Origin of the sequence: Sorangium sp. So ce327, assembly GCF_051530205.1 — a bacterium.
Classification (GTDB): domain Bacteria; phylum Myxococcota_A; class Polyangia; order Polyangiales; family Polyangiaceae; genus Sorangium; species Sorangium cellulosum_B.
Genome location: NZ_CP150330.1, coordinates 13256333 through 13487018, shown reverse-complemented (window position 1 = coordinate 13487018; position 230686 = coordinate 13256333). Strand labels below are relative to the sequence as shown.

Annotated in this window: 177 protein-coding genes and 1 pseudogene (2 of these 178 cut by a window edge); 88 read left to right on the top strand and 90 right to left on the bottom strand. The window is 71.2% G+C overall.

The window, feature by feature from the left end:
- The 5 genes from WME95_RS50705 to WME95_RS50685 all read left to right on the top strand — a co-directional run.
- On the top strand, positions 1-90 hold the 3' portion of the coding sequence (locus WME95_RS50705; protein ID WP_437906340.1) for a hypothetical protein. It extends 750 nt beyond the left edge of the window; only the last 90 of its 840 coding nucleotides appear in the window; the start codon falls outside the window, past its left edge; it ends in the stop codon at positions 88-90.
- A gap of 70 nt (positions 91-160) precedes the next feature.
- Positions 161-2245: a serine/threonine-protein kinase gene (locus tag WME95_RS50700; protein WP_437906339.1), complete on the top strand. Its 2085-nt coding sequence runs from the start codon at positions 161-163 to the stop codon at positions 2243-2245.
- A 103-nt stretch (positions 2246-2348) separates the two neighbouring features.
- Complete coding sequence (locus tag WME95_RS50695; RefSeq protein WP_437906338.1) at positions 2349-3452, top strand: serine/threonine-protein kinase; 1104 nt, start codon at positions 2349-2351, stop codon at positions 3450-3452.
- A 7-nt stretch (positions 3453-3459) separates the two neighbouring features.
- Positions 3460-4125, top strand: a complete 666-nt coding sequence (locus WME95_RS50690) for a hypothetical protein (RefSeq protein WP_437906337.1) — start codon at positions 3460-3462, stop codon at positions 4123-4125.
- Positions 4126-4133: 8 nt separating this feature from the next.
- On the top strand, positions 4134-5135 hold the full coding sequence (locus WME95_RS50685) for an MBL fold metallo-hydrolase (RefSeq protein ID WP_437906336.1): 1002 nt from the start codon (positions 4134-4136) through the stop codon (positions 5133-5135).
- Here the strand turns inward: WME95_RS50685 and mobA are convergent.
- From mobA to WME95_RS50665, 4 genes are all read right to left on the bottom strand, one after another.
- Positions 5132-5800, bottom strand: coding sequence for a molybdenum cofactor guanylyltransferase (gene mobA, locus WME95_RS50680; protein WP_437906335.1), 669 nt, complete (start codon positions 5798-5800; stop codon positions 5132-5134). The genes WME95_RS50685 and mobA overlap by 4 nt on opposite strands.
- 92 nt (positions 5801-5892) lie before the next feature.
- Positions 5893-6612 (bottom strand): acetolactate decarboxylase, encoded by a 720-nt coding sequence (locus WME95_RS50675; RefSeq protein ID WP_437906334.1) that lies wholly within the window; start codon positions 6610-6612, stop codon positions 5893-5895.
- A 31-nt stretch (positions 6613-6643) separates the two neighbouring features.
- Positions 6644-7132 carry a MarR family winged helix-turn-helix transcriptional regulator gene (locus WME95_RS50670; RefSeq protein ID WP_437906333.1) on the bottom strand — a complete coding sequence of 163 codons (489 nt, stop codon included), beginning with the start codon at positions 7130-7132 and terminating at the stop codon, positions 6644-6646.
- Positions 7133-7354: 222 nt separating this feature from the next.
- Positions 7355-9253: an FAD-binding oxidoreductase gene (locus WME95_RS50665; protein WP_437906332.1), complete on the bottom strand. Its 1899-nt coding sequence runs from the start codon at positions 9251-9253 to the stop codon at positions 7355-7357.
- Positions 9254-9485: 232 nt separating this feature from the next.
- Between WME95_RS50665 and WME95_RS50660 the strand changes: the two genes are divergently transcribed.
- A complete protein-coding gene (locus tag WME95_RS50660) occupies positions 9486-10754 on the top strand; it encodes a CapA family protein (RefSeq protein ID WP_437906331.1) in 1269 nt (422 codons plus the stop codon).
- A gap of 208 nt (positions 10755-10962) precedes the next feature.
- On the opposite strand, the gene WME95_RS50655 is transcribed toward WME95_RS50660, so the two are convergent.
- On the bottom strand, positions 10963-12090 hold the full coding sequence (locus WME95_RS50655; RefSeq protein WP_437906330.1) for a glycoside hydrolase family 11 protein: 1128 nt from the start codon (positions 12088-12090) through the stop codon (positions 10963-10965).
- A 25-nt stretch (positions 12091-12115) separates the two neighbouring features.
- Here WME95_RS50655 and WME95_RS50650 point away from each other — a divergent pair, with 25 nt between their 5' ends.
- Positions 12116-12370, top strand: a complete 255-nt coding sequence (locus WME95_RS50650) for a hypothetical protein (RefSeq protein WP_437548351.1) — start codon at positions 12116-12118, stop codon at positions 12368-12370.
- A 287-nt stretch (positions 12371-12657) separates the two neighbouring features.
- Here WME95_RS50650 and WME95_RS50645 read toward each other — a convergent pair whose 3' ends face one another.
- From WME95_RS50645 to WME95_RS50625, 5 genes are all read right to left on the bottom strand, one after another.
- Positions 12658-12900: a hypothetical protein gene (locus tag WME95_RS50645; RefSeq protein ID WP_437906329.1), complete on the bottom strand. Its 243-nt coding sequence runs from the start codon at positions 12898-12900 to the stop codon at positions 12658-12660.
- Between the two features lie 71 nt (positions 12901-12971).
- The gene (locus tag WME95_RS50640; protein WP_437906328.1) at positions 12972-13814 is read right to left on the bottom strand and encodes a hypothetical protein; all 843 of its coding nucleotides are present in this window, start codon (positions 13812-13814) and stop codon (positions 12972-12974) included.
- Positions 13815-13874: 60 nt separating this feature from the next.
- Positions 13875-15713 carry a vWA domain-containing protein gene (locus WME95_RS50635; RefSeq protein ID WP_437906327.1) on the bottom strand — a complete coding sequence of 613 codons (1839 nt, stop codon included), beginning with the start codon at positions 15711-15713 and terminating at the stop codon, positions 13875-13877.
- 164 nt (positions 15714-15877) lie between these two features.
- Entirely contained in the window at positions 15878-16846 is a 969-nt protein-coding gene (gene gspC / locus WME95_RS50630; protein WP_437906326.1) for a type II secretion system protein GspC, read from the bottom strand.
- Positions 16847-17249: 403 nt separating this feature from the next.
- On the bottom strand, positions 17250-18809 hold the full coding sequence (locus WME95_RS50625; RefSeq protein WP_437906325.1) for a BNR repeat-containing protein: 1560 nt from the start codon (positions 18807-18809) through the stop codon (positions 17250-17252).
- Positions 18810-19147: 338 nt separating this feature from the next.
- Here WME95_RS50625 and WME95_RS50620 point away from each other — a divergent pair, with 338 nt between their 5' ends.
- On the top strand, positions 19148-21640 hold the full coding sequence (locus tag WME95_RS50620; protein WP_437906324.1) for a TonB-dependent receptor plug domain-containing protein: 2493 nt from the start codon (positions 19148-19150) through the stop codon (positions 21638-21640).
- A 144-nt stretch (positions 21641-21784) separates the two neighbouring features.
- Here WME95_RS50620 and WME95_RS50615 read toward each other — a convergent pair whose 3' ends face one another.
- The 9 genes from WME95_RS50615 to WME95_RS50575 all read right to left on the bottom strand — a co-directional run bounded on the left by WME95_RS50615 (position 21785) and on the right by WME95_RS50575 (position 31668).
- Entirely contained in the window at positions 21785-22807 is a 1023-nt protein-coding gene (locus WME95_RS50615) for a sialate O-acetylesterase (protein ID WP_437906323.1), read from the bottom strand.
- A 385-nt stretch (positions 22808-23192) separates the two neighbouring features.
- On the bottom strand, positions 23193-23570 hold the full coding sequence (locus WME95_RS50610; protein WP_437906322.1) for a DUF1304 domain-containing protein: 378 nt from the start codon (positions 23568-23570) through the stop codon (positions 23193-23195).
- A gap of 80 nt (positions 23571-23650) precedes the next feature.
- Positions 23651-24895 (bottom strand): molybdopterin molybdotransferase MoeA, encoded by a 1245-nt coding sequence (locus WME95_RS50605; RefSeq protein ID WP_437906321.1) that lies wholly within the window; start codon positions 24893-24895, stop codon positions 23651-23653.
- A 25-nt stretch (positions 24896-24920) separates the two neighbouring features.
- Entirely contained in the window at positions 24921-25505 is a 585-nt protein-coding gene (locus WME95_RS50600) for a Uma2 family endonuclease (RefSeq protein WP_437906320.1), read from the bottom strand.
- A 78-nt stretch (positions 25506-25583) separates the two neighbouring features.
- Entirely contained in the window at positions 25584-27446 is a 1863-nt protein-coding gene (locus WME95_RS50595) for a DUF2330 domain-containing protein (protein ID WP_437906319.1), read from the bottom strand.
- Between the two features lie 137 nt (positions 27447-27583).
- Positions 27584-28669, bottom strand: coding sequence for an ABC transporter ATP-binding protein (locus WME95_RS50590; RefSeq protein ID WP_437548329.1), 1086 nt, complete (start codon positions 28667-28669; stop codon positions 27584-27586).
- 100 nt (positions 28670-28769) lie between these two features.
- Positions 28770-29648 (bottom strand): ABC transporter permease, encoded by an 879-nt coding sequence (locus WME95_RS50585; RefSeq protein WP_437548327.1) that lies wholly within the window; start codon positions 29646-29648, stop codon positions 28770-28772.
- A 13-nt stretch (positions 29649-29661) separates the two neighbouring features.
- Positions 29662-30756: a polyamine ABC transporter substrate-binding protein gene (locus WME95_RS50580; protein WP_437906318.1), complete on the bottom strand. Its 1095-nt coding sequence runs from the start codon at positions 30754-30756 to the stop codon at positions 29662-29664.
- 66 nt (positions 30757-30822) lie between these two features.
- Complete coding sequence (locus tag WME95_RS50575; protein ID WP_437548323.1) at positions 30823-31668, bottom strand: ABC transporter permease; 846 nt, start codon at positions 31666-31668, stop codon at positions 30823-30825.
- A 345-nt stretch (positions 31669-32013) separates the two neighbouring features.
- On the opposite strand from WME95_RS50575, the gene WME95_RS50570 reads away from it, so the two are divergent.
- From WME95_RS50570 to xylB, 7 genes are all read left to right on the top strand, one after another.
- Complete coding sequence (locus WME95_RS50570) at positions 32014-32463, top strand: DUF2203 domain-containing protein (RefSeq protein WP_437906317.1); 450 nt, start codon at positions 32014-32016, stop codon at positions 32461-32463.
- A 10-nt stretch (positions 32464-32473) separates the two neighbouring features.
- Positions 32474-33049 carry a GTP cyclohydrolase I gene (folE, locus tag WME95_RS50565; RefSeq protein ID WP_437714828.1) on the top strand — a complete coding sequence of 192 codons (576 nt, stop codon included), beginning with the start codon at positions 32474-32476 and terminating at the stop codon, positions 33047-33049.
- Complete coding sequence (locus tag WME95_RS50560) at positions 33046-33732, top strand: SDR family NAD(P)-dependent oxidoreductase (RefSeq protein ID WP_437548318.1); 687 nt, start codon at positions 33046-33048, stop codon at positions 33730-33732. Before folE ends, WME95_RS50560 begins: the two co-directional genes overlap by 4 nt.
- A 127-nt stretch (positions 33733-33859) precedes the next feature.
- Entirely contained in the window at positions 33860-34525 is a 666-nt protein-coding gene (locus WME95_RS50555) for an LON peptidase substrate-binding domain-containing protein (protein WP_437548317.1), read from the top strand.
- A gap of 113 nt (positions 34526-34638) precedes the next feature.
- Entirely contained in the window at positions 34639-35637 is a 999-nt protein-coding gene (locus WME95_RS50550) for a hypothetical protein (protein WP_437906316.1), read from the top strand.
- Positions 35638-35790: 153 nt separating this feature from the next.
- Positions 35791-36801, top strand: coding sequence for a zinc-dependent alcohol dehydrogenase family protein (locus WME95_RS50545; protein ID WP_437548313.1), 1011 nt, complete (start codon positions 35791-35793; stop codon positions 36799-36801).
- 102 nt (positions 36802-36903) lie between these two features.
- Complete coding sequence (gene xylB, locus WME95_RS50540; protein WP_437906315.1) at positions 36904-38460, top strand: xylulokinase; 1557 nt, start codon at positions 36904-36906, stop codon at positions 38458-38460.
- A gap of 327 nt (positions 38461-38787) precedes the next feature.
- On the opposite strand, the gene WME95_RS50535 is transcribed toward xylB, so the two are convergent.
- The 6 genes from WME95_RS50535 to WME95_RS50510 form a co-directional block, all read right to left on the bottom strand.
- A complete protein-coding gene (locus WME95_RS50535) occupies positions 38788-40107 on the bottom strand; it encodes a DNRLRE domain-containing protein (RefSeq protein WP_437906314.1) in 1320 nt (439 codons plus the stop codon).
- A 373-nt stretch (positions 40108-40480) separates the two neighbouring features.
- The gene (locus WME95_RS50530; protein ID WP_437906313.1) at positions 40481-41740 is read right to left on the bottom strand and encodes an alpha/beta hydrolase; all 1260 of its coding nucleotides are present in this window, start codon (positions 41738-41740) and stop codon (positions 40481-40483) included.
- 150 nt (positions 41741-41890) lie between these two features.
- On the bottom strand, positions 41891-42700 hold the full coding sequence (locus WME95_RS50525) for a metallophosphoesterase family protein (RefSeq protein ID WP_437906312.1): 810 nt from the start codon (positions 42698-42700) through the stop codon (positions 41891-41893).
- A 6-nt stretch (positions 42701-42706) separates the two neighbouring features.
- Complete coding sequence (locus WME95_RS50520) at positions 42707-43657, bottom strand: diacylglycerol/lipid kinase family protein (protein ID WP_437906311.1); 951 nt, start codon at positions 43655-43657, stop codon at positions 42707-42709.
- Positions 43658-43846: 189 nt separating this feature from the next.
- Positions 43847-45604, bottom strand: coding sequence for a sensor histidine kinase (locus tag WME95_RS50515; RefSeq protein ID WP_437906310.1), 1758 nt, complete (start codon positions 45602-45604; stop codon positions 43847-43849).
- A 203-nt stretch (positions 45605-45807) separates the two neighbouring features.
- On the bottom strand, positions 45808-48477 hold the full coding sequence (locus WME95_RS50510) for a protein kinase domain-containing protein (protein WP_437906309.1): 2670 nt from the start codon (positions 48475-48477) through the stop codon (positions 45808-45810).
- 58 nt (positions 48478-48535) lie between these two features.
- Here WME95_RS50510 and WME95_RS50505 point away from each other — a divergent pair, with 58 nt between their 5' ends.
- Positions 48536-49465 (top strand): FHA domain-containing protein, encoded by a 930-nt coding sequence (locus tag WME95_RS50505; protein ID WP_437548301.1) that lies wholly within the window; start codon positions 48536-48538, stop codon positions 49463-49465.
- A gap of 229 nt (positions 49466-49694) precedes the next feature.
- The gene (locus tag WME95_RS50500; RefSeq protein ID WP_437906308.1) at positions 49695-50351 is read left to right on the top strand and encodes a hypothetical protein; all 657 of its coding nucleotides are present in this window, start codon (positions 49695-49697) and stop codon (positions 50349-50351) included.
- 65 nt (positions 50352-50416) lie between these two features.
- On the opposite strand, the gene WME95_RS50495 is transcribed toward WME95_RS50500, so the two are convergent.
- The 12 genes and pseudogenes from WME95_RS50495 to WME95_RS50440 all read right to left on the bottom strand — a co-directional run bounded on the left by WME95_RS50495 (position 50417) and on the right by WME95_RS50440 (position 63676).
- Positions 50417-51265, bottom strand: a complete 849-nt coding sequence (locus tag WME95_RS50495; RefSeq protein WP_437548297.1) for a mechanosensitive ion channel family protein — start codon at positions 51263-51265, stop codon at positions 50417-50419.
- 75 nt (positions 51266-51340) lie between these two features.
- Positions 51341-51997, bottom strand: a complete 657-nt coding sequence (locus WME95_RS50490) for a hypothetical protein (RefSeq protein ID WP_437906307.1) — start codon at positions 51995-51997, stop codon at positions 51341-51343.
- Positions 51998-52298: 301 nt separating this feature from the next.
- Positions 52299-52601: pseudogene (locus WME95_RS50485) on the bottom strand (hypothetical protein); the annotation flags it as partial.
- Positions 52602-53022: 421 nt separating this feature from the next.
- Positions 53023-54732, bottom strand: coding sequence for a cytochrome-c peroxidase (locus WME95_RS50480; protein ID WP_437906306.1), 1710 nt, complete (start codon positions 54730-54732; stop codon positions 53023-53025).
- 369 nt (positions 54733-55101) lie between these two features.
- Positions 55102-55377, bottom strand: a complete 276-nt coding sequence (locus WME95_RS50475) for a hypothetical protein (protein ID WP_437906305.1) — start codon at positions 55375-55377, stop codon at positions 55102-55104.
- A gap of 323 nt (positions 55378-55700) precedes the next feature.
- A complete protein-coding gene (locus tag WME95_RS50470) occupies positions 55701-56567 on the bottom strand; it encodes a carbohydrate ABC transporter permease (RefSeq protein ID WP_437906304.1) in 867 nt (288 codons plus the stop codon).
- Entirely contained in the window at positions 56564-57445 is an 882-nt protein-coding gene (locus tag WME95_RS50465) for a carbohydrate ABC transporter permease (protein WP_437906303.1), read from the bottom strand. Before WME95_RS50465 ends, WME95_RS50470 begins: the two co-directional genes overlap by 4 nt.
- Positions 57442-58770, bottom strand: a complete 1329-nt coding sequence (locus tag WME95_RS50460) for an ABC transporter substrate-binding protein (RefSeq protein ID WP_437906302.1) — start codon at positions 58768-58770, stop codon at positions 57442-57444. The genes WME95_RS50465 and WME95_RS50460 overlap by 4 nt, the downstream gene beginning before the upstream one ends.
- On the bottom strand, positions 58767-59876 hold the full coding sequence (locus tag WME95_RS50455) for an ABC transporter ATP-binding protein (protein WP_437906301.1): 1110 nt from the start codon (positions 59874-59876) through the stop codon (positions 58767-58769). Before WME95_RS50455 ends, WME95_RS50460 begins: the two co-directional genes overlap by 4 nt.
- A 9-nt stretch (positions 59877-59885) precedes the next feature.
- Positions 59886-60689, bottom strand: coding sequence for an HAD family hydrolase (locus WME95_RS50450; protein WP_437906300.1), 804 nt, complete (start codon positions 60687-60689; stop codon positions 59886-59888).
- A gap of 251 nt (positions 60690-60940) precedes the next feature.
- Complete coding sequence (locus WME95_RS50445; RefSeq protein ID WP_437906299.1) at positions 60941-62272, bottom strand: aspartate kinase; 1332 nt, start codon at positions 62270-62272, stop codon at positions 60941-60943.
- 138 nt (positions 62273-62410) lie between these two features.
- Positions 62411-63676 (bottom strand): YkgJ family cysteine cluster protein, encoded by a 1266-nt coding sequence (locus WME95_RS50440; RefSeq protein WP_437906298.1) that lies wholly within the window; start codon positions 63674-63676, stop codon positions 62411-62413.
- A gap of 467 nt (positions 63677-64143) precedes the next feature.
- On the opposite strand from WME95_RS50440, the gene WME95_RS50435 reads away from it, so the two are divergent.
- On the top strand, positions 64144-65586 hold the full coding sequence (locus tag WME95_RS50435) for a hypothetical protein (RefSeq protein ID WP_437906297.1): 1443 nt from the start codon (positions 64144-64146) through the stop codon (positions 65584-65586).
- A gap of 74 nt (positions 65587-65660) precedes the next feature.
- On the opposite strand, the gene WME95_RS50430 is transcribed toward WME95_RS50435, so the two are convergent.
- The 10 genes from WME95_RS50430 to WME95_RS50385 all read right to left on the bottom strand — a co-directional run bounded on the left by WME95_RS50430 (position 65661) and on the right by WME95_RS50385 (position 78717).
- The gene (locus WME95_RS50430) at positions 65661-67250 is read right to left on the bottom strand and encodes an MSCRAMM family protein (RefSeq protein ID WP_437906296.1); all 1590 of its coding nucleotides are present in this window, start codon (positions 67248-67250) and stop codon (positions 65661-65663) included.
- Positions 67251-67497: 247 nt separating this feature from the next.
- Positions 67498-68001: a hypothetical protein gene (locus WME95_RS50425; protein WP_437906295.1), complete on the bottom strand. Its 504-nt coding sequence runs from the start codon at positions 67999-68001 to the stop codon at positions 67498-67500.
- Between the two features lie 794 nt (positions 68002-68795).
- Positions 68796-72269 carry a DVUA0089 family protein gene (locus WME95_RS50420; protein WP_437906294.1) on the bottom strand — a complete coding sequence of 1158 codons (3474 nt, stop codon included), beginning with the start codon at positions 72267-72269 and terminating at the stop codon, positions 68796-68798.
- 201 nt (positions 72270-72470) lie between these two features.
- On the bottom strand, positions 72471-73112 hold the full coding sequence (locus tag WME95_RS50415; protein ID WP_437548267.1) for an NAD(P)-dependent oxidoreductase: 642 nt from the start codon (positions 73110-73112) through the stop codon (positions 72471-72473).
- Between the two features lie 102 nt (positions 73113-73214).
- Positions 73215-73988, bottom strand: coding sequence for an endonuclease/exonuclease/phosphatase family protein (locus WME95_RS50410; RefSeq protein ID WP_437906293.1), 774 nt, complete (start codon positions 73986-73988; stop codon positions 73215-73217).
- Between the two features lie 18 nt (positions 73989-74006).
- A complete protein-coding gene (locus WME95_RS50405) occupies positions 74007-75239 on the bottom strand; it encodes a phospholipase D-like domain-containing protein (RefSeq protein ID WP_437906292.1) in 1233 nt (410 codons plus the stop codon).
- 85 nt (positions 75240-75324) lie between these two features.
- Positions 75325-75891 carry a cytochrome c maturation protein CcmE gene (locus WME95_RS50400; RefSeq protein WP_437906291.1) on the bottom strand — a complete coding sequence of 189 codons (567 nt, stop codon included), beginning with the start codon at positions 75889-75891 and terminating at the stop codon, positions 75325-75327.
- Between the two features lie 196 nt (positions 75892-76087).
- Entirely contained in the window at positions 76088-76423 is a 336-nt protein-coding gene (locus tag WME95_RS50395) for a hypothetical protein (protein WP_437906290.1), read from the bottom strand.
- Positions 76424-76505: 82 nt separating this feature from the next.
- Entirely contained in the window at positions 76506-77924 is a 1419-nt protein-coding gene (locus WME95_RS50390; RefSeq protein ID WP_437906289.1) for an RNA polymerase sigma factor, read from the bottom strand.
- A gap of 256 nt (positions 77925-78180) precedes the next feature.
- Complete coding sequence (locus WME95_RS50385; RefSeq protein WP_437906288.1) at positions 78181-78717, bottom strand: sigma-70 family RNA polymerase sigma factor; 537 nt, start codon at positions 78715-78717, stop codon at positions 78181-78183.
- Positions 78718-79179: 462 nt separating this feature from the next.
- Between WME95_RS50385 and WME95_RS50380 the strand changes: the two genes are divergently transcribed.
- The gene (locus WME95_RS50380; protein ID WP_437906287.1) at positions 79180-80376 is read left to right on the top strand and encodes a hypothetical protein; all 1197 of its coding nucleotides are present in this window, start codon (positions 79180-79182) and stop codon (positions 80374-80376) included.
- A 156-nt stretch (positions 80377-80532) separates the two neighbouring features.
- Here the strand turns inward: WME95_RS50380 and WME95_RS50375 are convergent, their stop codons facing one another.
- From WME95_RS50375 to WME95_RS50365, 3 genes are all read right to left on the bottom strand, one after another.
- On the bottom strand, positions 80533-81603 hold the full coding sequence (locus WME95_RS50375; RefSeq protein ID WP_437906286.1) for a hypothetical protein: 1071 nt from the start codon (positions 81601-81603) through the stop codon (positions 80533-80535).
- Positions 81604-82225: 622 nt separating this feature from the next.
- Positions 82226-83140: a DUF2726 domain-containing protein gene (locus WME95_RS50370; protein WP_437906285.1), complete on the bottom strand. Its 915-nt coding sequence runs from the start codon at positions 83138-83140 to the stop codon at positions 82226-82228.
- Positions 83141-83285: 145 nt separating this feature from the next.
- On the bottom strand, positions 83286-83888 hold the full coding sequence (locus WME95_RS50365; RefSeq protein WP_437906284.1) for an alanyl-tRNA editing protein: 603 nt from the start codon (positions 83886-83888) through the stop codon (positions 83286-83288).
- Between the two features lie 234 nt (positions 83889-84122).
- Here WME95_RS50365 and WME95_RS50360 point away from each other — a divergent pair, with 234 nt between their 5' ends.
- Complete coding sequence (locus WME95_RS50360; RefSeq protein ID WP_437906283.1) at positions 84123-87530, top strand: hypothetical protein; 3408 nt, start codon at positions 84123-84125, stop codon at positions 87528-87530.
- Here the strand turns inward: WME95_RS50360 and WME95_RS50355 are convergent.
- Positions 87498-87677 (bottom strand): hypothetical protein, encoded by a 180-nt coding sequence (locus tag WME95_RS50355; RefSeq protein WP_437906282.1) that lies wholly within the window; start codon positions 87675-87677, stop codon positions 87498-87500. The two genes, WME95_RS50360 and WME95_RS50355, sit on opposite strands and share 33 nt — an antisense overlap.
- Positions 87678-87793: 116 nt before the next feature.
- On the opposite strand from WME95_RS50355, the gene WME95_RS50350 reads away from it, so the two are divergent.
- Positions 87794-88936, top strand: coding sequence for an acyl-CoA dehydrogenase family protein (locus WME95_RS50350; RefSeq protein ID WP_437548239.1), 1143 nt, complete (start codon positions 87794-87796; stop codon positions 88934-88936).
- A gap of 204 nt (positions 88937-89140) precedes the next feature.
- Positions 89141-90331, top strand: coding sequence for a glycosyltransferase (locus WME95_RS50345; RefSeq protein ID WP_437906281.1), 1191 nt, complete (start codon positions 89141-89143; stop codon positions 90329-90331).
- Positions 90332-90407: 76 nt separating this feature from the next.
- On the opposite strand, the gene chrA is transcribed toward WME95_RS50345, so the two are convergent.
- The 3 genes from chrA to WME95_RS50330 all read right to left on the bottom strand — a co-directional run bounded on the left by chrA (position 90408) and on the right by WME95_RS50330 (position 94285).
- On the bottom strand, positions 90408-91610 hold the full coding sequence (gene chrA, locus WME95_RS50340; RefSeq protein WP_437906280.1) for a chromate efflux transporter: 1203 nt from the start codon (positions 91608-91610) through the stop codon (positions 90408-90410).
- Positions 91611-91676: 66 nt separating this feature from the next.
- Entirely contained in the window at positions 91677-93839 is a 2163-nt protein-coding gene (locus WME95_RS50335; protein WP_437906279.1) for a VWA domain-containing protein, read from the bottom strand.
- 251 nt (positions 93840-94090) lie between these two features.
- A complete protein-coding gene (locus WME95_RS50330) occupies positions 94091-94285 on the bottom strand; it encodes a DUF5522 domain-containing protein (protein ID WP_437548232.1) in 195 nt (64 codons plus the stop codon).
- 151 nt (positions 94286-94436) lie between these two features.
- Between WME95_RS50330 and WME95_RS50325 the strand changes: the two genes are divergently transcribed.
- Positions 94437-96401: a hypothetical protein gene (locus WME95_RS50325; protein WP_437906278.1), complete on the top strand. Its 1965-nt coding sequence runs from the start codon at positions 94437-94439 to the stop codon at positions 96399-96401.
- A gap of 38 nt (positions 96402-96439) precedes the next feature.
- On the opposite strand, the gene efp is transcribed toward WME95_RS50325, so the two are convergent.
- Positions 96440-97000: an elongation factor P gene (efp, locus tag WME95_RS50320; protein WP_437548228.1), complete on the bottom strand. Its 561-nt coding sequence runs from the start codon at positions 96998-97000 to the stop codon at positions 96440-96442.
- A gap of 186 nt (positions 97001-97186) precedes the next feature.
- Here efp and WME95_RS50315 point away from each other — a divergent pair, with 186 nt between their 5' ends.
- A complete protein-coding gene (locus WME95_RS50315) occupies positions 97187-98047 on the top strand; it encodes a tetratricopeptide repeat protein (protein WP_012241841.1) in 861 nt (286 codons plus the stop codon).
- Positions 98048-98112: 65 nt separating this feature from the next.
- Here WME95_RS50315 and WME95_RS50310 read toward each other — a convergent pair whose 3' ends face one another.
- Positions 98113-99135: a hypothetical protein gene (locus WME95_RS50310; RefSeq protein ID WP_437906277.1), complete on the bottom strand. Its 1023-nt coding sequence runs from the start codon at positions 99133-99135 to the stop codon at positions 98113-98115.
- 62 nt (positions 99136-99197) lie between these two features.
- Entirely contained in the window at positions 99198-101186 is a 1989-nt protein-coding gene (gene htpG, locus WME95_RS50305) for a molecular chaperone HtpG (protein ID WP_437906276.1), read from the bottom strand.
- Between the two features lie 397 nt (positions 101187-101583).
- Between htpG and WME95_RS50300 the strand changes: the two genes are divergently transcribed.
- From WME95_RS50300 to hisN, 3 genes are all read left to right on the top strand, one after another.
- Complete coding sequence (locus WME95_RS50300; RefSeq protein WP_437906275.1) at positions 101584-102669, top strand: hypothetical protein; 1086 nt, start codon at positions 101584-101586, stop codon at positions 102667-102669.
- Between the two features lie 124 nt (positions 102670-102793).
- On the top strand, positions 102794-103792 hold the full coding sequence (locus WME95_RS50295; protein ID WP_437906274.1) for an alpha/beta hydrolase: 999 nt from the start codon (positions 102794-102796) through the stop codon (positions 103790-103792).
- Between the two features lie 118 nt (positions 103793-103910).
- Complete coding sequence (gene hisN, locus WME95_RS50290) at positions 103911-104708, top strand: histidinol-phosphatase (RefSeq protein ID WP_437906273.1); 798 nt, start codon at positions 103911-103913, stop codon at positions 104706-104708.
- A gap of 28 nt (positions 104709-104736) precedes the next feature.
- Here the strand turns inward: hisN and WME95_RS50285 are convergent, their stop codons facing one another.
- Entirely contained in the window at positions 104737-105432 is a 696-nt protein-coding gene (locus WME95_RS50285; RefSeq protein WP_437906272.1) for a TetR/AcrR family transcriptional regulator, read from the bottom strand.
- Positions 105433-105548: 116 nt separating this feature from the next.
- On the opposite strand from WME95_RS50285, the gene WME95_RS50280 reads away from it, so the two are divergent.
- The 20 genes from WME95_RS50280 (at position 105549) to WME95_RS50185 (ending at position 126718) form a co-directional block, all read left to right on the top strand.
- The gene (locus WME95_RS50280; RefSeq protein ID WP_437906271.1) at positions 105549-106181 is read left to right on the top strand and encodes a hypothetical protein; all 633 of its coding nucleotides are present in this window, start codon (positions 105549-105551) and stop codon (positions 106179-106181) included.
- Positions 106182-106799: 618 nt separating this feature from the next.
- The gene (locus WME95_RS50275; RefSeq protein ID WP_437548215.1) at positions 106800-107183 is read left to right on the top strand and encodes a (2Fe-2S) ferredoxin domain-containing protein; all 384 of its coding nucleotides are present in this window, start codon (positions 106800-106802) and stop codon (positions 107181-107183) included.
- Between the two features lie 14 nt (positions 107184-107197).
- Positions 107198-107641, top strand: a complete 444-nt coding sequence (locus tag WME95_RS50270) for a hypothetical protein (RefSeq protein WP_012241832.1) — start codon at positions 107198-107200, stop codon at positions 107639-107641.
- Between the two features lie 5 nt (positions 107642-107646).
- Positions 107647-108213: an isochorismatase family protein gene (locus tag WME95_RS50265; protein WP_437906270.1), complete on the top strand. Its 567-nt coding sequence runs from the start codon at positions 107647-107649 to the stop codon at positions 108211-108213.
- 130 nt (positions 108214-108343) lie between these two features.
- Complete coding sequence (locus WME95_RS50260) at positions 108344-109750, top strand: sigma-54-dependent transcriptional regulator (protein WP_437548210.1); 1407 nt, start codon at positions 108344-108346, stop codon at positions 109748-109750.
- Between the two features lie 205 nt (positions 109751-109955).
- The gene (gene gspC / locus WME95_RS50255; RefSeq protein WP_437906269.1) at positions 109956-110939 is read left to right on the top strand and encodes a type II secretion system protein GspC; all 984 of its coding nucleotides are present in this window, start codon (positions 109956-109958) and stop codon (positions 110937-110939) included.
- Between the two features lie 41 nt (positions 110940-110980).
- Positions 110981-111289: a hypothetical protein gene (locus WME95_RS50250; protein ID WP_437906268.1), complete on the top strand. Its 309-nt coding sequence runs from the start codon at positions 110981-110983 to the stop codon at positions 111287-111289.
- A gap of 50 nt (positions 111290-111339) precedes the next feature.
- Positions 111340-113934, top strand: coding sequence for a type II secretion system secretin GspD (gspD, locus tag WME95_RS50245; RefSeq protein WP_437906267.1), 2595 nt, complete (start codon positions 111340-111342; stop codon positions 113932-113934).
- On the top strand, positions 113931-115709 hold the full coding sequence (gene gspE / locus WME95_RS50240; protein ID WP_437906266.1) for a type II secretion system ATPase GspE: 1779 nt from the start codon (positions 113931-113933) through the stop codon (positions 115707-115709). The genes gspD and gspE overlap by 4 nt, the downstream gene beginning before the upstream one ends.
- Before the next feature lie 8 nt (positions 115710-115717).
- A complete protein-coding gene (gspF, locus tag WME95_RS50235; protein ID WP_437906265.1) occupies positions 115718-116944 on the top strand; it encodes a type II secretion system inner membrane protein GspF in 1227 nt (408 codons plus the stop codon).
- A 6-nt stretch (positions 116945-116950) separates the two neighbouring features.
- On the top strand, positions 116951-117364 hold the full coding sequence (locus WME95_RS50230; protein WP_437548200.1) for a type II secretion system protein GspG: 414 nt from the start codon (positions 116951-116953) through the stop codon (positions 117362-117364).
- 3 nt (positions 117365-117367) lie between these two features.
- Positions 117368-117817, top strand: coding sequence for a type II secretion system protein (locus WME95_RS50225; RefSeq protein WP_437530284.1), 450 nt, complete (start codon positions 117368-117370; stop codon positions 117815-117817).
- Between the two features lie 24 nt (positions 117818-117841).
- A complete protein-coding gene (locus tag WME95_RS50220) occupies positions 117842-118540 on the top strand; it encodes a pilus assembly FimT family protein (protein WP_012241822.1) in 699 nt (232 codons plus the stop codon).
- On the top strand, positions 118540-119199 hold the full coding sequence (locus WME95_RS50215; RefSeq protein ID WP_437906264.1) for a type IV pilus modification PilV family protein: 660 nt from the start codon (positions 118540-118542) through the stop codon (positions 119197-119199). The genes WME95_RS50220 and WME95_RS50215 overlap by 1 nt, the downstream gene beginning before the upstream one ends.
- A 56-nt stretch (positions 119200-119255) precedes the next feature.
- The gene (locus tag WME95_RS50210; protein WP_437906263.1) at positions 119256-119915 is read left to right on the top strand and encodes a type II secretion system protein GspJ; all 660 of its coding nucleotides are present in this window, start codon (positions 119256-119258) and stop codon (positions 119913-119915) included.
- A 3-nt stretch (positions 119916-119918) separates the two neighbouring features.
- A complete protein-coding gene (locus tag WME95_RS50205) occupies positions 119919-121391 on the top strand; it encodes a general secretion pathway protein GspK (protein ID WP_437906262.1) in 1473 nt (490 codons plus the stop codon).
- 27 nt (positions 121392-121418) lie between these two features.
- Positions 121419-122933, top strand: coding sequence for a type IV pilus biogenesis protein PilM (gene pilM, locus WME95_RS50200; protein ID WP_437906261.1), 1515 nt, complete (start codon positions 121419-121421; stop codon positions 122931-122933).
- A complete protein-coding gene (locus tag WME95_RS50195) occupies positions 122930-123529 on the top strand; it encodes a hypothetical protein (RefSeq protein ID WP_437906260.1) in 600 nt (199 codons plus the stop codon). The genes pilM and WME95_RS50195 overlap by 4 nt, the downstream gene beginning before the upstream one ends.
- A complete protein-coding gene (gspN, locus tag WME95_RS50190) occupies positions 123526-124803 on the top strand; it encodes a type II secretion system protein GspN (RefSeq protein WP_437906259.1) in 1278 nt (425 codons plus the stop codon). The genes WME95_RS50195 and gspN overlap by 4 nt, the downstream gene beginning before the upstream one ends.
- Before the next feature lie 235 nt (positions 124804-125038).
- Positions 125039-126718: an STAS domain-containing protein gene (locus WME95_RS50185; RefSeq protein ID WP_437906258.1), complete on the top strand. Its 1680-nt coding sequence runs from the start codon at positions 125039-125041 to the stop codon at positions 126716-126718.
- A 28-nt stretch (positions 126719-126746) separates the two neighbouring features.
- Here WME95_RS50185 and thrC read toward each other — a convergent pair whose 3' ends face one another.
- From thrC to WME95_RS50170, 3 genes are all read right to left on the bottom strand, one after another.
- The gene (gene thrC, locus WME95_RS50180; RefSeq protein WP_437714651.1) at positions 126747-128087 is read right to left on the bottom strand and encodes a threonine synthase; all 1341 of its coding nucleotides are present in this window, start codon (positions 128085-128087) and stop codon (positions 126747-126749) included.
- Between the two features lie 53 nt (positions 128088-128140).
- The gene (locus tag WME95_RS50175; protein ID WP_437714649.1) at positions 128141-129226 is read right to left on the bottom strand and encodes a serine/threonine-protein kinase; all 1086 of its coding nucleotides are present in this window, start codon (positions 129224-129226) and stop codon (positions 128141-128143) included.
- Positions 129227-129299: 73 nt separating this feature from the next.
- Positions 129300-130664 carry an NAD(P)/FAD-dependent oxidoreductase gene (locus tag WME95_RS50170; RefSeq protein WP_437911121.1) on the bottom strand — a complete coding sequence of 455 codons (1365 nt, stop codon included), beginning with the start codon at positions 130662-130664 and terminating at the stop codon, positions 129300-129302.
- Positions 130665-130720: 56 nt separating this feature from the next.
- Here WME95_RS50170 and WME95_RS50165 point away from each other — a divergent pair, with 56 nt between their 5' ends.
- Positions 130721-131956: a hypothetical protein gene (locus WME95_RS50165; RefSeq protein ID WP_437906257.1), complete on the top strand. Its 1236-nt coding sequence runs from the start codon at positions 130721-130723 to the stop codon at positions 131954-131956.
- Between the two features lie 18 nt (positions 131957-131974).
- On the opposite strand, the gene WME95_RS50160 is transcribed toward WME95_RS50165, so the two are convergent.
- The 5 genes from WME95_RS50160 to WME95_RS50140 are packed head-to-tail and all read right to left on the bottom strand — an operon-like array spanning position 131975 to position 138692.
- The gene (locus tag WME95_RS50160; RefSeq protein ID WP_437906256.1) at positions 131975-133045 is read right to left on the bottom strand and encodes a GAF domain-containing protein; all 1071 of its coding nucleotides are present in this window, start codon (positions 133043-133045) and stop codon (positions 131975-131977) included.
- Positions 133046-133095: 50 nt separating this feature from the next.
- Complete coding sequence (locus WME95_RS50155; protein WP_437906255.1) at positions 133096-134064, bottom strand: histone deacetylase family protein; 969 nt, start codon at positions 134062-134064, stop codon at positions 133096-133098.
- On the bottom strand, positions 134061-135467 hold the full coding sequence (locus WME95_RS50150) for an aminotransferase class III-fold pyridoxal phosphate-dependent enzyme (protein WP_437906254.1): 1407 nt from the start codon (positions 135465-135467) through the stop codon (positions 134061-134063). The genes WME95_RS50155 and WME95_RS50150 overlap by 4 nt, the downstream gene beginning before the upstream one ends.
- Before the next feature lie 34 nt (positions 135468-135501).
- A complete protein-coding gene (locus WME95_RS50145; RefSeq protein WP_437906253.1) occupies positions 135502-137826 on the bottom strand; it encodes an FdhF/YdeP family oxidoreductase in 2325 nt (774 codons plus the stop codon).
- A complete protein-coding gene (locus WME95_RS50140) occupies positions 137823-138692 on the bottom strand; it encodes a formate dehydrogenase accessory sulfurtransferase FdhD (RefSeq protein ID WP_437906252.1) in 870 nt (289 codons plus the stop codon). The genes WME95_RS50145 and WME95_RS50140 overlap by 4 nt, the downstream gene beginning before the upstream one ends.
- A gap of 168 nt (positions 138693-138860) precedes the next feature.
- Between WME95_RS50140 and WME95_RS50135 the strand changes: the two genes are divergently transcribed.
- Together WME95_RS50135 and WME95_RS50130 are read left to right on the top strand one after the other, a co-directional pair.
- Positions 138861-139091 carry a DUF433 domain-containing protein gene (locus tag WME95_RS50135; RefSeq protein ID WP_437906251.1) on the top strand — a complete coding sequence of 77 codons (231 nt, stop codon included), beginning with the start codon at positions 138861-138863 and terminating at the stop codon, positions 139089-139091.
- A complete protein-coding gene (locus WME95_RS50130) occupies positions 139088-139480 on the top strand; it encodes a DUF5615 family PIN-like protein (RefSeq protein ID WP_437906250.1) in 393 nt (130 codons plus the stop codon). The genes WME95_RS50135 and WME95_RS50130 overlap by 4 nt, the downstream gene beginning before the upstream one ends.
- A gap of 80 nt (positions 139481-139560) precedes the next feature.
- Here WME95_RS50130 and WME95_RS50125 read toward each other — a convergent pair whose 3' ends face one another.
- Both WME95_RS50125 and WME95_RS50120 read right to left on the bottom strand, forming a co-directional pair.
- Positions 139561-140547, bottom strand: coding sequence for a hypothetical protein (locus WME95_RS50125; protein WP_437906249.1), 987 nt, complete (start codon positions 140545-140547; stop codon positions 139561-139563).
- Positions 140544-141965, bottom strand: coding sequence for an aminotransferase class III-fold pyridoxal phosphate-dependent enzyme (locus tag WME95_RS50120; RefSeq protein WP_437906248.1), 1422 nt, complete (start codon positions 141963-141965; stop codon positions 140544-140546). The genes WME95_RS50125 and WME95_RS50120 overlap by 4 nt, the downstream gene beginning before the upstream one ends.
- 81 nt (positions 141966-142046) lie before the next feature.
- Between WME95_RS50120 and WME95_RS50115 the strand changes: the two genes are divergently transcribed.
- Entirely contained in the window at positions 142047-143489 is a 1443-nt protein-coding gene (locus WME95_RS50115; RefSeq protein ID WP_437906247.1) for an aldehyde dehydrogenase family protein, read from the top strand.
- A 68-nt stretch (positions 143490-143557) separates the two neighbouring features.
- Here WME95_RS50115 and WME95_RS50110 read toward each other — a convergent pair whose 3' ends face one another.
- Both WME95_RS50110 and WME95_RS50105 read right to left on the bottom strand, forming a co-directional pair.
- The gene (locus WME95_RS50110; protein ID WP_437906246.1) at positions 143558-144337 is read right to left on the bottom strand and encodes a DUF4142 domain-containing protein; all 780 of its coding nucleotides are present in this window, start codon (positions 144335-144337) and stop codon (positions 143558-143560) included.
- A gap of 157 nt (positions 144338-144494) precedes the next feature.
- Positions 144495-145988, bottom strand: coding sequence for a ferritin-like domain-containing protein (locus WME95_RS50105; RefSeq protein WP_437906245.1), 1494 nt, complete (start codon positions 145986-145988; stop codon positions 144495-144497).
- Positions 145989-146291: 303 nt separating this feature from the next.
- Between WME95_RS50105 and WME95_RS50100 the strand changes: the two genes are divergently transcribed.
- Positions 146292-147518, top strand: coding sequence for an IS701 family transposase (locus WME95_RS50100; protein WP_437906244.1), 1227 nt, complete (start codon positions 146292-146294; stop codon positions 147516-147518).
- Between the two features lie 148 nt (positions 147519-147666).
- Positions 147667-148407 carry a hypothetical protein gene (locus WME95_RS50095; RefSeq protein WP_437906243.1) on the top strand — a complete coding sequence of 247 codons (741 nt, stop codon included), beginning with the start codon at positions 147667-147669 and terminating at the stop codon, positions 148405-148407.
- 251 nt (positions 148408-148658) lie between these two features.
- Here WME95_RS50095 and WME95_RS50090 read toward each other — a convergent pair whose 3' ends face one another.
- Positions 148659-149171, bottom strand: coding sequence for a hypothetical protein (locus WME95_RS50090; protein WP_437906242.1), 513 nt, complete (start codon positions 149169-149171; stop codon positions 148659-148661).
- A 245-nt stretch (positions 149172-149416) separates the two neighbouring features.
- Between WME95_RS50090 and WME95_RS50085 the strand changes: the two genes are divergently transcribed.
- Positions 149417-149980, top strand: coding sequence for a GNAT family N-acetyltransferase (locus WME95_RS50085; protein WP_437906241.1), 564 nt, complete (start codon positions 149417-149419; stop codon positions 149978-149980).
- Positions 149981-150021: 41 nt separating this feature from the next.
- On the opposite strand, the gene WME95_RS50080 is transcribed toward WME95_RS50085, so the two are convergent.
- A complete protein-coding gene (locus WME95_RS50080) occupies positions 150022-151506 on the bottom strand; it encodes a serine/threonine-protein kinase (RefSeq protein WP_437906240.1) in 1485 nt (494 codons plus the stop codon).
- A 291-nt stretch (positions 151507-151797) separates the two neighbouring features.
- On the opposite strand from WME95_RS50080, the gene hemL reads away from it, so the two are divergent.
- Entirely contained in the window at positions 151798-153111 is a 1314-nt protein-coding gene (gene hemL / locus WME95_RS50075; RefSeq protein WP_437911120.1) for a glutamate-1-semialdehyde 2,1-aminomutase, read from the top strand.
- Positions 153112-153231: 120 nt separating this feature from the next.
- On the opposite strand, the gene WME95_RS50070 is transcribed toward hemL, so the two are convergent.
- Positions 153232-154983, bottom strand: coding sequence for an FG-GAP repeat domain-containing protein (locus tag WME95_RS50070; protein WP_437906239.1), 1752 nt, complete (start codon positions 154981-154983; stop codon positions 153232-153234).
- A 392-nt stretch (positions 154984-155375) separates the two neighbouring features.
- On the opposite strand from WME95_RS50070, the gene WME95_RS50065 reads away from it, so the two are divergent.
- From WME95_RS50065 to WME95_RS50055, 3 genes are all read left to right on the top strand, one after another.
- Positions 155376-155873 (top strand): hypothetical protein, encoded by a 498-nt coding sequence (locus WME95_RS50065; protein WP_437906238.1) that lies wholly within the window; start codon positions 155376-155378, stop codon positions 155871-155873.
- A gap of 14 nt (positions 155874-155887) precedes the next feature.
- Positions 155888-157381, top strand: a complete 1494-nt coding sequence (gcvPB, locus tag WME95_RS50060) for an aminomethyl-transferring glycine dehydrogenase subunit GcvPB (protein ID WP_437548153.1) — start codon at positions 155888-155890, stop codon at positions 157379-157381.
- 147 nt (positions 157382-157528) lie between these two features.
- Entirely contained in the window at positions 157529-157837 is a 309-nt protein-coding gene (locus WME95_RS50055) for a hypothetical protein (RefSeq protein ID WP_437548151.1), read from the top strand.
- 51 nt (positions 157838-157888) lie between these two features.
- On the opposite strand, the gene WME95_RS50050 is transcribed toward WME95_RS50055, so the two are convergent.
- Positions 157889-161725, bottom strand: coding sequence for a serine/threonine-protein kinase (locus WME95_RS50050; RefSeq protein WP_437906237.1), 3837 nt, complete (start codon positions 161723-161725; stop codon positions 157889-157891).
- Between the two features lie 442 nt (positions 161726-162167).
- Between WME95_RS50050 and WME95_RS50045 the strand changes: the two genes are divergently transcribed.
- The 6 genes from WME95_RS50045 (at position 162168) to WME95_RS50020 (ending at position 171902) form a co-directional block, all read left to right on the top strand.
- Complete coding sequence (locus WME95_RS50045) at positions 162168-163283, top strand: ABC transporter ATP-binding protein (protein ID WP_437548147.1); 1116 nt, start codon at positions 162168-162170, stop codon at positions 163281-163283.
- Positions 163276-164169, top strand: coding sequence for an ABC transporter permease (locus tag WME95_RS50040; protein ID WP_437714594.1), 894 nt, complete (start codon positions 163276-163278; stop codon positions 164167-164169). Before WME95_RS50045 ends, WME95_RS50040 begins: the two co-directional genes overlap by 8 nt.
- Positions 164166-164996, top strand: coding sequence for an ABC transporter permease (locus tag WME95_RS50035; protein ID WP_437906236.1), 831 nt, complete (start codon positions 164166-164168; stop codon positions 164994-164996). The genes WME95_RS50040 and WME95_RS50035 overlap by 4 nt, the downstream gene beginning before the upstream one ends.
- A gap of 668 nt (positions 164997-165664) precedes the next feature.
- The gene (locus WME95_RS50030) at positions 165665-168631 is read left to right on the top strand and encodes a TonB-dependent receptor domain-containing protein (RefSeq protein ID WP_437906235.1); all 2967 of its coding nucleotides are present in this window, start codon (positions 165665-165667) and stop codon (positions 168629-168631) included.
- Between the two features lie 823 nt (positions 168632-169454).
- Positions 169455-170966 (top strand): flavin monoamine oxidase family protein, encoded by a 1512-nt coding sequence (locus WME95_RS50025; protein ID WP_437906234.1) that lies wholly within the window; start codon positions 169455-169457, stop codon positions 170964-170966.
- 84 nt (positions 170967-171050) lie between these two features.
- Positions 171051-171902 (top strand): carbon-nitrogen hydrolase family protein, encoded by an 852-nt coding sequence (locus tag WME95_RS50020; protein ID WP_437906233.1) that lies wholly within the window; start codon positions 171051-171053, stop codon positions 171900-171902.
- 134 nt (positions 171903-172036) lie between these two features.
- Here WME95_RS50020 and speB read toward each other — a convergent pair whose 3' ends face one another.
- From speB to WME95_RS49995, 5 genes are all read right to left on the bottom strand, one after another.
- Positions 172037-173044 (bottom strand): agmatinase, encoded by a 1008-nt coding sequence (speB, locus tag WME95_RS50015; RefSeq protein ID WP_437906232.1) that lies wholly within the window; start codon positions 173042-173044, stop codon positions 172037-172039.
- Positions 173045-173357: 313 nt separating this feature from the next.
- On the bottom strand, positions 173358-174449 hold the full coding sequence (locus WME95_RS50010) for a polyamine ABC transporter substrate-binding protein (RefSeq protein ID WP_437906231.1): 1092 nt from the start codon (positions 174447-174449) through the stop codon (positions 173358-173360).
- 721 nt (positions 174450-175170) lie between these two features.
- The gene (locus WME95_RS50005; protein ID WP_437906230.1) at positions 175171-177387 is read right to left on the bottom strand and encodes a SulP family inorganic anion transporter; all 2217 of its coding nucleotides are present in this window, start codon (positions 177385-177387) and stop codon (positions 175171-175173) included.
- Positions 177388-177603: 216 nt separating this feature from the next.
- A complete protein-coding gene (locus WME95_RS50000; protein ID WP_437906229.1) occupies positions 177604-180690 on the bottom strand; it encodes an AAA family ATPase in 3087 nt (1028 codons plus the stop codon).
- 424 nt (positions 180691-181114) lie between these two features.
- A complete protein-coding gene (locus WME95_RS49995) occupies positions 181115-182788 on the bottom strand; it encodes a protein kinase domain-containing protein (protein WP_437548134.1) in 1674 nt (557 codons plus the stop codon).
- A gap of 536 nt (positions 182789-183324) precedes the next feature.
- On the opposite strand from WME95_RS49995, the gene WME95_RS49990 reads away from it, so the two are divergent.
- Together WME95_RS49990 and WME95_RS49985 are read left to right on the top strand one after the other, a co-directional pair.
- Positions 183325-184485: a serine/threonine-protein kinase gene (locus tag WME95_RS49990; protein ID WP_437906228.1), complete on the top strand. Its 1161-nt coding sequence runs from the start codon at positions 183325-183327 to the stop codon at positions 184483-184485.
- A gap of 23 nt (positions 184486-184508) precedes the next feature.
- Complete coding sequence (locus WME95_RS49985) at positions 184509-185495, top strand: NAD(P)H-quinone oxidoreductase (protein WP_437911119.1); 987 nt, start codon at positions 184509-184511, stop codon at positions 185493-185495.
- Between the two features lie 15 nt (positions 185496-185510).
- On the opposite strand, the gene WME95_RS49980 is transcribed toward WME95_RS49985, so the two are convergent.
- Positions 185511-186062, bottom strand: coding sequence for a DUF2452 domain-containing protein (locus tag WME95_RS49980; RefSeq protein WP_437548131.1), 552 nt, complete (start codon positions 186060-186062; stop codon positions 185511-185513).
- A complete protein-coding gene (locus WME95_RS49975; RefSeq protein ID WP_437906227.1) occupies positions 186037-187221 on the bottom strand; it encodes a hypothetical protein in 1185 nt (394 codons plus the stop codon). The genes WME95_RS49980 and WME95_RS49975 overlap by 26 nt, the downstream gene beginning before the upstream one ends.
- A gap of 198 nt (positions 187222-187419) precedes the next feature.
- Between WME95_RS49975 and murA the strand changes: the two genes are divergently transcribed.
- The 5 genes from murA to sucD all read left to right on the top strand — a co-directional run bounded on the left by murA (position 187420) and on the right by sucD (position 192771).
- Positions 187420-188688, top strand: coding sequence for a UDP-N-acetylglucosamine 1-carboxyvinyltransferase (murA, locus tag WME95_RS49970; RefSeq protein WP_012241754.1), 1269 nt, complete (start codon positions 187420-187422; stop codon positions 188686-188688).
- Positions 188685-189320: an ATP phosphoribosyltransferase gene (gene hisG / locus WME95_RS49965; RefSeq protein ID WP_437548128.1), complete on the top strand. Its 636-nt coding sequence runs from the start codon at positions 188685-188687 to the stop codon at positions 189318-189320. The genes murA and hisG overlap by 4 nt, the downstream gene beginning before the upstream one ends.
- Before the next feature lie 121 nt (positions 189321-189441).
- The gene (locus WME95_RS49960; RefSeq protein ID WP_437548126.1) at positions 189442-190392 is read left to right on the top strand and encodes a hypothetical protein; all 951 of its coding nucleotides are present in this window, start codon (positions 189442-189444) and stop codon (positions 190390-190392) included.
- A 205-nt stretch (positions 190393-190597) separates the two neighbouring features.
- Positions 190598-191794, top strand: coding sequence for an ADP-forming succinate--CoA ligase subunit beta (gene sucC, locus WME95_RS49955; protein WP_437548124.1), 1197 nt, complete (start codon positions 190598-190600; stop codon positions 191792-191794).
- A 95-nt stretch (positions 191795-191889) separates the two neighbouring features.
- The gene (gene sucD, locus WME95_RS49950) at positions 191890-192771 is read left to right on the top strand and encodes a succinate--CoA ligase subunit alpha (RefSeq protein ID WP_437548122.1); all 882 of its coding nucleotides are present in this window, start codon (positions 191890-191892) and stop codon (positions 192769-192771) included.
- A gap of 366 nt (positions 192772-193137) precedes the next feature.
- Here the strand turns inward: sucD and WME95_RS49945 are convergent, their stop codons facing one another.
- Positions 193138-194178 carry an oxidoreductase gene (locus tag WME95_RS49945; RefSeq protein ID WP_437906226.1) on the bottom strand — a complete coding sequence of 347 codons (1041 nt, stop codon included), beginning with the start codon at positions 194176-194178 and terminating at the stop codon, positions 193138-193140.
- Between the two features lie 518 nt (positions 194179-194696).
- Between WME95_RS49945 and WME95_RS49940 the strand changes: the two genes are divergently transcribed.
- The 3 genes from WME95_RS49940 to WME95_RS49930 all read left to right on the top strand — a co-directional run bounded on the left by WME95_RS49940 (position 194697) and on the right by WME95_RS49930 (position 202480).
- Positions 194697-195707: a hypothetical protein gene (locus WME95_RS49940; RefSeq protein ID WP_437906225.1), complete on the top strand. Its 1011-nt coding sequence runs from the start codon at positions 194697-194699 to the stop codon at positions 195705-195707.
- Positions 195607-197070, top strand: a complete 1464-nt coding sequence (locus WME95_RS49935; RefSeq protein WP_437906224.1) for an HTTM domain-containing protein — start codon at positions 195607-195609, stop codon at positions 197068-197070. The genes WME95_RS49940 and WME95_RS49935 overlap by 101 nt, the downstream gene beginning before the upstream one ends.
- A 283-nt stretch (positions 197071-197353) precedes the next feature.
- Positions 197354-202480 carry an AAA family ATPase gene (locus WME95_RS49930; protein WP_437906223.1) on the top strand — a complete coding sequence of 1709 codons (5127 nt, stop codon included), beginning with the start codon at positions 197354-197356 and terminating at the stop codon, positions 202478-202480.
- A gap of 74 nt (positions 202481-202554) precedes the next feature.
- On the opposite strand, the gene WME95_RS49925 is transcribed toward WME95_RS49930, so the two are convergent.
- On the bottom strand, positions 202555-206118 hold the full coding sequence (locus WME95_RS49925) for a PHP domain-containing protein (protein ID WP_437906222.1): 3564 nt from the start codon (positions 206116-206118) through the stop codon (positions 202555-202557).
- 9 nt (positions 206119-206127) lie between these two features.
- Positions 206128-207144 (bottom strand): porin, encoded by a 1017-nt coding sequence (locus WME95_RS49920; protein ID WP_437906221.1) that lies wholly within the window; start codon positions 207142-207144, stop codon positions 206128-206130.
- Positions 207145-208065: 921 nt separating this feature from the next.
- Between WME95_RS49920 and WME95_RS49915 the strand changes: the two genes are divergently transcribed.
- The 3 genes from WME95_RS49915 to WME95_RS49905 all read left to right on the top strand — a co-directional run bounded on the left by WME95_RS49915 (position 208066) and on the right by WME95_RS49905 (position 210942).
- Positions 208066-208521, top strand: coding sequence for a hypothetical protein (locus tag WME95_RS49915; protein WP_437906220.1), 456 nt, complete (start codon positions 208066-208068; stop codon positions 208519-208521).
- Positions 208522-208984: 463 nt separating this feature from the next.
- Entirely contained in the window at positions 208985-210262 is a 1278-nt protein-coding gene (locus WME95_RS49910; RefSeq protein WP_437906219.1) for an AAA family ATPase, read from the top strand.
- Positions 210259-210942, top strand: a complete 684-nt coding sequence (locus tag WME95_RS49905; protein WP_437906218.1) for a hypothetical protein — start codon at positions 210259-210261, stop codon at positions 210940-210942. Before WME95_RS49910 ends, WME95_RS49905 begins: the two co-directional genes overlap by 4 nt.
- Positions 210943-210979: 37 nt before the next feature.
- Here the strand turns inward: WME95_RS49905 and fumC are convergent, their stop codons facing one another.
- Positions 210980-212377 (bottom strand): class II fumarate hydratase, encoded by a 1398-nt coding sequence (gene fumC, locus WME95_RS49900; protein WP_437906217.1) that lies wholly within the window; start codon positions 212375-212377, stop codon positions 210980-210982.
- Between the two features lie 189 nt (positions 212378-212566).
- On the opposite strand from fumC, the gene WME95_RS49895 reads away from it, so the two are divergent.
- Positions 212567-213559: a fatty acid desaturase family protein gene (locus tag WME95_RS49895; protein ID WP_437906216.1), complete on the top strand. Its 993-nt coding sequence runs from the start codon at positions 212567-212569 to the stop codon at positions 213557-213559.
- Between the two features lie 13 nt (positions 213560-213572).
- Here WME95_RS49895 and WME95_RS49890 read toward each other — a convergent pair whose 3' ends face one another.
- Complete coding sequence (locus WME95_RS49890; protein WP_437906215.1) at positions 213573-214433, bottom strand: hypothetical protein; 861 nt, start codon at positions 214431-214433, stop codon at positions 213573-213575.
- A 250-nt stretch (positions 214434-214683) separates the two neighbouring features.
- Here WME95_RS49890 and WME95_RS49885 point away from each other — a divergent pair, with 250 nt between their 5' ends.
- From WME95_RS49885 to WME95_RS49875, 3 genes are read left to right on the top strand one after another with little or no spacing between them, the layout of a single operon-like run.
- Positions 214684-214854: a hypothetical protein gene (locus WME95_RS49885; protein WP_437906214.1), complete on the top strand. Its 171-nt coding sequence runs from the start codon at positions 214684-214686 to the stop codon at positions 214852-214854.
- Positions 214851-216443 (top strand): hypothetical protein, encoded by a 1593-nt coding sequence (locus WME95_RS49880; RefSeq protein WP_437906213.1) that lies wholly within the window; start codon positions 214851-214853, stop codon positions 216441-216443. Before WME95_RS49885 ends, WME95_RS49880 begins: the two co-directional genes overlap by 4 nt.
- On the top strand, positions 216440-217810 hold the full coding sequence (locus WME95_RS49875) for a hypothetical protein (RefSeq protein WP_437906212.1): 1371 nt from the start codon (positions 216440-216442) through the stop codon (positions 217808-217810). The genes WME95_RS49880 and WME95_RS49875 overlap by 4 nt, the downstream gene beginning before the upstream one ends.
- 104 nt (positions 217811-217914) lie before the next feature.
- Here the strand turns inward: WME95_RS49875 and WME95_RS49870 are convergent, their stop codons facing one another.
- A complete protein-coding gene (locus tag WME95_RS49870) occupies positions 217915-218490 on the bottom strand; it encodes a TetR family transcriptional regulator (RefSeq protein ID WP_437906211.1) in 576 nt (191 codons plus the stop codon).
- Between the two features lie 333 nt (positions 218491-218823).
- Here WME95_RS49870 and WME95_RS49865 point away from each other — a divergent pair, with 333 nt between their 5' ends.
- Entirely contained in the window at positions 218824-219918 is a 1095-nt protein-coding gene (locus tag WME95_RS49865) for an NADH:flavin oxidoreductase (protein ID WP_437906210.1), read from the top strand.
- Positions 219919-219966: 48 nt separating this feature from the next.
- On the top strand, positions 219967-220818 hold the full coding sequence (locus tag WME95_RS49860; RefSeq protein ID WP_437906209.1) for a ketopantoate reductase family protein: 852 nt from the start codon (positions 219967-219969) through the stop codon (positions 220816-220818).
- Positions 220819-220914: 96 nt separating this feature from the next.
- Here WME95_RS49860 and WME95_RS49855 read toward each other — a convergent pair whose 3' ends face one another.
- Positions 220915-222354 carry a sigma 54-interacting transcriptional regulator gene (locus WME95_RS49855; protein ID WP_437906208.1) on the bottom strand — a complete coding sequence of 480 codons (1440 nt, stop codon included), beginning with the start codon at positions 222352-222354 and terminating at the stop codon, positions 220915-220917.
- Positions 222355-222727: 373 nt separating this feature from the next.
- On the opposite strand from WME95_RS49855, the gene WME95_RS49850 reads away from it, so the two are divergent.
- Both WME95_RS49850 and WME95_RS49845 read left to right on the top strand, forming a co-directional pair.
- Positions 222728-225091: a hypothetical protein gene (locus WME95_RS49850; RefSeq protein WP_437906207.1), complete on the top strand. Its 2364-nt coding sequence runs from the start codon at positions 222728-222730 to the stop codon at positions 225089-225091.
- Between the two features lie 155 nt (positions 225092-225246).
- Positions 225247-226605, top strand: a complete 1359-nt coding sequence (locus WME95_RS49845) for an ADYC domain-containing protein (protein WP_437906206.1) — start codon at positions 225247-225249, stop codon at positions 226603-226605.
- Between the two features lie 179 nt (positions 226606-226784).
- Here WME95_RS49845 and WME95_RS49840 read toward each other — a convergent pair whose 3' ends face one another.
- Positions 226785-228086, bottom strand: coding sequence for a trypsin-like serine protease (locus tag WME95_RS49840; protein WP_437906205.1), 1302 nt, complete (start codon positions 228084-228086; stop codon positions 226785-226787).
- A 406-nt stretch (positions 228087-228492) separates the two neighbouring features.
- The gene (locus WME95_RS49835; RefSeq protein WP_437857145.1) at positions 228493-228975 is read right to left on the bottom strand and encodes a hypothetical protein; all 483 of its coding nucleotides are present in this window, start codon (positions 228973-228975) and stop codon (positions 228493-228495) included.
- Positions 228976-229203: 228 nt separating this feature from the next.
- Between WME95_RS49835 and WME95_RS49830 the strand changes: the two genes are divergently transcribed.
- The 3 genes from WME95_RS49830 to WME95_RS49820 form a co-directional block, all read left to right on the top strand.
- Positions 229204-229701: a hypothetical protein gene (locus WME95_RS49830; RefSeq protein WP_437906204.1), complete on the top strand. Its 498-nt coding sequence runs from the start codon at positions 229204-229206 to the stop codon at positions 229699-229701.
- 129 nt (positions 229702-229830) lie between these two features.
- On the top strand, positions 229831-230403 hold the full coding sequence (locus tag WME95_RS49825) for a hypothetical protein (RefSeq protein WP_437906203.1): 573 nt from the start codon (positions 229831-229833) through the stop codon (positions 230401-230403).
- 100 nt (positions 230404-230503) lie between these two features.
- Positions 230504-230686 carry the start of a RecQ family ATP-dependent DNA helicase gene (locus tag WME95_RS49820; RefSeq protein WP_437906202.1) on the top strand. The gene runs 1785 nt beyond the window's last position, so 183 of the gene's 1968 nt are visible here — the first part of the coding sequence; the start codon lies at positions 230504-230506; its stop codon lies beyond the right edge, outside the window.

Below are 230686 nucleotides of genomic sequence, written 5' to 3'. Positions count from 1 at the left end.
CCGAAGACATCCGAGCAGCCGGGCAAAACGAGTTGGTGGTGTCAGCAATGCGGGCGAGGAGGAACGCGGCCCGAGCGGTGCTGCAAATAACTACATCGCGCCCCCGAATGCTTGACCGCGGCTTGAGGCCGCCCTGCTCAACGTCGTACAATCGACCAGAATGAAGTTTTTCCAGGCCATCGCTCGGATGGGGCTGAAGTCGGGCGACGATCCGAAGGTGCGCCAGCACAAGAAGATCCTCACGCTCACCGCGGCGCTCAAGGCGTGCGCGTGCCCCGTCTGGGTGATCGCCTATGGGGCAGCCGGGGACCACCGCTCGGCGGCGATCCCGCTCGGCTACATGGTGTGTACCGGCCTGAGCCTGGCCCACTTCGCCAGGACGAAGGAGTTTGCCGGGTTCCGCTTCCGTCAGGCGCTGCTCATCTTCGCCCTGCCGTTTCTCATGCACGCGAGCCGGGGAGGGTTCGTCGGGTCGAGCGGCGTCGTCCTGTGGGCGCTCCTCGCGCCGCTGACGTTGCTGCTGTTCCACGGATCGCGGGCGTCCGTCCCCTGGTTCATCGCGTACACGCTGCTCGTGATGGCCGCCGGCGTTGCCGACCCGCTCCTCTCCGGCGTCGCGCCGGAGGCGCCTCCGCGCCTCCTCGCCGGCTTCTTCGCGATGAACCTCCTCACGGTGTCGGCCATCGCGTACGCAGCGGTGCAGTATTTCGCGCGCCAGCTCGCGGAGGAGCAGGAGAAGCTCGCGGAGCTCGTCGTCTCCTCGGCGCAGGCGCTCGACGACATCGCGAGGTGGTCGTCCGCCGCGGCGGCGCAGATCGCGGAGGCGATCGGCGCCCGCGAGGTCGCGGTGTGGAAGGCCGAGGAGCAGGCGATGATCAGCCTCACCGCCACCGCCACCGAGGCGCCGCACGTCGACGCTCTGCGCCACGCTGCGCTCACCCAACACCCCTTTTCGAGATCCGCGGATGTCGTCGTCCCCGTCCTCGGCATGTCGGGCGACGTCCACGGCGCGCTGGTCATCGTCGGCGGCGGCGTCGTATGGAACGATACGGCCAGACGGCTCGTCCGCACGTTCGCGCACCACCTCGGCAGCGCGCTCGAGCTCTCACGGCTGCGCAAGGATCTCGCGAGCGCGGCGGAGCGGCGGGAAGCGACGCTCGAAGACATGGTGCGCCGCGGTATCGATATCCTGCAGATATGCCCCAGCTGCCAGCGCTGTTACGACCAGCACGCGGAGCGATGCCTCGATGACGGCGCCGCGCTGAAGAGGCCGCGGCCGTCCCCCTATCGCGTGGCGGGGCGGTATCGCCTGACCCGGGCCGTCGCGGAGGGCGGCATGGGCAGGGTGTTCAAGGCCCACGACGAGCGGCTCGGGCGCGAGGTCGCGATCAAGACCATCAGGGCAGAGCACTTCAACAACGAGGATGTGCGCGCGCGGTTCGCGAGAGAGGCGCGCCTCGTCGCGCGAATCCATCATGCGTCGGTCGTCGAGGTGTACGACTCGGGCGAGATCGAGGACGGAACGCTCTTCATCGTGATGGAATGGCTGGACGGCTTCACCCTCGCTCACGCCATGAAGTCGCACGGGCCCGGGACGCCGGCCCAGGTGGCGGTGCTGCTGCGCGAGGGCGCCTCGGCGCTCGGCGCTGCGCACGCGGCGGGGCTCGTGCACCGCGACGTCAAGCCGGAGAACATCTTCCTGATCCCGTCGACGGGGCCGGGCGACTTTCACGTCAAGATCCTCGACTTCGGTATCGCCAAGGAGCTCTCCGCCGACGTGAGCGCGACCTCGACGGGCATCTTCCTGGGGACTCCGCTCTACATGGCCCCGGAACAGGCGCGCGGCAGGTCGGTGGACGCGCGCAGCGATCTCTACTCCTTCGCGGCCGTCGCTTACCAGGCGCTCACCGGACGGCGCATCGCCGCCGGAGAGGACCTCGCCACCATCCTGTCGAGCCTCTCGCGCGCCCCTCCGGCGCCCGTCTCGTCGCTGCTCCCGGGAACGCCGCCGGACGTCGACCGCGCCTTCGCGCGGGCGCTCGCGCTGTCGCCCGACGAGCGGCCTCAGGACGTCGAGGAGTGGGTGAGCTCGTTCGCCGGCCTGCTCGACAGCCTGCCCAAGCGGAGCCCGGGCTGGCGCATGTCAGGCGACGCGCCCGACATGGAGGAGCTCTCCAGCGCCGAGACGGTCCTGATCCACGAGCCCAGGGCGCGGATGCCGTCGGACATGTCCCGCGCGTCGTGACCGCGCCGCGCGCGCGCCTCCGCGAGGCGAGGCGCGATCACGACGCGCACGTCGGGTCTTGCAAAAAGGGCGGCGGAAGGGCTATCCCCGAGGACGGGACCTCATGCTGTGCCCTCGTTGTCACCGGCGGTACGCGGATGACCACCGCTTCTGCCCGCACGACGGAGAGAAGCTGGTCGCGAGCCACGACATCCGGCGGATCCGGTCCCAGCCCACCGAGCACGTGGGCGCGATCGTCGCCGAGCGGTACCGGGTGCGGGGCCTGATCGGCAGCGGCGCCATGGCGCAGGTGTTCCTGGCGGAGGACACGAAGAGCGGCGCGCCCGTCGCGCTGAAGCTCCTGGAGGCGAGGTTCCGCCGCGAGCCCAAGGTGAAGGCGCGGTTCCTCCTGGAGGCCAAGGCCGCGGCCACAGTCGTTCACCCGAACATCGTCGAGGTCCTCGACATCGGCCTCCACGATGGGTCGCCTTACCTGGTGCTGGAGTTCCTCTTCGGCGAGTCGCTGAGCTCGCTGCTCCTGCGCGAGAAGCGGCTGTCCCCGGAGGCCGGCGTGCCCTTCCTCCTGCAGGCCGCGGCCGGGCTCGGCGCGGCCCACCGCGCGGGGATCGTCCACCGCGACGTGAAGCCCGCCAACGTGTTCCTCGTGGGGGAGAAGGGCGACGCCTGGGCGGCCAAGGTCGTCGATTTCGGGTTCGCGAAGCTGTACGAGCACTCGGGGCTCACGCAGGCCGGGGTGACCGTCGGCACCCTGGAGTACATGGCGCCGGAGCAGACCGTCAGCGACCCTCCCGACGGGCGCACGGACGTCTACGGCTTCGGCATGCTCATGTACCGGATGTTCACCGGCCGTCTCCCCTTCAGCGTCGCGCGGAGCTCCTCCCCTGCCCTGGCGCCCGCCATGGACGAGGCGGTGGTGCTGGCCAACCAGCTCGTCACGCCGCCCCCGCCGCCCAACCTGGGTGAGAGCCCCGCGTCGCGGGCGCTCGAGGCGGTGATCGCGAAGTGCCTGCGCAAGCGGCCGGAGAACCGGTATCCCTCGATGGAGGCGCTCAGCGAGGATCTCGCCCGGCTCGGGCGGCCAGGCGCGCTGGCGGCGCACGCGCCGATCGCCTCGCCCGACGTGTACGCGGCGCAGACGCCCTATGGAGAGCACGCGGCGCGGTTCCTCTACAAGCAGCTCGGCAGGGTGTACGGCGACGCGCCGTAGCCGCGGCATGCCCGGAGCGCGCTCCCTCGCGCGACGCCGCGCTCCTGCGCTGGCCGCTTGCGCCGCCGCGCTCGGCTGGCCGCTCGCCGCGGGCGCATCGCCGCTCGCCGCGGGCGCGTCGCCGCTCGCCGTGGGCGCGTCGCCGCTCGCCGCGGGCGAGCCGCGGCAGGCGGCGCCGGCGGCCGCCGCCACGGAGCCCGACATCCGCCCCACGCTGGCGTGGCTCCTCGTCCAGCTCGTGCCGAACTCCGAGCTGTGGCTCGAACCGGGCGAGGCGCGCTTCGGGTTCCGCTGGCAGGTGACGCCGCTGCTCTACTCGTTCGGGATCAACCGCAAGCTCTCGCCGTGGCGCGCCTTCATCGCGGAGCCGCTCACGCGCCACGCCGGCTCGATCGAGCTCTTCGGCTCGCCCGGGTACGTCGCCCGTCCGGGCGCGCTCGCCGATCGCTGGGTGATCCGGAGCGGCGTCCGCGCTTATTTCCCGCTCCTCGACGGCGGCGACTACCTGTCCTGCTCGCTCGGCGGATCCGCGCTCGTCGCTCGAGGACACGTGGCGGCCTCGTACGAGGCGGGGGTCTATACCCTGTTCGGCGCCCTGGGCGCGCAGGTGGCGACCACGCCGACGGCCGCCTTGCGATCGACCACGATCACGCTCAGCATCCGCTACTTCTGACGCCGCGCATGGCCACGCGCCCCTCCTCGTCGCCAGCTCGCCTGTCCGCCGCGGCGCTCCTCGCGCTCGCGGGCCTGTCGTGCGGCGTGCCCGCGCGCATCCTGGAGAGCAACGTGGCGAGGCTGTTCGCGAGCCCGCTGCCCGTGCCGGACAAGGTGCGCGCGCCGTACCGCCCCGAGGCGCGGCTCGCCGCGCTCTGGGTCGGGCACGCGACCGTGCTCGTGCAGATCGACGACCGATGGATCCTGACCGACCCCGTCTTCACGTCGACGGTGGGCCTCATGGTGAAGCGGCTCGTCGAGCCGGGGCTCGCCCCGGAGGACCTGCCGCCCATCGACGCCGTGCTGATCTCGCACATGCACTTCGACCACCTCTCGCTCGGCTCGCTGTCCCTGATCGAGCCGAAGGTCCGCGCGCTGCTCGTGCCTCGGGGCGGGCTCGTCTACGTGCCCAACCATCGCTTCGCGTCGTTCGAGGTCCCGACCTGGACGACGTGGCGGCAGGGCGATCTCAAGATCACGGCCGTCCCGGTGCGGCACTCCGGCTATCGCTACGGGCTGGACCGGGACTGGATGGCGGAGAGCTTCACGGGGTATGTCGTCGAGTACCATGGAATCACGGTCTACTTCGGCGGCGATACAGCCTACGACCGCGACGATTTCGTGAAGACGCGCGCGCGATTCCCCTCGATCGATCTGGCCCTCTTGCCGATCGCGCCGGTGGGGCCGCGCGAGTTCATGGAGAGCAAGCACGTCGATCCGGCGGAGGCGGTGCAGGCCTTCCTCGACCTCGGGGCGCGGCGGATGATGGCTATCCATTTCGACACCTTCATCAACAGCACCGATACGTTCGGAGAGGCGCCCCGCGAGCTCCGGCGCGTCATGGCCGCGCGCGGGCTGGGGCCGGATCGGGTGGTCTTGCCCAGGCACGGAGAGCAGCGGATCCTCATCACGAGGGGCGAGCCCGGGGGCGCGGCGGCAGCGAGCGCGCCGGCGCCGCGCGGCGACTAGCCGGATCGGTCGAGCTCGCGGAGCGCCGCCGCGTAGTCCTCGGGCGTGTTCAGGTTGCGCAGCGATCGCAGCGCCGGATCCACAGCGCGGAGCCGCGGATCCGCGAGCAGGAGCTCCGGCTCCGCGACCAGGGTGCGCGCCCGCTCGAACAGGGTGGAGAGCCGCAGCCTGCCCTCGGCGAGCAAGGCAGCCACCTCGCCGCGCACCGAGCACGCGTACACCGCGGCGAGCGGGTGATGGTGCCCCTCCGCCCGCGGCACCGCGATGGCGTGGCCGCCCGCCTGGAGATCCGCGACGCGCCGCACGAAGGCAGGGTGCAGGAAGGGCGCGTCGGTCGAGGTGACGTAAGCCCGCTCGGCGAGCGGCGCGATCGCATCGAGCCCGGCCGCGATGCCCTGCAGCGGCCCGCGGCCCTCCACCGGATCGCGCACGAGCAGCACCCCCTCCGGCAGCGACGGCAGCTCTTGCCCAGGCGCCGCGACCACCACGATCGGCCACGCCGCCTCGCCGAGGCGCCGCACCACCCGCTGGAGCAGCGGCTCGCCCCCGAACGGCAGCCACGCCTTGGGGCGCCCCATCCGGCGGCTCTGCCCGCCGCACAGCACGACGCCCGCGAGGCCGGCCACGCGGCCTGCCCCGTCGCCGTCCTCCGAGGTCGCCGTCATGAGCTGCACCGCTGTCCTGCATACCACCGCCGCCCGGAACATGCGCCCGCGGCGCGCGCCGAGCGCCGCCGCCGGTGCGATCGTGCCAAGCCTCAAGGCGCCGGCAAGAGGACCCGCGCGCCGCGGGCGAGCGTCACGCCGTCCACGTGGCCCATCAGCGGTCGCTCCGGCAGGACGACGTGAAAGTGCGTGTTCGACCCCATGTGCGTGAAGACGCCGTGGTGGCGCTTCGAGAAGAAGCCCACCAGCACCCCCTCCGCGGCGGGGAGCGCTCCGTTCACCGACGCCCGGACATGGTCCGCGTGACCGGCGCCGGGGGCGAGCTTTCTCCCGTCGACGACGTGCCAGCGGAGATCGCGGAAGCCGCCGCGCACCTGGACCGGGACGGCGCCCTCCGCGTCGAGCCCGCGCTCCCGCAGCAAGGCCTCGATGCGCGCGTCGATCTGCCCGTCGGGCACGTCGGCGTCGAGGGTCGCCTCCTGCCAGCGCGCGACGTTCGCCACCACGAAGAGCGTCGCCTCCTCCTCCGCCCCGGCGGGGCGCACGTCGAGGGTCCCGTCGTCGCGCGCATAGGAGGTCCAGATCGCGTCGTCGACGACCGTCACCTCCCCGCGCAGCGCGCTGAGCGCCCCGATCCCGAACGCGCGCGGGCCCGGCACCACATCGCCGATGCGCACGGCGGGCCCCGTCTGCCCCTCGTGCATGATCGCGCGCAGCGCGCCGAACGAGCGGACCTGCACCGCCGCCGGCGCGCCCGGCGCGGGTCCCGCAGCGGCCTCGCTGGAAGGCGTGCAGGAGGCGATCGGGGACATCAGGAGAGCTCCGAGGAGCCCGGGAAGAACGCTAGGGAGAGTCGCTCGCATCGCTCGCATGGGGTTGCTCCTCTGTCGCGCGGGTCACGCGCGAGAGCGCGCCATTCAGGACGTGCAGCGCGCGCACGACGGCGGCGCGCTCCTCGCAAGGGATGGCGTCCACGATCGATTGAAACCGCACCAGGCTTTGCCCCTCGAGTCGCCCCGCCATGCGGCGCCCCGCCGAGGTGAGCCGCAGGCGGCGGACCCGCCCGTCTTCCTCGCTGACGTCCTGCTCCACCCGGCCCTCCTCCCGAAGGCGCTGTATCAGCCGGGTGACATTGCTCTTGTCGATGCCGAGCGCCCGCCGCAGGTCGCTCTGGGAGAGCTGCTCGCCCGCCCGCTCGGCGTCCGCCAGGACTGTCAGGGCGTGGGCCTCGCGCGGCGCCACCTGGACGCCGCACGGCGTGCGCTCCTCGTCCAGGAGACCGAAGCCGCGCACGAACGCGCGGACCTCCGAGCGGAGCTCTCTCGTGGTCACCCTTCGAGGAGAACACAGATGGTTGCGATACGCAACCAATTGGGGACGGGCGTTCCGCGCCGCGGCTACCTCCGGCACACGGCCGGCGACCGCCCCGTGAGCCGTGGGGCCGGCTGGGTCTGCGCGAGCTCGTCCGTGCGGCGCCGCCCCGATCTCTGAGCTAGCCGCTGGCGCAGCGCTTCCAGCAACGCCGCGCCCCGCCGGCGGCCGCGCCGCCCAGGATCAAGGCGAGGGCGCTCGCCCCTGCTCCTCGGCGCTCGAGAGCGCGACCTCGCCGAGCACGCCGTGGTTCGCCGCGCCGAACAGGTTGTCCGGATCGACGGCCTGCTTCACCTGCTGCATGAAGGCGCGCGCGCCGTCCGAGTAGATGTCCTTCACGAAATCCTGCCGGATCTTGCCGATCCCGTGGTGGTGAGACAGCGACCCTCCGGCGGCGAGGATCTCCTCTCGCGCGGCGTGCTCCATCTCGGCGTAATGGCGCACGGGATCGTCGACGCCCTTCGCGTAGAAGCCGAGATAGAAATAGATGCAGACGCCCGTGGGGTAGACCTGGGTGATGCGGCCGGTGAAGAACGGCTTGCCAGGCAGGCGCCGCTGCTCGTGCTCGCGCAGGATGCGCTGGCGCACCCGGTCGTAGAGCTCGAGCGCCCGGCTCCACGGGACGCTCGTCTCGAAGCTCTCCGCGATCGCCCAGTGCTCGAACGTGAGATCGCGGATGTACGCGATGCCGAAGGTGAGCTGATAGCCGCGCTCGCCGTTCGCCGCGCCCGCCTTCATCCCGCCGTGCTGCGCCGCGATGCGGTAGAGCGTCTTCTCCTGGAAGTCGACCTCCTCCTTCGTCCCCTCGAACACGAGGGTGGCGACGGCGAGCTGGTGCGGATCGAAGCCCTTGATCCGGGTCACCACGAGCTTCTCCGCCTGGCTCTTCACCCGGGCGAGCAGCCCGGACTTCTTCGGCTTGAGCGCCTGACCGAAATGGAACTGCGTGTTGTCCATGACGCGCACGCTCGCGGGCAGCGCGCCGGCGACCTGCAGGTCGTAGAGGAACGCGAGCCCGCGCGCGAGGTCGGGGAAGATGACGCTGCCGTAGCGCTGGAGCTCGGGCAGGGGGAATAGCTTGACGACAGCGCTGGTGACGATTCCATAGTTGCCCTCGCTGCCGAACATGCAGTTCTTCGGGTTGGCGCCGACGCTCTCGCGCGGGGCAACCTGCGGCCGCTCGACCACGCCGCGCGCGGTCACGACCTGCATGTCGAGGACGAGATCCTCGATGTTGCCATAACGGTTCTTCTTCATCCCGCTCGCGTTCGTCGCGATCCACCCCCCGAGGGTCGAGAACTCGAGGCTGTCGGGCTCGTGCCCCATGGTGAGCCCGTGCTTCTCGAGCTCCGCGACGATGTGCCGCCCGGTCGCGCCCGCCTCGATGCAGGCCATGCGGTTCACGGGATCGAGCCAGAGGATCCTGTTCATGCGCCGCATGTCGACAGCGATCACGGTCCGCTCCTCGTGGATCGACAGGCGCAGGGCGTCCGTGACGTTGGTGCCGCCGCCGAACGGGACGAGGCAGGCGCCGTGTTGCTTGGCGACCTCGGTGAGGCGCACGACGTCGTCGTGCGCCGCGGGGAACACGACGAGATCCGGGACGCGCTCGAGGCGCTCGTAGCGGATCGCCCAGATCTCGGCGCCGGTGTGGCCGTGGCCGCGCCGGAGGCGCACGAGCGGGTCCTGCGAGATCTGATCGTCCGAAAGGAAGCCGCGGAGCGCGGCGACGAGCTCGCTCGCGACCTTGGCGTCGGGGATCATGGGCGGGTAGTGCGGCTCGTTGCGGTTCTCGTAGGAGAGCGGCGCGGCGAGCGTGGCCGACATCCACGGGAGCAGCGACGGCAGCTCGACGTTGCTGATGCTGTACCGCGTGCCGGTCAGCACGACGCTGCCGCTCGGCTTGACGACGAACCGGGTGTCGGCGAAGCCCCAGCCGTCCTTGCGCTCCTCGTCGCGCGCCTCGTCGCGCGCCTCGTCGCGCGCCGCGGGGCCCGGCACGATGCGCGTGCTCGACGGCGTCGCGCCGCGCGAAGAGAGCAGCGTCGAGCCCGAGGGAGTCTCACGTCTTCGATTCACCATGGAGATAAGGCCTTCCAAGCAACCCGCGCACGAGCGCGCGTCCAATCCGCAGTAGATCGCGCTGGAGCGGGCCGGACGTCCATCGAGAGCGCGCGGCCGCCGATCGACGCCGCGGCTCCTCTGGGCCCGCTCAACGCGCGGCGATGGTGGCACGGACGTCGGCGGGCGTACCACCGGATACTTGGGCGCGGCCGCGGGCCCGTGGATAATGCGCGCCGAGACGCCGCTCGCGATGCGCCCTGCCCCTTTCTTCCTCGCGATGTGCGCAGCGACCGCGCAGATCGGCTGCGAGCGGCCCGCCAACGTGGGCGCCGGGCTCGCGCCTCCGCCCGTCGTCGCGCCGGCCGCGCCCCGCGACGTCGCGGAAGCGACCCGGGAGGCCCGCGCCGCGCCGGCTGCCGCCACCGCCGCGCCGGCCGCCACCGCCGCGCCGGCAGACGCCACCGCCACGCCGGCCGACGCGATCACGCTCCTCGCCGGCGGCGATGTCTGCCTCGGCAAGGCGCTCGGCCAGGAGCTGCTCCGCGATCCGGCGTACGATCCGTTCGCCTCCGTCGCGGCGCTGTTCGCGTCCGCCGACGTGCGCTTCGTCAACCTCGAGAACCAGCTCAGCGACCAGGGCGGAGAGACCCAGCACGCGCGCCAGCCGCTCGTGTTCACGGGCCCTCCGGCCGGCGCGGACGCGCTCGCGCGCGCCGGCATCGGCGTGGTGTCGCTCGCGAACAACCACATGTGGGACTACGGCAAGGGCGCGTTCCTCGAGACGCTCGGCCACCTGGAGCGCGCGGGCATCGCCTACGTGGGCGCCGGCCGGACGCGGCTCGAAGCGTACGCGCCGGCCGTCATCGAGCACCGCGGCTTCCGCGTGGCGCTGCTCGCCGTGACCGGCATCTGGAACCAGGGCTCGCTCTGGCAGCACCCGGCGCGGGAGTTCGTCGCGGGCGCGGAGCGGGACGGGCTCGCCGCCGCGGTGCGCGCCGCGCGCAAGCAGCCCGGCGTCGACGCGGTCGTCGTGAGCTACCACGGCGGCACCGAGTACCTGGACACCCCGCTCCCCCAGGCGCGCGCGCTCGCCGGCGCCGCGATCGACGCGGGCGCCGACGCCTTCCTCGGCCACCACCCGCATGTGCTCCAGGGCATCGAGCTCCGCCGCGGCCGGCCCATCTTCTACAGCCTGGGCAACTTCCTCATGAAGGTGAAGAGGACCGGCCCCGCGGTCGAGCTCGCGATGCTCGCGCGCCTGCGCCTGCGGCGGGGCGCGCCGCCCCTCGCCGAGATCTGCCCGGTGCGCAGCGAGGGCCTCGGGACCGTCCCGCTCGCGGCCGACCCGCGGCGGGCCGCGACCGAGGCGGCGTTCGCCGAGCGGATGCGCCGCGTCTCGGTGTTCGTCAAGGGCGAGCCGGCGATCGGCCCCTTCGCCGCCGACGGCTGCGCGCCGCTCGAGCCCGCCGCGCAGGCGGCCCCCGCCTCGCCGCCGAAGGTCGCCGGGCCGATCCGCTGAGCGACGCTTCGCGGCCTCGCGGCGGGCACGCGCGCGGATCGCTCGGCACCGTCGATCGGCGTTGGCTGTTGGGCGGAGGCCGCCCGCGAAGCGGGTCGGAGCGAAGCGGAGAGCCTCGATGGCGTCGAGCACGGCGCCATCGAGGCATTCGACGGGCGTTCGCTCCGTACGCCCACGAAACGTTCAGGCGCGCCCCATTTTCTTGGGATCAGGGCGTCGCGTTCCAGACGCGACCAGCTGCAGTTCCATTGCTACCGGGGTTGAACACCTCGACGGCCAGGACCTGATAGGTGGGATCGTCGCTCGCATCCAGGTTGTTCATGTTCGGGACAATCCAGCCATTGTCGGCCCATGCCTTCACGTGATCGGCGAAGATGATCTTGTTATCCTGTCCGAGGGCCCGCGGCTGAGCAGGCTTGCTCCAGTATTGGTAGAAGGTGGAGCGACCATTGATAGAGGGCTGCTGGTTCCGCGTCGAGCGGTACGTGGAATACTGAACCCCATCGCTCGTGAAGGTCTTGCCAGCGGTGGCACCCTGGCTGGGGTCATAACTCCATCGCTGCAGGATGTAATACTCCACCAGGTGTGCCGCGTTCGACGTGGGCATGCTCTTGTCGTACCCCCAGCCGTACAAAGCGATATAGCTCGCGCCGCTGTCGCTATTGAGGCGGTAGCCGATCACCCGTTTCTCATCTCCGTAATGCCACCCTGGACCACCGACATAGTTATAGCCGCCGCCCTGCCAGGTCACGCTGAACTCGCCATTCGGGTCCACAGTCAACGATGTCGAGCCGCCATCCTTCCAGTGGGTGAAGAAGAAATCACCGACGTGGCCCGTCGCGTGATTCGAATTGATCACAGTCTTCTCAGTGTATTGCTGAGTGTAGGCTGAGTACTTGGAGAAATCGGGGAGGGGCGTGACCGGTGTTGTATCCAACTCTCCATCGTTGGAGAAAATAGCGAACCCCGCGATGGTGGGGTTATCTACACCCTTCATCAGCTCAATCGTGACGCTGCCGTCATTTACCGCAATATCCGCGAAGGTCTCCGTGTGGCCCACGTCAGCGCCGACTTCGGCATAAATATCCAGATCACTGACAACCGTGTTGCCTTCGATCGCAACGTCAAAGCTGCGTGAACCAGCGCTGGTCTTATCAATCTCCGCAAAATGCAACTTCACGGTGTAGTTGCCATTGGCGGTAACCGGGATTTCATATTTGAATGAGCCATACCGCTCTGTTTGATAGAGCTGCCCACCAACGACAGCGTCTTGCGTGCTGTTGGCCGTACCACCGCTAGCGTATTTGTCCGCCTGGTACTCCACGCCGTCAACCATTGAGCTCGAGTTGCTACCGGAGTCGATGGCGACCACCAACGCGAGATCGCCACCAGACGAGCTGGAGCTGCTCGAAGACGAGCTGGAGCTGCTCGAAGACGAGCTGGCGCTGCTCGAAGACGAGCTGGAGCTGCTCGAAGATGAGCTGGAGCTGGAGCTGGAGGACGAAGAGCTGCTGGAAGACGATGAGCTGCTCGAGGGCCCTGTGGTATCGTCATCACCGCCACAGGCTGCCAGCGCGACTGACGCGAACGCCAGTATGAACCAACGAGAGGACTGATTCTGCTTTGAATTTTTCATAGGTGTTTCCAATGTTTCCCGAAGATGCACACGAAGCGACTCGCCTGTCAGGGACTCTCTGTCGCGCATTCGCAGAGCCCGAAACCTGATCCGGACACCCATGCTCTCTCTGGAAGATCATGTGGTCCTTCGACTGGATTTATACGCCATGGAGCGACCGCGACACAACGCCATTTTGCGCGGTTTCATTGCTCGTGTTTCTCACCTAACGTTGGCACAGAGGGGGCGGAAAATGCCAACAGGACTGAGACAGGCCGGACGAGAATCCTATGCGTGGCTCGCGCAGAGAGGCGCGTTCAGGCTCCAGCCGACGGTCATGCGACTCAACAGGTCGAGGACGACGTACAGGCAGTAGAAGACCCCAGGCAGCGGCCCGCGCGGCCTGGTGATGTCCCACGTCCAGATCGGGTTGGGGGCCGTGGCGGTGAGCGCCGGCTTGGCGTGCTTCATCGGCGCACGCTGGGCGCGCCGCTCGCCGCGCTCGCCGGAGGCGGCGAGCAGCCGGACCATCGCGCGGATGGAGGCGAGATGGACGCCGCCCGACAGCGGCGTCGCGCAGACCTCCGGCGGGCTGGCCGACCTCAGGCCCGCCCGCGCCGCGCGCCGTCCACCTCGTCGACCGCCTCGAGCGCGCTCTCGATCTCGCGGACGAGCTCGTCCGCCGCCTGCTGCTCCCTGTCGGCGCGCGCCTCCACGGCCGACGCGTCGAGGCGTAGCTCCACCCGCCGCAGCACCTCCGCGACCCGCTTGCCCTCCGTCGAGGCGGCGTCCACACGCCGCCGCTTCAGCGCGCCCAGCGCGGCCTCCACGGCCGGCACGAGCGGCGCGGCCACGACCGGGTCGGCGGCCCTCAGCTTGGCCCGGGTGCGCTTCGCGAGATCGAGCAGGCGGCCGAACGGCGATCGGGCGCGCCGGCGCTGCACGACCCACCCGATCGCCACGACCACGGAGGCGCCGAGCAGCACGGCCGCGCCCTGCACGTAAGGAACGGCCGCGGGCGCGACGGGCGGGAGCACGGCGTCCGGCACCTCGACCGTGATGCCCCCGTGAAGGCAGCTGCCCAGCTCCTGCGCCGTCTGGAGCCGCGAGCGCGCGAGCGGCAGGAGCCGGAGCGGGAGGCACGGGGCTTCCACGCCCGCGAGCGCGCACGCGGGGGCCGGATCCCCGGTCGCGATGGCGTGGACCTCGTGGGTCGCGGGGTCGCGGCTCGTCATGTGAAAGCCGCCCTGCTCGAGGTCGACGAGCCCGCCGCTGTCGACCGACGCGCCGCCCGGCGCGCCCGCGGGCCAGGTCGTCGTCGCCGCGTCGATGACCGAGGCGTCGGTCGAGCAGACCAGCTTGCCGCGGAGGACGATCTCGCCGCCCGGCGCGACGTCGACGTGCTGCGCCGCCACATCGCGCCGGAGTGTGAATGTCTGGGTCATGTCCGCCCCTCGGCTCCGCCGGTGCATCGCCCCTGCGCCATCGTGCCCCGAGCCCCGCCCTCAGTGAAGGTGCGTCCGCGAGGCCGTCTCGAGGAGCATCGCCAGGACGAGCGGATCCCCCAGGCCGCCCGCGGCCCCGGCGTGGCCGCGGAGGCGCGCGAGGCGGGCCGCGTCCTTCAGGAAGAGCGGCTCCCCGAGCGCCTCGGCCGCGGCATGCAGGATCCCCTCCCGCTCGGAGAGCAGCGCGGCGGCGCGGGCGCGATCGCCGAGCGCGATCTGGCGGGCGGCCTCGGCCAGCGTCTCGCCGGCGGCGAAGCCCTGGATCGTGCGAGCGACCGACGGGTCGGCGCTCGCCGCGCTGTCCGCGTCGCCGGTCGCGTACGCGACCCGGAGCGGCGCCTCGTCCACGACGTTCTTCTTGGCGACGCGGTCCTTGTACTTGAGCTCGATCGCCGCGATGGCCCGCGCGTCCGCGCCCGCCGGCAGGCCCAGCTTGAAGAGCATCGCGTGGCTGTCGTCGCGCGAGAACGCCGGGATGAAGAACCGCATCCCGCCCTCGGCGTCGTCCTGCCGGTCCCGCTCGATGCCGTCGCGCCGCGCGGACTGCGCGTCCGCCGCGACCTCGATCGTCCGCACGCGCGCCGCCTCCACGTCGTTCAGCCGGCGCGACCCGTAGACCTGGAGCAGCTTCACGTCCGGCTTCAGCCGCACCCGCAGCTCGACCGCGGTCGCGACCGGATCGAGCCGCCTGTCGAGCTCCGTCGCGAGGGCCGGGGCGATCTGATCCGGATCGCGCAGGTAGTAGTACCCGCCCGCGCCGTCGCTCGCGATGGAGCTCATCAGCGCGCCGTCGTAGTCGGCTCCGAGCCCGAACGTGCTCGTCTGGACGCCGCCCTGGAAGGCGTCGAGCGCGAGCCGCGAGAGCCGCTCCGAGCTCGTGATCCCGGAGTTCGCGCGGCCGTCGGAGAGCAGCAGCACGACCTTCACCGCGCCCTCCGGGATGCCCGGCCGGGCGGCCTGCGCGTAGCCGAGCGCCAGGCCCTGGCCGATGTTGGTGCCGCCGCCCTCGCGGATGCCGTCGATCGTCGCCTTGATCGCCGCCCGCCGCGGCCCGACGGGCCCATCGTCGATCCTGACGTCGGCGCCGCTCGAGAAGGTGACGAGGGAGAAGTCGTCGTTCGCGTCGAGCTTGTCGACGAGCGCCCGGGCCGCGTCGCGCGCCCGCGCCATGGGCTCGCCCTGCATGGAGCCGCTCACGTCGAGCACGAGGTGCACCGACAGGTGCGGCCGCGCCGCGGGCGCCTGCCCGGTCGAGCGGAGCGCGACGCGCACGTGCACCGGGCCGCCGCCGGGCGGGACCCGCGTGCGCTCGAGGTCCGTGCGCAGGGCGAGCGCCGAGCCCTTCGGGACGTCGATCGACGGGGCGTAGCGGGCGCCGACGTCGCTGACGAGCTCGCGCCCGTCGGGCGGGACGATGCCGCGCGCGACCGCGGACTCGAACGCGGCGAGGTGGCCGCCGCCGGGGCGGTACGTGGTGGCGAAGCGGCCGTTCGGGTCGAGGCCCGCGGCCTCGGGCGCCGCGGCGCGGGCCGCGCCCTCGCCCGGCGCCGGGGCGGGGGCCACCATGCCGCCAGCGCCTGCGCGCCCCTTCCCGCCTGCCATGTCGAGCGTGGGGGCGGCGAGCTCACGCGCCCTCAGGGGTTCGGCGGCCGACGCCACGGCCTCGCGCTTCGCCTCGGCGGCGTTCCCCAGCGGCATCGACGCCGGGGACGCCTCCGGAGGCGCCGACGCTTCGGAGGCTCTCTGGGCATTGCACGCGACCCCCGCCCCCGAGAGCCCCAGCGCGAGCGCGCCGCCGAGGAGCGCTCGCTTCACCCACACGATTCCGAGTTCGTTCATGGTCTTCCCCTCCCGCGGACAGAGCGGGTGCTCGGTCTGACGGGTGAGCGCCGCATCTGTTCTGTCGCTCCGCGCCGGAGCGCCCGCGGGTGCGACAAGGCCAGGGGGCGCCCGGCCCCGCTCCTGCGCGGGGCCCGGCGACCGGCCGGGCCTGCCTCCTCGCCTCAGCGGATGTTGACCCTGAGCCGCGTCGGGCGGCCGTCGCGCTCGACGACGACGGAAAGGCTCTTGTCGGAGCGCATGCGCGAGTAGGCCAGCATGGCCTTCTGTGGGTCGGTCAGGTCGATGCCGTTGATCGACTTCACGATATCGCCGCTCTGCACCCCGAACGACTCGAGCACCGAGCCGGGCTTGACCATCATCTTCAGCCCGACCACCTTGTTGTCCCGCATCTCCGGTATCGCCGCCGAGGTCTGCGTCACGAGCTCGGGCTGCGCGAAGATCTTCTCGGCCGCCGAGCGATCGATGTCGATCTCCGTGTCGCTCACCCGCTGCATCCGCGAGGCGATCTCGGGCGGGACATCGCTCCTGCTGCTCGGGCGGTACGTCGCGCGGGACGGAGCCGGCGCTGCCGCCTGCGGCTCGGGCTCCTTCTTGCCGCCCTCTCCGCCCTTCTTGCCGAGCTGCATCTGGCAGCGCGCGCCCCCCGAGGTCGAGGTCATCCACACCCGATCCCAGGCGATGTCCTCGACCTTGCGGCCGGCGATCTCTCCGCCTCGCCGCCCGAGCGCCGTGTGTCCGCCGTCGCTCTCGACGGCGGCGAACGACCATTCGGGGTCCTCGGACATGGCGATCAGCACGACGCGGCCCGTATCGCAGGGTGGAGCGAGGTAGGGGTCGAGCTGCGAGAGGTCCGCCGGGCCGGCGGGCGCGGCGCTCGGCGGGGGTACGAGCGGCCCTGTCGTCGAGTCGAATGGATTGCGCTCCAGGATCGGCGCCGCGCTCGGCGGGGGATCGTCGGAGGGCGGCACGTCGACCGGATCCATGACGAGGGGGGCGGAGGCCTCGCCGTCCCGCGTGATCTGGTGAGCGACGAGCTGAGATACCCCGGAGGCCTGAAAATACGCGGAGACCGCGACCATTCCCCCGAGGATGAATGCGAATCGGCGCTTGACGAACGCGTCCGGGTTCATGAGTAACGCTCCTCCTGGCCGGAGCGCGCCGGGGCTCGCTGCGCGAGTGTCCCTTGCCGCCGCGGCGTTCGCGGCAGTGCACGCCCTCGCCACCGGCAAGACCGCGCCTCAGGGCGAGCACCGAGCGTGCCTGCGCGAGAGCGAGCGCGACGCGCGTCCCCATGGAGCAGGGACTGCCGCTCTGACTGGACCGCTCAGCGCCGGTCGCGGCTCGTCCGATACGGACGCGGAGCGCGCCCCGCGAGCATCACGCGCGTCGCCCGGTGGAACAACCGGAAGATCCGTCGATCAGAGGAGAGCTGCCGGGCAACGGGGACGGCGCGGCGAGCGAGCCCGCGCGCTCGCCCTGGGGAACGGGGCCGTGAAGCGCGCGCTCGGGCCCGAGGAGCGCCCTTCGCCCGGCTCAGCGGAGCGTGTACTCCAGGCCCCAGATGTCCACGGAGCTCCGCGCTGGGTAGTACACGGTGAGCTCGTCCGAGGTCTCGAGCCGGGCGGCGTCGATCAGAGGATCGGAGAAGAACCGGCCCGAGTCGGCGGCGTCGAGGAGCGTCCAGGTCGCGTAACCGTCGCTCGGGGAGGCGCCGGCGATGCGGAGATCGGGGAGGATCGCATAGACGTTCTCGGTGGAGGAGATCGCGAGCTTGCCCCGGAAGTTCTGGACCACCCTCAGGCCGATGCCGTGGCGCGCCCAGGCCCCGTCGGTGTCGCGGAGATAATGGAAGAACTCGCTGCGTGTCCGGGCGCTTGTGAAGTTCGAATTGTCGGCCTCGGCGTCGGGGAGGTGCGAGAGCAGCACATGGACGCGGCCGCTCGCGTCGACCGTCATGTGTTCCTGGTTGATGAGCCCTCGGTTCTGGCCGATGGGCCACACGGACAGGCCCTCGGTGCGCAGCGAGACGAAGGAGGCGCCGGTCGTCGCGACCGTGGCGCCAGCGTTGTTCTTCCAGGTGCGACCGTGATCGTCGCTGTAGACGTACAGGAGATCGTGGTTGGTCGTCGCGTCGGGCGTGTCCCGCCAGCACCACGCCGCGTGCAGGCGCGCGCCGCCGCGCGTGTACGACAGGCCGTGCAGGTAGGCGTTCATGCTGGCGTCGGTGCCCTCGATGTACTCGCCGAGCGCTGTCCAGGCGTGCGTCGTGGCGTCGTACTCCCACAGGTGCTCGTCGCCGCTGCCGCTCTCGCCGATCCGGGCGCTCAGGAGCATCCTGTCCCCGCCGGGCTCGGTGACGAACCGCGGGTACGTCACGAGGGACACGCGGGTCGATCCGACGAGCGCGCTCGAGACGGCGCCGAAGCTCGAGGCGGCCCAGGCCGCGCCTTCCGGGTCCGTCAGGAGACCCGTGACCGAGCGGCGGTAGTGCAGGTTGCTGCCGTGGTGATCGAACGCGAGGTGCAGCGTGCCGTCGCCTGGCGCGATCCCGAGAGAGATCGTGTTGTGGGCGTCGTCGGCGCTCAGCCGATAATCCTTGAAGTCGAACTTCTCCCAGGCGCCTGCCGCTCCGCCGGCGCTCGCCGGCAGCCGGCGTCGCGCGAGGACGACGTTGCGGTTGGTGTTCCAGAAGGCGGTGTACTGGAAGCCGCCGAACGACACGATCGCGTCCTGCTGGAACGACTCGCCGTTCAGGTAGCCGCCGTAGGACACCACGGTGAGCCCCGACTCCGCGAGCTTTCCCTCGCCGAGCTTGACGATCCCGGGCGCGACGGGCTCCGCCCCGCCGCCGCCGGTGGTCGTGCTGCTGACGGTCGTGCTGCCGATCGTCGCGCCGCCGGTCGTCGCGCCGCCCCCCGCGCCGGTGGCCTCGGAGGTCGTCGCCACCGCGCCGCCGCCGCCCGGGTTCGCGCCGCCTGAGCCTGAGGACGTCGACGATTCGGGCGTCGAGGGGCGCTCGCCGTCGCTGCAGCCCGTCAGCCAGGCGACCGGCGCAAGGACGGGCAGGAGGGAGAAGATAAGTCGGACGGTCATGCGTTTGCCCGAGGATACTGCCGTACGAGTGCGGTACCAAGCGAGGCAAGGGGTGGTCGTTGAAGGATTCGCGGCAAACAGGGCTCCAGCAATCGCATTGCGCTGTCATCGCCCACCGACCAGAGCGGTCCGAAGTGGACGCTCCACAGGAAGACCTGGTAGCGCAACGTGCTGTTCGAGCCGGTGAGGGGGAAGTGAGCGGTCGTTCGGCGTAGATCATGGCAGAAGCTGGCGGTCGTCCTCCGGAACACCCCGATCCGACGAGAGCGATCCGATCGACCGGTTCCCCGGGAAGCCCATCAGGACGTCGGCGCGAGCGCCGTTTACATAAAAATCACATGATTTCGATCACTTGGCCGCAACGCTCTGCGGCGCATCGCCCCGCGCTGGTCCTCGCTGAGCGGCCCCTCCGCGGCGCGGCGATGCGCTTCCTCCGGCGATCCACGGCAGCCGCAGCGCTGCTCGCGAGCGCGCTCGCGCCGTGCCTCGCCGCCGCCGCGCCCGACACGCCGCGGCCCCATGCAAAGCCGCCTGCGGAGCCGTCCGGTGATGCGCCGCCCCCCGATGCGCCGCCGGCAGCGCCGCCCCCCGATGCGCCGCCGGCAGCGCTCGTCCCGCCCACGCCGCTCACGCCGCTCGGCGCCGACTACCCTGCTGGGGCGCATGGTGACGCGACGGTCCGCCTCGTTCTCACGATCAACGCGGACGGGACCGTCCGCTCCGCGGTCGCCGAGGATGGCGTGGAGCCGTTCGCATCGGCCGCCGTGGCCGCCGCAACGGCGTTCCGCTTCGCGCCGGCCACCAGGAGCGGCGCGCCGGTCGCCGCCAGGATCCGCGTCGAGGTCCGCTTCACCGAAGCCGCATCACCCGCGCCGCCCGGCGCCTCCGCAGCCGCGCCGCCCGGCGCCTCCGCGCCCGCGCCGGAGCGCCCGGCCACGGCAGCCGGGCCGGCGCCGAGCGCGCCGCGCGCGATCGAGGTCACCGTGCGCGGCGAGCAACCGGCGCCCGGCGTCTCCAGCCTGAGCCGCGGCGAGGTCAGGATCGTCCCTGGCGCGTTCGGCGACCCCTTCCGCGCCCTCGAGGTGCTCCCCGGGGTGACCCCCATCGTCTCGGGGCTGCCGTTCTTCTACGTTCGCGGCTCACCGCCGGGCAACGTCGGCTATTTCCTCGATGGAATCCGCGTCCCCTACCTCTATCACCTCGGGCTCGGGCCCTCCGTGGTCCATCCCGGCATCGTCGATCGCGTCGACCTCTACCCTGGCGGCTACCCCGCGCGTCACGGTCGGTACGCCGGCGGCATCGTCGCGGGCGAGACGACGCCGCCGCTCCCGTACTGGCACGGTGAGGGCATGCTGCGGCTCGTCGACGTGGGCGGGCTCGTCGAGGGCCCCTTCGCCGGAAACCGAGGGGTCGCGCTCGTGGGCGGCCGCTACTCGTACACGGCGTTGCTCCTCTCGCTCGCCGCCCCCGAGGTCGCGCTCGATTACTGGGATTACCAGGCCCGGCTGTCCTACGAGGTCGTCCCGGAAGGCCGGGTGAGCCTCTTCGCGTTCGGCGCCCACGACTTCCTCGCGAGCGACGAAGACGGCGAGAGGACGACCCTCTTCGACACGACATTTCACCGGCTCGATCTCCGGTACGACCACACCTATGGCCAGGGCAGCGCGCTGCGCGGCGCGCTGACGCTCGGCCACGACGAGACGGGGATCGGGGACGGCCAGAAAGCCCTGACGCGGAGCCTCGGCGCGCGCCTCTCGCTCGCTCACCGGCTGCGCGACGAGACCACGATCCGCGCCGGCATCGACGCCGTGATCGACGACAACGAGCTCGATCTCGGGACCGACGCCGACGACCCTCCGGGCGATGAGGACGACGTCCCCGTCGACGATCTCCTCCTGAGCCGCGTCGACGTCACGGTGGGCGGCTACATCGAGTCCGACATCGCGATCACCCCGCGCCTGCGCATCACCCCCGGGCTCCGGCTCGATCTCTACCACTCGGACGACACGGTCGCGCTCGCCGTCGATCCGCGGCTCTCGGCGCGGCTCTCGCTCGGGCGCGGCGTGACGTTCGTGCAGGCGCACGGCATCGCCTCCCAGCTGCCGAGCTTCGTCGTCCCGATCCCCGGCTTTCGCCCCGCCCTCAAGGACGGCCTCCAGCGGAGCTTCCAGTCGAGCGCCGGCGTCGAGCTCGCGCTGCCGGAGGACATCACGGCCACGGTCTCGGTGTTCCACAACGCGTTCTTCAACATGACCGACGCGCTCGGCTCGCTGGGCCTCGAGTCGGTCGAGGACGCCTTCACGCTCCGCGCGCTCGGCGCCGCGACCGGCGTGGAGCTGTCGGCCCACCGGCGGCTCACACGGCGCGTCGGCGGGTTCGCGTCGTACACGCTGTCGCGCTCCACGCGGAGCATCGGCCGAAGCCGGCAAGTGAGCTCGTTCGAGCGGACCCACGTGGCCAATGTCGCGCTGACCTACGACCTCGGTCGCGGGTACAGGGCTGGCGGGCGCTTCGTGTTCTACTCCGGGCTCCCCCAGAGGGTCGGCGGCGCGACGCTCCCGCCGATCGACGGCGTCCCCGGAGGCTCCGGATCCCTCGCCGGCGGAGCGCCGCGGTGGGAGCGGCTGCCGCCGTTCTTCCGCCTCGATGTCCGCCTGGAGAAGCGCTGGTCGATCGGGAAGTCGGGCTGGCTGGCGGTCGTCCTCGACGTGCTCAACACGACGTTATCGAAGGAGACCCTGCCGGGGATGTGCGATGCGTTCTCGCCGTGCGAGCCGACGACGTTCGGGCCTGTCACCGTCCCGAACTTCGGCCTGGAGGGCGGGTTCTGACGCCCCGGAGGCGCGGCGCCCCAGGCTGGCGGCGGCCCGCGCCCGCTCCGGGGTGAGAAGAGGATGTTTCAGGGTCGACCGACCACGGCAGGCGCAGTCACCGCAGCTCTCCTCGGCGAGGTCAACATGCGGGGATGCCTCAGGTCACCACTTCAGGGCTTCGATCATCTTCTCGCCATAACGCGTGCCCATGAGGACGACGGACGCATGATCGAAGTGGTACTGATCCATGACCTTGGTCCCCTGCTGACTGACCCAGTGTCCATCAGGCAGCATGTCGGCCGCCTGGTGCACGAGGTTGTTGTGCCCGCTGCAGCACCCGCCCGCGGGGAGCTCCCCGAGGATGAAGGGAACGTCGTAGTCGACACCCCAGGCCTCTTTCACCTCGTTATAGAGCTGAACGACCTTGCCGGGCCATGAGGCCTGGCCGTTGTCGGACTCACCCTGGTGGAAGATGATGCCCGCGAAGCGCGCATTCGGGGCCGTCTTCGCCTTGGCGATCTTGTTCAAGATCATCTGGTGATGCGTGCCACCAGAGATGAACGTGTTGATCGACTCACCGCTCTCAGCGGTACCGACCAGCCCGATCGTATCCCCCTCGGGCAGCTTTCCGAGCAGGGTCTTGCCGAACCAGATGCCGGGGTCGACCGACGTCGACAGGTTCCACCCCTTCTCACCAGGGCAATCGCTGAGCGGCGGATTCGCCACGTTCCACTGTCCGGCCGGCTGGTTGCATCCGCCGAGGACCTTGAGCCGCTGGTCGGAGTTCTGGTCGCTGGCCTGCTTGTCCGCGACGCCAGCCATGTTCGACTGACCCATGAGCATGAAGACGTGGAACGTCGGGCTCGAGCTCGGCGCGCCGCCGGCGCCTTCCCCGCCGCTGCCCGATCCGGTCGCGCCCGCCCCGGCGCCTCCGGTCCCCGCGCTCGAGCTGCTCGTCGCGGCGCCTCCGGTCCCCGCGCTCGAGCTGCTCGTCGCGGCGCCTCCTCCGGTTCCCGCGCTCGTGCTGCCCGCCGCGGCGCCTCCGGTTCCCGGATCGGCCCCCCCGGTGTTGTCGACATCACCGGTCCCGCCGGGCGAAGAGGACTCGCCACATCCGGACGCGGCGAGGATGGCGAGGAATGGGAGGAGTAGGAATCTGGCAGTGCCTCGGAGTGTGCGGTTCATCTGGGTCATGGTCGTTACCTCGTCGCGCCGAGGCGCGATCAGAACGGAAGGGCGGAATCGGTGGGCCGCCGGTGCGATGTCGGCAGGACGAACCTCGCCCGCGAAGAGCTCAGCGCCGAGGCCCAATCTGTCGCGCCCAATCTATCGCAACTCGGGAGCCTGGCATCCAGGATTCGGCTTGGAACGACGCGAGGAGAAGGCCATCATCGATGGATTCTTCCATCACCGGCGGAGTTCGTCTTTACGTGCGCCTCGAGCGCCGACCGGTCCTCTCGAAGCGAAGCGGCTTCACGGTCCGGGACCGCGGAAATTTGAAACGGGCGCGCCGCGTCCCAGGTTGGGTGCCGCGGCGCGCCGCCGCGCGGACACCGCCGGCCGAGCCGCTTCAGCCACCCGCCTGATTGGCGAGCAGGACCAGGGCGAGGCCGATGGCCGACGGGACGGTCTGCACGAACAGGATGGATCGCTTTGCCGTCGCGGCGCCGTAGACACCGGCGACGGCCACGCAGAGGAGGAAGAAGGCCTGGATTTGCCATGCAAAGGCCCTGTTCGGATGGATGACGCCCCAGAGCAGGCCCGCGGCGAGGAATCCGTTGTAGAGCCCCTGGTTGGCCGCCAGCGGCGCGGTGATCGCGGCGACCTCGGGGGTCGTACCGAACGCTTTGTACGCTCGTTCCGTGCGCCACAAGAACATCTCCAGGATGAGGATGTAGATGTGAAGGACTCCGATCAACGTGACGACGATCCGAGAAGCGAGCAGCATACGGCGCACCTTAACACGCGTGCCGCGGCGCCACCGGAGGTCCCCGAAGCGCGCTCCGAGCGCGGCGCCCCTCCCCCGCCTCACGCGTCGTAGAGCAGCACCTCGACCTCGGCGCCCTCGCCGATCACCGCCTCCTCGGCCTGCACGATGACCACGCCGTCCGCGCGCGTCGTCGACGACAGGATGGACGCGCCGCTCGTCGCGATCGGAAACACCCGATCTCCCTCGACACGCACCCTCACGTAATCGACCCGCCCCGGCTGGGAGACGATCTCGCTCGCCACCACGCACCGCCGCCGCCGGTGGGGCCACGCGCGCGGCAGGCCGCCGAGGGCGCGGATCGACGGGCCGGCGAAGAACTCGTAGGCGCAGAGGCACGACACCGGGTTGCCCGGCAGCAGGAACACCGCCCGCCCCCCGGGCAAGAAGCCGAACCCGGCGGGCTTCGCGGGGCGCATCGCGACGCCGTGGACCACCACCTCACCCAGCTCCGCGAGCACGAGCGGCGCATGGTCCTCCGAGCCGACCGACGACCCGCCGGAGACCAGCACCACGTCCCCGCCCGCCGCCTCGAGGGCGCCCCGCACCGCCTCGCGCCGGTCGGGGACGTACGCGACGGCGATGTCCTCCGCGCCGTCACGACGCGCGAGCGCCGAGAGCACCAGGCTGTTCGTGTCGACGATGCACGCCCCGCTCGGCGCGCTCCCCGGCGGCAGGAGCTCGTCGCCCGTGATCAGGATCCGCACCGACGGCCTGCGCGCCACGCGCACCTCGGCGACCCCGGTCGAGGCGAGCACGCCCACGTCCTGCGGGCGCAGCCGGCGCCCCGCCGGCACGACCTCCGCGCCCTCCAGCACGTCCTCGCCGATCGCCGCGACGTGCTTGCCGGACGGCACCGGCTCGCGCGCCCGCACGACCGCCGCCCCGTCGCGGCCCGCGCCCTCCTCGGCGCGCTCCGCCACCAGCACCGCGTCCGCGCCCTCCGGCACCGGCGCGCCGGTCGTGATCCGCACCGCCTCGCCCCGGCGAATCGCGCCCGCGTGCGGGCGCCCGGGGAACGACGCGCCCACGAGCGCGAGCTCCACCGGCGCGGACGCAGCCGCGCCGGCGGTCGCCTCGCCGAGCAGCGCATACCCGTCCATGGCCGCGCGGACGAAGTGGGGGACGCTGATCCGCGCGCGCACGGGCTCCGCCGCCACCCGCCCGACCGCCTCGGCGATCGGGACCAGCTCGTCGCCGAGCCGCTGGATCCGCCGCTCCAGGACCTCGAGCGCGCGCTCGACCGCCGTGTGCTCGCGAAAACCCCGCATCCGGACGTCGCGCATCGGCTCTCCGTGGAACGACGGCCGCTCAGACCGCCGCGGAGGCCTCGAGCGCGCCCCGGTACACCTCGTCCACATCGAGCAGGGCGTCGATCGACGCGAGCCGCGCGCGCTCGCCGGGCCCGGCCTCGTGGAGCGTCCACGTGCCGTCCTCGTTGCGCCGGAAGACCTCGATCCTCCGGTGCGCCTGGGAGACCAGGACGTACTCCCGCAGCGAGGGGATCCGGCGGTAATGCGCGAATTTCTCTCCCCGATCGTAGGCCTCCGAGGAGTCCGACAGCACCTCGACGAGCACCAGCGGGTTGACCACCGCGTCCTTGTCCTCGGGATCGCGCGCGATCGGGCCGCAGACGACGCTCACGTCCGGGTAGGTGGCGAGGCCCGTCGCGCGCACGCGCACGCGGAGGTCGGACGAGAACACCTCGCAGGGGCGCCGGCCGAGCTGCGCGCCGAGCGCCACGGTCACCCGCGCCGCGAGCCGCGCGTGCTCCGGCGTGCCGCCGGCCATGTCGAAGATCTCGCCGCCGAGGAACTCGTGCTTCGTCGGGCTCGCCCGCTCCTGCTCGAGGTACTCGGCGTAGGTGAAGGAGAGCCGGCGGGCGGGCGCGTTCACGTCATGACCTCGCCAGGGAGTATGCCACGGGAACCGCCCCTCCGGTGCGCCCCCCCTCCCGGAGCGCCGCCGCGCGGCCTACCGCCCGCCGCGCGAGCCGCTCCTCCGGGGCCGGCTCGCGCGCCGGAGGGGCGCGATCAGCGCAAACATCCCGAGCGCCATCACCGACAGCTTCGGCCCCCGCTTCTTCCGGGCGCTCGACTGCCGCTCGCCCGCGATCGAGCAGTCCTCCGACTCGGCGGAGTCGTCGGTGTCCCCGCTGCAGCCGTCGTCCTCCGCATAGTACTCGTCCTCGGACTCGCTCGTGTCCCCGCTGCAGCCGTCGTCCTCCGCATAGTACTCGTCCTCGGACTCGCTCGTGTCCCCGCTGCAGCCGTCGTCCTCCGCGTAGTACTCGTCCTCGGGCGCCGGCTCGCTCGTGTCCCCGCTGCAGCCGTCGTCCTCCGCGTAGTACTCGTCGTCGTCGACGTCCTGCGTGTCGAGGTCGTCCACGACCACCGTATCGGCGGTGCCGGAGCAGCCGCAGCCCACGTCGGGGGCCGGCTCGTCGTAGTAGTCGTCATCGTCCGGCGGCGGTTTCCCGGCGCCGGACGAGCCGCTGGCCGGGCCAAATCCGCCGCTGCCCGGCCCGCCGCCCAGGCCGTCGGGCCCGCCCACGCCCGACGAGCCGCCCGCGCCGCCCTCGCCGGAGCACTCGTCCACGAGGACGCGCCCGGCCCTCACGACCGGCGAGATCGCGGAGCCCTCCCCGAAGGTCAGCGGCCAGTCCGCGCCCGGCTGCCCGGCCGCGAGCCGGAGCGAGACGCGGGTCAGCCACACGGACGACGGCGCGAGCCCGGAGAGCCCCACCGCGAGATCGTCGGCGGCCGGACCGCAGCGCAGGAGGTCGGGATCGACCTCGTCCCTCCGGGGCGACTCCGCGCAGTCCAGCGCGCCGTCGACCACGCCGTGCGCGGCGCGCGGGCAGCTCGCGGCGACCTTGAGGCTCGACTCCAGCGCGGCCGCGGCGACCGCGGCGCACGTGCCCGGCGCATCGCCGATGTCGCCGTACGCGCTCGCGCGCGCGAAATAAGCCTCGATCACGCTGTCCACGCTGTCGCTGCCGAGGGAGATGCGGCGGCTCAGCGCCTCGTGGCCCGCGCCCTCGACGAGCGCCCCGTGGAGCCCCGCCTGGCCGAGGGCTCCGGCGCGGAGCTCCGCGTAATCGCTGCGCTGCGCGCTCGCGTCCCAGCTCAGCGAGGCCGGCGGGAGCGTCACCGGCGCCGCGCCCGAGAGCGCGCCCCGGCCGTCGCCGAGCAGCCACGCCGTCACCTGCACGTCGCCTGCGCCCGCCCCGGCCAGCGACAGCGGCAGGATCGGCTCGCCGCCGCCCATGGCGATGCGCAGCGTCCTCGTGACCGCCGCGCCACCGGGAGCGTCGAAGCGGGCCGCCGCGAACCGCATCCCTTGCAGACCCCCGAGCTGCGCGGCCGTCTCGGAGGACAGCGCGAGCCCGGCCGACGCCGCCCAGCGCGCGACCGCGTCGGCGTCCTCGAGCACCGTCACCTCGACCGGCTCGAGCGTGGCCTCGTGGGCGAGCCGCCCGACCGCCTCGAAGGGGTTCGGCGCGCCCGCCTCCCCCGGGCAGTACGGGTCGACGCCCTGGGGCGGGAGCACCCGGGGCGCCGTCGCCGCCTCGAGCGCCTCGAACCACGCATCCGAGCTCGTGTCGAGCGCGGCGAGCGGCGGCACCGGAACGACGAGGGCCACCGGCCCGCTCGCGCCCTGGAACCGCAGGCTCGTCCAGAGCGTCGTGCGCTCCGGCCCGGCCGCGACGGCGACGCGTTGCTCGACCGACGCCTGTCCGGCGCCGGGCAGCCAGGCCCCCGTGGCGAGGGCGTCGCCGGAGAACGAGAGAAGGACCGAGGAAGAAAGAGCGACCGCAAGCGACCGTCGGGGCATGCGAGGCCGATTGGCAAGCAGCATGCCCTGCAGAGTACGCCTTGTTCGAGCCCAACTTCCACGCGGCCGCGTCCGGCTGAGAACGGCGGTTCACGACGCCCCGGCGCCACACGGGCGCGACGGCCGACCGGCGAGGATCACCCCTCGTGGACGATCACGATGTCGTCGGGGTGGAGGTGGCAGAACACCCGGTCTCCGACGTGAAGCGCCGCCTGGCCGGAGCTCTCGTTGGCGACAACCGCCGTGAGCGCGAGGCCGGCGTCGGTCCGGAGGCGCAGCTGGTCGGTGGCGCCCTTGAACAGCTCGTCCTCGACGCGCGCCTCGAAGCGGTTCTCCGGCGCGCCCTGCGGCTCCCTGCGGAGCGCGATCTTCTCCGGCCGGATGGAGACAAGGGTGCTCCCGGCCCCGCCCGCCAGGTGCTCGGCGTTGACGAGGAGCTCAAGCCCCCCGTCGAGCTGGACCCGCGCCCGCTCGCCGCTCCGCGAGAGGACGGTCGCGCGGAGGATGTTGGCCTGGCCGATGAAGCTCGCGACGAACGTCGTCTTGGGGCGGTGGTAGATCTGCGACGCGTCGCCGAGCTGCTCGATCCGGCCCTTGTTGATCACGGCGATGCGGTCGCTCATGGTGAGCGCCTCTTCCTGGTCGTGGGTCACGAACACGAAGGTGATCCCGAGCTTCTTTTGCAGCGCCTTGAGCTCCACCTGCATGGCGTGCCGGAGCTTCGCGTCCAGCGCCGAGAGGGGCTCGTCGAGCAGCAGGACCTTCGGGCGGCACACGATGGCCCGCGCGAGCGCGACCCGCTGCCGCTGCCCGCCGGACAGCTGCGACGGCTTGCGCTCCTCCATGCCCCCGAGCGACACCATCGCGACCGCGGCCCGGACCCGCTCGTCGATCTCCGCCCGGGGCACCTTCTTCATCCGCAGCCCGAAGCCGATGTTCTCCTGCACGGTCATGTGAGGGAACAGCGCGTAGCTCTGGAACACCTGGTTCACGTCCCGGCGGTACGGCGGCTCGTGCGTGACGTCCTTCCCCTCCAGCAAGACGGCGCCGCTCGACGGCGTCTCGAAGCCCGAGATCATCCGGAGCAGCGTCGTCTTGCCGCACCCCGAGGGGCCGAGGAGGGTGATGAACTCGCCCGCCCTGATCTGGAGGTCGACCTCGCTCACGGCGTGGAAGGCGCCGAATCGCTTGGTGACCGCGCGGAGCTCGACCATCACATCCATCGATTCACCTCGGAGGGCCGGCAAAGCGCGCGGGGGTGGCGGGAGAGGCGGAAGAGGCGAAGACGAGCGGCGCTGGGCCACCCCGCGCGACGGCGCCGCATCAGGCCTCCGGCTCCTTGCGCAGGCCGAGCAGGAAGAAGAGCGAGAACAGGAGCAGGAGCGCCATGCCGAGCGCGGCGCCGAAGGGCCAGTCGCGCGCCTGACCGAACTGGTTCTGGATGACGTTGCCGATCATCGGCACGCGCGATCCCCCCATGAGATCCGTGATCGCGAACATCCCGAGCGCCGGGATGAACACGAGCAGGACGCCCGCGAGGATGCCCGGGCGGGTGAGCGGGACGATGACGTGCGAGAACGCGGACACGGGCCCCGCGCCGAGATCGAACGCCGCCTCGATCAGGGCGTTGTCGAGCTTCTCGACGCTCCCGTAGATGGGCAGGATCATGAACGGCAGATACGAGTAGACGAGGCCGATGACCACCGCCGTCGGCGTGTACATGATGTCGAGGGGGGTCGAGATGATCCGCAGGTAGAGGAGGAGCCCGTTGAGGAGCCCCTCCGACTTGAGGATCGACATCCACGCATAGGTCCGGATGAGGAAGCTCGTCCAGAAGGGCACCATCACCAGCATGAGCAGCCGGTTCCGGACGCCCTCCCTCGCCCGCCCGATGAAGTACGCCACCGGATAGCCCGCGACGAGGCAGATCGCCGTGGTGATGGCGGCGTACTTGATCGAGCTCAGCAGGATCTTGAGGTAGGTCGGGTCGAAGACCCGGGCGTAGCTCGACAGCGAGAGCTCGAAGACCACCTGCCCGAGCTCGTCCCGCTCGCAGAAGCTGTAGACGAACATGATCGCGGTGGGCGCCACGACGAAGGCGAAGAGCCAGAGCAGGAGCGGGGCGAGCAGCAGCCACCCGCGGACGCCCGGCCTCCGCCGGGCGCCCTGGAGCTCGACGACCTGCCCGGTGGCCGTGTTCATGACGCCCCGCCGCTCACTGCGACGCCTTGAGGTCGGTCACCAGCTTGTCCACGTCCGCGGCCACCTTGCCGATGTCGTGGAACGTCTCCATCCCCGCGAGCGGCGGGTAGCTCGCCGGGTTCGCGAGCTGCTCCGGCGTGAGCAGCTTGCGCGCCTCCGCGTTGGGGTTCGTGTAAGGGAACTTGTCCGAGATGAGCTTGCTGACCTCGGGGCGGAGGATGTAGTTCATGAACATCTCCGCGCCGATCTTGTTCTGGGCGCTGTCGGGGATCACCAGGCTGTCGATCGCCTTGTGTGTCCCCTCCTGCGGCAGGACGAACTGGAACTTGTCCTTGTCCTCCTGGTAGAGCAGGGCCGCCTCCCCGCTCCAGACGACGCCGATGTCGACGTCGCCGTTGAGCAGCGCCGTCTTCGGGCTGTCGGAGTCGAACACCTTCACGAGCTTGATCCACTCCGCCAGGGTCGGCTTGATCTTCGCGAGGTTCTCCGGCGTCACGTCGTTGGCGTTCATCCCCATCGTCACCATGACCCAGGAGACCATCTCCCGGTTGTCGTTCAGGGCCACGATGCGCCCCTTGTACTTCGGCTGGAACACGTCCTTGAAGCCCTTCACGGGCTCCTTCACCTTCTGGGTGTTGACGACGATGCCCACGACCGTGGCCATCCACGGGACCGAGTACTTGAGCTCCGGATCGTGCGGCTGGTTCCTGAACGCGGGCGCGATGTTCTTCAGGTTCGGGATGCGCGATGGATCGAGCAGCTGCAGCTTCTTCTGCCGGATGAGCGCCTCGACCGCGTACTCCGACGGCTGGATGAGGTCGTACCGGGTGCCCCCCGCGAGGAGCTTCGACAGCATCTCCTCGTTCGAGGCGAAGGTCTCGTAGTTGACCTTGATCCCCGTCTCCTTCGTGAAGCCGTCCAGGACCTCCTGCGGGACGTACTCGGACCACCCGAAGAGGTTGAGCTCGTTACCCGGCTTCGGCTCGGGCGCCGGGGCGCTCCCCGAGGCGGCCGCCTGCTGCGGCGCCGGGCTCTCCTTCTTCCCGCAGCCGAGGAGGCAGAGGAGCGGGACGAACATCAGTATCAAGAGCGCTGAGATGCGTTTCATTGGCCTTTTCCTTGTCTCGCCTGCGCCGTCGCAGGCCCCCGCGTTCGCGCCGCGCGCCGCTCCCCTTCAGCCCTCGTCGGGGAGCCGCCTCGCGGTGCCCTTCAGCGACTCGGCGATCACGACGAGCATCGCAGTCGCCACGATGAACACCGTCGAGATCGTGTTCAGCATCGGGTTCAGACCGACCTTCGCCATGCCGAACACCTTGATCGGCAAGGTCTCGGACTTGGGCCCGCGGGTGAAGTAGGTGACGATGAGCTCGTCCATCGACAGCGTGAACGACATCAGCGCACCGGAGATGATCGCGGGCAGAAGGTAAGGCACCAGGATCAGGAAGAACGCCTTGAGCGGCGTCGCCCCGAGGTCCAGGGCGGCCTCCTCGAGCGACGGATCGAGCCCCGCGAGCCGCGCCTGGACGGCGATCAGCACGAACGGGAAACAGAAGGTGACGTGCGAGATGATGACCGTCGTGAAGCCGAGATCGAGCTGCACCGTCTTGAAGAAGATGAGCAGGCTGATCCCCATGATGATCTCCGGGATGATCATGGGAATGAAGATCAGCGTCGTGATCGACCGGAGCGCGGGGAACCTGTAGCGGTAGAGCAGGAAGGCGCCCGCCGTGCCGAGGGCGACCGAGAACGCCGTCGTGATCGCGGCGATGATCACGCTGTTGCTCAGCGACTCGATGAGCGGCGACCGCCGCTCGTCGCCCAGGTGGGCGACGAGCTCATCGAAGAGCTGCCGATACCATTTGAAGGTGAACCCCTCCCACACCACGCTCATCCGCGAGTCGTTGAACGAGTAGGCGACGAGGAGCAGGATCGGCAGATACAGGTAGAGGAGGACGAGCCCGCTCCAGCCGCCAAGGAGCCAATTCGACAGCTTGATGCCCGACATCGTCCGGAGTCGCATGCGGCGGCCTCGCGATCCGACAGGATCGCCGCGCGAGCTTATCGCTTGCAGAACGCCGCGCGCAACACATTGCCGAGTGGAGAGGAAGGGCGCGACGCGGGTGATCGCGGCCACGCTGGCTGTCGTTCGCGAGGGCGCGCCTGCACCGGCCGCACGCCCGCACGCCCGACCGAGCGCGCCCTCGCCGCGCGCGCTGCTCGCGCGCAGCATGCGGCGGGCGCGCGCTGCTCGCGGCATGCAAGCGCGCGCGGCGGCTCCTTCCGTAGAAGCCCTTGACACCGCACTCTCCTCCGCTTACCGGCCCTGCATGACCGGGTCGTCGCGCCGCCCTTCAGGTGAGGTCCCGTGAGCACCTCCCGCATCTGGACGATCGAAGAAGCGAACGCGCTCGTCCCGCGGCTCTCGGAGAGGATCGGCCGGCAGCTCGCCCTGGCGAGCGATATCGAGCGCTGCTGGCAGGAGCTCGTGCAGGCCGTGCAGAGCCCGGCCGCGACGCCCGATCAGCTCATCGAGATGGCGCGCAACGGCAGCGAGCAGGCGCGGGCCCGCGAGCGCGAGCTCTCGGAGAAGATCGCCGCGTACGAGTCCGGGTGGCAGGAGATCGAGGAGCTCGGGGTCGTCGTGAAGGACCAGCGGATCGGCCTCTGCGACTTCTACGGGCGCCTCGACGGCGCCCTCGTCTGGCTCTGCTGGCGCTACGGCGAGCCGGCCGTAGAGCACTTCCACGGGCTCGAGGCCGGCTACGCCGGGCGCAAGCCGATCACCGCCGAGAGGCGCCGGCAGCTGCTCAACTGACGAGGTCCCAGTGATCGATCGGAAGAGAGCGGCGTGGGCGATCGAGGAGTTCCTCCGCGCCCTCGGGCGCGACGTCGAGGGGGACCTCGCGGGCACGGGCGAGCGGGTCGCCGACGCGTGGGCCGACGACCTGATCGAAGGCGAGGCCATCGACGCGGCCGCGGTGCTCCGCGAGGGCGCCATGGAGACAGGCCCCTTCGAGCGCGGCCTCGTCATCGCCCGCGACCTCGCCGTGACCACGATGTGCCCGCACCACCTGCTGCCGGGGCACGGCACCGGCATCATCGTCTACCTGCCGGGCGCGCGGGTCGCCGGCATCGGGACGCTCGCGCACGTCCTCGACGCGCTCGCGCGGCGGCTGACCTTGCAGGAGCGCATCGGCGGGCAGCTCGTCGAGCTCCTGGTCCGCGAGCTCGGCGCGCGCGGCGCGCTGTGCAAGCTCACGCTGACGCACACGTGCCTCATCGCCCGCGGCGAGCGCAAGGCGGGCGCCCTCATCGAGACCGTCGCCGCCGCCGGCGAGCTCGCCGAGCCAGGCCCCGAGCGCGATCTCGCCCTCGCCGCGCTCTCCGGGGGGAGGGCGTGACCGACGTCGCGGTCGTCACCGGGCCGAGCCGCGGGATCGGCCGGGCGACGGCGCTCGCGCTCGCGCGGCGCGGCCTCTCCATCGCGCTGCTCGGCCCGCCGAGCCCGCGCCTCGACGAGGTCACCGACGAGGTCCGCCGCCTCGACGTCGCCGCGCTCCCGGTCCCCTGCGACGTCGCCTCCGAGGAGCAGGTGGCGCGCGCCTCCGCCGAGGTGGTGGCGTGGCTCGGCGCGCCCCGCGTCGTCGTGAACAACGCCGGCATCGTGAGCCGCGGCGCGAAGGTCCACGAGACCGCGCCCGCCGCCTGGGACGAGGTGATCGCGGTCAACCTCCGCGGCCCCTTCCTCATCTCGCGCGCGTTCCTCCCGGCCATGCTGAAGCAGGGGCGCGGCCGCCTCGTCCACGTCGGCAGCATCTCCTCGACCCTCGCGTGCCCCGGCAACGCCTCGTACGCCGCGTCCAAGTGGGGCCTCATCGGCCTCTCGAAGAGCCTGGCCGAGGAGCTGCGCGGGACGGGGCTCCAGTCCATCGCCGTGCTCCCCGGCTCGGTCGACACCGACATGCTCGTCGGGAGCGGGTTTCCCCCGCAGATGAGCGCCGACGAGGTGGCGCGGCTCCTCGTGTACGCCGCGCTCGACGCCCCCGACGCCGTCACCGGCTCGGCCATCGAGATGTTCGGCTGACGGCGCGCCGCGCTCGCCTCCGCGGAACGCGCGCCAGAACGCGGGCCGGCGACGGCGGACCGCCGAGCCCGGTGTGCATGTACGTGGCGCCGCCACACCCGACCCCCCGCGTGCTACCCTGCGGCCCGTGGACACGACGCCTCCGCGCCCGGGCGACCTCAGTGGGGCATTGCCCGAGCTGCCGCTGTTCCCGCTGCCGCAGACGGTGCTCTTCCCCGGCGCCCTGCTGCCGCTCCACATCTTCGAGCCGCGCTACCGGGCGCTCGTGCGCGACGCCCTCGGGACGCACCGCATCCTCTCCGTCGTCCTCATCACGGACCCCCGCGCGGTCGACGCGCACGGCCACCCGGCCATCGCGCAGGTGGCCGGCGCCGGCGAGATCATCGATCACGCCGAGCTGCCCGGGGGCCGCTACAACATCATGCTGCGGGGCCGCGCCCGGGTCCGCCTGGCGGAGCGCCCGTTCGTGCCGCCGTACCGCACGGCCGCGGCGACGGTCCTCGAGGACGAGCCGGGGGAGGTCTCGGCCCAGGATCACGCCGCGCTCATCTCCACCGCGGCCTCGTTCGCGGCGCTCGTCCGGGATCGGGACAGCAATTTCGAGTTCCGGCTGCCGCGCGACGCGGCCACGTCGCTCGTCGCGGATCTCTGCGCCCACCACCTCATCCTCGACGCGCGGGAGCGGCAGGCGGTGCTGGAGACCCTCGACGTCGTCGCGCGGGTGCGCCGCGTGACCGAGGCGCTCGCGCTCCAGCAGCTCGCGCTCGCCTCGGCGGCGCGCGACGTCAACTGAGACCCGAAGCGCCGGCCTGCCCGCATGGGCCGGCGCGGCGCACCTGAACACGGGTCCAGAAGGGGCTCCGGGGCGGATGCGGTCGTCCCAAGATCGAGTAGGCTGCGCCGCCTATGGCGACCTCTCGTTCAACGGAACCCTCGGCCCCGATCATCGTCAAGCACCCGGGGTGTCCCCAATGGGGACTCGGATACCTCGTCGAGGAGCGCGACGAAAAGCGCTTCTACGATTTCGAGGATGGCCTCAATCACTCCATCGCCAAGGCTTTCTGGTCGAAGCTCGAGCCGGTGCAGCTCGGCGACGACGAGGCGAGCGCGCTCGAGGCCAGGATCCGCGGTCTCCGTGACCGGCCGTCGGCCGCCGCCAAGAAGCAGCGCGCCCGCGTCGTCGCGCCGCCGGTCACGAGCTTCGACGAGCAGGTCGCGAGCTTCGAGTCGCAGTTCGAGGGTGGGTTCGGGGGTCCGCAGTTCATCGCCGAGGAACGAGGCGCCGCCGGGGGCGAGGGGGCCGAGGGTCCGGCGAGCGTGGGGAAGAAGAAGAGCAAGGCCTTCAAGCAAGGCGCCATCGAGACCGCGCGCGCGCTCCTCGCCAAGGGCGAGCTCGAGGCGCTGCTCGCGGCGGGCAACCTGAACGATTTCATGGAGCGCATCACCAAGGTCCACAAGGCCGCGACCGGCCTCCTGCACCCCCTCGGCGATCTCATCCCCTTCAACAAGATGCCGGCCGAGCACCACCGCGCCTACGCCGAGGCGGTCGTGGATCTCCTCTATGGCGCGGGCGATTACGCCGCGCGCTTCGACCGGCTGGCCGGCGTGCTCGCCGCGGCCAAGGTCGTCACGTGGCCGCTCGTCACGATCCTCGGCGCGCTCGTCTACCCGGGCGAGCACGTCTTCGTGAAGCCCTCCTTCTACGAGAAGCAGGCCGCCGTGCTCGGCTTCAATCTCGCCTACGATCGCGCGCCGAGCGCCGAGGGGTATGCCCGGATGCAATCGCTGGCGCGCGAGCTCGAGCGGCGCCTGCGCGAGCGCGGCCTCGCCCCGCGCGATCTGATGGACGTCTACGCGTTCCTCTGGCGCACGATCTCCCCGTCCAAGCCGGCCACGAAGTCCTGACGTCCCGCGTCAGGCCGCCCTGCGCGACGTCGTGCGACGCTGCGCGGGGCGGTCCCCGGCGCTGCGCGAGGCGGCGCGGGCGCGGCCGGCGGCCCTCGACCCTCGACGCGCGGCGCTGGCCCGCTTATGCGACCTTCCCAAGGAGGGTCTCGCATGAAGGCTGCCGTGCTCGAAGCCGTGAAGAAGATCGCCGTTCGCCATGACGTCGCCCCGCCGCAGATCGGCCCGCGCGACGTCCTCGTCCGCGCGAAGGCGTGCGGCATCTGCGGCACCGACGTGCACATCTGGGAGGGCGATTTCTTCCCGACCTTCCCGCTGATCCCCGGGCACGAGCTCGCCGGCGAGGTGGCGGCGGTGGGCGACGAGGTCGAGGGCCTCCGGCCCGGCGATCGGGTGATGGTCGACCCGACGGTGACCTGCGAAGAGTGCCACTTCTGCATGATCAACCGGCAGAACCACTGCCTGAAGTGGAACGCGGTCGGCGTGACGCGCGACGGCGGCTTCGCCGAGCTCGTCCGGGTCCCCGCGAAGAACTGTTATCGCTTCGAGCGCGTCTCGTTCAGCGAGGCCGCCTTCTGCGAGCCGCTCGCGTGCGTCGTCTTCGGGCAGGATCGCGCGCGCATCGAGATCGGCTCGGAGGTCCTCGTCCTCGGCGCCGGCCCGATCGGCCAGCTCCACCTCCAGGCGAGCCTCGCGAACGGCGCCGCCGCGGTCACCGTCGTCGACGTCGTCGAGTCGAAGCTCGACCTCGCCCGCCAGCACGGCGCCACCGAGGTGGTGCTCGCCGACAACGCGCTCCAGGCGAAGCTCAAGAAGATCGCGCCCTACGGCTTCGACGTCGTGATCGACGCGACGGGCATCGCCCGGGTGCTCGGCGACTCGGTCCAGTACGTCAAGAACGGCGGCCGGTACCTCGTGTTCGGCGTGTGTGGGCCGCAGGACAAGGTGGAGATCTCGCCGTTCGAGATCTACCGGCGCGATCTCGAGATCATCGGCAGCTTCGCGATCCGGCGGACGTACGACCGGGCATTCAAGCTGATGGAGCGCGGCGCGGTCGACGTAAGGAAGCTCCTCTCCGAGGCGATGCCGGTCGAGGAGCTCCCGCGCGGCCTCGAGATGATGAAGAAGGGCACCGCGCCCATGAAGCTCCAGGTCGTGTTCTAGCCGCGCGGCTCGCGCGCTCACAAAGCTTACGATTTTCTCGATTAGTTAAGAGTCGTTACGAAGATCACCGAAGTAGACGAAACTGCAAAAAGGACGCTTTCCATGGCCATCGTGATCGGAATCGACGTCGGGACCAGCGGCCTCAAGGCCATCGCAGTCGAAACGGAGCGCGGCGCGGCGGTCGCGTCGGCGCACCGCGAATACCCGCTCTCCACGCCGCACGCCGGGTGGGCCGAGCAGGATCCCGAGGACTTCGCCGCGGCGGCGCTGAGCGCCCTCGGCGAGCTCGCCCGCGCCCTCGGCCCGCGCCGCGACGACGTGCGCGCGATCGGGCTGACGGGGCAGATGCACTCGGCGGTCTTGCTGGACGAGGCGCAGGCGGTCATCCGGCCTGCGATCCTGTGGTGCGACACGCGCACCACGGCCGAGTGTGAGGCCATCCGCGCGAACCCGAAGGTCGGCGACGCGGGGCTCGCGCGCCTCGTCGGCAACCGCGCGCTCGAGGGGTTCACGCTGCCGAAGCTGCTCTGGCTGCGGGCGAACGAGCCCGAGGCGTTCGCCCGCGTCCGCGCGGTGCTCATGCCGAAGGATTTCGTGGGCCTGCGGCTGACGGGCGAGCTCGGGACGGACGACAGCGACGCGAGCGGCACGCTGGCGTTCTCGCCCGGGGATCGCTCCTTCAACGCCGAGCTCCTCTCGGCGGTCGGCGTCCCGCGCGCGGTGTTCCCGCGGTCGGCGCCCTCGAACGCGCCGCTCGGCCAGCTGAAGGCCGAGGTCGCGGCCGCGACGGGGCTGCCAGCGGGCATCCCCGTCGTGCGGGGCGCCGCGGACAACGCGGCGGGCGCTGTGGGGCTCGGCATCGTGCGCCCCGGCCGGGCGATGGCGTCGGTCGGCACGAGCGGCGTGATCCTGGCGCACACCGACTCGTGGATCGTGGAGCCCGAGATGCGGCTCCACAGCTTCTGCCACGCGGTCCCGGGCCGCTTCTACCTGATGGGGGTGATGCTCGCCGCCGGCGGCGCGCTCCGCTGGTACCGCGACGTCCTCGGCGACGGGGAGCGCATGGCGGCCGAGCTCCGCAAGGTCGATCCGTACGAGATCATCTCGGACACGGCGTCGACGGCGCGCCCGGGCGCGGGCGGCGTCGTCTTCCTGCCGTACCTGATGGGCGAGCGCACGCCGCACAACGACGCGGCGGCGCGCGGCGCGTTCGTGGGGCTGAGCGCCCGCACGACGAAGGCCGATCTCTCGCGCGCGGTGCTGGAGGGCATCACGTTCGGGCTTGCGGACTCGCTGGATCTGATGCGCGGCGTGGGCCAGACGAACGGCGCGGCGGCGGTCTCGATCGACGAGATCCGCCTGACCGGCGGCGGGGCGCGGAGCCCGTTCTGGCGCCAGCTGATGGCCGACGTCTTCGAGGCGCCGGTGGCGATCACGACGTCGACCGAGGGTCCGGCCTACGGCGCGGCGCTGCTCGGCGCGGCGGGCGCGGGGCTGTTCCCGTCGGTCGAGGAGGCGGCGGACGCGTTCGTCCATGTCGTGTCCCGGGTCGCGCCGGACGCGGCGCGCTCGGCGCGGTACCGGGAGATCCACGCGGTGTACCGGGGGCTCTACAACGACCTGCGCGGGCGGTTCCGGGAGCTCGGCAGGCTGGCGTGATGGGGTGACAGGATCCGGGCGGCTATTGTCCCGGCGGACGTGAGGTCTTGCCGGGTCGCCCGGCGCCCGGAGAGGGGGTTCTCCGCGCGGGGTGGGGGCCCCGCCGAACTCGCCTGGGTCATCCCTCCTCCGGCTCCGCCGGAGGAGGGATGACCCAGGCTCAAACATCGGCCCATCCCCCACCCCGCGCGGAGAACCCCCTCTCCGGGCGCCTACCGCTCACTCGACTGATCCAACAGACATTGGCCAATCCCCCCGCGCGGAGAACCCCCTCTCTGGGTGCCTACCGCGGGCGCGGAGCCTGGAACGAGCTCAGACGACGCGGGTTCAAGGCGCCTTCGGCAGATAGCAGAGGCGCATCCACGGTCGCAGACTCGAGGGGAGATCGCTGGCGAAGAGCTGAATCTGCTCGCGGTCGTCCGAGCGGAGCAGGATGCCGTAATTCTCCGTCTTGCCGCGAAGCCAATCCAGGACGAGCCTGGTCACGTCAAACGAGAGGAGGCCACCCTCCTTTACAATGGCCTTCACGTTGCCGGTGACCGCGACGGGAATGGGATCAAACGAATCCTCTGCGAAGGAAGCCCAGGATTCGCTCTCGTCCCAGTCCCTCACCACGCGGTGCACGGAGATCGCTCCCGGCCCGCTCGTGCTCGCCACCCCCAGCCCGACGCGAGCCGTGAGGAGCGTCGCCCGCCGGGGGACCGAGGAGAGATCGAAGCGGAGCAGGGCGCGGCGGACCGCATCGGTGCCAGGCGGCGTCCCCACGAGGAGATCGACGCGCTCGCCGAAGCTCTGATCGGGCTGGTCGCTCGCGATGTACGTGTCGCGGACCTGACCGGGAGTAACACCGCCGCGCATGATCAGGCGGTGCTCGAGCGTGGATTCCTCGCCCGCGAGCACCTTCTCCAGGAACTCGTTGCGGACGCCAGCGAAGGCCACGCGCGCGAGCGCACCCGAGGCGTCGCAAAAATTGGATCTGGCGACGAATGAGCTCACGCCCGCGACGACCTCGACGCCATTCTGCAGGATCAGCGCTGGACCGCCGCTGTCGCCGTAGCACACGCCGCCTTGTGCGTTCGTCTGATCGACAACGATCGTGAGCGGCTCGACCTCGCTGACGCGCGCTTCGACCCTCCGGCGAATAGAGTTCTGCGCCGGGGTGCCGCCGTACCCCACGACGGTCAATGCGCTTCCGACCGTCACATCGTCCGGCGCCGACGCAAGCGGGATCGGCGTGACATCGAGATCGTCCGCGCCTCTGGCAGTCACGACACAGACATCATAGTCGTGGTTGAACAGGTTGTGACAGGGGTGAAGCCTGACCGAATCATCATCGACATCAAGCGTCATCGACGGCTCCAAGAAGTCGGGGCCGATCAGGACCTTCTTGGGAGGGGAAAAGCAGCAGTGCGCGGCGGTGAGCACGTAGACCTTGTCGCCATCGGCGCTCCGGCGAACGATGGTGCCGCTGCAGCCTCCGTCGAGGGACACCACCGCCGTGTGCGTGTTGTCCGCCCGGGCGTCGGCGCCGACGATCGCTGACCGCTCCTCCCCGCTCTCCTCGCGCGAGCCGCTCTCGGTCGGTTGCGCGCAGGCCGCCGGCAAGAGCGCGGAGATGACCAGCCGGGCCCCCGTGAGCGTTCTCATGATTTGACCTCCCCCCAGACCACCCAACACTCGGCCGGCGCGCGCGACGCCATCACGCGTTCTCGACCTTCCCGATGCTCATCCGTCCGAAAGGAATCTTGCTGGCGGTCCGGGCGCTGTCAATCGATCGTGCAGCGCTCCCGCGCTCACGCTGCAACCCGCGCCCAGCACGAACGGCGGCCCCGATCAGCTTGGAAAGCTCATTTCCACCCATCTCGCGAAGAACGAGACGGCGCGCATTCTCCAGAGATCGCCCATTTCGCATCGCGAGCGCACGGATCGATTCGGCACCACGCATAACGTGTCTGTCGTATCGCAGCGCGCGTCGTTCTCGTGCGCGACCGCGAACGGGACGCGCCTTCCGGGTCGCGGGCTACCGGGGCCTCGGGCCCGTGCCGAGGATGTAGCGAATCCAGATCGGGAGCGCGGTGTCGAAGTCCGGCGGGAAGGAGTGTTGTTGCTGCTCCGCGTAGGGCTTGTGGAAGACCTCGGCGCCGAGCGCGCGCAGCCGCGTGGCGTCGCGCTCGGCGAGCCGGACGTTGCCAGGTGACTCGCCGGCGCCGACCACCACGACGCAGCGGCGCTGGGCGAGCTCGGGCGAGCGCGGCACGCCGTCGAGCGAGAGCTCGGTGACAGACCCGGGAGACATGACGACGGCACCGGCGTAGTGGCGCGGATCCCGGGCCGCGATCTCGGCGGCCATCTGGCCGCCCTGCGAGAAGCCGATCAGGATCACCTGGCCGGGGGCAACGGTCACCCGGTCGCGCACCTCGGCGAGCGCCTCGTCCAGCCGCGCGCGGTCGCGCGCGGGCGACTCGGACCATACGAACTTGCGTGGTCCGCGCGGCAGGGTGCCGCTCACGGAGACGAAAGCGACCGAGAGCGCGTCGGCGGCGCGCTGGACGCTCTCGTCCACAAAATCCTCCGGCTGCGACCCCAGGCCGTGCATGCCCATCACGACCGGGATCGGCTTGCCAGTGCGATAGCCCTTCGGGAGCACCAGGAGCGTCTTCTTGATCCCGGACTGTCCCCAGTAGCGCCCGGCCCGCGCCAGGTAGGGATAGACCATCGCCCATCGCGCATCGCTGCGCAGCACCTCCAGATCGGAGTCCCGGGCTGCCCAGTCCGGGTCGACGCCCTCCTCGACCGCAGCGCGCTCCAGCCAGTGGAAGGAGGCGTCGAGCTGCCCGGCGCGGGCGTAATAACACGCCAGGTCGTATTTCCCGTCCACCCCGCCAGCCACGGCCCAGTGCTGGATCTGCGCCGCTGCCTGGTAATCGCCGTGCGCGGCAGCCCTCCGCGCTTCCATGAAGAGCCGCACGGGCTCGATCTTGCGGAGATCGTGGCCATCGCGCTGCGCGGGCGGCTCGGGCGGAGCCGGGAGCGCGAGGGGGCGCTCGGGGAGCGCGCGCTGGGGAGGCTCGGGCGGCGGCGGCTCGAAGGAGCGAAGCATGGCCTCGATGTCCGGACGCACCTTGGCCATCGCCTCCGCGGTCGGGCCGGGCCGCGAGCCCTCGGGGCCGCCCGCAGGCCGCGCGATCCACCAGGACGTCAGGCCGACTGCTCCCGCGACGACGAGGGCGATCAGCGCGATCCTGGCATTCCCTGGGCGCGGCAGCGCTCCGGACGGCATGCCAGAGCGTTCACGGGGCGAGCTCTTCATGCGGGGCGGGGCCAACGTGACCCCATGCTACACCGCGGCGCGCAGTGCGCGAGATTCAAGCGAGCGGCGTGGCCGCCGCGCGCAAAGGCGCAAAGGCGCAAGGAGAAGACTCTCTTTTGCCTACGCCGCCCGCACCCAGCCGCGCGACGTCTCCTCGAAATGCTCGGTGCTCGCGATCCCGAAGAGGCCGCCTTCCGGCTGCCAGAAATACCGCTCGATATGGATCTTCCTCCCATCGACGCGGATCACATTGAAGGCGTTCCGCTCCCCGCGCCCGCGCGTGGAGGTCGCGGTCCCGGCCTGGACGATCAGCGAGGAGTGGCCGCCGACCTCGAAGCGCTCCGCGGAGTGCCCCGTGTGGCTGAGGTGCAGGTGCCCCGACAAGATGACGTCGACACCGCAGCCCGCGACCGCCGCCATCGCCTGCCGCGCGCGCCCGACGATCGCATGCGGCGAGTTCTCCGGCAGATCGAACGGGTGGTGCGTCACCACGATCTTCGTGATCCCGGGCCCTAGATCGCACATCCTCGCCTTGATCTCCCGAATCTGCCGCGCGTTGATGCGCCCATCCTTGATGGTCAGCGAGCGCGCGGTGTTGATGCCCAGGACGGCGATCTCCGCGTCGAGGTGGAACGGCGAGAGGTCGTCCGTGATGTGGCTCCGGTACCTGTCGAGCGGGCGAAAGAACCGGTCGAACAGGTTGTAGAGCGGGACATCGTGGTTGCCAGGCACGACGATCTGCGGCGAGGGCAGCGCGTCGAGGAAGGCGCGCGCCTCGGCGAACTCGGCGTCGCGCGCCCGCTGGGTCAGATCGCCGGAGATCACGACCACGTGCGGTTCGAGCTCCCCTATCCTGTCGATCAGCGGGCGGAGGATGGCCTTGTCGACGCGGCCGAAGTGCAGATCCGACAGGTGCACGAGCGTGCGCACGGCGCCTCATCCCCCCAGCGCGGCGATACGGCCCGATCGATCCTCCTGCCGCCGCGAGCCCGCGCGGAGCTCGGACGACAGCGGCACGATGACCCGCAGCGCTGCAGGCCGCACGCGATAGCAGAGCGGCGGCGTCATCCTGAGGACCTCGCCGTCCGCGGCCACGTGGAGGCTGCGATGGGGCGCCTCCACCCGGAGCTCCGTCGTTCGTAGGATGCTGAAATCGCTCGATTGATGGATCCGCCCGACAGCCGCGCTGGCGATGAGCTTGAGCGTGGAGAGGCGGCTCTCCGCGTGCGCCACGCAGACGCCGAGCTCACCCGAACACGGCGGGCGCTGGCGGCCGATGTCCACGTCGCCAAGCTTGAAGTCGTTGTTCGCGACGAACACGAACGGCGTCTCCAGCTCGACCTCCTGCCCATCCAGGACGAGCCGGAGACGGACACGCTCGTGCCGCCGGATCCCCGAGACGGTCGACAGCGCCAGGGCTATCCACTTGTTGAGCCCACGCCGCTTCCGGAGCGCCTCGCGGGCGCGCACGATGCCCGGGTAAATGCCCAGCGTCGAGTTGTTCACGAAGACCCGGCCGTTGACCTCGCCGACATCGACCCGGACGCGCCGCCCCGCGACGAGCGTGCGCACGGCGCCCTCGAGGGTGAGCGGAACGCCGAGGTGCTTGGCAAAATGGTTCACCGTGCCGAGCGGAAGGACACCCATCGTCTTGTCCGTGCCGGCGAGCGCGGCAGCGACAGTGTTCACCGTCCCGTCGCCGCCGCCGGCCACGACGAGGTCGCAAGGCCCCCGCGCCACACGGCGGGCGAGCTCCCCGAGCTGCTGCCCCTTCTCGGCGCACAGCACCTCCGCGGCGAGGCCGCTCTCTTTCAGGAGCTCCCCGAGCCGCGCGCGCTGCGCCGCCGCGCGGTTCGACCGGGAAGAGCAGTTCAGGAGGACCGCCATGGATCGATGCTTCACCGTCGCGCTCCCGGCATGGGGCAAGGGCCCATGCCCACCGACAGCGAGAAAGCAGATCGCGCGCCACCGCCCCACGACGAGCGGCCGCGACGCTCCGGCTCCGTCAGGCGGCGCGGGGCGTGGCGGATTGCCACGCTCGCCTCGCGCCGCGCGCCATGCCAGAGCCGGCGCGCCTCAGCGCATGCCGAGCCCGCCGTCCGTCTCCATCCGAGGCCAGGTGAAGAAGAACGTGGCGCCGGCGCCCTGCTCGGACTCGACCCACACACGCCCCCCCTTGCTGAGCACGATCTTCTGGACGATCGCGAGCCCGATGCCCGTCCCCTCGATGTTGTCGCGCGCGTTCAGGGTCTGGAAGATCTCCCATACCTTCCCGTGGTATCGCGGATCGATCCCGGGTCCGTTGTCCTTCACCGAGAACTCCCAGAGATCGCCCAGCGCCCGCCCCCGCACATCGACGCGCGCGTCGGGGCGTTCGGCATACTTCAACGCATTGCCGATCAGGTTCAGGAACACCTGCTCCAGCGGGATCCGCTCGGCGAGCAGCGTCGGCATGCCCATCGCGACCTCGATCGACGCGCCCGCAGGGACCGTGAGCAGGGCGACGACGTCCTCGAGGAGCTTCTGGACATCCACGATCTCGGGCTTGTCGCGGAGGCGTCCAGCGCGCGAGTAGCGCAAGATCCCGTCGATGAGCGCCTCCAGCCGGACCACGCGCGAGCGGAGGAGCTCCATGTACTGGCGCGTCTCCGGCGTCGCCTTGTCGACGAGATCGTCCTCGATCCACTGCGAGAGGTTCGCGATGGCGCGGAGCGGCGCCTTCAGGTCGTGGCTCGCCACGTAGGCGAAGCGGTCGAGCTCGTTGTTGCTCCGCTCGAGCGCCTGGATGAGCTGCTGCGCCTTCCGGAACAGGTGCGCGTTATCCATCGCGATGGCGGCCTGAGCCGCGAGGCCGACCACCAGCTTCTCCGCCCGCTCGGTGAAGACACCCCGCTCGGAGTGCCCGAAGAACAGCCCGCCGATGACATGCCCCGAACGGGAGACCACCGGCACGGCAAGGTAGCTGACGACAGGCAAGTGGCCCTTCGGCATCCCATGGTAAGGGGGGTTGTTCCCGTAGCGCGGGTCCTTCGTGACATCGTCGAGCCGCACCACGCCCTCGCCGTTGAAGGTCGGCGCGAACACGGCCGTGTTGCGCGGCATCGGGAACCCGGAGAAGTGCTCTCGGGGCACGCCGGAGATGGTGTAGAGCATGTAGCTCTTCCCCTCGGCGTTCGTGACATTGTAAAAGAACGCGCCGAACTGGGCGCCGCTCAGGCGGGTGGCCGCGTCGGTCACCGCCTGCACGAGCTTCTCCAGATCCAGCTCGGCGGCGAGCTGCTTGCCGGCGCGATTGAGCAGCTCGAGCGTCTCCCCTTCTTCCTGGAGCCTGTCCTCCGTCTGCTTGCGCTCGGTGATGTCGAGGACGATCGCCCCCACACCCATGACGGGCCCGTCCTTCGCCCGCACGGGCGCGTAATTGACCAGCCAGGAGCGCGGCCGCTCCGATGCCCGCGTCGTCCCCGTCACCTCGGCGGTGAACGCCTCGCCCGTCTCCAGGACGCGCCGGAGATTGGCGACGATCACGTCGCTCATCTCCGGGAGCAGCTCGGGGATCGTCCTGCCGAGGTGCGCATCGAGGGGGATCCCGTTGATGTCCGCCAGCGCCTGGTTGAGCCGCACCACGCGGAGATCGCGGTCGATCACCGCCAGCCCCGCGGTCGTGGCCTGGAAGAAGGCGTCGACCAGCGCGCGGTCCGCGGGGGACTCGTCCAGCGCAGGGCGCTCCTGATCGAGCCGCGCAGCCCCCGCCTCGCCGCACTGCAGGGGCGCCGCAGCGGGCGAGGCCGCTTCGGAGAGCTCCGCCGTTTCTTGACGCGAATCCGTGTTCTCCATGGACCTCGTGGACACAGGCTGTCCCCACGACCTTAGCGCTCGAGTGCAAACGCGACATCCGCCGTCTGTCGCCGTCTGTCGCCGTTTTTCGCCGTCTGATACCAGGCCGTTCCCCGGCGCCAGCGCTGCGATGCGGGCTCAGCAGCCAAACACGGCCGGTCGCCGGGTCCGACCACGTCCCCCTGCGCGCCGGCGACCGCCGGCTACCCGCCGGCGACGGCTGGCCGGGCGAGACGGAAGCCCACGGCGCTGAAGCGATCCTCCGGGCGCGCAGCGAAGCGGCCTGCCGCGCGGCACACCGCGGGGGGCCCGGAGCTCCACGCGCCCCCGCGGATCGAGCGGAGCCCCGGAGCCGCCGCGTCCGCTGGCTGGAGGCGCGCGATGCGGTCGACCACCGTGGGGCCGTCGGGCATCCACAGCTCGGCGCACCAGTCGCGGATGTTGCCCGCGAGGCCCCGGGCGCCGTGGGGGCCCTCGTCCGTCGGATGGTCGTCCACCGGCGCCGGGCTCGCGGGGCCGGGCCGGCCGCCCACCATGCAAGCCCACGTCGGCTCGGGCTCGTCTCCCCAGGGGAAGAAGCGCCCGTCGACGCCGCGCGCGGCCTTCTCGCGCTCGAGCTCGCCGACGAGGCGCCACGGGGCGCCGGTGCGCGCCTCCAGCCAGGACGCGTAGGCGACGGCGCTGCGCCAGTCCACCGAGGCGACCGGGTGCCGCGCCTGCTCCGCGCGCGCCTCTGGGCCGAGCACGAAGCGCCCGTCCCCGTCGCGCGCGAACAGCGGGATGTCCACGTTGCCGGCGATCGCGCGGGCCGCGCGCGGGCACGCCGCCGCGGCCTCCGCCTCGCGCCCGCGCGCGAGCAGATCGTTCAGGAAGGCGAGGTACTCGGCCTGCGTCACCGGATGCCGCCGCACCACGAAGCCGTCGACCCAGATCCGGCACGCCGGCAGGCCGTCGCCGGCCTGCGGGTCTCCGCCGGCCGAGAAGAAGCCCGCCGGCACGTAGACGTCCTCTTCGCCGAGCGTCTCCGAGGGCAGGAGGGGCACCACGAACGGCTCCGCGCCGCCCGGACGCACGCCGTCCCAGTGCTCGCCGCGGCCGATCTTCACGGGGTACGACGCCTCGCGGTACCCGGGCGCGCGGATCGAGAGCAGGTAGCTGCCGCGCGCCAGCGGGACCTCGCAGAGCGGCGTGTGACCGAGGAAGCCCTGGGGCTCGGCGCGAAGCCGGCGCCCCTGCTCGACATAGCGGAGCAGCCAGACCTGCGCCCCCTCGGGGTCGGTCCGCAGCGAGAGGGCCCCGGTGCCGCGGAGCAAGACGGCGTGCCGCTCGCGCGCGTGCGCCCTGAGGAACGCCTCGGCGCGCGCCGCGGCCTCGGCGTCGCGGGCCTCCTCGGCGGCCCGCAGATCGGCCAGGTGGGCGTCGGCGAGCGCCGCGTGCGCTTCGTCGAAGTCCGGGGCCTCGTTGAGCGCGGCGCGGAGCTTCTGGTGCCAGGTCGCCTCGTCCAGGGCGGCGGCGCGGTCGAGCGCGCGCGCCTCGTCCTGGAGCGCCCATCCCTGCGCCTTCTCGGCGGCGGGCGCGAACGAGTCGAGGCGCCCGAGCACCGCCTTCGCCTCGGCCCGGAGGGCCCGGGCGCGCGCGCGCAGGCCCTCGATCTGCGGCGCCAGCGCGCGCGACTCCTCGACCAGGGCGCGCGCCCGCTCGCGACGGCGGGCGCCGTCGAGGAAGCCGCGGATCTCCGCGGCGAGCACCTCGGCGCTCGCGTAACGCGAAGGCGGGTCGCGCGCCATCGCCCGCTCGCAGATCGCGATGAGATCCCGAGGGATCTGGTCAGGGCACCGGACGGCGAGCCGCTCGGGCGGCCGCTGGGCCACCTGCGCAAGGACGGCCAGCGCCGGCCCCCGGAACGGCGGCTCGCCGCAGAGGAGCTCGTACAGGACGGCCCCGAGGGCGTACACGTCGCTGGGGGGCCCGAGCTGCTCGGCCTCGCCGCGCGCCTGCTCCGGGGGCATGTAGACCGGCGTCCCCAGGACCAGGCCCACGTGCGTGTGGTGGCCGCTGTCCGGGAGCGCGTTCGCCAGCGCCCCGCGCGCGGTCGCGCGGGCAATGCCCCAGTCCATCACGAGGACCTCGCCGAACTCGCCGATCATGACGTTGTCCGGCTTGAGATCGCGGTGGAGGACGCCCTGGCCGTGCGCGTACGCGACCGCCTCGCAGACGCGGACGAAGACGTCGAGCCCGCGGCGCAGCGCCTCGGGCGAGGGGCCCGCCTCGCCCGAGGCGTGGAGCGCGCGGATCAGCGCGCTCAGCGTGCGGCCGCGGACCTCCTTCATCGTGAACCAGAGCTGGCCGGTCGGGAGCATCCCGCAGTCGTGGACGGGGACGATCCCTGGGTGCTGAAGGCACGCCGTGAGGCGCGCCTCGTCGAGGAAGCGCGCCCGGCCGTCCGCGTCGTCTTGCCCCTCGACGCGCAGCAGCTTCATGGCGAGCACGCGGCCCATCACGCGATCGCGCACGCGCCGCACCTCGCCCATGCCCCCGCGGCCGATGAGCCCGAGATCGTCGTAACGGTCCCAGGGCCACGCCGCGACCGGCGCGTGGACCGCCGGAGGCGCGGCGCTCGGGCGGCGCTCGGCCGCCGCCGACGCGTCCCCGGTCAGCCCGGGCGCGTCCCCGGCCGCCGCAGGCGCCTCCCCGCTCGGCCCCGGCGCGCCTCTCGGCGCCGCCGGCGCGTCCCGGACCACGGTCGCCGGCAGCTCTTCCGTGAGGCTGCGCGCGGCGTGCTCGGCGAGCGCCCGCTGGATCTCCGCGCATGCCGAGGGAGACAGGTGAAGCTCACCCGCCAGCTTCCTGAGGAGTGCCGCGGGATCGCTCATGGGGGCCTCGCCTTCGACGCCGTTGATGTGGTCGGCGGCAGCATCTTACGCTGCATCCATGGCGGTCTTGAAGCATGAAGCCCACGGCGTTCGCGTCACGCTCCCGGCGCGCGCGCGGGTCGGCCGGGCGCGCGACTGCGCCGTGCGCCTCCGGGACCGCTGCGCCTCCGGCGAGCACGCCGTCCTGTTCTGGGACGGGGCCCGCTGGTGGATCCGCGACCTCGGCAGCACGAACGGCACGCACGTCAGCGGCCGGCGGCTCACGTCCGCCGAGCGGGTCGCGCTCGACGCGGGGACCGAGCTCGTGTTCGGCGGCGACGCCGAGCGCTGGACCGTGGAGGAGGCCGGCGCGCCCGTCACGAGCGCGCGGGCCGAGCTCACCGGCGAGGTGCGCCCGGCGGAGGAGGGCCTGCTCGCGCTGCCGGACGCCGCCGACCCCCGGGTGACGCTCTTCGAGGATCAACACGGCGTCTGGCAGATCGAGATCGACGGGAGCACGCGCCCGGCCGTGGATCAGGAGCGCATCGAGGCCGGCGGCGCCTGGGTCCTGCGCGTCCCGCCGCAGGCGCTCGACGCCGTCGTGCCGACGACCGCGTCGAGCGCGGCGAGCCCCAAGCTCCTCGGCCTCACCGTCCTGCGCTTCGAGGTGAGCCACGACGAGGAGCACATCGCCGTCGCCCTGGTGCAGGGGGAAAAGGTCATCCAGCTCGCCGCGCGCGCCCACCACGAGCTGCTCCTCATGCTGGCGCGCTCCCGGCTGCGCGACCGGGAGGCGGGGCTGCCCCCGGCCGAGCGCGGGTGGCGCTACGTCGATGACCTGCTCGGCAAGCTGCGGCTCGACCTCCATCACCTCAACGTCAACGTCTTCCGCGCCCGCCAGCAGCTCGCGCGCGCGGGCGTGCTCGACGCCGGCTCGCTCGTCGAGCGCCGGACGACGTCGCGGCAGATCCGGCTCGGCACCGAGGCGGTCGAGGTGGTCCGGTACTGAACATCGGGCCGCGGCCGGAGCGCGCCAGCCCTCGCGCGTGACCGCCTGTCATCGACGCCGCGGCCGGGAGGATCCAGGTTTCCTCTCGTCGACGCCGGGTGAGGCCGCGCGGGTCGCGCGTCGTGAACACACACACGCGCGCTGCGCCGCCGCCGGAGCGCGGGCTGGGCAGGGCCTGCGCGCTGCGATCGACGCTGTCGTGATCGTCATCCCAGGAGAGAGCGCAACCATGAGCAACGATGCAGACTCAACGTTCGGTGCGCCCGCCGCCGGCGCTTCCATCTCGACGCGCAGCCCTGCGAAGGCCAAACCGGGCTCCGGTGTGACCGACCAGATCCCGCCGGACGTGAGGCTCAGGATCTTCTCGAACGCGGATCTCGTCCGGATCGTGGCCCTCGGGAGCAACGGTGTTTCCAATGGCCAGCTCACCTTCCAGGCGCAGACGGAGTACTGGCGGTGGGCGAGCACGCTCACCTTCTCGAACACATTGACCTTCACGTCCGAGGTGATCCCGAGCTTCACGGCGCCGGCGCTCGACGCGTTCCTGGACGTCGTGAGCCCGAGCAACCAGTTCACGGCCCCCCGGAACCCGACCCAGGGCGACTGGACGCAGGGGACGCGCTCCGTCCCGGGGACCCGCACCGGGTACCTTTACCGGTTGCCGAGCCCCGACGACAGCCAGGTGAAGATGGGAGTCCTGTTCGAGAAGGACAACCAGACATCGGCCCTGATGGCGGCCGCCTGGTATGTGAAGACGCAGGCGCCGAGCAACGGCCTTGCGTTCAACAAGAAGATCTTCACGCGCACGCTGACCCGGGTGAGCGGGACGCACCCGAACGCCATCGAGGTGGGCACCTGGTATTATCTTCTGATGGGCACGCCCTGACCTAGCCCAGGGGCGAGAGGCGGCGCGGCGGGGTCGCCCCCGGGCCCTCTCGAACGCGCGCCGCCTCAGAGGAGCGGGGTAGAGCGCCGCTCCGGCTCGCGAAGGGGGATATGGAGCTCGCGCTGGGGAAGCGGGACGACGATCCCCTCCGCGTCCAGCCGCTCCTTGAAGTGGCGCGTGAGCTCGAGCCGCGCCGGGAAGAAGTCGGCGGGCAGGGTCCAGGCGCGGACGAGCAGGTTGACCTTCTCGTCCGCGAGCTCGACAACGTCGACCGACGGCGCCGGCTCCGGCAGCACGCGCGGCTCGTTCGAGAGGACGTCCCGCAGCGTGGCGATGGCGTGAGCGATGTCGGCGGTGGCGTTGACGCCGATCGTGAGGTCCATGCGCCGGCGCTGCGCCCGGGTGAAGTTCTGGATCTTGGCGGACCGGACCTTGGAGTTCGGCAGCGTGATCGGGACGCCATCGAAGCTCGTCAGCTTGGTCTGGAACACGTCGATGGCGTCGACGACGCCGGAGGTCCCGTCGACCTCGATCGCGTCGCCGACATCGAACGGACGGAGCACGAGCAAGACCAGCCCGGCGGCCACGTCGGACAGCGTGTCCTTGAGGGCGAGGCCGATGGTCAGACCCGCGGCGCCGAGCACGGCGAACAGGCTCTTCGTGTCCACGCCGAAGCGCTCGAGCACGGCCATGGCGGTGACCGTCAAGATGGTGAGTCGACTCACGCTGGCCAGCAGGGGGATGAGGGTCGCGTCGACCTGAGCCCATTTCTTGCCAAACGACCGCACGCTCCGCGCGGCCCAGGCCGCGGCCATCCACCCCACGATCGCGATGAACAGCGCGCTCGAGACGCCGGGCCCGTGGCTCTTCAGGAGCTCGATCGGCGTGCCCCACGTCGGAATCCCCTGCTCCACTGCGCATCCTCCTCGGCGTCGCGCGCCGCGCGCGGCGTTCGACGCCGGGGTGTCTCCGCGCGCGGCCGGCGGGAGTCAACCCGCGAACGTGACGAGGCGGCGGAGCCGCTGCGCCGCGAGCTCCACGCCGTTCACGAGCCCCCGGAGGAGGTGGGCGACGACGTCGTCCTTCGCCGCCCGCGTGGCGCGCATCGGGCGCGCCGCGAACCACGCGAGCTCGTCGGCGACCGCCTCGACAAGAGGCCTGCGCATCGAGAGCCAGCGCGCGCACCACGCGGCGAGGGGCGTGTCGCCCTCGACGGTCGCGACGTACTGGAGCAGCTCGACGAGGTCGACGCCGTGCCTCATCCCGAGGAGCGTGCCCCGGTAGGACCTCTCGGTGCTGAGCAGGTGATCGGCGAGGTGATCGCGCAAGGCCGAGAAGGCCTCGCCCACCATGCGGCCGCCCGCGCTGATGGGCAGCCCGCGCTCGCGGAGGAGCGGGCGGATCTCCGACAGCGCGGCCTCCGCGTGTGTCGAGACCGCCCGCATGGCGTGCGCCGGCGGCACATCGCCGAGGCGCTCCGCCTCGATCCGCGGATGGATCATCGCCGAGCGCTCCGTCTGAAACAGCTCCCGGACAAGGGTCGTGAGGAACTCGCGCCCTCTCCGGCTCTCTACCTGCGGCCCGGACTCGTCGCCCAGCAGGCCGCCTTCCCCATTCGTCGCTCCGTTGCTCTGAAGTTCCTGCATGGTCGCCCCCTCTCCTCTTCTCGCCGGGGCGTCAGGACCCGCTCGCGGCGCGCCGCGCTCCGGTCTTTGCCCCCGAGGTCGTCTTGCGTGAGGCCCCGCTCGCGGCGCGCCGCGCTCCGGTCTTCGCCCCCGAGGTCGTCTTGCGTGAGGCCCCCGCACCGCCGCGGCGGGCCGTGCCCTGCGCGGCGCGGGAGCGGCCGCTCGTCGACGTGGCCGAGGAGCTGCGCGAGCGAGCGCTGGACGCGGCGCTCTTCTTCGCCCTCGCCGGCGCCTTCTTCGCGGCCGTGGTCCGTCCGGCGCTCGCCGCCGCGTTCCGCTTGCGGGTCGCCGCCGCCTTCTTCGCCGCCGCGCTCCTCGCGGCGGCCGGCCGCGCCTTGGACGCGGCGCCTCCCTTGCGGCCCCCCTTTTTCGCCGGCTCCTTGTTCACTGGCTTGCCCACCCCCGATCCCGACTTCTTCCCCCCGCCGGTCATCTTGTTGACCGTCGCCCAGGCCCGCCGCTCGGCCTCTTCCTCGGAGACCCCGCGCTTCTCGTACCCCTCCTCGATGTGCTCGGCCTGCCGCTTCTGCTTGGTCGTGTAGCTCGATTTGTCGCCTCTAGGCATGGTGCCCTCCTTGCGCCTGCTCCACCTCGCGGGTCGGCAGCTTCGTCGGAAACGCCGGCTCGCCCCGTCGTGAGAGCGTGAGAATCGCGAGATCGTGCGAACGTACGAACGTGCGGGAACGTGCGAAAACATGCGGGAAGACAGACCGTGCGTGTGGCCCGGGTCCATCGAGCCGCGATGTCCGTTGCGTCGGTTGCATCGGTTGCATCGGTTGCGCCTGTCTCGATGGACGAGCAACGGCTGTGCCGCCGGAGAGCGCGGCGCCGGCCGCTGGCGGCGCGTCCGGGCCGGGCGCCCCGTCACACGCGGTTTCCCCGCTCCGCTGGTTGCCGGGTGATGGGGGCTCGCAGCGTGGCAATCGGCCCCGGATGTCGAGGAACGCCTCGGTCATATCGCGCGAGGAGCGCGGCGCGCCGAAGGCTCAGAGGGACTCGAGGTAGGCGACCAGATCGTCCAGCTGCGCGGAGCTCAGGCCAGAGATGTCGCCGTGATCGTCGCCTCCGCACAGCGGATCGAAGCGATCGTGGAGCGTCGCCGCGCAGCCGTCGTGCATGAACGGGGCGCGCCCGGAGATGCCGAGGAGCGAGGGCACCTGCAACCACTCGCCCTTGCCCACGTCCTCGTTCCGGTTGTTGGTGAGCATCGGGCCACCGTGGCACTCCGCGCAGCCCACCTGCTTGTCATGGAAGAGCACCTCGCCCCGCGCCACGGCGGCGTCGTCCTCGGGCGGCGACGCCGGGAAGGCCGGCAGGCTGTCGATGTAACGGGCCATCAGGTCGAGCCGCCTGGCGCCGGGCTGCTGGCCGCCCATGCGGGAGACGAACACCTCCCCCATCAGGCCCGCGAGATCCTCCAGATCACCGCTCCAGTGGAGGGGCGCTGTCTTCAGGATGCCGCCGCCCAGCGCCTGCGTCCGCCGCAGGCCCACGGGATCGAAATCCCACGTCCGCCCGTCCTCGTGCCCTTCGGGGTGGCACGACGCGCACGCCACGGCGCTCACACCGTTCGGCGGGCGGTGGAACATCTCGTGGCCGGTGTCTCTCACGCTCTCGCCCGGAAGCGCGATGATGCGCCCGCCGAGCACCTCCAGGGCCGCCGGCTCCCGCAGCTGCACGACGATCTTGTCCTGGCCGTCGAAGGCCACGGCGACCGGCTGCCCGCTCAGCGCGTTCGCGGTGACCTCCGGGCTGCAGCCGTTCATCTCGGCGTCGCGCTCCAGATTGTCGACGGTCGCGCTCACGACGCTGCGTCTGCCGGCCGCCACGATGGCCATCCGCGCGCCGTCGGGCGTGACCGCGATGTCGACAGGCAGCGAGACATTCGGGATCGCGGCCGCGGGCAGCGAGGGGATCGATGTGTCAGGAACGTCCGCCGGGTCGATCCTGCTGACCGCGGCGTGCACGATGTTCCCGTCGCAGTCGGCAGACTGGTAATAGCCACCCGGGCTGAGGGTGACCTTCGACGACATCGCGCGCTGGTGCACCATCAGCGCACCTCCGCCGGCGAGCGGCGCCATGCGCCAGGCCACGGACGGCGCATACTCCGAGTTGGCGAACCCGTTCGAGTAAAAGACGGGGAGCGTGCGGCGCGAGAGCACCGCGCCGTCGGGGCCCACGACCAGCGTCTCCGCGGACCTGAAGCGGCTGACCAGGAGCCGGTCGCCCTCGACCACGACGTCGCGCAGGTCGGGGGCGAGGCGGAGCTTCCGGACGGCGGGGCCGCCGGAGGCCGGGAGCGTCACGAGCTCGCCGCCGGCGCAGGCGACGTGGATCGCGTCGCTCGAGGCGTCGTAGGCGACGCCGCGCGGCGCGCGGCAGACGTCTCTGCGCGCGATGACCGACCGCGCCTCGACATCGAGGGTCACCACCGCGCCGGCGCGCCGGAGCGCCACGTGGACCCGGCCGCTCGCGTCCTCGACGAGGCGCCCGGGCTCGTCGCCCGGCTCCAGCAGGACCGCCGCCGGCTCGCCGCCCTCGAGATCGACGATCCAGACGCGATCGCGGTCGGCGTCCGCCGCCACCGCCGTGCGACCGTCGCCGGCGACGATCAGCGTTCCGCCGCTGATGGCCGGCGGTGGCACCTCCGTCACCGTGATCTCCTGATCAGGGTCCTCGATATGGGCCCCGGGCACCGGGGATGGATCCCCCGGGCCGCACGCCGTGAGAGCTGACGTGAAAACGCCCGTGGACAAGAGCCCTGCCACGACAAGAGAACGAGAAAGGCGCAGACGCATGGGTTCCTCCGTTCGCCGCGCGCGCGAGCTTAGCAAGGAGGATTCCAGCCAGATGTCGAGATTTGGACGGCGGCGATCCCCGCAGGCGGCGCGCCGTCCGCCGGTGGGAACGGGAACGCGTGTTCTCGGGCGAGCGCGAAGGGCGTCACGCGCCGCGCACGCTGGGGCGGGCGCTCGACCCTGGGGTCGCGACGACGCCACGAGGGCGCCGAGCAGCCGGCTGGATGGAGGCCCGAGCTCGCAGGCCGGAGCCCGGGAGGGAGGCTGTCAGCGGTAGCCGCCGTATCCCAGCTCGTGCTCGATCTTGACCAGCTTGTTGTACAGGCCGATCACGAGCAGAGATGGCACCCACTGACCGATGAAGTTGGCGATCTGCTTCTTGCCGGCCAGCATGAAGCTGGCCGACAGCGCCATCGAGCCGATCGCCAACCCGAGATAAGCGCCGGACGGAATCCTGCCGGTCCTCTCCTCGATCTTCGTCGTGATCTTGCCCTCTTCCTTCTGGACCATCTGCTTCTGCATCATTGGCTCGGTGGTGGTCATCGTGGCTCTCCTTCCGCAGCGCCTGGCCGGCGCTGCCGTGGCCGGCGCTGCCGTGGCCGGCGCGAGCCAGTGCGATGACCGGGCCAGAAAAGAGGGCGTCCGGACGAGAACAAACCGCGCAGCGCTCTCTTCTGCCGAAGGCGCTGCGGCGCGCTGTGCCCTCCAGTCGACCGCCGCCGGAGCGAAGCGCAGGGGGCGGCGACAGCGACGATGGCAGGGCTCGATCGCGCCCGACGCTCACTGCCACGTCGATGCACACGCCGGCTGGTCGGCCGCTCGATCGCCGGCCTCCGGCGCCGGGCCTGCCCGGGCGCCCGCGCCGCTCAGATCCGCGCCGTCACCGCGCGCAGGATCTGCCGCTGCGCCGCCGCGAACACGAGGAGCACAGGCAGGCTCAGGATCACGTTGCCGGCCATCACGAGGTGCCAGCGGACCCCTGTCCCCTGCTCCCGGAGGAGGGCGATGGCGAGCGGCAGCGTGCGTACCTCGTCGTCGGTCGTCATGACGAGCGGCCAGAAGTAATCGTTGTAGTGAAAGACGAAGCTGAACAGGAACAGCGCCGAGAGCGTCGGCCGCAGCATCGGGCCGAGGATCAGGTAGACGATCCTGAGCTCGCCGGCCCCATCCATCCTCGCCGCCTCGATGATCTCGTCAGGGACCGAGAGCAGCGCCTGGCGCACGAGGAACGTGCCGAGCGCGCTCACCCCGAAGGGCAGGATCAGCGCCCCGAACGTGTTCACGAGGCCGACCGAGCCGAGCATCGTGAAGACCGGCACGAAGGTCACCTGCGCCGGGATCAGAAGGCACGAGAGCACGATGACGAACGCGGCGCTCCGCCCCACGAACCTGAGCTTCGCGAGCGCATAACCGGCCGGGAGCGCGAGGGCGATCTGCAACAGCGCGATGGCCGTCGCCATGAACACGGTGTTGACGAAATACCGCATCACCGGCACCGCCTGGAGCACCTCGCGGTACGCGCCGAGCTGGAAGGCCTGCGGCAAGGGGTAAGCCGGAGCGCGGGTGATCTCGGGCAGCGTCTTCAGCGAGGTGATCGTCATCCACGCATACGGCCCGAGCCACACGATGGCCACCACGACGAGCACGGCGTCCGAGACGAGGCGGCGCGAGCGCGAGTACGAGTGCGCGTTGAAGCGCCCCGCGCCGGCGCCGCCGCTCTTCCCCGCCGTCACGACGGCCGCCTCCCCTGGCGCGGCGCGCCCGCGCGGAGCGCCCAGAGCTGCAGCACCGTCAACAGGAGCAAAAAGACGAAGAAGATCACGATCATAGCGCTGGCCCGGCCGACCCGCAGGTTCACGAAGACGTGCTCGTAGATCGCGTAGACGAAGAGGGTCGTCGCCTTGACCGGCCCTCCCTGCGTCATCACGCGGATCACGTCGAACGCCTGAAAGGAGAGGATGAGGCTCGTCGTCGCCACGAAGGCGGCGCTCGGGCGGAGCAGCGGCCATGTCACGTGGCGGAACCGCCGCCACGGGCCGGCGCCGTCGAGCGCGGCCGCCTCGTGGAGCGCGCGGGGGATGTCCTGGAGGCCGGCCAGGAAGATGACCATGGCATAGCCGGTGATCTTCCAGACGCTCACCGCGGCCAGCGCGAGCAGCGCCGAGCGGGGATCGCCGAGCCAGCTCATCGTCGGCAGGCCGAGCCAGCGGAGCGCGACGGTGAAGAGCCCCTCGGCGTCGAGGATCCACATCCAGAGGAGCGCCACCGCGACCCACGACACGACATAGGCGCTGAACACCGCGCCCCGCACGAAAGCATAGACCGGCCCAGGGCGATCGAGCGCCACCGCCAGCGCGAGCCCCAGGGCGCCGGAGAGCGCCACCACGACGGCGCTGTAGCCGAGCGTGCGGAGCAGCGTGCCGGCCAGCTCGCCGCTCTCGACGAGGACCTCGTAGTTCCGGAGCCCGACGTACCGCGGGGGCGTGAGCAGGTCCCACGCGAAGAAGCTGTTCTTGGCCGCGAGCAGCAGCGGGATCAGGAAGAACACCGCCAGGAAGGCCGCGGTGGGCAGGAGGAGCAGGTAGGGCGAGAGGGGGTGTTTGGGCTTCATCGCTCGCGCGCCGCGCGGACGGCCTCGGAGAGGGTCTCGGCGGCGTCGCGCGGGGCGAGCACCGCCTCTTCGAGCCGGGGCTGCACCGCCTCGCGCTGGACGCGGAACAGGTCCGGAGACCAGGGCCAGGGCGCGGCGTGCGCGAGCTGGTCCACCGCGACGCGGTCGTTCGGGTGCGCGGCGTAGTAGCCGCCCTGCCTGAGCACCTCGAGGCCGCGGCGCGAGACGGGGATGTAGCCCGTCCGCGTCGCGAACGAGTTCGCCTGCTCCGGCTGCATCATCCAGCGCAGGAACGCGAACGCCGCCTCCTGCGCCGCCGGCGCGGCGCCCCGCGGCATCACGAACATCGTCCCGCCCGTGGGCACCGAGGCGCGCACGTCGCGCGGCAGCGGGGCGGCGCCGACCTCGAACTTCCCCGCGCCCGCCTGGCTCGCGTTGTCCTCCAGGTACCGGAGGAACGCGGTCGAGGTCCAGATCATCGCGACACGGCCTGCCAGGAAGTCGGTGTTCGTCACCTGCCACGCGTTGTAATCGCGCCCAGGCGGCGGCTTCATCGTGCGGTCCTCGTGCACGAGGGTCTGCCAGAACCGGAGGGCGCGCACGCCCGCCTCCCCGCCGAGCGTGGGCGTGCCGTCCGGGGCCACGACGTCGCCGCCCGCTTGCCCGACGAGCGCCGCCCAGAACCACCAGTCGACAGGGCACTCGAAGCCCCACCGCCGCGTGCTCTCGCCGTCGCGCACGACGAGCCGCGCGGCCGTCGCGCGGAGCTCGTCCCAGGTCGTCGGCGGCGACAGCCCGAGCTCGCGAAACAGATTCCGGTTGTAGTAGGCGATCGGCGTCGATCGGTTGAACGGCAGGCACACGAGCGGGCGCTCGCCGCCGCCCACGAACGTCCCCGACTGGCCGAGCGCCTCGACCACGTCGAGGTCGCCGCCCGGGGCGTCGGCGAGGAAGCGATCGAGCGGCTCGAGCACGCCCGCCTCGGCCAGGTAGGGCACCACCTCGCCGACCACGTGCGTCAGGGCGGGCGCCGCGCCCGCCGCGAGCGCGGTCCGCAGCTTGGCGAGCGCCTCGAAGTAGTCGCCCTGGTACACGGCGTCGATGCGGTAGCGGTCCTGCTCGCGGTGGAACTGGTCGACGAGCGACAGGAGCACCTCGCGGTTCTTGCCGCCGTAGGCGAACCACAGCGAGCCCTCGATTCGCGCGCCGTCGACGCGCGCGCGCCGCGCGCAGCCGATCGATCCCGTCGCGGCCGCGGCGAGCGACGCGGCGAGCGCCCGGAGCGCGTCGCGCCGCGAGCGCACGGCGCGGCCTTCCCCGCTCATGACGCGGCCCGCGGCGGGGCGATCCGCGCGCCGGAGCCCGCGTCGAACCAGAGCACGTCGCGCGGATCGAGCCGCGCGCGCACCGCCTCGCCCGGCGCGGGCGTCGCGAAGCCGTGCGCCCGCGCCCGCAGCCGCGTCCCGCCCGCGTCGAGGTACAGGAACGTCTCGGCGCCGAGCGGCTCGGCCACGACGACGCGCGCCTCGACCTCCACCTCGCCCTGCGCCCCCGCGTCGCCGTGGGATCCGCGCCCCGGCGCGACGCGCAGGTGCTCGGGCCGCACGCCGGCGATGGCCCGGTCGGGGAGCGCCACCCCCGGCGGGGCGGGCAGCGAGAGCGCCGGGCCCTCGTACCGCTCGCCGGAGCGCTCGAGCGGGAGGAGGTTGATCGCCGGCGTGCCCAGGAACCCGGCCACGAAGGTGTTCGCCGGCGCCTCGTAGATGGCGCGCGGCGGGCCGACCTGCTGGAGCTCGCCGGCGCGGAGCACGGCGATGCGGTCGCCCATGGTCATGGCCTCGACCTGATCGTGGGTCACGTAGACCGACGTCGTGCCGAGGCGGCGCACGAGCGCCGCGAGCTCGACCCGGAGCTCGGCGCGCAGCGCGGCGTCGAGGTTCGAGAGCGGCTCGTCGAAGAGGAACGCCGCGGGGGCGCGCACGATCGCGCGCCCCATGGCGACGCGCTGGCGCTCGCCTCCCGAGAGCTCGCCGGGGCGCCGCTCCAACAAGTGGCCGATGGCGAGCAGCGCCGCCGCCTCCTCGACGCGGCGCGCCCGCTCCTCCCGCGCGACCCCGCGCATCCTGAGCGGGAAGCCCATGATGTCGCGCGCGGTCATGTGCGGGTAGAGCGCGTAGCCCTGGAAGACCATGGCCACGTCGCGGTCCTCCGGCGCGACGCGGCTCACGTCGCGCCCGCCGATCGACACCGTGCCGCCGTCGGGGCTGTCGAGGCCCGCGATCAGCCGGAGCGCCGTCGATTTGCCGCAGCCCGAGGGGCCGACGAGGACGAGCAGCTCGCCGTCGTCGACGTCGAGATCCAGGCCGGCAAGCGCAGCGCGCTCGGCGCTCGGGAACCTTCGGGTCAGGCCTCGGAGCGAGAGGGTGGCCATGGCAAGAGCTCAGGTGGCGAGCAGGACGAGCCCGGGGATCGTCTCGGCGACCGCGAGCAGCTTGGGGCTCGGGGAGACCGCGACGGGCACCCGGGCCGTCCGGAGCAGGGCGGCGTCGTAGGCGCTGTCGCCGAAGGCCGCGAGCACCGCGAGATCGGGGAAGATGCGCTCGAGGGCGCGGGTCTTCCCCTCGCCGTAGGTCGCGGGCGCGCCGAGCTCGGGGGCGAGCCGGCCCTCGCGGAAGGCCGGGGTCATCGCGGCGATGCGCTCGGGCGCGACGCCGAGGCGCGCGACGGCGCGCACGATCACGGCGCGCGGCGACGCCGAGACGACGTACACCGGGACGCCGCGCGAGCGCGCCCAGTCGAGGATCGGCAGCAGCGCGGGCCGGATCCGCCCGGCGTGGCCCTTCTCCTCGAGCACGCGGTCGACGAGCGCCGCGAGCTCGTCCTCGCGCCACCCCGCGAAGGCCCAGGCCATCATCGCGAAGGCCCTGTCCTCCGGGTAGCGCTCGGCGTTGAACGCCGCGTAGAGCGCGCTCGCGATCTCGTGCGCGCCGCCCTCCGCGGCGACGCCGAACGCCTCGGCCTCGCGGCGCAGCGCCGCCTCCGCCTCGGGCCGCGCGCAGCGCCCCGCGAGGAACGCCTCGAAGAGATCGACGCCCACGTCCCCTTCCCAGAGGGTGCCGTCCGCGTCGAACGCGAGCGCGGGGCGCGTGGCGTACGTACCGTGCGCGGCCTCGATCCGCCGCAGGATGTCCGTCGTGCTCTCGCGCGGGATCGTCGCGCTGCCGTCGAGGTGTGCCGCCGTCATGGTCTCCCCGGGGCCGGACGCCTGGTCCGACCGAGGCCTACGCCTACTGCGGCGCCCGCGTCGCGTCACGCCTGTCCACGTCGCGTCACCCGGCAGGAACGCCGATCACACCGAGGATCCGGGAGAAAACAACAGGGAGACGGGGAGGCGAGGAGGAAGAGAAAGGAAAATAAAATCTCCCCGTCTCCTCGCCTCCCTGAGAAATCTCTCCTGTTTCTCGAGGTTCAGTCGGTCCGGCGCGCCACGAGGCGTCACCGCGCCTTCTCGAAGAGGGAGTGGTGCAGGACGCCGACCGCGGAGGCGACGTGCGCGTCCTCGATGACCATCGACAGGTTCACGCTGCCCGTGGCGTAGCTGAGCATCTCGACGTTGACGCCGGCCTGGGCCATCGCGTCGAGCACCTGCGCGCCGACGCCCTTCTGCCTGGGCATGCCCTGGCCGACGATCACGAGGGTCGTCCGGTTGGGCAGGACCTCGCAGGCGCCGAACTGCTCGAGCTCGGGGAGCGCGCGGCTGAGCTTCCCGAGGTCGTCGGTGGTCATCGAGACCGAGACCTCGGACGTGGTGATCACGTCGATCACGACCTCGTGCCGGGCCAGCACCGCGAGCACCTGCGCGAGGAAGCCGACCTCGCCGAACATCCGGGTCGAGCTGATCTTGAGCACGACCTGCCGCTCGCGGTAGGCGATGCAGGTCACGGGCGGGGACGCGGCGTCGGTGTCGAAGTCGATGACCGTGCCGGGGTGATCCGGCCGGTTCGTGTTCAGCACCCGCACCGGGATGCCCTTCTCCATGGCGGGCAGGAGCGTGGAGGGGTGCAGGACGCGGGAGCCGAAGAACGCGAGCTCCGCGGCCTCTTCGAAGCGCATCGTGGGGATGTTCCGGGCCGTCTTCACGACGCTCGGGTCGGCGGTCATCACGCCGTCGGTGTCGCTCCAGATCTGCGCCTCCTCGGCGCCGAGCCCCGCCGCGACCAGCGTGGCCGTGAGGTCGCTCCCGTTGCGGCCGACGGTCGTGATCTCGCCCGCCTCGTTGCGGCCGACGAAGCCGGTGACGATCGGCACGATCCCCTCGGGGACGCGCTCGGCGAACATGGCCTTGATCCGGGCGTCGAACCCGGGCAGCGGGCGCGCGCGGCCGAAGTTCGCGTCGGTGATGAAGCCGAGGTCCCAGACGTCGTAGGCGCGGGCCGGCACGCCGCTCCTCGCGAAGAAGTCCGCGATGCAGCGCACGGCCATGCGCTCCCCGAAGCTCGCGATGTAGTCGAGGCTCCTCGGGCTGAGCTCCTTGACGAGGCTGATGCCGCGCAGGAGATCGGCGATCTCCTCGTAGAAGGGCGCGAGGAGGTCGGGCGCGCAGCCGAGCGACTCGGCGACCGCGCGCTGCTTGTTCACCGGGACGGAGGGATCGAACCGCCCCGTGGCGGCGGCCTTGGCGGCGTTGATCAGCGCGTCGGTCATGCCCTTGTGCGCGGAGCTCACCACGACGGGGCGGCGGGCCAGGCGGGCTCTGACGATGTGAAGAACCTTCTCGATCTGCGCGCGGCTCTCGACCGAGCTGCCGCCGAACTTCATGACGATCATGCGCGTGCCTCCATGGGCCAGCTGGCCCGGTGGGCGCGAGAATAGTCGCGGTCGGCGGTTAGGCGAGCCCGGCCTGACGTTGACGCGGGGTGCTAAGAGCCTGTCGCGGCAGCCGACCCGACCAGGCGGGCGAGGGGCCTATGCCTCGGTCGCCAGGAGGGCCCGGAAGCTCTCGCGCTTCGTGAGCAGGAGCCAGCGCAGGTTCTTCATGAGCGTGCCTTGCTCCGAGAGGGCCGCGTGGCTCAGGAGGACGAGCTCGGCGACGCTGATCCCTTCCCGCACGTCCTCCAGGGAGACCTTGACCCTGCCATCCGCCGCGGCGCGGCAGCGGGCGAAGCGGGAGATCACGACGGTGGCCAGCGAGAGGTCGAGCACGGCCGCCAGGAGGTGCCTCGGCGCCGAGAAGATGTGCCGGCGCTGGAGCACGAGGCGCAGGTAGTCCTTCACGGCGGCCCCCTCGTCGCCGGCGAGGAAGCGATCGACCGTGCTCACCCGCTGGAGCTTGAACGGCCTGGGGACGAACATCATATCGACGGTGCCTCTCCCGAGCATCCAGGCGGCCTTGTTCCCGAAGCTGCGCAGCGCCTGGAGCTCCGTCCACGAGGCCTTCTCGACCCGGTGGGGCTCGCGGACCCGCGACGGATAGCAGAGGTTGCCGAGGAGATAGGCGAACAGCACCCGCGCATAGAAAGAGGGCTTCTTGCGGGGCGCGAGCGGCTCAAGCTCCTCCTTGCCGGCCTGCCCGAGGGCGGCGTCGACCGAGGCGTCCGTCGCGCGCCCCTGGCCCTGGGGGAGAGCGCGCTCGAAGGCCGCCGTCCAGTCGTAGAGCCGGGCCAGCGTCGACGCCGGCGACGCGCCGGTCGCGATCTGCTCTTCCCAGTGCCTCGCGGCGCGCAGATAAAGCGGCTGGGTGAGGATCACGCCGCTCAGCGTCGCCAGCGCCGTCGACATCCGCTCCGTGTCGCCTCGCTGCTGGAGCTTCGCCTTGAGCTGGCGGTCGACGGGCTTGCCGTAGTTGTCGCGGATGGACGGGCACAGCTGGGAGAGCTGCGCGACGACGGCATCCTTCTCGTCGCGGACGAACCCGAACGGGAACGCCTGGCACGACTTCGGGATGTACTCGTGGCCGAACCGCTTCTGCATGCTGCAGAGCATGTCGTCGTCGAGGAAGACGCACTGGAGCTGGCGATCCCGCTCCCGCACGGGCAGCACGCCGCGCCCGATGACGAGGGCCCCCTCTTCCCCGACGCGCTCCCGCACCCAGGGCTCGGCGAGGTACCGCCTGGCCTCGTCGCCGCTGAAGCGGATGTTCCACGGCATCCGGCAGCACCGAGCTGGGCAGTCGCGGCACTCGAACTTCTGATTCGGGGGGTGGCTCGAGGGAGCGATGAGCTTCGTCGCCATGGGGCGGCGGGACCATACAACGCCACGGAGATCGGCGCTCGATCCGGCGTCGATCCCCGCGTGCCCATCGCGCCCGGCGTGGGGCAGCGAGCCAGTGGGCTCAGGCGTGGCGACGGCGATCGGCGAGACGACGCGAAACGAGGACCGACAAAAAGACAGCGCCGCCGGGGCCTCAGGGGGGCGAAGGCCACGCCGGCGGCGCTGCCTCCCATGAAGCACTGACCGTGCCATCCGGACGACCCCTAGGAAGCACCCCGAATTGCGGCCATGCGTCAGGGACATCCCCTACACGTTTCGTTTTTGAAACGTCACGGTCGCAGCATTGAACGATTGTAAGGGTTCTTTTCTTACCACCGCATTTCGCCCCGGACGTAACAATTCCAGTCAGTCCAGGCTCTTTTCGCTGTTGTCGCAAGTTTTGCTGCGTTCCCTGGTCGAGCGCTGTACCTCTCTTTCAGGAGAACACCATGCGACTTGCTCTTCCCCTGTCGGCGGTCACAGCGATGTCTCTCGCGCTCGCCGCCTGCGGCGACGACGACCAGATCTCACCGCTGGGAGCGGCGTCCAGCGCAGGCGGCCAGGGCGGTGACGACGGCGAGGGCATCGCGCCGGACGGGAAGGCGGACGGCGAGGCCTGCACGGTCAACGAGGACTGCCTCGGCGGGCTCTGCTTGACCGAAGAGGAGTTCGGCTGGGCGGGCGGCTACTGCACGAGGCTCTGCGACACGGCGCTCTTGCCGTGCGGGGAGGGCTCCGAGTGCCTGCCGCAGGGCAGCTTCTCGCTCTGCCTCAAGTCCTGTGAAGAGACGTCCGACTGCGGGAGGGCGGAGAATACGTGCGTCGACGTGACCGACGACGGGTGGACGATGTGCTTTGGCGGCTGCGACGACGACGCGCAGTGCAAGGGCGCCTGCGACGAGGACTCCGCGTTCTGCGTCTCGTCGGGTGAGATCTGCGACAGCGGCGAGGACGAGGACAAGGACGGCCTGCAGGACTGCGAGGAGCGCGACTGCTCGACGAAGGCAGCGTGCGTCGAGGGCGTCGCCGCGGCGTGCGCGGAGGCCACCGACGTCTCGGAGGGCGGGAGGTTCACCGGCACGACCGAGGCCGGCACCAACCTGTTCGCGGCGCTCTGCCCTGGACTCACCACGTCCGTCACGGGCACGGGCATGCGAGAGCGGGTGTTCCGGTTCGCCGCGCCGGCGAAGGGCGCGGTCCAGATCGCCGCGACGGCGACGGCGCCGGAGGCCGACTTCGACTGGTACATCCGGGAGAGCTGCGACGACGAGGCGACGCTGCTCGGCTGCGTCACCGCGTTCACACCGGAAGAGGCCCCGCTGGAGCTGCTCACCGAGCCCGGTCAGACCTATTTCATCTTCATCGAGGGCAAGAACGGGATGGACGCGTCGTATACGCTCGACGTGTCCTTCGCGGAGGAGATCTGCGGGGACGGAGCGCGCGTCGGCGCGGAGGAGTGCGACGACGGAGACGCCGTGGATGACAACGCGTGCAGCGGCGAGTGCAAGGTGAACCTGGAGCCGCTGTGCGCGGCCGCGGCGACGCTCACGGAGGCAACGACGGTGGGCGACACCTCCGAGGGCACGCAGGGCGTCACGGGGTTGTGCGGCGGCGAAGGCGGGGAGCTCGTGTACCGGTATACCCCGGAGGAGAGCGGCAAACTGGCGATCACCGCGACGCCGGAGGGCCACGCCGATGTCGTCCTCTACGCGCGCAGCGACTGCGCAGACCAGGGCAGCGAGCTCGCCTGCGTGGATGATCCCGACGACTCCGGGTGGCCCGAGTCGATCACGGTGACGGCGACGGCGGGCCAGCCGATCGACATCTTCGTCGACAGCTACAACGCCGCCTCCTCGGGGCCGTTCACGCTGACCATCGCCCCGGCGGAGTGACCTGAAAACGCGGACCGGCCGTCCAGGAGGCTCCGCCTCCGGACAGCCGGGAGATCGCGCTGGCGCTGCGCTCGTTACCGGAGCGGGAGCGCGGCCTCCTGGCCCTTCATGCTGGGCAGGTCGATCACCTGGAGATCCGCCGTCACGACCTCGCCCGCCTTCACCTGCACGCCCGTCCCGATGCTCGTCGACTCGACGTTGACGATGTAGCCGCCGGTCGGGAGCCCGGACGCGCGGAACGAGCCGTCCTCCGCGGTGACGGGGTAGAACATGCCGATCGCGCCGTCCTCCCCGATCTGGGTGGCCATCATGAGGCGAGCACCCGGGAGCGGCTTGCCGGCCACGGTGACGCGGCCGCGGATCTCCCCGGTGCCCCGGGGCGCAAAGGCGATGTCGTGCTGCGTGGTCTTCCCGTCCTCGATGCCGACCGCCGCGAGCATCACCTCCTCGCCTCGCCGCATCATGACGCGGAGCTCGCCGGGCGGGACCTGGTCGAAGTGGAAGGCGCCGTCCTCGTCGCTCACCGTGTTCACGAAGCCGATCGGGCGGTGCATGAGCGTGAGCCGGGCGCCGGCGATGGGCTTGCCCTCGGCGTCTCGCGCCACGCCGGAGAGGCTGCCGCCGGGCGACATCACGAGCTTCACCGGCTTCAGGCCGTCGCAGTTCGCGACCTCGATCTCGGTCGAGCTCACGGCGTTGCTGCCGTCATAGCCGCGGACGACGATCGTGCCCTTCGGCACGTGCGGCAGGCTGAAGGAGCCGTCGTCCTCGGTCTGCGCCTGCGCGGCGGCCTCCATGGACAGGCTGCTCAGCTCGCCGACGGCGAAGAGCGACTCGGCGTCCACGTACACCCCGGGCAGCGGAGCGCCGGACGAGTCCACCGCCTGCCCGCTCAAGGTACATCCCTTCGAGAGGGTCAGATCCATCTTCTCTACGTCTCCGACGCGCACGTTGACGTTCGTGGAGAACGCGGGCGCGAACTCCGCCGCCGTCGCCCTGACCACGACGTCCCACGAGGGCAGCTGATCGACGCGGAACGAGCCGTCCGGGCTCTCGAACGTGCGAGAGAACAGGGGCGGCGTCGCCGGCGTCTCCGCCGTCACGGCCGAGAGGATGTCGATCGAGAAGCGGCGCACGGGCTCGCCCCGCTCGTCCAGCACGCGCCCCTCGATGACGCCGCTCTTCGGCAGCACGAGGCTCACCGCCTCGCCGGGGCGCGCCGTGGTCGACGTGGTCCCGTATCCATCGACGCTCGCGCTCAGCTGGTAGGTGCCGTCCGGGAGCGTGAGCTCGAACCGCCCTCCGTCGTCGCTCTTCACGGAGCCCGCGGTCGAGAGCACGTTGCCGGCGACCTCGAAGGTCATGGCGACGACGGTCGCTCCGGCGAGGGTGTTCCCGTCCGTGCCATAGACGAGGCCGCTGATCGCGGGCCGCGCCTCCTCCTTCGCCGCCGCCGGCGCCGGGCCGCGCACGAGCGCCCTGTTGCGGTAGCGGACGTGCTTCTCGGCCCCGGCGGCCGGGGCACTCGCCCCGGCGGTCTGCTCGTCCCCGGAGCGGAAGGCGAGGAAGAGGGCGACGCCGGCGAGGGCGGCCAGGAGCAATCCGGCGGCGATCCACAGGGGCCGGCGCGAGGGGTTCCGTTGCGACGAACTCGGTTGCATCATTGTTCCTCCAGACAAGTTGACCTGGCTAGAGCCCTCGAGCCGGGAGCTCGGCAGAGGCGGAGAAGAGAGGGGGCCGCCGGCGTTCCGCCGGCGCCCCCTCCTCAATCCGCACGACGCGATCGACGAGCGCCTCCCCGACCTGCCCGGGGCCGTTACTATGGGCTTTCTGCAGGGAGGCTCTCGCCGATCGGTCGGACGCCGGGCGCCGTCTCAGAGCCCAGTGAAGACCGGTCTCAAAGGCACGCCGTCAGTAGCAGTGCGGGGCGAACATGACCGGCGTGGGCATCGACAGCGCGGAATAGAACTGAATCGTGGCATTGATGTAGCCGTTGAAGTCGTTCTCCATCCCCACGAAGTTGCAGATGGGCGCCTTCTGGAGCCGTGAGGTGATGCCGGTGCTGGGCGGGAACGCCACGGTGCTGGGCGGGATCGGCACGGAAGGCAGGAGCGAGATGCTCCCGTCCGTGAAGTAGAAGGAGTTCCAGTCGCAGTCGTTGTTCCCGATCGTCGTCGCCTGGCGAAGGAACATGTTGGAGGCAACGGCGGCGCCCGGGGCCGCCACGACGCCCCACTTGCACACGTAGCCGCACTCATCGTTGAACGGGGTGCCCGCCTGCTCGGCCAGCTGGCAGACGGTCGTACCGACGGGCACCTTCCTCAGCCCGGTCTTCATCGAGACGTTGTAGATACAGTCGTTCCGGATGGCCAAGGCGCTGCCCGAGATCGACGTGATGGTTGCGAAAGCGAGCACCCAACGAGCGAAATTCTTCATGAGAAATACCTCCGAGGAATCGAATCTGTGGTGAAGTTTGATGCAGATACCTATCCAGATCGTCACCCAAGGGATGCAATCCCCCGGGGCCTGCGCCAGGAGAGCGGTGCCCCGACGGGAGCGACGCACGTCGTCGTCGTCCCGTCACGGTCACGCTCCCGGAGGAACCCGCCCCGAGGTCATGACGCGAACAACAGGAGACTATTCTCCCCGCGGTCTCACGCAAGCACTTTTGACTGGCATCTTTCCGGTCAAAAACAGGACGGAGTTAGAACCATGGAGAATACCGGCACTCCTCGACTATGAACTCGTGCCCTCTGCCGTGAACGCACCCCGCGGGCGCCTACATCCGGCCGAAGTATCACGCACCCGCGCCGAGAGGCGGTGTACGGCGGCGCCGCGAGGCGCGGCCGAGGGCGCGAATCGCCGGGGAACGCCGAGGCGGGCGCGCGGCCGAGGCACAAGGCAGCTCCGTCCCGCCCCCGGCGCTCGATCTACCTACCTACCTACCGAAGACGCCCCGCGAAGGCGCTTGTGGGTATGGCCCCCCCATGCGGCTCCGATGAGCACCGCGGAGCCACACCGCGCGGCGGCGCGACGGAGCGCGGGAGTCTCGCGATGATGGGATATCGAGACATCGAGTCGCCGCGCGGCGGCGGGTGCGTCCCGGCCTCCCGGCGACGCGCGCCACCGGACGCGCGGCGGCGGACGCGCGCCGTCCGGGCCGGACGGGGTCACCGGTGATCCCGGACGTCCGGCGGCGTCCGCGCTCGTCAGCGGAGCGTGACGGCCAGCCGGTACGCGAAGAGGGCCGCGGTGCCCGAGGCGCCAGACGCGGCGCGGACGCGGAGGAAGTACCGCCCCGCCGGTAGCGCGTGAGCCCCGGGGTGGCGCGGGGCGTCCCCGGTGCCGTCGAGGATCGAGCAGTTGCCCCGGCCGCCGTCGTCATCGTCCGCGATGAGCGAGCCCGCGGCGTCGAGCAGCGACAGCCGGCTGTCGATCTCGAGCGACTCGCACGCTTCCTCGCCGCCCTCGATGATTTCCGCGCGGATCGACCGGTTCTCCGGGACATCCACGGCGTAGAAGTCGAAATCGTCGGTCGCCCGCGCGCCGGCGATGAACCCGTCGGATCCGACGGATTTGCTCGCGGTGGCGATGCTGCCATTCGGCTCCTCCTCGGCGCCCGCGGGCGCGAGGATCTTGGCCTGGAGGAGGTAGAGCGGAAATTCCGCGCCGCCCTCGCGCGCCGCGACCTCGACGTCGTGGTCGCCGGAAGGCAACGCCACGACGAGCGCCGAGCATCCGCCGATGCCGCCCGCGTACGCGGTGTCGGAGAGCCCCTCGTCCGTCGCGACCGTCCCGCCCGCCGCGTCGAGCACGCGGAGCGTCGTGACGAGGCCTCCCTCGCAGCCCGCCGCGGTGCCGTCGAAGATCTCGAGGCGCACGACCGAGGCGACAGGCAAGCTCAGGCGGAACACGTCCCTGTCGCCGCCCGCCGCGAGGCTCGCCGCGAGGAGCGCGTCGCCCGAGATCACGAGATCGCTCGCCCCGGCCTGCGCGGGGGTGTCGTTCGGCTCGATCTCGGCGGTCACCGCCTCGAGCTGGCAGGCGGGGCTGCACCCGTCGCCGCCCGCGACATTGCCGTCGTCGCACCCCTCCGGCGCGTCGAGCAGGCCGTCGCCGCAGACCGGGAGCCTCTCGCAACGGGCGCTGCACCCCGCGCCGCCGTCGCACTCCTCCGCGCCCTGCCGCACGCCGTCGCCGCACGAGGCGTCGAGCGAGATCCGCAGCGTGTAGCGGGCCCCCGGCTGCTCCGGGAAGCCGCTGACCCGGACATGGTATGTCCCGGGATCCAGGCGGCGCGCCGCGGCCCCGGCGGGGCTCCTCGAGTCGATGAGCGAGCAGGCGCCGATCCCGCCGTCGTCGTCGGAGGCGAGCACGGTCGCCCCGTCCGGCGAGAGGAGGGAGAGGACCGTGTCGACGCCCTCGGCGCACCGCGCGGGGCCGCTCGAGTCGAAGGTCTCGAGCCGGAGATCGGAGACGGTCGTGACCTGCAGGGCGAAGAGGTCGACATCGCTGTCCGGCTCGATCGCGCCGGACACGAGCGCTCCTGGCGCGACAGGGCCGTTCGCCTCGGCCTCGGCAGGGGTCGAGTTGGGCTCGATCTCGGCGATCGCGCCCTCGATCCGACATGCGGCGTCGCAGCCATCCCCGCCTCCGGTGTTGCCGTCATCGCAGACCTCGGGCTCGTCGATGAAGCCGTCTCCGCACACCGGGATGCGCTGGCACGTCGCCCCGCACGCGGCGCCGCCGTCGCACTCCTCCAGGCCCTCGACCACGCCGTCGCCGCAGAGGGCCGTCGTCCGCGCGCGCACTGTATATCCAGCGATGGAGTCTCCTCCATCATAGCCCTGGACGCGCACGTAGTAGACGCCCGGCGCGGCGACGGCGGCGCGGAGTCGGGAGCACCTGGCTTCGCCGCCGTCGTTGTCCTCTGCGATCACGGCGCCGTCGGGCCCGAGGAGCCGCACCACGGTGTCGATGCCGCGGCACGAGGTCGGGCCGGTCGCGTCGAAGGTCTCCACCTCCAGCTCGGCCACGCCGGGGACGTCGACGGCGAAGAAGTCGAGCTCTCCCGGCGGAGAGATCGACGCGGTGAACAGCGCCCCCGCCGCGGTCGCCCGCCCCGCGGTCGCCTGGCCTCTCGCGTCGTTCGGCTCGATCTCCGGGAGGGTCCCCTCGAGCTGGCACGCGGCGCTGCAGCCATCTCCGCCCTCGGTCCCGCCGTCGTCGCACGCCTCGCCGCCGTCGATGGCTCCGTCGCCGCACACCGGGATCCGCGCGCACTCCGAGGAACACCGCTCTCCGCCGTCGCACGCCTCGCCTTCCTCGATCACCCCGTTGCCGCAGAGCGAGGTGAAGGCGATGAGGAGGTCGTACCCGGGGATGGACGCGTCGTTGTTGAACTCCTCGACGGTCACATAATACGTGCCCGGCTGGAGCCGTGTCGCCCTGTCGTCGACGCTCGAGTCGATGAGAGAGCAAGCCTCGGGGCCGCTGTCGTCGTCGCTCGCCAGCGCCGTCGCGCCGTCCACGTCGAGCAGCTGGAGGAAGGTATCGACTCCCTCGGCGCACTCGTTCAGCCGCCCGGGGCTGAACGTCGCGAGCTGGACGTCCGCGAGGCCCGGCACCTCGAAGGCGAAGACGTCGATATCACCGAGGGGCTCGATCGCCGCCGAGACGAGCACGTTCGGCCGGAGCGCGGCGCGCCCCTCCGCCTCCGCCGCGGTGCCGTTCGGCTCGACCTCGGGAGAGCGGAGCTCCAGCTCGCACGCCGCGCTGCAACCGTCACCGCCGGTCGTGTCGCCGTCGTCGCAGAGCTCCGGATCCTCCAGCACGCCGTCGCCGCACACCGACGTATCCAGCGTGAGGGAGAGCGTGTAGTCGAACGTCGCGGGCTCCGCTCCAGGGGAGATCTGCACGCGGACGAAATACTCGCCAGGGCTCAGCTTGCGCAGCGCCAGGTAAGAACAGGTATCGTCGTCGGCGACATCGTCGTTGTCCTCGATGCTCGCCAGGCTCGCGTCAAAGATGGTCACATGGGTATCGACGCCGAGCGAGCTGCAGGTCGTGCCCAGCGGGCCATCGAGCGTCTCTGCCTTGATGCGCCCGACCGACCCCTCGGGGACGGTCACCGAGAACACGTCCACGTCGGATGCGGGGTCGATGAACGCGCGGATAAGGCCGCCCGGCGCGATGGCGAAGGCGTCGTTGGCCGACGCGAATCCGTCGTTCGGCTCGACCTCGCAGCCGGACTCGACCCGACACGCGCGCGAGCAGCAATCGCCGTCCTCGTCGCCGCCGTCATCGCAGGTCTCCGCGCCGCCCAGCGCGCCGTCGCCGCACCCGCTCGTACAAACGCTCGGCGCCCCGGCGCACGCGAACCCAGGCTCGATCGCGCAACCCGGATCGCACCCGTCGCCGGCCGTCCGATTCCCATCGTCGCACACCTCGGCAGGAGCGCTGATCGCCCCATCGCCGCACACCGCGCCGGGCGCGCCGCCCTGCCCACCGCTGCCACCTTCTCCGCCGTTACCGCTTTCTACATCGCTGCCGCCCTGTCCACCGCTGCCGCCCTGTCCATGACTGCCGCCCTCTCCTCCGTTGCCCCCGACTGCGGACACCTCGATCTTGCTGCGGTCCGGTGAGACGAGCAGATCGCACCCGCTCAGGGCAATCAGCGCCATACCGAGGAACCATGGAAGAGCGGTCCTGGGGGAGAAAATCATGGGTTATGAGGCCTCTGCTCGGCAGCATCGCGAGAATCACGGCGATCGCGGCATTCACCGCGATCACCGCAGGCGCGCCGCAGGCTGGCCACGACGGCGGGGGCGGCAGCAGACCGATGCTCCGCGGCTGCGTCAAGAGAGGACGAGCGCGCCGCGCCCTCAGTACGTCACGACGATCGCCTTGCGGAGGTACTCTTCGCTCTCCAGCTGGGAGAGCATGAAATACGCCAGATCCTCGCGCGAGATCGTGGGACCGCCAAAGAGGTAGCCCTCCGGCGGCGAGGGGTCGACTTCGGCGCGGCACTCCTTGGTGAGCCGCCCGTCGGTGAGCTTGGGGACGCGCACGACGGTCCAGGCCACATCGCTCCGGCGGAGGGCCTCTTCCATGCGCAGCATGTCGGAATACCTGTTGCGGAGCATCGGCTTGACCAGGAGCCGGAACCAGAGCGCAGGCTGCTGCTCCTCGCCGATGCCCGCGGCGGTGACGGCGATCAGGCGGCGGACGCCATGCTCCTTCATCGCGCGCAGGACGTGGACGATGCCGTCCGAGTAGACGCGCGTCGGGCCCAGGCCGCGCGACCCCAGGGCCGAGAGGACGGCGTCGTGGCCGGACACGGCGCGCGACACCTGCTCGGCATCCATGATGTCGCCGCGGAGCGCGCGCAGCCGCTCATGGTGCGGGACAGGGATGGTGGCGGGCGTGCGCGCGAATGCCGAGACCTCGTGTCCAGCCTCCAGCGCCTGACGGATCAACGCGGCGCCCGTGCCCCCGGTCGCCCCCAAGATCAGCAGCCTGCTCATGTGCCGCCAGCCTACCCGGTCCGCCGCAGCGGGTACAGTTTGCGCCCGAATGCCTCATCCCTCGAGATCTGCTGGAGATCCGGGCGAGCGGGGCCCCGCCCTTCAGGCCCCGAGCCGCAGCCAGGCGGCCACGCCGAGGTGATCCGAGCCGGAGAACGGCGCCCGCTCGCAGCGCGTGATCGCCCACCCCTCGCCCGGTTGAACGAAGACATAATCGATGCGACGCAGCGGCAGGCCCGCGGGCCAGGTGCCGCCCGCCGTGCCGGGGTGCGCCTGCGTCCAGGCGTCGAGCCAGGAGCCGTTTCCGGCGCTCGCCTGGAGATAACAGACCGCCTCTTCGCTGGGGAGCGCGTTGAAGTCGCCCATCAGCACGGCGCCGTGGCTCCCCGACTTCTGGCGCTCGCGCGCGGCGAAGCTCACGAGCTCGCGCACGGTGCGCGCCCGCGCGCGCTTCGACAGCGAGAGGTGCGTGACGAGCACGTCGACCACCGCGCCGGCGTGCCGGATCGCGGCGCGCAGGACGACGCGCTGGCTGTCGCGCTCGAACGGGTCGTCGCGATCGAGCGTGAGCGCCTCCACGGAGTGATCGAGCACCTCGATGTCCTCCCGGCAGAGCAGCGCGACCCCCTCGCACTCGCCGCTCGCGGCGACCCTGCCCGGCGCGAACCAGGCCCGGTATCCGCCGGCGAGCCGCGAGAGCTCCCCGGCCTGGCCGAGGTCGCCGCTCGCCGCCGGCGCGTGCACCTCCTGGAGCCCGAGGAGGCCAGGGCGCAGATCGCCGATGAGCCTGGCAAGCATCGTCCGGCGCCGCTCCCAGAGGGCGACTCCCCCCCAGATGTTCTGCGTCAGGACGACGAGATCGCGATCGTGGCTCAAATGCCTCCTCCTCGGGCGTCAGTCCGGGGATGTCTTAACCAGCTTGTCGAGGAGGCTCAAGGCCCCGTGAGCGAGCCAGTCCGCGGCCTTGCCCCGGAGCGACCGCGCCGCGAGCGTGCCCCGGGTCACCGGCCGCGAGTCCGCCCTGTCCCGCGAGAACAGATCCGCCACCTGCGCGACGAACGCCGGATCGAACACGAAGAGATTCACCTCGTTGACGGCGCTCAGGCTGCTCGGGTTCGCGTTGAACGTGCCTATCGTGCACCAGTCGCCGTCGACCAGCGCGAACTTCGAGTGCAGGACATCCCGCTGGTACTCGAAGATCGTGAAGCCGCGATCGAGCCACGCGGCGTGCTCGGCGCGCGCGGCGCGCTTGATGATCGGCAGATCGGTCTCGCCGGGGAGGATGATCTGGACGTCGACGCCGCGCGCGGCCGCGTCGACGAGATCCTTGAGCATCCCGGCGGGCGGGAAGAAATAGGCGTTCTCGATCCAGATGCGCTCCCGCGATCGCCGGATCGCCTCGCGGTAGCGGGCATAGACGCGCGCGTTGTCGTCCGGCGTGTCCGCGACGAGCTCGAGATCCGGGTACCTGCGCCCCGTCGCGTAGTCGCGCACCCCTTCGGATCCGCCGTCGGCCTCGCGCCAGCGCTGCTCGAAGAGGAAGGCGAAATCTTCGACGCAGGGGCCCTCGAGGCGCATACAGACGTCGTGCCACCCCTTGCCCCCGCGCCGCTCCGGGAGCCACTCGTCTCCCCACGCGGCGCCGCCGGTGTAGGCGTGCTCGTCGATCACGATGACGCGCGAGTGATCCCGCGGCAGGAGCCCGCCGCGGCCGAGCCCGGGCGCCATGGGACGGTAGGCGCGGACCTCGATGTCGCGGCGCCGGAGCTCGTCGAAGAACGGGGCGTCGGTCTCGTGCGACCCGAGCGGATCGTAGAGGAGCCGCGCGCGCACGCCGCGCGCCGCGGCCCGCCCCATGACGTCGGCGAACGCGCTCCCGAGCAGGTCGTCGCGGTAGATGTACGTCTCGATGTCGACGCGCCGCGCTGCGCGCTCGACGTCGCGGAAGATCGAGCCCAGCACCGCCTCCATGCCGGGCAGGAGGGTGAGCGCGTGCTGCGCCGTCAGGATGGGGCCGATCGGCTTCGACGCGCCGCCGCCGGAGCGGCCCGAGGGCGGATCGCCCGGCACGGGCGAGCTGCGTCCGTCGCCGACGGGGCTCAGCAACCGGCGGTCACGGGAGATCATCGCCGCAGTGTGGAGGGATGCGCGGGGGAAGACGAGCGCTACCCGGCCCGCCGGCGCTGCGCCGCGCGCGGGCGGGCGCGTTCGCTCACTTGAGGGAGAGCGGGCCCTCGCCGGGCTGGGCGCCGCCCTTCATCTCGTGCGAGTTGGGATCGTACTTCGAGGTGCACTTGGCCATCACGAGGCTCGCCTCGAAGTCGCCGCCCTGCGAGAGCGTGCCCTCGACGGTCACCTGCACGCCGCCGCTCGGGACGTCGCGGAAGGTGTCGGGGATGACGCACTGGGCGTAGCGCACGGGCAGCGGCGCCTGCGTGCCGTGGATCTGGAAGCGGTACTCGCAGGGCGAATCGCGCTTGACCAGCGTGCCGGGCACGAGCTCGCCCTCGACCCGGACCTTGCGGCCGGCGAGCTTGTCCTTCGACGCGAGCAGCTGGTCGACCGGCGTCGCGTAGACGGCCGCTTCCTTGAAGCCGACGAGGAACAGGGCGACGAGCGCGCCCACCATGACGAGCAGCGTCGCCAGCAGGCCGAGGCTGCGCGACGGGCGCGCCTTGGGCGCCGGGCTCGCCGCGGCCGGCTTCACCACCGCGGGCGTATCCTGCTGCTCTGCGAGAGACAGCGCCTGGGCCAACTCGTCGTCCAGCTTCTTGCTCATCGTGGATAGGTACAGGCTAGCCCGCGCCCCGCGGACGGTCGAGCACCACCTGCACGGCCTCGGGTCCGGCCGGCGGCGCCCTCCCGTTTGGGCGCCGCGGCGGACAGCCCGACCGGAGTTCTCCCTCGCGAGCGGACCCGACGAAGCCGTGCGCCCGCTCGCGGAGGGTCGGAGCTCACCGGCCCCTCTCGGCTGCTCAGCGGCGCGATCTCCGCGCGCCGACGAGGCTGACCAGCGCACCGACGCCCCCGATCGGGAGCGCGAAGAGCCCCGCCGCCCCGCAGTTCATCAACCGTGCGACGGTTTCCGCCAGGAGCCGGGCCTTGGCCGCAGGATCCGCGCTGCTCGACGCGATGCCCGACGCGAGCACGAAGGGCAACACGCCGCACCCGATGCCTCCCGCCACAGCGATGAGGCAGAGCGTCCTCCCGCGATCCCACCGGCGCTGCAGCAGGGCACGAACGCCAAGCAGGGCCACGCCGAGGATGGACAGCCCGAGAAGGAGCATCAGCACCTCCAGCGCCTGCGTCATGATATCGTCCTACTCCGCTGGATGGCGCTCATCGCGGTGTCAGAGCTCCTCCTGGCGCTGGCGCGGCTCCGTGCCTGGGCCCTCACGGGCTGTTTATAGCCGCCTCGATGGCGGGGAGAAACACCGCGTGAGGGAACGCCGCGCGAAACCGCCCAGCTCGCGCGCGGGCGTCGGCGCGCCGCCCGGCTTGGACGAGGGCCTGGATAGCCAGCGCCTCGCGCAGCTGGACTCTCGGGCTGCGCGGGTAACTCCGCTCGTGCAGGGCCAGCACGTCGAGCGCCTCTGTCGCCTTCCCTTCGCTGAGCGCAATTCCGGCGCTGCTAAGCAACGCGCTCTCCTCGCTCGTGTCGCGCTCGCTGGGCGGAGCCGCCTTGCGGGAGGGGGCGCGCGACGGCCCTGCTGCCGCGATGTCGACAGCCGCCGGGGATCCAGCGTTCCCGACGGTCGCGGCCACGGCGCGCCCGTCCGCGGCGCCCCCGCCGCGCCCGGCCCCGGCGCGCTCTGCTCGCTCGGGCGCGGCGCCGTCGGCCTCGGCGCGGACGGACATCACCGACGCCGCAGCCGGCGGCGGGAGCATGGCATAGACCAGGCCGGCGCCCGCCCCGGCGCCCCCGAGGAACAGCGTCGCCCCCGCCTTGATGAGCCTGGATCGCGCAATCGTGACGATCGGCGGCGTGCGCTTCTCCCCGGTGGCACCGGCGGCCTCCACCGCGTTCCCGGGGCGGCGCCGGTGGGACGACGTGGCGCCTGCATCGGGCTGTGCTGCAGGGGCGCCGGCGAGGCAGTCCGCGCCGCGGGCCAGCCCTCCTGTCGAAGCGAGCGACAGCTGGAGCCGCGCCCAGAGCGGCCCGGCGAGGTCCTGCGAGAGGCCGAGCCGGACCCCGCCTGCGTCGAGCAGCAGGGGTCTGTCGGCCAGGGCGAACGGCATCAAAGCGAAGCGCAGGCGGTGAATACCGAGCGCATCCGGGTCCCGCGCGGAGAGCCGTTTGACCGCGGCCGTGAACTCGCTGCGGGCGCGCCTCAGCCGATCCCATGCGGTGTTCACGGGGATCTGGAGGGCCTGCGCGATGTCGCGCATGTCGCTCCCCTCGAGGTCGTACAGCACGAACACCGCTCGTCGCTCCCGCTCGATGCGCTGGATGAGCTCGCGGACGATACGCTGGGTCTCGGCCTGTGCGACCCGGCGCTCCGCGTCGAGCCCGGGGTCCGCGAGCTCGATGGGCTCGGAATCGTCGAGCGCGAGCAGCTCCCGCTGGTTCCGGGCGAGCGCCCGGTGGCGAAGGGCGACATGCGCGCTGATGCCCGCGACCCACGGTTTGAGCGACAGGCGAGGATCGTGGTCCTCGAGGCGCCGGTGAACGACGAGAAACACCTCATGAGCGACATCGTGAAGATCTCGAGACGCAACACCGAGCCGCCAGAGCACCACGAGGACGTAGGGGAGCAAGGTCTGATAGACCTCCTCGAACGAGGGCCGCGGCGGCGAGCCGATGGCGGGCACAGGATCCCTATTGGGTCCGGCAGCGGGCTCTGGGTCGGGTACAGGCGTCGTCGCCAGGGCGGGCGCAGGCGCCGCGTCCGGGGCAGGTGCAGGCGGAGGCGCCGGGTCGGGCGAAGGAAGGGACGCTGGGCGCGCTCGAGGCTCTTTCATGGACAGGTAATCCGGCGAGACCGCCCGGATCGTTGCGAAATCGTACACGGGCTCGACGCGACCGACCGAGCGGGCACCGAACGGCGCCGGCACCCCGGCGCTGGCGTCACCGAACAGCGCCGGCACCGAACGGCAGCCTCGGCGAGGCGAGCTTCTCGGCCAGCGCCCTCCTGGCGCGACGCAGCCGGCTGGCAGCGGAATTCGGGTTCATGTGGCGCGCTCGTGCCCAGGCGACGAGGCTCAGGCGCCCGGCAGCAGCGAGGAGGACCTCGCGATGACCCACGGGGAGCGCGGCGACCTCGCGGAGCGCGGCGCGGGCAAGGAGCTCTCTCTCGATCTCGACAGGCGGCTGGCCGGCGGGCGAGAGGGGCGCGCTGCACAGGATCTCGCAGCGGACATAGGCACTCTCCCGGTAATGGGACACCTGGCGCCAGATGACGCCGTGCAACCATGCGCGCAGCGCCGCGCGCGGGTGCCGCCGCGGGTCCGGGCGGTACCTCCGCGCCCGGATGGCTTCCCAGGCGCCGAGGAGCACCGTCTGGAGGAGATCCTCTCGGTCGCGGGCGGGAACGTGGAGGGCGCGGAGCAGGAGGGCGACGAACGGCCGCTCGGCCCAGAGGGCCTCGATCGAGGGCGAGACCACCGGGTGGAGCGCCTCGTTCGGCGCGCTACGTGCGCGGCGGCGCGCCCGGGATCCCGGCGCATCGGAGGACAGGCGGCGGCCCTCCCGCCGGGGAGGGGTCGGCAATGGGGTCTTCATCGGAGCGGTTTCCGGGACTGCCCCGCTTCTCGCTGCACAATCGACGGGCCCGCGTGACCGTCGGCGCCGGAACGTTCGTTCTCGCGGCTGGCGGGGACGGGCGCACGACGGGTAAGGTCGAGCCCTCGTGAAGGGCAACGTGGGCTGTCGCCTGGCGAGAGATGAGAAAAGTACCTTGCTCTTCGTAATGCGATCGAACGGGGGTGGTCTGCCCCGGGATTGATCTGGCGACGCCCTGGGGTCCCCTGGTAACGTGGCCGCGCTTACTGCGGCGCGCTGTCGACGGCGCCGCAATCAAGAGGAGAGGCGATGGCGGCGCGGGCGCGACGTTGGCAGCGTGAAATCGTGGCGATTTGCTGTGCGAGCACGCTCGGGCTCGGGCTCGCCTCCGGCGGATGCGGGAACCCGACCTCGTACGTGTGCCCGTGGGATGAGGACCAAGGCCCCAAGGGAACGCCTTGTGAGGTGCTCGATCCCCCCGACGCCGGCGGAGTTGGCGGGTGCGGCGATGGCGGCGATGACTGCCCGGCCGAGGACGACACAGACGTCGCCATCGCGTCCGATTTCGGCGACCTGATCCCGCCGGCAGATGTCTGCGTAGGACAGTGCGTGCCGAAGGAGCCGCTCGGGTGGTCCGAGCCCGCGCTGCTCTGGATCGGCTCCCCCGACGGCGTGCCGAGCTGCCCTGCGACCGCGCCGATCGTCGGCTACGAGGGCTACGCGGATTTCGCGGCACCGGCCCCACACCAGTGCCCCGCCTGCGCGTGCGACCCGCCCGAGGCGACGTGCGAGGTGCCGACGGAATGGAGGGCCTATGCCAGCTTCCCGTGTGGCGGCCCCGAGACTCCCACGACCTCGTTTGCTGCCCCGGATGGGTGGGATGGAACCTGCACCTCAGTGAATGCCGTCGAGGCCGGACGCACCTGCGATGGCGTCCCGTGCGTGCAGTCGCTCGCTATCCAGGCGCCTCATGTCGTCTCCGCAGGTTGCGCGCCGAGGGTCGCGGAGGCGCCGGAGAACCCCGACGAGCCCGCGACGGAGGGGAGCTTCGCGATCGTTGCCCGCGCGTGTACCGGAAACGCTTCGCCCCCGTGCGCGGATCCGGGCACGACCTGCACGCCGGCACCGCCGATCGGCGACGCCGCACCGCCGGAGGGGTTTCTCACGTGCATCCACCACGAGGGAGAGCAGGACTGCCCCGCCACGTACCCGGACCGGCACGTCTTCTACGCCGGCGCTGAGGACACACGCGGCTGCGCGCCTTGCGGCTGCACGGAGCCCACCGGAGCGACCTGCAGCGTCCTGGCCTCCGCGTTCAGCGACGAAGGGTGCTCGCAGTTCGTCGCGGGCCAGGTGATCACCTCCGAGGCCTCCGGCTGCGGGACCGTCGCTTCCGGGACAGCGCTCGGAAGCAAGTCAGTGAGCGTCGTCGGCCTCGATCCCGGACGATGCGAACCATTCGGCGGCGAGCCGGTCGGCAGCATCGCGCCGACTGCGGCGGCAACGTTCTGTTGTTATCGCACCAGCGCCGTACCGGCCTGAGTCAGCGGCTCGTTCCGAGCGAAATAGCGGCCTCGCCAGGAGGTTGCAGGCCGCGGCGAGCGCGCCTGCAACCCCTCGCGCGCCGCGCGCGCTCGCGGCCGCCTCGTGGGAATCGCTCCGCGGGCGCGTCCGATGCTTCGCATACCGTATGGCGGTTTAGAAGAAAGCGATCAGACGGAGTGCTACCGCCTCCGAGATGGGCGCCGCCTTCCACCCTTCTCCATGAGGCAAACGATAGGAGGGCCGGATTGTGTTGATCGAGAGGTCGCCGGTGAGCTGCACTGCGAGACGTGCCGAAAGCGGCACCTGCAACCCTGCACGAAGCCCGAGCGCTGCGTAGGGCAGCGCTCGCTCCCTGCCGGTGCTCTCCCGGACGTGCCACACCCGGCCTGCAGTGGCGAGAGCGCAGCCGAAGAACCAGTCCGCGTGACCGCAGGGAACGAGCGAGCCGCTCAGCGCCGCGATGGTCCAGCCGCGGTAGGGCTCGCCGTCGATCGGAAGATCCCCGCGGGCCTCCAGCGAGAGCGAGAACCTCTCCCAGCGGGCGCCGGCGAACCCCGAGAACCCGACCGCCACCGACGGCGCCACGCCGGCGCCGAGCAGCACCCCGGCGCCCAGCTGGAGGCGCGGGCGATCCGGCGGCGGCCTCGGGCGCGGAACGGGTCGGGCTGGCACCGCGACCGGGTTGGGCGGCTTCGAGGCCGGCGCCTCCGGCGGCGCGTCCGACGAGACCGGCGGAGCGGCGTCCCTCGGCGCCGACCGGGGCGGCGGCCCAGGCGGCGGCGAGGTGGGAGCGCTCCCCGGTGCAGGCCGTGGTGGCAGCAACGGACGCATGATCGCGCTGAGGGAGAGGCCGATGTCCTCCACGAGCACGCCACAGATCGCGCTCGAGTGCTCCTGGCGGCCGAGCGCCCGGCCGTCGCGGTCGTGAAGCGCGATCTCTCCGTGGAACGCCGGCCCCTTGCGCCGGATGATCACCTCGATGTGCCACGCGCCGTCGCCCACGAACGGGTCGATCCCGCCGAGCTGGCTCGCGACGATCTGCCGGAGGCTCGGCTCCTCGGGGCACCCCTCCGTGCCAGGCCCCCGCGTGTAGGACAGACGCGCGCCGCGCGGCGGGACCTGCGCGAACGCCATCGGCGCCGCCAGGACATGCGCTGCGGCGAGCGACAGCGCGACGCGGATCATCCTCCGGATCCGGCCGCGGGCGAGGAGCGAGCCGGACATGAGCGGAGCCCCCTCGTCCGTCATCCGTCGTCGTCCGTCGTCATCCGTATGATTTCCGGAAAGGCCTCCCGGATTGTTGCGAAATCGTGCGCCGGCGCCGAAAAAGAATGCACGAGGTCTACCGGCGACATTTCCCCCGAACCTGAGGGAGATGTCACCTGGGATCGGGACTGGAGCGGCGTTGCGAGGTGACCGGCGAACGGCGCCGTCCTCGCGCGATGGGTGGGATGACCGGTCGCCTGCCGGCGGGCATGCGAGGAGTAGCGCTATGCGATCGCCCCGCAGCGTGCCGGCCGGCGTCCCCCCACGCCCCGCTGCATGCCGGCGGGCGTCCCCCCACGCCCCGCCGCACCCCGCACCCCGCCGGGCGTTCTCCCACGCGCCGCCGGGTGGAGTCCGGCGTCGCTGGCCTTCCGAACCCCCGAGGCGCGGCCCCAATCGCGCTGCATGCCTACCGAGGATTCTCGGGCGGCTCGGTCGGGAAGACTGGGATTCTGGCTGCTGCCGTGTGGCCGCCGCTGGAGGCGGATCTCGGATCAGCAAGCACGGCATTGCCCGCGGCTTCGACGGCTCCGAGATCGCCAAGAGGTCGGCAGGGCCAGTCGACAAGGGGCCAGACGGTTCAGGAACGCGAGGAGCACGCTCTGCCGACGCCATGCGAGCTCCGAAGCTCGTACGTCGTCCTGAACGTTCGGATCATCAGATCCACTCGCCGCATGTCGATGAGCCGAGCATCCCCGGAAAGCACGCGCTGAAGCTCGTGGTAGATGTCGAAGATCACGATCTGTTCCAGCGCATCGCCGAGCAATACGGGAAACCTTTGGTTGCGCATGCCTGTTGTAACGCAAACCGCTCGACCGTGAGTGACCTCCAGAAAGCAGATGGCATGGTAGTTGTTCTTAGAGTCGGCTCCGATGATGAAACTCGGAGCCGGGTCAAGACACTTGCCGGCCTCCGACAACGCTCGTATTTCCTGCTGAATGTCGACCGTCAGCCATAAGGGGAATCGTCGCTTGTGATCCGACCATGTGACGAAAAAAGCTGGTTCAAACGGCTCGTCCCATGGAACGAGCCCGTTCTCTTGAGCATCCTCAAACGCTTGGGCAGCAAACCAGACGTCCACGAACCAGCTCAGCAGGTCCATGCCGCGGTACTTCTTGGTCAGGTGCCGGGAGTTGATACGTAGGAGGGGAAACTGGAACCGCTCGCAGAGCGCGTTCTTCTTCACGTCCCGCCGCTTCTGTTCCTCGTACCGGTGAGAGGCGCCATCGAACTCAACCGCGAAGAGAGGGATGCTGGCGCGGTCAACAACCACGAAGTCGAAGTGGGCCTGGAGGGCATAACGGAAGAGCTCGAATGGCAGGCCGCTACCCTCGATAGGCAGCACCTCCTTCAGTCCGACCTTGGGGCACACGCGGGCGCCGAGCCTGCTGCACGCCTCTTGAAGCCTGGCGTCGGTGACCTTCTCGTAGTCGTCGACCAGGAGCCGCTTGAACGTCGGGGGCTTCGACGCATCCTTGGGGAAGGGGTCGGACATCCGGGGCAAGCCTACCACGGGTACGGCCGGGCAGCCTGGACCTGCGGACGAAGCCAGAGGGACGTCTACGACCCGGGCCGGTGGTCGACAGATTCACGACCCCACGCCACAAGCTTCGGTCCGTCGAGCGGCTCATGTTCAGGGATCAGGGAGGTAGCGCGTCATAAGCGACGCGGACGCGGCTCCCTTTCCTCTTGATGCTCAGGACTCGTACAACGGAGATCTCGGACAGAGCTCGCACGTGGGTTCCACCGCAAGGTATCGGAGGGAAGTCCCCGATCTGGATCGCTCGCGAGCTGTACGGATCACCCGTCACCTTGACCTCGACGGGTTTCGAGAGGAGCTCTCCCAGGCGTCTCGAGAGCTCTGTGGCAAGCCCATCAAAGCTGGAAGCTTCCGCCTGACCCTCGAACTCGACGCGCGCTTCTCCTGGCCACTGATGACCGGCCACGGCGGTCAATCCATGCTGAAGACTTTCCACCAACCCGGCGATCAGGTGCCCGGACGAATGGTAGACCGAATTCAGCCTCCGCCAGGCGGAGTCGACTGCGAAGCCGTAGGTTCCGCCGACGGACAGGCCCGCGAGCGAGTCGACGAAGTGGTCCACCATGCCGCCATTGTGAGCCACGCGCAGCACGCGCGCCGGACCGATGGTGCCTCGATCGGATTTTTGACCACCCCCCTGAGGGTGGAACCAGGTCTCGGCCACTCGGACGACGGGGCTCTCACCTGCGATGAGCTCGGTCACGACAACATTCCCTGTCGCATCGGCCCGCTCCAGATAGACCCTTTTTGTACTAGACCCCATCTCCCCTGCACCTCGCCCCTCTTGGCGTCCTCTCTGCCATTTCCGAACCAACCGCGAGCGTGCGGACGGTGCCCGCGCTAGGCTCGGCCGCCTCCTCGAGCGGCCACGCGGACAAGGAGACCCGAGCGCGAGCGAAGGATGCGTCGTCCCCGATCCCCCCTCTCCCCCCGATCTGTGCTCTCTGTCCTGCTCGTACCGCTCGCCTGCGGCGCGGGCGCGTGCTCCGGCGGCTCCCTGCGGGACGCGCCCGCACAGACCGGCACCGCGGCGCACGCGCCCGACACAAGCCTGGCCCCGGCCCCCGCGTCGGAGGGCGCGCCCTCGATCAGCGCCGCCACGACCGCCCTCGCGAGCGTGGCTCCCCCCGGCCGCACGCCGCTCGGCACCGCGACGGTGCAGCCGCTCCCGTTCACGATCGAGCCGTCGCTCGACCGCCGCTCGGTGCTGCTCCTCTCCAAGCTGTCGTCGGATCGCGCCGGCTGGGTCAGGCGGCTCGACGCTGCCACCGGAGAGCTCGGACCGCCGCACCTGCTCCTCGACGAGGACCTCGCCGGCGCCCACGCCTCCCCGGATGGGACCACCACCCTGCTCACCTCGCAGGGCGGCGAGCTCTGCGTGACGGCCATCCTCCCCGGCGAGGCCTCGGCTGCATCGCGCACGTGCGCCCCGGTCCGAGCGCACGCGATGGCCGCCGTGGGCGAGCGCGTCGCGCTGCTCGAGCTCGCCGAGACCGCGCCGCGCGCGAGCGCCGCGACGCCGGCCCAGCGCGCCGCGCGCGAGCGCTCCGCCGCGGCGAAGCCCGCGCGCAAGGCCCCCGGCCGCAAGGCGACGGTGGCGAAGCCGAAGCAGCCGGCAAAGACCTCCGGCGCGAGCGGCAAGGCCACGCGGAAAAAGCGCGGCGAGCACCGCGGGCGCGACGGTCGGCCCACGAAGACCGCGCGCCCCGCGACCCGGCCGAAGCGGCCGGACCCGCTGCCCGAGGTCGAGGTGCGGCTCCGCTGGGTCTCGCCGTCCGAAGGGATCGCGGCCACGTCGTCCCCCACCGGGCTGCGCTTCCGGCCGCCGCTCGACGGCATGGGGCTGATCGACGCAGGCGGGCGACCAGGCGCGATCGATCTCTTATTTTACGCGGCGAGCTCGAAGAAGACGAGCACGTCGTGGCTCGGGAGCGCGCAGATCGCCTTCGCCTCGCTCGGCGAGGACGGCAAGCTCGATCCGGGCCGGCGCGCCGTCGTGGTCGAGGGCGACCTCGAGTACGGCGCGCTGCGTGGCCACCAGGATCCGCGCCTCGTGACGGCGAGCGCAGGCGCCGTGGTCGTCGACGTCACCGGCCGCAACGGGGCCTGCCAGGCGACGCGCGTCGCGCCCTCGCTCCAGCGGCTTGTTGCCGGCGCCGCGCCCAGGGCGGTCTGCTCCGTGGATCCGGCGCGCCTCGCGGACGCGACCCCGGTCACGCCGGCCGAGATCGGCGCCCTCGAGCGCATCGCCGCGAGCGGCGCCCGGCGCGCCCCGGGGCAGCCGGGGTACGATCCGGGGCTCGCCGCGTGGGCGGGAGATCGCGCGTACTTCCAGACGATCTCCGGCGGGCTCTTCTCGGCCTCGCGCGCCGACGGGCAGCCGCGCCGCGAGCCGGACCCGTTCCCGGCGCGGCGCGCGCGCATCGCGTGGGGCGCGCTCGCGACGGACGGCGAGGGGCTCGCCTTCGCCGCGGGGCAGCTCCACCGGCTCGACGCGCGCGCCCTGGTCACCGCGGCGGCGGCGCCGGAGAGCCTCGGCGCAGCGCCGGCAGGCGCCGTCGACGGCGCGCCGGCGACGCCGATCGGCGAGCCGGAGCGCCCCACCGACAGGCGGCGCGCCGCGCGCATCGGGTCGTCCTGGTGGCTCGCGAGGACGGACGTGGCGCGGCTCCTGCCCGGACCGCTCGTGGTGCCCGCGCTGCGGGGGCGCGCGCACGAGGACAGCACGGCGCTCGTCGGCGGGCACGAGCGCGGGCTCTTCCTCGAGGTGCGCGGCGACAGGCTCCAGATCACCGGGATCGACGCCTCGGGCGCGCTCACCGGGCTCGGCGCTCAGGGCGGGCTCGCGCCCGTCGCGCCCGGCGCGCCCGATCCCGACGCCGGAGGCCGCGCGCCGCCCGCCCTCGCCATCCCGTCGCCGGTGCGCGCGGGGTTCGATGCATGCGAGCGCCGCGGCGGCGGGGCCATCGTCGCCGGCGTGAGCGCCGCGGATCCGCGCGTGGTCGTGGCGCTCTCGATCGACGCGCTCGGCCGGCCCGGCGCGGCGCGCGCGACCTCGCTGCCGATCGCCGAGGGCGACCTCGCGGTGCGGCTCGTCGCCCTGCCCGAGGGCGGCGCGCTGCTCAGCGACGCGGCCCGGCGCCACGTGGTGTGGCTCGACGACGAAGGCGCCGAGCTCGCGTCGCAGCCCTGGCCGGCCGACGACACCGGCGCGCTCTGCGTCGACGGGCAGCCCGCGCGGCGCGCGGTCCCGGCCCCGTCGCCCGGCGCCTTCGTGACCGTCCCGGAGCTCGTGGCGCCCGGCGCCTGCGTGGTGGGTGATGCGGTCTGGGCCTCCGACGGCAGCCTGCGGTGGTTCGGGAGCGCCGTGAGCGGCCTCGACGCGCAGGCCGAAGCCGGCGTCGCGCGCGTCGCTCGCCCCGCGCCGCCCGCGAGCGCCGGCGCGGCGCGGTCGGCCGCACGAGAGCCCGCGGAGGCGCCCGCCGCCGCGCTGCCGGGCGCGCCCGCGTGTCCGGCGGACATGGTGGCCATCGACGGCGGCCGCTTCTGCGTCGATCGCTTCGAGGCGATGCTCGTCGACGGCGCCACCGGACAGGCGCTCTCGCCCGACTACCCGTCGACCCCGAACCTGCTCGAGCTCACCCTCGCCGACTGGTCGACCGGACTGCGGCGGATCGGCGACGTCCACGCGCGCGCCTTCCCCCTGCCGCTGCTCGCCTCCTGGCAGCGCGGCCGCGCGATCGCCGCCCTTGCCCGCTCGCGGTCCGGGGTGCGGCCGAGCGGCTACGTGACCGGCCTCGTCGCCGAGAGCGCCTGCGCCGCGGCCGGCAAGCGGCTCTGCTCGGTCGAGGAGTTCGTCACGGCGTGCCGCGGCGAGGACGACACGCTGTACCCGTACGGCGACACGTTCGAGGAGGGCGCGTGCAATGTCTACCGGCCGGCGCACCCCGCCGCGCTGCTCCACGGCAATGCGTCGATTGGCCACCTGGATCCCCGGCTGAACCGCGTGCGCAGCGCCCGGGAGCCGCTGCTCCGGGAGACGGGCGGGAGCCCGCGGTGCAGGAGCCGCTGGGGCAGCGACGCGGTCTACGATCTCGTGGGCAACCTCGATGAGTGGGTGAACGAGCCGGGCGGAGCGTTCGCCGGCGGCTTCTACGCGCGCTCGACCCGCGCAGGCTGCGAGGCCCTCATCACGGCCCACCCGAGGAGCTACCTCGATTACTCGACCGGCGTCCGGTGCTGCCAGGACGGGCCCTCGCCCCCGGCGACCGCGACGGAGGCGCCGCCGGGCGCCCCGGCCGCTCCCGCCGGCTCAGAGCCGCGGCCGCCCGGGCACCTGCCGTAGCATCCCGGTCAGGGCGAAGGCGGCGGAGATCACGAGGAGCGCGGGGGTCCACGGGTGCACGGTCAGCACACCGACCACGGCGAGCAGCCAGGTCAGCAGCGAGACCAGCACCACGCTCCAGAGCACCACATCGGTCCAGCTTCTCATTCGTGCCCCTTTCGATGAGGGTCCGTCCAGGGGCGAGGCGAACGGCGTGCCACTCCATCGCTGACGCGCGGCCCCGCGTGCTACGTTGGGCCGCGATGAGCGCGTCATCCCCCGCAATGGCAAGCGATCTGGAAAACCCGACGGAAGAGCACCGGATGCTGCGGCAGATGGTGCGGGATTTCGCCCGTGAGGTCGTCGAGCCGCAGGCCGACGAGCACGACCGGAGCGCCACCCTGAACGTTCCCCTGATGCGGCGGCTCGGCGAGCTCGGCTTGCTCGGCGTGACCGTGCCCTCGGAGTACGGGGGCGCGGGCATGGACGCGGTCGCCGCGGTGATCGTCCACCACGAGCTCGCGAAGAGCGACCCCGGGTTCACGCTCGCGTACCTCGCCCACGCGATGTTGTTCGTGAACAACCTCTTCCACGCCGGCAATGACGAGCAGCGCGCGCGGTACCTGCCGAAGGTGCTCTCCGGCGAGTGGATCGGCGCGATGGGCATGACCGAGCCGACGAGCGGGACTGACGTCCTCGGGATGAAGACGTTCGCCCGGCGCGACGGGGACCGGTACATCCTGAAAGGGCGCAAAGCGCTCATCACGAACGCCCCGGAGGCCCAGATTTTCCTGGTCTATGCGACCATCGAGGGCCGGGTCACGACCTTCGTCGTGGAGCGGGGGTTCCCCGGGTTCTCGACCGACGAGAAGACCCCGAAGATGGGAATGCGGGGGAGCACGATGAGCGAGCTCCTCTTCGACGACTGCGTCGTGCCCGCCTGGAACGTCCTGGGCCAGGAGGGGGGCGGCATCCGCAACATGATGAGGAACCTGGAGCTGGAGCGCCTCACGCTCGCGGCCATGAGCCTGGGAATCGCGGACCGCTGTCTGGAGATCATGATCCAGTACGCCGGAGAGCGGAAGAGCTTCGGCAAGCCCATCGCCGAGCACGGGCAGATCCAGCGCTACATCGCGGAGAGCTACGCCAAGACCGAGGCCGCCCGCGCCCTCATCTACGCGGTGGCGCGCAACGTCAGCCCCGAGCGGAGAAACCGGCTCGGGACCGACGCCGCGAAGCTCTTCGCCGCGCCGGTGGGCAAGGAGGTGGCCGACAACGCCATGCAGGTGCTCGGCGGCTGGGGCTACTGCACCGAGTACAAGGTGGAGCGGTTCTTCCGTGACGCCAAGCTGCTCGAGATCGGCGGCGGCACGCTCGAGTCGCACCAGAAGAACATCACGCGCGAGCTGATCGGCCGCATCAGCTGACGCTGCCCGGCCGCGCCGATAGGCTCGCGTGGCCTCGGCGCGCGTGTGCCGGCGACGGATCCTGCGCAACACCCCGAGTTCGTGCCGGCCATCACGGTGTGTCGCGGGCGATGAGGGGCTGTCACGCCTCGGTTGCGAAAAGTCAGCGCTGGGTTTGCGGTCCGGCCATCGAGACGCCACGCGATTCGATCAGCATGGCCATCCATGGATTGGGGAGATCTGGCGACGGTCGCGCCGACGGCGCTGTCATCCATCATCTACGCGACGATTCAAACCTTTTTCCTCTGGAGGATCGCGCGGCACCGGCTCGTGGCGCCGGTCCAAGCGTCGCGCCCCTGCGGGGCGACCCCGTTCGTCAGCATCCTCAAGCCCGTCGCGGGCGTCGACGACGGGCTCGCCGACAACCTCGAGTCCTTCGCCCGGCTCGATTACCCCTGTTACGAGATCGTCTTCGGCGTCGCCTCGCGAGAAGACCGGGCGGTGCCGGTGATCCAGGCCTTCATCGCGGCGCACCCCGAGGTGAAGGCGCGGCTCTGCCTGACGGATCCGAGCGAGGCGTTGAACCCGAAGGTGGCGCAGCTCCTCGAGCTCGAGCGCAGGGCCGAGGGCAGCGTCCTCGTCATCTCGGACGCGAACGTGTGTGTCCGCCCAGACTACCTCCGCTCGCTGCTGTCGATCCTGATGCGGCCTGGCGTGGGGCTCGTCTCGAGCGTCGTCGTGGGCACGGGGGAGCGGACGCTCGGCGCGGTGGTCGAGAACGCGCAGCTCGGGGCGTTCATCGCGCCCGGGGTCGTCGCCGCCGCCGAGCTCGCGGGGCGATCGATCAGCGTGGGCAAATCGATGGCGATGCGGCGGGTCGACCTCGCACGGGTGGGAGGGTTCGAGAGCGTGGCCCACGTGCTGGCGGAGGACGACATGCTCGGACAGCGCTTCAGCGCGTGCGGGTTCGTCGTCGATCTCTGCCTGGATCCGATCGAGAACCGCAACACGAGCTGCTCGCTCACGCGCATGCTGGATCGACACACCCGCTGGGCGAAGATGCGGCGCACGCTCGCCCCGCGCTGCTTCGCGGCGGAGCCGTTCAACTCGCCGCTGCTCATCGCGTGGCTCACGTTGCTGCTCAACCCGACGGGCCTCGTGCTGGAGATGTGGCTGTTCGCCTGGACGCTCCAGAGCCTTGGGACCTTTTTGGCCCTGAAGATGCTGCGCCCGGCGCGCTCCAACCTGGCGCTGGTGGCGGTGGAGCCGCTCCGGACGCTGTGCTGGTTCTTCTGCTGGCTGAACGCGTATTCGAGCCGCCGGGTCGCCTGGCGGGGCAACGCGTTCCACATCGGGCCCGGGACGGCGCTGGTGGCCGCGGACGAGCCGTCTTCCCTGCGATCGCCCGCCAGGTAGCGGGGGCGAGGGATCCCGGGCTGCTCCCCGGGCGCGGGCGCGGCGAGGAGGGGCCGGAACAGCGAGGAGCGCCGGCTCAGACGTGAACCGACGCGACGCCGATGACGGCGCCGGCCAGGATGAGCCAGAGCGAGCTCACGCGGTACCGGATGAGCAGGAGCGCTGCCGCGATGGCCAGAGCGCCCGTGAGCCAATCGACCACCGCCGCGCGGGCGAGGCGAAACGAGACGACCGCCATCAGGGCGAGCGACGCCGCGTTCACGCCGTCGAGGAAGGCCGAGGCCACGGGGGAACGGCGGACGCGGGGGATCAGCGGTCCGCTCAGCGCGACGAAGAAGAACGCAGGAAGGAAGATGCCCGCCGTGGCGACCAGCGCGCCCGGGACGCGGCCCAGGAGATAACCGATGAAGGTGGCCGCCGTGAAGACGGGGCCGGGCGTCACCTGGCCGACCGCCACCGCGTCGAGCAGCTGGGCCTCCGTCATCCACCGGTATCGCTCGACGAGATCCGCGCGGAGGAACGCGAGGAGCACATACCCGCTCCCGAAGAGGACCGAGCCCACCTTGGCGAAGAACAGGAACAGCGGCAGGAGCCCGAACGGCACGCTCACCGCCGCGGCCGTCGCGGCGGCGCCGCTGGCGAGCGGGACGGCGAGCGGGACGGCGACGGCCGCCGCGCCGGGAGGCGGACCCGCGGGGCGCCCTGCCGCGAGCCGGTGCGACACGGCGAGCGCGCCCGCGCCGGCCAGGACCGCGAGCTCGTGGATCCCGAAGAGGCTCGCGCCCGCGCAGAGCGCCGCGAGGCCGAGCGAGCGCCGCGAGCGCAGCCCGGCGCGGCCGAGACCCCAGAGCGCCTGGGCCACGACCGCGATGATCACCGGCTTCACCCCGTAGAGGAGCGCCGACATCTCCGGCACCGCGCCGAACCGGACATAGGCCCACGCGAACCCGAGCGTGATGAGCGCCGCCGGCACGATGAAGCACCCTCCGGCCACGAGCAGGCCCGCCCAGCCGGCCCGGCGATGCCCGATGTGGATCGCGAGCTCGGTCGAGCTGGGTCCCGGGATGAGGTTCGTCGCACCGTAGAGATCGAGGAAGTCCTCGCGCGTCATCCAGCCGCGCCGGCGGACCACCTCGTCCTCCATCATGGCGACGTGGGCCGCGGGGCCGCCGAAGGCCGTGGCGCCCAGCCGGAAGAAGAGCCGCGCGAGCTCCCAGAGCGCCGCGCCGCGGGCCTCCCCGGACGTCGGCGCGCCCTCGATGCCAGAGTCTTTGCTCATGATATGTGGTGCCGCGTGGAACAGGCCTTGCCGGGCCTCCAGGGAGCCGCGAGCGCCGGAGGCTCATCAGTCGATGGGGGGCTCCGGGATCTCCGGCGGGACGAGGAAGAAGACCTTGCGGGTGCTGAGCGTGGTCACGCTGTCGCCGGTGACGACGATGTTCGTCGTGAACACCTGCGGCTCCGTCGTCGGAGGCACCGAGACGTTGGTCTTCGGGATCACGTCGAAGCAGATCGTGGGCCCGGGGAACACGTTGGTATAGGTATCCGCGACGCCATCGACGTTCTTGTCGATGACCCGGAAGCCGGTGGCGCAGGGCTCGGGAGCGCTGTTGTTCGCGATGATCCTGTCGATGAACGCGCTCGCGGCGTCGACCGCGTCGGTCTCGTCCGCCACCGCCGCCGAGATGTCGAGCGTGACATAGGTCGTGAGCACCTTGATCGCCTGCACGACGGCCAGGTTCAGCCCGTCGCCGCTGCTGGCGACCCGGAACACGAGCGGGCATTTGCCGCTCTCGATCGTCACGCCGCTCCCGTTCTCGCCGACGCAGCACTGTCCCACCGCGCACCGCGGCGGGCGCATGCCCTCCGGTCCCCACGCCGCCGGCGGGACCACCGAGCCCGTCGCCACCGCGCCGGCCGTCAGGTCGGCTTGCGCCTCGACCGAGCTGGAGGCGACCATGCCGATGAGCCGGCCTCCCACGCCCGTCACCGCCTGCAGCGCCTCCGAAGAGGTCGGCGACTCCACCCTGGACGTGGCGTAGTTGTGCTGTGCGAACGTCCCGTTGTGGCTCGGCGTGTCGGTGATCATCACCACGATGGGCAGCGAGCCGAAGCGGAAGCCCACGCCGCCGATGGTCCCGACCGTCTCGCCCGCCGGGGTCCTGCCCGGCGGAGCGCTCAGCGGATTGAACACGGGCACGTTGGCGCCGCCCTCGTTCGTGCCCGCCCCGGTGGCGATCTGATAAAGAGCCTCCCAGCCGCTCTCCGGGAGATCGCCGCCGGCCTCGGCCTTGAGGTAGTTCACCGCGTCCTGCACCGACTCACGCCCTGCCGGCGTGAGGACGCTCATCACCCGGTGCTCCAGGTAGAACGGCTGGTCTTTGGGGCCCCCGTAGGCGTCGATCGGGAAGTCCTTGTACTGAGTCACCCCGATGCCGATGTTCGGGATCTCCTTGGCGAGCTGATCGATCATCTCCTGGAGCGCGCCCTTCAGATGATTGATCTGGCCGCCCATGGTCGCGGTGGTATCCATCGCGAACACCACGTCGGCCTGCGAGATGGTGGTCGAGAAATCCAGCGTGTCCTGCGCGGGATCCGGTTGGCCCTGATAGGGCATGATGAACACGAAATCCCCGCTGGCCCGCGGGTTGTCCAGGTCGTCGTTCGGGTCCGTGCCGGCGGCCTGCTCGATGAGATCGTTCACGCCGTCCTCGTCCGTGTCCTCGCTCGCGATGCTGGACTCGCCCGGGTCGAGCACGCCGTCGCAATTGAGGTCCTCGAGCTCGTCGAGCAGGCTGTCGTTGTCGCTGTCCAGGTCGAGGAAATCGCCCCCGCCGTCCCTGTCGCTGTCGATGGGCGGCTGCTCGGGGTCACCGTCGCCGCGCTCGATCGAATCGGGCCGGCAGTCACCATCCGAGTCGAGATCTCGAAACGCCGGGATCCCGTCGCCGTCGGCGTCGAACTCTCTCTCGTACCGATCCAGGAGTTCGTCGTCGTCGGAGTCCCTGTCACGGAAATCAGGCCACTTGTCGCCGTCGGTGTTCACCGGATCGAGCGGGTCCGACCCGAGCTCGACAACATCCAGGAGGCCGTCGCCGTCATCGTCGGGATCCACGTAATCGGCGGTTCCATCGCGGTCGCGGTCGCCGTCGCCGTCGTCCTCGTCGGGTAGCCCGTTGTTGTCGGAGTCCTCGTCGCGGTAATCCGGCACCCCGTCGCCGTCGCTGTCACGCGGCTTCGCTTCCCCTGGGAAGGGAGCGCCCTCGAGCTTGTCGGACAGCCCGTCGCCGTCGGAGTCGGTGTCCTCGAAATCCGGCTGACCGTCGCGATCCGTGTCGACCGCATCGCCGCGCCCCTCCTCCGCATCGCTGATCCCATCGCCATCCGCGTCCGCGCTCGGCACCTTCCCCGGCGTCTCGTCGGGCGGCCTGTTCGCGGACGTGGCGTCGCAGCCGATCGGCGCGGAGAGCAACAGGCAGCAGAGCAGAGGGTGAAGGCCGCGACGCATAGGAGCTCCCGCGCGAATGTGAGCGCGAAATCCTAGACGCTCCACGCAATCCGGATCAACCGACATTCCGTGGTGCGCCGGGGCTCTCCGCCCGTCATCAACCGCAGACGGATTGCCTCCCGCGGCCGCCGCGGAGCGCCGGCGCGCGCGTGCGCAGCGGCTCCTGCGAACCGGTCACGGCGGCTCGTTGCATGGCGCCGCTCGCCGCGATCCGCCGCGGAGGCTCGACCGCTGCACCGGCGTCACCGGCGTCAGGGGAGCTTCAGCCGAGGCAGCGCGACGGTCATCGACTCTGCCGGCGCCCTCTCCCGGTAAGGGCAGTGGCGGCACTTGGAGTTACAGCAGTATCCCCGTTTCAGGTGATACGCCTCTGTGAAAACCACCCGGCCTCCCTCGAGGTAATAGTCTTCGCCTTCGACGGCCCTGGGAGGCTTCGGCCCGCTCATCTACCCTCGATCAAGCTACTCCGAAAGGCGCACCGGCGCCATCCGGCGCGCGGGCGGCTGGACGGCGCGCCGGCTCCACGACGCCCGCCCGCCGCCCGTGCTACGCCTGCGCCGCCCGCCGCACACCGGTGCGCCGCCGGGTCCGCCCGCGATGCCCGATCGATCCTGCTCGAAGCTCCTCCGCGCCCTGCTCCCGCTCCTCGCCGCCGCCGGCTGCGATGGCTGCCCGAGCTCCAGGCCCTACACGCCTTACACGCTCGGCTCGGTGGCGCCCTCCGGCGCCCCGCCCCCGCTGAGCGGCGTCGTCCCTGGCGCGGCGACCGCCGGCCCCGAGGCCGACGCCGGCGCCCCGGACGCCGCCGCGCCTCGGTTCACGGTCGTGCCAAGCGTCCCGGCGCCGGAAGGCGGCAAGCAATGGCCCCTCGAGGGCGGCCCCGTGGCCGCGGCGCCGACCGGGCGCACGTTCGAGACCGGGCTCCTCCTCGACGTCGACGGGGACGGCGCGCGCGATCTCGTCGCGTGGGCGCGGTCGCCCGACGGCCTGCGCGGCGAGCTCCTGCTCGCGCCCGCCGCGCGGCCGCAGGCGCTGCGCACGCTCGCCGCGCTCCCCGGCGATCTCGACGCGCAGGGGTGCACCCCGCGCGTCGGCCTCAGCCAGATCGGCCCCTCCGCGCTCGCCTTCGATTTCGCCCCGCAGTGCGGCGGCGCTCACCGCGGCGCCGCGGGTACGGGCCCGACGCGCTGGATCGCCGTGATCCGCCTCCCCGGGCCCGCCGCGGGCGCGGGCGCGCCCCCGGAGCTCGCCCTGGAGCTCCGCCTCCGCGCGCCGCCCGCGGAGGAAGCGCTCTCCGCCTCCCTGGAGGTCGCCGATCGCGACGCGGACGGCCGCGACGACCTCATCGTCTCGGTCGGCCTCTCGGGCGCCCTGCGCCCGTTCCCTGCCCCGGCGGGCGCCGCGTCCGAGGTCCGCGCCCCGCTCGTCTTCCTGGATCGCCCCGCCGGCCTCTCGCGCGACGCGGCCCAGCCCGGCGAGGCGCTGCGCGCCCTGGCCGCCTCCCTGCTCCGGGACGCGCGCGGCAAGTCGACGGCGCCGGCCGTGGCCGCCTCCGCCCAGCGGCTGCGCCGGTTCCACGCCGCCCTCTGCGCCGACGCCGAACGCGGCGCCGGAGCGACCGCCGGCCGCGACGCCGCGCGCGCCGGCGAGGCCCTCGTCTGGACGGGCCCTGGTCCGGTGCGCTGCGGCGAGCCGGGGCTCGCGGCCGCCATCGACCACGCGGAGGCGGTCGCGGCGTCCACGCGGGGCGCGCCGCTCGCGGCCATCGCGGCGCTCGACCGCGGCGGCGCCGAGGCGCGCACCAAGGAGGACGGCAAGCTCCTCGCGAAGCTCGCGCCGCCGGCGACCGCCGCCGCCGTGTACCGCACCGCCGCGGCCCCGCAGCCGACCAGGACCGGCGCCTTCGGCCCGCTCGCGTTCGAGGCGAGCGGGGCCCTGCTCGTCAGGACCGCGCAGGGCGTCGTCCGCGTCGACCCGGCCACGTCGCCAGCCACGTCGACCGAGTCCGCGACGGACATCCCTCCCTGGCCCGCCGCCGTCCACGCCGGGCCCGCGGAGCTCGTCGCCGTCGAGCGCCGCTGCGACGCGCCCACCTTGCTCGCGCTCTTCCGCAGCTCGCCCGATGCCGTCGGCGAGATGGAGGTCCCGCTCCCGCTGCTCCGCGGCCAGGGGCCTCGCGCCCGGCCCGGCGCGGCCGCGCCCGAGCGCTGCGCCGGGACGGAGCGCCTGCCCTTCGTCCCGCTCGCCGCGTCCGAGCGCGGCTTCGACATCGCCCTCGGCGCCGCGCTGATCTCGATCGACCTGCGCGCGGCCGCGCCGGCCTCGTCCGCGCTGTCGTTCCCGCTCACCACGCCCGCGCCTCAGGGCGCGGCGCGGTCGCCGGACGGCGCCACGCTGGCGATCCCCGCCGCCGGCGGGCTCCTCGTGGCGACCGCGGGCGGCGCCGCGCGCCTCTGGACGGGCGGCGACCTCGCGCAGGCGACGGCGTGCGCGCCGGCCAACGGAGGCGCCCGCGTCGCGTGCGTCGCCGGCGCGGCCGCCGTGATCTTCGAGGCGAAGTGACCTCCGTCGGCCCTCGGACCCCGGAGGTCAGCCGGGGATCACTTGTTGACGCGCTCCAGGTACTTGCCGTCGGCCGTGTCGATCTTGATCCACTCGCCCTCCTTCACGAAGAGCGGGACGTTGACGGTCGCGCCGGTCGACACCGTGGCGGGCTTGGTGGCGCCGCTCGCCGTGTCGCCCTTGACGCCCGGCTCGCTGCTCACGATCTGGAGCACGACGTGCGGGGGCATGCTGACGCCGATCGGCAGCCCGTTGAACAGGGTCACGTCGATCGACATCCCGTCGCTCAGCCACTTGGAGTCATCGCCGATCTTGTCGCCGGGGACCGTGAGCTGCTCGCCGGTCGCCGCGTCCATGAACACGAAGTCGGTGCCCTCCGGATAGATGTACTGGAGGCTGCGCTCCTCCACGTCCGCCGGCTCCAGCTTCTCGCCCGATTTGTACGTGCGCTCGAGCACCGCGCCCGTCGCCATGTTCCGGATCTTGACGCGGGTGAACGCCTGCCCCTTTCCCGGCTTGACGAACTGGAAGTCGATGACCGAGTAGGGCTGGCCGTCGACCATAAACTTGAGGCCTTTTCGGATGTCGCTTGTGTCCATGGGGAGAGCTTCCTGGTAGCGTAAGGGCGGCCTGTCGGCGAGGCCGGGGATCCGCGTCCGCGGCACCCTGGCGCGGCTCGGGGGTCCGCGTTCGCGGCCCCCCTTCCACAGGTCGGGGGTCCGCGAACGCGGCCCCCTTAGCACGAGCACAGCCTCCTGCACAGGCCACGGTTTCAGGACCTGAAAATGCACGACTTCGACGACGAGCTCAGGGAGATCAAGCGTGAGATCGTGGAATCCCGTGGGCTCATCATCAAGACGAACAACCTCACGAACGCCCTCGCCGCGGATCTGAAGAGCATCTCCAAGCGCCAGATGGCGTACGAGCGGCGCGCCTTCTGGAACAGCGCGAGCGCGAACCTGCTCTTCGTGATCGTGGTGATCGGCGTGGTCAAGCTCGCCTGGGACGCACGCGTGGACGCCGTCCAGGCCGAGACCAAGGGCGCGCGCGACCGCATCGCGAAGCACGAGGCCGATCTCAAGGAGATGCAGCAGCGGAGCGACGCGCGCGCCAAGGCCGAGAGCGACGCCGCGGCGTTCTACGAGCTCATCCGTGCCGAGCGGCGACAGGAGGTGATCGAGGGCTTCGAGGCGCTGCGCAAGGCGCCGCTCACCCGGGCCGAGCTCGCGTTCTTCTCGGACTCGGTCGACAAGTCGCGCTCGGAGCTCTCGATCAAATCGTACCAGACGGGCCTCGATCACATGCGGACGGGCCGCTGGCACGAGGCCGCTGTCGCCTTCGAGGACGCCATCCGGCAGAAGGAGACGGCGTCGCACACCCCGTCGGCCCGCCTCAACCTGGCGCGCGCCTACCGCAGGCTGAACCGGCAGCGCGACGCGATTCCGCTGCTCATGACGCTCTCCGAGGCGTCGCCCGATCGGGAGGTCATGGATGACGCGACCTTCCTCCTCGCCGAGTGCCTCCTCGACATCCAGGCCTGGAACGACGCGAAGACGACGCTGCGATCGTTCATCCGCCGCTTCCCGGACAGCGCGTACATCAACGACGCGCGCCTCGCGCTGGCCGACGTCTCGCTCCGGCACTGACGAGCGCCGCCGCGACCGGCCGGCGCCCTCCCCCACGGCGCCGGCGCCGCGGCGGCGGGACGACGTCAGGACCCGCGCCGCACGTCGATCCGGCGCGGCTCGTCCTTCTTCTTGAACCAGCTGGATCGGAGCTGCCGGCGGAGGCCTGACGCGAACAGGCAGTCGCGGAACGCGTTCTGCTCGAAGGTCACCGCGCTGTGCGCGAGCGGGACCTGGATGAAGATGGCGCGGCCGTCGAGGAGCTGCTTGCGCGTGAGCTCGCCCGGGCGGCGCTCGTGCAGGCAGGCGACGCCTTGCGCCTCGAGCGCGCGCGCGAGCTCGAGGTTGAGCCGCCGCACGTCGCCCGCGACGAAATGGCTGATGAGCTTGTGCCGTTCCCGCCCCGAGCGGCCCTTCCGCTCGAGCACCCAGTCGCGGAACGCGTCGACCTCGCCGTACAGCGCGTCGAACAGGTACACCTCGTTCACCTCGCAGCCGCCGTGGCGCAGGCACGCGGCCGCGACGCGGTATCCGCCCGAGTGCGCCGACAGGCAGAGCGTCCCGAGCTTCGCCTTCCGCGGGATGGCGCGATCGCCGAGCGCCCGCCGCGCCGAGGGGCTCGCGAGCACCGACGCGAGCTCGCCGCACAGCCGCCGGAGGCCGCCCTTCTGCCCCAGCTTGCCCGGGGGCGACTCCGCCGCGTTCACCGCGCACTGCGGCACCACGAGCACCGCGTTCTGCTTGCTCTCGTGGAGCTGCTCGCGGAGCTTGTGCGCCGCGATGGCCCGCTCCGCGGTCGTGACGTGGCCGTGGAAGTGGATCACGAGGTCGAGCTCATCGCTCTCCGGCGCGCGGTAATGGGCCGGCACGAAGACCATCGCCGTGGCGTCCTGGTAGGGAGCCCCGTCGCAGGGAAACGGCGCGTTCGACAGCTCGATCTTCAGCGTCACGCCGATGTCCGACGCCTCGACGGCCCTCACCCTGGAGGCCGCCCTGGCGAGCGCCGGCGCCGGCGCCCAGAGCCCCGGCGCGGCCAGGGCGCCGCCCGCCGCGCCGAGCGCACGAAGAAAGGCCCGGCGGCCGAGCGCCGGTGTTGCGATGCGGGACATCCTGGCGACCTCGCCCCGCGCCTATCACCGACGTTCGACCCCGGCCAAGAAACCGCGGCTCGTCAGGGCTGACTGACGGCGGCGGAGCTGACCTGCGCGAGCAGGTCCTGGATGCGCCGGACGAGCTTCGCCGGCTCCTGCACCACGCCCTCGACGAGGAGGGCCTGGTCGAGGAGGAGCTCGGACCACTGCTTCACCCGCTCCGAGCCGGGCTCGCGCCCCGCCAGGATGTTGAGGTTCTTCACCACCGGGTGGCCCGGGTTGAGCTCCAGGATCCGCTTGGATTCCCCGGTATTCTGGTCGATGAGCTTCATGATCCGCTCGAAGTTCGCCCCTGGGTCCCCCTCGGCGGCGACGAGGCAGCTCGCGCTGTCGGTCAGGCGCCGCGAGACGCGCACGTCCTTCACCCGCTCGCCCAGCGCCGCCTTGACCGCCGCCACGGCCGCGTCCACCGACGCCTCCGGCTCGTCCTTCTTCTCCGGCTCGGCGCCGAGGTCGACATCGCCGTGCATCACGCTCTTGAGGCGGCGCTTGTCGAACTCGTTCAGCGACTGCACGAACCACTCGTCGACCGGATCCACGAGGAACAGCACGTCGTAGCCGCGCTTCCGGAACGCCTCGAGGTGCGGGCTCTGCTCGACCGCGTGGCGGCCGAGCCCCGTGACGTAATAGATCTCCTTCTGCGCCTCCGGCATCTTCGCCACGTAGTCGCGGAGCGAGATGACCTTGCCGGCCTCCGTGTTCATCGACTCGAACCGGCAGAGCTCGGCGATCGCGTCCTTGTTCTTCCAGTCGTTGGTGACCCCCTCCTTGATGACCCGGCCGAACTCCTTCCAGAAGGCCGCGTAGCGCTCGGGCTCCGACTCGGAGAGGTCCTTGAGCGACTTGAGCACCTGCTTGACGATCTGCTGCTCGATCTGGGAGAGCGTGCGGTTCTCCTGGAGCATCTCGCGAGAGACGTTCAGCGAGAGGTCCTCGGAGTCGACGACGCCGCGCAGGAAGCGCAGGTACATCGGCGTCAGCTTGTCGCAGTCCTCGACGATGAGGACGCGCTTCGCGTAGAGGCGCACGCCCCTGCGGTCCTTGTGGAACATGTCCGCCGGCGCCTTCTCGGGCACGTAGAGCAGGGCGTGGAACTGCACGGGCGCGTCGATCGACAGGTGCACGGTGAGCAGCGGCTTCTCCCCCTCGTGGCCGCCGGTCACGTGCCGGAAGAACTCCGCGTGCTGCTCCTCGGTGATCTGCGACTTGGGCAGCGTCCAGAGCGCGGCCGAGCGGTTCGCGACCTCGTCGTTCACCTTGATGGGGAAATGAACGAAATCCGAGTACTTACGGATGATCTCCTTGATCCGCCACACCTTCGTGTACTCGCGCGCGTCGTCCTTGAGGTGGAGGACGATCTTCGTGCCCGGGTGCTCGCGATCGCCGGGGGCGACGGTGAAGGAGCCCGCGCCGGACGAGCGCCACAGGACGGGCTCCGCGCCCGGCAGCATCGAGCGGGTCTGCACGTCGACGCGCGAGGCGACCATGAACGCGGCGTAGAAGCCGACGCCGAACTGGCCGATGAGCTGGAGCTTGCCGCCCTCCTTCTTCTGCTTGGCGGCCTCGGCGTTGGCCTTCAGGAACTCCAGCGACCCCGAGCGGGCGATGGTGCCGAGGTTCTGCACCACCTCGTCCCGGGTCATCCCGATGCCGTTGTCCTCGATGGTGAGGGTCCGGGCCTCGTCGTCGAGCGTGATGAGGATCGCGGGCTCGCCGGATTGTTCAGCGACGCCCTCGCGCGTGAGGGCCAGGAAGCGGGCCTTGTCGAGCGCGTCCGACGCGTTCGAGATGAGCTCGCGGAGGAAGACCTCCTGGTTCGCGTAGAGCGAGTTGATGACCAGCGCGAGGACCTGCTGCACCTCGGCCTGGAAGGGGAGCTCGACCGCGCCGGCGGCCTTGGCCTCCTCGGACGGGGTCGACGCGGGCGTCTCCGGGCCCGGGGCCGCACCCGAAGGGTCGGCAGAGGGCGTGGAACCGCTGGTTTCGGGGTTCGGGCTTTCCGTGTTCATGTCGGCGACCAAATGCATCCGATTTTCGAAAGGGCAATCCCCCGGCGCGCGCGGAGCGCCGCGGGGCGTCCCCGGAGCGCGCCGCGGTGTGTCGCCTCGCTCCGAGCGCGCTCCGCGGCCAGCTCGGGGCCCCGCCGCCGCGGCGCCCCCGGCCCAGGTGAGGGGCTCACCAGGCCGTGGGCCGGCGCCTGCGTCGAGGTCGGGATCTGCGCGCCGGGTCGTCACGTTCAGGTCGCTGTGCGCGATCCCCGCATGCTTGCCCGGCTTTTCCGGTGGGTAAGGGTTTCTTCATCAGGTCGCCGGAGCTAGATTCACCGGCGTTGCACCCTCGCCGTCGTGGAGATCTGTTGTGGTAGCACTTCTCCGTGCAGTACTCCGTGTTCTCCCGGCAACCGGCGTGCTGGCCGGGGTGCTGGCGCTCGCGGGGTGCGGCGATCGGGGCAAGACGGCCGAGCAGGACGTGAAGCGTCCGCCCGCCGTGCTCCAGTTCGACGGCTATGTCTACGTCCCGACCGGGACGAGCGATTTCAAGATCCTCGAGCGCGTGCGGACGCAGACGCGATCGGTGTTCACGGGGCTGCGGAAGTCCCGGGTGATGGTGAGCCGGCGCGAGGTCCAGGGCGCGACCACGGACAGCTTCGCCAAGGAGGCCGTGACCGTCGTCGACGCCGCGGGGCACCGCACCCTCGCGCTCCGCGTGCGCTACCGCTTCGTGGCCCGGCCGGAGGTCGCGAACGGCATCGACGATCGCAAGGAGCTCCCGCTCGCGCTCCTGCACCGGGAGGACGACGAAGTCGCGGGGCGCATCCACGAGGAGTGCACGCCGCCCCAGGAGCGGAGGAAGGGGGGCGCCAGCGCCGTCGGCCTCGACTTCGATCCGTCCCTTCCGAGCTGCAAGGCCGCGATGGCCGCGGAGCAGGCGGCGATCGACGCGGCGCGCGCGAAGGTGCCCGAGCTCGCGGGCGGGCCGCCGGCCTCCGCCAAGGACACCGTGGTCCCGCTCGAGGAGGTGCAGCGCGTGTACGTCCCGACCCAGGTGACCGTCGAGCTCCGCGATCGCAAGCCGGGCGAGGTCGCGCCGCGCTACGTCCCGGTGGATCGACCGGAGAAAGAGGACGCGCAGATCGCGACCGCGGAGCCGTCCGGCGCCGAGCACCCCGAGGGGCTCGAGCCGGCGGTGGTGCTCATCGACCCGGATCTCAGGACGGGGCGGACGCCCGAGGAGAAGGCGATCGCCGAGGGGACCCTGCTGCCGAAGATGCCCGCGGCCGGCGGCACGGGCGCCGTGAGCGGTGGGAGGCGGATCGAGGTCGTGAGCCCCGCGGTGGCGCAGGCGCAGCAGCGCAAGGTGGAGGCCGCGACAGCGAACGAGCGCTTCGAGATCCCGTTCGAGACGCTGACCGACCCGAAGTTCCTGGTGGTCTGGCTGAGCCTGCTGATGGCGTATCCCATCCTCCGGGGTGATCCGCGGAAGAAGCGCTGACGCGCGCCGCGAGCGCTGGCGCGCGCCGCGGCGCACCTCGCCGAGAGGGGCGACGGCGCGGCGCTCGGACCGGCGCGGGCACAGGCCGCCGCGGTCGCGGGAGGCGTCCGCTACCATGTCCGCCATGATGCTTCGCCTGATGAAGAGGTTCGGCCTCGCGTTCGTGGAGACCACGACCGAACGCGCCCGCCGGGGGCCCGCGCGCCCGAGCTGGGGCTTCGGCTTCGAGTGCGTGGTCCGCTTTCTCCGCCGCGATTTCATCCAGCTCCTCGACCGGCCCTATTCAGAGGTCAGGGCCGAGCTCGACGCGCGCCCGTACTCCCAGAAGGCCGTCCGGCGCGTGAAGCGCACGGGCGACACGTTGAAGGGCGTCCCCGCGGTCTGGTTCGAGCCTCCGGGCGCGGCGTCGCGGGGCGTCGTCCTCTACCTCCACGGCGGCTCGTACCTGTACGGCTCCACGAGGACGCACGCGGACCTGATGGCGCGGCTCGCGCTGGCGAGCGGCGCCCGCGTCGTGGGCATCGACTACCGGCTCGCGCCGGAGCACCGCTACCCCGCGCAGATCGAGGACGCGCTCGCGGCCGTGGATGCGCTGGTCGAGCGCGGCCATGCGCCGGGGGAGATCGCGCTCGCCGGCGACTCCGCGGGCGGCAACCTCGCGCTCGTCACGCAGCTGGCGCTCCGCGACCGCGGCGCGCAGGCGCGCTGCGCCGCGCTCATCTCCCCCTGGCTCGACCTCACCTCGAGCAGCGCCTCGGCGCGCGCGAACGACGCGACCGATTACGGTACCCGGGAGGGTCTCCTGCGCCAGGCGCGCGATTTCGCGGGCGCGATCCCGCTGGACGATCCCCGGCTGTCGCCGCTCCACGCGCGTCTGGAGGGGCTGGCCTCGCTGTTCATCCAGGTCGGCGACGCCGAGCGCCTCCACGACGAGGGCCAGGAGCTCGCGCGGCGCGCCCGCGAGGCGGGCGTCGACGTCACGCTCGACGTGCTGCGGGACATGCCCCACAACGGGCCGGTGCTGGCCGACTTCCACCCGGAGGGCGCGCGGGGCACGGACACGCTGGGCTCCTATCTCCGAGCGAGCCTGTCATCGGGCGCCCCCGCGGGCGACGCGGCCTGATGCGGCAGAATGCGGAGCTCGCTCCGGGGCGCCGCGAGGCGAGGTGGTTGCCGTGAGCGGGCGGCGCGCGTAGGGGATCGCGCGGTGAGGCTCGCCTCGAGGGCCCACGGAGGAGACGATGACCCCTTCCCAGGACCTGGTCGAGCTGGCAGAGCGGCTCGCGGACGCCAGCGGCGCCGTGATCCGGCGCTATTTTCGCAAGGGCATCGAGGCCGACGACAAGGCGGACGCGAGCCCTGTCACGATCGCCGACCGCGAGGCCGAGGCGGCGATACGCGAGCTCCTTGCCGCGCGCGCGCCGGGCCACGGGATCGTGGGAGAGGAGTTTGGCCGCCAGAACGAGGGGGCGGAGCTCGTGTGGGTGCTCGATCCCATCGACGGGACGAAGGCGTTCATCACGGGCAAGCCGCTCTTCGGCACGCTCATCGCGCTGCTGCACCGGGGCCGGCCGGTGCTCGGCGTCATCGATCAGCCCGTCCTCGGCGATCGCTGGCTCGGCGTCCTGGGCCGCCCGACGCTCTGGAACGGCGCGCCGGCGCGCGTCCGCGCGTGCGCGGGGCTGCCGCTCGCGCGCCTCTCCACCACGGGCCCGCAGTACTTCCCGCCGGCGAAGGCCCGCGCCTTCGGGGAGGTCGCGTCCCGGGCCAAGCTCGTGAGCTACGGCGGCGATTGTTACCAGTATGGCCTCGTGGCGAGCGGCAGCATCGACGTGGTCGTCGAGTACGGCCTCAAGCTCCACGATTTCGCGGCGCTCGTCCCGGTGATCACCGGCGCCGGAGGGGTCATGACGGACTGGGAGGGGCGCCCACTCGACGCCGCGAGCGCCGGTGACGTGGTGGCCGCCGGCGACCCGCGCACCCACGCCGAGGTGCTCGCCGCGCTCCGCGCCGGCGATCCCCGGCACGGCGCGCGCTGACGCGCGCCGACGTTGGAGCGGCGGCGCCTCACGCCCGGAGCCCTCGAAACTGGAGGGTGAGGGAGCTCCTTAGCACGGGATCGAGCGCCGCGGTGAGCGTCACGAAGCCGCTGAGCCAGGACAGGAGCGCCGCGAAGTAGAGGGCGAAGATGTTGTGCGCCGCGGCGAGCGGGTCGATGTCGCCCGCGACCTCGCCGCGCGCCTGCGCGTCGCGCACGAGGCCCGCGACGCGGTGCAGGAACGCGAACGTGAGCGCGTTCAGCCGCTCTCCGTTCGGACCCGACGCACCGGGGAACGCCTTCACGAACGCCTGCGACACGAGCGGCTGCTCGCCGTACATCGCGAACAGCCGCTGGAAGACGTGGAGCAGCTGAGCGAGCAGGGGCTCTTTGCGCGGCAGCGCCTCGAACGCCGCGTCGACAGCGGCCGCGAGCCGGTCGTGCATCACCATCATGAGCAGGTCGGGCTTGTCGCGCGCGTGCACGAACACCGTCCCCGTCGCGACCTCCGCGCGCTCCGCCACCGCCTTGGTCGTCGTGTCGTCGTACCCGAGCTCGGTGAAGAGCGCCCACGCGGCGTCCCGGATCCGCCGCCGGGTGTCGAGCTTCTGCTGGGCGCGCCCGCCGCGCTCGGGCGCCGGCGCGCTCGGCGCCGGCGTGACCGGAGCTCGCGGCGCCGCGGCTCGCTTCCGGCGTTTCGTCGCGCCTGGAATGACCTTGCTCATCGACGGAAAACTCTGTTGCCGCGGACGCCTCCGCGTCAAGCGGCGATCTCCTTGACAGAACGAGCATGAAGAATGACCATGGTCAGTGACTGAAGTCATCGAACGAGGGTGGTGCCATGGCTCTGGTGCATTACGACGAAGGCCTCACGATGCGGGAGGCGCGGGCGCTCTACTTCGAGGTGAACCGCTTCGGCGCGGACGGCGGCTACGGCGACGCGTGGGTCGACTTCAAGCTCGGTCCGCTCCCCGTCCCGTTCCCGAACACGCGGGCGCGCGTGCGCGCCGTGCGTTACCACGACCTGCACCACGTGCTGACGGGCTACGACACGAACGCGATCGGCGAGTTCGAGATCGCGGCCTGGGAGCTCGGCGCCGGCTGCAAGGGCTTCGTGGCGGCCTGGCAGCTCAACCTGGGCGGCCTCTTCGCGGGGCTGCTCTCGGCCCCGCGCCGGACGGTCCGCGCGTTCTTCCGCGGCCGCCGCAGCGAGAGCCTCTATGGCCGGCCGTTCGAGGAGCTGCTCGATCGAGAGGTCGGCGAGCTGCGCAGGGAGATGCGCGTCGATGAGCGTTCTTCGTCCGGTTCCAGCCCGGCGGCGCTCGACGTGCTCTGGCTCGCGCTCGCGAGCCTCGCGGGCCTCGGGGTCGGCGTCCTCGGGTTCGCGACGGTGCTCGTCGTGGCGCCGATCGGGATCGTGAACCTCGCGCTGCGCCGGCACCGCGCGCGCAGCGCCGCGGAAGCGGGGACCTGAGCGCGAGGAGCCTGCCGGCGTTCACCCCCCGAGCAGGTCACGAGGGCTCAACGAACCCCCAACACCTTCTCGCATACTCCACGATCACCTTCGCGAGACCATGCTCAATCGATGACACATCCGCGCGAACAAAATCGCCCTTGAGACGCCCACCGGAGGCGAGGACAGTATACGGGCCGTCATCGGACGGACCTCTGCCACCATCAAGCTTTATGATGACGATCGCCCCGTCGCTGCGCATGCGCTCCAGGATCGGGAGCACCGCATCGATTCCTCTCCACTGCGCTGAAACTGGGCTCAAACCAAGGTAGCTTGCTACCACTGGAACGAGTCTATGATCACCTGTAGCCATGAAAACCCCTGGGGTGCGACACAGTAGCCTCCTGTCAAAACGCAGTCTCGATAACCCGTACAAATGGGGTTCCGAAGAAGTCTGAACCGCCAAGCTCGCCGACAACCTTCGAGTACGGTACGCCACCGGGCCCAGGAATGCCTCGCGCACAGCATCTGTGCGCCCGTCCGGCCGCCGGCCCGCCCCCTGGCGAAGCTCGACGCGCCCCCCCCGCATCCCACCGCCCCAGCTTGACCTGGCCCCCGCGACGCACGAGGATCCGCCTCGTGCCCCAGCGAAAGCGCTACCTCTTCGTCTGCGTCAACCGTCGCCCGGACGGCGTTCCCAAGGGCTCCTGCGCTCAGCGCGGCGCCGAGGGCATCCACGTGCAGCTCAAGGCCGCGCTCGCCGAGCGGGGCCTCGCGAAGGTCGAGGCGCGCGCCTGCTCCGCGAGCTGCCTCGACGTCTGCTGGGCGGGCCCCGTCATCGCCGTGGAGCCGGACGGCTACTTCTACGGCCGCGTGACCCCCGCCGACGTCCCGGAGATCGTCGACGCCCTCGCCTCGGGCCGCCGGGTCGAGCGGCTCGTGCTCCCGCCCGAGGACTTCACGGAGGCGACGGCCGCCCCGCCGCTGCCGTCGCCACCCCGGGGCGCGCCCCCGCAGGCGTGATGGGCGGAGGCGTGATGCGCGGCTTCGAGTTCTGCGAGACCATGGCCGGGAGCTTCCACCTGGTCGACTCGCCGTCCGACGAGCGGCCCATGTCGTTCACGATCCGCGCGCGCTCGCGCGGCCTCCTCGACTTCCTGCGCAAGCCCGAGGTCGAGATCGAGGGCGAGATCGACGCCGAGGGCTTCGCTGACCACCGCTACCTCTCCGGGCGGCTCGGCCTCGACGTCGTGCGCACCGGCACCCTGCCCTACTCCTTCGAGTTCACCGCCAACGACGGCCGCCGCTGCGCGTTCGCCGGCCGGAAGACCGTGCGCCCCGGCGACCTCATGACGTCGATGACCGTCCTGCCCGGCGTCCTCGTCGGAGACGGCGGCGCCCTGATCGGCGAGGCGCTCCTCCGCTTCGACCTGCGGAGCGACCTGCTCCGGTTCCTGCGGAGCTTCCGGGCCACGAGGTAGCCACCATGCAAAGGATCGAGCCCGCAGACAGCGCGGTCATCGTCATCGACGTCCAGGAGAAGCTCGCCGCCGCGATGCCGGCGCCCCAGCTGGACGCGCTCACCCGCGCGGCCACGGTGCTGATCGAGGCGGCGCGGCGCCTCGGCGCGGCGGTCATCGCGACCGAGCAGTACCCCGCGGGCCTCGGCCCGACCGTCGCGCCCATCGCCGAGCGGCTCGCCCAGGCGGGCGCGCCCGTCCTCCCCAAGATGGAGTTCTCCGCCTGCGGCTCCGCCGAGTTCGAGCGCGCCTTGCGCACGTCGACCGGGCGCGCGCCCCGCGCCGCCATCGTCGTCGGCGTGGAGGCGCACGTCTGCGTCTTCCAGACCGTGCGCGACCTGGCCGCGCGCGGCGTCCTCGTCCAGGTGCCGCTCGACGGCGTCGCCTCCCGCCGCGACGACCACCGGCTCGCCGGCCTCGATCTCTGCCGCGCCGCAGGCGCCACCATCACCACCGCGGAGACCGTCGTCTTCGACTGGCTCAAGATCGCCGGGACGGACGACTTCAAGCAGCTGTCGAAGCTCATCCGCTGACCGATCCCGCGATCTTCGCGGGCGGCGCGCGGGGACCAGGTCGGCATGTCAGTTTGTCAGGCGCCGGATCGGACTTTGTCAGACCCGTGCTCTCCTGGACATGCCGCTGACGTCTGTGACACAGTGGCGCATGGCTGACGATCTGGCACAAGTCCCCTCGAGCGCGCCGCCTGCTGGCCCCGCTGCGCCGCCGCCCGGCGCGCCGACGGTCCTCGTGGTCGACGACGAGCCGTCGAACGTCGCCTCCATCGAGAAGATCTTCCAGCGCGACGGCATGCGCGTCATCACGGCCGACAGCGCGAAGGCGGCGCTGGAGATCGTGCGCAGCCGCCGCGTCGAGGTCGTCCTGACCGACCTGATGATGCCGGGGGTCAGCGGCCTCGAGCTGCTCCGCGCGCTGAAGCAGCTCGCGCCCGACACCGAGGTCGTGATGATGACCGCCTACGGGACCGTCGAGACCGCGGTCCAGGCCATGCGCGAGGGCGCGTACGACTTCGTGGAGAAGCCGCTCAAGCGGATGACGATCATCAAGAGCGTGCGCAAGGCGGCCGAGCGTCAGTCGCTCGTCGCCGAGAACCGCTCGCTCCGGCAGGAGATCAAGCTGCTCACGAAGCGCGAGATCGTCGGATCGAGCCCGACGCTCCGCCGCGTGCTCGACATCGCGACCCAGGCGGCGCCCTCGAGCGCCACGGTGCTCGTGCTCGGCGAGAGCGGCACCGGCAAGGAGCTGCTCGCGCGCTTCATCCACGAGCGCAGCGCGCGATCGCGCGGGCCGTTCGTCGCGGTCAACTGCGCGGCCATCCCGGAGACCATCCTCGAGGCCGAGCTCTTCGGCCACGAGCGCGGCGCGTTCACCGGCGCCCTCGCGAAGCGCGACGGCCGCTTCGCCAAGGCGGCCGGCGGCACGCTGTTCCTCGACGAGATCGGCGAGCTCTCGCCCGCCGTGCAGGTGAAGCTCCTCCGCGTGCTGCAGGAGGGCGAGTACGAGCCCGTCGGCGGAGACACGGTGCGCGCCGACGTGCGCCTGGTCGCGGCCACCAACAAGGACCTCCGCGCCGAGGTCGCCGCGGGTCGCTTCCGCGAGGACCTGTTCTACCGGCTCAACGTGATCGCGATCACGGCGCCCCCGCTCCGGACCCGCCGCGAGGACATCCCGCTCCTCGTCGACCACTTCCTCGGCGTCTACTGCACGAAGAACAACCGCCCCCGCCTGGAGGCGCCGCGCGACGTGCTCGCGCGCCTGACCGACTACACGTGGCCGGGCAACGTCCGCGAGCTCGAGAACGTGATCGAGCGCGCCGTGGTCCTCTGCCGCGGCGACCAGCTCTCCGTCGACGACCTGCCCGACTTCATCCGCGAGGCCGCCCCCGCCGAGCCGAGCTCGCTCACCTTCTCGGTCGGAACGCCCCTCGACGAGGTCGAGCGCAGGCTCATCCGCGAGACGCTCCGCCACGCCCGCGGGGACAAATCCGTGGCCGCGCAGTTGCTCGGCATCTCCACGCGCACCATCTACCGAAAGCTCGGCGAGCTGGAGTGACGCCGCGCGCGCCGTCCCGCGGACACGGCGCGCGCCCGTGCGCCGGCGCCCCGCGAAGATCCATTTGTCACTTTGGCAACGAAGGCCGTCCGACGCGGCTGGGGTGCGTCACCTTGGCGGGACAGCTTCCGAAATTTCGTGAACACGCGGGAAACCACCGGCGATTGACCGCTGGCATGAAACTCGCCTAGAGGAGGATGGGCGCATGGGCATCGACGCGATCCTGAAGCGGTATTTTCCCTGGGTGCTGGGCGCGCTGATCGCGCTCGCCGCCTACTTCCAGGCGTCGGGCATGGGCCAGCTGGTGGTCTCCAGCGTCGCCATCGACGCCCCGCCGGCGCCGCCGAGCCCTCCGACGCGCCCGGCGTCGTTCGGGTCGGCCGCGAGCAACACGGACCACGCGACGAGCGCCGCGGCGATCCTCTCGCGCAACCCGTTCGACTCGGTGACGGGGCCGCTCGACGGCAAGCCGGTCGAGATCCCGAGCGTCCCGCACGAGCTGCCCAACAAGGACCCGTACGCGGACCCCTCCTGCGACGGCGCCCGCGTCCTGCTCATCACCCAGGCCGAGGATCCCGCGTGGTCGTTCGCGGCCATGGCCGGCTCGGACGGCAAGGCGATCTTGCGCCGGCAAGGGGATGAGATCAGCGGGCAGACCGTTTACTACGTGGGGTGGGATCGGGTCTGGCTGACGTCCGGCAGCGCGCGTTGCCAGGCCGTCGTGGGCAGCAACCACGCCGTCGCCCGCGCCAGCGCCACGCCGGCGCCGGCGCCCCCGACGACGTCGACGGCCGCGGCGGGGAAGGCCCCACCCCGCGGCGGCAAGAAGATCCCGCCGGAGATCGCCTCGAAGATCCAGCGCGTGAGCGAGAACGAGTTCAACGTGGAGCGCAGCGCCGTCGACCACATCCTGGAGAACCAGGGCGAGCTGATGCGCTCCGCGCGTATCGTCCCCGAGAAGGAGGGAGACAAGGTGGTGGGCATCCGTCTCTTCGGGATTCGCCCTGACTCTCTGCTGGGGACGCTCGGGCTGGAGAACGGAGATCGGCTGTCCAGCATCAACGGGTTTGAGATGAGCGATCCGCAGAAGGCCCTCGAGGCCTACGCGCGGCTCCGGACGGCGGACCGGCTCACGGTGAGCATCAACCGCAAGGGCAAGCCGATGAACATCGACTTCAACATCAAGTGAGCGCTCCGGACTGAATCCAGGGACGAAAGCAGGGTAGCGGCATGGCGCGATGGATAGGGACGCTGAACGAGGGGAGCCTGCTCCGGCGGACGCTGATGGTGATCGGCACGTTCGTCCTCGGCTCGCTCACGTTCGTCGGGGTCATGAGCCTCATCCTCGTGTCGGTCGCCAAGGCCGTCCTGCCGCCCCACGACAAAGAGTCCGCGACGGACGCGACCGAGGAGGCCGACAGCGAGGCCTCCGCCGGCGCGAGCAAGACCGCCCTGGGCAAGACCTCTCGCTCGAAGCGGCCGCGGCCCCCCTCGCCGGCCGCGCGCGAAAGCGCGCAGAACGCGCCGAACGCCGACTGAGCGGCGCCGCCTCCCCCCACCAACCAACGCAGAGAATATCGAGTCGACTGATGGTGATGACGACCCTCGAGCGATCCTGCTGCCTCCGGAGGAGGCTCCTCGCCGCGCCGGTGGCGGCGCTCGTGCTCGCCGCCGCGGCGCCGCCCGCCGCAGCGCAGCCCGCGAACCGCGGCGCCCCCGTGCTGCGGACCCCCGGCCAGGTCCAGCCGCCGCCCGCCCGCCCCGCGCCGGCCGCCCCGGCCGCGGGCGCTCCGCCAGCAGCTGGCGCGCCGGGCGCAGCCGCGCCAGGCGCCCCGGGCGACGCCGGGGACGACCCGCTCGCCGCGGTCAAGCAAGGGGTCCAGGAGATCGAGTTCAAGCCGAAGCCCGGCGGCTACAAGGTCAGCTTCAACCTCGACGAGGCCGACCTCCCCGAGCTCGTGAAGGCCATCAGCAACATCACCGGGCGCCGCTTCATCTACGGCGGCAAGCTCCGGCAGATCAAGGCCACGGTGTACGCGCCGGAGAAGGTGACCGTCGCCGAGGCGTACAGCGCGTTCCTGTCGATCCTCGCCTCGAACGATCTCACCGTCATCCCCCACGGCCGCTTCCTCAAGATCGTGGAGACGCCGGGCGCGGTGTCCGAGACGACCCCCGTGTTCGGCGCCGCCGCGCCCGTGCCCGCGGAGGACCGGTTCGTCACCCGCATGTACCGGCTGTCCCATATCGACGCCAACGACGCGGGCGGCGTCCTGAGCAAGTTCAAATCGAAGGACGGCGACGTCACCGTCTACCCGCCCGGCAACCTGCTCATCATCACGGACACCGGGTCGAACATCCAGCGCATGCTCCGGATCGTCGAGGAGATCGACGTCGGCGGCGCCGGCGATCAGCTCTGGGTGCAGCCCGTTCATTACGGCTCCGCGGCGGAGGTCGCGACCAAGCTGAACGAGATCGTCGACCCGAGCAGGGGCGCGGCGGGCGGCGGCAGGCCCGGCAGGGGCGGCGCCGGCGGCACCGGCGCCCGCATCATCGCGGACGACAGGACCAACTCCCTCATCATCACCGCCACCGAGCCGGACTACCTGCGCGTCCTCGGCATCCTGAAGCGCCTCGACGTGGCGCAGACGGGCGAGGGGCAGGTCCACGTGCTCTCGCTGCAGCACGCCGGATGCAAGGAGCTGTCGGCGACGCTGAACCAGGTCCTCGGCGGCGGGAGCGGCGGCGGCGCGCCCGTGGGCGGCAGGCCGGGCGCGCGCGCCGCCCAGGCGGTGCCGGGCTCGACGGACGACATCTTCGAGGGGCAGGTCAAGGTCACCTGCGACGAGGCGAGCAACAAGCTCCTCATCACGTCGTCGCCCCACGACTACGCCCAGCTGCGCGCCGTGATCGACCAGCTCGACGAGCCCCGACGGCAGGTGTTCATCGAGGCGGTGATCATGGACGTGAACGTCAGCCGCTCGCTCGATTTCGGCATCGGCTACCACGCCGGCGCGCCGTTCGACGGCCTCAACGCGGACGACAGCGTCGTCTACGGCGGCAACAACATCCGCCAGTCCGTCATCGGCCTGCCGGCGCAGCTCGGCGCGCTCGCGCTGGGCATCAAGGGCCCCGCGATCACGGGCTCGAACAACATCCTCGGGACGGGCATCTCGATCCCCGCGTTCGGCGTCGTCCTCCACGCGCTGGCCCAGGACGGCGACTCCAACGTCCTCGCGACGCCGCACATCCTCGCGACCGACAACGTGGCGGCCGAGATCTCGATCGGCCAGAACATCCCGCTCCAGACCAACGTGGGCGGCGGCGGGCTCAACCAGCTCGCGAGCCTGGCCGGCGGCGCGGGCGCCGCGGCGGGCGGGCTCGCCGGCCTCGGCGGCCTGCTCGGCGGCCTCGGCGGCCTCGGCGGCGGCACCGCCGCGCGCCAGGACGTCGGCACGAAGATCAAGGTCGTCCCCCACGTCAACGACTCGGACCAGGTGCGGCTGGAGCTCTCCGAGGAGATCTCCGACGCCGGCGCCCCCCTCGAGGGCGCGCTCGGCGCGATCCCCATCAACAAGCGCACCGCGAGCACCACGCTCGTCGTCCGGGACCAGCAGACGGTCGTGATCGGCGGCCTCATGCGCGACGGCATGACCACCTCGGAGACGAAGATCCCCGTGCTGGGCGACATCCCGGTGCTCGGGTTCCTCTTCCGGCAGCGGGTCAAGACCAAGACGAAGACGAACCTCCTCCTCGTGCTGACGCCCTACGTGATCCGGGACCAGGACGATCTCCGGACCATCTTCGAGCGCAAGATGCAGGAGCGGCAGGAGTTCATCGACCGTTACTTCGTCTTCAGCGAGAGCGCCGCGTGGGAGCCGCCGCGCGACTTCGGCCGCGCGAACGGGCTCCTCGAGGACATCCGCCAGTCGATGCTGGCCGAGGAGGAGCGGGCGCGCCTCGAGGAGGAGGCGCGCCCGAAGGGGCCGCGCGAGCACGTGCCGGTGGACCCGGTCGGCCTGCCGACGTTCGGCGGCAAGGCCACCGGCGCCGTGCACATGCAGCCCGGCATGGCCGACATGGAGGGCGAGCCGGCCCAGCTGCCGCCGCCGCCGAACGGCGCCCCGCCGCCGCGGCCCACGCGGCGGCCGCCGGGCGGCGGACGGCAGATGGAGCGCGTGGAATGAGCCTGCAGCAGCAGCAGTACCTCGGCGAGATCCTGATCCGGCGGGGCGTCGTCCCCGCGGAGCGGCTCGCGCCGCTCTACGACACCGTCCGCGAGCGCGGTCAGCCGCTCGTGGATCTCATCGTCTCGTCCAACATCGCCGACGAGGCGAGCATCGCCAAGGCGCTCGCCGAGGAGTGCGAGGTCGGCCTCCTCCCGCGCATCGACATCGACGCGGTGCCGCTCGAGCTCGCGAGCCGGGTGCCGATCACCTACGCCAAGCAGCACAAGATCCTGCCGCTCGCCGAGCACGACGGGGTCGTCTACTGCGCCGTCGCCGACCCGCTCGACACGACGGCGATCGACGACGTGCGGGCGCTGTTCGGCAAGCCCGTCGAGATCGCGGTCGCCACGAGCGACGCGGTGCTGAACGCGATCAACCGCATCTGGGAGCGCAAGGAGGACGGCGGCGCGAAGCTCGAGGGCGACACGGCGCTCGAGGAGGACAACCTCGTCGACATCATCGACTCGGACGACGACGCCCCGATCATCGCCTGGGTCAACGGCCTCTTCGCGCAGGCGGTCCGCGAGCGGGCGAGCGACATCCACATCGAGCCCGAGGAGCGCGACGTCGTCGTCCGCTACCGGATCGACGGCGAGCTCTACGTCGCGAAGCGCGCCTCGAAGCAGTTCATGGCGCCGATCATCGCCCGCGTGAAGATCATGGCGGCGCTCAACATCGCCGAGAAGCGGCTCCCGCAGGACGGCCGCATCACGCTGAAGATCGCGGGCAAGAGCGTCGACATCCGCGTCTCGACCGTGCCGACGAGCCGCGGCTTCGAGCGGATCGTGATGCGCATCCTGCACAAGGCGTCGGTCCTGCTCGGGCTCGACGACCTCGGCTTCGCGCCGCGCGAGTACGCCATCATGGACGCGCTCATCCAGCGGCCGGACGGCATCATCCTCGTCACCGGCCCGACCGGCAGCGGCAAGACGACGACGCTCTACGCCTGCCTCAACCGGATCAACGAGCCCAGCCGGAACATCCTCACGGCCGAGGACCCGGTCGAGTACGAGATCGGCGGCATCCACCAGATCCACGTCCACCCCGGGATCGGGCTCACCTTCGCCTCGGCGCTCCGCGCGTTCCTCCGTCAGGATCCGGACGTGATCATGGTCGGCGAGATCCGCGACAAGGAGACCGCCGAGATCGCCATCCACGCGTCGCTGACCGGCCACCTGGTGCTCTCGACCCTCCACACGAACGACGCGGCCGCCGCCGTGACCCGCCTCGTCGAGATGGAGATCGAGCCGTTCCTCGTGCGGAGCAGCGTGATCGGCATCCTCGCCCAGCGCCTCGTGCGCCTGCTGTGCCCGGCGTGCAAGGTCCCCTACCGGCCCTCCGATTACGAGCTGCAGCAGCTCGGCCTCGACGAGGACCGGCTCGCCTGGAAGGCGCGGCGAAAGCTCTCGAACCGCTACAGCGTGCACGGACAGAAATACGACTACATCGGGCAGGACCTCGATCGGGCCGTGTTCTACAAGCCCGGGGGCTGCGATTCTTGCAACCAGAAGGGCTTCGTCGGCCGGCGGGGCATCTATGAGCTGATGGTCGTCGACGACGCCGTGGGCCCGCACATCCTGAAGAGCGCGGACGCGCAGACCATCAAGCGGGTCGCCATCTCCCAGGGGATGGATACGCTCCGGGATGACGGGGCGCGCAAGGTGCTCAAGGGCATCACCACCGTCGAGGAGGTCCTCGCGGCGACGCAGGAAGACGTCATCGTCGACGAGTAGGGAAGGCCGTGGCGGTATTCGAATACAAAGGCATCCTCGTCGGCACCGGCAAGCCGGTCAAAGGGGTCCGCGACGCGGAGAACGCGAAGGCCCTCCGTGCCGCCCTGCGCAAGGACGGCATCATGCTCACCGGCGCGACCGAGGAGCAGGCCGCGAAGGCGAAGGCGAAGCGCGATCTCAAGATCTTCGCCTTCGCGGGCCGCCCCTCGACGTCGGACGTCGCCGTGATGACCCGCCAGCTCGCGACGCTCATCGGCGCCGGCATCCCGCTCTTCGAGTCGCTCAACGCGCTCATCGAGCAGGTCGAGAAGGAGTCGCTGAAGAAGGTGCTCACGCAGGTGCGCGAGCAGGTGCGCGAAGGCACGAGCTTCGCCAAGGCCCTCGAGGCGCACCCCTCGGTCTTCCCGCCGCTCTACGTGAGCATGGTGCGCGCCGGCGAGGCGTCCGGCACGCTCGAGGGCGTGCTGACCCGCCTGACCGTCTTCATGGAGAACCAGGCGAAGCTCGTGGGCAAGGTGACCGCCGCCCTCGCCTACCCCGCGCTGATGGCGCTCATCGGCATCGGGCTCATCTCGGTCCTCATGATCGCGGTCGTGCCGAACGTGACCGGCATCTTCGCGTCCATGGACCAGGCGCTGCCCTGGTACACGGCGGCGCTCATCGGCACGTCGGCGTTCGCCTCGAGCTACTGGTGGCTCGTCCTCCTCGCGCTCGTGGGCGCGGTGTACGGGTTCCGCCGCTGGGTGCGGACGCCGAAGGGCCGCCTCTCGTGGGATACGTTCGTGCTGCGGGCGCCCATCTTCGGCAAGCTCATCCAGATGCTGTCCATCGCGCGCTTCTCGCGGACCCTCGCGACCCTGCTGTCGTCGGGCGTCGCGCTCCTCAGCGCGATGGATATCGTGCGGAGCGTGCTCGGCAACGCGGCCCTGGAGAAGGTCATCGTCGACGCCATCGCGTCGATCCGCGAGGGCCAGAGCATCGCCGAGCCGCTGAAGCGGAGCGGCCGGTTCCCGCCGATCGTCACCCACATGATCGCCATCGGCGAGAAGAGCGGGCAGCTGGAGGCGATGCTGGAGAACGTCGCCAATGCCTACGACTCCGCCGTGGAGACCCGCGTCCAGGTGCTCACGAGCCTGCTCGAGCCGCTGATGATCGTCATCATGGGCGGCGCGGTCGCGTTCATCGCGATATCCATCCTCATGCCGCTCATCCAGATGTCGAGCTTCGTCGGGTAGGTGGCTATGGGGCGGCGCAGGCAGCGAGAGAGCACGATCTTCTTCCCCTGGGAGCGCGGCGGCGGGCTCTTCCGGCGGACCGGCATGGCGCGGGCGAGGCCCTTCGCCGCGGGCCTCGCGATGGCGGTCCTCCTGCTGCTCCTCGGCGCGCGCGAGCGCCGGCTCGTGGGAATTCGATCGACCCGCGCCACGTTGTCCGTCGTCCACGGGGCGATCACCCTGTACCGCGCCGATCACGAGCGGCGGTGCCCGGGTTCCCTGGAAGAGCTGAAGCGCGAGGGATACCTCGCGATCGACCCGGTCGACGCGTGGGGCAGGCCGCTCCGGCTCACCTGTCCCGGAAGGAAGGATCCGGACGGATACGATCTCCTGAGCGACGGACCGGACGGCGAAATAGGCGGCCTTGACAGGGTGGAGTGAGAGATGGAGACGAACAGAGCAAGCAGCGCAAGAAGGATTCGACGGCTGAGCCGGAAGCTCTCGCGGGGCGTGACCCTGGTCGAGGTGCTCATCGTCGTGACGATCATGGCGATCATCGCCGGCGGCGCCACGCTCGTGGTGTGGCCGAAGCTCAAGCAGTCGCGCGTCAAGAGCGCCTATACCGGGGCGACGATCATCAAGAGCGCCGCCGAGCAGTACCAGCAGCTCGGGGCGGGCAGCGAAGGGTGCCCGACGATCCAGGCGCTGGTCAGCGCGAAGCAGATCGACGGCAACAAGACGGACGATCCCTGGGGCCAGCCCTACAAGATCAAGTGTGACGAGAACAACGACGTCCATGTCGTCTCGTCCGGCGACGACAAGAAAGAGAACACCCCGGACGACATCCGGGATGACATGAAGCAGTCGGATCTCAACAAGATCGCGGAGATGTAGCGCCGCGCGGGAGCAGGAGCGCCCATGGCACGCCGTCGCACGAGGGGACTCACGCTGGTCGAGGTGCTGATCACCGTCACGGTGATCGCGCTCATCAGCGGCTCGGTCATGCTCGGCATGGGCGCTGTCACGAGCGCGCGGCTGAAGCGCAGCGCGGCGCTGCTCGCGGGCGCCGTCCGGGTCGCGTACGCCCACGCGAACGCGAAGTCGAAGCCGGTGCGGCTCGTCTTCGATTTCGAGGAGCGGATGATCGTGCTCGAGGAATCCGCGGGTGAGCTGCTCGTCGAGCGGAACGACCGGGCCGGCGGCGCCGCCGCGGCGACGGAGGCCGAGAAGGCGGCCACGGCGGAGGCCGAGGCGATCCTGAAGGGGCCGCGCGCGCCGCGGCCCTCGTTCGAGCCGGCGAAGGCGTACGGCTTCAACCCCGAGAAGGACAGGCCGGGCAAGGAGCTGTCGAGCGGCGTGCGCTTCCTCCAGGTGGAGACCGGACACCAGGACGAGCCCGTGACCGAGGGGCGGGCCTATCTCTACTTCTGGCCCGGAGGCCAGACCGAGCACGCCGCGATCCAGCTCAGCCTGGGCGGCGGGGAGACCGAGGACGCGGTGATGACGGTGCTCGTCTCGCCGCTGACCGGCAAGACGGAGCTCAGGAAGGGCAAGGCGAGCATGCCCAGGCCGCGCGACGACGCCGAGGCGTCGGAGCGCGAGGACACGGGGCTCTGATGCGCGCCCGCGGCTTCACCCTGCTCGAGGTGATGGTGGCGGTCGCCATCCTCGGCCTCGGGCTGACGGCGATCCTCTCCGCGCAGGCGGGCGCCTTCTCGGCCGCGGCGCACGCGCGGAACCTCAGCCTCGCGAACGGGCTCGCGCGCTGCAAGATGACCGAGCTCGAGGAGCGGCTCGCCAAGGACGGCCTGCCGGCGCTCGACGAGGCCGACAGCGGGCCGTGCTGCGAGGGCGACGAGTCGCCGAACATCAAGTGCAGCTGGCGCATCGAGAAGCCCGAGATGCCCGAGCCCAAGTACGGCGATCTGGACCTCGACACCAACCTCGAGGGGCTCGGGGCGCTCGGCAAGCCGGGCGAGTCGAGCGGCACCGCGGCCCCGAGCGGCGACATCAACGATCTCGCGCAATCGTTGGTCGGCGGCGGCGCGGGGGGCGGCGAGTCGGGCGGCGGGATCTCGGGGCTCCTGCAGCCGTTCGTCGACATGCTCGCGCCGACGCTCCAGCCCATCTTCGAGGCGAGCGCGCGGCGGGTGACGGTCAAGCTGACCTGGCAGCAAGGCTCTCGGGAGCACGCGTTCGAGCTCGTGCAGTGGGTGACGATCCCCCAGATGGGCCAGCCCGAAGAGGGTGCGGGCGGCCAGGGAGGAGGGAGTTGACCGTGGCGACGCGAAGGCCAAGCTCTCCCCGCAGGCGCCGCGGCCGCTCGCGCGCGGTGACCCTCCTCGAGGTCCTCGTCTCGGTCGGCATCCTGGCGCTCATCGGGACGCTCATCTACGGCGCGTTCGACGGCATGAGCCGCGCGCGCTCGGGCCTCTCCCGGATGGGCGACCGCTACCACCAGGGCCGCGCGGCGATCGCCCGCATCTCGCGCGAGCTCCAGACGGCCTTCCTGTCCAGGCACCAGCCGGCCGACAAGAACATCGTCGTGCGGCTCACCGCCTTCGCGGGGGACGACTCGTCCCCTGCGGACCGCGTCGATTTCACCGCGTTCGCGCACCGGAGGCTCCTCCGGAACGCGCACGAGTCCGATCAGTGCGAGATCGGCTTTTTCGGCGCGCGCGACCCGGAGCGCGACAGGCTCGATCTCGTGCGGCGAGAGGCGAGGACCATCGATACCGAGCCGACGAGGGGCGGAGTCGTCAACGTGCTCGCCGAGGACATCGAGAGCTTCAATCTCCAGTACCTCGACCCGATCACCGGGGAGTGGGTCGACTCGTGGGACTCGACGCAGCCGGCGGCGCAGCTCGACCGGCTCCCCTCGCAGGTGTGGGTGACGCTGGTCCTGAACGGCGGGCCCGGCGGGGAGCCGATCAAGTTCGAGTCGAAGGTGCCACTCCCGATGCAGGTCCCCATCGCCTTCGGGGCCAACTGAGCCATGAGCCGCCCCAGGAGCCCCCTCGCCGAGGATCGCGCCGCAGAGAGGCCGCGCGCCGGGCGCGCGCGCCGCCGCCTCCGGAGGCGGCGCGACCGGCGCGGCGTGGCGCTTGTCATGGTGCTCGGCGCGATCACGGTGCTCACCGTGTTCCTGACCGAGCTCCAAGAGGAGACGTCGACCGAGCTCTCCGCGGCGCTCGCCGATCGCGACGCGCTGCGGGCCGAGTACTACGCGAAGAGCGCCGTGAACCTGTCGCGGATGCTCATCGCCTCCGAGCCGAGCGTCAGCACGGCGATCGGGCCGATGCTCGCGATCGTCGGGATCAGGGGGAAGTTCCAGGTGCCGGTCTGGAAGTTCACCGACATGTTCCTCGGCCCCTTCAACGCGCAGCTCGCCGCGAGCGAGGGCAGCGCGGCGCCGCCCCCCGAGGCGGCGGGCGAGGGCAGCGCGACGGGCAAGAACCTGGGGCTCACCGGCGGCGGCCGCTTCGAGCTCAAGATCGTCGACGAGGACTCGAAGATCAACGTCAACCGCGCCGCCGACGACGTGGGCGGCATCTCCGATCAGATCGCCGTGGGGAACCAGCTGCTCAGCCTGATGAGCGACGCGCAGTACAACACGCTCTTCGAGGAGCGCGACGGCGACGGCCAGTTCTCGGACCGCGCGACCATCTGCAGCGCGCTCATCGACTGGGCCGACCCCGGCGACCAGACGTTCGCCTGCGACGCGACGTCGAACGCCCCGAGCTCCACCGGCGCCGAGGACAGCTTCTACCAGACGGTCGGCCTCCCCTATCAGCGCAAGAACGCCCCGTTCGATTCGGTCGACGAGCTGCGGCTGATCCGGGGCATGAACGACGACTTCTGGGCGACGTTCGTCGACCCGGATCCGAGCAACCCGGACAAGAGGGTCCTAACCGTCTGGGGCAGCCGGAAGCAGAAGGTGAACGTCGCGTCGGCGAACGCGCTGACGCTGCTCAGGCTCACGTGCACCCCCGATTTCGTGGATATCGCGACGACGACGCTCTGCTCCGACCTGAACCAGCAGACGGCGTTCCTCACCGTGGCGTCGCTCGTGCAGGGCATGACCGGAGGGCTGCTCTTCCCCACCCCGAAAGATTATGTCGACGCGATGACCCAGAAGCCGGGCAGCTCGCTCGGGGGGATGCTCGGGCAGCAGTTCAAGGCGATGGGCGTGGAAGCGGTGAAGTTCAAGCCGAACGTCACGAAGTCCCTCGGCAACAGGACCAACTTCCTGAGCATCTACGCCGATGGCATCGTCCCGGGGAACAAGCGTGAGACGCGCGTGCGCGTCCATGCGGTGGTCGATCTCACGGGGGCGACGAAGCTCGACGATCCGGCCAAGGATCCCAAGGACCCCGCTCAGCCCAGCACCCCTCCGACGCCGGAAACGTACGAACAACAGGTGCGATCGAACCCTGCCGGGACGATCATCTACTATCGCATCGACTAGGACACCCCTCCGGGAAGAAGCGCGCAAATGCACAGGCTGCTCGGGATAGATGCTGGAAAATCCGTGGTGCGGGCGGCGCTCATCCGCACCACGTACAGGAGGGTCTTCGTCGAGGCCCTCGGCGAGGCGGCCGTCACGGACGCCGTCTCCGAGGCCGAGGCCATCCGCGCCGCCGTGGGGCTCCACCGCCCCGACGCCGCGGCGATCGCGCTCTCCGGGGAGAAATCGTTCTACCGCCGCCTCGACCTGCCGGCGGCCGCGCAGAAGGAGGTCGAGAACATCCTCGGCTTCGAGCTCGAGGCCACGGTGCCGTTCGAGATGGAAGACGCGGTCTTCGACCACCGCCTGCTGAAGCGGCCGCCCGGCGTGGAGACGCTGCCGGTCTTCGCCGCCGTCGCGCGCGCGGACGACGTGCGCGAGCGCATCGCCGTCGTGAAGGAGGCGCTCGGCTTCGAGCCGGAGCGGGTCGCGCTGGGCGCGGTGGCGCTCGCCAACCTCGAGGCGGTGATGCCGGAGCTCGCCGCGCCGTCGCCCGCCAGCGCGCCGATCGCCCTGCTCGACCTCGACTACCTCACGTCCGAGATCGTGATCGTCTCCGGCGGCGAGCCGGTCTTCGCCCGGACGCTGTCGCGCGGGACGGCCGGCCTCCCCGGCACCGCGCCGGCGCTCGCGCGCGAGCTCCGCCAGACGCTCGCGGCGTGGCGCAACCTCGGCGGCGAGCCGCTCGCGGGGCTCTACCTGGTCGGCGGCGGCGCCACCGCGCAGGGCGCGGAGATGTTCCTGTCGACGCAGCTCGGCCTCACGATCCTGCCGCTGCCGACCCCTCGCATCGAGGGGCTCACGCCCGAGCAGGCCGCGGCGCTGCCCCGCTTCGCCAAGGCGCTCGGGCTCGCGCTCGGGCTGACGCCGAAGACCAAGGGGTTCAACCTCCGGAAGGGCGCGCTCGAGGCCGAGCGCAGCTACCCGTTCCTGCGCGAGAAGATCCCGATCCTCGCCGGCCTCGGCACCGTCATCGCGCTGAGCTTCGGGTTCTCCATCGTCGCGGAGCTGCGCACCCTCGACGCGGAGCGGGAGCTGCTCGCCGCCTCGCTCGCGACCGCCTCCCACGACGTGCTCGGCGAGGAGACGAGCGACCCGCAGAAGGCCCGCGAGCTGCTCGAGCAGGGCCCCGGCGCGGCCGACGAGGACCCGATGCCCCGCGTCGACGCCTTCGACGTCATGGTGCAGCTCTCGAAGGCCGTGCCGAAGGAGATCACGCACGACGTGCTCGAGCTCGACGTGAACCGCGGCCACGTGACCCTCCAGGGCGTCGTCCCGTCGGTGTCGGACGCGCAGATCATCGCGGATCACATGAAGGAGCACCGCTGCTTCCGCGACGTGAAGGTCGGCCGCACGAGCCAGTTCACGGAGGGCAAGCACAAGTACGTCCTCGAGCTGGATCTCAGGTGCGAGGACAAGACGAAGAAGAAGAAGACCGGCGCCGCCGACGCGGCCGAGAGCGCCTCGGCCGGCGCGCCGGAGAAGCCGGAGGGATCGCGATGACGCTCCGCGAGCGACTCGACAAGCTGGAGCCGCGCGAGCGCAGGCTCCTCACCATCCTCCTCGGATTCCTGGCGGTGCTCGTCCTCCTGCTCGTGCCGATCGGGCTCGCGAGCGTCGCGTCCAGCAAGCGCGCCGAGAACCAGGAGATCCGCGACCTGCTCCAGTCGATCTACGAGGCCTCGGGGAAGGTCAGCGAGCGCAAGGCGCTGAAGGACGCGCTGCTCGCGCGCTACGCGCGGCCGGCGCCCGCGCTCGCCGGCTTCATCGAGGACGCGGCGAAGCAGCAGCAGCTCACCGCCGCCGAGTCGCAGGATCGCCCCGACGTCCCGCACGGCAAGAAGTACAACGAGCGGATCACGGTGGTGAAGATGCACAGGATCGGGATGCTCGGGCTCGCCAAGATGCTCGAGCACATCGAGGGCTCGGGCCACCCGGTCGCGGTGACGAAGCTGAACCTCAAGCCGCGCGCCGGGGAGCCGGACTCCTACGAGGTCGAGCTCGGCATCTCCGCGTTCGACCGGAAGGGCGAGCCCCAGCCGGCGGCGACGCCCGCGCCGTCCGCGCCCCCCGCCGCCGAAGAGGAGCAGGAGCCATGAAGGCGCGGCTCATCAAGATCGCGAGATGGGCGGTCTACCCGCTCTTTTACCTCTTCTGTCTGGGGCTCTTCGGCTACCTGACGTTCCCCTACGAGCGGCTCAAGGACCGGCTGATCGCCGAGTTCGACCGCACGCAGCAGAAGAAGGGCCCGAGCCAGGCGCAGCGCCTCGAGATCGACGAGCTCGACTCGTACTGGTTCACGGGGGTCGAGATGAAGGGCGTGCGGCTCATCCTGCCGCCGGGCGAGCTCGGCACGAGCAGCAGGCCGAGCGGCGCCGCGGCGTTCGCCTCGGGCGACGCCGCCAAGGACAGCGCGCCGAAGCCGAGCGTCATCGAGATCGACGAGGCGCACGCGCGGGTGAAGATCCTGCCCCTCCTGATCGGGCGGATGCGGGTCTCGTTCTGGGCCAGCGTGTTCGGCGGCGAGATCGAGGGCGTCGTCCCGATGGGCCGATCGGGCGGCGACGTCCACGTCGAGGTCTCGGACGTGGAGCTCGCCAAGGTGGGTCCGCTCGGGGACATCCTTGGCCTGCCGATCGCCGGCACGCTGAGCGCGAACCTCGATCTCAGCGCGCCCGACGGCAAGTTCAACAAAGCGAACGGCGCGCTCGAGGTCTCGGCCAAGGAGGTCTCGGTCGGCGACGGCAAGACGAAGATCCAGGGGCTCATCGCGCTCCCGGAGGCGAAGCTGGGGGAGCTGCTCCTGTCGGCGGAGGCGAAGGACGGGGTCCTCAAGGTCACGAAGATGAGCGCGAACGGCCAGGATCTCGAGCTCGACGGCGACGGCAAGGTCACCATGCGCGAGCCGTGGAACAACTCGACGGCGGATCTCTACGTGCGCTTCAAGTTCACCGACGCGTACCGATCGAAGAGCGATCTCACGAAATCGCTGCTCGGCGCGCCGGGGTCGAGCGTGCCCGGGCTGATCGAGATGCAGCAGCCCAAGATGAAGCGGTCGAAGCGGGCGGACGGCTTCTACGGCTGGCACGTCCACGGCCCGCTGAAGAGGCCCCGGTTCGACCCGCACGCGGCCGAGTCGCCCGCCGCGCGGGGCCGCGGCACGCCGGGCGCGAGCCCGGCCACGACCACGAGGAAGCCCGGCGGCGTGAACATGCCCCTCGGCGCCTCCGAGGCCGCCCCGAGGGACGGCGAGGAGCACGAGCCCCCTGGGATGCCCCCGCCTCCGCCCCCGCCCTCCACCGAGGACGAGTCCCCCACACGCCCGCCGTCGCCTCCGCCCGTAGACGGCGAGGGCACGCCTCCCGTTGAATAGAGCGGGGCGCAGCTTCGTGCGACGAAGACGCGCCTCGCTCTAGGACCCGGACCCACGCTCCAAGGACTCGTTGATGGGGGATCCCAGCTGGCAGCAGAACCGGCGCGTTTTACTGATCGACGACGATCAGGCCATCCACGAGGATTTCCGCAGGATCCTCCGATCCGAGGCGGAGGGCTCGACCATCGCGGGCCTCCAGCCGACGCTGTTCCGCGAGCCGCCGGCCCGGCGACCGGTGAGGTTCGAGCTCACGTCCGCGACCCGCGGGGAGGAGGGGCTGGCGAAGGTCCGCGAGGCGCTGCAGAGCGGCGCGCCGTACGCGCTCGTGTTCGTGGACGCGCGCATGCCGGGGTGGGACGGCGTCGAGACGCTCTCGCGCATCTGGAAGGAGGACGGCGCCATCCAGGCGGTCCTCTGCGCGGCGGACGCGGATGACTCGTGGGAGGAGATCGCCGCCCGGTTCGGGCAGACCGACAACCTCCTCATCCTCGCCAAGCCGTTCGACCCGAGCGAGGTCCGCCAGATGGCCTTCGCGCTCACCGAGAAGTGGAACCAGCGCCGCGCCCTCGCCGAGGCGAACTACAAGGTGTCGACGCAGTACACCGTGACCAGGATCCTCGTCGAGTCGACGACGCTCTCCGAGGGCGTCCCGGCGCTGCTCGGCGCGCTCGGGGAGACGCTCGGCTTCCGGTTCGCCGCCCTGTGGCTCGGCGACGACGAGAGCGACGGGCTGCGCTGCGAGCACACCTGGAGCGCCGCGCCCGACGACGCGATCGCGCTCGAGGCGGCGACCCGGGGCGCGCGGTTCGCCCGCTACGCCGGGCTGCCCGGCCGCGCGCTCGCCCAGGGGGAGCCGACCTGGTTCAGCGACCTCGACGCCGAGGCGGACGACCCGCGCGCGCAGGCGGCGCGCGGCGCCGGCCTCCGCTTCGCGGTCGAGCTCCCCATCGCGGTCCGCGCCGACGCGCAGGTCGCGGCCGTGCTGGAGCTCATGGACGCCGAGCCGCGCGCGCCCGATCCGGGGCTGCTCGACGTCCTGCTCGCCGTCGCCGCCAAGGCCGGCCACTTCATCGGCAGCAAGCGCGTGGAGGCGGCCCTGCGCCGGAGCGAGGCGAACAACCGCGCGCTCCTCTACGCCATCCCCGACACGATCCTCCGGATCAGCAGCGACGGCATCTGCCTGGACTTCAAGGCCTCCCGGGACCCGAGGCCGTCGCTCCGCGCCGAGGATCTCCTGCACAGGCACGTCGCCAACGTGTTCCCCGCCCACGTCGCCGAGCAGATCACCGGCCTCGTGGCGCGAGCGCTCGCCGACGAGGCGACGCACGTCTTCGAGTACCAGGAGCAGCAGGCGGGCAGCGCGCGCGACTACGAGGTCCGGATCGCCGGCAGCGATCGGGCCGAGGCGGTCGTCATCGTGCGGGACATCACGGAGCGAAAGCGCGCCGAGGCGGAGACGGAGGCGCGGCGCGCCCGGGAGGAGGCCCTCCGGGCGCAGAACGAGATCCTCGCGGCGCTGTCGACCCCGCTCATCCCGATCAGCGACGACATCGTCGTGATGCCGCTCGTCGGCGCCCTCGACAGCCAGCGGACGCGCCGCGTGCAGGAGACGCTGGTCCGCGGCGTCGCCTCCCGCCGCGCGCACGTCGCGATCCTCGACATCACCGGGGTGCCGCGGATCGACGGCCCGTGCGCCGACGCGCTCCTCGGCGCCGCGACGGCGGTGCGCCTGCTCGGCTCGGAGGTGATCATCACGGGCCTCAGCCCCGACGTGGCCAGGACGCTCGTCGAGATCGGCGTCGACATGAGCGGCATCGCCACGCACAACACCCTGCAAAGCGGCATCGCCTCCGCGATGACCTCCGCGGGCGCGCGCGGACGGCGCCGGCGGCGCCGCGCGAGGTCGCGCGGGTAGCGGCCGGCGGCCCGATCTTGCCGGAGCGTCAGCGCTTGCTGTTCTGCGCGGCGTGCTTGTCGAGGGCGGCGAGGACGCGGTCGTAGTCGGGCGGCAGCGCGACCGGCGGGTTGGCGAGCCGGCTCGTGACGTCCGCGAGCGCGCGCTCGTGGTATTTCACCTTGAACTCCGTGAACTTGAGGCCGTTCGCTGTCGAGACCACGACGACCCGCTGGCGCTTCTCGACGAGGCCCTTCTTCACGAGCTTCTCCAGCGCGGCGAGGGCGACCGCCGTGTGCGGGCAGGTGTACATGCCGGTGCGATCGGCGCGGGCCGCCGCGTCGCAGAGCTCGTCCTCGGTGACCTCCTCCGCGACGCCGTCCATCGCCTTGAGGGCCAGCATCGCCCTCGGCGCGCTCACCGGGTTGCCGATCTGGATCGCGCTCGCCAGGGTCTCCCCCGCCTTCATCGGCACGACCTCGCTCCGCCCCTCGGACCACGCCTTGAAGAGCGGGTTGGCCCGCGCCGCCTGCGCCACGCAGAGGCGCGGGAACCGCGTCGTCAGGCCGAGGTCCTTCAGCATCTTGAAGCCCGCGTAGAGGGCGTAGGCGTTGCCGAGGTTGCCGCTCGGGAGGATGACCCAGTCGGGCAGCGTCCAGTCGAACTGCTGCACGATCTCGATGGCCACGGTCTTCTGGCCCTCGAGCCGCAGGGCGTTCATCGAGTTCGCCAGGTAGACGACGCCCTCGGCCGAGAGGCGCTGCACGATGGCCATGCAGCCGTCGAAGTCGGTGTCCAGCGAGAGGACCAGCGCCCCCGACGCGATCGGCTGGACGAGCTGCGCCGTCGACACCTTGCCCCGCGGCAGCAGCACGACCACGGGCAAGCCGGCCGCCGCCCCGTACGCCGCGAGCGACGCCGAGGTGTCCCCCGTCGACGCGCACGCGATCGCGCGCACCTCGAGGCCCTCGCGGATCGCCTTGTTCACCACCGAGACGAGCACCGTCATGCCGAGGTCCTTGAACGACCCCGTGTGGCTGTTGCCGCAGAGCTTCACCCAGACGTCATCGAGCCCGAGCGTCTTGCCGTAGCGGTCCGCCCAGAACAGGTTCGAGCCGCCCTCGTCCATCGACACGATGGCCTCGTCCGGGACCTCGGGCGCGACCCACTCCCGCTTGCCCCAGACCCCGGAGCCGTAGGGCCACACCGTGCGCTTGTAGCGCTCGTCGAAGAGCTTCATCCACGTCGCCGGGCTCCGGTCACGGAGCGCGTCGATGTTGTGGGCGACGTCGAGCAGGCCGCCGCAGGTGGGGCAACGGTAGAGGGGCTGCGTCAGCGGGTAGCTGCCGGGGCAACCGGCGAGGCATCGGAATGCAGCAGAGTAGGCCATGGCAATACGGATCTCCTGGGTGGCGGGAAGCGCCCGCGGGAGGTGGTGTCGGTTCAGTCGAAGCGTGGGGCTTCCATGCCGAGCCGCCTATAGAAGTAGATCGCCGCGTTCCTGGCAAACGATCCCTGCGGGAGATAGACGTCGCCGGGCTCCCGCAGCGGCTCGTCGGCCGAGAGCGGCCCGTCCCGGTCGCCGGCCAGCCGCTCGAGATCCTCGAGGAACGCTTCCATCGAGGGATAGCGGTTGTTCGGGCTCTTCCGGATCGCCTTCAGGATCACGGACTCGAGCAGCGGATCGAGGCTCCGGCGCTTCTCCGAGGGGCGGGGCGGCGGGGTCACGAGCTGCCGGGCGAGGAGCTCCGACTGCTCCGAGCGCGGGAACGGGAGCTCCCCGGTGAAGGCCCGGAACATGACGACGCCGAGCCCGTAGACGTCGGTGCGGGCGTCGGGCAGGTCGCTCACGACCTGCTCGGGCGCCATGTACTCGAGGGTGCCCACGGCGGTGCCGGTCGCCGTGATGAGGTCGGCGGCCTGGATCTTCGCCAAACCGAAATCGAGCACCTTGACCGCGTACGGGTCGCCCTGCGGGCCCACGAGGTAGATGTTGTCCGGCTTCACGTCGCGGTGGATGATCCCGGCCCGGTGCGCGGCGGCGAGCCCGGACGCGGCCTGGGAGAGCACCGGGATGGCGAGGTCCGCGTCCATGCGGCGCTCGCGCCGGAGCCAGTCGCCGAGCGACTCGCCGAAGAGGTACTCCATCACGAGGTAGGGCGCGCCGTCTTCCGAGCGCGTGCCGGCGTCGAGCACCCGGACGATGTTCGGGTGCCCGATCGTCGCGGCGCTCTGCGCCTCGCGCACGAACCGCTCGCGCGTCCGCTCCGCCCGGGCGGCGAACTCCTCGAGGACCTTGATCGCGACCGGCTGGCCCGTCGCGATCTCGACCGCGAGGTAGACGCGCGCCATCGCCCCTTTGCCGAGGTAGCCGCGCACCTCGTAGCGCTCGCCAAGGAGGGTCCCGCGCAGCCGGGTCGGCTTGTACCGGAACAGGTCGACGCGCCGGCCCTCGGTGAGCTCCGCGCCGTCGTAGGGGCAGAACCGATGGCCCGCGTCGTACTCCCGGTGGCAGCGCGCGCAGAACATGGCCCCGCATCGAATAGCGCCCCGCGCTCCGGCCACGCAAGCCCGCTCGGCGGGCCCCACCGCGCTAGCCGCTCTAGCCCGCCTTGCGCGGCGAGCGCCCCGTCAGCTTGGTGTACGCGTGATAGCCGAGCCAGCGGAGCGGCTCGGGCGGGACGCCCCGGAGGGGGGCCATGTAGAACGGCAGATCCCGCCACCGCGCGTCGTCGCCCGCGTAGATGTCGCAGAGCACGCGGCCCGCGAGGTTGGCGAGCGTCACGCCGTGGCCGCTGTAACCGAGGGCGTAGTACACGTTCCGGTGCTCGCCGCGCACCCCCATGCTGCAGAGCCGGCTCATCGTGATGCCGAGGGTGCCCGTCCAGCGGTGCGCGATCCGCAGCCGCTCGGCCGCTGGGAAATAGCCGGTGAGCCGGCGCCGGATGGCCTCGAACGCGGGTCCGGCCGACTCGGGTGTGCCCGGGTAGGAGGTCTTGTTCCCATAGAGGTAGGCATACGCCGCGTTGCTGCCCCCGCCGAACACGAGCTCACCGGCGGGCGTCATGCTGGCGTACGCGATGCGGTCGCGGTCGTCGCTGAAGCCGGCGACCTGCCCCCAGCCGAGCGCGGCGCGCGCCTCGGCGTCGAGCGGCTCGGTCGCGATGACGTGCGAGTGCAGCGGGAAGATGCCGGTCTTGAAGTAGCCGAGGCGCGGCGTGTAGCCGTTGGTGGCGAGCACGATGGCCGCGGCCCGGACGACGCCGCCCGGCGTTGTCAGCTCGATCGTGCGCCCCTCCCGGATCCCGAGCACCGGCGTGTCCTCGTGGACGGCGACCCCCCACGCGAGCAGCAACGGGCGCAGGCAGCGCAGCAGATCGACCCCGTTCAGCTGCCCCTCGGTCGCGTCCAGCACGGCCCCGGCCCCGCCCTGGATCCCGAGCCGCCTCGAGAGCGCCGCGCTGTCCAGGTACTGTAGCGAAATGCCCCAGCTGGCCAGCTGCTCCACCCGCGCGTGCGCCGCCTCGGCCCGGCGCGCATCGGTGAGCACCTCCATGCATCCGTCGCGGCGGTGGCGCACAGGGAGGTCGTGCTCCTGGATCATCCCGACGATGCCGTCGATCCCCGCGCGTGTCGTCTCGTACACGCGGCGCGTGAGCTCCGGATCGCGAGCGCCCACCCCGTTGATCCAGTTCAGCATCATCCCCCCGTTGCGCCCGCTCGCGCCGTTCGCGAGGTGGCGCGCCTCGAGGATCATGACGCGGAGGCTCGGAAACCGGCGGATTAGATGGTATGCGGTGGAGATCCCGGTGAAACCTCCTCCGATGATGGCCACGTCGGCCGTCGCGTCCGCGCGCAGCGGAGGGACGGGCTCATAGACGGGGCCTGCCTCGTTCCACACGGAGCGCGCGGAATCGATGTGTGTGTGCGTGTGCGTGTACGTGTCAACGAGCGCTGCACGAGCCACGATGATCACCTATCAGAGGGATGCGCCTCTGGCACCATGAACCCCGGGAGCCCTGCTTGAAGCGACGTGTCCGGCTCTGCATGAAGGATCTCTTCCACCAGGACGTGGTGGAGATGATCGAGCGCGAAACCCGCAAATACCAGATCTGGTCCATCGAGGATCCTTCCGACCCGGACTTCGACGCGGCGTATCAGATCCTCTGGGACTGCTTCGGTCCTCATGGAGAGATGGAGCGCAAGGAGGCGATCGAGGCGTTCCTCCGCGACGACCCGTTCACGCCCGAGCCGTCGGGCACGTACATGCGCTACTTCCTGCTCGTGGCGCGAGACGCGGACGGAAAGGTGCGCGGCGTCCGCGACGGCACCGTGCTCATCAATCCGGCGTACGCCCCGGACCTCTGCGTCATCTACCTCGCTCATATCTTCATGATCCCCGAGGCGCGCGGGACGGTGCTGTCGTACTGGCTGCGCATCTCGCCGGTCGAGCTCGCCATGCAGTACCTCACCGACCTGCACGCGATGGGGAAGATCACGCTCCCCGCGCCGTCGGCCCCGGGCAAGTACTTCGGGATGAACGTCGATCTCGCGGCCGAGGTCGAGTACTTCACGCCGGAAGAGCGCCTGTCGTGGCAGCGCATCCTGTTCTACGGCCGAGGCGGGTTCGACGCGATCAACCCGCGCCACTTCCCCTACCGCCAGCCCGACTTCCGCGATCCCGAGGTGATCCGCGCGACCGGCAACCAGCCGTCTCCCTTCATGGTCCTCGTGCGGCGCATGGGCCGCGAGCGGCAGGCGCAGCTGCCGATCGACGAGGCGAGGGCGCTCATGCGGCTCCTGTACGACGACTTCGCGGATCACTGCGCGCCGCACCTGCTCGAGAACAGCCTCCAGCTCGTCCTCGACCGGCTGGAGGAGCGGGCGAAGCGGAAGAGCTTCGTCGAGCTCTTGCCGCTCCCGACCGGGCCCAGGGATCTGCACCGGCTGAAGCCGCTCTTCCGGTACAACGTGTTCACGAAGTACTATCCGGACAGCCCCGACATCCGCGGTTACCTGAAGAACAGCGGCATCCGCGAGAGGCTGCTCGCGAACCCGCGCCACCTCGACGAGGAGCTCGCCCGCATCGCCCGGGAGCTGGAGACCCGTCCGCCGTTCGTCTACGGGAGCCGGGACAGGACCGCGACCTGGGAGGGCAACCCGCTCTCGCCGGGCTCGGAGCCGATCCCGGACGGGGCCGACGCGGGCGAGATCACCCGCGATGTGCCGGCGCCGGCGTCGACCCTGCCGCCGCGGTGATCCCCCGCGGCGCCGGGATCACCGCGCCTCAGGCGGGCGGGCGGCGTCGCCGCTGCCGGGGCCGGCCGTCGCGGCCCGCGCGCGCAGGGCGCCCGCGCGGAGCCTTTGCACGGCGGCGGAGGCGGCCTCGTGGGCGTCGAGCGCGCCGCGCAGCACGAGCGCCCGCCCCTTGGCCGCGGCGGCTTCTCCCAGCGTCCCGTCGAGCACGCCCTCGGCGAGCCGGACGAGCGGGCCGATCTCGGCGAGGTTCCGCGCGAGCGCCCGGGCGTCGGTGGCGAGCCCGGACGCCGCCTCGCAGGGCGAGGCGCTCGCGATGGCCGCGGCCTCCTCGCAGAGCTCCTCCGCGACGGGGCCCATGTCGCGCCAGCACGACACGGCCGCGCGCAGGCTGGCCGGCGTGACGTGCGTCGCGCGCGACGCGTGCGGTGCGTGCGACGCGTGCGACGCGTCGATCCCGCGCGCCGCGTCGACCCGCGGCCCCGCCGTCGCCGCCTGCGCCGCGGCGATGACGGGCGAGAGGGCGAGGAGCGCGCGCTCCAGGGCGCGGGTGGCCTGCTCGACGCGGACGAGGCGCTCCTGCACGTCGGCGCTGGCCAGCGGGGCGTCGCTCAGCGTGAGCGCCGAGAGCCGGCCGGAGACGTCGATGGCGAGCTGCTCGAGGGCGCCGACGATGCGCTGGTCGAAGCGGCGCGGGACGACGTCGAGCACGCAGAGCGCCCCGAGCACGTGCCCGTGCGCGCGCACCGGCACGCCCGCGTAGGCGCGGATGCCGTAGCTCTCGACGAGCTCCTTCGGGACGCGCTCGTCGCGCAGCGCGTCGTCGACGATGAGCGGCACCTCGTCGAGCACGACGAGCTGGCAGAAGGAGTTGCTCCTCGACGTCGCGCAGCTCACGGCGAGCTCGAGGGGGAGCCCGTGCTGCGCGCGCAGGAGCTGGACATGGCGCACGAGCAGGCTGACCACGGCGATGGGCGACCGGGCCAGCTTGGCGGCCCGCACCACGCAGGCGTCGAGGATGGCGTCCGCCTCGGCGCGCAGCACGGCGCCACGCAGCTCGGCCAGGCGGACAGGGTCGTTCAGGTCGGCCATCGCGCGATGCTACCTTGCCTGGCGGGGCGCGGGTCGGCCGAGGTCACCGGTCACCCCGCGCGCGCCGCCGCTTCCCTCGCCCGCACCGCCGCGATGAAGGTGCGGAGGTGCACCTCGACCACCCGGCTCACGTCGGGCGTGTACCCACCCGCGAGCACCCACGCGATCGGGACGCCCCGCTCGAGCGCGGCCCGGAACACGATCTGGTCGCGCGCGTGGAGATCGTCGTGCGTCAGGTCGAGCGGCGAGTACGGGTCCTCGCGGTACGGGTCCGCGCCGGCCTGGTACAGGATCAGGTCGGGCGCGGCGCGGTCGATCGCCGGGCCGAGGTGCCGCTCCAGGATCTCGAGGTAGGCGGCGCCGCCGCTCCCGTTCGGGACCGGGACGGACCAACAGTTCTCGGTGTCCGGGGCGCGCTCGCCCTCGACGTCCCGGTGCGCTTTGTTCTGCTTGTACCAGCTGCCGTAGATGGAGAGCTGGAACGCCCAGGGGCGCGACGCGAGCAGCGAGGCGGTGCCGTTGCCGTAATGGAGGTCCATGTCGACCACGAGGCCGCGGCGGATGCGCCCCTCGGCGCGCGCGCGCTCCAGCGCGACGACGAGGCCGTTGAAGGTGCAGAAGCCCTCGCCGTGGCCCTCGTGCGCGTGGTGGAAGCCGCTCGCGAGGTTGCCCGCGACGCCGTCCTCGAGGGCCGCGGCGGCGGCGGCGACGCAGCCGCCGTTCGTGAAGCGCACCGCCCCGGCGAGCGCCGGCGACCACGGGAGCTTCTGCGACTCGGCCAGCGCCCGGGGCTCGCCGGTCGCGATCGCCTGGACGTACCCGGGCGCGTGGACGCGCAGGAGGTCCTCGTCACAGGCCGCCTCGGGCTCCTCGATGCGCACGGGCAGGCCGCTCCGCTCGATCGCCTCGCGCACGAGGGCGAACTTGCGCATCGGCATGACGTGCTCGCCGATGTCCGCGAAATAGCGCGGCGTGTGGAACACCCGGATCGGCGGCGAGGCGGCGGCGTCCGAGGTCACTTGCAGACCGACTCGAGGTGATCGAGCGCCTCGCCGACGTGGCGCGGGGCGAAGATCAGCGCCGGCCGGAAGCGGAGCGTGCGGTCGCCCGAGCCGCCCACCTCGAGGCCCCGGTTGCGTAGCGCGGTGAGCGCCGCGTCGCGCCGGGCGGCGTGGGGGAAGTCGACAGCGGCGAAGGTGCCGCTGCCCCGGGCGCCCGAGAGCACCGCGGGGTAGCGCCGGCAGAGGTCCTCGAGGCCGGCGACCAGGCGCTCGCCGGTCGATCGCGTGTTCTCGAGGAGCCGGTCGCGCTCGATGACCTCGAGGATCACCTCGAGCTGGGCGCCGCGGAGCGGGTCGCCGAGCCAGGTGTTGAAGACGCGCAGCGGCTCGATCGGCGCGAGCTCCTCGCGGCAATAGAAGCCGCCGAGCTGCATCTTCTTGGAGAACGTGACCATGTCCGGCGGCTCGGGCAGGTCCCACGCCTCGTGCGCCCAGAGCGCGCCGGTCCCGCCGCCGCAGGTCTGCACCTCGTCGATGATGAGCGCGACGCCGCGCTCCGCGGTGAGGCGGCGGAGCGCCTGGAAGAAGGTCGGGCTCGCGTGGCGGTCGCCGCCCTCGCCCTGGATCGGCTCGACGATGACCGCGGCGACCTCGTCCGGGTGGGCGTCGAGCGCCGCCTCGACCGCCTCGAGCGAGCGCGCCTCGGCGGCGCGGTTCTGCTCGGCGTGCGCCGCGAGAGGGAAATGGCTCGCGGGGAACGGCGCGACGGGCCAGTCGAACGCGGGGATGTCGAGCTTGTGGATCGGCTTGCTCCGCGTCGCCGAGAGGGCGCCCATGCTGCGGCCGTGGAAGCCGCCATCGAAGGAGAGCACCTTGAAGGCGTTCACGCCGGGCTGCCGGTTGAGCATGCAGGCGGCGAGGTCGCCGTCGCTCGGCTGCGCGCCGCCGCGCCGGCGCCGGGCGAGCCGGATGAACGCGGCCTTGAGCGCGTTCTCGACCGCCTCCGCGCCGGTCGTGAACGTGAAGACGCGCGTGTGCCCCTTCGGCGCGACGCGCATCAGCGTCTTCTCGACGAGGTCGACCCACTCGGGCGCGGGCGCGACGCCGAGCGCGGAGCGATAGCCGGCGCACCAGTCGAAGCGGCCGCTGCGCCACGCGGCGAGCAGGTCCGGATGGTTGTAGCCGATGGGCACGGCGGCGATGTGCCCGTACACGTCGAGCAGCACGTTGCCGTCCACGTCGACCATGTAGTTGCCCAGGCTCTTGCGCGCGTCCTGATAGAAGTGGATCGGTCGCGCGTCCTGGTAGCGATGGTGGCGGGCGCGGAGCGCCTCGGACGCAGGCCCCGGGATGGCGGTGCGCATCGAGGCGCGCTCGGGCTCGCCGGGGATGGGCGGAGAGATGTGGGTCGGGGCGTTCATGGTCGGACTCCAATGCAACGGGGGCGGCGGAGCGTCACGCGGATCCGTCGGTCGCGACGGCCGCCTGGACGCGCACAACGATCGATTTCGACGCGGGCGTGTGGCTCTTCTCGGCGATGCTGCCGAGCGGCACGAGCACGTTCGCCTCGGGGAAGTAGGCCGCGACGTTGCCGCGGGGGATCGTGTACAGCACGACGCGGAACGCGCGCGCGACGCGCTGCCCGTCGGAGAAGCGGCTCGTGACGTCGACGAGGTCCCCCTGGGCGAGGCCGCGCTCGGCCGCGTCCTCGGCGTTCATGAACACGACGCGGCGCCCGCCCCGGACGCCGCGGTAGCGGTCGTCGAGCCCGTAGATGGTCGTGTTGTACTGGTCGTGGCTGCGGATCGTCATCATCAGGAGCTCGCCCGGCTCGAGATCGTGCCGCGGGAGCGGGTGGATCACGAAGTTCGCCTTGCCGGTCTCCGTGCGGAACTCGCGCCGCGCCGCCGCGTTCGGCAGGGCGAAGCCGCGCGGGTCTCGGATGCGCGCGTTGAAGCCGTCGAACCCGTCGATCGTGCGCTCGATGAGATCGCGGATCCTGTCGTAATCGGCCGTGAGCTCCTCCCAGGGCACGCGCGAGCGCGCGCCCAGCGCCGCGCGGGCGAGGCCCGCGACGATGGCCACCTCGCTGCGCAGCAGCTCCGAGGCCGGCGGGAGGCTGCCCCGCGAGCTCGAGACGACGCCCATCGAGTTCTCGACGGTCACGAACTGCGGCCCGCCCGCCTGCGCGTCGCGCTCGGTGCGGCCGAGGCAAGGCAGGATGAGCGCGCGCCTTCCCGTCACGAGGTGCGCCCGGTTCAGCTTGGTCGAGACGTGCGCTGTGAGGTCGCACCGGGCGAGGGCGCGGGCGGTCAGCGCCGTGTCCGGCGTGGCCGAGAGGAAGTTGCCGCCCAGCGCGAAGAAGACGCGGGCGCGCCCCTCGGCCATCGCTGCGATCGCGGCGACGGTGTCGAGCCCGTGGCGGCGCGGCGGGGAGAAGCCGAAGTTCTGCTCGATCCGATCGAGGAGCTCCGCGGGCGGGCGCTCCCAGATGCCCATCGTCCGGTCGCCCTGCACGTTGCTGTGCCCGCGCACCGGGCACGCGCCCGCGCCGGGCCGCCCGATGTTTCCGCGAAGGAGCAGGAAGCTCATCACCTGCTGCACGTTGGCCACGCCGTTCTGGTGCTGCGTGAGGCCCATGGCCCAGCACGCGATCGTGCGCTCGGAGCGCATCGCGATCTCGGCCGCCGCCCGGATCCGGTCGCGCGGGACCCCGCTCTGCGCGACGATGTCGTCCCAGGGCGCGCCGCGCACGGCCTCCGCGAACGCCTCGAAGCCGTGGGTGTGGCCCGCGATGAACGCGCGATCGAGCACGGCGCCCGGCCTCCGCGCCTCCTCCTCGAGCATCTCCTTGATGATCCCGGTGAAGAGCGCGACGTCGCCGTTGATGCGCACCTGGAGGAAGAGCGTCGAGAGCGGCACGCCCGAGCCCACGAGATCGAGCGGGTGCTGCGGGTGCTGGAAGCGCTCGTTGCCGGCCTCGGGGAGCGGGTTCACCGTCACGATCTCGCACCCGCGCAGCCGCGCCTCGCGCAGCGCCGAGAGCATGCGCGGGTGGTTCGTCCCCGGGTTCTGCCCGACGACGAAGATCGCGTCGGCCAGCTCGAAATCGTGGAGGGATACGGTCCCTTTGCCCACGCCGATGGCCTCGCGCAGGCCGACGCCGCTCGACTCGTGGCACATGTTCGAGCAGTCGGGCAGGTTGTTCGTCCCGAGCTCGCGCACGAAGAGCTGGTAGAGGAACGCCGCCTCGTTGCTCGTGCGGCCCGACGTGTAGAAGACGGCCTCGTCCGGCGAGCCGAGCGCGCGCAGCGACGAGGCGACGACGTCGAGCGCCTCGTCCCACGACACCGGGCGGTAATGCGACGCGCCCTCGTCGAGCAGCATCGGGTGGGTGAGCCGCCCCTGCTTGCCGAGCCAGTGGTCGGACTGCCGCGAGAGCGCCTCGACGCTGTGCTCCCGGAAGAACTCGGGCGTGACGCGGCGGAGCGTCGCCTCCTCGGCGACCGCCTTGGCGCCGTTCTCGCAAAACTCCGCGACCGAGCGCTTCTCCTCGGGCTCGGGCCACGCGCAGCCGGGGCAGTCGAAGCCCTCGCCCTGGTTCACGCGGAGGAGCGTGCGCACGGCGCGCGCGACCCCCATCTCGCCGACCGCGTGCCGGAGCGTCGCGCCGACCGCCGGGAGCCCGCCGGCCGCCGCGCTGCGCTCGCCGATCCTGGGCGCCTCGGGCTCGAGCGGCGGCTCCGCCTGCACGTCGCGCGGCGCGTCGCGGGCCGTCAAGACGCGGCCTCCGCCGGGACCGCGACGGGGACCTCGACGCGCTCCCGGCCCGCGTACACGTTGAACCGCCCGTCGCGGGCGAAGCCGACGAGCGTCATCCCGTGGGCCGCCGCGAGCTCGGCGGCCAGGCTCGAGGGCGCGCCAACCGCGACCATCACCGGGATCGAGGCCCGCAGCGCCTTCTGCACGAGCTCGAACCCGGCGCGCCCGCTGACCATGAGCACCGCGCCCGGGTCCGGCAGCCGCCCGGCGAGCAGCGCGGCGCCGATCAGCTTGTCGACGGCGTTGTGGCGCCCGACGTCCTCGCGGAGGTCGGCGAGCGCGCCGCTCGCGTCGAAGAGGGCCGCCGCGTGCAGCCCCCCGGTCCGCCCGAACACCGCCTGCGCGCCGCGGAGCCGCGCGGCGAGCCCGTGCACGACGCCCGGCGCGAGCCGGGGAACGCCCCGCGCGAGCGGCGAGGGCGGCGCGAGCGCCGCGACGTCGATCGACGCCTTGCCGCAGACGCCGCAGCTCGCGCTCGCGACCGCGAGGGCCCGCTCGGTCCGGCCGAGATCGACGATCACGTCCTCGCCGAGCGTGACGCGCACGAGATCGCCCGAGGGGCCGAGGGCCTCCTCGACGGCGACAACGTCGGCCGCGCGGGAAATGACGCCCTCGGCGAACAGGAGGCCGACCGCGAGCTCGCGGTCGTTGCCGGGCGTGCGCATCGTGATGCCGAGGCGGCGCCCCTCGCGCCCCGCCGCACCGCTGGCGCGCGCGACGACGACGATCTCGAGCGGCTCCTCGACGGCGAGCAGATCTTCGGCGTCCGAGGCGATCTCGCCCGTGATCGTGCGTATCGAGACGTTGGCTGTGCTGGACGGCATGGCGGGGTGGTTCCGGGCTCCGTCATCCTAGCCTGCTGCGCCCAGGAGAGCAGGCCGCTCCAGAGGATGTGTTCGATGGTCTGCCGGCGCGGGCCGATGAGGCGGCGTCGAGACGGCGATGGTGCTGCTATCCTCCAACCGACGGGACGATGACAGGAGGAGAGCCGGATGGAAGATTGGATCGTCGCGCGCCCGGGCCTGCTCGGGGGCAAGCCCTGCATCAAGGGCACCCGCATCAGCGTCGAACTCGTTCTGGATCTGCTGGCGAGCGGCGCGACACGTGAGCAAATCCTGGAAGCCTACCCGCAGCTCCCGGCTGAAGGGCTCTCGGCGGCGCTGCGGTACGCGGCGCGCTCCCTGAAAAACGAGGTGGTCTGGGAGGTGAAGATCCCTGCATGAAGCCGCTCGCGTTCCCGCTACTCGCGGACGAGAACATCCATCGTGAGGTGGTGCGTGCGCTCGTCCTTCGGGGCAAAGACGTCCGTGCGGTGCTCGAAGAGGGAATGGGCGGCAGAGATGACATCGACGTCCTGCGCCATGCACACGGCCAAGGTCGTGTCGTTCTGACACACGATGGTGATTTCGGAACGCTCGCTTACCAGTCCGGCGAACCGCTCGTGGGCATCATCTATTTGAGACCTGGGCACATCTCACCGACGTTCGTGATCGAGATGCTCGAAGCGATCGAGGCCAGCGCAGCGGACGTGGAACCGCCGTTCGTGCTCGTTGCAGAGCGGAAGGACGCGCTGGTGCGTGTTCGGGTCCGGTGTCTTCGACCGGAGCGATGACGAGGGCAGCTTTCAGATGCCTTGAGGCGGCCAGAGATTCCTGGCGTCGAGCGCCGTCGCTGCCCGAGCCGCCCGAGCCCTCAACCCCCCCACGCCGCGCAGAGCCTCTCGAGCTCCCGCTCCGGCACGTCGAGCGGCGCCTTGCCGCGCCACGCCGGCGGGAACAGCGGCATCACCGCGCTCCGGAGCACCGGCGCGAACCCCGCGACCTCCGCCGGCCCCCGCGGGATCCGGATCAGGGGCACGCGCTCGCCCGGGAACGCCGCGAGGCGCGCGAGCGCGTTCTCGCGGATCGGCGCAAGCTCGCTCGGGCTCACCTCGCGCGCGTGGACGGCCTGGTAATGGCGCAGAAACGACTCGGCCCGGGCGCGGGGGATGTCGTCGCGCTCCTCCTCGCCGACCTGGCGCACCACCGCGAGCAGCGGCAGCGGCACGGGCGTGACGCCGAGCGCCGCGGTGTCGCGAAAGTCCGGCTGCGCGTACGGGAGCACGTCCGGCGGGACGATCGCGAACCCCGCGCGCCCGTACGCGATGAGCCGCACCACCGTGTCGCGGTCGTCCGTGTCGACGGCCTCCATCTCCGCGGCGAGCATCACCTCCGCGCCGTCGCCGCCGGCCCCCTGGCCCCCTGTGAGCCCCGCGCCCTCGATCGCCCGGCGCGCGAGCGCGACCGGCGCCGCGCGCAGCAGGGCGGCGAGCCCGGTGCGGCGGAAGGCCGGCAGGACGAGCGCGTGCGACAGGAGCGCCACGCAGCGCCGCGCCGCGCGGTCCAGCGTGACGTAGCAATCGCGCACGCCGGCGAGGTGCCCCTCCGCGTCGCGCGCGAGCAGCAGGTGGTACGTCGCCGTGATGGGCGCCCCCGCGTCCGTGTGCGCCCCGGTGAGCCACGCCCAGAGCACCTCGCGGCGCTCGAGCTCGCCCTTCGGCCCGAAGACCGCGTCGAGCGCCCGGTAGCCCTCGTCGAACGCCGCGCCGTCCTGCGCCTCGTCCACGGAGAACTGCGCGAGCGCCCGCGCGACCTTCTCCGGCCCCTCCCCCGGGCAGACGTCGCGCGGATCGACGATCATCCGGCCATCTCGCGCAGCACCGCGTCGAAGACGCCGATCGCCTCGTCGACCTCCGAGACCGTCGTGATGAGGTGCGGCCGCAGCCGGACCGAGCGCGTCCCCGTGTAGCTCGCGAACACCCCGCGGCGGAGCGCGCGCGAGAGGAAATCGTCGCGCGCCGCGGTCGTCGGCAGATCGAACGCGAGCAGGAAGCCGCGGCCGCGCGGCTCGCTCGCGAGCGCGGGGTAGCGCTCGCAGAGCTCCTCGATCCGCGAGAGGAAGTGGCGGCCCGTCGCGCGCACGTTGCCGAGCAGGTCCTCGGACTCGATCGCGCGGAGCGTCGCCAGCGCGATCGCGGACCGCGCGCGGTCGCCGTTGCGCGTCTGGTACATGCGCCCGAACTGCGCGACGTCGTACGCGCTCGTCGCGAAGAACCCGCCCATCTGCATCTTCTTCCCGAAGCACATGAGATCGGGCGGGCGCGGCAGCTCGAGCTGCTCGTGCGCCCAGAGCGTGCCGGTGATCCCCATGCCGGTCTGCACCTCGTCCAGGATGAACGCCGCGCCCGCCTTCCCGGCGAGCTCCTGCGCGCGGCGGAAGAAGGCCGCGCTCGCGTGCCGATCGCCCCCCTCGGACTGCACGGGCTCGACGATCAGGGCGGCCACCCGGCCGCCGTGCGCGTCGAGGATCCGCTCGAGCGCGGCGAGGGCCTCCGCCTCGGCGCGGTCGTTCTCGTCGGCGAAGCGCGCCAGCGGGAAGCGGCTCGCGGGGAACGGCGCCGTCGGCCAGGGGAACGCGGGCAGGTCGGCCTTGTGGATCACCTTCGAGTGCGTGGCGGACATCGGCCCGAGGCCCCGGCCGTGGAACGCGCCGGCGAACGACACGACCACCGCGTCGGTGCCCGCGTTGTCGAGGATGCTCTGCTGCAGCTGCTCCGGCAGCTCGAGCGGGTTCCTCGGCAGCCCGGCGGCCTCCCGCCGGCGCTCGCCGTGCCGGATGAACGCCGCCTTGATCGCGGACTCGACGCCCTCGCCCCCCGCGTCCACGCAGAAGACGCGCGCCATGCCGCGCGGCGCGAACCGCTGCTCGAGCGCCTCGACGAACTCGAACCAGGCCGGCGTCGTCACGAACGGCGTCGACGTCGGGTTCGCGACGGCGCGGATGAAGGCCTCGCGGTGCGCCACCTCGACCAGGGCGGGGTGGTTGTAGCCGAGCGCCCCGAGCGCGAAGTTCGCGAACAGGTCCAGGAACACGTTGCCGTCCACGTCGACGAGCGAGCACCCGCGGCTCGCGATGTCGTCCATCACGACCGCGCGATACCTCGACTGCATGTCGAAGCCGCCGCGCGCCATCCAGGCGCGCGCCTTCGGCCCGGGCAGCTCGGTGACGACTCTTCGCGGAGGGACGGACGGGAGCGTGGGGCGATCGGAGAAATCCATAGGCAGCGCGAGTATCCCGCACGCCGGGGCGCGTGTCATCGCCGCTTGCCGCGCCCGGGTGCGCGGGTTTACGACGGGGGCATGGGTGACACGCGCGAGACGGTGAAGAGCCTTTGGATCGACAACGCCGAGAGGGAGGCGCTCTCGGGCGAGACGTTCGAGACCGCGAACCCCGCGACGGGCGGGGCGCTCGCGCGGCTCGCCCGCGGCCGCCGCGAGGACGTCGACGCCGCCGTGGCGTCCGCGCGCGCGGCGTTTCCGCGCTGGGCGGCGATGGATCCGAACGAGCGCGCGCGCATCCTGTGGAAGGCGGGGGAGCTGATCCTCGCGCGGTGCGAGGAGCTTTCGCGGCTCGAGGCGCTCGACACGGGCAAGCCGATCACGGCCGCGCGGACGATCGACGTGCCGCGCACGGCGGACACGTTCTTCTACTTCTCCGGGTGGGCGACGAAGCTCGGCGGCGAGACGATCCCGGTGCGGGGTCCGTTCCTCAACTACACCGTGCGCGAGCCGCTCGGCGTCATCGGCGCGATCATCCCCTGGAACTTCCCGCTCTTGCTCGCGGCGCGGAAGGTGGCGCCCGCGCTCGCGGTGGGCAACGTGGTGGTCGTCAAGCCGCCGGAGGAGGCGAGCCTCACGACGCTGGAGCTGGCGCGCATCCTCGCGGAGGCGGGGGTGCCGCCGGGCGTCGTCAACGTCGTCACGGGGCACGGCGAGGAGGCGGGCGCTGCGCTCGTCGAGCACCCGGGCGTCGCGAAGATCTCGTTCACGGGCGGCACGGAGACGGGCAGGACGATCATGCGCGCGGCGGCGGGCACGCTGAAGAAGGTGTCGCTGGAGCTGGGCGGCAAGAGCCCCAACATCGTCTTCGCGGACGCGGACGTGGAGAGCGCCGCGAAGGCGGCGGTGACGGCCATCTTCTACAACCAGGGCGAGCTCTGCACGGCGGGGAGCCGGCTCCTCGTGGAGCGGTCGGTGCACGACCGCGTGCTGGAGGTGGTCACGAGCGGCGCGCGCCGGCTGGTCCCTGGCGATCCGCTCGATCCGTCGACGCAGATGGGCCCCCTCGTCTCGGAGGCGCACTTCACGAAGGTGCTCGGCTACATCGACCGTGGCGCGGCCGAGGGGGCGCGCCGCGAGACCGGCGGGCGCCGCGAGGGCCCGGGGTTCTTCGTCGAGCCGACGGTATTCTCGTCGGTCTCCCCGTCGATGGCCCTCGCCCGCGAGGAGATCTTCGGCCCCGTGCTGGCGGTCCTGCCCTTCGACGACGTGGAGGAGGCCGCGCGCGTCGCGAACGCGACCGAGTTCGGCCTCGCGGCGGGCATCTGGACGCGCGACGTCGGCAAGGCGCACGCGCTGGCCGCGCGCCTCTCGGCGGGCACCGTCTGGATCAACACGTACAACCGCTTCGACGCGGCGAGCCCGTATGGCGGAACCAAGCAGTCCGGCTTCGGGCGGGAGAACGGCCGCGCGGTGCTGGACGAGCTGACGCAGCTCAAGTCCGTCTGGGTCTCTCTCAGCTGAGCGGGACGCATCGGCGCTGACGACGCGCCCCGCTCTCGTCTCCTTCTCCCGTCCTCGCCTGCAGCCGACTACTTCGGCGGGGGCGCGGCCTCCTTCGTGCCAGGGGCCGGGGGCTGCGCGCCGCCCTGGGTCCCTGTCGCTCCCGCGCCCGCCGGGCCGAGCTTCTGCGAGAGAGCCTCCGCGTCCTTCAGGTGCTTCTCGATCGTCGGCCGGAGGTCCTTCTCGACCATCGCCTTCAGATCGGCGTTCTTCGCGTTCGGCAGCGCCTTCCTGTCGAGGAAGTCGAGCGTGTTCTGGTGATCCTTGATCATCGTGGCCACGAACTGCTGATCGAAATCGGCCCCTTGCAGCGCCTTCAGCTGCTCGAGCGCGCTTTGCGCCTCCTCGGTGAGCTGCTTGCTCTTGTCCGAGTCCGCCGCCGTGATGCCGAGCTTCTTGACCAGCTTGGCCTGCTTCGCCTTCGCCTCGGTGTGGTGCTGGGCGATGACCTTGGCATAGGCCTTCACGTCCTTGCTCTTGGCCTTCGTCTGCGCGAGCTGGGCCTCGTCGATCTCCTTCTTGTTCGAGGCGTCGAGCACGGCGAGGATCTGCTCGTCGGTCAGCGGCGCCTCGGCCGGGGCGCTGGGCGTCGTCCCCGGCTGCGTCGTCCCCGCCTGCGGCTCGGTGCCGGGCGGCGGAGCCGGCGGCGTCGCGGGAGGGGTCGCCTCCGGCAGCGGCGGGGCGGCGGTCGGGGCCGGCTGCGGTGGTGCTTCGTTCGTGCTCGGGCTGCTCGCCGGGGGCGTGTTGGAGCAGCCGACGCCGACAGCGAGACCGATCGTCAGGACGAGAGCGTTGCGCGATGCAACCATGGGTAAAGACCTCCTCACGTGGATTCGAGTGCCGGCCCCCGTGCAAGATCCGGTGCACGGCACGGGCGCCCCCTTTTCTCCCGGATCCATGCGACTGCTCCCCTCCCCGCTGTGGCAAGTTGCCACGGGAGTGAGCGAATCTGCCTCATCAGTCCGCTCAGGAGGATGCCTGTGCCGGACTCGACGGTTGCGCGGCGGTGCTGTCGCACGACAGCCCCGGTAAGGCCGCGCGGCACGGCGCGATGACCTCGGCGAGCACCTCGCGGCGCAGCGCCCCGAGCGCGCGCGCCGGGAGCAGGCCGAGCGCCTCGTGCACGCCTGGCCCGGGGGCCGGGTCGGCGGCGTAGCGGGCGGCGGCGCGGGAGAACGCGCGGTCCGCCGCGGAGCGCGCCGGCTCGCCGAACGTCGCGAGCATCCACGAGAGCGCCCTCCACGAGAGCGCCGCGTGGCGCTCCTCGTCGGCGGCGATGCGCGCGAGCGTGGCCGCGAGCGCCGGATCCCCCGCGCGCTGCGCGATCTCACGGCCCTCCGCCGCGCCCAGCGCCTCGCCAACGCAGCCCTCCTCGACGAGCGCCTCCACCACCTCGGCGACGCCGGCGCCGAGCGGCGCCGTGGCCGCCTCGAGCAGCGGCCCGGGGCCGATGGCCCGGCCGGCGAGGCGGGAGGCGACGCCGTAGGCGAGGCGCGCGTGCTCCACCTCGTCGAGCGCGGCGCGGTGCGCCTCGCCGACGAGGGCGGCCGGCGCGCCGAGCGCGAGGAGCTGGAGGGAGAAGCGGGCGAAGCTCGCGATGGACGCGTGCTCGAGCGCGGCGACAGCGGCGTAGTGCGCCGCGGCGAGCTCGCGCACCTCGGGCGAGAGGGACGCGACATCGAGCTCGGCGGGAGCGCGCCAGTCCTCGCGCGCAGCGCCCTGCGCGGCGCGCGGCCGGCCGTCGACGACGAACGGGCGGCCGATGGCGCAGGAGATCCCGGCGCACTCCCAGCGCACGCGCTCTGCCTCCGGGTCGGTGACGACGCAGGCGGCGCCGCGGTTCTCGTCAGAAGATCGGCAGTCCGCGTCGCTCAGGCAGGTATCTTCCTTGGTGCGGCAGGCGAGCGTGACCTGCTCCCAGCAGCCGTTGAAGTACGCCGACAGGCCGCAGGTGCTGCCGGGGCAATCGGCGTCGACCGAACAGAGGGCCTTTGCGCAGACGGAGTGCTGCTCTCGGAGGGCGCCTGCCCCCTTGCACACGCAGGCCTCGGACGCGCCGCACTCCGCGTCGCTCTCGCAGGCGTACTCGCAGCCGCAATACGCGCCTATCTGCCCGACCGAGCTCACGCACTTTCCGCGGGGTCCCTCCTTGCAATCGGCGTCCGTCCTGCACTGGAACGTCCGCTCCGTGCCGCTGCACGCGCTCTGGTCGATGGTCGCGTCGCACCGGACCCGCGTGGCGCGGTGCACGGTGCCGTCCCGCTCCGTCACCCAGCCCACGCCGCGCGGCGGCGGCCGGGGCGCGGACTGGCCCGGCTCTTCCGGGACGCCGGCGTCGCGGGGCGTGGCCTGCGGCTCGCCGAGCGTGACGACCGCGACGTCGGGGCTCTTCGCGTTGGAGCAGCCGGCGGCGCCGGCGGCGAGGAGGAGGGTCATGCGGAGCGAGCGGTGGCGTTCCATTCGCGGCAGGGTAGCAGAGGGGCGCGCGAGGCCGGATCGATGGGCTCGGGGACGCTGCGCGCCGGCGCCGGCGCAAGGCGGGCGGAGCGCGTGGCGCAGGAGTTCGCGGTCGATCCGGGACAAGGCGGAGCGCGTGGAGAAGGAGCTCGCGGAGGTGGTAACACCACTGCGTCGCAGCCCGTCGAGCCCGGCAACGACCGACCGGCGGGAGCTGCACGCTCGGGCGGATATCCCTGTAGATCGAGGAGTCTTTTCGTCGCGCCGGGGTCGACGCGGCGCCCGCGCGACACAGCCTTCGGGGCCATGGAGTACATGATGGACCCCGCTGCGGAGCAGCGGTTGCAGGCCTACTTGTCTGAGATTGGCGACGTGCTCGGCCATCCGCTGCGGCGCGAGTCCTTCGCGACGTATGCGTTGGGGCTGCTCGGCGAGGCGGAGCGCAAGAGCGTCGAACCGATCGCGGCGCGCGCCTGCCCCGATCCGGAACGCGTCGAGGTGGCGCACCAACGCCTGCTGCACTTCGTCTCGAACTCGCATTGGGACGACGAGGCCGTGCGCGTTCACGCTGCGCGCTATGCGATCGGAGCGATGACCCAGCAGGCCCCCGTGACCTCGTGGATCGTCGACGACACGGGCTTCTTGAAGAAGGGGACCCACTCCGTCGGCGTTCAGCGGCAATACACCGGCTCCGCCGGTAAGACCACCAATTGCCAGATCGGGGTCAGCCTCAGTGTGGCGACCCGCTATCACCATGTCCCCATTGACTTCGAGCTGTACCTGCCGCAAAGCTGGGCGGACGATCCAGCACGACGACGTGAGGCGCGCATCCCCGACCAAGTCGTCTACAAGACCAAGATCGACTTGGCGCTCGAGATGATCGAGCGCGCCGCCCGTCATGGCATTCCCGGGGATATCGTGCTGGCCGACGCCGCCTACGGCAATTCTAATGCGTTCCGGGAGACGGTGCGGTTGCTGGGCTTCGACTACGCCGTCGGCATCGAATCGCCCACAAAGGTCCTCCCGCTGCGACGTCGTGGCGCTGTCGACCCAAGCCCGACCGTCAGCGCCGCCGACTTCGCGCAACGCCTCGGACGCGGGGCGTTTCGTCGCCTGTGCTGGCGGGAAGGCACGTGTCGAACGTTGTCCTCGCGCTTCGCACTTCGGCGCGTCCAGGTGGCGCACGAGGACGGGATCCCGATCGAGCAGCACCCGCCCGTTTGGCTCCTGATGGAGTGGCCAGACGACGAGCCGAAGCCGACCAAGTTCGCGCTCACGACGCTTCCGGCGCGGATGACGAACAAAGAGATCGTTCGGAGGTTCAAGGAACGCTACCGCACCGAAAAGGTCTACGAAGAGTTGAAGGGGGAGCTGGGCCTGGACCACTTCGAGGGCCGTCGGTTTCGCGGCTGGCATCATCACGTCACGGTCGCGCTGAGCTGCTATGCCTTCGTGGTCGCGGAACGCACGCGGCCTTTTCCCCCCTCGGCCGCCCGGCCGCGTCGCCCCCGTGCGCTCGCGCTCGCGGCCTGAGCGCCACTTCCCGGACTCCTTCCCCACGGTTCGTCTCGCCATCGCTCGCGTGCTGACCCGCTGGTTGCCCCGATGCCCAAGCTGCCACGCGTCGCAGTCCAGGGGCGATCCGTTTCAGCTCGCTGGCCGTGACGCAGTGGTGCTAGAGGTGCCGCGGCTCGATCTCCAGGCGGCCGCCGTGCAGGCCATCGGCGTGGCCGAGGCGCTCGCCGCGCCGAAGCTGCGCCAGCGCATCGCGGCCATCGCCGCCACAGGCGCGCTCGATGCCACGCTGATCGACGGGCTCGAGGGCGTCGCCTGGGCGACATGGTTCGCCCGGTACAAGTTCCTCCTGACCTCGGCCACCCACTCCGGGGCAGCGCTCCCGGCCACCCTCGTCGAACGGGCGTACGAGACGCGCGCGCGCATGCTGAAGACCCTCGAGTATCACCTCGACGGCGACGCGGAGGCGGTCGCGCAGCTCGCGCACCTGCGCGCGGGCAGCGGCCACCTCGACCTCGCCAACGATCTGTCCGGCGCAGCCGAGATGTACCGGAAGCACCGCGAGGCCATCCAGGACGACAAGCGGAACTTCCGCAGCGAGGACGAGCAGGACGCGGCCGCGCTCGCGGCGCAGATCCTCCGCCTGCTCGGCGCCACGGCGACGCCCGAGCAGACGCTCTGGAAGGGCTACCAGGCGCGCGCCGCCAAGCTGCTCTTCCGCCATTACGACGAGGCCGTCCGCGTCGGCCGCTTCCTCTTCTACTACGACGATCCCGAGGGCCGATTCCCCAACCTGTACACGGCGACGCGCGCCACGCCGACGCCCTCTCGGACCGAGAAGAAGCTGGACGCCAGCCCCGTGAAGCCAGAAGCCGTCACCGTCGATCCGCCGGTCGGCATCGCCTGATCCGGACGCTCCCGACAGCCGCGTTGACCAACGTCGTTCGGTCGCGCTCAGGGCCCGAAGCCCCCCACCATCACTCACGAACGTGAACGTGGTCGAGATCGTCAGTGGTCGTCAACGGTAGGCCGTGAACGACCACGACCTCGACCACGTTCACGACCACGACCTCGACCACGTTCACGTTCGGAGCTAGGAGAACGCGGCGCGAAGACTGTTCGCAGCGCTACTGCGCCGGCATCGCGCCGGCGCGGCGGCTACCTCCTGGCCCTGCGCCCGATCCCGCGCGCGTCGCGCCCGATCGGCTCGCCCAGCTCGAACGTCGGCTCGCCTGTCCTCGCCGGCGGCGCTTGCGGCTCGCCCGCCTCGAGCGGGCCGTGCGCGTGCTCGGCGTCCGCGATGGATGGATAGCGCTCCACGTCGCCGTCGACCTGGAAGCCCCCCTCGCGCGCCGGGCGCACCACGCGGCCGAGGACGAGCCCCTCGTCCCAGATGCCGCGGTGCTCGACCGCGATCGCAGCGCCCACGGCGACCTCGGAGAGCCGCGAGAGCGCGCCGTCCGGCCGCTTCGGCGTGGGCCGCCAGCGCAGGATCGTGTCCTCGTGAAGCACGACGACTGCGCGCTCGCCGGGCAGCTCGGAGATCCCGAGGGCAAAGCGCACGCGGTGCCCCGGTGCCCCGGAGCCCGCGCCGCGCCCGCCGCGGGCATCGCTCTCCGCCTCGTCGATCGCGGCGAGCTGCTCCGGTTGCTGATCCTCGAGCGGATCCATACGCCGTGTCCTCCCCCGCAGATCTCGGACGAGGTCGCCGTGTCGTCAAGCCCGACGCCCACGACGCACAGCGAGGGACGCACGGCGAGGATCGGGCTCGAACGCCGCTCCAGGTGAGCACCGCTCCAGCGTCGAGCGCCGCACGAGGCGAGCACCGCTCCAGTCGAACGCCGCCCCGGACGGCGGTGGCCAGCGCCGTATCCGACGCTTGACGTCCGCCGGACCTCCGCCCATCCCCTCGCCCGATGGTGTCGTTCGATCCGTTCCCCGTCCTGATGACGCCGCGCCTCCGCCTCCGCGCGATCGAGCCCGCCGACGCCGCGACCCTCCTCCGCATCCACTCCGACCCGGAGGTGACGCACTACTTCGGCCGCGCGCCCGACAGCTCGCTGGCCGACGCGGAGCAGCGCATCGATTCCATCCTCGCCGGGATCCGCGACGCCACATCCATCCGCTGGGGCATCACCCTCCACGAGAGCGGAGAGCTCATCGGGACCACGGGCTTCTGGCGCTGGCACAAACCCCATCGCTGGGCGGAGATCGGCTATGAGCTGCTGCCCGCGTTCTGGAACCGGGGCATCATGACCGAGGCGCTGCGCGCCGTGCTCCCCTTCGGATTCGACGTGATGGACCTCCACCGCATCGAAGCGCACATCGATCCCGAGAACCGCGCCAGCATGCGCGTCCTGGAGCGGCTCGGCTTCGTGCGGGACGGGCTGCTCCGCGAGAACTGGTATTACAACGGGCGGTACACCGACACCGCGATCTACGGGCTCCTGCGCCGCGACGCCGGCGGCGCCGCGAGGTGACCCGAGATCGCCCGAGCGGCCTGCGCGCGCCCCCTCCCGCGCTACCTCGGCGCCGGCGCGCCCTTGCTGCCCGGCGGCGCCGCGGTCCCGGCCTCGCCCTTGCGCGCCAGGTTCAGCTGGATCCGCGCGGGGGACTCCGACGTGATCTCCACCGTCTGCGAGACGCCGTCGCTCGATCGCACGTCGACCGAGAGCGACACCCCCGGCATCGGCCGCGCGATGACCTGGCTGCCCACGCCGAGCACCACGCCGTTCAGCCGCACGACCGCGGCGCTCGGCTCGATCTGCACCGCGATCGGATCCACGAGCGACCGCTGATCCCTCGGCCGGCTCAGCGCGACGAACATGAGCGACGCCACCGCGACGCCCGTGGACACCGAGGCCACGAGCCACGGCAGCGCCACCGGGCGCAGCGCGTCGCCGCCGGCGCGCATCAGCCCGCCGAGCCCCCGCCGCGGCTCTGACCGCACGCTCCGCCGCCCCTCGGAGGGCGGCCCCGCCGACAGCGTCGCGCCCGGCTTCGGCCGCCACCCCGCGCGCTGCTGCGGGGCGACGGCGGCCGCGATGCGCTGCCGCTCCTCCTCCATGCTCTCCCCGCAGCGCTCCAGGAGGAGCTCCGCCACGTGCGCGGGCGTCACCACGCCCGACCTGCGCATGAGGAAATCTTCCAGCACGCTCGCCATCTCGCCCGCCGTCTGGAAGCGCTTCCGCGGATCGCGCGCGAGCGCCTTCACGATGATCTCCTCGAGATCACGCGGGCAATGCGGCGCGATCAGCGTGGGCCGCGGCGGCTCCGGCACCCCGGTCTGCGGCAGCACGAGGTCGTGCAGCACCTGGAACGGGAGCGCGCCCGTCACCGCCTCGAAGAGCACCACGCCGAGCGAGAAGATGTCCGAGCGGCGATCGACCGGCTGGCCCTGCGCCTGCTCCGGTGACATGTACTCGCCCTTGCCCTTGATCTCGCCCGTCTGCGTCGTGTCGCCCAGGCGCTCGAACGCCTTCACGATCCCGAAATCGGCCACCTTCACCGTGCCGTCGCGATCGATGAGGATGTTCTGCGGGCAGACGTCGCGGTGCACGATGCCGAGCGGCTCCCCGCGATCGTCGTGGAGGTCGTGCGCCGCGTGCAGCCCGTGCGCCGCGTCGGCCACGATGCGCGAGGCGATCGCCGGGGAGAGCGGCATCGGACGGAGGCCCGGCCGGAGCAGCTGCTGCATCGTCTGCCCGTCGATCCACTCCATCACGAGGAAGAGCACGCCGTCCGTGTCGCCGAGGTCCAGGATCTCGACCACGTTGCGGTGGTGGATCTTCGAGGCGAGGTTCGCCTCGTCGAGGAACATGCGCTGGAACTGCGGATCACGCGCGAGCGCCGGGATGAGCGTCTTCAGCGCGACGACCTTGTGAAAGCCGCGGGAGCCCTCCATGCGCGCGGCCCAGACCTGCGCCATCCCGCCCTCGCCGATGAGGCGCAGGAGCTCATATCGCCCGAGACGCTGCCCCGGAGCGGGGTCCTCGGAGATCCGCATGGCTCACCAGATGCTGGTGCTCGGGGAGCCGCGCCTGCGGTCCCCAGGAGCAGCCCGGCCGCGGGTCGCGGCCCCTCTCTCCAGACGATCACCATAGCCAAGCGCGACCTCGCCGGAAAGGCTCGTGTGGCGCGCCCGAGCCCGCGACGCCTCGATCCCGGCGTCGGCGATGCCCGCGGCGCCCCGCGCGACCTTCTCCACCTCCACTTCCACCTCCACTTCCACCTCCACTTCCCCTCGCCCGCGATCCGCGTCGCTCCCACGCCTCGCCCCTGCTATGGCCGGAGCACGATGACGAACGCGACAAGCGCTCCGCCCGCCCGCGCGGACCGGGCCCCCGCCTCCAAAGCCCTGTTCGACCGCGCCGCCGCCGTCCTGCCGGGCGGCGTGAACAGCCCCGTGCGCGCCTTCCGCGCCGTCGGCGGCGACCCCCTGTTCATCGCGCGCGCCCAGGGCGCGCGGCTGTTCGACGCCGACGGGGCCGAGTACATCGACTACGTCGGCTCCTGGGGGCCGGCCATCCTCGGCCACGCGGACCCCGCCGTCATCGAGGCTGTCCGCGAGGCCGCCCTCGGCGGACTCTCGTTCGGCGCGCCGACCGAGCTCGAGGTCCGCTTCGCCGAGAAGATCCGCGAGCTCTACCCGAGCATCGACATGCTGCGCTGCGTCTCGAGCGGCACCGAGGCCACGATGAGCGCCATCCGCGTCGCGCGCGGCTTCACGCGCCGCGACGCCATCATCAAGTTCGAGGGCTGCTACCACGGCCACGCCGATCACCTGCTCGTCAAGGCGGGCAGCGGGCTCGCCACCTTCGGCGCCCCCGACTCCGCCGGCGTCCCCGAGAGCATCGCCCGCACCACGCTCTCCTTGCCCTACAACGACCCGGCCGCCCTCGAGGCCGCCTTCGCCGCGCGCGGCGGCGACATCGCCGCGGTCATCCTCGAGCCCGTGGTCGGCAACATGGGCTGCGTCCCGCCGGAGCCCGGGTTCCTCGCCCTCGTCATCGACCTCTGCCGCAAGCACGGCGCGCTCTCGATCTTCGACGAGGTGATGACGGGCTGCCGCCTCGCCCGCGGCGGCGCGCAGGAGCGCTTCGGCCTCCGGCCGGATCTGACGACGCTCGGCAAGATCGTCGGCGGCGGCATGCCCCTCGCGGCCTACGGCGGCCGCGCCGACGTGATGCGCGTCGTCTCGCCGCTCGGCCCCGTGTACCAGGCGGGCACGCTCAGCGGCAACCCGCTCGCGGTCACGGCGGGGCTCGCGACGCTCGATCGCCTCACGCCCGCGCTCTACGAGCGGCTCGAGAAGCTCGGCGCTTCCCTCGAGGAGGGCCTCCGGGCCGCCGCCGAGGGCGCCGGCGCGGCCGCGTGCGTCCAGCGGGTCGGCTCGATGATCACGCTGTTCTTCACGAAGGGCCCGGTCCGCTCCTGGGCCGACGCCGCCACGTCCGACACGAAGCGCTTCAGCGCCTTCCACGCGGCGATGCTCGCGCGAGGCGTCTACTGGCCTCCGTCGCAGTACGAGGCGGCGTTCCTGAGCGGCGCGCACTCGGAAGAGGACATCGAGCGGACGATCGCCGCCTGCCGCGAGGCGCTCGCGGCCTGAGGGCCGCGCCGGCCTTTCCCAGGAGGGCCCCCGCGACGACGGGGCCAGGACGGCGAAGGGCCGACCGCCGCGGCGATCGGCCCTTCTGCGCCGGCGCGCTCGAACGGTCCTCGGAGCGTGTCAGTCGGCCGCGCGGACCCAGCCGTTTCTGTAGTAGTTGCCGCGGGCGGTCGGCCAGAGCAGGCAGTTCGTCGCCGATCCCGGCACCGTGTACACGTACGTGTTCGGCTCCGGGTCCGCCCCCACCCACCCGATCTCGCGGAGCGACACGACGATCTCGATCGTCCCGTCGCCGTTCACGTCGGCGAGCGTCGGCACCGGCATCGCGCCGAGCCGCGGCAGCGGGATCTGGTGGAGGATCGTGCCGCCGGCGTCGAGCACGAAGAGGTGGCTCCTGTCCTCCTCGGTCGAGTAGGTGTTGAACACGACCTCGGGGATGCCGTCGCCCGACAGATCCCCGACCACGACGCCGCCCGTGAGCACCTGCGTGTCGTCCGTGTAGGTGACGTCCCAGAACTCGGTCTTGTCGGCGTAGACCGCGTGGATCCGCCCGTCCAGGCCCGCGAAGATCATCTCAGGGCCGGCGTGCGTCGCGTCGAGATCGGCCACGGTCACCTGCTGCGTCATGGCCACGATGTTGCCGTCGAAATCCTCGCCGCCGGACAGGTAGTCCGAGGCGTAGAACGGGCTCTCCCACCCCTCGATGCGGCTCGCGTCGTTGCGGACCGCCCAGAGCCCGACGCCCTGGGACTGGTCATTCATGGCGACGTCCTCGGCCGCCGCGAGCATGATGATCTCCGGCGTGCCGTCGCCGTCGAGGTCCGCGATCGCAGGGGCCGAGTTCTTGAAATAGGCCTGCAGGTCGCTGCTGTCGCCGAAGCCCTGCTTCGCGAGCTCGAGATCGTGCATGTACCGCACGCCCGGCGTCTTCGGGCGGCCCTCGAACATGGGATTCGCGTCGAAGGCCTCTCCCGTGCCGTGATAGAACCCGGCATAGGAGTTATCCATCGGCGAGACGATGTCCTGCGATCCATCGCCGTCGAGATCACCGATGGCCAGGTTCTGGTCGTAGGCGCCCACGATCCAGCACTCGGCGTCGTCGCTGCGGCGCGCGTCGCAGCCGATCGTCTCGCTCTCGATCGGCGGGAAGCCAGCGACCGCCGACCCGCTCGCGTGGAAGGCCATCAGGATGTCGGAGTAGTCGGGGGACCTGTCGGTGCTCGCGGCGACGACGTCGAGCTGACCGTCGCCGTCGATGTCGCCCGCGGCGAGGGAGCGGATCTCGTCGTTCCAGGTGACGGGCCAGCCGCTCACCAGCTGGCCGCTCGCGTCGAGCATGTAGATCGTGGTGCGCGCCGCGAAGACCACCTCGAGCTGCCCGTCGCCGCGGAAGTCCGCGACGATCGGGCTCGCCCAGATGCGGCCGTTCTGGCGCGACTCGTCGTACCTCCACTTCTGCTCGCCGTCGGGGCCCCAGACGACGACGTTGCCGTTGTGCGTCACCAGGATCTCCTGCTCGCCGTCGCCGTCGAGATCGGCGACCACCGGCGACCCGAGCCACGCGCTCTCGTCGTCGTCGGACAGCTGGAGGAGGAGCTGGGGCTCTGCGACGTCGGAGGAGCCGCTCGACGCCGGAGCGCACGACGCGGCGGCCGGCAGCGGCTTGGAGCCCCCACCGACGGGGGGGCGGTAGCCACCGGAGCCAGAGGAGCCGCTGCCGCTCCCGCTGCCGCTGCCGCTGCCGGTGGTGGGAGAGGAGCCGTCGAGGTTGCCGAGCTGCCCTTCGCAGGCCGCGAGGGCGAGGACACTGGTGAAGAGAGCGATTCTACCGGGAATTACAAAACCTCGGTTGGAGACAAGGGAGTTCATCATGCCAGGGAGCTTACCAGCGCTCCGGGCCCTACAAGGAGGTGGAAGCGGAAAATTGACGCAGTCACGCACGCGCCGAACGGTACGTTACGCTCCTCCTTCTGGCGCGCAGGTGGCACACGTCATTGCAGGAGGGAGGCAAGTACACGTTCGTGACGTAGCGCGCACGCGCCCCCCGTTCCGTTCCCGTTCCGTTCCCGTTCCCCACCTCCGCTCGCGCCCCCGCGCGACGTCGGAGGCGCATGGCGGGGGTATGGGTGCGGGTAGGTGCTGTGCTAGGCTCCGCCGCCATGAACGTATCGCGACGGCTTTGGATTGCTGGCGCCGCATGTGCCCTCCTGATGGGGACGACGGCGCTTGGCTGCAGCTCGAATCCCGCGCCCAAGACGGCCAAGGTGCAAGCCGGTGACATGCCCGAAGGCGGCGACTGGACGGGGGTCTATTACAGCGAGCTCTACGGCTACCTGCACCTCGTGCAGGACAACGACGCCATCGAGGGGCGCTGGATCCGTCCCGTCAAGGATCGCTGGGGCGTGCTGCACGGGACGGTGACAGGCGACCTCATCAAGTTCACGTGGACCGAGCACACCATCGGCGCGATCGGGCAGAGCGCGACCAAGGAAGGCCGGGGGTACTTCAAGTACACGCGGCCGGATGGCGAGAACGTCGACGACCGGCTGGCGGGCGAGATCGGCCGCAACAAGGACGAGGTCGGCGAGCCCTGGGAAGCGGTCAAGCAGCGCAACATGCTCCCGGATCTGAAGTCGATCGGGGGCTCCGGCGCCTCCGACATGGGCGGCGGCGACTGGGACAGCGCGAACCAGGAGGAAGGCGCGCCCGAGCCGCCCGCCGCTCCCTCCGACGAAGCACCTGCCGAGCCCCCCGGCCTCTGACATAACAGCCCCCGATGACCCAACCGCAGCCTCGAGGCATTCAGTTCCGCGAACCCCCCATCTTCGAGCGTGGCACGCCGGGAAGGACCGGCGCGTCGCTCCCCCCGCTCGACGTGCCCGAGGTCGAGCCCGCCGCCCACTACGGCGCGCTCGCCCGCAAGGAGCCAGCCGGCCTGCCGGAGGTGAGCGAGCCGGAGGCCTTCCGGCACTTCATCCGGCTCTCGCAGTGGAACTTCTGCATCGACGGGCAGATGTACCCGCTCGGGTCGTGCACGATGAAGTACAACCCGAAGATCAACGAGTGGGCCGCGCGCATCCCCGGCTTCGCGAAGCTGCACCCGATGACGCCGGACGAGCTCAGCCAGGGCTCGCTCGAGGTGATGTGGCGCCTGCAGGAGGCGCTCTGCGAGGTCAGCGGGATGGACGGCTGCTCGCTGCAGCCCTCCGCGGGCGCGCAGGGCGAGCTCGCCGGGCTGATGATGATGCGGGCGTTCCACGAGTCGAAGGGGCGCTCGCCGAGGAAGGTGTTCATCCCGGAGAGCGCCCACGGCACGAACCCGGCGAGCTGCGCGCTCAACGGGCTCGTGGCCGTCCGGATCGAGAAGACCGCCGACGGCATCACCCACCCCGAGCAGGTCCTCGCCGCGATCGAGCGCGAGGGGTCGGACGGCGACGTCTGCGGGCTGATGATCACGAACCCGAACACCCTCGGGGCCTACGAGACGCACCTGCCGGCGATCATCAAGCTCATCCACGACAAGGGCGGGCTCGTGTACGGGGACGGCGCGAACACGAACGCGATCATGGGGCACGCGCGCCCGGGCGACGTCGGCATGGACGTCATCCACATCAACCTGCACAAGACGTTCACGACCCCGCACGGCGGCGGCGGCCCCGGCTCCGGGCCGGTCTGCTTCAAGAAGCACCTGGAGCCGTTCCAGCCCTCGCCCGTCCTCGTGCGGCGCGGCGACGCCTTCGCGTGGGACCGCGACCGGCCCCAGAGCGTCGGGCGGCTCCGGGCCTTCACGGGCAACTTCGGGATGTTCATCCGGGCGTACACGTACATCCGCGAGATGGGCGGCGACGGCCTGACGGCGGCGAGCAGCCTCGCCGTGCTCAACGCGCGCTACCTGTGGGCCAAGCTGAAGGACCACTACCTCGCGCCGGTGCCGCAGCCGTGCATGCACGAGGTGGTGCTCTCCGACAGCCAGCTGGAGAAGGAGACCGGGGTCAAGACGCTCGACGTCGCCAAGCGGCTGCTCGACTACGGCTTTCACGCGCCCACCGTCTACTTCCCGCTGGTCGTGCCCGGCGCCCTGATGATCGAGCCGACGGAGACGGAGACCCGCGAGACCCTCGACGAGTTCGTGGCCGCGATGCTCAGCATCCTCAAGGAGGCGCAGGAGACGCCGGAGGTCGTGAAGCAGGCGCCCCACGGCACGGTGGTCGGCCGCCTCGACGAGGCCCGCGCCGCGCGCCAGCCGCGCCTGCGATGGACGAAGGCCTGAGCTCCCCGGAGGAGGCGGCCCGCGGTCGGCCTCCTCCGGCGGGCGGCGCCGGCCGGCCGCGCGCGCCAAATTCGCGAATCTCCGCCAGACGCGACTACAATGAGCGCCGAGGGACCGCAGTGAGGCACCTCACGGGACGAGCGACGCGTGGCCGATACCGTTGAGAACGAAGGCGACATCGAGACGATCAGCCAGACCACCCCGGTCTCGGTCGGAGACGCCGTGCGCCTCGTGTTCCGCGCCTACGACGAGGCGACCCCGCCGTTCAACATCAAGATCCGCTCCCCCTCCGGGAAGATCATCATCGAGCGCGTGCTGCGCGATCTGCCCACCGGCAAGCCGCAGAGCGCCTCGCCCGTCGAGTTCAGCGCGTCGTCCCCCGGCGAGTACAAGATCGAGATCAAGCAGCTCTACGGCAAGGCGAAGGGCACGGCCGTCCTGCGCGTGAAGCCCTGAGGCGCGGGGCCCGCCTCTCTCCCGACCCGGCGCCTCCGTGCCTCGGAGGTGCTAGCTCGCAAAACCAGGGAGCAGCATGGCTGTCATGCGATCCGGGCTCACGATGCCCTGGTCGTGCATCCAGCCGTTCGCTGCCTCGACGGCGGCGCGGCCCTCGTCGCCCTTCAGCAGCTCGCCGTGGCGGCGCCGCGCCGCCGCGGCGTAGAGGGCCATGCCGGCGGCCTCGAAGCCGCGCACCGCGTCGGCGAGCTGCTGGACGGCCGCCTCCCCCTCGCCGCGGGCCGCGGCGATCGCGGCGCGCACCGCGGCCGCGAGCGGGTCGGCCCAGGGCATGTGCTCCGCGTCGATCTTGCGGGCGGCGCGCGTCGCCTCCTCGTACAGCGGCTCCGCGTCGGCCGGCGTGGACGCGGCGGCGGCGGCCAGCGCGGCGCAGGCCCGGAGGTGGGTGATGATGATGCGCACGGCCTGGATGCGCAGGACGAGCGAGCTCTCGAGGCCCGCCCGCTGCTCCGCGAAGAGGCGGTACGTCGCCTCGCCCTCGCCCCGGTACAGGCCGATGTGCGCGCGGGCGACGAGATCGAAGTAGCTCTGCAGCTGGAAGCCCGCCTTGGACCAGCTCCGGATGGCGTCCTGCGCCTGGCGCAGCGCGGAGTCGGGGTCGTCGCCGACGAGCCAGTAGGCGTTGCTCTGCGAGGAGCGGAGGCTCGTGGCGAGGTAGCGGTCGCCGCGCTCGTCGGCCGCCTGCAGGTACATCGGGACCCGGCGCATGAACTCGCGCGTCTCGCCGCCGTACCAGAGCGCCCAGACCGAGAAGGTGTGCGCCCAGCTCCGCTCCCACGTGACGCCGGTGCAGCGCTCGCGAAAGATGGTGTCCGCCCGGTCGAGATCGGCCACGCCCTGCTGCCAGCGGCCGAACAGCGTCGCGGTGACGCCGCCGACGAAGCCGACGAGGCCGAGCGCGTGAGGCCTGCCGATGCGCGCCGCGATCGCGCTCGCCGTCGAGAGCAGGTCGGCGACGCGGGACGCGGACGGGCCGCCGTCGATCGCGAGGTAGGTCGCCTCGAAGGCGAGCGCGCGCGTCACGCGGTACGGCTCGCCCGCCTTGAGCGACAGGAGGAGGTTGCGCGCCTGGAAGTCGGCGCCGCGCGTGGGGTCGACGATGGCGAGCCCCATCGCCGCCGACCAGCAGACGTCGATGCGCATGAGGTCCTCGGGCGAGACCTCGTCGGCGGGGCGCTCGACGAAGTTGAGCCCGCGCAGGCGCACCTGCGCGCGCCGCAGCATCAGCGACGCGACAGCGAGCTCCGGCGTCTTCGGCACCTGCATGCCGACCGCGCCGAGCACCGAGCGCAGGCCCGCCATCCCGGCGTCGACGTAGCCGGCGCGGAGCAGGTTCTCCGCGGCCCGGCGGCCGAGATCGATCGCCTCGGACTCCGGGGCGCCGTCGCTCGCGGCCATGTAGGCCTCCGCTGCCTTGGCGCCGCGGCCCGCGCTGCTCAGGGCGTCGCCGAGCTTGGCGAGCACGACCCGCCGCTCCGCCGCGCCAGGCAGGTGGAGGTCGATCGCCATGCGGTAGAGGCGCGCCGCGTGGTCGAACGCGAACGCGGCCTCGGCGTGCTCGCCGGCGCGCACGGCGTAGCCGGCGGCGCGCTCGGGGTCCCCGGCGGCGCGCCAGTGCTCGGCCAGCGCCTCGAGCTCCGCGCGCCCCGAGGCCTCCAGCGCCAGCGCGAGCCGGCCGTGCCAGCTGCGCGCCGCCTGCTCGTCGAGCCGGCTCGCCACCGTCTCCCGGATGCGGTTGTGGAACGGCTCGAGGAACTCGTCCTGACCCGAGCCGCCGGTCCGCACGAGGTTCGCCGCGCGCAGGGCCGAGAGCACCCGCGTGAGCTCCCCGAAGTCCGCCGCCATGGCGTGCGCGGCCACCGACGTCAGCACCGGCGCGCCCGCGCACACGACGAGCTCGAGCAGCTGGCGCGCCCGCGGGTCGAGCCGGCTGATCCGCGCCCAGAGGACGTCGTCGAGGCGCACCGGGCCGCCGTCGGCGTCCGGGGACATCATCCGGTGGCGCAGGAGCGCGTCGATGAAGAGCGGGTGGCCGCCGGCCTCCTGCGCGATCGCCTCGATGCTGAGCGGGTGACCGACGTGGGCGCCCCGGAGGAGGAGCGCGCAGAGCTCCTGCGCCTCCGCGAGCGACAGGCGGTGGAGGATGATGTGCCCGAGCGAGTCGGTCGGCACTCCGAGCTGCCGCGAGACGGGCGGCGCGGTCTCCGAGGCGGTCCGCACCGTCGCCACGAGCATCATCGCGCGCGGGCGCGAGGGGTCGACCAGCGCGCCCGAGGACACGGGCCCATCGAGGCCGACGAACGAGCCGGGCCGGGTCGCGGCGTGGAGATCGGCCTCGGTCCACGGGCGCATCACCTCCGAGAGCAGCGCGACGCTGTCGGCGTCCGCCCACTGGAGATCGTCGATCGCGAGCACGAGCGGCCGCTCGGCCGCGAGCCGGCCCAGCAGCTCCCGGAGCGCGGCGAAGACGAGGGCGCGGATCTCGGGCGGGTCGATCGCCTTGCGCCGGGCGCGCGCCTCCGTGATCGCCGGGACCGTCCGGAGCACCGGGAACACCGTGCCGAGCAGGCCCGCGTTGGGCGGCAGCAGCGCCTTGACCTGCTCCGGGGGGCGGCGCACGAGGTGCCGGCTCAGCCCGTCGATGAGCTCGTCCACCGCCTTGTAGGGGACCGCCTCGCGCTCGTAGCAGCGCCCCGCGAGGACGAGCGCCTCCTTGTCGATGCGCTCGAGGAACCGGCGCAGGAGCGCGCTCTTGCCGACGCCCGACTCGCCCTCGATGAACCGCGTGACCGCGCGCCCGAGCTTCGCCTCCGCGAACGCGCCCTCGAGCGCGGCGAGCTCGCTGCGCCTGCCGACGAAGCCGATGCGCTGCGAGAGGACGGGCGGCTCCTCGATGAGCTCCTGCACCTGCAGCCGGCGCAGCACGTCGCGCGCCGTCGGCCGGGCGGCCGGGTCGATGCGGAGCATGTCCACGCAGAGCTCGTCGATGTCGGGGGGCATGTCCTCGACGAGCCGGCTCGGCGGCGGAGGCTCCGCTCGCCGCATCATGTCGAGCGCCGCCTTGGGCGCCGTCTGGAACGGGTAGACGCCGGTCAGCGCGAGGTAAAGCATGACCCCGACACTGTAGATGTCCGCCTCGGGCCCGGCGGCCTTGGCCTCGGCCTGCTCGGGCGCCATGTAATGGAGCGTTCCGACGACGGCCTGCTCGCGCCCTGCGCCGCTCGCGTCGGCGACGAAGCCGAAGTCGAGGAGGACCACCCGCTCTTCCGCGGTCACGAGGACGTTGGAAGGCTTGATATCGCGGTGAACCTTGTAAGCCGCATGCACCGCCGCGAGCCCCTGGGCGAGCTGCGCCAGGGCCGAGCGGAGGCGGGCCTCGTGGAAGGGGCGCTTGATCCGGGGCTGTGGCTCCGAGGCAGGGCCCTGCACAGCAGGCCACATGGGGCTCGACGGCAGGGTGGAGCGGCGCCCGACGCCCGCGGGCTCGCCCCTCGGCCCGGCGTCGCCCTCCTCGTGGAGCCGCACGTGGACCACGAAGTCGACGCCGCGGATGAGCTCCATCGTGAAGAAGAGCTGCCCTTCTTCCTCGTGAAGCTCGCCGAGGCTGACCAGGTTCGGGTGCTGGATGTCCTGGAGCGCACGGAACTCGTTCTTGAACCGGAGGCGCGCGTCGGCGCTCAGATTCCGGAGGATCTTGAGCGCGACCCGCCCCTTCCGCTCGCGATCGAAGGCCTCGTAGACAACCCCCATCCCGCCGCGGCCCACGACGCGAACGACCTGGAAGCGACGCGTGCCTCCAAACTCGGGTCTCGCGTTCCTCAGGCCCATGCGTGGGACCAAGAAATCACCGGCGCCGGGCGGTGGCAAGCAGTGCGTGGGGACCGCGTGGGGAACGCGCGGGCAGCGCGCCGCGAACGCGTGGGCAGCGCGCCGCGAACGCGTGGGCATCGCGTGGGCAGCGCGTGGGCAGCGCGCCCGAACGCGCAGGGGGAGCGCGCTCCGAACGCATTGGGCGCGCTCCAGCGACGCGCGGGCCCTGCGCGGCGCTGGAGCGCGCCTCGAGCAGGATCGGCAGAAAGGTGGCACGCCCAGGGGAAGGGCGGTAGCGTACGCCGCCTGCGAGCGAAAAGAGCCCGGCCGGGCGCGCGCCGCTCAGCCGGTCAGCCCGGCGCGCACCCAGTTGACAACGGGAGGGCATCATGGTCTGCGTAGTACGCTCCGAGGCTTCGGATGCGGTTCGGAAAGCGCCACGCGCAAAGGGTTTGCTGGGGTGATCCAGAGGTTGAGAGACTTCTTCTCGTCGCCGGGGCAGCGCAGCATGACGCCCCAGACCGAGAGCGCGGCCGAGCGCAACCCGGGATGCAGCCTCGTTGTAGAGAACGTCAGCAAGAGCTTCGGTAAGACACAGATACTGAACGACGTGTCGTTCACGGCGGAGGCCGGCGAGTTCGTCACGCTCCTCGGGCCTTCCGGCTGCGGCAAGACGACGCTGCTCCGCATCATCGCGGGGCTCGATCGCGCCGATCGGGGGCAGATCCTGCTCGCGGGCAGGGCGGTTGACCACCTGCCGGCGAACCGCAGGCCGGTGAACACCGTGTTCCAGAACTATGCGCTGTTCCCGCATCTGACCGTGTTCGAGAACGTGGCCTTCGGCCTGAGGTCGCGCAGCTTCCCTGATCCCGAGGTGCGCGAGCGCGTGCGTTCGAGCCTCTCGATGCTGAAGCTCGATGACCTCGCGGAGCGGTATCCGCACCAGATCTCGGGCGGTCAGAAGCAGCGAGTCGCGCTCGCGCGCGCGGTCGTCAACGAGCCTGAGGTGCTGCTGCTCGACGAGCCGATGTCGGCGCTCGACGCGAAGCTGCGCGCCGAGGTCCAGCTCGACCTGCGCCGGCTCCAGCGCGCGCTCGGGAAGACGTTCGTGCTCGTCACGCACGATCAGGACGAGGCGATGACCGTCTCGGACCGCATCGTGCTGATGAACAAGGGCCGCATCGAGCAGCAGGGGGTGACGGCCGAGGTCTACGAGCGGCCGCAGAGCCGCTTCGCCGCCGAGTTCTTCGGCGCGGCCAACCTCATCTCCGCGCAGCGCGTCGGCGCCACGCTCGTCTTCACGACGGTGGGCGCGCTGAGGGTGCAGACCAAGCCTCAGTGGGAGTACGGCACGCTCGCGATCCACCCCGAGTGGATCGAGCTCTGCGAGAACGAGCCGGCGGAGAACGGCGTGCGCGGCGTGGTGAAGGAGAGCTTCTACCGCGGCGATCACGTGGAGCTCATCATCGAGCCCGGGCCGCTGCGCGTGCAGCTCAGCCCCCGCTCGCGGCTCAAGCCCGGCTCCTCGGTCTGGCTCGCCCTGCCCGCCGAGCGGCTCGAGGTGCTCAGTGACTGAGCCCACGGTCTGGTACGGACAGCTCACGACGCGGCGCAGGCTCCTCGCGCGGGGGTCCCTGTTCATCGCGGGCGGCGTCTCCTGGCTGTCCGTGTTCCTCCTCTTGCCGAGCCTGGCGCTCCTCGTCGTGTCGTTCCTCAAGCGCGACGCGGACGGCGCCCTGCTCTGGGAGCTGTCGTTCGAGTCGTTCGAGCGCATCTTCGGCTCCGCGTCCGGCGAGAACGCGCGCATCCTCATCAGGAGCATCGTCCTCGCGCTGGTCGTGACGACCGCCTCCGTGATGCTCGCCTATCCGATGGCCTTCTTCATCGCGCGCGGCTCGCGGCGCCGGCGGTTCTTCTGGCTCGCGCTCATCATCGTCCCGCTCTGCACGAACCTCGTGATCCGCACGTTCAGCTGGAAGCTCCTCCTGTCGGCGCAGCTCCTGCCTGCCAAGCTCGCCGCCTGGCTCGGGTGGATCGACCCGGGCCGCGACGTCTATCCCAGCTGGACGGCGGTCACGATCGGCCTCGTCGCGGCCTCCCTCCCCTTCGCGGTGGTCCCCCTCTACACGAGCATCGATCGTCTCGACTGGTCGCTCGTCGAGGCCGCGCAGGACCTCTATGCGTCGCGGCTGCGCATCTTCCTCGCGGCGATCCTGCCGCAGACCCTCCCGGGCCTCAGCGTCGCAGTCCTCCTCACGTACGTCCCTGCGATGAGCGTCTTCGTCGTGAGCGACATGCTCGGCGGCGCGAAGCACTGGCTGATAGGGAACCTCATCCAGCACCAGTTCGGCCCGGGGAGGAACATCCCTTACGGCGCGGCGCTCAGCCTGGTGCTCATCGTCCTGACGCTGGGCGGCGTGTCCCTCTACCGCCGGAATGGGCGCTCCGTGGAGATCCTGTGAAGCTCGGCCGGGGCCTCTGGCGCGCGCTGACGACGATCGCCGCCTTCTTCGGCTTCGCGCTCCTCTACCTGCCGCTCTTCGCGGTCGCCGTCTACTCGTTCAACGCCGCGGAGCGGGGCCTGCTCTGGACGGGCTTCTCGGTCCGCTGGTACCTCGATCTCTTCGCCGATCCCGAGACCAACCGGCGTGCCATGGAGATCCGCGAGGTCGCCGTGAACACCCTGATGCTCGGCGGCGCCTCCACGCTCATCGCGACGGTCCTCGGGACGCTGCTCGCCCTGGGGATGCACTTTCCGTGGCCGAGCTCCGTGAGTCGCGTGCTCGAGTCGATCGTGGACATCCCGGCGGTCGCCCCCGACATCACGTTCGCGGCGGTGCTGGTCATGGCGTTCAACGTGCTCCGCCGCGTGGTGGACCATTGGTTCGAGCCCAGCATGACGACGATGATCATCGGTCATGTGACGTTCGAGATCGCCTTCGTGACGCTCATCGTCCGCAGTCGGCTCGTCGCCATCGGGCCGACGCTGAGCGAGGCCGCGATGGACCTCTATGCGTCGCCCTGGATCCACTTCCGGAGGGTCACGCTCCCCCTCCTGTGGCCGGCGATCGTGGGGGGCGCCATGCTGGCGTTCACGCTGTCGCTCAACGACTTCGTGATCAGCTTCTTCACGTCCGGCCCACGCTCGGTCACGCTCCCGCTCTACGTCTACCAATCTCAGATGCGAGGCGTGCGGACCGACCTGTTCGCGATTTCAACGCTCCTCCTGATCGGCGTGGCGGTGTCCATCATGATCCTGGAGCGGCTCACCCGCTGGAGGCACAATTGAGCCGCCGGGCCGGGCTCGCGGCGGACGCGGCGGAGTTCGGCGCGCCGGGCGCCGGGCGGCCAAGGGGCTCGCGCGCGCCGCGCGGCGCCGGGAGGACTCCTGCGCGTCAGCGCAGCGATGCACCGCCCTTGTTCACCTTCTCGCTGGGCCTGACCAGCGCTCCACCTCGCTCTGGCTCGCGCGGCCCAGCCTAGGGGCGCCGAGCTCGAGCGCTTGCCTGACGGGGCCTCCTGCGGGGCGCCGGGCCCGGACCGCGCGCCGCCCCGGGTTCCGCTCACTCTGTCATGCGCTCCGCGCACGGCGCCTACACAGCGGCGTCCACGCCGGCGTGAGGTCCACGGCCGCCTGTGCGAACAGGTTGGATCAGCTGACGGCTTACGGTAAGCTGACCCGGCAATGCGGCTGTTTCGTCCCAAGCTCGCCGGGTTTTTGCGTGACGGCTGGACCCGGCGGACGGCGCTTTGCGCTCCACTTCGACCGTTGGGAATCGAGATCGAAAGATGAGCTTTCGTCGCTCCGCACTCCTACTCATACTCGTAGCACTCCTCACATTCTCCGGTCGGCCTGCCTGGGCGGATGATCTGGCCGATGAGGCCGATCTGCACTTCAGGATCGCCACGGAGCGCTATTCGGCGCGTGACTACCGGGGCGCCCTGGAGCACTTCCTGGTGTCGAACCGGCTTGTCCCGAACCGAAACGTCATCTTCAACATCGCCCGAACTTACGAGGCTCTCCAGGAGTATCCAGACGCATTTCGCTACTACGTTCAGGCGCTCGATCTCGAGCCCAACGCCGCGCGCAGGCCGGCCATCGAGGAGGCGCTCGCGCGCATCCGGCCCAACGTCGCCGTCATCAACGTGACGACGGACCCGCCCGGAGCGACGGTGTACATCAACCGCCGCGATCTCGGCGGCCGCGGCAGCACGCCCCGCCTCCTCGGCTTCCAGCCCGGCAAGCACAAGATCATCGTCGATCTCGAGGGGTACGAGCCGGCGGAGGTCGAGAACGTCGAGGCGAAGATCGGCGAGCAAACCAACGTCGCGGTCAAGCTGAAGCGCATCGTCGGGACGGTGCGCGTGGTCGGTGAGATGGCGGGCACGACGGTGCGGGTCAACGACGCGAGCGGCCCCCCGGCGTGCACCGCGCCGTGCGATCTCACGCTGCCTCCTGGCCGGCACCGCCTCTACCTCTCGCAGGAGGGGTACCAGCCGTCGGAGCAGGACGTGAACGTGGCGGCCGCGAGCACGGTGACCGCGCGTTACCGGCTCAACCCGCTCACCGGCAGCCTCGTCGTCAACGCGGACGAGCGCGACGCGCTCGTCGAGGTCGACGGAAAGCCGATGGGCTTCACGCCCGCGGTCCTCAACGTGCAGAGCGGCCAGCGCCGCGTGCGCGTCTCGCTGCGCGGCTTCCGCCCGGTCGAGCAGTCGGCCAACGTGATGGCCGGACAGCAGACCCGGATCGACATCTCCCTCCGGCAGCTCGAGGAGGTCGAGGCCGCGTCGCGTACGGCGGAGGCCGTCGAGGACGCGCCCGGCTCGGTCACGATCATCTCGGGCCAGGAGCTCCGCGCGATGGGGTATCCGACCGTCGCGGAGGCCTTGAGGGGCATGCGCGGCGTCTACACGACGTACGACGGCACCTACTCCTGGGTTGGCATCCGCGGGATCAGCATCCCTGGCGACTACAGCAACCGCGTGCTCGTGCTGCTCAACGGGCACTCGATCAACGACACCTGGGACGGCCTCGCCTTCGCCGATCAAGCCGCGCGCACCGACCTGGAGGACGTCGAGCGGATCGAGGTCGTCCGCGGCCCGGGCTCGCTGCTCTACGGTACGGGCGCGTTCGTCGGCGTCATCAACATCGTGACCAAGGGCCGCCCGACGTCGTTCGGCGCGGGCGTCGGCGTGGGCGCGGCGCAGCACGGCTTCATCCGGGGCCGCGCCCAGGCGCAGGTGCCCTTCGGGCGCGACTCCGGCATGTGGCTGTCGGTCGCCGGCGGCCACAGCCAAGGGCGAGACTACTTCCTGCCGATCCCGACCGAACCGACCGGAATCGATGAGCAGTGGAAGAACAGGGATCCCAACACCCGCGACGCCGACCACTTCAATGTCGGGACGATCCAGGGGCGGCTCTGGTACAAGTCCCTCTCGGCGCAGGTGTTCTACAACGAGCGCAGGAAGGCGCTCCCGAGCGGCGCCAACAAGACCGTCGTCGGCGACGACAGGACGTTTTACCGCGACAGGCGCGGGTTCGCCGAGGTCACGTTCGCGCCGCGGATCTCGGACACCTTCTCGACGGTCACCCGCGTGGCCTACGACATCCAGTTTTATGACGACACGCTGTGGCTGGTGAACGACAGCACCGGCACCCAGATCTCCGATGTCGAGAAGTACCAGGACATGTTTTTGCTCGCGGATCAGCGATTCGAGATCACGCCGTTTCCACAGCTGAAGGTCACCGTGGGCGTCGAAGGCCAGATGCACTTCGTCGGCCGGCAGCGCATCGAGGAGACCGTCTGCCTCCCCAACCAACCCTGCACCGACTCGCTCATCCTTCCCGTCCCGGTCGAGAGACAGGACGTTGACCAGGATGGTAACGTTGAGGGGCCTGTTGCTGGCGCCACCAGCGATGACGATGATGATCTCAACAACGACGGCATAATCAACAAGGATGATGTCGCCATCTTCAATGCGCGAGATGAAGGTCTGTTCGACGCGCACCCTTACCAGATCCTCGCTGGCTACGGCGTCGTCGACTTCGTCCCGTCCGACCGCGTCCGCATCTCCGCGGGTGCTCGTATCGACTATTACAACTATAGCAGTGACGAGCCTGCGAAAAAGCTCAGCTTCAACTCCGGGATCAGCCCGCGTATCGCGCTCGTCGTCAAGCCCTACGAAGGGGGCAACCTGAAGGTGACCGGCGGCCGCGCGTTCCGCGCTCCGCCCATCTACGAGCTCTTCCTGCAGGTGCCCGTAGGCAATCTTGCCCCGGGGTACAATCCCGAGGAGGCGGAGGAAGAGCGGATCGGTCCCGAGAGCGTGCTCTCGGGAGAGGTCGAGTTCACGCACCGGCTCTCGTCCACGCTCTCCCTGCTCGGCGCGGGGTACGTGAACTACATGACCGACATGATCGCGCAGACGGGCTTGTTCACGCCAGATAACCCGGGGAGGTACGACAACACCAAGGAGCCGATCCTCGTGCTGGGCGCGGAGGCCGAGCTGCGCCGCGAGTGGCGCCAGGGCTGGATGGCCTCTCTCTCCTACTCCTATGCACGGGCGCGGTACCTCGATAAGGGAGACGTCGACGACGTGCTCAAGAAGGTGCCCAACTCGCCGGAGCACATGGCCGCCGTCAAGGGGACCGTGCCGCTGTTCGGAAAGGCGCTGATGCTGTCGACGCGCCTCACCGTCGAGTCGCCGCGCATCGACAAGAACCTGAAGGAGACCGACCCCGCGGTGATCTGGGACGTCGTCCTCTCCGGTCAGACGGACGTGGCCGGCCTCCGCTACAACATGGGCGTCTACAACGTCGCCGACTGGGAATACGAGGCCCCCATCTCGCCCCAGTTCACGGCGACCAGGATGCCGCAGGCAGGCCGCACCTTCCTCCTCTCTGCCAACCTGAACTTCTGATCATCGCGCGGCCGTCCTAGCCGCGCGCTCTCCACCTCACGCCCATCACCCCTCGGCGCTCCGCCCCCGCGCCGCCCTGCTCGACCGCGGCGCAGGGCGGCCCGCGCAGCGCGTAGCCTCGCGCCCCGCGGGCCATCGAGCGGCGTCGCTCTGGCGGCCTCATCCATTCCAGGCGTGGCGCAAGCCACAGCTGCGCCACCGTTCCACTCTGACAGGAGCTCCGCCGCTGCACGCGGTTCGCGCCACGCTCGAATTCAGCGTCTCGCGTGAACTCAGCGCCTGGACCGGCCTCGCGTGGTATGCAGCGCTCTCGTGTGTTTCCTTGCCCGACGCAAATCGTGCGCCGGGGCGCAAATCACGCACGATCCTCCGCAATCCAGGATCGAGGCGCGCTGGTGTGGAGCGGTGCGCTCGCCTCATGACCGTCGTCGACAAAGCGGCGATCTGGCGATGCGCAGGCACGTGAGACCGAGTGACCACATCATCGGACGCCCGCACACTCTCGTGGCAATCCGCGCGGTCATGATTTTGCTTGAAAGCAAAACATCGCTTGTCCATCATGGTCACTCGTGAATATCCGCTCCTCGACCTCGGATCACGCGACACACGGCGCGCGCGGTCCGGAGCGACGGCGGACCCATGGGCGCGCCGTTCGGCGGATCGCGCCGTGACCAGGAGCGACCAGGAGAGCGATGGGCGCCGATCTTCGCGCCGAACCCTAGGTCACGAGAAGAGCGCGCGTCGGGTATGCCGCCCGCGGCGCGCCATCTTGAAGGCGTTTTTGCCAACCTGACGATCGTCAGCCAGCCCGAGCAAGAGGTCCATGTTGCCCGACCGCCCGATCGATGTCCCCGAGCAGTCGTTCGCTTCCGTCTACGACCGGCGTCGCCTCGCGGCCGCAGGGGAGATGTTGCCACAGATGTGGGACACCCTACCTGAGTGGCCGAGCGTCGGCGGCGGGCGCCGTGTCATCGTGCTCGGCGGCGGGATTTCAGGGCTGTGCACCGCATGGTCGCTGCGGAAGGCCGGGTTCGACCCGATCATCCTCGAGCGGAATGACCGTGTAGGCGGCCGCTTCTACACGCTCCGGAACCACTTCGGCGACCAGTACGCGGAGCTCGGCGTCACCCGGATCGCCGACACCCACGTCCTCACGCTCGCCTATGCGCGCCACTTCGGGCTGGAGATCCTCGAGTATCCGCTCGACGCGACGCAGCTGTACTACGTCATGGGCCATCGCTTCCTGAGCACCTCGCGGGGCAAAGCGCACTATCCTGCCGACTTTCCGCTCTCTCCGGAAGAGCGGGACATCGACGCGGAGTCCCTCAACCTGCAGCTCGCGGCGAAGGCGTTCTCGGTGATCGGCGACCCGCGGGACACGCAGTGGCCACCGGCCACCGTCCGCAAGGACTTCTCGGGCGAGACGTTCTACCGCAGCCTGGATCGGACCGGGGCCTCGCACGCCGCGAGGGAGATCTGCCGCGCGTACGAGGGGACGGAGATCGAGATGTTCAGCGGCCTCGCCTGGTCGGCGAACCAGCGGCTCGACGCCAAGTGGTTCCACACCTACGCGATCGCCGGCGGGAACGACCGGCTGACCACCGCGTTCGCCGACGATCTCGGCGATCGCATCCTCAAGGGGGCCCATGTGCAGCGGGTGATCTCCCGCGAGGACGGCGTGACCGTCGAGTTCCTCAGGAACGGGGACCCCGAGACGATCGAGGGTGACTTCGTGGTGTGCGCGCTCCCCCACCGCATCCTGCTCGAGGTCGCGTTCGACCCGCCGCTCTCCGGCCCCAAGCACCGCGCCGCGTCGGAGATCCCGATGTTCACCGTCACCCGCCTCAACTTCCAGTTCTCGCACCGGTTCTGGGCGGATGAGGGCATCATCGGGCTGCTCGCGGCCTGCACGACCACGCCCATCGAGCGTCTTTGGGACCTGACCTCGCTCCAGTCGGGCACCCCGGGCATCCTCACGGCCTACGTGCAGGACCGCAACGCCGCGGCGCTCGACGAGCTGCCCACCGCGGCCGATCGCATCGAGTTCGGGCTCAAGACGATGGAGTCGTTCTTCCCGAACGCTCGGCAGTACTTCCAGAAGGGGCTGTCGTTCTCGTGGCACCACCAGCCGTACACGCGAGGCGGCTGGCCCGCGTACCGGCCCGATCAGACCGACCTGATCGCGGATCTCCAGCGCGGCGAGGGGCGCGTCGTCTTCGCCGGCGATCACACGTGCCTCTACACGGGCTGGGCGCAGGGTGCCCTCGAGTCGGCGCACTTCGCCACGGCCGAGGTGATCGCGGCGGCTCGCGGGTCGATCGAGCCGACCATCTGAGCGAGCTCGAACGGCGCCCCCCGGCGCGACGTTCACGACGCCCCTCGAACGCGCGCCGCGGAGGGGGTGTATAACGTCGCTCGTATGGCTCGCCTCCTCCACGTCATCGGAGTCCAGTCCCGGCCCGTGCCCGGCGACCCTGCTGCGACGCTCGAGAAGCTCGAGCGCGAGGTGCAGACGCTCGGGGTCTCGTTCCCCGAGGCGCAGCTCTACCTGTTTCCCGAGCTGTGGCTCACGGGGGATCACCCCTTCCGCCACACTTCCCCATCGCACGAGCTCGCCCAGCCGATCCCGGGGCCGCTCACGAAGCGGCTCGGCGCCATCGCGCGCAGGGCCGGGAGGTGGCTCTGCGCCGGGTCGATCTACGAGCGCGCGGGCGACAAGCTGCACAATACCGCGCTCGTCTTCTCGCCGAGCGGCAAGCTCGTCGCGCGGTACCGCAAGCTCTATCCCTGGATGCCCTTCGAGACCTGTGCGCCGGGCGATGAGCCCGCGCCCGTGTTCGACATCCCGCGCGTCGGCCGGCTGGGGCTCATGATCTGTTACGACGGCTGGTATCCCGAGGTCGCGCGCGGCCTTGCGCTGCGCGGCGCCGAGGTGATCCTGCACCCGACGCTGACCACGACGCCGGATCGCGAGGAGGAGCTCGTGCTCGCCCGCGCCCGCGCGATCGAGAACCAGTGTTATGTGGTGAACGTCAACGCCGCGGTGGAGATCGGCGGCGGCCGCTCCATCGCGGTCGATCCCGAGGGCCGCGTCCTCTTCCTGGGCGGCTCCGGCGAGGAGTACCTCGGAGAGGTGCTCGATCTCGACCGCGTCCAGACGGTCCGCGCCCACGGCACGCGCGGCCTGAACCGGGTGCTCCGCCAGTTCACCGAAGACTCCCCAGAAGCGGTCTTCGCGCCCTACCGAGCGCGCCGCCGGAAACGCTCGTAGAGCCGACGCAGAGCGGCGGTCTCCCGCACAGGAGACGGGCCCAGATCGTCGTTTTCGGCGCGGAAGCGCACTCAGGTGCGCTGAGCACCGAAAACGGCGAGATGGGCCCGTATCCGAAGCGGGTGACCGCCGCTCTAGGCTGGCTCCCTTGCTTTGGGCGCGCCAGGCCGGCACGCGATGAGCCCGAGCCCCTCGTGCGCGATCGTCGCGCCAGCCAGCGCCGTGATTTCCCCCACGTCGTACGCGGGCGCGACCTCCACGACGTCCATGCCGACGAGCGCGATGCCCTGGAGCCCCCGCAGGATCTCCAGCGCGACCGCGGTCGACAGCCCCCCGCAGACCGGCGTGCCGGTGCCGGGCGCGAAGCTCGGGTCGAGGAAATCGATGTCGAACGTCAGGTAAACCTCGTGGTCCCCGACGATATTACGAACGTGCTCGATCACCGCCCTCGCGCCATGGCGATGAACCCAGGGCGCGTCGAGCACCTGGAAGCCGAGCGTATCGGCGTTGTAGGTGCGGAGCCCGATCTGCGCCGAGCGGCTGGGCTCCACGAGGCCCTCCCGCGCCGCGTGGAAGAACATGGTGCCGTGATCGACCCGACCCGATCCGACCTCGTCGCTCCACGTGTCCGAGTGAGCGTCGAAATGGATCAGCGAGAGCTTCCCTCGGCGCTTGGACACGGCGCGCAGGATCGGATAGCTCACGAAGTGATCCCCCCCGATCGAGAGGGGCGTCACCCCGGCGTCGAGGATCCGGCCGATGTGCTCCTCGATGGCGACAGGGCTCTCCTCCGGACGCCCGTAATCCCAGACGCAGTCGCCATAGTCCACCACGGCGAGCCGGTCGAGCGGATCGAACTCGTAGCCGTAAGGGCGGTTCCACGCGAGGTGCGCCGAGGCCTCCCGCACCGCGCGCGGGCCGAAGCGCGTCCCTGGGCGGTTGCTGGTCGCCGTGTCGAGCGGGATGCCGGTGACCGCCACATCGACGCCGGTGAGGTCGCGCGTGTACTTGCGGCGCAGGAAGGAGAGCGCGCCGCTGTAGGTCGGCTCGCGCCGGACGCCATAGAGGCCATCGGCCGTGAACGCGTTGTCTACGACCATGCCTCTCGCGCGAGCCGTGGTCTTGGAGCGATGATCTTCCATAGAGGTCCTTACGTTCAGATCGACGCACTCCACCTCGTCGCGTCGGGCGCCTCGGGCGCGGTGCGCTCCGGTGGCAGCGAGCTACGCCGTGCGCTCCAGCCGGGCTCGTCGCGCACGCGTCGGTGACGCGCCGGCGAGACGAGCGCCGCGCCAGAGTGACACGTCGGTGGCAACGGGGCATTCCGTTTTGCCAGGGGCTCCACGCAGCGGCCCTGATTCCAGCTCGGGCGTGCGCTCGACACCGGCGCGTCGCGCAGGATGGGCATCGGCGTGATCGGAGGCCGAGCACCTCGCTGGCGCCATCGCCTCAAGGTCAGTTCGATTTCACGGCCGCCCAGACCTCGTCATAGAGCTTGGCCGACTCGCCGAGATCACGATGGGCCTCCAGGCGGGTCGCCATATCGCCCGTCGGGTAGATGAGCTGGTTCGTGCGGTCTTCCTCCGGCAGCTTGGCCTGCGCGGCGCTGTTCGGGGTCGCGTACTTCGTCATCATCGAGAGCTGCGCGCCGCCGTCGGGGGTCAGCATGTAATTGATGAACTTGTGAGCCAGCTCGGGGTGCGGCGACTTCGCGGGCACGGTCATCACGTCGACCCAGATCACGGAGCCTTCCTTCGGAATGACGAGGGCGAGGCGATCCTTGTCCTCCCAGACGACCTTCTGCGCGTCCCCGTTCCAGACGACCGCCATGTCGACGGAGCCGCCCTTCACGTCCTGCGTCGCGCCGATGCCGCCCTTGAAGCCGAGGCACTTCGGGTTGCTCTTGGCCTCCTTGAGGATGCGCCCGGCCTCCCGGATCTCTTCAGGCTTCGACGTGTTGCTGGAAAATCCCTTGTACTTCAGCGCCGCGCCGACCATGTCCCGCATCTCGTCGATCAGCACGAACGTGCCCGGCGTCTTCTGGGCGTCGAAGAGCACGCCCCACGTCGGATCCATGTTGGGGATCTTCTTCTTGTTGTAGATGATCGCGACAGTGCCCCACTGGTAAGGGATAGAGTACTTGTTGCCCTCGTCGAAGTTCGGGCCCGAGAACCGCGACTCGAGGTTCTTCAGGTTGGGGAGCTGGGCGTGATCCAGGGGGCGGATGAGCCCGCGCCGCGCGAGCCGCCCGCTGGCGTGCGCCGCCATCACGACGACATCGTACTGCGCGTCGGCGCCCGCATAAGCGAGCTTGCTCTCCATCTCCTCGGTGGAGTCGTAGATCGTGAGCCGCAGACGGGCGTTGTTCTGCGTCTCGAAGTCCTTGATGCTTTTGTCGTCCAGGTAGTTCGGGAAGATGAGGACGCTGAGCTCGGAGGGCTGAGCCGGAGCTTCCTTGGTGCCCGACTCTGCACGTGCTTCAGAAGGAGCCTTATCTTTGCCGCAGGCGGCGATCGATAGGACACCCAACAGAATGGCTAGTACCATCAGGGGTCGACGTTGAGTTTTCATAAGTTGTCCTTTCTCCAGCTGCTCAAGGCGGACAGGCCTGCGGGTGTTCGCTGGCGCGATGCTGGCCTCTGGGATCTCGGGAAGCGAAAGCCAGCAGAGCGCGTCTGCGGGCCGAGGCCCCCATCGGCCGGTAGGACGCGCGCGGGATGCCGGGCAGCCCCGGCAGCAACCCTATGGACCGTGGATTGCAAGCGCGCGTCCCCTTGTCAAGGAAAATGTGTTGCGCGGTAAGCAACACGACTGGCCTTCTCATTCGGAGCGAAACCACGACTGTTCGCAAGCTTAGGCGAATCGTACATTCCGTGGCTCTGAATCCGAAAGAGATCGTCGAAATTGCATTCAAATGTGTGTTCACCGCGCATCCACGCACCTCCGGGATAGCGTCTACACGAGATTGTTCTCCCCCGGGTGAAACGGCCCGCGGCACGGCAATGCGTGTTTCGACGCTACCGGAACACCGGACGGCAATGCTCGCGTGCTGCGCTCGGTGGTCGTGCGCGTCGTGCGCGTCGTGCGCGTCGTGCGCGTCGTGCGCGATCGGATCTGCGGGAGCCAGGTGCTCACGCGTGCAGCATTGAAGAGCGGACACGCCGGCTCCCCGGCGCGCGACGCGCGCCGGCGGGAGGCGTACTGCCGTCGCACCATGCTGCAAGCGAGTCTCCACGGAACGCAACGCTCCAGGCCGGACCGATCGAGTCTAGTTGAACAGCGCTTTCACGGGCGACGTCGCGTGCACGATCCTCTTGGCCAGCAGCGTGACCACGAAGTGGTGGAAGGCTGCAGCCAGCTCGGGCGCCTCCGCCGTCATTCGCTGCAGCGCCTCCTCCGAGAGCCGGTAGAGCGTGGACTTCTCGCTGGCGGTGACCGTCGCCGACCGCTTCTCTCCCATGTAGAGCCCGGACTCGCCCACGACCGACCCCGGCCCCATCGTACGGAGCCGCTTCTCCTTCTTTCCGTCGATCTCGGCCCAGGCCGTGAGCTCCCCGTTCTCGATGAGGTAGAGGTCCTTCGAGATATCTCCGGCCCGGAACAGATCGAACCCAGCCGGGAGCTCCACGCGCTCGAGGTAGTCCTTGAAACGTAGCATTTCCGGGCGACCGCCGAACACATCCTGGAGATCGTAGAACAGCATCGGAGGCGGCAGCATGCTGGGCGGCGCGTCTGCGATGATCTCCTTCTCACACGCCTCGAGACCTCGATCGATATCCGGGTAGAGCAGGGAGACCTCGTCGCCTTCGGCCAGGAAGACCTCACCCCGCTCGAGGTGATTGCGGATGTCGTCACGCACCGCCGTGAAGATGAGCTTGACGCCGTTCGACTTGGCGAGCCTGCGGAGCCGGAGGAAGCTCGCGATGGCGGACGAGTCGATGCCGTTGACGTGGAGGAAGTCGAGCAGCAGGTAACGCGGCCTCTCGTCGTCGTCGCTCTGGATGCGCTGCTGGGCGGTCGAGAGCAGATTGTACGCCGTCCCGAAGAAGATATACCCTTGGAGCTGGAGCACGTAGAGCTGCTTGCCGCGCGCCGTCAGGGTCTCCAGCTCGCCCTCGCTGCGAGCGACGTTGCTGCGCAGGTGGACCCCGGTGATGGCGTTGCGCACCACCTCGATGCGGCTGTAGCTGAGCGCGAAGAGGATGAACGAGACGCCGAGCCCCACGCCGATGCCGACGAGGAAGCCCCGGACGGCGACGACAAGGAGGATCACCACGATGACGAAGTACTCGATGCGCCGCAGCCGGAACCAGCCCTCGTAGAGCGTGTTGATGAGGAAGTGGAACCCGAGATACGCGATCAGGCCCCCGAGGACGGGGCGCGGGAAGTACAGGATGGCTTCGGCGCCGACGAAGAGCACGATGCAGCTGATGGCCGCCGCGACCAGCCCTGAGATGCGGCTGTTCGAGCCGGCCTTGTAGCTCATCGACGACTCGGCCAGCGACAGGTAGCCGACCATGCCGCCAAAGAGGCCCGTGACGATGTTCGCGACGCCCGTGGCCCGAAGCTCGCGGTCGAGATCGATCTCCTGCTCCGTCGCGAGCTCGACGCCTGACGCGCTGAGCAGCACGGTGATGGCCGCCATGATCATCACGGCGGCGACGTTGCCCGCGCTGCTGAACAGGACCGACCAGTCCACCTTCGCGAGGTCCGAGACCCCGATCGGCGGCCAGAGCGACGCGGTCGGGAACGGACCAAGGAGCCAGCCACCCTCGAGCACCTGCTGCACGCTCACGCCGGCGAGCCCCAAAGAGACGTAGAACACCACGATCGAGCCCCCGAGCAGCACGGGGAGGAGCAGGAGCGACGAGAACCGGCGCAGCACCACGAGGAGCAGGACGCCGAACACGAGGCCCGGCAGGACCCGCTTCAAGAGCTCCGGATCCATCACCACGGTCGGAAAAATGTCGAGCGTCGATGGCTGCCCGGACATGACCGAGATCGAGCCCTGGAGGAGGAGCCAACCGGCGCCAGCGATGAAGCCGCCGGCGACGGGGTACGGGATGAAGCGGACCAGGATGCCGAGCCGTAGGAGCCCGAGCAGCAGGAAGAAGCCGCCTGCGACCACGGAGGTGATCGCGATGGCGGCCACGACCGTCGGGAACGGGCTCGCCGCCGGGTCCTTCTGCGCGATGGCCGTCGTGATCGCCGCCGCCATCGAGGCGAGAATGACGGCGGCGTCCTCCTGCGGCGCGGCGATCACCGGCTTGTAGGAGCTGAGGAGAGACACGATCACGCCGACGATGACGGAGCTGATCAGGATGATGCCGATCCCTCTCGAGAGGTAATCGGCGAGCCCGTGGTTGAAGATCAGCGCGCCGAGGGAGATATCGAACGAGACGACCAGCGTCCCCGAGACCATTCCGGCGATCACGGCGGGCATGAGCTTGGAAGGCTTCGCCTTCTCAAGGAGCTCCTCGTTCAACAGCGCAGGTGACTCCTTTGTTGCCTGTCGTGTCATGCTCTTGGGAGACCTCGTGATCGATTGTCAGCGGAATTCGCAGGGCGGCGAGGGCCGGGGCGCGCCGGCGCCGCGCGGGCCGGCGGGGCCTCTGCGCCGCGATCTAGGGAACGCGCGACGACGTCGGACGACGGGGTCGCTTTCGCGTGGGCGGAGGGCACGGCAGCGTCCCCCACCGGCTCAAGAAGCCCCCAGCTCACGCTCGATGGCAGCGGCCTGCTCCTGCAGGGCCTCCGCCTCGCCGAGGTGGCCGCTCAGCCGGTGCAGCTTCGCGAACTCCCCGAGGAGCCTCGCCTCCTCGCGCCGGTTCCCGATCTGCCGCTCGACCGAGATCGCGCGCGAGTAGAGCGTCCGGGCGGCGTCGTACCGGCCCTGGACGGCGTAGGCCATCCCGAGGCTCGCGAGCGTGAGCCCCTCGGTCGGCAGGTTGCCCGCCTCGCGCGCGGCGCGCAGCCCCTCCTCCCAGTAGGTGCGCGCGTCGTCCGGCTGCTGCATCGCCCAGTGCGTGCGGCCGAGGCCGAGGAAGCCGAGCGACTCGGACCCGCGATCGCCGAGCTTCTGGGCGTCGGTGAGCACGCGGATGTGCTCCTGCCGCGCCTCCTGGTACCGCCCCCTCGCCTCGAGGACGTCGCGGGCGAACTCGTAGCGCACGACGACGCTCTCGGGCGTCGGCTCCGGCGAGAGCTTGAAGTAGACGCGGTAGAGGCGGGTCGCCTCCTCGTGGGCGTAGCGCGCCGCCGCCTTGCGGGCGCCCGCGAGGAAGTAGCGGCGCGCGTGGTCCACCTTGCCCGCGCGGCGCCAGTGGCGGCCGAGCGCGACGAGCTGGTCCTCGAGGTCGTCGCCGTAGAGGCTCTCGATCGCCTCGGCCGCGAGCCGGTGGAGCTCCTGGAGCCGCGCGCGGGACTGCATCTCGTAGGCCGCGTTGCGGAGGAGCGCGTTGCTGAACTGGAAGCGCCGCTCCGTCATCTGCGACCAGATGCACTGCGCCTCGCCGATGCGCACGTGCTCCTCGAGCACGGAGGCGTCGGGGAGCATCAGCGCGAGCACGCGCAGGTCGAACTCGCGCCCGAGGACGGCCGCGGCGACGATCGTCTGCTTCACCTTCGCGTCGAGCCGGTCGAGGCGCGAGATGAGCAGGCTGTTCACGTTCTTCGGCGGCATGAACGTGTTCGAGATCGAGATGGAGCTCGAGCTCGAGCCGTAGCGCCCGTCCTCGAGCCAGTAGGCGAGGATCTCCTGCGCGAAGAACGGGTTGCCGCCGGCCGTCTCGCAGAGGAGCGTCGCGAGCATGTCCGGCATCGGACCGCCGAAGAACGGGACCGCGAGCGCGAGGAGCTGCTCGCGCGGCAGCGGCTTCAGCTCGATCACGTTCTCGGAGATGCCCGGGTCGAGCGGGATGCGGACGGGGGTGCCGTCGTCCTTGCGCCGCGTCGTACAGATGATCGCGATGGGCAGCCCCCGGCACGCGCGCGCGATCACGCGCACCGCCTCGAGCGAGTCCTCGTCGGCCCAGTGCGCGTCCTCGAGGTGCAGGATCACCGGCTGGAGCGACGCCTCGGCGAGGAAGACGAAGCTCAGCGCCGAGAGCGTGCTCGTGTACCGGAGCTTCGGGTGCAGGCGCTCGTACGGCGAGTCCTCCCAGCGAATGCCGATGAGCGCGGCGAACACCGAGCGCGCGCGATCGAGCTCGCGCTTCAGCGCGGCCTGGCTCTCGGGCAGGCGCTCGAGGAGGTACTCGAACGCGTCGTCGAAGTTCGTGAGCTTCTCTTCCTTGCCGAGCGCGGAGGACTCCCAGAAGTACTCCTTCAGCGCGAACTCGAACGCGTTCAGCGAGCTCTGGAGCGTCTGGTCGCAGCGCGCGTCGATCCACAGGAAGGGCCGGTCGCTCTGGTGCTCCTCGCACCGGTGGCGGAAGCGCTGCACGAGGTAGCTCTTCCCGAGCCCCGGCTCGCCGTCGATGTACGTGATCCCGGCCGGCTTGCCCTCGAAGATCGGCCCGACGTAGCGAACGAGCTGCTCGATCTCCGCCTCGCGGCCGATGAGGCCGAGGTCGTAGAACTCTTTCTGGACCGAGATGCGGCGGCGCTCCAGCGAGTAGACGAGGATGGGCAGATCGAAGCCCTTGAACCGGAAGATGTTCTCCGTCGTCCACTGATAGCTCGTCTCACCGGCGCGGAAGACCTGCTCGTCGGCCCAGATCGCCGACCAGGGGGCCTTCGCGACGAGGCGCGCGGCGAGGTTCGTCGCGCGGCCGATGCAGGCGAACTCGTGGCGCTCGGTGCCGCCGTTGAAGCCGGCGTACCGGACGTCGCGCGTGATCCCGGCGCGGAGGCGCATCTGCCGGAGGCCGCGCTTCTTCAGCTCCAGCGCGAAGTCGAGCGCGCGATCGTTGTCGTTCTCGTGGGTGATCGGGGCGCCGAAGTGGATCAGCGCGGCGATGCCGAGATCGCCCGCGTCGATGCCCGTGAAGGTGCCGCCGTAGAGCTCGGAGAGCTCGTGCAGGAGGCGCGTGAGCTCCGCGAAGCTCGGGATCTGCTCGAACGAGAGGAAGACGCTCGTGACGTTGCGGAACTCGCCCTCCGGCGGCATGTCCGCGACGCCCCTCGCCACGAACGCGGTGCCCTCGCCGCGCGGCGGGTTCCTCGGGACCTGCGGCATCCTGGGCGCCGGCACGTCGCCGAGCTTGTAGACGCCCTCGCCGTGGTACTTCGCGCTCGCGGGCGGGATGCGATCGCAGAGCGCGCGGTCGAGGAGGATGTCGCCCTTCAGCGCTTGCCGCTCGATCGCGACGCACGCGGCGAGCGCCTGCCCGTGGAAGTGGTAGTACGCGCGCTCAGGGGAGATGCGGACGATGCCCCACTCGACCGAGCCCCACGCGAGCCCCATCCGGAACGAGAACGGGAAGCTGCCGAAGGGCGTGTCGCGCTCGGGGTGCTCCGCGAACAGGTCGCGCATCGCGAGCGCCGCGCCGAGCACGTACTCGGCGACCTTGCGGTCCGGCGTGTCCTGGAACAGCGCCGTGAACGCGTCGCCCGCGAAGTTCGTGATGAAGCCCCCGGCGTGGTGGACCGCGGCGATGAGCGGGTCGAAGTAGTACCGGAGCGTGCCGGCGAGCGTCTCCGCGCCCGCGCGGCCGTGCTGCATCAGCTTCTCCGTGAGCTCGGTGAAGCCGGGGATGTCGATCATCAGCACCGCCCCCGTGAAGCTGCCCTCGGTGTTGCCGAGAGCGTCTTGCTGGATGATGAAGTCGGGGACGAGCGGGTTCATTTCCTTGCTCCTCAGCAACGGATCCCGCTTGGAATCGGCCTGGGAAGCGCGTCTGCGGGACGCAGAGCCTGGAGTCTACTGCCGGCGGGAACGGATGAATACGGGGATCTTCGATCGATCGTTCGGTCGGTCAGCGCAGCCTGGGTTCGCCGCTGGATTTGACGTTCGCCGCGCTGCACGGGCCGAGCGTGCGCGTGTCCCTGCGCATGTTCACGCGCACGTTCGTGCGCGTACATTTGCGCATGTTCCGAAGAATGCGGCACATCGTCTCCTTCACCGTCACCGTGCGCACCGCGCGGGGGGTGCCCGCCGACGGAAAGCCTGGAACAAGGTGCCTCCACGTCGGCGAAGACATCCGCCCAGAGCGGCCGCGCGGTGAAGACAGACGGGGAGACGACGATGTGGTGTGTGGAGCGCTGGAGGGTCATCGTTCGATCTGGATATCCAGCGGCCGAGGAGAAGGAGGCGGGGGCGGGGGCGGCGCGTCGGGGGCGGGCGCGGGCCTGACGGCCGGCCGGCCGGAGTACGGGCGAGGCGCCGGGGCGGCCGGGGGCGGCGTGGGCGCGGCAGGCGTGCTCGTCGGCGCCGCGGCCTGCTTCGTGAGCGTGGCGACCAGGCGCACGGACTGATCGGAGGGGCCCTGGACGATCGAGTACGGCTCGTACCCCTCGTGGCGCACGGTCAACCGGCGCGGGTTGGCGCGCACGGAGCTGTTCGACAGCGACAGCTGGAGCGGCGTGTTCCCGAGCGGCTTGCCGTCTTCCAGCACCTCGGCCCCGGACGGCATGGACTCGACCATCAGCACGAACGACCCGACGTCGGCGGGCGGCGGCGCGGCCTGCGGCCTCTCCGGTTGCGCGGCGGCCGGCGCCGGCGGCGGCTCGCTGGAGCGCATCTGCGACATCGCGATCCCGATGCCCGCGACGGCGAGGACGCCCACCGCGACGAGCACGATGCCCTTCCGGCCCTGCGGCGCGGCGTCGGCGGGGCGCGAGGCGGCGCCGAGCGAGGCGTCATCCACCTGCGAGGTCGTGGCGCCGGACGTCGACGTGGGCGACGACGAGCTGGCGGGGATCGCCGTCATCACGCGCACGGGCGGCATCGGCGTCGGCATCCTGCCGGTGCCAGTGGAGTCCATGGTCACGAGGCCCGTCGAGCCGAACGCCGGGGACAGGCCCATCGCCTGCGCGCACTCGCCGAGCCCGCGGATCAGGGCCTCCATGTTGGCCGGTCGGCCGTCCGGATCCTTCGACAGGCAGCGCAGCACGAACGCCTCGAGCGGCTCGGGCACGTCGGCCTCGGGGTTGCGCTCCTTCATCCGCGGGACGGGCTGCTGGAGGTGAGCGATCAGGATCTGGACCGAGTTCTGCGCCTCGAACGGGACCTTCCCGCAGAGCATCTGATAGAGGATCACGCCCAGCGAGTACACGTCCGTCCGCAGATCGACCTTGCCGTGCGAGATCTGCTCCGGCGACATGAAGCGCGGGGAGCCGAGGAACGAGCCCTGCTGCGTGAGCTCCTCCGAGTCGTCCGCGAGCACCTTCACGAGGCCGAAATCGAGGATCTTGACGAGCTCTCCGGTGTCCTCGCCGGGGACGAGCATGACGTTCGACGGCTTCAGATCGCGGTGCACCACGCCGTGCTTGTGCGCCTCGCGCAGCCCGCGGGCGATCTGCCGGGCGATGCCCATCGAGTCGGGCGCCGTGAGGCGGCCGGCCTTGCGCAGCCGCCGGAAGAGCGTCTCGCCCTCGAGGAACTCCATGGCCATGAAGTACCGCTCGGGCTCCATGTTCTCGACTCGGCCGTAGTCGAAGACCGTGACGATGTTCGGGTGCTGGAGCCTGGCGAGGATGCTCGCCTCGAGGAAGAAGCGCTTATGAAAGTTGGGGTCGATCTGATTCGATGAGTTCGTGGGCGTCAGGACCTTGATCGCGACCTGCCGCTCGAGGGCGATCTGCTCGCCGCGATAGATGACGCCCATGCCGCCCGTCGCGAGGAGGGAGTGGATCTTGAACTTCTGATTCAAGACCTTTCCCAGCAGCGGATCGGACTCACCGCTGGCCGAGGCACCGTCCGAAAGCTTCTCCGCCGTGCTCATGGCCTCTGTCTCTTTCCCCTTCCCATCCCGCTGGCCCCCACTGCTGGCAGTCGGGGAAAGCGTACCCCGAGCCCGTCACGCGCTGCCCAACGCTCGACTTACGTTCGAATTACGTACTGGTTTACGTACTGGCTTACGTGCTGGTCAACGTTCAGGTCGACGTGCCGCCTCACGTTCCGGCTTACGTTTCGTCTCACGTTCCGGCTTACGTTTCGTCTCACGTTTCGTCTTACGTTTCGTCTTACGTTCGGATGCAAATTCTGGTACCCGCCTCGCTGCGACACCTCTCGCGCTCGTCGGGTTGGCTTTCGGACCGGCTGCGGCACGCTTGAGCTCAGCCTACCGTAAGCCGCGAGCCGATCCAACCCAGCTGCTGAAGATGACATGGGTTGGCTACCCAACCACACGCTGTGGGCGTGCCCCCCCAGCCGGGACGCTCGCTCCCTGAACGAGCTTGCTGCATGGGCGGATGTACCCGTACTCTGACCGGGTCCCCGATGCCGCCGCAGCACTTCATCCGATGCCAGGCGTGCGGGTTGCCGCACCCGTCGGACACCGAGAGGTGCCCGGTGCACGGCACGGCGCTCACGCCGAGCGTCGCCCCGCCCTCCTCGACGCGGGTACCGCCGACGAGCAGGGGCGAGTCGGGGTGGCCGGTGGACGGGCCGCTGCCGCCCGATATCGATCCCGATCAGCCGCGGCCGACGAAGGAAGCGCCGCTCGTCGGCCGCCTGCTGCACGACCGCTACCGCATCCTCGGCGTCATCGCCAAGGGCGGGATGGGGATGGTCTACGACGCGATCCACATCGGCCTGCGGCGCCGGGTCGCGATCAAGACGCTCCGCGGCCAGTACGCTCAGAGCAAGACGGCCATCGCGCGCTTCCACAACGAGGCCGCCGTCGCCGGCCGCTTCGGCCACCCGAACATCGTCGAGGTCTACGATCTGGGCGTGCTCGACGACGGCACGCCCTACCTCGTGATGGAGCGCCTCGAGGGCGAGACCATCACCGAGCGGCTCGCGCGCGAGCGCCCCATGCCCATTCCCGTCGTGCTGGACGTGGCCGTCCAGGTGCTCAGCGCGCTCGTCGTCACGCACACCGAGGGCATCCTCCACCGCGATCTCAAGCCGGACAACATCTGTCTCGTCGGCGGCGACCGCGGCCCGCTCACGGTGAAGGTGCTCGATTTCGGCGTCGCCGAGGCGTTCAACACGGGGGCGGCGCCGTCGATCCTCGTCTCGATGGCCGCCGCGGGGAGCCACGCGATCGCCGGCACGCCCGCGTTCATGGCCCCGGAGCAGGCGCAGGGCGTCCGCGATCTCGACGCGCGCGCGGACCTCTACTCGGTGGGCATGCTGCTCTACGTGATGCTCACCGGGCAGCTGCCGTTCAAGGCGCCGACGGCCGCCGCCCTGCTCGCGGAGATCCAGCGCGTGAAGCCGATCCGCCCGCGCATGCTGCGGCCCGAGGTGCCCCACTCGCTCGACGTCGCGACGATGCGCGCGCTCGCGCTCGACCGCGAGGAGCGCTTCCCGAGCGCGGCCTCGATGATGGACGCCCTCGAGCAGGTGCAGATCGAGGCGGCGATCGGCGGCAACGCGCCGGCCGAGCCGGAGAAGGAGCCGGCCGATCCGGACTCCGAGAAGGTGGAATACTTCTACCGGAAGAGCGTGCTCCCGCCGCCGATGGAAGAATGAACGGCGTGAGCGGCACATTGAAGATGCGCGCCGTCGTCATCCGCGAGCCGGGCGGGCCGGAGGTCCTCGAGGTGCGCGAGGTCGACGCGCCCGAGGTGCCCGACGGGCACGTGCGCGTCGCCGTCCGCTACGCCGGGGTGAACCGCGCCGATCTGCTCCAGCGGCTGGGCTTTTACCCCGCGCCGCCCGGCGCCCCGCAGGACGTGCCGGGGCTCGAGTACTCCGGCGTGGTCGAGGCCACGGGGAAGGGTGCGCGCCGCTTCGCGCCGGGGGATCGCGTCTTCGGCCTCCTCGCGGGCGGCGCCTACGCCGAGCGGGTCGTCGCGCACGAGCGCGAGGTCGCCCCGGTGCCGGACGGGCTCACGGACGAGGAGGCGGCGGCCGTCCCCGAGGCGTTCGTCACCGCCTACGACGCGCTCGTGACGCGCGCCCGGCTCGCGCCCGGCGAGCGCGCGCTGGTGCACGCGGTTGGCAGCGGCGTGGGCACGGCCGGCCTCCAGATCGCCCGCGCGCTCGGGTGCTTCGTCGTCGGGACGTCGCGCACGCAGGACAAGCTGGATCGCTGCCGCGAGCTCGGGCTGCACGCCGGGATCGCGGCGTCGGGCGCGGCGTTCGCGGGCGAGGTGCTGAAGGCGACCGGAGGCGCGGGGGTCGACGTGGTCCTCGAGCTCGTCGGAGGCGCGTACGTCGGCGAGGACATCAAGGCGTGCGCGCCGAGGGCCCGGATCGCGCTCGTCGGGCTGACGGCCGGCGCGTCCACGGAGCTCGACCTGCGCGAGCTCCTGCGGAAGCGCATCGAGCTCTTCGGCACCGTGCTCCGCTCGCGCCCGCTCGAGGAGAAGATCGCGGCGGCGCAGGTGCTCGAGCGGAACATCTCCCCCTGGCTCGCGAGCCGCGCGGTGCGGCCGGTCGTCGACCGGGTCTTCCCGATCGGCGATGCCGCCGCGGCGCATATTTACGTCGCCAGCAACGCGTCGTTCGGGAAGGTGCTGCTCCAGCTCGGCGGGTGAGAGCGAGCGCGGCTGTCAGCTGCCGCGGCCGGTGAGCCGCGCGAGCGCGCCGGCCTCCGCGTCGTGCGCCTCGGCCTCGTCAGCCGGCGTCCACGACATGTCGACCTCGAGGCGGTACGAGCCCTCGAACGCGTGCGGCGGCGAGCCGCCCCACTCCTCCGGCGAGAGCATCGAGAGGTAAGGGACGCCGTCGCCGCGCCGGTACAGGTGGTAGACGTGGCCGGGCCGCTTCTTGAAGCTGCACGCCGCCCGGTGGAGCTCGCCGTCGCGCTGCGCCGCCTCGAGGACCCGCCGCGCCTCCTCCTGGAGCGACCGGATCTGCCGCGCGATCTGCGCGAGCTTGCCGCCGGTGACCGCGCCGAGCAGCGCGTCCGCCTGTTGGATCTCCCGCGCCACGTCGACGAGCTCGTGCGGCGCGGAGAGCCGGCTCAGGGGATAGGGCGAGGTGCGGGAGGGCCCCTCGTGGCGGCCGCCGCCGTGCTTCGTGTAGCCGTCGTCGCTCATGCGGTCCACGTCGTCATGGATCGTCCACGGCCCGGCGTCACGGGTCAGGGCACCCGTCTTCATCCGCGACGCCGTCCTCGTCTTCCTTCTGCGTGGGGCAGCGGTCCTCGTCGTCGAAGACGCCGTCTTCGTCGTTGTCCCCTTCGGGGCACCCGTCGTCGTCCTGGAAGCCGTCGCGGTCCTCCGCGAGCTCGCCGCACTGATCGACGTCGTCGGGAACGCCGTCCTCGTCGGCGTCGTGGACGCGCGGGGTCCAGGCCACCGAGAGGACGGCGCGCAGCGGCGTGGTGCCGACGCCGCCGGCCAGCGCCGTCTCGACGCCGGCCAGGAACGAGACGTCGCCCAGCGCGTAGCGCGCGGCGAGGCCGAGCTCGAGCGCGGCCGCTTCCTGGCCCGCGAACGGCGCGATCGGCGAGAGCGGGAGGTGCCCGTGCGCCTCCAGGAAGAACGTCGTGCGCCCTTCCGGGTCGATGCCCAGGATCTGCGGCCAGAACGAGAGGCCGAGGCCGAAGGGGAGCTCGTGGCCGAACACCGTGGGGCACGGATCGTCGCCCGCGGCGGAGACCGGGGTCGCCTGGCACCCGAAGCGGGCCTCGTCGGCGCGGAGCTTGACCCCCGCCGCGAGGTGCGCGCCGAAGGCGATCAGACGGTACTCGGCGAGGAGCCTGAGCTCGTTCGTGACGCCCCCCTCGCCCACGAACGACGCCTCGTCCCCCGTGGGCAGCGTGAAGCGCTCGTGCAGCGCGAGCGCGAGCCCGCCGAAATCGCCGCCGGTGGGCTGCACGAGCGTGAGCTTGCCGACGAGGCCGAGATCACCGAGCGCCTGCGCCGGGAGCCACGTGTCGCCGAGCACCCGCGTGGCGTCGGACATGGGCGCGTCGCCGGTCTGGTGGAGGACCACGGGCAGCGTGAGCCCCACGAGCAAGCGCCGCGCGATGCCCACGCCGGCCGCGAAATCCGCGCTGACCTGGTGGCGGATGACGTCGAAGCGGACCTCGCCCGAGGCGGGATCGCGGAGCACGATGGGGCGGTAGGCGTACGACGCCCAGAGGCTCGCGCTCCACTCGCCCGTGTCCGGGGTCGCGGCGGGCTCGAGGTAGACGCCGGCCCCTGGGTCGATCGAGGCGCGGAACCCGCGGAGATCGGCCGACGGCTGCGCGGCCGCGAGCGGGGCCACAGACGCGGCGAGCAGCGAGGACAGGGCGATGGCGCTCGGTCGCATGGCCGGTGGAGACTAGACGAGCGCACGGGAAGCGCACGGGAAAGTGGGCCCCGTCGCGCTCGCGGCCGGCGCGCCGCGCGCGGCGCGCCGGCCGCGAGCGCGACGGCCGGCGCCGGGCGCGGGGCGAACCACGGCGCGCGGCGCGCGGCCGGCCCCCGAAACATCGCGTTCCGCCGCGGGTTGTGCGATAGCGGGGGCATGGACTCCATCCGGATCCGGGGCGGGAAGCCGCTCTCCGGCAAGATCCGCATCAGCGGCGCGAAGAACGCCGCGCTGCCGATCCTCTGCGCGACGCTGCTCTCCGACGGGGAGAGCTTGCTCCGCAACGTGCCCGCGCTGCGCGACATCGAGACGACCTCGGCGCTGCTCCGGTTCCTCGGGCGCAACGTCGAGACCGCGCCGCCGCTCGTGAAGGTCGGCGCCGGCGACAACGTGCGGCCCGAGGCGCCTTACGAGCTCGTCAAGCAGATGCGCGCGAGCGTCATGGTCCTCGGCCCGCTGCTCGCGCGCTTCGGCCGCGCCAAGGTGTCGCTCCCCGGCGGCTGCCAGATCGGGACGCGCCCGGTGGATCAGCACCTCAAGGGCCTCGAGGCGCTCGGCGCGACGATCCGGCTGTCGCGCGGCTACATCGTCGCGGAGTGCAAGCGGCTGCGCGGCGCGGAGGTCGTGTTCGATCTGCCGACGGTGACCGGCACCGAGAACCTGATGATGGCCGCGGCGCTCGCGAAGGGGCGGACCACGCTGGTCAACTGCGCGCGCGAGCCCGAGGTCGAGGAGCTCGGCCGGGTGCTCAACAAGATGGGCGCGCGCGTGAGCGGCGCCGGCACGGACGTCATCCACATCGAGGGCGCGGACGAGCTGGAGCCGTTCGACCACGCGATCATCTCCGATCGGATCGAGGCCGGCACGTACATGGTCGCGGCGGCCGCGGCCGGCGGCGACGTGCTGATCGAGAACGCGCCGCTCGAGGACCTCGAGGCGGTCGCGGCCAAGCTCCGCCAGGCGGGCGTCGAGGTGGGCCGCGAGGGCGACTGCGTGCGCGTCCGCCGCGAGGGGCGGCCGCTGCGCGCCGTCGACGTCACGACGGCGCCGCACCCGGGCTTCCCGACCGACATGCAGGCGCAGTTCATGGTCCTGATGTGCCTCGCGCAGGGCACGTCGCGCATCGTCGAGACCATCTTCGAGAACCGCTTCATGCACGTCCCCGAGCTCGCGCGGATGGGGGCGCACATCGACGTGGACGGCCACACGGCGCACGTGCACGGCGGCGCGCCGCTGTCGGGCGCGACCGTGATGGCCACCGATCTGCGCGCGAGCGCGTCGCTCGTCATCGCCGGGCTCGTGGCGACCGAGGGCGAGACCGAGGTGCTGCGCGTCTACCACCTGGATCGCGGCTACGAGTTCATGGAGCGCAAGCTCGCGCAGCTCGGCGCCGACACGGCGCGCGTCGAGGGGCGGGACGGATGACGAAGCCCCTCACCATCGCCGTCCCCAAGGGGCGGATCCTGAAGGACCTCATCCCGCTCGTGCGGCGCGCCGGCCTCGACAGCACGCCCCTCGAGGAGAACGATCGCCGCCTGGTCCGACCGACGGCGGACGGCGCGTTCCGGTACGTGTTCCTGAAGCCGGACGACGTCCCGACCTACGTCGAGTACGGCGCCGCCGATCTCGGGGTCTCCGGCCGTGACACGCTCCTCGAGCGCCGCCACGATCTCTACACGCCGCTCGATCTCGGCATCGGCCGCTGCCGCCTCGTCGTGGCCGGGCCGGAGGACACGCCGGTGCCCGATCTGCCGCGCGTCGCCACGAAGTACCCGCGGATCGCCGGGGATCACTTCGCGAGCAAGGGCGTGGTGGCCGAGATCATCCCCGTCCACGGCTCGGTGGAGCTCGCGCCGCTCGTCGGGCTCTCCCACCTCATCGTCGATATCGTCGAGACGGGCTCGACGCTGCGCGAGAACCGCCTCGAGGTGCTCGAGACGGTCACCGAGGTGAGCACCCAGCTCATCGCGAACCGCGCGTCCTACAAGCTGCGGAGCGACGTCATCCGCCCGCTGGTCGAGCGCCTGCGGGCCGCGACGGCCGGCGCGGGGCGGTGATCGCCGTGGGGGCGCTCATCGCCGCTCGCTGATCGAGGACAGCCGCCGTCCGGAGACCCAGAGAGAGGAGGCCCAGCTGCTATCGCATCTCGCCGCGCTCCCGGCCGACATCGACACCTGGGTGGGAGGGGGGACCAGCGTCGTCGCGGGCGTGCACCGCGAGCAGCCCGCGGCCCTTCGCTTCGACGCGCTCGCGCAGGCCGAGGTCGGGCTCCGGCTCGCGAGCGGCTCGCTGTACTTCCGGCTCGATCTCGACGTGCAGGCCACCACGGCGCCGCTCGGGCTGCCGGCGTTCGGGCTGCCGGCGTTCGTCTACCCCACGTGGTCCTTGCTGACGCCGGGGATCAAGATCGGCCCGCCCGAGTGGGCGATGCTCCAGATTGGCCGCGAGGATCACCACCTCCGGCTGGGCATCATCACGCACCCGATTGGCATCGAGGACTGGGACGGCTGGATCAACTATTTCCCGACGACCTCGACCATGATCAGCACCGTCCCGGGCCGGATGCTCGGCGTGGAGCCCGGGCTCGTCCTCGGCGAGGGATACGAGATCAACCTCTTCGGCGGCTTCGATCTCGACGTCGACGCGCCGACGTTCGGCGCCGGTCTCACCACGATGCAGCCGCTCTGGTCGACCTGGTCGGGCGTCGCGCTGTATCCGTCGATCGATTTCTACTCGGCGGTCGTCGCCCTGGAGCTCTACCCGGCCGAGGCGCTGTCCGTGTCGATCGACGGCAGCGTCGGGCTGGTCGGCGCGGCGGACGAGGCGGGAGCGATCGCGCTGAATCCATGGGTGGGAGGCGAGATCATCGCCAATGTCCTCCCGAAGGTGGCAATCCATCCGGTCTTTCGAGTCCAGGCTCTCCACGAATCGGAAGGCGCCCTCTCTGCCTATCTGTTCGCGCCTCAGCCGAGCCTCTCCGCGAGCGCCGGGCTCACCTACTCGCCGTTCGATGAGCTCAAGCTCAGCCTCGAGGGCAAGGTCTCCAGGGTCGAGGACGACATCCTGCCCGGCGTGTTCGCCCTCGTGGCGCTCCGCCGGCCTGAGCCGCCGCCCTACGCCGCCAAGTGAGGCGACGGAAGCGGCGCCGCGCTGCCGCACTTTTCCATGGAGGGGTGAGCCGGCGCGAAACACTCGAAACGTAACGTGCCGGAGCGTAACAAAACGTAACACGTAACTCACACGCGCCCGCGCGGGCGCGTACACGGACGTCCGTCGACCCTGTTTTTCGAGTCTCGCGCGGGCGCGGCCTTGTGATAGGGTGGCGGCCCCTCTCATGAAAATCCACGAGTATCAAGGCAAGCAGCTCTTCGCTCGCTACGGAGTGCCGGTACCGAAAGGGGAGCCCGCTTTCCAGGCGAGTGAGGTGGCGCCGATCGCCGATCGGCTCATCGCCCAGACAGGCAACCCGGTCGTCGTCGTGAAGGCGCAGATCCACGCGGGCGGCCGCGGCAAGGGCGGCGGCGTCAAGGTCGCGAAGGGTGGCAGCGCGGAGGCGAACGCGCTCGCCGAGAAGATCCTCGGCATGCAGCTCGTCACCAATCAGACGGGCCCCGAGGGGCAGAAGGTCCGGCGGCTCTACATCGAGCAGGGCCTCGACATCGCGCGCGAGCTCTACTTCGCGATGCTCGTCGATCGCGAGCGCCGCCGCGTCGCGGTGATCGCCTCGACCGAGGGCGGCATGGACATCGAGGAGGTGGCCCACAGCACGCCGGAGAAGATCTACAAGCTCTTCATCGATCCGGTGCTCGGCCTCGCTCCGTACCAGGGGCGGCAGCTCGCGATCGCGCTCGGGCTCACCGCGAAGGAGACGCAGCGCCAGTTCCTGAAGCTCGTGGCCTCGCTCTATGCGTGCTTCACCGCGGAGGACTGCTCGCTGCTCGAGATCAACCCGCTCGTCGTGACAGGCGCCGGCGACGTCTTCGCGCTCGACGCGAAGGTGAGCTTCGACGACAACGCCGAGTTCCGGCACGCCGACTGGAACGGGATGCGCGACGTCGACGAGGAGGATCCGGTCGAGCTGCAGGCGAAGCGGGCCGGGCTGTCCTACGTGTCGCTCGACGGCGACATCGGCTGCCTCGTGAACGGCGCCGGGCTCGCGATGGCGACGATGGATATCATCCTCCATTACGGCGGAAAGCCGGCGAACTTCCTGGACGTCGGCGGCGGCGCCTCGCAGGAGCAGGTGAAGACCGCGTTCCAGATCATCCTCCGGAGCGAGCGGGTCCGCGGCATCTTCGTGAACATCTTCGGCGGCATCATGCGCTGCGACGTCGTCGCGGCCGGGGTCATCGCCGCGGCGAAGGAGCTCGGGCTCAAGGTGCCTCTCGTGGTGCGCCTCGAGGGGACGAACGTCGAGGCCGGCCGCAAGCTGCTCGACGAGAGCGGACTGACCATCCAGTCGGCGAGCTCCATGGCCGACGGCGCGCAGAAGATCGTGGCCGCCACGCGCGGCGGCAAGGCCGGCGCCTAGGGCGCCCGCGTGCACCGAGCCTCGAACCCAGTTGAGCAGCGAGCCAGCGGCGGTGGCCGAGCTCCTGTCCACGTTGAAGGTAGAGTAATCAAGCGATGAGCATCCTCGTCAACAAGGACACGCGGGTCGTCTTCCAGGGCATCACGGGCGCCTACGGGTCGCAGCACGCCCGCGCCTGCATCGAGTACGGGACGAAGGTCGTCGCCGGCGTGACGCCGGGCCGCGGCGGCCAGCGATTCGAAGACAAGGTGCCGATCTTCGACACGGTCGAGCAGGCCGTGCGCAACGAGGGCGCCGATGTCTCGTGCATCTTCGTGCCGCCGGTCGGCGCGGCGGACGCGATCACCGAGGCCATCGATGCGGGCTGCAAGCTCGTCATCTGCATCACCGACGGCGTGCCGGTGCTCGACATGATCCGCGTCCGTCGCTTCCTCGAGGGGAAGCCGGCGCGGCTCATCGGGCCGAACTGTCCCGGCGTGATCACCCCGGGAGAGTGCAAGATCGGGATCATGCCGGGCCACATCCACAAGAAGGGCCACATCGGCGTCCTCTCCCGCTCGGGCACGCTGACCTACGAGGCGGTCGGCCAGCTGAGCGCCCTCGGCATCGGGCAGTCGAGCTGCGTGGGCATCGGCGGCGATCCGGTCGGCGGCATGGACTTCATCGACGTGCTCGAGCTCTTCAACCAGGATCCCGACACCCACGGCGTGGTGCTGATCGGCGAGATCGGTGGGACGGCCGAGCAGCGCGCGGCGGCGTGGATCAAGAAGAACATGAAGAAGCCGGTGGCAGCGTTCATCGCCGGCCGCGCGGCGCCTCCGGGCAAGCGCATGGGCCACGCTGGCGCGATCATCGCGGGCGGCGAGGGCACGGCGGCCGAGAAGATCGCGGCGCTCGAGGCGGCGGGGGCCAAGGTGGCCGCCACGCCGGCCGAGATGGGCATCGCGATGCAGGCCGCGATGGCGGCGGCGCGCTGATCTGATTGCCCGGCCCTGCCCGGCCCGTGGCGAGGGTGCTCGTTGGGCGGGGTGGGGGCCCCGCCGAACTCGCCCGAGACATCTCTCCTCCAGCTTCGCCGGAGGAGAGATGCCTCGGGCTCAGACATCGGCCCATCCCCCACCCCGCCCAACGAGCACCCTCGCCACGGGCCTACCGCTGTCCCTTTTCAATCCATCTCGGACATCGGCCCATCCCCCGGGACTACTGCTGTCGTTGTTGACGCATGTCGGGTATCGGCTCATCCGCCCGACAAGCATCCTCGCTACCGGACGCCGGAGTTCGCGTGAAGATGCGCTCTTCAACCGCTTCTCAACACAAGCAGCGGTTTTCCTGCGCCGCTTCGATCACGCGCCGAGCGGTATCGTCCGCCGCTCTGCGGCGCTCTTCATCGCGGCCTCGATGACGCGGATCACGTCGCGCGCCTCCTCGGCGCGCACCGGCGGCGGGGCGCCGTCGAGGATCGCCGCCGCGATGCCCTCGTAATAGGCCTCGTAGGCGCCGGGCAGGCTCTCGATGACGCGGCGCTCGCCGCTCGCCGTGACGAGCGTGCCGAACCAGCGCGGGTCCTCCCGCCCCCACTCCGGCACGCCCGGGCGCGCGCCCGCCTTGAGGGCGTCCTCCTGGCCGTCGATCCCGTACTTGAGGAAGCTCCCGCCGTCGCCATGGACCGCGAAGCGCGGCCCCGGCTCGGGCACCAGCGTCGAGGAGCGGACGATCACCCGGCGCTTGCCGTAGTCGAGGGTCAGGTGGAAATAGTCCACCGTTCGCGCCCCGGATCGCTGCGCGAGGACGTCGGCGGTCACCGCGCGCGGCAGGCCGAAGAGCACGAGCGCCTGGTCGATCAGGTGCGCGCCCAGGTCGTACAGGATCCCCGATCCCGGCGCGTCCTGCTCTCGCCAACCCTGCTTGATGGCGGGGCGGAAGCGATCGAAGTGCGCCTCGTACGAGGCCACCTCGCCGAGCAGACCCTGCTCGATGCAGCTGCGCACGGTGCGGAAGTCCGCGTCCCAGCGGCGGTTCTGGAAGACCGAGAGGAGCCGGCCCCGGCGCTCGGCCAGCGCGATGAGCTCGTCCGCCTCGGCGCTCGTGATCGTGAACGGCTTGTCGACGACGACGTGCTTGCCCGCCTCGAGCGCGGCGCGCGCGAGCGGGAAGTGGGTCTCGTTGGGCGAGGCGATGACAACGAGGTCGATCCCCGGCTCGGCGATCAACACCTCGGGCGTCGGATGCACGGCGACGCCCGAGTGGTCGGCCATGACCTGGCCCTCCCGGCGGGTCGCAATGGCGGCGAGGCGCAGGCGTGGGACGGACCGGATCAGCGGGGCGTGGAAAACGGCACCGGCAAGGCCGTAGCCGACGAGGCCGACATAGACGCGCTGGGACATGGCAGGACAGGCTCGTCCGGGACGCTAGCCCGAAGAGGCGCTGGGGGGAAGCCCAGGCCCGAAGACGCCGAGGAGCCTCCAGAAGCGCGTGACGGCGGCTGGCGAACCGCCACATGCATCCGCAAACCCACGCACGCTCGCGCCTCGCGTGACGGCGGCTGGCGAACCGCCACAGGCATCCGCAACACCACGCACGCTCGCGCCTGGTGAGCCGCCACAGGCATCCGGCACGCCGCGATTGCGCCTGGCGAGCTGCCACAGGCACCCGCCGCGTTCGCCATCGCGCTCGGCGATATGCCCAGAGCATCCACATCGCTCGTCATCCCACGAGGCACTCCGCACAGGGCTTCTTCGACGCCTACGAGCTCACGCCGGAGGCACGCGCGAGCGATGATCACGGGCGAAGTGGTCACCGCGCATCCAATGTCGTCGCCCGTGCCCCTCATCGCCGTGGAACGAGGCGGTTCGTGCAGACGCGGCGGGGCGGTTGCGATACCCTCCTGCGCTTGGAGGCTTTGATGCAAGCCAAGAGCATCCTTTCCGTGGTGGCCCTGACCACCTTGATCGCCGGCAGCCCCCTCGCGGCAGGGTGCAAGACCACCGCCGAGGCCAGCGTGACCGAGGAGTCGGTCCAGGCGGTCCCCGTGGCCATCGAAGATCCGTTGACCGAGGAGCACGACGGCGGCTCGGTCGGGTGGGATTTCGCGCCCGATGGCGCCGTGAAGGCGATCGTGAAGGCGCCTGACGGCAAGCCCATCGACAAGGACGTGAGCGGCACGCTCAGCTGGAAAGGGCCGAACGGCGACGCGCAGGCCCCGCTCGCGCTCGACGCGAAGACAGGGCTCCTCGTCGCGACCGGGCCCAAGCTCGAGGCCGATCTCACCGAGGTGAAGTACAACATCAGCGTCTCCGGGAAGCCGTGGAATGGCACGCTCCACGTGCCCTCAGGGGGCACGAAGGTCATCGTCGAGGGCGCGAGAAAGGCCGAGAAGAGGCCCATCCCCCCCGGCAAGACGGGCCCGAACGGCGGGGTGATCCAGGTGGTCGGCGACGACACGATCGAGGTCGTCGCGGACAAGGCCTCCGGCCAGGTCAGGGTCTACGTCCTCGACGCGGACCTGAAGCCGGTCCCCGTCGGCGACCGCAAGATCAAGCTCGGCTTCGTGGGACAGGGCTCCGAGCTCGTCGTGCTCACCCCCGGCCCGGGCGGCCTCTACTGCGTCGGCAAGGTCGCGGCGAAGGTCAACCCGGTGAAGCTCACCGTCGTCGTGGCGCACCCGACGCACGCCGACGTGGTGCTCGTCGGCTATCGCCCCGGCGTGCACGTCGTCGTCGGCCCGAGCGCGCCGGCCGTGAACGTCGTGGTGGCGACTGCGTGGAACGTGGATGTGAGGGTCAAGACGGCTCCAGGCGTGGTGGTGGTCCACGATGACGACGACGACGACGATGACGACGGCCGACCGGTCCACATCCACGTTCACGGCAAGCACAAGCACAAGCACAAGCACCACCCCCACCACCGCCACTAGGAGCCCCCTCGCGCGGCGCTGGGCGGCCTACCTCACCGCCGAGGTCGACGCCGCCTCGCTCGCCGTCTTCCGCGCCGGCTATGGCGCCCTGATCGCATGGGAGGTCGTCCGGTACGCCCTCCACGATCGGATCTACCGCTATTACATCGAGCCAGGCTTCTTCTTCAGCTTCGTCCCCTTCGTCCGCCCGTGGGGCGGGACGGGGATGTACTGGCACTTCGGCGCCCTCTTCGTCCTCGCGCTGCTCTGCGCCGTCGGGCTCTTCTACCGGGTGAGCGCCGCGCTCCTCTGCGCCGCGCTCACCTATGTCTTCCTCCTCGACAAGGCACAATACCTCAACCACCTCTATCTCCTCTGCCTCCTCGGGCTGCTGCTCGCCGCCGCCCCGGCGCACCGCGCGCTCTCGCTGGATCGCCTCCGCGCGCGGCGCGCCTCGCCCGCAGGGGCGGCGCCCGACGCGCCGGCGGAGACCGTGCCGCGCTTCTATCTCTTCGCCCTGAAGGCCCAGATCGCCATCGTCTACTTCTACGGCGGCGTCGCGAAGCTGAACGGCGACTGGCTCCGGGGGCAGCCGCTCACCATGTGGCTCGCCGCGCACGGCGACGCGCCCCTCGTCGGGCCGCTCCTTGCCTCGCCGACAGCGGGGCTCGCGCTCTCGTATGCGGGGCTCTTCATCGACCTCTCGATGGGCTTCCTGCTCTTCTCCCGGCGCACCTTCCCCTTCGGCGCGGCGCTCGCCGTGGCGTTCAACCTCTCCAACGCCCTCCTGTTCAAGATCGGTATCTTCCCCTACGCGATGATCGCCTCGCTCGCGCTGTTCCGCGATCCATCGTGGCCGAGGCGGCGGCTGCCCTTACTGTTCAAGGGCGCGGACGCCCCCGGCGACGTCGCCCGCGCCCCCTCGCCCGCCGCGCCGCGCCGGAGCGCGCTGCCGCTCGCGCTGCTCCACGGATATCTCCTGTTCCACCTCGTGGTGCCGCTCCGCCACTGGGTCTACCCGGGCGACGTCGCCTGGAACGAGGCCGGACACCGCTTCTCGTGGCGCATGAAGCTGCGCGACAAGAACGTGAGCGAGCTCGGGATTCACGTGCTGGATCCGAGGACCGGCGTGCGCGAGCCGCTCGACGTCGAGGCGTGGCTCACGGACCGCCAGCTCGGGGAGATGTGCGCGCGGCCCGACATGCTCGTCGACTTCGCGCACCACGTGGCCGATCGCTTGCAAAAGGACTCCGGGGTGCGGCCCATCGTCACGGCCAAGGTCGTCGCGTCGCTGAACGGAGGTCCCCTCCGCGACCTCGTCGATCCGACGCTCGATCTCGCGTCGCAGCCGCGCGGCCTCCTCGCGGTCGTGCAACCCCCCTAGCTCCGCGTCGCCAGACGGGTCCTGGCTTGCGCGCACACCGTAGGCCCGAAAATGCCTCACCCGCGCCCAGGAACGAACCTGGGCGCTTCGCGTCGAGTACTCCGCATCACACACAACGACAAGCAACGCGACGTTGCAGCGTGACACAGCACACGTCGAGCCCCCTTCTTTGCACTCCCTGGGTGAATCTGCAGAAGACCGCCCTATACTGGTCCTCCCCGGACGCAATCGTCCGCGCGGTACGTGTGGACGAGGCGATCACGAGGCGGAGCGCAAGCACGTCATGACCACCACAACACCGTTCGATCTGCCAGGACACGTCGTCGAGCAGCTGATCCATGAGGGCGGCAAGACCCACGTTTACCGCGGCCGCCGCGCCGCGGATCAGCGGCCGGTCGTCATCAAGACGCTGAAGGGGGAGCACCCGAGCGTCCGCGATCTCGCCCTGTTGCGGCACGAGTTCAGCCTCCTGCGCGATCTGGATCACGATTCCGTGGTGAGGGTGTGCTCGCTCGAGAGGACGCGCGGCGGCCTCGCCCTCGTCACGGAGGCGGTCGAGGGCACGACCCTGAGGGCGATCCTCGACGATCGCCGGCTGGATCTCCGCGCGGCGCTGGCGCTCTCGGCGGCCATCGCCGACGCCATCGGCGCGGTGCACCGCTGTCACGTCACGCACAAGGACATCAATCCCAGCAACATCATCGTCAGCTCGGACCTGCGCCGCGCCACGCTCATCGACTTCGGCGCCTCGTCGCGGCTCAAGCAGGAGCTTCAACAGTCGACCTCGGCGTCCACCCTGCAAGGCACGCTCGCGTACATGTCGCCCGAGCAGACCGGGCGCATGAACAGAGGCATCGATTACCGCGCCGACCTCTACTCGTTCGGTGTCACGCTGTATGAAATGCTGACCGGAGCCCTGCCGTTCCCGGACGGCGATCCGCTGGACGTCCTCTACAGCCATATCGCGCGGCAGCCCGCCCCGCCGCACGAGCTCTGCGGGGATGTCCCCCGGCCGGTCTCCGAGATCGTCATGAAGCTCCTCGCCAAGGCGCCCGAGGACCGCTACCAGAGCGCGTACGGCGTCAAGGCAGACCTCGCGGAGTGCCTGCGCTCCCTCGATCAGACGGGCCGGGTCCACCCCTTCCCCGTCGGTCAGCGCGATCGCAGCCACGAGCTGCGCGTCCCGCAGAAGATCTACGGCCGGGACGCGGAGCGGGACCGGCTCCTGGCCGCCTTCGAGCGGGCCCGCGCGGGCGCCGCGGAGCTCGTGCTCGTCTCCGGCTACTCCGGCGTCGGCAAGAGCGCGCTGGTCCACGAGACCTACAAGGCCATCGCCAGGGTCGGCGGCCACTTCGCCCACGGCAAGTTCGATCAGCTGAACCGCGGCGTGCCCTGCGCCTCGGTCGTCCAGGCGTTCAGGGGGCTCGTGCAGCAGCTCCTCTCCGAGCGGACAGACGCGCTGGCCCACTGGCGAGCGGAGCTCGGCGCGGCGCTCGGCCCGAACGCCGGGCTCCTCGTCGACCTCATCCCCGAACTCGCGCTCATCGTCGGCGAGGCGCCCGCGGTCGCGGCGCTCGGCCCCTCCGAGTCGCAGAACCGCTTCGACATGGTGTTCCGGAGCTTCCTTGGCGTGTTCGCCGCTCCGTCGCACCCGCTGGTCCTGTTCCTCGACGACCTCCAGTGGGCGGACCCGGCGTCGCTCAGGCTGCTCAGGCTCCTGCTCACCGACGCCGACACACGCCATCTCCTGGTCGTCGGGGCCTACCGCGACAACGAGGTGAGCCCGGCGCACCCGCTCGTCATCACCCTCGACGCGGTCCGCGCCGCGAGCGCGGCCGTGACCGACATCCCCCTCGCCCCGCTCTCGCAGGACGACGTGACGGCGCTGGCCTCGGACGCCCTCGGCCGCGCGGCGCAGGACGTCGCTCAGCTCTCCGAGCTCATCCACGACAAGACGCTGGGCAACCCGTTCTTCATGGGGCAGTTCCTGCGCATGCTGGGCGACGACGGGCTCCTCCGGTGCGACCCGGAGACCGGCAGATGGACATGGGATCTCGCAGCCATCGAGTCGCGGGCCGTGACGGACAACGTCGCCGACTTCATGATCGCCAAGCTGCAGAGGCTCGCGCCGCCCACCCAGCGCGCCCTGACGCTCGCCGCGTGCATCGGGCACCGGTTCGACCTGCGCACGCTCGCGACGATCTCCGAGCTGCCGGCCGCGCAGGCGGCGCAGGATCTCTGGGCGGCCATGCAGGAAGGGGTCCTGCTCCCCATCGACGCCGACTACCGGCTCGTGCACCCGGAAGACCCATCCCACGGCGAGCCGGCGACCGACGCGTCGCTCGCCGTCTCCTACCAGTTCTTGCACGATCGCGTCCAGCAGGCGGCCTATGCCCTCATCGCGGACGAGCACAGGTGCGCCGCCCACCTGCGCGTCGGCCGCCTGATGCTGGCCAGCCAGCGCGGCGAGCCGCAGGAAGAGCAGCTCTTCGACACGGTAAACCATCTTAACTATGGTGCCGCCCTCATCGTCGATCCCGGCGAGCGCGATCTGCTCGCGCGCCTGAACCTGCGCGCCGGGAGGAAGGCCAAGGGCTCGACCGCGTACGGGGCCGCGGCGGAGTACTTCAGCGCCGGGCGGAGCGCGCTCGGAGACGATGGCGCCTCGGGGGATCACGCGCTGCGCTGGGCGCTCACGCTGGAGGCGGCCGAGTGCGAGTACCTGTGCGGCCGCTTCACCGAGGCCGAGGCGCTGTTCCAGCGGCTGCTCGAGGTGGCGGCGTCGAACCTCGATCGGGCGCGGGTCCAGAGCCTGCGGATGAAGCTCTATCAGGTCGCCGGCCGCTACGACGAGGGCGTCACCGTCGGACAGGAGGCGCTGCGCCTGTTCGGCGTCGAGATCCCCGAGGCGAGCGAGGAGATCGGCGCCGCCGTCTCCGCCGAGGTCGCGCAGATCCCGGAGAGCATGGCGGGCAGGAGCATCGAGGACATCCTGCACGCGCCGCTGCTCGCCGACGAGCAGATGCGCGCGGTCATCAACCTGCTCGCCGACTGCGCTCCCTGCGCGTACATCGGGCGGCCGGGCGTATTCCCGCTCATCGCGCTGAAGATGCTGAACCTGTCGCTGCGGCACGGCAACACCGAGGCGTCGTGCTTCGCCTACAGCGTGTATGGGCTCATGCTGGTCGCGGCGTTCAACGATATCCCGTCGGGATTCCGCTTCTCGGAGGTGTCGATCCGGCTGAACGAGAGGCTCGGGGACGTCTCGCTGCGGGGGACGCTGCTGCACCTCCACGGCGATCACATCAACTTCTGGGTCCAGCACATCCGGAACGATCTCCCCATCCTGGAGCGGGCGTTCCTCGCGTGCATCGAGGCCGGCGACCTGGTGTACGCGAGCTACCTGGCCTTCGAGACCGTCTGGCAGGTCTACGAGAAGGGCGATCCGCTGGCGGAGGTCGACCGCGTCGCCGAGCGCTTCGCGTCGTTCGCGCGCAAGACAGGCAATCACGCCGTCCTCGAGACGATCCGGCTGGAGCAGCAGTTCCTGCGCAGCCTGAAGGGGCTCACGGCGGCCGACGCCTCGCTGAGCGAGGAGGGCTCTGCCGAATTCTCGGAAGAAGCGTGCCTGGCCGCGCTCACCCGGGCGAGCTTCGGGTGCGGTATCGCCTTTTACCACATCATCCGGCTCATCCTCCTCTATTCCCATGGTCGCCCCGAGGAGGCGCTCGCCGCGGCGGAGGCGGCGCGCCCGGTGCTCGGGGCCGTCATGGCGATGCCGATCGAGGCGACCTACCACTTCTATCTCGCGCTCACGCTGGTCGCGCTCGGCGAGCGCGACGCGCGCGAGCGCGAGCGGCACGCCGGGGCGCTCTCCGCGTCGCTCGAGAAGCTCGAGCTCTGGGCCCGCCATTGCCCCGACAACTTCCGCGTGAAGCACGTCCTGGTCCTGGCCGAGGCGGCGCGCGCCGCCGGCCGCGACGTCGAGGCGATGGGGCTCTACGACGACGCCATCGACGCCGCCCGTCAGAGCGAGTTCGTGCAGTACGAGGCGCTCGCGTCGGAGCTGGCCGGCCTGTACTACGCTCGCAAGGGCCGACGGCGCATCGCCACTCTCTATCTGGACGCGGCGATGCACGCCTACCGGCAGTGGGGGGCAGAGCGAAAGGCCACGGAGCTCATCCGGCAGCACGGGCTCGACCCGCTCCCCATCGCTCGAGGGCCCGCGGCGGAGCACGAGAAGGCCGCGGCGAGATCGAGCTCCATGTCGGTGAGCCACCCGCTCCTCCACAAGCTCGCCGACGTCGCGGCGGTGCTGCAGACGACGCACGCGATCTCCAGCGAGCTCGTGCTCGGGAAGGCGCTCGACCGCGTGATGCGCGCCGTCCTCGCGAGCGCCGGCGGACAGCGCGGCTTCCTGGTGCTCGCGCGCGAAGAGCGGTTGTTCATCGAGGCATCCGTCACCATCGATCCTGCGTCGATCGAGGTGGAGCTCCGGCGTCCGCTGGAGGAGTCCTCGGCCCTGCCGGTCAGCGTGGTCCACTACGTGGCGCGGACGCGAGAGCTGCTCATCCTGGACGACGCCGCGGCGAGCCCTCGCTTTGCCGCGGATCCCTACCTCGCCGCGCACCGGCCAAAGTCGGTGATGGGCCTCCCGCTCGTCCACCAGAACCGGCTCACGGGCGTGCTGTACGTGGAGAACACGCTCGCGAGCGGCGCCTTCACCCCGGAGCAGACCGAGCTGCTCCGCCTCCTGGGCGCGCAGGTCGCGGCGGCGCTCGAGAACGCGCTGCTCTACGGGCGGCTGCAGGAGGTGTCCGACAGGCACCGCGCCATGAACGATCGGCTCGAGAGCGAGGTGCAGCGGCGCACCGAGGAGCTGTTCTCGGTCAACGAGCGCCTTTCACAGAAGGCAGAGGAGCTGAACCGGGCCAACGAGCTGCTGCTCGAGGAGCTCCGCGAGCGCGAGCGCGCCGAGCAGGCCCGGGCAGCGCTCCAGGAGGAGATCATCGGGGTGCAGCGGCTGCGCCTCTCGGAGATGGCGACGCCCATCATCCCGATCACCGATCGCGTCCTGGTCATGCCGCTCATCGGGACGATGGACGCGGCGCGCGCCGCGCAGGTGCTGGAGGCGACCCTCGCCGGGGTGGAGCGCCACAACCCGTCCATCGTGATCATCGACATCACCGGCCTGAAGCACGTCGACGCGGGGGTCGCCGACTCGCTGATCCGCACCGCCTCGGCGCTGCGGCTGCTCGGCGCGCAGGCGATCTTGACCGGGATGCAGCCGGAGGTCGCCCGTGCGCTCACGCAGGGCGGGATCGACCTCCGAGGCCTCATCACGCGCTCGACGCTCCAGAGCGCCATCACCCACGCGATCACGCCCTCCCCTGCCGCGCGGCCCCGCTGAGCGCGCGGCGCGCTCCGCGTCGCCCCCGGCCGTCGGTGAGGTCTGCGCGGGCCGCGCGCGCCACCTTTCGGGCGCTACGGCGACGCCTGCTTGTCCTCGCAGCGCCCCAGCACGAAGATCCCGCAGACGCGCTCGTTCACAAGGCACTGCTGCCCTTCCGGGCACTGCGACGGATCGAGCACGACCGGGTCGCACGGCCTCGCGCAGAACGGGGGCGGGCCGCGCGGGGCGTCGTAGACGCCGTTGCCGTCGCGATCGAGGAAGATGGGGTTCGTGACCGCGTAGGGCGCCACCGGGTACCAGTCGGGGACCGGGGGCGACGCCGTGAAGAACCGGGAGAGCGCCTCGACCTGCGTGAACGCGAGGCTCGCGACCCGCGGCAGCTGGAGCTCGCCGAACGACACCGGCAGCGCGACCGGCGTGAGGAGGTTCTCGTCGCGCAGGCCCATCGCCACGACCACGACCCAGCCGTCCGACGGCGGCGCCGGCAACACGAGCCGCTCGTCGACGTCCACGATCGCCGACGGCCCCGAAGGCGGCTCGAGCACCCGGACCAGGCGGCCGCTCACGTAGACCTCGACGCGATCCACGCCGAACCAGCTCGCCGTCTCGATCCGCAGGTCGAGCGGCACCGTGTCGCCCTCGACCCGCGCCACGCCGCCGAACGTCGCGCCGCCGACGCTCGCGCGGACGAACGGCCCGTAGGTCGCGAACGCGCTTCCCGCGCGGAGCGCCCCGGTCGCCTCCTCGAGATCGAGCGCCGCCGGCTGGTCGGTCCGCGAGCGGAAATAGGTGCGCGGGAAGCCCGGCTCCAGCGTGGCGCCGTGGCTGTCGCTGCTCCCCACCTGCGTCGGCGAGAAGCCGTGGTCGAGGTAGCGGAACAGGTCGTCGACCTGGCCCGCGTGGAAGGTGCACGGCCGATCCGCGTCCTCCGGCGGGACCACGCCGCCCTCGCCTCCCGGGCACAGCGCTTCCCCGTCGGCCGCGGTCCTGTCGAAGTCCCAGACGGCGTCCTGCTCCTCGGGCGTCCTCGTCAGGATCCGCTTGGTCACGCTCCAGGCGAGCGCCGAGCGGGCGCGCTGCTGGCACGCCGCGTACCGCTCGCCAGGCTTGCACGCCGGCAGGCCGCCCGGGAGCTCGGCGCACGCCGCGCGGAGCGACGCCTCGTCCGTCGCGGCGTCGATCCGGGACAGGCACCGGTTGAAATCGACGACCTCCTGCACGGTGGGGGTCCGGAGCAGATCGAGCCGCTTTCCGTTGAAGACCTCCATCGCGTCGAAATCGCAGCTGCCCGCCTGGAACAGCGGGTTGCTCGCCTCGAGCGTCGGGATCGACCGGCGCAGCGTGAAGGGGTCGACGCCGAGCTGGTCGATGTACCCGATGAACCCGTCGCGCGGGTGAGCGACGATCACGAGCGCGTCCTCGCCCTCCGCCGCCGTGCCGCGCACCCCGTCGATGACGTCCCCGCCCGCGCGGCAGACCCAGTCGAAGACGCCGTGATCCGGCACGTCGAGCTCGTCGTAGCGGAGCGGGAAGCCGATGAAATGCCCGAGCTCGAGCGTCGAGACCTCGGCGCCCACCGCCGTCTTCAGGTGCGGATCGAGCCCCAGCTGCCTCACCGCGGGCTCGAGATCCGTGTGCACGTCGTGGTCGGTGGTCACCGCGACGTCGAGCCCCTCGACGACCGCCGAGGTCACCCGCTCCTCGAGCGGCAGGCCGCTGTCGAAGCTCGGGCGCTGGTGCAGGTGCATGTCGATCGACATCCAGCCCGTCGAGTCGACCTCGCGCGGCACGACCGCCTCGATCCGCCGGACCTCCCCGGCGCGCACCCCGAGGTCGGGGAGCTCGAACCGGCCGAACTCGGGCCCGCGCGTGGCGAGGACGCGGTAGCGCCCGGGCTCGATCTCGACAGCGCCCTCGCCCGTCGCCGATCGCTCGATCTGCCGGACGCCGCTGCCGAGGCGGCCGTGGCCGAGGTAAACCCGCCTCGTGCCGTCGCCCTCGAGCGGCCGCCCCGCGGCGTCGAGCGCGACGAACGTCAGCTTGGCGGGCGCGAGCCGACCCCCCTCGTCGACCACCCGGTACGCGAGCCGCGCGGGGCTCGGCAGCTCCGCCGCCACCGAGATCGTGGCCCCGGCGCCGAGCGCCACGCGGATCGGCGCCGACACGGCGGTGCCCTCGGGGTTCTCCGCGACGAGCAGGTAGCCGCCGGGCGCGAGCCGCGCGTGGAAGTCGCCGTCCTCCACCGGATCGAGCCCGAGGTCGGCGTCGATGGAGCTGAGCAGCCCCACGTCCCCCGAGCGCGCGAGGTTCGCCTCGACGAGATCGTCGACGCTCGCGAAGGCGGCGCCCGGGTCGGGGTCGCGGAAGACGTGGACGCGCGCGTTCGGCACGGGCGCGCCCGTCGACCGCCACCGCACGGCGCCCTCGAGCGCGCCGGTCGGCGTGCCCCGGGCGCCGTACACCACCTCGGCGACGCTCGCGATGTCGCCCTCGCCCACGGCGAAGTAGCGCTCGTAGGTGAACGACCGCTTCCTGTCGCACGCCTCGTCGTCGGAGTCCGCGGCGAGGCAGCTCCGGCCGGCGCTCAGGAAGGCCGTCGCCGCGCTCGTGAAGACGGGGACGTTGACCGTGGAGGGCGGGCCGCCCTCCGGCGCCTTCGTGAAATAGCCGTAGCTGACGTCGCCGCCCGCCGCGGCGACGAAGTCGAAGCTGAGCGGCTGCTGGAACGTGTCCCGGCCGGAGAAGAGGGCGTCGAACACCGCCTTCTCCTCGTCGAAGCCCATGCCGGGGCCGAAGATGTCGTTCTGGTTGCCGAAGAAGACGAAATCGCCGGCGACGATCCCGCCCTTGCGCTCGGGATCTCCGTTCCGCTCGTCGCCAAGGATGCCCCTGAAGATGTCCGAGGGGCCCGCGTAATTGTCGAGCGACAGCGGCTCCCCGCAGGCGCACGCAGGGCAGCCGTCGTCGCCCGCGGCGAGGCCGTCCTCGCACTCGAGCGCGCACGAGGCGACGCTCGGGCACCCGAGCACCTCGTCCGGCAGGAGGAGCGTCGTGCGGATCGTGACGAACCGCTCGCCCGGGCGCAGGACGTAGTCGGTGCGGAAGCGCATCGCCGGCTTGAGGCCGTCGAACAGGAGACCGAGCAAGTCCTCCTGGGTCTTCAGCACGCCGAGCGCGTGGAAGAGGAAGCCGCCGTCGCCCTCGACCCGGACGATCGCCTCCTGCCCGTCGGAGCCGTCGTTGACGACGAAGACCTCGGTGGCGCCCGGATCGGGCACGAGCAGGTTGGCGACCGGGAACGACTCGGCGAAGCGGTCGCGGCCCGACGCGCTCGCGAAGCGCGGGTCGGGGCGGCGCAGGTCGGCGTCGACAAGCGAGCCGCCGTAGACGCCCGGCCCCGGCGAGTGGCGGGGGCCGAGGATCGCGACCCGGATCTCGTCGTTTTCCAGCAGGAAATCGCCGACATCGGCCATCGCCACCGGGCCGCCGACCAGCTCGAACCGGTTCTCGATCGGCTTGGCGCGCAGGAGGTTCGGCTCGTCGCAGCCGACCAGGCCAATCAGGCCGAGGAGACCGACGAGGCCGAGGGCGCCGCGCGGCGCGGGCAGGGCGAGGGCGGAGCGGCGTCTTCGCATGGCGGGCCGCTAGAGGTTGAGCTGCAGCTGCAGCGCCACGGCGTCGTTGTCGAGCGCGACGCCGTGGCGCTCCTGCCGGTGGGTGAAGTCGGCCTGCGCCTTGAGCGTGTTGTCGATGAAGTGGTAACTCGCGCCGGCGGTGAGGGCCCAGCTGTCCGTCTCGTCCGAGAGGTCGAGGTTGGGATCGAGCCACTCGAACCGCGCGCTCACGCCGAGCTGGATGCGCCTCACGAAATAACCCACCTCGCCGACGAGCCCTACCGACGTGATCGGGGCGAGCTGGCCGAGCGGCTGCGTCGGGGTGCTCTCGGGGTCGCTCTGGTTCCAGAGGAGCTCGGCGAGCGCGTGCGCGCCCGCGGCCTGGACCAGGACGTCGGCGCCGATGCCGTGGATATCGCGCGTCCCGCCGTCGCTGAAGAAGTAGCTCGCGCCTGCGCCGACGCGGAGGCGCGAGACGGCGAGGTCCTGCACCGAGCGAGAGAGCGGGCCGAGCGGCTCGGTGGCGAGCCGCGCGACGTAGGCGATGTGGTCGAAGCGGTTGCCGAAGCTCGCGGCGTTCTCGACATAGCCGGCGAAGAACTGATCCGAGCGCTGGAAGCCGTTGAACATGCCGGCGAAGTAGCTGAACGCCCTGCCCCGGAAATGCCCCTCGACGTGGAGGCCGACCTGGCGTGAGGGCGCCATGGCGCGCACGGCGAGGGGCCGCTCGATGAGCGCGCCCTCGCCGGCGCCGGCCATCGCGGAGCGGCTGAACGGCACGTCGTGCGCGCCGAAATAGAGGTTCGCGAACGGGAAGTGGGCGTAGCCGATCCACGCCTCGGAGAGCCGCGCCGAGCCGTCCGCGCCCCCGGCGAGCTCGCCCGAGACCGCGAACGGCACGTACCCGGCGAGCCTCCCCGCGAAGCCGACGCGGGCGCGCCGCAGGCGGAACCCCTGCCCCTCGGCGACGTCGCCCGCCTGCAGGAAGGCGTCCTCGCCCACGTAGGGGACGGCCTGCGCCTGCACGAGCACGAGGGGAGAGAGCACGAGGCGGCCGATCGCGAGCTGGAACGGCGGTCCACCCGGGGAGGGCGCAGCGGCCGCCCCGGCAGGTGGCGGTACGCCCGCGGCCGCGGCGGGCGGCGCAGCGCTGGACGGCGCGGCGCCTGCCGGCGACGTGCTGGCCGCGGCTGCTCCGGGTGCGGCGACAGCGGACGGCGCAACGGGGGCAGGCGGTGCGTCCGGCGTGGCCGCGGGGGTGCCGGGTGTGGCCCCGGCAGGGGGCGTGGCCGGCGCGCCGCTCGGCGGCGCAGCTCCGGCAGGTGGCGTGGCGGGCGCGCCGCCGGGGGGAGCCGCGCCGGGCGGCGGCGCGACCGGGATGGCCGGCGCCGCGGGCGGGGGAACCGGGAGCGTGTCGGCGGCCGGAGGCTGGGTTGGCAGCCGCTGGGCGGGTTGCGCGCTGGCCTGCGGACACCAGAGCGCCACCGCTGCGAGGAGGAGAGGAGCGAGCGCAGCGCCGTCCGGCGCCGTGCCGCCCCCGCGGCGCCGCGGCCGGGCACATCGAGGATCCGCACCGCGACGAGTCCATGCGCAAGGTGTCATTGGCGTCCGTGCTGGCCGGCGGGCGAGAGGAATCGCAACGAACTCGGCAACATCGCCGCTGGCAGGCGCCTTCGTCTATCCCACGTGTCGACAGGGTGTCAACGCGCCGCCTCGCACCCGCGCGCACCAGGCGAGTTGCCCTTTCCGGGCACCTGCGATGGGCGTACACTGAGTGCTCCCGAACCCCGCGGCGCTCGACGTCGATCGCCGCCCGTTCCCGGAGGCGGGCTCGCCCCGCCGCCGCGCGGAAGGCCGGAATGACCGGCGCTCCGCGCGGTCGACCTCTCGCTGGATGTCCGTCAGCCGCGCGAAGGCGCGCAAAGGAGGTGGTGAATGAGGGTGTGCAGGAGAGCGCACGGAGCTGCCGTGGCGCTGCTCGCGACGCTGGTTGCGCCTGGCCTGGCGCAGGCGCAGGAGGTCGGGCCGCCGCCCCGGTCGCCCGCAGAGCGGACTGCGGCGGTGCTGTCCGACGCACAGTTCAAGGCGCGGTTGGAGGCGCTCGCAGCGGAGCTTCCGTCCGCGCAGATGGGACGTAACTGGAAGCGTGTGGTCGACGAGGCGCTACAGCGGGTGACCGACCTGCCGCAGGCGAGCGCGCCGGCGCTTCCGTCCTCGGACATTCTTGCGGATCCGGAGGCGCTGGGGGAGTTCGACGGCCCGACGCAGGGGTTTCCGGAGGCGGGCACGACATTCGAGCTGGGCCGGTACGAGGTCACGCTTGCGCCGGTGGTGCTGCCCGTGTCGCCGGTGGTCTGGAACCTGCCTGGCGAGCAGGGGATCCTTCCCGGCGCACGGGTGCGGCTGCCGTGGGCCGTTCCTTAGTCCAGCCTCCCGGTTGAGAAAAATCTCTGACCGGAGGCTCTCGACAGCCTCCCGGTTGAGAAAAACCTCCGACCGGAGGCTCTCGACAGGGCTTTACCCCAAGATCCTTGTTCTTGGCAGGGTTTCCGGGCGAGCGGACGGCTTCTAGAGCCCCCACGTCGCCCGAAGAGGGCGCTGGCTCCCCCCGGGCACCGTTCGCCACTGGGGGCGGCTCGGCGAGATCGAGCGGGCCATGCTGATGAAGCGGACGTGGGGCTTCGACTTGCTCCGCTGCCCCAGTGCGATCGCAAGGTTGCGGGCGCCCGCCAGCGCCTTCCACTGCGACAGAGAGGTTGCCGTCTCCGCGGCCCCTGGTGTACGTCGGCAGACGCGGGCAACGGTTGCCCCGCGTTCGCGAGCGACGCCGCCACAATGCCGGGCATCCTCGACAAGAACCCGAAGCAGATGAAGCGAGCCAGCGCCCATGCTTGAGTCGATTCACCTCAAGAACGTCGGCCCCGCGCCCGAGATGACGATGGATTTGGCGCCGAGGCTGAACCTCGTCACGGGCGACAACGGGCTCGGGAAGAGCTTCCTGCTCGACGTGGCATGGTGGGCGCTGACGCGGACGTGGGCCCGCCATCCCGTCGTCCCCACAACGAAAGGCGCGTCGATCTCGTATTCGTACACGAAGAAGACGCCCAGGCCCTACACCTACACGAGCAAGTACGACCCCGCCGCCGAGCGATGGAGCGTGAACCAGGGTCGCCCCGCGATCCCTGGGCTCATCCTCTATGCGCAGGTGGACGGAGGGTTCTCCGTCTGGGATCCGGCGCGGAACTACTGGACGGAAGACACGCCCAAACGCCCGAACGCCTACCTCTTCTCGGCGTCCGAGGTCTGGGCAGGGAACCAATACTGCGAGGGGCTGCTTCGCGACTGGGGCTCGTGGCAACGCGAGAAGAGCCGTCCCTTCGAGCTCTTGAGCAAGGTCCTCGGGGCGCTGTCGCCGTCGAGCGACGAGAAGGAGAAGCTCCAGGCGGGCGATCTACGCAAGCTCACGGTGAGCGATCCCCTCAGGTACCCGACCTTGCGCATGCCCTACGGCGAAGACGTCGCCGTCATCCACGCCTCGGCGGGGATGCGCCGGATCATCGCGCTCGCCTACCTGCTCATTTGGACGTGGGAGGAGCACCTTGCCTCTGCGAAGGTGCGCGGCGAGCGACCGGCGAAAGAGGTCGTTTTCCTCATCGACGAGATCGAGGCTCACCTGCATCCACAATGGCAGCGACGCATCGTACCGGCGCTCTTGCAGGTGATGGACATCCTCACCGGGCAACACGGTTCGCGTGTCCAGCTCGTCGCCGCGACTCACTCCCCGCTCGTCTTGGCTTCGGTCGAGCCTCACTTTGACGACGACGAGGACGCCTGGTTCGATCTCGATCTGGACCGCACGAACAAGCGATATTCCGTCAAGCTGACGCAGCGGACCTACGTGCGCCACGGCGAGGTCGGCAATTGGCTCACGAGCGAAGCCTTCGATCTGAAGGAGCCCAGATCCCTCGAGGGCGAGCGAGCCGTGAAGACGGCTCTAGCGCTGATGGACCAAGAGGCGGCCTCCGACGCCGCCGTCGTCGCTGCGGACAAGGCGCTGAGAGACGCCGGTCTGCCCGACATCGACCCGTTCTGGGTGCGATGGGGGTACTTCCGTGACCGTCGAGCAGAACAGGCACCGGCGAAGCCGACACGGAGGCGGACGTGATCCGGGTTGTCCTGGCCGCCGAGCCGCCCAGCTTCGATGATCTCGTTCGCAAGCGAGGCAAAGAGGCGATCGCGAGGCTGTTGGGCAAGCCTGTGAAGGGCAAGGGGGGCCGCAAGCCGAAGAAGACCTATGCTCGCGAGGAAGACATCCCTCCGGAGAGGTTCCCGGCCCTTTGGCGCCAGCCTCGTGAAGCCGACAGCAAGAGCACGCTCGACGACATGATGGACCTCTACGGCCAGCGGTGCGCGTACCTCGCCATGTACATCGAGAAGGCGACGGGGAGCCCGACGGTCGACCACTTCATCCCGACGTCGGCGAACTGGCGCCTCGCCTACGAGTGGTCGAACTATCGGCTCAGCGCGTTCTACGTGAACACGGCCAAGGGTGTCCTGGATGTGGTGGACCCATTCGAGGTGCGGGCAGGGTGGTTCGAGCTCGACTTCGCGACGTTTCACGTTCAGCGAGGACGCGGCGCGCCGAAGGCGCAGCATACGAAGATCGACAAAACCCTGCCCATGTTGAACCTTCGTGAATGTTGGCAGCAGCGGGAAGAATACGTGAAGCTCTATCGGCTCGGCCCGGGCAACAAGGGGATCGATCTCCCGTTCCTGGAGCACCGCGCGCCCTTCATCGCGTCCGAGCTGCGCCGCCAAGGGAAGCTCGTGCGAGGTGACACCTGAGGCTCGCGCCCGGTTGGCGCTTCCGTCCCCCGCGTCCTCACCCGTCCCCGGAAGGCCCGATCATCCTCTCCGGTCGAACGATCTCGTCGAACTTCCCCCCATCGAGGATCCCGAGCGCGACCGCCGCCTCGCGGAGGGTGGTCCCTTCCGCGTGCGCCTTCTTGGCGATCTTCGCTGCGTTGTCGTAGCCCACGTGCGGGTTCAGCGCGGTCACCAGCATCAGGCTGTCGCGCAGGTTCCGCTCGATGCGCTCGCGGTTCGGCTCGATGCCCCGCGCGCAGTGCTCCTCGAACGACGCGCAGCCGTCGGCCAGCAGCCGGATCGACTGCAGCACGTTGTGCACGATGAGCGGCTTGTACACGTTGAGCTCGAAGTTGCCGCTCGCCCCGCCGATGCCGACCGCGACGTCGTTGCCGAGCACCTGGGCGCACAGCATCGTCATCGCCTCGGCCTGGGTGGGGTTCACCTTCCCCGGCATGATCGAGCTGCCCGGCTCGTTCTCCGGGATCGTGATCTCGCCTATCCCGCAGCGCGGCCCGCTCGCGAGCCAGCGGACGTCGTTCGCTATCTTGGTCAGGCTGCAGGCGAGCACCTTCAGCGCGCCGTGCGCCGCGACGAGGGCGTCGTGCGACGCGAGCGCCTGGAACTTGTTCGGCGCGGTGACGAAGGGCGCCCCCGTGAGCTCGGCGATCCTGGCGGCGACCTTCGCCGGAAACTCCGGGTGGGCGTTGAGCCCCGTCCCGACGGCTGTGCCCCCGAGCGCCAGCTCGTGGAGCGGGGGGAGCGCGCGCTCCACCGCGGCGATGCCGGCGTCGAGCTGCGCCACGTAGCCGGAGAACTCCTGCCCGAGCGTGAGCGGCGTCGCGTCCTGCAGGTGCGTGCGGCCGATCTTGACGATGTCCGCGAACGCCGCGCTCTTCTGCGCCAGGGTCTCGCGCAGCCGGCGGACCTCCGGGAGCAGGCGGCGCTCGATCTGGAGCGCGGCGACGACGTGCATGGCCGTCGGGAACACGTCGTTCGAGCTCTGCGACCTGTTCACGTCGTCGTTCGGGTGGACCGGCGATTTCGAGCCCATCACGCCGCCGCTCATCTCGATCGCGCGGTTCCCGATGACCTCGTTCACGTTCATGTTGGTCTGGGTGCCGCTGCCCGTCTGCCAGACGACGAGCGGAAAGTGGTCGTCGAGCTTGCCGTCGATGACCTCGTCGGCCGCCGCGACGATGAGCGCGCACCTGTCCGCCGGCAGGAGCCCCAGATCGCGGTTCACGAGCGCCGCCGCCTTCTTCACGGTGCCGAGCGCGGCGATCATCTCCCGCGGGAAGCGCTCGCCCCCGATCCGGAAGTTCTCGAGGGAACGCTGCGTCTGCGCCCCCCAGTAGCGGTCGTCCTGCACCGCGATCGGCCCGAAGCTGTCCTTCTCGATGCGCGTCCCCATGGCCGCGTCTTAGCGGCGGCGAACGCGCCCCTCAAGCGGCGCGAAGCCCTGTCGCCAGCCCCTGCGCAGGCGCGTAGGCGCATTCGCGCCGCGGGGGCAAAAAGCGGGCGTGCTCTTGTTTTCCCGCCTGTTTTTTGCGAAGTTCCGGGCCGCGCACGCGCGAGAAACACGGAGATCAGCATGGCCGGCATGGACACAGTACCGCGGGAGCTGCTGCAGGCTGCCTACAGGCGCAACCCGATTCACCTGCTCAAGATCCCGCTTCATTTCGGCATCTGGGCCGCGGTCACGTGGGTGCTGTACGCGACGCAGCACCACCCGCTCGCCATCCCGATCGGGGTCGCCTGCTCGTGGTTGATCGCCAACCTCGTCCGCGGCCTCGGCGCCGTGGCGCACGACGCCGTCCACGGCAGCTGCTCGCGCTCGAAGCTCACCTCGTACGTCATCGCCCTGCTCTGCTGGGCGCCGACCGGCATGAGCGTGACGCTGTACACGAACTACCACCTTCATCATCACAAGATCGCGAACACGTATCCTGACGTCGACAACTTCGTCGTCACGGATTACACGCGGAACCCCGTCCTCGCGAGGCTCCTGCTCCTCGCCGTCTACACGTTCGCCTATCCGCTCTACTTCCTGGGCTGCATGTCGCGGTACGTGAAGCGGCTCTCACCGATCCAGCACGTCAGGATGCTCCTGGAGCTCGTCGCCTTCTATGGCCTCATGGCCTTCTTCTTCTGGGTCATGCCGCTCCAGGTGTTCTTCTTCTTCTACATCCTGCCGTTCGTCTTCGGCGCCATCCTGGCCAGCGTGACCTCGATGATCGAGCACTACGAGATGCTCCCGGGGGAGGACGCCTACAGCTCTCGCACCTACGGGACGAGCGCGCACGTCACGAACTTCCTCTGGAACAACGTCACGTACCACAACGAGCACCACAAGTTCCCGGGCATCCCGTTCTACAACCTGCGCAGCTTCCACGAGGCGGCGTATCCCTACTACGATGACCGGGTGAAGTCCGCCTGCCACCCGTCGATCGTCGGCCTCGCCTTCTCGCTGTACGGCCGCATCCTGAAGCTCGATATCGCGAAGCTCGACGAGCGGTACCGCGGACTCAACAAGGACGACGAGCGGCGGAAGATGATGGCGCTGAACGGCATCCAGCCCGGCGCGACCGCCTGAGCCGGACGAAGGCTCAATTCGCGGCGAAGCAGTAGATACGGCCCGCGCCGCCCACGGCCACGAGCTGCTGCTGGCTGCAACCCGCGGGGGCGTGCACGGAGTTCCACGAGTTGTAGGGGGCCTGGCCGTTCATGTTCGGACCGAGGCCGTCGGAGTGCCCAACCTGCGGCCCGGGCGTGGCGGTGGACGATGTCCAATCATTGCACGTGGCGGCCAGGGCCGTGCCGTCCGCCGCCGAGCCCGTGAGGATGTCGTGCTCGATCGGCGTGGGAGAGCCCTGCCACTGGCCGTTGATGCGGTTGCCCTTGTGATCGACGAAGAGCTCCGGGTTGCCCCCGGGCAGCGCGTGCAGCGCCTCGACAGTCGCGGCCACCGTGACGCCCTTGGCGTTGACCCAGGGCCCCTTGCCGATGCGATCGCGGGCATCCTCCGTGCTCGTGCTCAGGTACGCGCGCCACGTGCGGCCGCCGGCGCCCACTTCGGCCGCCAGCGCCTGGCAGGTCGCGTCCGCGCCGGCGATCCCCCCGAGATCGCCGCCGCTGTCGCTCGGGGTGGACACGAAGAAGCCCAGGGATGAGGTGCCCGGGTCCCCGCCGGCCCCGGTAGCGGGCCCGCCTGCTGTCCCCGCGCCGCCCTCGCCTGCGCCGCCCTCGCCTGCGCCGCCCGATCCGCCCGTCCCAGCAGCGCCGCCCCCTCCGACGCCCGTGCTCCCTGACCCGCCGTTGCCCCCGGTACCGCTGCCCGAGGCGCTGCTGGTCGAAGCGCTGCTGCTGCTGGCCTGGTCATTACTCGTACCGCTAGAATCGGATTCATCCGAGCAGGCCGTAGAGGTGACGAGGAATGCTGCGGAAAGGACGAAGTAGATCTTGTGCACGGCAGAGCTCCTGAGTGGGCGAATGGCGCGCACGATACCGACAGCTCACCCCTTGCCGCAACCTCGAGCGCGAAAATGCGCGAGACGCGCAGGAATGCGCGAACATGCCAGCGGGATTGAGATAGGCCGAACGAGGAGGCAGCGCGATGGGCCTCGCGGCTGACCGGTCGGGTCAACGTGCTCTCCTGCGCTTCCGTGGAGGGGACGTTGCGCATTTCCGGTGCTGTTGCCCCCTGTTACGCTCGCTCCCATGGCGCGCACAGCCCCCGTCCCGAATATCCCCGCGATCCCCGGTATGAACCCCGGCGTCTTCATCATGGGCGGCGGCGGCGGCAGCGGCGGCAAGGGCGGCAAGGGGAGCGGCAAGGACCAGGGCGCCGACGGCTCCAACGGGGGCAACGGCGCCAACGGAGATGGGTGACCCTCCGGAGCTATACTTACGACGAGCGCGGCGACCTCGTCGCCGATACGGACGCTGAGGGCTGCGTCAGCCGCTACACCTACGACGATCACCGGCTGACGTCGCGCACGGATCCCGAGGACCTCACCTTCCATTTCCGGTACGACGAGCGTGGTCGCTGCGTCGAGACCTGGGGCGATCACCCCGATCCGGGGCGCCTCGGCCTCGCGGAGGGCGTCCCAGATACGCTCGCCGATGGCACGAAGGCCCGGGGGATCTACCACTGCAAGCTCGTCTATGGCGACGACGGGTACTCGGAGGTGGCGGACTCGATCACCGTGCACCGCTACTTCGCCAACGAGTTCGGCAAGCTCGACAAGGCCGTATCCGGCGGGGCCGTCTACTGCCGCACCTACGATGAGAACGGCAATCTCCGCTCGTTCACCGACCCGCTCGGAGCCACCACGACCTGGGTCCGCGACGCCCGCGGCCGCACGCTCCGCGTGAGCGATCCGCTGGGCCGCACCACCGTCATCGAGCGCGAGCCGGACGGGCACATCCGTCGCGTCACCGACCCGGCTGGCGGCGTCACGGAGGTGACGCGCACCGCGGGCGCCCTGTACTGGACCGATCCGATCGGCGCGACCTTCGAGGTCCGCATCGAGGCGCGGGGGCTCATCACGGAGACGGTCGCACCGAACGGCGCGCGCACGCGCTTCGCCCACGACGCGCAGGGCAACGTGATCCAGAAGATCGACGGGACAGGCGCCGTCACCGAGCACGTCTACGATTACTGGGGACGTTGCCTTTCGGTGCGCGACGCGCTCGGGCACATCACGTCGTACGCCTACAACGACCGGGGCGATCGCGTCGCCGTGCGCCACCCGGATGGGGGCGTGACCCGCTATGCCCACGATCGCAACGGAGACGTCGTGCGCATCGATCACCCGGACGGCACCTCAACGCGCTTCGATCGCGGAGGTCTCCACAAGGTCTGCGCGATCCGGCGCCCGAACGGCGAGGTGAACCGGCTCGGCTACGATCGCGAGGGTCACCTCGTGCGGGCCGAGAACGCGCGGGGGGACGTGTACCTCATGCGGTACGACGCCGCGGGCTGCATGGTGTACGAGCGGACGTTCGCCGGGCTGGAGAAGCACTACCGGCACGACATGGCCGGGCAGCTCCTCCACGAGAAGACCGGCGCGGGCGAGCTCACGGAGTTCACCTATGACGCGGCCGGACAGCTGGTCCAGCGCACCCTGCCGGACGGCGCCACGGCGTCGTTCGAATACGACCATTGCGGGCAGCTGATCGCCGCCGTCACGCCTGCCGGAGAGCTCACGTTCACACGCAACGCCGTGGGCTGGGTCGTGGAGGAGCGGCAGCTCGCCTCGGGGGAAGCGTTCTTCGTGCGGCGCACGTACGATCTCATGGGCGACGTCGTGCAGCGGACGACGTCGCTGGGCCACTCGGCCGCCTTCGCGCGGGACGCCTGCGGCCGAGCCACGCAGGTCGTGCTGGACGGGCGCACCGCGGTCGGGGTCGCGCACGACGCGCTCGGGCGCGAGATCGCCCCGTGCGCCGCCGCGCCGTCGTGGCGCTTCCAATGAGTCACGAGGCGACGGCCCTCGCGGTGAGCGCGGCCCTTGTCGAAGCGAGCGTGAACCAGTGCGCCCGCCGCGAGGACGACGATGCTCCCGTCGGCGTCGAACCCATCGATCGGCAGAAGCGGATCGCGGACGAGCGAGATCAGGCCAGGGCGCTCACCGCGCTCGGCGCGGCGATGGCAGCCGGCCCGGCGCGCGCCGAGGTGCTCGCGTGGGCCACGGACGCCGCACGGCGCACCACCAACGTCGAGTTCCGCGGGGATGGCCTCCTGAGCCTCGCCGAAATCATCGGGGGCGAGGCGGGATACGCGCTCGCGCGGGAAGCGCTCGCCGCGTATCGGACCACGGAGAACGCGGAGGAGCGAGCGCACCAGATGCTCTTCGTGGCGAAGGGGTTGCCTCCGGAGGAAGGGATCGCCGTCGTGCGCGAGGCGCTCAGAAGCCTCCGCGACTGCGGCGGCGATCCTGGCGATGTCGAGCTCTTCGCCAGGCGTTTCCCGCGCGCGGTCGCCGAGGCGCTCTGGCCCGACGCGGAGGCGCTGCCCGGGCCCGCGCGAGCGCGAGCGCTCGCCGGGCTCGCGCGGGCCCTCAGCGATCCCGATCGCGTGCGCGCCGCGTTCGCCGCGGTGGAGCAGCACATCGAGCCGTACGACCTGAACGAGCGCTGGACGCTCGCGCGGCTTGTGCCGCACCTCGCCGCCCCGGAGGCCCGCCGCGCCGCGGCGCTCGCTCCACGGTTCGGCGAGCAAGCCACCGAGCTCTTCGAGGGCCTGATCCCGCGCCTCAGCGCGCTGGGCGATCCCGCCGAGGACCTGCTCGAGACGCTGCCGGAAGCGTCGCGCGTGCGCGCGCTGGCCCGGAGCCTCCCCTTCGCCGCAGAGCCGGCGCGGCTACGGGCGTGGATCGACGAGGCCATTCGGAAGGCCGAGCCGCTCGATCGCTACGGGCTGCTGTTCGACGTGGGCCCCTGGTTCGCGGCGACGGGCGATAGCTACGCGCTGCTCGCCGCGGTCGGGCCGCTCAGCGACGCTGGCCGCCTGAGCGCCCTCGGCTTCCTGGCGCGCCGCGATTCCGCGCACGCGCCCGAGCTGGCGCGCAGGGCCCTACCGCTGGCCCTGCGCTTCGGCACCGCCGAGCCGAACCGCCTGCTCGACCTGGTACCGCTGGCCCGCTATTTCCCGGCCGAGGGGGCCGCCGCGGCGCTCGGCTTCCTGCTCGACGCGGTGGCCAGCGACTATCGCCATGCCGCGCTCGCGGGCGACGGCGTGAGCCTCGACAAGCTCGCGCCGCTCATCGCGGCGCTCGCGGGCGACGACGGCCTGGCCGGCGCGGCGCGCGAGGTGGTGCAGATCGCAGCGTGGTTCCCCTGAGCGCCGCGGTGCTCGCGGCCTGCCGTCAGGGCCTGCCGCCCGCCCTGGCAGCGCGCCGGCGCCATCCTCGGCGGCCAATGGCGCCCAGGCCCGGCACGGACCAGCTATCGATTCTTCGTCGTCATCGCCTTCACGACCGCATCGGTCGCCGTGACCAGGGACCTCCTGAAGGCGTGCAGCCGCTGCTCCGCCGCCGATCCCTTCTCGGCCGGCTGGTTTGGCGCGAAGCCGAACCAGGACATCGACAGCCCGAGGAGGATGACGAACAGGTCCTCGGCGCACCGCTTCGGCGTCGCCCCGAGGTCGTAGGCCCCGGCGAGCTCCTCCACCTTGGCGGTCGCGACGTCGTGCTGCGCCTCGTCGGGGAGCTCGAGCTGCCTCCACATCATCATCCGCACGCTCTTCGGATTCTCGACCAGGTGATCGAAGACGCCTGCGACGAAGGCCGGCAGGTCCGACGGGTCGAAGGGCACGGCGTCGAACGCGATCTGGCACCGCTCCTCGAGCACGCTGCGGAACAGACCCTCCTTGGAGCCGAAATAGGCGTAGATGGCCTGCTTGTTCGCCGAGGCCCGCTCGGCGATGCGGTCCACGCGCGCGCCAGCCAGCCCTCGCTCGGCGAACTCGTCGAGCGCAGCGTCAAGGAGCCTCTTCTTGGTCGCCGCCGAATCGTAGCGCATGGGTGGATCCTTCATGGAGCATACGCCGTGGCGCGCGGCAAGAAGAGCGCACCGCCCACGGTCGAGCCGCAACCTCCGGGCCTCCCTCGCGCGGCTCGCCAGCGGCCGTTCGCCCCGCGCTGCGGCATCGCCGCTCCGCCCAGTTGACACGGCCCAGACCGCTCCCTAGATTTAAACCATCCAGTTGGTTTAACACCGAGGAGGGCGTCGTCGATGACGATGGCGCCGCGGTGTCGAGATTGCAGGCGCGGGCGTTCCCGGTGCGCCAGGGCGCTGCCGGCCGCGGCGCCGCGACGAGGACGACGCCCGGAGAACCGGAGAAGGGACGGAGCGATGGCGGATCCGCAACCGAACAAGAACGACGACGTGAGCGCGCTCTTCAAGCCATTCGAGCTGAAGGGGCTGAAGCTCGAGAATCGGTTCGTCATGGCGCCCATGACGCGCCAGCGATCGCCGGGCAACGCGCCGGGCGAGCCGAACGTCGATTATTACACCCGGCGCGCTGCCGCAGACGTCGGGCTGATCCTGTCGGAAGGAACGGTCGTGGAGCGGCCGGGCAAGCTTCACCTCCGCGACGTCCCGCACTTCTATGGCGAGCGGGCGCTGGACGGCTGGCGAAAGGTCATCGACAGCGTGCACAGGGCGGGAGGGAAGATGGCGCCCCAGCTATGGCACGTCGGGCTCGCCAAGCAGGATCCGAACGGCCACGAGGAGCCCGCGGCCCTGGAAGGCCCGGCGAACATGTCCCGCGACGACGTGCACGCCACCGTGCGGGCCTTCGGCAAGGCGGCGGCCGACGCGAAGCGCCTCGGCTTCGACGCCATCGAGATCCATGGCGCCCACGGGTACCTCATCGATCAATTCTTCTACGAGGTGACGAACCAGCGCACCGACGAGTATGGAGGAAAGACGATCGGCGAGAGGAATCGCTTCGCCGTCGAGATCCTCGAGGCCGTTCGAGAGGCCGTCGGGCCGGAGATGGTCGTGATCCTCCGCCTCTCGCAGTGGAAGGTGGGCGCGTACGATCACAAGATCGCGAAGACGCCGAAGGAGATGGAGCAGTGGTTATTGCCGCTCGCAGAGGCGGGCGCCGATGTGCTCCACCTCTCCCAGCGACGCTACTGGGAGCCCGAGTTCGCCGGCTCCGATCTGAACGCCGCGGGATGGGCGAAGAAGATCACCGGCAAACCCACGATCACCGTGGGGTCGGTCGGCCTGTCCGGCGATCTCTTCGGGAACTTCGCGGGCGAGGCCTCCGCGCCGCAGGGGCTCGGCGAGCTCGTGCGCCGCTTCGAGCGCGGCGATTTCGATCTCGTCGCCGTCGGGCGTCCCTTGCTCAGCGACCCGGCATGGGTGCAGAAGATCAAGACCGGCCGGACCTCGGAGCTGACGGAGTTCACCAGGGAGAGCCTTGGTCGGTACTTCTGACTCGGGCGGTCCTTCATGAACATTTTTACAGGAGCTACGGTGTAACACATGAAGATTGCCATTGTCGGCGCCGGTAGGATTGGAAGCGCCTTTGCCTTTCAGCTCGCGCGAGCGGGGCACGAGGTGACGGTGGTCGCCCGTGGAGAGCGGCTGGAGCAGCTGCGGCGGGACGAGGCGATCGTGAGCGCCTCGGGGGAGCGCGCGGCGGTGCGCGTGAGCGCCGCGCTGGACGCGACGACGCCGTGGGATCTCGTGCTCGTGACGGTGCTCGCGCACCAGGTGGACGCGGTGCTCCCTGCGCTGGCCGAGAGCGCGGCGAGGTCCGTGATGTTCATGTTCAACACCTTCGAGCCGCTGGGCCGCCTCCGAGAGGCGGTGGGCCCGGCGCGCTTCGCCTTCGGCTTCCCTGCGATCCTGGCGACCCTCGAGGACGGCAAGCTGACGTCGAAGATCGTCACCCGAGGCATGGTCACCACGGTGACGGACGCGGCGTGGGCGAAGGTCTTCACGGACGCCGGCATTCCCGCCGTGGTGCACGCCGACATGGAGAGCTGGCTGCGCACGCACGCGGCGCTCGTCGCGCCGGCGATGGTGGCTATCGTCACGGCGCACGCGCGGAACGCAGGCGTGTCGTGGGCAGAGGCGATGCGCCTCGCGCGCGCCCTGGAGGAAGGGCTCCGCGTGGTGCGCCGCCTCGGAAACACCATCACGCCGGAGCCGATTGGGACGCTGAGCCGCCTGCCCACGCCGGCGGCGGCCGCGCTCCTGTGGGGGCTCAGCAGGGTCGACGCCGTCCGCAAGACGGGCGCCGTCGGGCCTGGCGAGCCGCGCGCGCTGATCGACGCGATTGCCGCCGCGGCGCCGGGTCAAACGCCGACGCTGCTCGCCATCCGCCCCTGAACCCCTGAAGGAGAAGCCAGCGAGCCCCTCCACGAGGGCACGAAGCGCCCCGCCCTCGTGAAGACGCCTGGGATGTCGTCTGTCGTCTGGCCGGCGCTAGGACGGGCTCTCGTCGACGGAGCCCAGCGCGTCGTCGGGCTCGCCGGCGCCCGTCGATGCCCCGAGGCCGTGCCGCTCGATGAGCCGGCGAAGCTGCGTCCGGTGCATGCCGAGCGCCCGCGCCGCGGCCCGCACGTTGCCGCCTTGCTCGCGCAGCGCCGCCTCGATGCGGGCGCGCTCGCCGGCATCGAGCGGGGGGGCGCGCGAGGGCAGCGTGCGGCGCGCCCGGGGCGCGGCAGGCGCGCTGTCTCGGCCTCCGGCGGGCGGGGCGCCGGAGGGCGGGTCGGGCTCGAAGAGGGCGCCGGCGCTCGGGCTGAGGTGCGCGGCCTCGACGCGCGAGGCCCCCTGCATGAGCGCGCTCTGGGCGGCAGCGCGCGCCTCGACAAGGAGCTCGCGCACGTTGCCCGGCCAGGGCCGCAGCAGGCACGCCTCGACCAGCGAGACGTGGAGCCCCAGCTCGGGCGCGAGCTGCCGCACTTGCTGCTCGATCAAGAGGGCCATCTCTTCGAGGCGCCGCCGCAGGGGCGGCAGCTCGACGGCGGGGCGCCCCAGGCGAAAGTAGAGGTCCTCGCGCAGCCGCCCGCTCGCGACCTGCGCGCGCAGGTCGCGGTGGCTGGCGGAGCAGAAGGCAAAATCGACCTTCTTCGGCCTGGACGCGCCGAGCGCGAGCACCTCGCGCGTCTCGAGCGCGCGCAGGAGCTTGGCCTGCACCTCGAGGTCGAGCTCGCCGATCTCGTCGAGAAAGAGGGTGCCCCCCTCGGCCGCCTGGAGATACCCCTGCGCGTCGGCGTTGGCGCTCGAGTAGGTGCCGCGCTGCACGCCGAAGAGCAGGCGCTCGGCGATGCCCTGCGGGATGGAGGCGCAGTTGACAGGCACGAAAGGCCCGGCGGCGCGCGGGCCTTCCTCGTGAAAGGCACGGGCGACACCCTCCTTGCCGGTGCCGCTCTCGCCGCGGATGTGCAGCGAGAGCCCGAGCTCGGCGGCGCGCGCCGCCTCGGCCAGCCGTCGCTGCATCGCCGGGCCCCGCACGAACCCCTGGCGCGCCACGACGCCCTGGCGCGCCAGGGGGCCGACGTCGATCGAGGGCACGAAGAGCGAGTCGCCGAGGCGCACGACGCACGTCGCCTCGCGCGGCGCCCCCGCCGGCAGCGGCTCCCCGTCGACGAAGGTGCCGTTCTGGCTGCCGAGGTCCTCGACCCAGAAGCGCCGCCCATCGAAGCGGAAGCGGGCATGGCGCCGCGACATGCGAGGGTCCTTCGCCTCGCCGAGCGCCGCCGAGCCGCGACCGAGCTCGAGCGCCTCGCCCTCGAAGGGCAGCGCGCTGGCCAGGGTCACCCCGGCGCCGAAGACGCGGACGAGGCCCGGTGCGGCGGCGGGCCCACCGCTGCTCGAGGCGCGATGCCCGCTCGGCTGCAGGGTCGACCCGTCGTCCGTCATCCCACGGTCAGTATAGGTGCCTGGCGCCGACGGGTGTGCCCATAGCGGTGTCCACAGCGGTGCCCGAGCCGGTGCCCGGAGCGGGGGCTCCAAGGGGGGACACGAGGCGCAGCGTCCCGCGGCGGCGCGCGCGGGCCTGCGCTGGATCGGGCCGGAGGCAGAGCGACTGGCACGCGCCTCGCTAACCACCTTCACGAAAGGCCGTCGCGAAAGGCCGTCGCGTCCGCGGAGCATGCCGCGCGCGGCGGCACCGACGTCCGCGGTGGCCGGGTCGACGCCACCACGCCGCGCCCCCCGAGCCGGGGGGCGCGAGGCCATCCATCGACGACGCCGCGCCACGCGCAGGCGTCGCGAGCCAGCTCAGGAGGAAATCATGTCGAATCATGTCCACACGCGCGCCCGCCGCAGCTCGGTCCTGTCTCCTGTCGTCTTGGTTGTGCTCGGCGCGCTCGCGGCCGGGTGCCTCGCCGATGCGGAGCCCGCGCCGGAAGCGCCGAACGACACCGGCGTCGGCGAGCAGCCGATCGTCAGCGTGGGTTCGCCGGTCGCCGGCCCCGCCACCGCGAGCGCGACCTTGCCCGCGGCCGGCATGAGCGCCGTGCCGGCGAGCACGCCGATCAGCGACACGACGACGAGCGCCATCCGCCTGGCGAGCTTCTCGAACGGGGCGAACCTCGCGGCCGGGCCGACGAGCGACCGCGCAAGCTGGCGCAACGCGGCCACGACCGACCCCTTCTCGGCGCCTCCGGCGCTCAGGACGCACCTCGACGAGGCGCTCGCGAGCGCGGACGCGAAGGTCGCCGCCGCGCTGGACGAGGCCGACGCCACGGCGACGCTGGCCGCTTTCAGGGCGATGTTCCCCGGGGGACTCTCGGCCAGCGTGACGCAGGACTTCGACGGCTTCGGCGCCGCGCGCGCCCGCTGGCTGAAGCGCTCGATCGAGAAGACAGGCACGTTCAACTACCCGGACCCGCGCCTGTTCGGCGAGGCGCGCCAGCGCGGCGCGCGGCTGTACTGCGCGGCCCGCGAGGTGCAACGCCAGCAGAGCGCGCGCGGCAAGCGGTCGATGGGTCGGAGGGCGCTCGCCGAGCTCAAGCTCTTCGGCCACACGGTGGACCTGCTCGTCATGGAGCCGACGGTGGTGCTCGACGGGCCCGAGCGCTTCACCGGCTCGGGCGCCAACGACGGCGCGCAGGCGTTCGTCGTGCCCATCCTCGCGGGGGGCAAGCTGACGCCGATCGGCAACATGGGACTGCCGGGCTTCGGCGAGATGCGCGCGCCGCTCGCCTTCGTCAGCGCGGACGGCGAGGTGGTGAACGACGCGTCGCTCGATCCGACGACAGGCGCCTTCCGCCGGCGCTTTCAGACCGTGACGCACGCCGACGCGGTGGTCTCGCGCCGGGCGGTCGTGCGGCCCGACCCCGTCAGGTTCCCGCTGTTCGATATCGGCGTCGTGCACGTGTACCTCGATCTCGACGCGCGCGCCGACATCGGCACGCTGAGCACGCCGAACGAACGGCTGCTCGGCCACACCTCGGGCACGCTGCCCTTCGGCCTGACGCCGCGGCCGATGGCCCCCATCGGCTCGATCGTCGCGCCCTTCCCGGTGTCGTGGGGCGACATGCCGATGATGCTCGGCTCGGGCACGGCCGCCACGCCGACGCCGGTCGCGCCGGCGTCGGGCCTGCGCTGGTTCTTGCTGTCGCCCTCGGGAGCGGGCGACATGGGCCTGATGCCGGTGACGAACCCGATGCTCGCGCGCATGATCCAGGACGATGATCACACCTTCACGGTGCGGCACAGCGCGGGCATGGAGGCGGTATTGACGGCGGGCGCCGGGTTCGACATCGGCATCTTCGCCATGTGGCTCGACGTCTCCGGCGGGCTCGGGGTCAACGGCGGCCAGGAGCAGGTGCTGCGCGATGCAGTCGCGCTCGAGAACCAGCAGCCCGTCACGGCGCTCTCGGTGACCCCCCGCGGCTTCGTGAACGCGACGTACTCGGCGGGCATCAAGCTGCACCTGCGCTTCGGGCCCTTCGGCTTCGACGTGCCCATCGTCAACACCCGCGGGACGCTGGCCGAGACGACGACGGGCGACTGGCCCGAGGCGAACCGCTTCCGCATGGGCACCGGCTCCGGCACGGGAGCGCCCCTGACGCAGCCGAACGTCCAGTCGCACCTGCCGCTCGACGGCGCCTTCTCGAGCTTCCCCGTCGACGTGAACACCTGCCTCGCCGACACGGCGCCGAACCCGCCGACGCCGCCGCCTTGCGCGGCCGATGGGCCGAGCGGCGCGCGCCCGGCCGTGAACATCTGCCTGACGGGCCGGGCGGTCTCCGGCTTCCCCTACCCGTCGAACGTCTGCGCCGACCCCGCTTCGTACTCGAGCACCCTGCGCGCCAGCGGGTTCAGCGCGGCGCAGGCGAAGTGCGTCGAGGCCCAGCTCAGCCTCGTGTGCGCCCCTGTCTCGACGCAGACCAGCTCGACGACCGTGAACCACGTGACCGACATTCGCTTCAACCCCGACGGCAGCATCGACACGAGCGCCATCGGCGCCGAGGCCAAGGCGGTGAGCGAGGTGATGCAGCAGTGCGAAGACGCCTTCGGCGCAGGCGCGGCGCGCGCGCTCTTCGGCGTCGAGGCCTGCGACGACCACGCGAAGCCCTTCAGCCCGAATCGACCGCCCTTCAGCGTCACCGCCGGCGGCACGACCATCCGCCCGCCGAGCTGCGAGTGAAGGCGGCGCCCGGGGCCGGAGGGCCGCATCCTGCCTCCCGCCCCGGGGCGTCCCTGCGGGGCTGTCGGAGCGCGGGGGCCTGCGTCCAGCAGGGGCCGCGGTCCCCCGAGTGGTGAGGGCGGCGAGCACGACGAGCGCGACGAGGAGAATGACCGATGAGGAACGGAACCTGGCGAGACGAGCGACGTGGGCGCGGCGTGCGGGCCGCCGGAGGCGTCTCGGGGGCGTGGCGCGCGCGATCGATGCTTGCGCTCCTGGCAGCGGGCGCGTGCGGCGGCTGCGCGCTGCCCGGGCCCGGGGATCCCGAAGACGCAGCGCAGGCGGCGCCGGACGCGCCCCCTTCCGGGATCGAGGCCGGCGGCGGCGGCGAGCCCGCCGACGCGCTGCCGCCCGGCGCGGCGACGGGAGGCGCCGAGGAGGACACGATTTACGAGATCCCCGATCTCAGGGCGCTGCTGCCTTATGACCCCACGAAGCGTCCTGGCAGCAACGGTCCGGGGATCTACGTGGTGGCGGCCAGCGACAGCACCTACTGCTTTCTCAACGATCAAGGCGTCCCGTCCTTTTGCCCCGAGCGGTTCGTCAACGCCGGGGGGAGCGTCAAGCTCGAGTTCCGCAGCGCGACGAACCCCACCGCGGTGTACTCGTCCGCCGTGAGCGCGTCGCGCAGGCTGCCCGGCGAGACGGCCTTTCGGCCGGTCGTGCTGCGAAGCGTGCGCGCCGTCGGGATGGAGCTCGAGATCGAGGTTGCGCTCGACGGCGTCGTGCTCCCGCCCGTCCGGGGAGCGGCGCTCTCCTCGTTCAAGCTCGAGGTGGCCGGCCCCGGGGGCCTGTTCTTCCGCTACGAGCTGATGGTAGAGCCGCCGGGCCCGGCGCCGCTGGCGCCGCCGTCTCCGGATCCGGAGCCGCGCTCCTGGTTCCGACGGTACAACGTCAAATACCGGGTGGTCCCCGCCGGGGCCGATCCGGGCGCCTCCAGGTGGCGCCGCCACTGCAGCGTGGCCGGCGTCGATCTCCGGGCGTCGTTCGTGGGGGAGAGCAGGGTCGACGGGCTCTTCGCCACCGTCACGCGCGACGCCAGCGCGACCACGATGAGCTGTGAGACGGGGGCCATCGACACGTGCCTCTCGTGGGGATATGCCCCCTGGCGGACCGAAACGGCGAGCACCGACGAGGGCCGCTTCCTGTTCGGCGCCTGCCTGCACGCGAAGCGCGCGGCCTACTTCGCGGGCCCCGCGGGCGGCGCGGAGCGCACGACCAGCTTCACGCGCCCGGGCACCCCGATCGTCGTGCGCGACAAGCTGGGCATCCTTCCGGGCGCCGACCCGACGCACCTCGAAGCGATCTGGAGCCCTGAGGGCGCGAAGTGCCTGAACGTGGAGAACCTGCGCATCTCCGAGTTCCACGACCACGTGGCCTCGCTGTCCTCGCTGCCCCCGTGCACGGCCCACTGGTCCACCATCGGCGCGTTCGCCACGGGGCGCGTCGGGCCGCCCGGCCCTTCGACGTGGTGAGTAGGCCGCCTCGCGGGCGGGTCAGGGCCGGCCAGCACATCTTGGGGCTCGATCCGCACGGGGCCTACCGAGCGAGGCTCGCGAGAGCGCGCCGTCCTGGCCTCGCGCGGCCGGCGTGGGGGGTGATTCGGCGCTCGCCTCGCGACGCGAGGAGGGCTGACCGCTCCGCGCGCTCGCTCCTACAAGCGCTCGATGATGACGCTCCGGGTCTGGTCGTCGAAGCTCTGGGCGGCGAGGTTCGCGTCTGTCGTGAGGACGCGCGACCCGGTCGAGTATTGCAAGAACCAGTCGTAGAGCGTCACCTGGAAGCCGGGGGGGACGCGGACGGAGCTGACCCTCTGGTCCCAGTTGGCCCAGGGGCCGCCGAAAAAGACGGCGGAGCCGACGCCGTACAGGAACGATTCGCCCGAGAAGTTGGCGTGCTCGTAGAAGGTGACGACGTCCAGCTGCGGGTCCGAGGCGTTCGAGACGACGATGCCCGAGAGCACGTCGTTGAAGCCCGCGGCCACGAGATCCGTGTCCGAGGTGAAGATGCGCACCTCGCCCCCGAAGTTGTGGTGGATGAAGGCCGTGACCCGGAGCCCGGCGGGGACCTTGATGGCGCTCGCGCGGTTGTCGCCGATGATCGTCGTGTTCAGGAGGTTGTGGTGGCCGATCCCGAAGCCCTGCGAGATGCCGGAGAAGTTCGAGAGATCGTGGAGCACGACCTGGTTGCTGGGGTGGACGGTGGGGCCGGCGGCGATCGTGGCGTCGATCCACGCCCGGTGGCGCGCCACGTCGACGCCGGTGACCGTCGCGTGCAGGTTCGTGCCGTTCTGTCCGTTCGTGGCCGAGAACACGGCGACCTGGCGCCCGTCGACGAACCACGGGCCGCCGGAGTCGCCGCTCCAGCCCGCGCCCGTCACGCCGGTCGCCTTGAGCTCCTCGACGGAGTGCCAGCCATTGATGTGGATGGTCGCCTTCTTGAGCGACGGCGCCATCACGAGCGGCGTGCCCTCGCTCCCCCAGCCGTAGGCCGTCGCGTCCCTGCCGATCCAGGTCGACGTCGCCTCGGCGAGCTGGACGAACGGTCCATCGGCGTCCTCGGTCAGGTGGAGCAGCGCGATATCGGCCACGGCCGAGGGCACCTCGACGGCGTCGACCGCGATGCGCTGGCCCGCGAGGTACGTGTTGCTGCCGACGCGCACGGCCGACGTCTCGCCCTCGTCCGCGATGCAGTGCTGCGCGGTGAGCACCCAGCGCGCCGCGACGAGGGTGCCTGTGCACTGGTAGAAGTCGCCCGTGCTCCGCACGTCGAAGACCTGCACGGCCCAGGGGCTCGCCTCGGCGAGCTCGCCGCCGATGATCGCGGACGAATGCGACCCCAATGCATCGAGCGTCTCGTCGGACGCGCCTTCAATCGAGCAGCCCGTGGAGAGGCCGAGCGCGGCGCCCGCGCACACCGCGAGACCAAGCTGATGACCAAGTTGTCTCTTCTTCATTCTGCCTCCACATCATGATTCTGTTCAGACGATCGTTCGCGCCCACGGAGTCCGCCTCCGCCAGGAGCCAGTGCTCGTCAGCAAGCCGAGTGACGGGGCCTGTGATTGCGTCGTGCCGGGCTCGGCGACGGCATCTCCAAGCAGACCCATGGGGGCACCAGGCTGAAACCGGTGAAGGGACAGCCGGAGCGGCAGGCCCGGAGGCGGGCGTACGAAATCCGCCCGCGACGGCTCAAGAATCGCGCCCAGAGTATGCTGCGCTACCCGGAGCGGCGCCAGACGGCGATCTGGAACGGCCGCGTTCGAGGCGTGGAACGAGGCGGCATCCCGCCGCACCTCGCCCGCGCCGGCAGCCTCCAGCGACACCTTGACCCCCTCGGACGTCACCTGCGGCGGACGCGCTCGATCAACGATACGGTCCCTGCCGCGGCGCCTCACCATCGAGCGCCGACACGTCCACGTGCTCGTCGAGCCCCTCGAGGTCCTTCACGTGCCACTCGACCAGCATGCAGCCCGCGCAGATGTACGCCTCGAGCTTGCCGACCCTCCGGCTGCGCCAGACGCTCGGCTGCGCGATGGCGAGCTCGTTCCGCCCGTCGGCGTCCGCGTCGAGGACCTTGGGCGCGTGGAGGATCTTCCTCGCGCCGCAGGCGGGGCAGCGGAGCTCGTCGCGCATCGACGCGGATCGCCGCTCGAGCAGCGCCTGGACCTCGCGCTCGAGCCGCCCCACCCGCTCCTCGAGGGAGCGCTCCGCCGGCGCGCTCGCGGCGTGGGGCTCGGTGACGGGATCCGCGACGGGCGCGCTCGCGGCGCGGGAAAGCCGGACGCCGCAGCCCGGGCAGAAGACATGGGCCTCCGCGTTCGAGCGGCCGCACGTGGGGCAGTGCATGCCGACAGGATACGGGCGATTTCCCGCGGAGCGAACAGCAGGAAGGCCCGATCTCACGCCACCAGGATCTCCACGGCCACGAGCCGGTCCTCGCGTGTCCCGTCACCGGCCTGCTCGTGCGGGTTCCAGCCCCAGAACCACGCCGTCCGTCGCGGCTGGCTGAAAGCGGGAGATCCAGCGCTCTACACGACCAGCCTGACCCGAGCCTAGGACAGACAACGAGAAAACATGTCTTGGTTCAAGAGAGAGAGGCGTTCGAAAGGCGACCCGCAGGCGAAGGGGAGCGGCGCGGAGGCGTTCCGAGAATACCTCGATGAATACAAGCGCGAGCTTCTAACGCTCATTGCTGAACGAGAGTTCTCCAAGCGTGCGGCCGAGCCACTCGCGCCGTGGCTCTGCTACCATTTCCCTCTCCAGTTCGATCGGCGGGAGCTCGACGCGCGGGGCGTCGACTTCCTCGTCTACGCCGAGAAGGACAGCTTCTTCTGGCATACGCTGGACGGGGCTGCGTGCATGAAAGCGTTCCTCGCGCATTTCAGGGCGCTTCCTCTCGATGGTCGAATCGCGTACTTCAAACGCTTTGATCTGGGGCCAAGGTGGGTAGACCGAGAGGCTTGGTTCGATCTGGCCTTCGATGACGAGCGGGTCGGCGATCCGGACTACGACCTGGCGCATGCCGAAATCTTTGAACCGCGCTCGACACGCGGTGAAGCGCCCCGCAGCTAGAGCGACCAACGGGCTAAAATCGCCTGAAAGCGCAGAAATTCGCGACAAAACCAATTGCCGCCCTGAACGTCACGATGACAAGGTCGCAGGTTGTCTTCGGACGCGAATGTGCTATCCTGATGTCTCATCATGGACGTTATCTTTCGACGCACCGGCGAGCGGCGGTACGCCGTCGTCGTGGAGGTCGCCGGCAAACAGCCCCAGGCGATGGATCCGGCGCCTGGGTTCGACGACCACATTCCGCACGACCTCGTCCACTACGTCGTGGAGGCCGAGCTCGGCTTGACGTCGGGCGTCTTCGGTCGTGCCGCGAGCGGCGGCGGTACCTTTATCTCGGCCGCGCCCGGCGACCGGAGCCCGCGCGAACGGGCGCGCGAGCGGCGGAAGCAGCTGCGCCGGGAGACGTCGCTTCGCAACGCGGACGAGGGCAGGCAGCACGACATGGTCACGTCGGAGCGCCTCGCCGCCGTCTGCGACCTGATCTGGAGGCGCCGCCAGGGGCAGCGCCCGGATGCCTCGCGGCCCGCGCCGCGCGAGTCGCTCTCGGGCGAAGATGCCCGGCGAGTCGATCGCATCGTCGTCCGGCTCGAAGAGCTGGCGCCCTTGTGGAACCAGCTGCCGGTGGGCGGTGAGCTCGCCTTCACATGGCCGAGCGTCGTGCCGAAGGCTCCAGGCCAGCGAGACGAGCGCCGCGTCGTGTGATGTCGGCTCCGCGGGAGAGCCGCTGACCGACCCGGGCTTGGCGCTCTACGCCCGCGACGGCGGCGTGTTCCTCGGCGCGAGCGAGGTGTAGGATGCCCCCTTGAACCAGCCCACACCATCCGGCCCCGATCTGCTCGACGTCCTCGAGGCGCGGTTCAACTTCCGCGAGCTCCGCCCAGGCCAGCGCGCGGTCATGGATGCCTTGCTCTCGGGCCACAGCGCGCTCGCGGTCTTCCCGACGGGCGGCGGCAAATCGCTCTGCTACCAGCTCCCCGCGCTCCTG

Coding starts and splice junctions, on each gene's coding strand:
- WME95_RS49845 (WP_437906206.1), top strand. CDS start 225,247: ATGAGGAACGGAACCTGGCGAGACGAGCGACGTGGGCGCGGCGTGCGG.
- htpG (WP_437906276.1), bottom strand. CDS start 101,186: ATGAACACGGAAAGCCCGAACCCCGAAACCAGCGGTTCCACGCCCTCT.
- WME95_RS50000 (WP_437906229.1), bottom strand. CDS start 180,690: ATGAACCCGCTCGTCCCCGACTTCATCATCCAGCAAGACGCTCTCGGC.
- WME95_RS49860 (WP_437906209.1), top strand. CDS start 219,967: ATGAAGATTGCCATTGTCGGCGCCGGTAGGATTGGAAGCGCCTTTGCC.
- WME95_RS50295 (WP_437906274.1), top strand. CDS start 102,794: ATGATGCTTCGCCTGATGAAGAGGTTCGGCCTCGCGTTCGTGGAGACC.
- WME95_RS50640 (WP_437906328.1), bottom strand. CDS start 13,814: ATGACCCAGACATTCACACTCCGGCGCGATGTGGCGGCGCAGCACGTC.
- WME95_RS50395 (WP_437906290.1), bottom strand. CDS start 76,423: ATGACGCAGGCGCTGGAGGTGCTGATGCTCCTTCTCGGGCTGTCCATC.
- WME95_RS49825 (WP_437906203.1), top strand. CDS start 229,831: ATGGACGTTATCTTTCGACGCACCGGCGAGCGGCGGTACGCCGTCGTC.
- WME95_RS49935 (WP_437906224.1), top strand. CDS start 195,607: ATGACGACGACGACGACGATGACGACGGCCGACCGGTCCACATCCACG.
- WME95_RS49910 (WP_437906219.1), top strand. CDS start 208,985: ATGCTTGAGTCGATTCACCTCAAGAACGTCGGCCCCGCGCCCGAGATG.
- WME95_RS50515 (WP_437906310.1), bottom strand. CDS start 45,604: ATGGAGAACACGGATTCGCGTCAAGAAACGGCGGAGCTCTCCGAAGCG.
- WME95_RS50010 (WP_437906231.1), bottom strand. CDS start 174,449: ATGGTACTAGCCATTCTGTTGGGTGTCCTATCGATCGCCGCCTGCGGC.
- chrA (WP_437906280.1), bottom strand. CDS start 91,610: ATGAGCAAAGACTCTGGCATCGAGGGCGCGCCGACGTCCGGGGAGGCC.
- WME95_RS50100 (WP_437906244.1), top strand. CDS start 146,292: ATGGAGTACATGATGGACCCCGCTGCGGAGCAGCGGTTGCAGGCCTAC.
- WME95_RS50215 (WP_437906264.1), top strand. CDS start 118,540: ATGCGCGCCCGCGGCTTCACCCTGCTCGAGGTGATGGTGGCGGTCGCC.
- WME95_RS50460 (WP_437906302.1), bottom strand. CDS start 58,770: ATGAGCGGGGAAGGCCGCGCCGTGCGCTCGCGGCGCGACGCGCTCCGG.
- WME95_RS50575 (WP_437548323.1), bottom strand. CDS start 31,668: ATGCGACTCCGGACGATGTCGGGCATCAAGCTGTCGAATTGGCTCCTT.
- WME95_RS50110 (WP_437906246.1), bottom strand. CDS start 144,337: ATGGTTGCATCGCGCAACGCTCTCGTCCTGACGATCGGTCTCGCTGTC.
- WME95_RS49885 (WP_437906214.1), top strand. CDS start 214,684: ATGGCGCGCACAGCCCCCGTCCCGAATATCCCCGCGATCCCCGGTATG.
- WME95_RS49975 (WP_437906227.1), bottom strand. CDS start 187,221: ATGCGACCGAGCGCCATCGCCCTGTCCTCGCTGCTCGCCGCGTCTGTG.
- gspC (WP_437906269.1), top strand. CDS start 109,956: ATGGGCATCGACGCGATCCTGAAGCGGTATTTTCCCTGGGTGCTGGGC.
- WME95_RS50115 (WP_437906247.1), top strand. CDS start 142,047: ATGGGTGACACGCGCGAGACGGTGAAGAGCCTTTGGATCGACAACGCC.
- hemL (WP_437911120.1), top strand. CDS start 151,798: ATGACGAACGCGACAAGCGCTCCGCCCGCCCGCGCGGACCGGGCCCCC.
- WME95_RS50135 (WP_437906251.1), top strand. CDS start 138,861: ATGGAAGATTGGATCGTCGCGCGCCCGGGCCTGCTCGGGGGCAAGCCC.
- WME95_RS50250 (WP_437906268.1), top strand. CDS start 110,981: ATGGCGCGATGGATAGGGACGCTGAACGAGGGGAGCCTGCTCCGGCGG.
- WME95_RS50645 (WP_437906329.1), bottom strand. CDS start 12,900: ATGGTCCGGCTGCTCGCCGCCTCCGGCGAGCGCGGCGAGCGGCGCGCC.
- WME95_RS50220 (WP_012241822.1), top strand. CDS start 117,842: ATGGCACGCCGTCGCACGAGGGGACTCACGCTGGTCGAGGTGCTGATC.
- WME95_RS50510 (WP_437906309.1), bottom strand. CDS start 48,477: ATGAGCGATCCCGCGGCACTCCTCAGGAAGCTGGCGGGTGAGCTTCAC.
- WME95_RS50405 (WP_437906292.1), bottom strand. CDS start 75,239: ATGATCTCCCGTGACCGCCGGTTGCTGAGCCCCGTCGGCGACGGACGC.
- WME95_RS49855 (WP_437906208.1), bottom strand. CDS start 222,354: ATGACGGACGACGGGTCGACCCTGCAGCCGAGCGGGCATCGCGCCTCG.
- WME95_RS50130 (WP_437906250.1), top strand. CDS start 139,088: ATGAAGCCGCTCGCGTTCCCGCTACTCGCGGACGAGAACATCCATCGT.
- WME95_RS49840 (WP_437906205.1), bottom strand. CDS start 228,086: ATGAAGAAGAGACAACTTGGTCATCAGCTTGGTCTCGCGGTGTGCGCG.
- WME95_RS50650 (WP_437548351.1), top strand. CDS start 12,116: ATGGCGACCACCAACGCGAGATCGCCACCAGACGAGCTGGAGCTGCTC.
- WME95_RS50370 (WP_437906285.1), bottom strand. CDS start 83,140: ATGTCCGACCCCTTCCCCAAGGATGCGTCGAAGCCCCCGACGTTCAAG.
- WME95_RS50520 (WP_437906311.1), bottom strand. CDS start 43,657: ATGGCGGTCCTCCTGAACTGCTCTTCCCGGTCGAACCGCGCGGCGGCG.
- WME95_RS50175 (WP_437714649.1), bottom strand. CDS start 129,226: ATGTTCTGCGCGCGCTGCCACCGGGAGTACGACGCGGGCCATCGGTTC.
- WME95_RS50675 (WP_437906334.1), bottom strand. CDS start 6,612: ATGTCCCCGATCGCCTCCTGCACGCCTTCCAGCGAGGCCGCTGCGGGA.
- mobA (WP_437906335.1), bottom strand. CDS start 5,800: ATGACGGCGACCTCGGAGGACGGCGACGGGGCAGGCCGCGTGGCCGGC.
- WME95_RS50025 (WP_437906234.1), top strand. CDS start 169,455: ATGTTGCCCGACCGCCCGATCGATGTCCCCGAGCAGTCGTTCGCTTCC.
- WME95_RS50335 (WP_437906279.1), bottom strand. CDS start 93,839: ATGCGTCGCGGCCTTCACCCTCTGCTCTGCTGCCTGTTGCTCTCCGCG.
- WME95_RS50700 (WP_437906339.1), top strand. CDS start 161: ATGAAGTTTTTCCAGGCCATCGCTCGGATGGGGCTGAAGTCGGGCGAC.
- WME95_RS50230 (WP_437548200.1), top strand. CDS start 116,951: ATGGGGCGGCGCAGGCAGCGAGAGAGCACGATCTTCTTCCCCTGGGAG.
- WME95_RS50450 (WP_437906300.1), bottom strand. CDS start 60,689: ATGACGGCGGCACACCTCGACGGCAGCGCGACGATCCCGCGCGAGAGC.
- WME95_RS50330 (WP_437548232.1), bottom strand. CDS start 94,285: ATGAGCGGGCCGAAGCCTCCCAGGGCCGTCGAAGGCGAAGACTATTAC.
- WME95_RS50310 (WP_437906277.1), bottom strand. CDS start 99,135: ATGTCCCGCATCGCAACACCGGCGCTCGGCCGCCGGGCCTTTCTTCGT.
- WME95_RS49980 (WP_437548131.1), bottom strand. CDS start 186,062: ATGAAGACGGGTGCCCTGACCCGTGACGCCGGGCCGTGGACGATCCAT.
- WME95_RS49925 (WP_437906222.1), bottom strand. CDS start 206,118: ATGCGAAGACGCCGCTCCGCCCTCGCCCTGCCCGCGCCGCGCGGCGCC.
- WME95_RS50070 (WP_437906239.1), bottom strand. CDS start 154,983: ATGATGAACTCCCTTGTCTCCAACCGAGGTTTTGTAATTCCCGGTAGA.
- WME95_RS49895 (WP_437906216.1), top strand. CDS start 212,567: ATGGACACAGTACCGCGGGAGCTGCTGCAGGCTGCCTACAGGCGCAAC.
- gspE (WP_437906266.1), top strand. CDS start 113,931: ATGAGCCTGCAGCAGCAGCAGTACCTCGGCGAGATCCTGATCCGGCGG.
- WME95_RS50535 (WP_437906314.1), bottom strand. CDS start 40,107: ATGAGAACGCTCACGGGGGCCCGGCTGGTCATCTCCGCGCTCTTGCCG.
- WME95_RS49940 (WP_437906225.1), top strand. CDS start 194,697: ATGCAAGCCAAGAGCATCCTTTCCGTGGTGGCCCTGACCACCTTGATC.
- efp (WP_437548228.1), bottom strand. CDS start 97,000: ATGGACACAAGCGACATCCGAAAAGGCCTCAAGTTTATGGTCGACGGC.
- speB (WP_437906232.1), bottom strand. CDS start 173,044: ATGGAAGATCATCGCTCCAAGACCACGGCTCGCGCGAGAGGCATGGTC.
- WME95_RS50205 (WP_437906262.1), top strand. CDS start 119,919: ATGAGCCGCCCCAGGAGCCCCCTCGCCGAGGATCGCGCCGCAGAGAGG.
- WME95_RS50285 (WP_437906272.1), bottom strand. CDS start 105,432: ATGAGCAAGGTCATTCCAGGCGCGACGAAACGCCGGAAGCGAGCCGCG.
- WME95_RS50585 (WP_437548327.1), bottom strand. CDS start 29,648: ATGAACACGGCCACCGGGCAGGTCGTCGAGCTCCAGGGCGCCCGGCGG.
- WME95_RS50685 (WP_437906336.1), top strand. CDS start 4,134: ATGGCCACGCGCCCCTCCTCGTCGCCAGCTCGCCTGTCCGCCGCGGCG.
- WME95_RS50350 (WP_437548239.1), top strand. CDS start 87,794: ATGGCAAGCGATCTGGAAAACCCGACGGAAGAGCACCGGATGCTGCGG.
- sucC (WP_437548124.1), top strand. CDS start 190,598: ATGAAAATCCACGAGTATCAAGGCAAGCAGCTCTTCGCTCGCTACGGA.
- WME95_RS50690 (WP_437906337.1), top strand. CDS start 3,460: ATGCCCGGAGCGCGCTCCCTCGCGCGACGCCGCGCTCCTGCGCTGGCC.
- hisN (WP_437906273.1), top strand. CDS start 103,911: ATGACCCCTTCCCAGGACCTGGTCGAGCTGGCAGAGCGGCTCGCGGAC.
- WME95_RS50430 (WP_437906296.1), bottom strand. CDS start 67,250: ATGATGCAACCGAGTTCGTCGCAACGGAACCCCTCGCGCCGGCCCCTG.
- WME95_RS50080 (WP_437906240.1), bottom strand. CDS start 151,506: ATGCGGATCTCCGAGGACCCCGCTCCGGGGCAGCGTCTCGGGCGATAT.
- WME95_RS50315 (WP_012241841.1), top strand. CDS start 97,187: ATGCACGACTTCGACGACGAGCTCAGGGAGATCAAGCGTGAGATCGTG.
- WME95_RS50280 (WP_437906271.1), top strand. CDS start 105,549: ATGGCTCTGGTGCATTACGACGAAGGCCTCACGATGCGGGAGGCGCGG.
- WME95_RS50260 (WP_437548210.1), top strand. CDS start 108,344: ATGGCTGACGATCTGGCACAAGTCCCCTCGAGCGCGCCGCCTGCTGGC.
- WME95_RS50455 (WP_437906301.1), bottom strand. CDS start 59,876: ATGGCCACCCTCTCGCTCCGAGGCCTGACCCGAAGGTTCCCGAGCGCC.
- WME95_RS50665 (WP_437906332.1), bottom strand. CDS start 9,253: ATGGTGAATCGAAGACGTGAGACTCCCTCGGGCTCGACGCTGCTCTCT.
- WME95_RS50440 (WP_437906298.1), bottom strand. CDS start 63,676: ATGGCGACGAAGCTCATCGCTCCCTCGAGCCACCCCCCGAATCAGAAG.
- WME95_RS50270 (WP_012241832.1), top strand. CDS start 107,198: ATGCGCGGCTTCGAGTTCTGCGAGACCATGGCCGGGAGCTTCCACCTG.
- WME95_RS50660 (WP_437906331.1), top strand. CDS start 9,486: ATGCGCCCTGCCCCTTTCTTCCTCGCGATGTGCGCAGCGACCGCGCAG.
- WME95_RS50400 (WP_437906291.1), bottom strand. CDS start 75,891: ATGAGCAAGAAGCTGGACGACGAGTTGGCCCAGGCGCTGTCTCTCGCA.
- WME95_RS50655 (WP_437906330.1), bottom strand. CDS start 12,090: ATGGTTGACGGCGTGGAGTACCAGGCGGACAAATACGCTAGCGGTGGT.
- WME95_RS50150 (WP_437906254.1), bottom strand. CDS start 135,467: ATGAACGCCCCGACCCACATCTCTCCGCCCATCCCCGGCGAGCCCGAG.
- WME95_RS50595 (WP_437906319.1), bottom strand. CDS start 27,446: ATGCCCCGACGGTCGCTTGCGGTCGCTCTTTCTTCCTCGGTCCTTCTC.
- WME95_RS50445 (WP_437906299.1), bottom strand. CDS start 62,272: ATGATCGTCATGAAGTTCGGCGGCAGCTCGGTCGAGAGCCGCGCGCAG.
- WME95_RS50625 (WP_437906325.1), bottom strand. CDS start 18,809: ATGACCGTCCGACTTATCTTCTCCCTCCTGCCCGTCCTTGCGCCGGTC.
- sucD (WP_437548122.1), top strand. CDS start 191,890: ATGAGCATCCTCGTCAACAAGGACACGCGGGTCGTCTTCCAGGGCATC.
- WME95_RS50140 (WP_437906252.1), bottom strand. CDS start 138,692: ATGCCGTCCAGCACAGCCAACGTCTCGATACGCACGATCACGGGCGAG.
- WME95_RS49995 (WP_437548134.1), bottom strand. CDS start 182,788: ATGAGCACGGCGGAGAAGCTTTCGGACGGTGCCTCGGCCAGCGGTGAG.
- WME95_RS50505 (WP_437548301.1), top strand. CDS start 48,536: ATGGCGGTCTTGAAGCATGAAGCCCACGGCGTTCGCGTCACGCTCCCG.
- WME95_RS50500 (WP_437906308.1), top strand. CDS start 49,695: ATGAGCAACGATGCAGACTCAACGTTCGGTGCGCCCGCCGCCGGCGCT.
- WME95_RS50105 (WP_437906245.1), bottom strand. CDS start 145,988: ATGGAACGCCACCGCTCGCTCCGCATGACCCTCCTCCTCGCCGCCGGC.
- WME95_RS49945 (WP_437906226.1), bottom strand. CDS start 194,178: ATGTCCCAGCGCGTCTATGTCGGCCTCGTCGGCTACGGCCTTGCCGGT.
- fumC (WP_437906217.1), bottom strand. CDS start 212,377: ATGGGGACGCGCATCGAGAAGGACAGCTTCGGGCCGATCGCGGTGCAG.
- WME95_RS50415 (WP_437548267.1), bottom strand. CDS start 73,112: ATGAGCAGGCTGCTGATCTTGGGGGCGACCGGGGGCACGGGCGCCGCG.
- WME95_RS50020 (WP_437906233.1), top strand. CDS start 171,051: ATGGCTCGCCTCCTCCACGTCATCGGAGTCCAGTCCCGGCCCGTGCCC.
- gspD (WP_437906267.1), top strand. CDS start 111,340: ATGGTGATGACGACCCTCGAGCGATCCTGCTGCCTCCGGAGGAGGCTC.
- gspC (WP_437906326.1), bottom strand. CDS start 16,846: ATGAACCCGGACGCGTTCGTCAAGCGCCGATTCGCATTCATCCTCGGG.
- pilM (WP_437906261.1), top strand. CDS start 121,419: ATGCACAGGCTGCTCGGGATAGATGCTGGAAAATCCGTGGTGCGGGCG.
- WME95_RS50345 (WP_437906281.1), top strand. CDS start 89,141: ATGGATTGGGGAGATCTGGCGACGGTCGCGCCGACGGCGCTGTCATCC.
- hisG (WP_437548128.1), top strand. CDS start 188,685: ATGACGAAGCCCCTCACCATCGCCGTCCCCAAGGGGCGGATCCTGAAG.
- WME95_RS49930 (WP_437906223.1), top strand. CDS start 197,354: ATGACCACCACAACACCGTTCGATCTGCCAGGACACGTCGTCGAGCAG.
- WME95_RS49850 (WP_437906207.1), top strand. CDS start 222,728: ATGTCGAATCATGTCCACACGCGCGCCCGCCGCAGCTCGGTCCTGTCT.
- WME95_RS50635 (WP_437906327.1), bottom strand. CDS start 15,713: ATGAACGAACTCGGAATCGTGTGGGTGAAGCGAGCGCTCCTCGGCGGC.
- WME95_RS50125 (WP_437906249.1), bottom strand. CDS start 140,547: ATGATCGTCGATCCGCGCGACGTCTGCCCGGGGGAGGGGCCGGAGAAG.
- WME95_RS50050 (WP_437906237.1), bottom strand. CDS start 161,725: ATGGGCCTGAGGAACGCGAGACCCGAGTTTGGAGGCACGCGTCGCTTC.
- WME95_RS50225 (WP_437530284.1), top strand. CDS start 117,368: ATGGAGACGAACAGAGCAAGCAGCGCAAGAAGGATTCGACGGCTGAGC.
- WME95_RS50375 (WP_437906286.1), bottom strand. CDS start 81,603: ATGTCCGGCTCGCTCCTCGCCCGCGGCCGGATCCGGAGGATGATCCGC.
- WME95_RS50355 (WP_437906282.1), bottom strand. CDS start 87,677: ATGAGAAGCTGGACCGATGTGGTGCTCTGGAGCGTGGTGCTGGTCTCG.
- WME95_RS50325 (WP_437906278.1), top strand. CDS start 94,437: ATGCCCGATCGATCCTGCTCGAAGCTCCTCCGCGCCCTGCTCCCGCTC.
- WME95_RS50590 (WP_437548329.1), bottom strand. CDS start 28,669: ATGGATGTGATGGTCGAGCTCCGCGCGGTCACCAAGCGATTCGGCGCC.
- WME95_RS50620 (WP_437906324.1), top strand. CDS start 19,148: ATGATTTCGATCACTTGGCCGCAACGCTCTGCGGCGCATCGCCCCGCG.
- WME95_RS49835 (WP_437857145.1), bottom strand. CDS start 228,975: ATGCACTGCCCCACGTGCGGCCGCTCGAACGCGGAGGCCCATGTCTTC.
- WME95_RS50435 (WP_437906297.1), top strand. CDS start 64,144: ATGCGACTTGCTCTTCCCCTGTCGGCGGTCACAGCGATGTCTCTCGCG.
- WME95_RS50120 (WP_437906248.1), bottom strand. CDS start 141,965: ATGGATTTCTCCGATCGCCCCACGCTCCCGTCCGTCCCTCCGCGAAGA.
- WME95_RS49865 (WP_437906210.1), top strand. CDS start 218,824: ATGGCGGATCCGCAACCGAACAAGAACGACGACGTGAGCGCGCTCTTC.
- WME95_RS50090 (WP_437906242.1), bottom strand. CDS start 149,171: ATGGATCCGCTCGAGGATCAGCAACCGGAGCAGCTCGCCGCGATCGAC.
- WME95_RS50465 (WP_437906303.1), bottom strand. CDS start 57,445: ATGAAGCCCAAACACCCCCTCTCGCCCTACCTGCTCCTCCTGCCCACC.
- WME95_RS50605 (WP_437906321.1), bottom strand. CDS start 24,895: ATGCGCGACGTCCGGATGCGGGGTTTTCGCGAGCACACGGCGGTCGAG.
- WME95_RS50475 (WP_437906305.1), bottom strand. CDS start 55,377: ATGACCACCACCGAGCCAATGATGCAGAAGCAGATGGTCCAGAAGGAA.
- WME95_RS50265 (WP_437906270.1), top strand. CDS start 107,647: ATGCAAAGGATCGAGCCCGCAGACAGCGCGGTCATCGTCATCGACGTC.
- gspN (WP_437906259.1), top strand. CDS start 123,526: ATGAAGGCGCGGCTCATCAAGATCGCGAGATGGGCGGTCTACCCGCTC.
- WME95_RS50615 (WP_437906323.1), bottom strand. CDS start 22,807: ATGAACCGCACACTCCGAGGCACTGCCAGATTCCTACTCCTCCCATTC.
- WME95_RS50550 (WP_437906316.1), top strand. CDS start 34,639: ATGGCGACCTCTCGTTCAACGGAACCCTCGGCCCCGATCATCGTCAAG.
- WME95_RS50085 (WP_437906241.1), top strand. CDS start 149,417: ATGGTGTCGTTCGATCCGTTCCCCGTCCTGATGACGCCGCGCCTCCGC.
- WME95_RS50610 (WP_437906322.1), bottom strand. CDS start 23,570: ATGCTGCTCGCTTCTCGGATCGTCGTCACGTTGATCGGAGTCCTTCAC.
- WME95_RS49985 (WP_437911119.1), top strand. CDS start 184,509: ATGCGCGCCGTCGTCATCCGCGAGCCGGGCGGGCCGGAGGTCCTCGAG.
- WME95_RS50580 (WP_437906318.1), bottom strand. CDS start 30,756: ATGAAACGCATCTCAGCGCTCTTGATACTGATGTTCGTCCCGCTCCTC.
- WME95_RS49875 (WP_437906212.1), top strand. CDS start 216,440: ATGAGTCACGAGGCGACGGCCCTCGCGGTGAGCGCGGCCCTTGTCGAA.
- WME95_RS50490 (WP_437906307.1), bottom strand. CDS start 51,997: ATGCAGGAACTTCAGAGCAACGGAGCGACGAATGGGGAAGGCGGCCTG.
- WME95_RS49830 (WP_437906204.1), top strand. CDS start 229,204: ATGTCTTGGTTCAAGAGAGAGAGGCGTTCGAAAGGCGACCCGCAGGCG.
- gcvPB (WP_437548153.1), top strand. CDS start 155,888: ATGACCCAACCGCAGCCTCGAGGCATTCAGTTCCGCGAACCCCCCATC.
- WME95_RS49870 (WP_437906211.1), bottom strand. CDS start 218,490: ATGCGCTACGATTCGGCGGCGACCAAGAAGAGGCTCCTTGACGCTGCG.
- WME95_RS50545 (WP_437548313.1), top strand. CDS start 35,791: ATGAAGGCTGCCGTGCTCGAAGCCGTGAAGAAGATCGCCGTTCGCCAT.
- WME95_RS50195 (WP_437906260.1), top strand. CDS start 122,930: ATGACGCTCCGCGAGCGACTCGACAAGCTGGAGCCGCGCGAGCGCAGG.
- murA (WP_012241754.1), top strand. CDS start 187,420: ATGGACTCCATCCGGATCCGGGGCGGGAAGCCGCTCTCCGGCAAGATC.
- WME95_RS50160 (WP_437906256.1), bottom strand. CDS start 133,045: ATGGCCGACCTGAACGACCCTGTCCGCCTGGCCGAGCTGCGTGGCGCC.
- WME95_RS50530 (WP_437906313.1), bottom strand. CDS start 41,740: ATGCCGTCCGGAGCGCTGCCGCGCCCAGGGAATGCCAGGATCGCGCTG.
- xylB (WP_437906315.1), top strand. CDS start 36,904: ATGGCCATCGTGATCGGAATCGACGTCGGGACCAGCGGCCTCAAGGCC.
- WME95_RS50420 (WP_437906294.1), bottom strand. CDS start 72,269: ATGGCGCTGATTGCCCTGAGCGGGTGCGATCTGCTCGTCTCACCGGAC.
- WME95_RS50695 (WP_437906338.1), top strand. CDS start 2,349: ATGCTGTGCCCTCGTTGTCACCGGCGGTACGCGGATGACCACCGCTTC.
- thrC (WP_437714651.1), bottom strand. CDS start 128,087: ATGGCCTACTCTGCTGCATTCCGATGCCTCGCCGGTTGCCCCGGCAGC.